Consider the following 230,686-nt stretch of genomic DNA (forward strand, 5'->3'; position numbering starts at 1 on the left):
CTTGCCGCCGGTGACGATGCGGGCGCCTTTGGCGAGGGCGTCTTCGATATGCGATTCGACCTTGAGCACGGCGGATTCATTGATCAGCGGGCCTTGCGTGACGCCATCTTCGGTACCGCGGCCTACCTTGAGTTGTTCGACGGCGGCGCGCAGCTTTTCGGCGAACGCGTCGTAGACCTTATCGTGCACATAGAATCGATTGGTGCAGACACAGGTCTGGCCGCTATTGCGGTATTTCGATGCGATGGCGCCTGCGACGGCCGCATCCAGATCCGCATCGTCGAACACGATGAAGGGCGCATTGCCGCCGAGTTCGAGCGACACTTTTTTGACCGTCGGCGCGCACTGCGCCATCAGCAGACGGCCCACCGGCGTCGAGCCCGTGAAGGACAATTTGCGCACGATCGGATTGCTGGTCAATTCCGCGCCGATGGCTTTCGGCTCGCCGGTGACGACGTTGAACACACCGCGCGGCACACCGGCGCGTTCGGCCAGCACGGCCAGCGCGAGTGCCGACAGCGGCGTGGCTTCGGCCGGTTTGACGATGATTGGGCAGCCGGCGGCGAGGGCCGGGCCGACTTTACGCGTGATCATGGCCGCGGGGAAATTCCACGGCGTGATGGCGGCGCAGACACCGATCGGTTCTTTCGTGACGACGATACGTTTGTCGCTGGCCGGCGTCGGGATGGTGTCGCCGTTGACGCGTTTGCCTTCTTCGGCGAACCATTCCAGGAACGAGGCGGCATAGAGGATTTCGCCTTTGGCTTCGGCGAGGGGTTTGCCTTGTTCGGCGGTCAGGATCTTTGCCAGATCGTCGGCGTTTTCCAGCATGAGGTCATGCCATTTGCGCAGGATCGTGGCGCGTTGTTTGGCGGTGGTGGCTCGCCATGCTGGCCAGGCGGTGTTGGCCGCGTCGATTGCGCGGCGGGTTTCGGTTGTGCCCATGCGGGGCACGGTGGCGATTGTTTCGCCTGTGGCGGGGTTTTTTACTTCGAACGATGCGCTGTCTTCGGCGGGCTGCCATTCGCCCGCGATGTAGCTTTTGGTTTTTAGAAGAGTCGGGTCTTTTAGGATTGGCGTCGGCATTTTTGGTTTTGCTCCTGGGTTTTGAATTTTGGGTTTTTTGCCTGCGGGGCGATTGTTGTCTGTTTGCCTGCGGCGTTGGCATTTCCTTGATTTGTTATTGGTCTGTTTGTCTGTGGCGTTGGCATTTCCTTGATTTGTTATTGGTCTGTTTGCCTGTGGCGTTGGCCTTTCCTTGATTTGTTATTGGTCTATTAGCGTCGCCCCTGTGCGGGGCGGGCACCTACTTTTCTTTGCCTGCCGCAAAGAAAAGTAGGCAAAAGAAAGCGGCTCAAACCGCTAATCCTTAAGCGGGTCCCTCGCACAGTCTCGGTAGTGGTGCATCTGGAATCAGTGCTCTCGCACATTCGACGTGAGTGACAAGGCAGTCATTCTTCCGGCGGCGCTGCGCGCGCCGAAGAGTACTTCATAAACCGTTGCCATATTCGTACGTCACGTTGTTGAGCCTCGCGGAGGCGAGGCGAATGACCCCCACCACACCCAAACGAAGCCCCTGTTTCCTATGCAAACCCATCCGCGACGCACGCAGTGCGGAGTGGGAGCTAATGAGTCCTTTGCCACTGGTCTCGAATGTGCGAGAACACGGATTCCAGATGCACCACTACCCCCTCCAAGCCAGGGGACCCGCTTAAGAGTTAGCGGTGTGAGCGGCTTTCTTTGCTTATCTTTCTTTGCCGCGGCAAAGAAAGTAAGTGCCGCCCCGCACAGGGGCAACACTAATAGACCACTAAGAAAACAAGGAAAGGCCAACGCCGTAGGCAAACAGCCAAAACCAGCACCGCTAGCCTCAAACAGCTACAACAACACTCTCCTTAAGCACCGCTTCCAGAATCCCCATTGCCTCATCAAAGACGGAATCCTGAATCGTAAGCGGGAACAGAAACCGCACCACATTCGAATACACACCACAAACCAGCAGCAACAACCCGCGCTCAAGCGCCAACACCTGCACCCGCCTCGTGAAGTCAGCATCCGGCTCCGTCCCACCTGCCTTGCAGAACTCAACAGCAACCATCCCCCCCGGTCCGCGCACATCGGCGATCTGCGGAACTTCGCTTTGCAGCGCGATCAGCTTCGCCTTAATCCGATCACCCAGAACAGTAGCGCGCTCGCAAAGCTTCTCTTCATCGATGATATCGAGCACAGCATGCGCCGACGCAACCGCCAGCGGGTTGCCCGCATACGTGCCGCCCAAACCACCCGGCGCCGCCGCATCCATCACATCAGCCCGCCCAACCACGCCCGATAACGGCATGCCGCCCGCAAGGCTCTTGGCCATCGTCATCAGATCAGGCACCACGTCGTAGTGATGCATTGCAAACAACTTGCCGGTGCGGGCAAAACCCGTCTGCACTTCATCGGCAATCAGCAAAATGCCATGCTCATTGCACAGCTTGCGCAGAGCACGCACGAACTCGGCCGGCGCCGGATAAAAACCGCCTTCGCCCTGAACCGGTTCGAAAATAATCGCCGCCACGCGCTTCGGATCGATGTCGGCCTTGAACAGAAACTCGATCGCCTTCAGCGAATCAGCCGTCGTCACGCCGTGCAGCGGATTCGGGAACGGCGCATGGAATACGTCCGCAGGGAACGGACCAAAGCCGATCTTGTACGGCGCAACCTTGCCCGTCAGCGCCATGCCCATCATCGTGCGACCATGGAAGCCGCCCGTGAACGCAATCACGCCCGGACGGCCAGTCGCGGCACGCGCGATCTTGATCGCGTTTTCAACCGCTTCGGCGCCAGTCGTGAAAAAGGCGGTTTTCTTCGGGTAGTCGCCCGGCGCGCGCTGGTTGATTTTTTCAGCCAGTTCGACGTACGACGCGTAAGGCACGATCTGATACGCGGTGTGCGTGAAATGATCGAGCTGGTCGCGGATCGCCGCCAGAATCTTCGGGTGCCGGTGGCCCGTGTTGCACACGGCAATACCCGCAGCGAAGTCAATGAAACGGCGGCCTTCGACGTCCCACAACTCGGCGTTCTCGGCGCGCTCGGCGTAGAAATCGCACATCACCCCGACGCCGCGCGGTGTGGCGGCGTCTTTGCGGCTCTTCAGTTCAGCATTCTTCATGGTTGTCTCCTTTGCTCCTCGGTTTTGCGGGCCGCTGGCGGGGGGCCGCCTGCGGACGCTGCGCGCTCAGCGCAGCACATGCAGCGACTATAATGAGATTTGGCTCTTAACTTCAGAGCCATTTCAATAAAAATGTAGGAGCCATTCATGCGCGCGAGCGTTTTGTCCGACTGGCTGGCGCAGCGCCTCGACCGTGGCAACGGCCAGCCGATCTATCGTCAGCTGCATCGACTGTTGCAACAGGCGATCCTGTCGCGCGAATTGCCGGCGGGCAGCAAGGTGCCGTCGTCGCGGCTGCTGGCGCAGGAATTGGGCATCGGGCGCAATACCGTCACGCAGGTCTACGAGCAATTGGTGCTCGAAGGCTATGTGAGTTCGGCAACTGGCCGGGGCACGTTCGTCGCCGATAGCGCGCCTGACGAAATCGTCGGCGTGCCGGACGCCGAAGCACCGGCTGCGGCGCTCGAGTCATTACCCTCGCCGCCGCCACTGCCGTTGCGGGGCAACCGCGCGTTGTCGACGCGTGGCGCGCGGCTCGTCGCGGGGGCGGGCGTGTCGAAGCGGCAATGGGGCGCGTTTATGCCCGGGGTGCCGGATGTCACGAAGTTTCCGGCGCGGGTGTGGAGCCGCCTGCACAACAAGTATTGGCGCCGCTTGCGCCCGGATTTGCTGACTTACGCGCCGGGCGGCGGGTTGGCTTCGTTGCGGCACGCATTGGCGGACTATCTGCGAACCTCGCGCTCGGTGCGCTGTACGCCCGAGCAGATCATCATCACGACCGGAATCCACCAGTCTGTGGACCTGGCCGTGCGTCTACTGTCCGATCCAGGCGATGTGATCTGGACCGAAGACCCTTGCTATTGGGGCGTGCGCAGCGTGCTGCACGTGTCCGGCCTGCAATCGCGGCCGATCGCCGTCGACGAAGAAGGCATCAATCCCTGCGCCGACGATCTTGCGCAGCCGCCGAAGCTGATGCTCGTTACGCCGTCGCATCAATATCCGCTCGGCATGGTGATGAGTCTCGCGCGGCGGCGCATGCTGCTCGAGTACGCGCGGCAGAACCAGTGCTGGATCATCGAAGACGACTACGACAGCGAATACCGCTACGGCAGCCGGCCGCTGGCATCGCTGCAGGGGCTGGATACGTCAGGGCAAGTGATTTACGTGGGCAGCTTTGGCAAGACGCTGTTTCCGGGGTTGCGCATTGGCTACCTGGTCGTGCCCGAAGCGCTGGCCGAGAGCTTTGCGACCGCGAGCGCGGAGTTGTACCGGGAAGGCCAGTTGCTGCAGCAGGCGATGCTCGCGGAGTTCATCGCAGAAGGACATTTCACCTCGCATATCCGCAAGATGCGCACGCTCTACGGGCAGCGTCGTCAGACCTTGCTGGACGCCGCCGCGCGCCGTTATGGCGATGCGCTGCCGGCGGTGGGCGGCGATGCCGGTTTGCATCTGGTGATGCAATTGCCCGAGGGCAGTGACGACCGCGCGGTGGCTGCCGCGGCGCTGGAGCGCAATATCGTCGTGCGGCCTTTGTCGGGGTATTACGCACAACCGTCGCTGGCGCCGTCGGGCTTGTTGATCGGCTATGCGTGCGTGCCGGACGAGGAGATCGCGCCGGCGTTCAATACGTTGGCTGATGCGATTGATGAGAGGCTTGTGCAGTTCGCGTGAGCTTGGGGGGGCGTGCGCGAAAGCACTTCTCAGATAGCTACGCTATAGGGGCGGCCTATTGAAACGGTTTGCGTTAGGCCAAGCCCGGCAAGAGTGCCGAAGTATTCCTCGACCGACTTGGCCGGGTTTTTCAATGATTTTCTATGCTCAGCCATCGCCTCCAGAGCCTTGGCCTGATTCAGGCCGAAGAGATCGGCGATAAAGTCGTCAGGATGCTGAGCGGTCACGTTGAATGTGGCCAAAGCGTCGGCTGGAAAATCCTTCAGATTAAACGTGACGATGAGTTCCGCGCCGCAATGCACCGCGGCAGCGACCACATGTGCATCATCAGGGTCCGGTAAATCAATGGCCGGTATCAGATGTTCATAGTTGTCGACCAAAGCGTCCCGAACATGCGCGTCCATCAGGTCACGGACGCGATAGATCTTGCCGGGGTCGAGGTCAGGGCGATTTGCAATCAGATTGCGTGTCCACTCGTCATGAATAGCCGGTGTCCAACGCGCCCGATAGAGGTCGGTGAGCGCCAGACGCATCAACAAGTTTCATAATGGTTTGGAGTACAGAACGCAAGCGTCGTAGATCGCGGTGAAATGTGACGACATCGATTATTCCAGACCCATTTCCTGCGACAAGGCTGCGAGTTCGTCCAACGCCTTGCGGCGTTCCGAGTCGATTCGGTTCTTATAAGCCATCACATCCTCATAACGGACGCGCCGATGCGTGTTCACCTTCCGGAAAGGGATCTCCTTCTTCTCCAGCAGTTGCACGAAGTACGGCCGCGACACATTAAGCAGGTCGGCCGCTTCCTGCGTGGTCAGCTCGGCATGAATAGGGATGATCGACACAGCATTCCCCTGGCCGATTTCCGCGAGGACGTCGACGATCAGACGGACGACCGATGTCGGTAACTCCACGCTGCGCGTTTCGCCCTTGCTGTCCTTGAAGTCGAACTGTTGCGTTTCGGCGCGGCTTGAAAGCACCACCGACAGATTCCGACCGGACACTCGGGCGAGCTCAGCCTCTTCTGCCGATGGAAGCGACGTGGGATGGATCGAAGTGTTCATGGCACGGTTCCTTGCGAAGTCGATAGTCTAAATCGAAACATTCGAAATCGTAATAAACGAAACAAGCCCGGCCGTATGCTTTAGCCTCTCAAATCCGAATCAACACAGCCCCCAGCGTAACCAACGCGCACGCCGCGATACGCTGCGTGGTCAGCTTCTCTTTCATGAACAGCCACCCAATCAACACCGCGAAGATCGAGCTCAGCTCGCGTAGCGCGGACACCATCGCGATGGGCAGATAGCGATAGGCCTCGATGATCAGGCAATAGGCGATGAGGGCGAGCGCGCCGGAGGCCATTCCCTTGAGCACCACGGTGCGGCCGATGAACAGCCCTCTCGCGCCGCCGCGCCAATGCCAGGCGAGCAGAAACTGCGGGATATTCCAGATCAGATAGACCCACATGATGTAGCTCAAACCATTGCCCGCCACGCGCGCGCCGATCCCGTCCACCACCGAATAGGTCGCGATGAAGAAGCCGGTCAGGAGCGCAAACGGCACGCTTTCGCCGGAAAACCGCATGCCGCGGCGAAACGCCAGCGAGACGATGCCAAGCGACACCAGCGCCACGCCGATCGCCGCCAACGGTTTGAGCGCTTCGTGCGCGAACACCAGCGCGCCGACGAATACGAGCATCGGCGAAAGCCCGCGCGCAATCGGATAGATCTGCCCGAAGTCGCCACTCCTGTACGCGCGGATCAGCGCCAGCAGATAGCCGAACTCGAGGACCACCGACGCAACGATGTAAGGCCACGCCGCCGGTTCAGGCAAAGGCAGTACGATCACCCCGACCGCGCTGACGGCGATATACGGAATTGCCATCATGCCGAGCAGCCATACACGGTCTTCGGAGAGATGCAGAAACGCGTTCCAGGTGGCGTGAAGCAGCGCGGAAAGCAACACCAGCAAGACGACAAGGGTGTCCATCGAAGACCAGGGGAGGAGAAGGAAGGCCGAAGACTGGCCGCAAGCACGTGATTATTCCAGCAGAACGCCGGAATGGACGGGGTGGACGACTAAAGTGAAGGGGCTTTATGTGGCGAAAACGGGAAATTTGTGGCGGCCGGGCCCCCGCTACCTGATGTCAACTCAATGCTGAGCCGCTGAGCCGCTGAGCCTCTGACCCACGGCGCCAAAGCGACCGCGATGAGGGCTGGCGAAATCGCGTCTCGCCAACCCCCAGCACTCAAGAATCGCAAACAGTCACGTCACGCGTTCGCGCAGCCACGCGGACGCCAGATCGATCACCGTCACGACCACGATCACCATGATCAACACCGCGGCCGTCTGCGCGTAATCGAATGAGCGGATTGCCTCGTACAGCACCACGCCGATCCCGCCCGCGCCGACCATGCCGACCACCATCGCCGAGCGCACGTTCGATTCGAAGCGATATAGCGCGTACGAGATCCACAACGGCAGCACTTGCGGCAGTACGCCGTAAATGATTTCGTCGAGACTGCTCGCGCCGGTGGCGCGCACGCCTTCGGCCGGACGCGGATCGATTGCCTCGACCGCTTCTGCGAAGAGCTTGGCGAGCACGCCGGTGGTGTGCACCCACAACGCCAGCACGCCGGCGAACGGACCGAGTCCCACCGCGACGATGAACAGCATCGCGAAGACCATTTCATTGATCGCGCGGCACGTATCCATGACGCGGCGCATCGGTTGCACGACCCACATCGGCGCCATGTTGCGAGCGGACATCAGACCGCACGGCACCGCGCATACCAGCGACAGCGCCGAGCCCCACACCGCCACCGAGAGCGTCACCATCATCTCGTGCAAATAGCTGCGCCATTCGGTGAAGTCCGGGGGGAAGAAGTCCTTGGCGAACTCGCCCATGTTGCCGGAGTCGGAGAGCAGGTCCCACGGCCGCATATCGGCGCCGTGCCACGTGCCACCCAGCACGGCAAGCACGGCGATCCAGCCGATGAGCGACAGCCAGCTGCGTTTGCCCGCGGCGGGAGCGGCAACGCGTGCCGTCTGCGCGGCGAGCGTTTCGCTCGCACGCGCGGGCGACGTGATCAGATCGACCGAGTTCATTGCTTGGCAACGGCGGTGTTGAGTGCATTCAGCTGCGTATCGAGCGCGGCCAGCTGGGTCTTGCGGTCGTTATCGGAAAGATGCGTATCGCTTTCGATCTTCTGCTTCTGCTGGAACAACGCGACCTGGCGAATCGGCAACAACTGCTCATTCGACGATGCGGCGAAGCCCCCGTAACCGGTAATCGCGGCCATCACGGCCTTTTCATGCGGATCGGTCTTCGCATAGTTCACGAAGAAGTTGCGGATCTTGTCCTTGGTAGCCTGCGGCAGGTCCTTGCGCCACACCAGCGGGTCGGACGGAATCAGCGGCGAGGTCCACAGCACGCGCACTTGCGCGAATTTGTCCGGATGCTGTTTTTTCAGCGTATCGAGCATCTCGCTGTTGTTGGTCGCGATGTCGATCTTGTTGTTCACCACGGCCAGAAGATTCGCTTCATGGCTCGACGGCAGCACCGTCTTGAACGACGTGTTGACCGGCGTGTTGTGTTTGGAGAACAGGTAATAGCCTGGGATCAGCGTGCCCGAGGTGGAGTTCGGATCGCCGAAACCGAGCGTGACGTCCTTCGTATTCTTGAACACGTCGTCGAGCGTCTTGAAGCGGCTGTTCACGTTCGTGATCAGCACCGAGTAATAGCCGGCATCGCCGTTCGCATACTGGACCTTCGCGAACACTTCGCCTTGCGAGCGATCCACCGCTTCGATCGCCGACGCATTGCCGAAATAGCCGACCTGTACCTTGTTAAAGCGCATCCCTTCGATGATGCCGGCGTAGTCGGTCGCGAAGAACGCTTTGATGTTCAGGCCGGTCTGCTTGTTCATGTCGGCGATCAGCGGTTCCCAGCGCTGTTTCAGCACGGAGGACGAATCGGTCGAGATGATGCCGAGGTTGATGTCCTCGGCTTGTGCGGTGGCGACGCAGGCGAATGCGGCCGCGCCGACGGTCAGCGTAATCAATGAACGCAGGAATTTCATCGCGTAGAGTTCCGGTTGAGTGAACAGAATGGGTGGGCGCGCTCAGCTCGAGTGCGCCGGTTTGAGGGCGAACGCATAACGCGTCGAGGCGGGTACGGTGCTTTGCGTCGCGGCGCCGGTTTCGATACCGCCGGCATTGCTGGCCGTATCAGCGGCACTGCTTTCGGTGGCTTCCTGATCGAGCAGTTCGCGGGCGTCGTCGCCGTAGAGTTTCTTGAGCAGGGCGGGCGTGAGCGCGGTGGAAGGGCCGTCGTAGACCACCTTGCCGTGTCGCAACGCAACCGTGCGCGGGCAATACTGCATCGCGATGTCGACCTGGTGCAGCGAGACCAGTACCGTCAGTTGATGCTCGACGTTGAGTGCGCGCAGCATTTCCATCACCCGGCGCGACGATTCGGGATCGAGCGAGGCGATCGGCTCGTCGGCGAGCACGATGCGCGCACGCTGCACCAGCGCACGCGCCAATGCCGCGCGCTGCTGCTGACCGCCGGAGAGGTTGGCGGCGCGTTCGCGCGCATGGCCGCCGATGCCGACTTCATTGAGCGCGGCCAACGAGAGCGCCCGCTCGGCAGCCGGAAAGCGTCCGGTGAGACGGCGCCACAACGGCAGCCGCGCGAGCGCGCCGATCAACACGTTGCTCTCCACGGAAAGCCGGTTCACCAGATTGAATTGCTGGAACACGAAGCCGATATCGCGGCGAATGCTGCGCACTTCCCGCACGATGCGGCCGTTCTGCTGGATCGGCCGGCCAAGAATCGCGATCTGCGAGGGCTGCGCATCCGAGGGCGTAAAGCCCGCGATATGGCGCAGCAGCGTCGACTTGCCCGAACCCGAAGCGCCGATCAACGCAACCATCTCTCCCGGCTCGACGCGCAGATCGATTTCGTCCAGCGCCTTGCGGCCGTTGCCGAACGTCTTGCTCAACCTTTCGATACGAATTGCTTCCCGAATTGCTTCCATGAGTACCCCTTGATGCATCCGGCCATTGCCGGCATGTGTGGAGCACATTCTAGGAAGCGACTGTGACGGTTGAGTGAAGGTGTCGCAACGTCTAGACGACTATATCTTCGCATGTCATTTTTGCGTCGCCAAAAAGGCAGCTGGAAGTCATTCGTTCGAATGAAAAGTGACACCCGTATGACACGATTTGCCTCGGATAGCGCCGGCTGTGCATGATCGCCGGCAGCCAGGCTATATTGCGTCATCCGGCGTGCCGTCCCCAATAACCTTGCAGTTCCTTTCGACGTCGTCATGCAGCCTTTGAGCTTTCTTCCCGACAGCTTTGCGGAGTACGAAGATCTCAAGACGATCCTCGATCAGGGCAGCGCCAGCTTCGAGATCCGCACTGCCTGCGAAACCACGGTGCGTGGCCGGCAATTCGCCGTGCACACCGCGAGCATCGGTTCGACCGACCCGCTCGCGCCGGCTATTGGCTTTTTTGCCGGCATTCACGGGCTCGAACGGATCGGCTCGCAACTCGTGCTCGACTACATGCGCGCGCTGCTCGCCCGGCTGGAATGGGATGAACTGCTAGTGCGGCAGTTGCAGTCGATTCGTCTGATCTTTATGCCGATCGTCAATCCGGGCGGCATGTGGGCTGCCACACGCTCCAATCCGAGCGGTGTCGACCTGATGCGCAACGCGCCGCAGAATGCCGACGAACGCGTGCCGCTGCTTGCCGGCGGTCAACGGGTCGGTGCATGGCTGCCCTGGTATCGCGGGCGGCAAGGTGAGCCGATGCAGCCGGAGGCCATGGCACTCCTGCGGGTCGTTGAGACAGAAATGAGCGCGCGGCCGCTGAGCATCGCGCTCGACTGTCATTCGGGTTACGGCTGGAGCGACAGCATCTGGTTTCCCTACGCACGTACCCGCAAACTGATGCCCCATCTGCCGGAAATGTACGTGCTGAAAACCATGTTCGAGCGCGCGCATCCGCATCACGGCTATGCGTTCGAGCCGCAGAGCCACCAGTATCTGTTGCATGGCGATCTGTGGGACTTCGCGTACGACCGTACGCCTGCGCCGAACGTCTTCCTGCCGATGACGCTCGAACTCGGTTCATGGCTGTGGATCAAGAAAAATCCACGTCAACTGTTTTCACGTCAGGGCATGTTCAATCCAGTGAAAGCGCATCGCACCGCACGCGTGCTGCGGCGCCACGCGAATCTGCTCGATTTCCTCGCACGCGCGGCGTTCTCATCGCAACGCTGGCTGCCGCAAGGCAATCGTCGCGAGCAATTGCTGCAAAGCGCGATCGACCATTGGACCAAACCGGAAGCGTCATGAGCACGTGGATTCTGCTGCGTGGACTGACGCGCGAAACACGCCATTGGGGGCGTTTGCCGGGCTTGCTGCGCGAGGTGCCCCGCATGGATCGGCTGTTGCTGCTCGATCTGCCCGGCAACGGCGAGTTCGCGAACTTGCGCGCACCGGCGGTGGTCGAGGATATGGTGGGTTTCGTGCGGATTGCTGCGCTGCAAAGCGGAGCGGCCGCGCCCTACCGCGTGCTGGCGATGTCGCTGGGCGGCATGGTCGCGACCGATTGGGCGCAACGGCATCCCGGCGAGATCGAGCGGCTCGTGCTGATCAATACCAGCATGCGCCCATACAGCCGCATGCACGAGCGCTTGCGTCCCTCCGCATGGCCGGGCCTGCTGGGCGTCGCAGCCCACTGGCGGGACGCGCCGCGCGCGGAAAGCGGCATTCATCGGCTGACCTGCAATAACGTCGAAACGCTGGACGCGGATCTCGAGGCATGGGGCGAAATTCGCCAGAGCGCGCCGGTGAGCCGCGGCAATGCGTTGCGGCAGCTTTGGGCCGCCGCGCGCTTTAGTGCGGCGCCCACGAAGCCGCCTTGCCCGTTGCTGATTCTCTCTTCACGCGCGGACAAGCTGGTCGATCCGGTGTGTTCGGCCAAACTCGCGGCGGCGTGGGGCGCAACGCATCGCGAGCATCAATGGGCCGGTCACGACTTGCCGCACGACGACCCGGCGTGGACCAGCGAACAGGTTCACGCGTGGCTGATAGAAGAGGCTGGTGAGCCGAAGGCCGCGCTTTAAACAGATGACGGCACTGCTGCAGCGCTGCCACGAGCAACGGGTATAACCCAGGTGAGCTCGCGCATCGCTTTCCGGGACGGCAGGCGCATAATCCCCGTTCAGACGATGCATGCGAATCAAGCGATACTCGCTATTGCCGCCCGCCGGGGGAGTTGATCATGCAAGCAAAGAATGAAGAAGCCGTCACGCACCTGCTAAACGATGTTGTTGAATTTGCACGTGGGCGTTTGCCGGAGCCGACCTTCAACGTCGTCGAACCGTTCTTGCGGCACTACTACGATTTCGTCGATGCCGACGATCTGCAGAGCCGCTCGATCGCCGACCTATATGGCGCGGCGCTCGCGCACTGGCAAACCGCGCAGCGCTTCGTGCCCGGCAGCGAACGGCTGCGTGTCTACAACCCGATACTCGAACAGCACGGCTGGCATTCCGATCATACGGTGATCGAGATCGTCAACGACGACATGCCGTTTCTGGTCGATTCGGTGTCGATGGCGGTCAATCGCCTCGGGCTCGCGCTGCATTCCGTCGTGCATCCGGTGTTCCGCATCTGGCGCGGACCGGACGGCAGCATCGCGCGCGTAGGTCAGGGCGCCGAAGAGGCCGCCGACACGCGCTCGCAGCTCGCCTCATTCATTCACTTCGAAGTCGACCGTTGCGGCGACGCAGCGAAGCTCGACGCCTTGCGTGAGGAGATCGCGAAGGTGCTGCGCGATGTACGCGCGGCAGTGGAAGACTGGCCGAAGATCGTCGAACTCGCGCGCCTGACCATCAAAGGCATGAAGGCCGGCGAGGCGGGGCCCGAAGGTCTCGAAGCCCGGGCGTTTCTCGAATGGATGGTGGCCGATCATTTCACCTTTCTTGGCCAGCGCGATTATGAACTGGTGCAGCAGGACAGCGGCTTTGGCTTGCGCGCGGTGCCGGGCTCCGGTCTCGGTATTCTGCGTGATGCGCTGCGTCCCGAAGGCGCCGCTGAAGTCACGCCATTGCCGCCGGCGGCCGCCGAGATCATCTCCGGCTCTTCGCCGATCTTCCTGACCAAGGCCAACTCGCGCGCGACGGTGCATCGGCCGGGCTATCTGGATTACGTCGGCATCAAGCTGACCGGTGCGGACGGCAAGGTGACCGGCGAGCGGCGTTTCATCGGCCTGTATACGTCGACCGCGTATCTGGTGTCGGCCGCGGAGATTCCGATTGTGCGGCGCAAATGCGCGAACATCGTGCGGCGGGCCGGCTTCCTGCCGAAGGGCCATCTCGCCAAATCACTGGTGACGGTGCTCGAAACCTATCCGCGCGACGAACTGTTTCAGGCCGACGAAAACCAGCTCTACGATATCGCGCTCGGTGTGTTGCGTTTGCAGGAACATCAGCGCACGCGCCTGTTCGTGCGGCGCGACCGTTTCGACCGCTTCGTGTCGTGTCTCGTGTTCGTTCCGCGCGACAAGTACAACACCGATCTGCGGCAGCGCATTGCCAATCTGCTGGCCGATGCATTCAACGGAGAAAGTGTCGAGTTCACGCCGCTGTTGTCGGAGTCGACCCTCGCGCGCATTCACTTCGTCGTGCATGCAAAGCCGGGTGGCATGCCCACGGTCGATACACGTGAACTCGAAGCGCGCCTCGTGCATGTCACGCGCCGCTGGCAGGACGATCTCGCCGACGCATTACTCGACGCATTCGGCGAGGAGCAGGGCAACCGTCTCCTGCAACACTATGCGGATTCGTTTCCGCCGGGCTACCGCGACGATTATCCAGCGCGTACGGCGGTGCGCGATATCGAGCTGATCGAACGCGTGCAGGGCAGCGAGCGGCTCGCGATGAACCTGTACCGCCCGATCGAAGCCGGGCCGCGCGCGTTTCGTTTCAAGGTTTATCGTGCGGGGTTGCCTATTGCGTTGTCGCGCAGTTTGCCGATGCTCGAACATCTCGGCGTACGTGTCGATGAAGAGCGGCCTTATCTGATCGAAGCGCCCGACGCTGCGCCCGCGTGGATTCACGACTTCGGCCTCGAACTCGCGGACGATGCGGAGTTCGATATCGAACGCGTGAAGGATCTATTCGAAGACGCATTCGAACAGGTGTGGACCGGCGGAATCGAAAGCGACGATTTCAACCGCCTGGTGTTGCGCGCGCAACTGAATGCGCGCGAGGTGACGATTCTGCGTGCTTATGCGAAGTACTTGCGGCAGGTGGGGTCGACATTCAGCGACGCATATATCGAACGTGCGGTGACCGGCAATCCGGCGATTGCCCGCATGCTCGTGGAGCTATTCATCGCGCGCTTCGATCCCGCGCTCGGCGAGACCCGCGAGGCGCGCGTCGACGGCTGGCTGAAGACGATCGACAGCGCGCTCGATCAGGTGCCGAATCTCGATGAGGACCGGATACTCCGGCAATTCCTGGGTGTCATCAAGGCCACGCAGCGCACGAACTATTATCGTTTCGACGCCGACGGTCATCCGAAACCGTATCTGTCATTCAAGTTCAATCCCGCCCAGGTGCCCGGTTTGCCTGAACCGAAACCGATGTTCGAAATCTGGGTGTATTCGCCACGCGTGGAAGGCGTGCATTTGCGCGGCGGCCGTGTCGCGCGCGGCGGGCTGCGCTGGTCGGACCGCCGGGAGGACTTCCGCACGGAAGTGCTCGGGCTGATGAAGGCGCAGATGGTGAAGAACGTGGTGATCGTGCCGGTCGGCTCCAAGGGCGGCTTCGTCGTGAAGAACCCGCCGCCGCAGATGGAACGTGACGCGTGGATGCGCGAAGGCATCGCCTGCTATCAGACGTTCCTGCGCGGCCTGCTCGATCTGACCGACAACCTCGCGGGCACGGCGGTGGTGCCGCCGCCGGATGTGGTGCGTCACGATCCTGACGATCCCTATCTGGTCGTCGCTGCCGACAAGGGCACGGCCACCTTCTCGGATTACGCGAACGCGATCTCGCAGGAATATGGTTTCTGGCTCGACGACGCCTTCGCGTCGGGTGGTTCGGTCGGCTATGACCACAAGAAAATGGCGATCACGGCGCGCGGCGCGTGGGAGTCGGTCAAGCGGCATTTCCGTGAAATGGGCGTCGATACGCAAGCCACCGACTTCACGGTGGTGGGCGTCGGCGATATGTCGGGCGATGTGTTTGGCAACGGCATGCTGCTGTCGCCGCATATCAAACTGGTCGCCGCGTTCGATCATCGGCATATCTTTCTCGATCCGAATCCCGATGCGGCGGTAAGCCTTGCCGAACGCGGGCGCCTGTTCGTTCTGGATCGGTCGAGTTGGGCCGACTACGATCCTTCGCTGATCTCGGCGGGCGGCGGCGTGTTTCCGCGCTCGGCCAAGACGATTCCGCTGTCGTCGGCGGTGCAGTCGGTACTTGGCATCAGCGCGCCCGCGCTCGCGCCTGCTGAACTGATGCGCGCGATTCTGCAGGCGCCCGTCGATCTGCTCTACAACGGCGGTATCGGCACCTATGTGAAGGCGAGCCGCGAAACCCAGTTGCAGGTCGGCGACCGCGCCAACGATGCGATCCGTGTCAATGGCGCGGACCTGCACTGCAAGGTCGTGGCGGAAGGCGGCAATCTCGGTCTCACGCAACTCGGGCGTATTGAATTCGCTCAGCGCGGCGGCCGCATCAATACCGATGCGATCGACAACTCTGCCGGTGTCGACTGTTCGGACCACGAGGTCAACATCAAGATTCTGCTGGGCCTCGTCGTCTCCGATGGTGAAATGACCGAGAAGCAGCGCAACGCACTGCTCGCGGAAATGACCGATGAAGTCGGCTTGCTCGTGTTGCAGGACAACTATTACCAGACCCAGGCGCTCTCGATCGCGGGCCGCTACGGCGTCGAATTGCTCGATGCCGAGGCGCGGTTGATGCGTTACCTCGAACGCGCGGGCCGCCTGAACCGCGTGATCGAGTTCCTGCCGACCGATGAGGAAGTCGCTGAACGCCAGGCCGCGAAACAAGGGCTGACCACGCCCGAGCGCGCGGTGCTGCTTGCCTACAGCAAGATGTGGCTGTACGACGCGCTGCTCGAATCGTCGATGCCGGAAGACCCGCTCGTCAGCGACATGCTGGTCGAATACTTTCCGAAGCCGTTGCGGCAGCGCTTTAGCGAACCGATGCAACGCCACCCGCTGCGGCGCGAGATCCTTGCCACGCATTTGACCAATGCGTTGGTGAATCGCGTGGGCTGCGAGTTCGTGCATCGCCTGATGGAAGAGACCGATGCGAAGCCCGGCGACATCGTGCGGGCCTGCATCATGGCGCGCGACGTATTCGATCTCGACGACGTGTGGCGCAGTATCGACGCGCTCGATAACCGTGTCGCCGACGATGTGCAGGCGCGGATGTTCGTCGAAGTGGCGCGGCTCGTCGAACGCTCGGCGCTGTGGTTCCTGCGGCACTTGCAATCGGGCGCGATCAGCGACGGGGATGTCGCCGGCTTGCTCGCACGGTGCCGCGACGCGGCGCAACGCCTCGCTGCGCAATGGCCCGTGCTGCTGCCGGCCGCCGATCTCGAGGCGCTGTCCGAGCGGCAACGGGTGCTCGTGGACGCGGGCGTCGATAGCGAACTGGCGGTGCGGATCGCGAGCGGCGAAATCTCGGCGGCCTTGCTCGACATCGCCGAGGTGGCATCGACCTGCGGGCGCAGTCTCGAACTCGCGGCGGGGGTCTACTTCGCGCTCGGTACGCTGCTGAACTACGGCTGGATCAGCGAGCGCGCGGCGGCGCTGCCGGCACCCACGCATTGGGACATGCTGGCGCGCGCCACGGCGCTGGCCGAACTTGCCCGTCTGAAGCGCGCGTTGACCACGAGCGCGCTGGCCGGCGCCGATGATGCATCGACGTCCGACGCATTGGTCCAGACGTGGCGTGAGAAGCGCGCCACGCAACTGGAGCGCTATGCGCGCCTGCTTGCCGACTTGCGGGCCACGGGCGGTGCGAGCCTGTCGATGCTGCTGGTGATCGTGCGGGAGATGGCCGCGCTGGAGCGCGCATAACACGACGCGAGGCCGGCGAGGGGGACCGTTGCAGAATACGGTGCAAAACAGCGCCGGGGTTGGACGCATGCCGTCTGGCATGTCCATAATACGAACTATTGCCAACCGAAAGCGTTCTGCAAACTCACGGATCCCCTCCACGACGATGAAAGAAGAATCGCCGAAAGCCATTTTCTATGCGCTCGCCGCCAATCTCGGCATTGCTATATGCAAGTTCGCTGCTGCCACCTTCACCGGCTCCGGCTCGATGTTCGCCGAAGCCATTCACTCGACCGCCGACTGCGGTAACCAGCTGCTGCTGCTCTTTGGCCTGAGTGAGGCGCGCAAACCGGCGAGCCCGTTGCATCCCATGGGCAGTGGCCGCGAAATCAATTTCTATTCGTTGCTGGTGGCGTTGCTGCTGTTCTTTGTCGGCGGCGCGTTTTCGGTGTACGAGGGCGTGCATCGTCTGTTTGCGCGCGAGCCGTTGCAGTATGCGTATGTGGCGCTACTCGTGCTAGGCGTTTCGGTGGTGCTGGAAGCCCTTTCGCTGTGGGGCGCGGTCAAGGAAATCCGCAAGACGCACCCCGACAAAAGCATGTGGCGCTGGTTTCGCGAAACGCGCGAGTCCGAGCTGCTGGTGGTGGCAGGCGAGGACATCGCCGCTTTAGCGGGTCTGGCGATGGCTTTCGTCGCCGTGCTGCTGACCATGGTGACCGGCAATCCTGTCTATGACGCATTGGGTTCCATCGGCGTGGGCGTGTTGCTGATGGTGATTGCGTGGCTGGTGGCGCGCGAGGTGAAGTCGATGATCGTCGGCGAATCGGCGAGCCCGGAAGTGCGCCGCGCGATCGAGGCGCATCTGCGCGCGCGCGCCGAGATTCGCAGCGTCATCAACATGATTACGCTGCAGTGGGGCCGTCACGTGGTGGTGGCGGTGCAGGCGGAAATGGTCGACTACGCGAGCGGCCGCGCGATGGTCGATGCAATCAATGTGATCGAAGCGGACTTGCAGGCGGCGTTTCCGCAAGTTCGCTGGGTGTTTTTTGAACCGGACGTACCGCGGGGTTGATGCGTTATCCCGCCTGGTGAAGCACGTCCGGTACATTGAAGGCCGGGGGATTTCGCATCGGTCTGCGCTCAGGCTTTTGCGTCCGCTGGCAGGGGCATTGGCCGCCTAGTTGAAACCGGCCACCGCGTGCGGCACATACAGTTCTTCCAGTTGACGGATTTCGTCCGCGCTCAGATTCAACGACAGTGCCGCGACCGCATCGTCCAGATGATGGAGCTTGGTCGCACCGACGATCGGCGCGGTGATCGGCTTCTTCTGCAACACCCATGCTAGCGCGACTTGCGCACGCGGCACGCCGCGCTCCTTGGCAATCTGACTCACCCGTTCGACGATTCGCCTATCCGCGTCTTCGGTATGCGCGTACAACGTGCGGCCGAATTCGTCGGTCTCCGAACGTGCGCTTTCGGTGTTCCAGTCGCGCGTCAGGCGTCCGCGCGCCAGCGGGCTCCAGGGGATCACACCGATGCCTTCGCTTTCGCACAGCGGCAGCATCTCGCGCTCTTCTTCGCGGTACAGCAGGTTCACGTAGTTCTGCATCGTGACGAAGCGCGTCCAGCCGTGGCTTTCGGCCACATGCAACGCCTTGGCGAACTGCCACGCATACATCGACGACGCGCCGATATAGCGTGCCTTGCCGGCCTTCACGACGTCGTGCAGGGCTTCCATGGTTTCTTCGATCGGCGTGCCGTAGTCCCAGCGGTGGATCTGATACAGATCGACGTAATCCGTCCCGAGGCGCCTCAGGCTGTGGTCGATTTCCGCCATGATCGCCTTGCGTGACAGACCTGCGCCGTTCTGACCCGGACGCATGCGGCCATGGACCTTGGTAGCCAGTACGATTTCGTCGCGCTTCGCAAAGTCCTTCAGCGCGCGGCCGACGATTTCCTCGCTGGTGCCGTCGGAGTACACATTGGCGGTATCGAAGAAATTGATGCCGTGGTCGAGTGCCTGCTTGATGAAGGGACGCGCCGCTTCATCGTCGAGCGACCAGGGGTGGGTGCCGCGAGCGGGCACGCCGTAGCTCATACAGCCGAGACAAAGACGCGATACATCGAGGCCGGTGCGGCCGAGTTTCACATAATCCATCGTGGTGCTCCTGGGTTGAAGTGCACAAACGCGGTGCGTGCTGAGGCCCTCCATTATAGAAACGGTTGCCTCGACGTGCTGGCGGCGCGACAGCCAACCGGACACGCAGGCCCGCGGGGGTCGATCGCGGCGGAATGCGCTAACGCGTAGTGGCAAATAATTTCTTCGCACCTATACTTCTTTCGGCTTGAAAGCAGCACCTTCTCCCAATTCGCATCACAGGCAAAAAGGAAGGATCACGATGCTGACTCGCACACTTGGCGCAACCTGCGCCATTACACTCGCGGCTTGCGCCGTTTTCACATCCGGCCCCGCCAGCGCGGACGGCAGCGACGGTTTCTCGCAAGGCGATGGCGGCTCGCACGGGCGGCCGGTCAAGGTGATGATCATTTCGATGTTTGGGCCGGAGGGGCAGGTGTGGCTCGATCGGCTGGGGCCATGGCGTGAGATTCCCGTCGACGGCCTGTCGCCCGACTACCCGACGGTTCATTGCAACAAGCAGGAGGTGTGTGTCATGACCACTGGCATGGGGCATACGAATGCTGCCGCGTCGATCATGGCGTTGACCTTCTCGCCGCGTTTCGATTTGCGGCATACATATTTTATGGTTGCGGGGATTGCCGGGATCGATCCGCAACAGGGTACGGTTGGATCTGCCGCGTGGGCGAAGTATCTGGTCGACTTTGGGATTCAGTGGGAGATCGATGGGCGGGAGATTCCGCCTGGCTGGAATACCGGGTACCTTGGGATCAATACCACGAGTCCGACGGACAAGCCGCCGCTTGATTATCGGACTGAGGTGTTTCAGTTGAATACCCAGCTTGCCGATACGGCGTTTGCCTTGTCGCATAGCGTTGTGCTTTCCGATGATGCTCAGGCTCAGGCTGCGCGGGCCAGGTATTCTTATGCGCCGGCGAATCGGCCGCCTGCTGTTATTCAATGCGATACGCTGGCCGGGGACACCTGGTGGTCAGGGACGCTGCTTGGGCAGCGGGCTCGCGACTGGACCAAAATCTTGACTGATAACAAAGGGGTTTATTGCACGACGCAGCAGGAGGATAACGCGACGTATGAGGCGCTTAAGCGCGCGGCCTCGGTGCATAAGGTGGATTTGAATCGCGTTGCGGTGCTGCGGGCTGGGTCGGATTTTGATCGGCCTTATGATGGGCAGACTAGTGCGGATAATTTGCTGAACTATGCTGCGCAAGGGGGGTTTACGATCGCTATTGAGAATTTGTTCAGGAGTGGGAATCCGGTTGTGCAGGATATTGTTATGCATTGGGGGGAGTGGAGGGAGGGGGTGCCAAAGAGGTAGTAAAAATGGGTTTTTTTGCCTGCGCGGCGCTTGGCTGTTTGCCTGCGGCGTTGGCCTTTCCTTGCTTTGTTATTGGTCTATTAGCGTCGCCCCTGTGCGGGGCAGGCACCTACTTTTCTTTGCCTGCCGCAAAGAAAAGTAGGCAAAAGAAAGCGGCTCAAACCGCCAAATCTTAAGCGGGTCCCCCGCACAGCCTCGGTAGTGGTGCATCTGGAATCAGTGCTCTCGCACATTCGACGTGAGCGACAAGGGCGTCATACTTCCCGCCTCGCACTGCGTGCTCGCCCGAAAGGGTGATCATGCAAACCAGTGGCTTCGTTTGTGCGGGGTGGGGGCATCGGCCAGGCGCTCAAGTAACGTAGTGACGAAGCCGCGAGCTAATGAACGCGGCAAGCGGAACATGACATGCGGAGCGTGGCCAACGAATGAACGTGGCAAACACGGTTCAGATGAAACGGGCACCTTGCGGTTGCGGAGGCGGCAATCGCGCTATCGGTAGTAAGGGCGGTGACGATTCGATGCGAGCCACTGTAGTGAGCACAAACGCGAGTGTGAAAACGCAGCGACGGTTGGTGCGGTACCCTTCGGCGCGCGAAGCGCCGCCGGAAGCATGACGGCTGTGTCACAGGCGCGGAGTGTGCGAGAGCACGGATTCCAGATGCACCACTACCGAGACTGTGCGGGGGACCCGCTTAAGGGTTAGCGGTTTGAGCCGCTTTCTTTTGCCTACTTTTCTTTGCGGCAGGCAAAGAAAAGTAGGTGCCTGCCCCGCACAGGGGCGACGCTAATAGACCGACAAGAAAACAAGGAAAGGCCAACGCCCTAGGCCCACAGAAAACAAAGCGCTGTGCAGGCAAAAAAAAACCACCAAAAGCCCAACGCCGTAGGCAAACAAACCCAAGCGCCCCGCAAGAATTCACCGTTGTGGCGCCCGATACGGCGTCCAAACAGCAACATCTGTATCCCAGTTATCGAGTTCAGAGGGAGTCATAATGCAATCCTTTTTAAAAAATGCCTATCCGCCACCGCGATGATCAGTTACTTTGGAAACCGAACCATCGCGGCGGAGCCGCCTTACTGCCCATTGGCAACACGAGTCACATCACCGCTTCTGCCTTCCTGCAAGGCAATCCGCGCAGCCTGCGTCTGCCCAATCAGACCTTTATTCGGATACGACGTGCGATTCAGCGCAGGCAACGATCCATCGCGATACGCCGCGACCAGTTCAGCCTGAACTTCAGCGCGAGTTTTCCCACCCGTGCTAGCCGCAGGTTGCGTCTCATACGTGCCCGCATGACCAATGCCGCCACCGCCGTTGCTTTGAGCAAACACCGGCGCGCTCGCCAGCACCGAAAGAGCCAGACCTGCTAGAAGATTGCGTTTCATGATTCACTCCTGTCGATTCATTTGCAGCACAGGCAGCGCTGCGACAGGGTGAAATGTAGACTTCGAGGCGAGTCGGATAAATCGCCGTTTCGCGAAATGAATTGTCGCAATTCCAGAACAATCGCGATCACCATCGAGTAAATCAGGCAACCGCGGCATTAGCGCCACGGTTGGAATTCACTGTTCCACATTCTGTACTTCAACTCGCGCGAATCACGCGACCCATTCCGTCATCACCGGCGTGTCGAGCATCGGAGCAGATTCGCGCTCTTCGAAAGTGCGCTTGGTGCATGTCGCGTCGAGACTGCCGCGTCCGCTCAACAACGGGCAGCGGTCGAATACCTCGGCAATCCAGTCTACGAAAACACGGACTTTAGGCGACAGATGGCGGCTGTGCGGATAGACTGCGGAAATCGGCATCGGCAAAGGCTTCAACTCCGGCAGTACTTCAACCAGCTGTCCCGACCGCAGATGCGGCAGCACCATGAAGAGCGCCGGCTGAATCAGTCCGAAGCCTTCCACTCCGCAGGTTACGTAGGCATCAGAGTCGTTCACCGACACAATGCCCTTCATTTTCACTTCGACTTCTTTGCCATCAACCTTGAAGGCCCAATCGAGCGTGCGTCCCGTGCGGCTCGAAAAGTAATTGACTGCTTTGTGATTCTCGAGATCCTCGAGCGAAGTCGGCATACCCGCGCGCTCGATGTAGTCCGGGGCCGCGCATGTCACGCCCTCGAACAAACCGATACGCCGCGCCACTAGCGACGAATCCTGTAGCGCACCCACACGTATCACGCAATCCACGCCTTCCTGCAACAGATCGACAGGCCGGTCCGTCAATCCGAGTTGCAGGTCGATGTCCGGGTAGCGCGTGTGGAATTCACACAGCGAAGGAATCACCAGCAAGCGTCCGATCGATCCCGGCATGTCGATGCGCAGCTTGCCATGCGGCTTCTTGTTGCCGCTCTGGAAGCTGGCCTCGGTCTCTTCGACGTCCGCGAGGATGCGCACGCAGCGTTCGTAATACGCAGCGCCGTCCGGCGTCAGCGACAAACGCCGCGTGGTCCGGTGCATCAGACGCGTGCCGAGGAACGCTTCGAGGTTCTGAATGATGGTGGTAACGGATGCGCGCGGTAGATCGAGCGTTTCCGCTGCACGGGTAAAACTGTTGGTGTCGACGACGCGCGTGAACACTTGCATGGCCTGAAGCCGGTCCATTGCAAACCTCCAGATAGGGGCGGGCGCTCTGAGCAGAAATCGAATCCGCAGAGCAATCGCATTCGATTGTTCAGGGGCGCCGAATTGTGTTGCCGGATTATAGGCATTTATTTGCGAGTCTGCCGAACCCACAATTCGCACCATTGAAGTTCTATGCGCATTGCGCGGCTCGACATGGATGCATTTAAACCGCCGTACTCCTTCGTGCCCGCCGGCAGCGGCCCGGCACAGGCTGATAGCACGGCACTCGACGTCACCGACGTGCAGATCGAAGGGCACGCGCAGGACATCACGTTGCGTTTGTACCGGCAGCCCGAGAAAACCGCACTGCCAGTACTGCTTTATTTCCACGGCGGCGGCTTTACCAAGGGCTCGATCGATCAGGCCGACTACGCCGCACGTTATTTAGCAGAACACTTACCGGCTCTCGTCGTCTCGGTCGGTTACTCGCTGGCGCCGCAGTTTCCGTTTCCGGCGGCGCCTGAAGACGCGCATCGCGCGGCACTCTGGGTGCAGACTCGAGCACGCGCGTTTGGCGGAAATAGCAAGAAGGTCGGCGTGGCCGGCCACGATGCCGGCGGGCAGCTGGCCAACTGCCTCGCTTTCATCGCGCGTGACCGTGGCGATGTGCGCATCGCCGCGCAAGCGCTGTTCGGACCGATGCTCGATCCGAGCCTCACGCGCCTCGGCGATGAGCAACGGCTCGGCTCGGACATCACCGCGAAAGAGTGCGCGGCGTGTTATCGCGCGTATCTGCCGCAAGCGTCGCAACGCATGCATCCGTATGCCGCGCCGCTCGAATCGTCGCGCCTCGCGGGCCTGCCGGCCACGCTGATCGTGACGGCGCAAAACGATGTGCTGCATGTGGAAGCGGAGAAATACGCGAGCAGTCTGATCGACGCGGGTGTGCTGACCCAGGTGGTCCGCTATCCCAGCATCTCGCACGCCGCGTTGGCCGACCATCCGCCCGCATTGCAGGAAGCGGTGAGATTTTTTCAATGGCGCTTCGATGCGCGCGCCCATCGCTGAAACAGAAATAAACAGAACTTTAATCAACGATACCGGGAGCTTCTCATGACTATCCTTCCTCTTTCCCGTCGCCGTGTGGCGATTGCCGCGCTAGCCGTCGCCGTGGTGGCCGGGCTGGGCACGTTCGGCGCGATTCGCGTCGACGCGAGCTCGCCCGCCGCGCCCACCATCGTGCCGGAAGTCGATGTGGCCACTGTGGTGCAAAAGACCATTACCGACTGGCAGAGCTATTCGGGCCGTCTCGAAGCGGTCGAAAAAGTCGACGTGCGCTCGCAAGTGCCTGGCACGATCGTATCCGTGAACTTCAAGGACGGCGCGCTCGTGAAGAAAGGCGACACGCTGTTCGTGATCGATCCGCGTCCTTACGCAGCCGAAGTCGATCGCGCCGAAGCACAACTTGCAGCCGCGCAGGCGCGTACGGGCTACACGCAAAGCGACTGGGAGCGCGCGCAGCGCCTGATCGCCGACAACGCCATCGCCAAACGCGATTACGACGAGAAGCAGAACGCCGCGCGCGAAGCGAGCGCGAACCTGAAGGCCGCGCAGGCCGCCGTCGAAACCGCGCGCATCAACCTCGGCTACACGAAGATCGTCGCGCCGGTCGCGGGCCGCGTGTCGCGTGCGGAAATCACGGTGGGCAACGTGGTGTCCGCGGGTGCAAGCTCGGCGCCGCTGACCACGCTGGTGTCGGTTTCGCCGATCTACGCATCGTTCGACGCTGACGAACAAACCTATCTGCAGTACCTGAGCCGCGCAAAGGACGGCAGCAAGGTACCGGTGGAACTGGGTCTCGCGGACGAAAGCGGCTATTCGCGCAGCGGCGTGATCGAGTCGGTGGATAACCGTCTCGATACGTCGTCCGGCACGATCCGCGTGCGGGCGAAATTCGACAACCAGGATGGTGCATTGATTCCGGGTCTGTATGCACGCGTGAAGGTCGGCGGCAGCGAGCCGCATCCGGCACTCCTGATCGACGACGCAGCCGTGGGTACCGACCAGGACAAGAAATTCGTGCTGGTGGTCGACCAGAACAACCATGTCGTCTACCGCGAAATCGCGGTGGGCGGCATGCAGGGCAACCTGCGCGTCGTCAACGGCGGCCTGAAGGCGTCTGATCGAATCGTCGTGAACGGTATCCAGCGGGTGCGTCCGGGCGATGCAGTGCGCGCTCACATGGTGCCGATGACCGCCGATCAGGATCCGAACAGCGCGCCGCTTGCGCAGACGCGAGCGAAAGCAGCGGACAAGAACTCGTGAGCCCCGTGCGCCGCGCTTATCTGACCAGAACTGGCCACATTGCGTAGCCGTAGCGGGCGCATGCTCCAACGTTAAGAGCTTCCCATGAACATATCCAAATTTTTCATCGATCGACCGATCTTTGCCGGCGTGCTATCGGTATTGATCCTGCTGGGGGGCATCATTTCGCTCTTCAAGCTGCCGATCTCGGAGTACCCGGAAGTCGTGCCGCCTTCGGTGGTGGTGCATGCGCAGTATCCGGGCGCTAATCCGAAAGTGATCGCCGAGGCCGTCGCGGCGCCGCTCGAAGAGCAGATCAACGGTGTCGAGAACATGCTGTACATGCAGTCGCAAGCCAACAGCGACGGCAATCTCACGCTGACGGTGACCTTCAAGCTCGGCACCAATCCGGACCTCGCGACACAACTGGTGCAGAACCGCGTCAACCAGGCGTTGCCGCGCCTGCCGGAAGACGTGCAGCGTCTCGGCATCACGACCATCAAGAGTTCGCCGACGCTGACGATGGTGGTCCACCTGATCTCGCCGAACAATCGCTACGACATGACGTATCTGCGCAACTACGCGCTGTTGAACGTCAAGGATCGGCTCGCGCGGATTCAGGGCGTGGGTGAAGTGCAATTGTGGGGTTCGGGCGACTACGCGATGCGCGTCTGGCTCGATCCGCAGAAAGTGGCACAACGTGGTTTGACCGCGACCGAAGTGGTCAACGCGATTCGTGAGCAGAATATCCAGGTGGCAGCCGGTGTGATCGGCGCATCGCCTTCGGTACCGGGCACGCAATTGCAGTTGTCGGTGAATGCGCGTGGCCGTTTGAAGACTGAGGGCGAATTCGGCGACATCATCGTCAAGACCGCGCCGGATGGCGGCGTGACGTACCTGCGTGATATTGCGCGTGTCGAACTGGCGGCGTCGGAATACGGGCTGCGTTCGTTGCTCGACAATAAGCCGGCGGTTGCGCTCGCCATCAATCAGGCGCCGGGTGCGAATTCGCTGGCGATTTCCGACCAGGTTCGTTCCGCGATGAAGGAACTGGCCGAAGACATGCCGGCGGGCGTCGAATACAAGATCGTCTACGACCCGACGCAGTTCGTGCGCTCCAGTATCGAGGCGGTGATCCACACGCTGCTCGAAGCGATCGCGCTGGTGGTGATCGTGGTGATCGTGTTCCTGCAAACGTGGCGGGCGTCGATCATTCCGCTGATCGCGGTGCCGGTGTCGATTGTCGGTACGTTCTCGTTGCTGCTCGCCTTCGGCTTCTCGATCAACGCCTTGTCATTGTTCGGCATGGTGCTCGCCATCGGGATCGTGGTGGACGATGCGATCGTGGTGGTGGAGAACGTCGAGCGGAATATCGAAAACGGGCTCAGTGCGCGCGATGCAACGTATAAGGCGATGCAGGAGGTCAGTGGGCCGATTATCGCCATCGCGCTGACGCTGGTCGCGGTGTTCGTACCGCTCGCTTTCATGACCGGCTTGACGGGGCAGTTCTACAAGCAGTTCGCGATGACTATCGCGATCTCGACCGTGATTTCGGCGTTCAACTCGCTGACCTTGTCGCCGGCTTTGTCCGCGTTGCTGTTGCGCGGCCACGGCGCGAAGGAAGACTTGCTGACGCGTGTGATGAATCGCGTGCTGGGCCGCTTTTTCAAGGGTTTCAACAAGGTGTTCCATCGCGGCTCGACCGCGTATGGCGGTGGCGTGAAGGGCGTGCTGCGCCGTAAAGGGGCGATGCTCGCGGTGTACGCGATCCTGCTGGGCGCGACGGTGCTGATCTCGCGCGTCGTGCCGGGTGGCTTCGTGCCGGCACAGGACAAGGAATACCTGATTGCGTTTGCACAGCTACCGAACGGCGCATCGCTGGATCGAACGGAAAAAGTGATCCGCGACATGAGCTCGATTGCATTGAAGCAGCCGGGCGTGGAAAGCGCGGTGGCGTTCCCGGGTTTGTCGGTGAACGGTTTCACCAATAGTTCGAGCGCGGGCATCGTGTTCGTCACGTTGAAGCCTTTCAAGGACCGCGGCAACAAGAAGCTCTCGGCCGGCGCGATTGCCGGTGCGTTGAACCAGCAGTACGCTGCGATCAAGGATTCGTTCGTCGCGGTGTTCCCTCCGCCTCCCGTGCTGGGTCTCGGCACGCTTGGCGGCTTCAAGATGCAACTGGAAGATCACGGCGCGGTGGGCTATGCGGAGTTGAACAAGGCGGCGGAAGCGTTCGTGAAGAAGGCGGCGCAAACGCCTGAACTCGGACCGACGTTCTCGAGCTATCAGATCAACGTGCCGCAACTGAATGTCGACCTGGATCGCGTGAAGGCCAAGCAACTCGGCGTGCCGGTCACGGACGTGTTCAACACGATGCAGATCTATCTGGGCTCGCTGTATGTGAACGACTTCAACCGCTTCGGCCGCGTGTATCAGGTGCGGGTGCAGGCGGACGCGCCGTTCCGTCAACGTGCCGACGACATCCTGCAACTGAAGACTCGTAATGCGGCGGGAGACATGGTGCCGTTGTCGTCACTGGTCACGGTGACGCCGACGTACGGTCCGGAAATGGTGGTGCGCTACAACGGCTATACCGCCGCTGACATCAACGGTGGACCGGCGCCAGGCTTCTCGTCGGGCCAGGCTCAGGCCGCGGCCGAACGCGTGGCGGCCGAGACCTTGCCGCATGGCGTGAAGCTCGAATGGACTGACCTGACGTATCAGCAGATCATCGCCGGCAATGCGGGGCTGTGGGTGTTCCCGATCAGCGTGCTGCTCGTGTTCCTCGTGCTGGCCGCGCTGTATGAAAGTCTGACGTTGCCGCTCGCGGTGATCCTGATCGTGCCGATGAGCGTGTTGTCCGCGCTGACCGGAGTGTGGCTCACGGGTGGCGACAACAACATCTTCACGCAGATCGGTCTGATGGTGCTGGTGGGGCTGTCGGCGAAGAACGCGATTCTGATCGTCGAGTTTGCTCGCGAACTCGAACATGACGGGCATTCGCCGTTGTCGGCGGCCATCGAGGCGAGCCGCTTGCGTCTGCGTCCGATTCTGATGACGTCGATCGCTTTCATCATGGGTGTGGTGCCGCTGGTGCTGTCGAGCGGAGCCGGTTCGGAGATGCGTCATGCGATGGGTATCGCGGTGTTCTTCGGCATGCTCGGCGTGACGCTGTTCGGCCTGATGCTGACCCCTGTGTTCTATGTGGTGCTGCGTACGCTGGCGGGTGGGACGATTCACGTCGCGCAGAAGGATTCGCCGCACTATGGGGCGCCGGTGACGGACGTCTGAGGAGAAAATAAAAATGAATCGCTTTGAATCTTTAGGCGGGTGGGGCCGGGCGGCTGCCAGCGGTTTGCTGGTGGCATTGCTCGCGGCCTGCTCCGTGGAACCCACGTATAAGCGGCCGGAGGTGGATACGCCGGTCGCGTTCAAGGAAGCGCCTGCTGCTGCATCGGGTGCATCCGCTACTCCGGCTACGGGCGCCGTTTCGGCTCAGGACACCGGCACGTGGAAGCCGGCTCAACCCGCCGACGACGCGCATCGCGGCGAATGGTGGGCGATTTTCGGCGACCCGCAGTTGAATGCGCTCGAAGAGCAGGCTGCCGCTGCGAACCAGGACCTGAAGGCGGCTGCGGCGCGCGTGCAGCAGGCGCGTGCGGTCACGCAGGCGGCGAAGTCGGACTGGTTTCCGAAGTTCGACGCGGGCTTCGGTCCGACGCGCGAACGGGCGTCGGCGGCCTCGCAATTCCAGCCGGATAGCGTGGGTGGCACGAACGGCACGATCTGGCGCGCGCAGGTGGGCGCGTCGTATGAGGCCGATCTGTTCGGGCGAGTCGGGTCGAATGTGAATGCGACGCGTGCGGACGAGCAGCAAACTGAAGCGTTGTTCCGTTCCGTGCAGTTGTCGCTGCAGGCCGACGTCGCGCAGAACTACTTCCAGTTGCGCGAGCTCGACACGGATCAGGACCTGTACCGCCGTACCGTGGCGTTGCGCGAGGACACGCTGAAGCTGGTCGAACGGCGTTTCAAGGAAGGCGATATCGGCGAACTGGACGTTTCTCGTGCCCGCAACGAACTCGCCAGCGCGCGTGCGGATGCAGTGGGCGTGGCGCGTCAGCGCGCGGCCTCGGAGCACAGCCTCGCGATTCTGCTCGGCAAGCCGCCGGCGGATTTCTCGTTCGCGGAAGCGCCGCTCGCGCCGGTGACGGTGCGTGTGCCGGCGGGTCTGCCTTCGGCGCTGCTCGAACGTCGGCCGGATATTTCGGCGGCGGAACGGGCCATGATTGCAGCGAATGCGCGGGTGGGTCTGGCGAAGTCGGCGTTCTTCCCGAAACTCGATATCACCGGCGCGGCTGGCTTTGAATCCGCGACGCTCGGCGACCTGTTCATGTGGTCGAGCCGCGCGTTCATTCTCGGCCCGTTCGCCGGTACGGCGCTGACCTTGCCTTTGTTCGACGGCGGCCGGCGCAAAGCGAACCTCGCGCAAGCCCGCTCGAAGTACGACGAGGATGTGGCGCAATATCGTCAGCAGGTGCTGGTGGCGTTCCGGGAGGTTGAAGACAACCTCGCCGATCTGCGTTTGCTCGACGATCAGATGCGCGAGCAGAACGATGCGGTCGTGGCCTCGCAGCGTGCGGCGCATCTGTCGCGCACGCAGTACACGGAAGGCGCGGTCAGCTATCTGGATGTGATCGACGGCGAGCGGCAGGTGCTGATTTCGCAACTGCAGGCGAGCCATCTTTCGGGCACGCAAGCGGTGGCGACGGTGAATCTGATTCGGGCGCTGGGCGGCGGCTGGGGTGAGGGCAAGGCGGCGGGCGACGAGGCGGTGGGGGCGGTTGCGCCGGCTCCGGGTGCGATTGATGCGTCTTCTGCATCTGCTTTTGTGTCGGCAGAGCAGGTGGCAAAGCGCTAGGAGTTGCTGTACCAATAGAGGGTGACGGACGCTGGGTCACGCGGTAGCGTGGCCCAGCGATTTCTATCGTTTCTGACTGCTGCCGGCAAACGGACTTTATCGCCGGCGCTTGCCCAGTTGCACAACGTCTAGCGCCTGCCTTTCCATTGCATTCGGTCGATTTCATCGAGGTCCTGTCTGGCGTGTTTCGCGAGCAGCAAATCCAGGCCAAATCCTTCGGGGGCTGCATCGCGTAACACGCCGAAAATGCCGTTCATCAGTGTTGTGGTTGCAGGCTTGGTCGAGCGCGAGAACGGCAGATTGCTGGGATCGATAAGGAAGGCGTCTGCGCGTGTCCTATATTCCGGCGCATAGGCGAATTGCCCGATCCCCGGCGACCATCCGAAAGTGCCGCAGGCAACGGGTGCAACTTCGCCTGGGAGCCAGATCCAGACTGGCCGTGTTTTTTCAGCCATTCGATCCTCGTACGCGTTTCGGCAGGCGACTCAGAGCTGCTTTCTGAATGATGGGATCATCTTCCGGGCGTGCCGCTTGTCGAAGTATGTCCAGAGCATCCAGCAACCATAGCGCCATTACCACTTGCCCAAATGCCACAGACGGCCGGCCCTTCTCAAGGTTGACCACGGTGTTCACGCTGACGCCCATCTTCGCGGCGAGGTCGGCCTGAGTCCATGATTGGGCCCGACGTGCGAGCGCGATCTTGTTTCCCAAGGCAGTGATAACCTCCTCCGCTTCGAACGGCAGCATATCGAGTGGCTGCGACTTTTTCACAATAAAATCAAATTTAGGTCGTTAAATTTTGATTTAATACATATTCTCTGTTTTTTCAAGGCCGCTTCGTAGCCCTCTTCCCCCAAATCATTTTTCCCGCTTTCCTTCCAAAAATCCGTTCGTAGACCGCTGGTTTCCCGCCATCTATGATGATTCGCACCTCATCTGGAGAGAGGCGATGACCTGTCCGACCTGCCGCTGTCCGCGCTGATCCGCTCACGCGTTCTATTGCTGCTGCACGCCGCTTGACCCGCGCGCCGCAGATTTCCGTTGCCCGATCCTTTTAGGCATGCGCAGCCGCGTGCCGTTGGATCGGCACGCCCCGAGAATCACTTCGCCCGAAATCTAAACGAGCTCACCATGCGCATTTCCTTATCCACTGTGCGGCGTTTCTTCCACGCGCCGGCTTTCACCCTCATCAGCGTGTTCGGCCTCGCATTGGCGTTGTCCGCCGCGCCTGCACGCGCGGCAGATACGCCCACATTGAAAATCGGCACCGCCACCAGCCCGCAAATCGAGGCGCTCAAAGTGGCTGCGCGCGAAGCGAAAGAGCAGGGGCTCGACGTGAAGATCATCGAGTTCACAGACTGGAATACGCCGAACGCGGCGCTCGCCAATAAGGATATCGACGTCAACTACTTCCAGCACATTCCGTTTCTCGAGAACGCGAAAAAGCAGGGCGGCTATAACTTCATCGCAATCGCGCCGGGCACGATCATGAAGATCGGTCTGTACTCGAAAAAGATCAAACGCTTCGACGAATTGAAAGACGGCGCCACGGTCGCCATCGCCAATGATCCGGTCAACGGCGGTCGCGGGCTGCTGTTACTGCAACGCGCAGGTCTCATCAAGCTGAAGCCGGGCATCGACTATCGCGCCACCACGCTTGACATCATCGACAACCCGAAGCATCTGAAGATCGTCCAACTCGAGGCATCGCAACTGGCGCGCTCGCTAGACGACGTCGATCTCGCCCAAGGCTACCCGAGCTTCATCAAGCTTGCGGGCACCGCCGATCCGAATAGCGCATTGCTGTTCGACGGTCTGGAAAACAAGAACTACGCGATCCAGTGGGTCGTGCGTCCGGAAAGCGCGAACGACCCGCGTATCCGCAAGTTCATCTCGATCTATCAGCATTCGCCCGCTGTGCGCGCCGCGCTCGATAAGGCCTTTGGCAACCTCTACGCCGTTGCCTGGTAAGTTACACCGCCAGGTTATGCAACTGGGCCGCGTGACTGAGTCACGCAACCAGACCGCGCAGCCAGCAACGTTGTATTTGCAAGGAGCCGTACGATGGCGAAGAAAAAGATCCTGCTGAACGCGTTCAACATGAACGCGGTCGGCCATATCAACCATGGTTTGTGGACGCATCCGCGTGACCGTTCCGCGCATTACACCGATCTCGACTACTGGACGAGTCTCGCGCAAACGCTCGAGCGCGGCAAGTTCGACGGGATCTTTCTCGCAGATATCGTCGGTGTGTACGACGTGTACCAGGGCGGCCCGGAAACCCCGTTGCGCGAATCGGTGCAGATTCCGATCAACGATCCGTCGCTGATCGTGCCCGCCATGGCGCATGTGACGAAGCACATCGGCTTCGGTGTCACATCGAATCTGACTTACGAACCGCCGTATCTGTTTGCGCGCCGCATGTCGACGCTGGATCATCTGACCAAGGGCCGGGTGGGCTGGAACATCGTCACCGGCTATCTGGACAGCGCGGCGCGCGGCATGGGTCTCGCGCAACAGATCAGCCATGACGACCGCTACGATCGCGCCGACGACTACATGGAGGTGGTCTATAAGCTATGGGAGCAAAGCTGGGAAGACGACGCGGTGGTGCGCGATCGTGCGGCGCGTATCTTCTCGCATCCCGGCAAGGTGCACCGGGTGAAACACGACGGTCCGTTCTATTCGATCGACGCAATTCATTTGAGCGAGCCGTCGCCGCAACGCACGCCGGTTCTGTATCAGGCGGGTTCGTCGAGCCGGGGCGTCGATTTCGCCGCACGTCACGCGGAATGCGTGTTTGTCGGCGGCCAGAACAAGCAGCTCACGCGCTCCATTGTCGATGACATTCGAGCACGGGCGGTGAGCTTCGGGCGCGCGCCTGACGATATCAAGATCTTTGCCGGTATCACTGTTGTAGTCGGCGAAACAGAACGCGCCGCGCGGGAGAAATTCGAAGAGTACCGCCGTTATGCGAGCGCCGAGGGCGGTATCGCGCATTTCTCCAGTTCCACCGGCATCGACTTCTCGCAGTACGAGCTGGATGAACCGATTTCGTATGTGAAGACCGAATCGATGCAATCGGCGGTTGAAGCGATTTCGAAGAAGAGCGTGAGCGGCGTGTGGACCAAACGCAAAGTGCTCGAACAGATGACGCTCGGCGGCCGTGCGAAGCCCGTGGTCGGTTCACCTCAACAGATCGCGGATGAGCTGGTGTCGTGGATCGAAGAGGCCGGCGTCGACGGCTTCAATCTGACGCGTACCGTCATGCCCGAATCGTTCGAAGACTTCGTCGATCTGGTGGTGCCGGAATTGCAGAATCGCGGTGTCTACAAGGAAGACTACGACCCGGCGCCGACGCTGCGTGAAAAGCTGTTCGGCGGCGGCCGCGCGCGACTGCCGGAGGTGCATGCCGGCGCGCAGCATCGGCGTCACGCGCAAACCGGCGCACGATCAACCGTGGAAGCCTGAGAGGAGCGAAACCATGGCCAATCTCTTCGACGTGCCGCAGTTCATTGAAGATGCGCCGTCCCTCGGCTTGAATCACATCGCGGCCGATACCACGCAAGAAGCCGTCGTGTTCGACGACGTGGGCAAGGTATTCGCCAACCCGCGCGGCTTGTCGACCGCGGCGCTGGCGAACGTCACGATGAAGGTGGCGCGCGGCCAGGTATTCGGCATCATCGGCCGCAGCGGGGCGGGCAAGTCGACGCTGCTGCGGCTCGTCAACGGTCTGGAAAAGCCTAGTTCCGGCGCTGTCCGCGTCAATGGTGTGAGCGTCGGCGAACTCGACGAACGCGGGCTGGTTACATTGCGGCGGCGCATCGGCATGGTGTTCCAGCATTTCAATCTGCTCTCCGCAAAAACGGTGCGCGAGAACATTGCGTTGCCGCTGAAAATCGCCGGTGCGCCTAAAGCGGCAATCGACAAAAAAGTCGACGCGTTGCTCGAACTGGTCGGCCTGTCCACCAAGCGCGACGCTTATCCGGCGAGTTTGTCCGGCGGCCAGAAGCAGCGCGTCGGAATCGCGCGCGCCTTGGTGACCGACCCGGACATTCTGCTGTGCGACGAGGCGACATCCGCACTCGATCCTGAAACGACGCAGGCCATTCTCGCATTGCTGCGCGATATCAATCAGCGGCTCAATCTGACCATCGTGCTGATTACGCACGAGATGCAGGTGATTCGCGAAGTCTGCGATGCGGTGGCGGTGATCGAACGCGGAGAAGTAGTGGAGACCGGTCCGGTGTGGCGCGTGTTCGGCGATCCGCAGCATGACGCGACTCGCGCGCTATTGCGCACCTTGGTGCATGACCTGCCGGCGGACCTTGCCGCGCGCGTCAAACCGTTGCACGAGATCGGGCAAGCGGATGCGCGGATTCTGCTCGACGTGCGCTTCACCGGCAGTAATGCGAATGAGCCGGATCTCGGCGGGTTGACGTCCGCACTGAGTCTGGAAGGTGGCCATGTGAGCTTCGTGCATGGTGGCATCGACCGGATTCAGGGCCATGCGCAAGGGCGTCTGGTGATGTCGGCGCAAGTGCGCGCGAAGGCGGACATCACCGTGCAAAAGCAGATCGCGACATTGCTCGAGCGCGCGCGTCAATATGCAAATCATGTCGAGGTGCTCGGCTATGTCTGATCTTTGGCTCTCGGAACTCGCCGATGCCATTCGCGACACCATCGTCATGGTCGGTGTATCCGCCTTCGTCGCGGCCCTGGTCGGGATTCCGCTTGCGCTGGTGCTGGTCACCACGACGCGCGGCGGCATCTTTGAAAAACGCGTGGTCAACAGCACGCTCGGTGCGCTCGTCAATGCGTTCCGCTCCACGCCGTTCATCATTCTGCTGGTCGCGTTGCTGCCGCTCACGCGTTTGCTGATCGGCACCACGATCGGCGTATGGGCGGCCATCGTGCCGCTCAGCATCGCGGCCATTCCTTTCTTTGCGCGCGTGGCAGAAGTGAGCTTGCGCGAGGTGGATCGCGGATTGATCGAAGCCGCGCAGGCAATGGGCGCACAACGCCGGCACATCATCTGGCACGTGCTGCTGCCTGAGGCGCTGCCGGGCATTCTCGGCGGCTTCACGATCACCGTGGTGGCGATGATCGGTTCCTCGGCCATGGCGGGCGCGGTCGGCGCCGGCGGCCTCGGCGACCTGGCGATCCGCTACGGCTACCAGCGTTTCGATACCACCGTGATGGTAACGGTGATCGTGTTGCTGATCGTGATAGTGACGGCGGTGCAGTTCGTCGGCGACCGCTTCGTGCGACGGCTCGCGCAGCGCGCATAATTGCGGTTTCGCTTGCCAAACTTCTTCACGTGGACATTGCATGAACGAACCTCGTCATCCCGAGGCACTGGGAAACTTGCAAGCCGGCGCTGCGCCCGTGGTGCGCGATCTCAGCGGCTTGCTCGACGCGTTGCGTGCCAATGCGGCCGAGCGCGATCGCGACGGTGGCCACGCCGCGCAGGAAAAACAATGGATCGCCGACGCGGGTCTGCTGACGCTCGCCGTGCCGCGTGAATTCGGCGGTCCCGGCGCGCGCTGGCCCGAGATCTACGAGACGATTCGCAAGATCGCGCGAGTCGACAGTGCGCTCGCGCACTTGCTGGGCTTCACGTGCCTGCAGGTGGTCAGCGTCAATGTATGGGGCAATCCGGAACAACGCGCCCGTTATCTGGGCGGCACCGTGGAAGGGCGCTGGTGGTGGGGCAATGCGGTCAATCCGCTCGACACGCGGCTCGTTGCAAATGCAACCGGTGACGGCGGCTATCGTCTCGATGGGCAAAAAGGCTTTTGCTCGGGCACGCGCGGCTCACACATGATGACGGTGTCCGCGCACGATCCGGCCACCGGCAAACCGGTGTTTGCCGTCGTGCCGACCACGCGCGAAGGCATCACCGTCAATGAAGACTGGAATCCGATCGGTCAGCGGCAGACCGACAGCGGCAGCGTCTCCTTCGTGCAGGTCAAGGTCGAGCCGCATGAGGTGCTGGAGCGGGCCGACACGCCGTACGCGAGCCTGCGCACGCTGATCTCGCAGCAGGTGTTGACCAATCTGTTCGTCGGCATCGCCCAGGGCGCGCTTGAAGAAGCACGCGCTTACGTCACGCAGCATGGCAAGCCGTGGATCTCTTCCGGCGTCGACAAAGCCACCGACGATCCCTACCTGATTCAGCGTTTCGGCGAAATGCGGCTGCAGGCGGTCAGCGCGGAAGCGCTGGCGACGCGTGCCGCCTACGCGCTTGAAGATGCGTGGCAACAGGGCTTGGCTCTGGACGCTGAAACCCGTGCACATGTGGCACTCGCCACTTCAGAGGCGAAAATCGTCGCGCACCGCGCCGCGCTCGACGTCAGCGAAAAACTCTTCGACGCCTGCGGCGCGCGCGCCACGCATGCGCCGCTCGCGCTCGACCGCTTCTGGCGCAACGCGCGCGTGCACACGCTGCACGATCCGCTCGACTATCGCGTACGCGACGTCGGCCGGTATGCGCTGAACGGAACGTTGCCGGAAGTTTCTTTGTACACTTGAGGCGGTTCGCGGCGTCCGGCACGGAGCGCCGCGGTTTGTCCCCTTCAAGAGAGCATCGGATTGCAGTTCAAATTACCGACCACCGCCACGGCGCCGTTTTGCCCGTCCGAAGTGCAAGGCTCGGTCGCCGTCACGCAGGGCGCGCCGTTCTGGAAAAAAATCCTGCAATTCGCCGGGCCCGGTCTGCTGATTTCGATCGGCTACATGGACCCCGGCAACTGGGCCACCGACATCGAAGCGGGTTCACGCTACGGCTACAGCCTGCTGTTCGTCGTCATGCTGTCGAGCCTTGCAGCGATGGCACTGCAATGCCTGAGCATGCGTCTTGGCATCGCTACCGGCCGGGATCTCGCGGAATTGTCGCGGCTGCGTTATTCACCGGGTGTCGCGCGTTTTCAGTGGCTGCTTGCCGAGTTGTCGATCGTGGCTTGCGATCTGGCCGAAGTGCTAGGCGGCGCGCTGGCCTTCCATCTGCTCTTCAAGTGCTCGCTCACCACCGGCGTGTTGCTGACCGCGTTCGACACGCTGATCGTGCTTGGTCTGAAGGGCAAGAATTTCCGCGATCTCGAAGCGATCATGCTCGGCTTGATCGCGACGATCGGCGTTGGCTACATCATCGAACTGGCGCTGGTGCAGCCGCATTGGCCGTCAGTTGCACAAGGACTGATTCCTTCGTGGCAGGCGCTCAGCAGCCGCGAGCCGATGTATCTGGCGATCGGCATTCTCGGCGCCACCGTGATGCCGCACAACCTCTATCTGCATTCGTCGATCGTGCAGACGCGCGCGGTGAAGCGCGATTCGGCCAGCATCAAGTCGGCGATCGGCATGTCGCGCATCGATACGATCGTCTCGCTGATGCTCGCGTTGCTGATCAACATGGCGATCCTGATTCTCGCGGCCGCCGCGTTTCATGCCACCGGCCACAATCAGGTCACCGAGATCGAAGACGCGTACAAGCTGCTGGCGCCGATCGTCGGTACGGGTTTCGCGGCGGTGCTGTTCGCGATCACGCTGCTGGCGTCAGGGCAAAGTTCGACCTTCACCGGCACGGTGGCGGGGCAGGTCATCATGGAAGGCTTTCTTAAGCTGAAAATTCCGTGCTGGCAGCGGCGCTTCATCACGCGGGCACTCGCCTTGATTCCGGCGCTGATCGGCGTGCAAATGATGGGTAACGGCGCGGTTGGCAAATTGCTGGTCGCAAGCCAGGTTGTGCTGAGCCTGCAACTGCCGTTCGCGCTTTATCCGCTGATCCGCATGACCAACGACCGTTCGCTGATGGGTGAATTCGCCAACCGGCTGCCGACGCGGCTCGTCGCCTGGTCGCTGTTCGTAGTGATTAGTGCGGCGAACCTGTGGCTGGTGGTGCAGACGGTGGGATTGGTGGGTTGACTGGGCGTTGGGGGGGCGTCTGTCACGTGATGCCGGGTTGAAGAACCAGCTCACGCCGCGCCAAGGTCCGGCCGCGACTTTGACCGCGGGAAGCACAAATTAAAAAGGTCCGCGCGGTGGCGGACCTTCTTCCGGGCTGCTTCAGTTCGAATCAGGCTGGACCGGCCTTCATCGATTCAAACTCAACTTAGGCGGCTTGCGCGATCTGTGCGGCTTCGAGCGCTTCCTGGCGAGCGGCGGCGGCCTTCTTGGTCTTGCCGGCGCGCGATGGCGGTTGGCAAGCGCCACACACCACGTTGTGTTGCAGATCGTGCCTGTGCGCGACGAACTTGCCGGTGCAACGGCAGCATTTGGTCAGTTGCAGGATATCGGCGTCGAAAAAACGCACCAGCGTCCATGCACGCGTCAGATCCAGTACCGGTTCGCTTTCGCTGTGCTGGCAATGTTCCAGATACAGCCGATACCCTTTGGTCAGCGCATCCAGGTGCGAGCAGCGCGCTTCGTTCTTCAGAAACAGGTACGTGTTGTAGAACAACGAAGCGTGGATATTTGCGAGCCACGTCATGTACCAGTCCGCCGAGAACGGCAGCATGCCCTTGGGCGGCGATACGCCTTTCACCTCGCGGTACAGGCGGATCATGCGGTCGCGCGAAAGCGTCAATTCGCTTTCGAGCACTTGCATGCGCGCGCCGAGTTCAATCAGCGCGATCGCACGGAAAACTTCTTGCGCGTCTTCTGTCAGGCTACGCTTGAGCATCGCGGTCACCTCGATTAAGCAAACTGCTCAGCAGGCTGGCCTGCAAGCAGGATCGCCGCGTGAGTCGGTGCAACGGCTGCGTGCTTCGTCGTTTGCGTCAACGCCGACAACATCGCGTGGTCGTTGAAACGGAAGAAGCATAAAAGCTGATCGGAAGCGGCCAGCTTGACGATCTGCGCGAGCGACAGCCCAGCAAGCAAATCAGCCAGTTCCGACGACAGTCCCAGTCGGAACATCCCGACCGGTTTGTCCTCACGCAACATGCGTTGCGCGAGCATGATGTAAGACAAGTTAATCTCGCGGATTGAATCCAGCGTCTCGCTGCTACGGTCCATTTTTTTGTGTTTCCGAAGCCCCGAATTACTATGTCGGCTTTTTTTGCCGTTATGTCTTTTGTGCCTCGCCGGAAACGAGAACCTCCGGCTACATGTCACCACCTGATACATCGCGTTACATTTCGTAACAGCTTGGGTCGAATTGTATGAAGGGTAAAACAAGAAATCAATCCCTTCTCAAAAAAATATCTCAAAAAGATACATCAAATATCGGTAAGTCTTTCACGGACTTGTAATAGAGAGCGCTTGGGGGGGTTTTCACGCCCTGAGAATTCCATCTAATCCGTGGAAACCCTTGTGCGATGGGGGCTGGAGTAATTTGTCCGAGGAAAGCCGCAGGCGCGGGCGGCAACGGGAAATTCAGGAATGACCCGGAAAGGAAATAGAAAGCGAGATCAATTAAAAGTAATAAATACCGTTCGTTGACCTTGCTATGGGGACACATTGGAGATGTAACAGATTGGTGGGGCCCCAGTTACAAATGAGGCCGCATTTGTAACCTCTAGCAACCGCTGGCGCGGACCCGTTCGACTGCGAGGCCGAATGCCGGGCGCAGGCGCGTGCCGAGCACGTTGCCGGCGAAGGCGGCGACCAGCCACAACCAGCCGTGCAAGCTGCCTGACACGATGCCGCTGAAATAGGCGCCGATGTTACAACCGTAGGCCAGACGGGCTCCGTAGCCGAGCATCAGGCCGCCGACCACGGCCGCGATCAGCGAACGGGCCGGTACCTTCCAGACCGGCGCGTAACGGCCGGCGAGTGCCGCGGCCGTCATCGCGCCGAGGACGATGCCGATGTCCATTACCGTGGTGACGTCATGTGTAACAGGCGCGGCCAGGGCCCCGGCGTTGGCGTGAGAAGCCCAGTATGGCCAGTTGGCCACATCGATACCCAATGCGGCAAATAGCTTGGCGCCCCACAGCGCGAACGCCGACGTCACACCCCAAGGGCGGCCGGACAGCGCCAGTGTCGCGAAGTTGAGCAAGACCAGGGCGATGGCGCCGACGAACAAGGGCCAGGGGCCGTGCAGCCACGGTGACGCGTGCGGTTCGCGCAGCGGTTCGTTGACCAGCCGGCCATGACGGCGTCGTTCAACCCATACGGTGAGCGCCGCGATCGCAGCGAACATGATCAGATTCAACACGATGGCCCAGCCGGCTCCGAGCGCGGTCACCATCGAAAGCGGTTTGAGAGACGGCAACGCGGTCCAGAACGGCATGTGCGCGGTAGCGACAACCGATCCGATGACGAACGCCACCAGCGTGACGATCATGCGTGTGCTGCCGCCGCCCACGGTGTACAACGTGCCGGACGCGCAGCCGCCGCCCAACTGCATGCCGATACCGAACATGAAGGCGCCGACCAGCACGGACGTGCCTGCCGGCGCGACCAGACCGACCACCGGCTGGCCGAACAGCGTGCCTGCGGCGAGCGCAGGAAAGAACAGTAGGACGCCGAGCGCCAGCATCAGCATTTGCGCGCGCAGACCGGCGCCGCGGCCGTCGGCGATAAAGACCCGCCATGCGGAGGTAAAGCCGAACGCCGCGTGATAGAGCGACACGCCGAGCAATGCGCCAACAATGTAGAGCGCCGCCTGGCGGCCGCTCACGGTTTGCGCCAGATAGACTGCGCCCAGCGCGATTAGAACGAGCGCGGCGCCTAGCGGTTTCGGATTGATGTCGAAACGGCGAGGCACGCGCGGAAGCGAAGTGGAAAGATCGGACATGGTATTTGACTGACGAGCGGCAAATCGAAGGTAGCCCGAGAACGGCGGGTGAGCCGCTTCAGGGTTGGTGTGGCGGAAAGGTAATTAAAAAAGATAGCACGGATCGCGCGCTTAAGCAGGGCGGCCGGATCTCTACCCGATAGCTGTCACATGAAGCGCGCCATCAGATCGGCGTCGTGGAATACTCCGTTGACGTTCAAAGCGCCGATCTCGCAACCGTATTTGCGAAAACCAAGCGACTCGTAGAGTTTGCGGGCTGCCTCGTTCTGGCTGCCCACCATCAACTGGATCTGCCGCAGGCCTTCTATTTGCGTCGCGCGCGCCAGCAACTCGTCGAGCAATGCGCGCCCGACGCCGCGGCCCGCAGCTTCCGGCGCGACATACATGCCGACGACGGAGGCCTTGTGCCGTTCCTTGTCACTCTGGCTGCGCAGCAATCCGACCACGCCGATCAGCGGCGCATTGGCCGACGCGTATGCGCCGAGCAAAAAGTCGCCTTCGGCAGCGCGTGCGCCCTGCAACATCGCGTCATGCCGTGCTGGGCCCTTGGATAGCGCTTCCTCGTAGCTTTGACCGAATGACTCCGGATGTGCCTTTAGTCCCCGCAGCCGAAGCTGGAAGTAGGCATCACGGTCGGTTGGACCGAGCTGGCGCACCAGTGGGCCGTTGTTGATCAAATGTGTCTCCGTGTGGTTTGGATGATGGTGCAAGCGGTAACGACTCGGTGTGCATGTTGCCGGGATTCTACGGTCCCGCTGCCATGCTATTGCTTCACGGCTTCACGGCTTCACGGCTTCACGGCTTCACGGCTTCGGTTTCATGCCCGTTGGCCCTCGGCGCGTTGGGTTTCGGCAAACTCGCGCAATGCTGCCGCCGTTTGCTGGTTGGCGGGAAAGAACGCTTCAATGGCAAGTTCCGACAGTGTTACATCCACCGGCGTCCCGAATACCGTGGTCGTGCTGAAGAACGACAGCTCGCCGATCGGCGTGCGCAGCCGCAGCGGCACGGCGACCTGATTGATCGCGGTGTCGTCGTGGTCGGCCGCTTCCGCGCCGGGTGGAGCGGGGTACGTGGCTAGCTCATCGCGCAGTGCGCTCAACGTATCGTCACCGCTCACGTCGATTTGCCGCTGGAGCCGGGACAGCGCGTGTGCGCGCCAGGCATGCCAGTTGACGATCGACGCCGCGATACCTTCCGGATGCAGGCTCAGTCGCATTGCATTGACCGGCGGTTTCAGCAGTTCCGGGCTCGCGCCCGCAAGCAGTGGCGCAAGCGCATTGTTCGCGGCAACGATGGTCCAGTGGCGGTCGATCGCGAGTGCCGGATACGGCTCGTGACCTTTGAGCACCAACTCCACTGCCTCGCGCGCGGCGGCCAGTTGCGGGTCTGTCAAGGGACGCTCGCGGAACAGCGGCGCATAACCCGCCGCAACCAGCAGTGCGTTGCGTGCCCGCAGTGGCACGTCGAGCCGCTCGGCGAGGTGCATGACCATTTCCCGGCTAGGCACCGCGCGCCCTGATTCGACGAAGCTCAGATGCCGCGTTGAAATATCGGCTTCAGCGGCGAGCAGCAACTGACTCATTCTTCGCCGCTGCCGCCATTCACGCAGCAGATCGCCGACCGTGCGGCTTGCCGTCGGCACGTTCGACGGGATGGTTTGCGCGAGAGAGAGTGTGTTCATGTTGCCGATGATAGCCAAAGCGCGTGAGCGATCCATTACTTGAGAGGTAATGGCAGACCCGAGCAGACCCGAGCAGACCCGGGCAGACCCGGGCAGACCCGGGCAGACCCGGAATATCCGAGAAAACGTAGGATCATCCACAAATACGCAGCACATTTGAGGCGTTGTCCCAGGCGACGAACGCGGCGAGCGCGAGTCAGGCGTGCGCCACGCCTTCCGGCACGGCGTTGAGCTTGACGCCTAACGCGCGCAGCAACTTGAACACGGTATCCATGCGCGGTTTGGAGCCGGGCGCGAGTGTTTTGTAGAGGCTTTCGCGCCCGAGCCCAGCGTCGGCCGCAACCTTCGCGATGCCGCGTGCTTTTGCGATATCGGCGATCGCGGCGAGGAGGAGGTCAGCGTCGCCTTCTTCCAGCGCTGCGTTGAGATATTCGGCGATCATCTCCTCACTATCGAGGTAGTGCGATGCGTCGAACCGTGCGGTTTTGACTTTGCTCATGACTATTCCTTTCTGATTGCTGCCCACATTGATTTGGCGTGCTTGATGTCGGCTGACTGTGAGGACTTATCGCCCTCGCAGAGCAGCAGGTACACCGAGCGCCCTTCGCGCGCGAAGTAGACCCGATAGCCGGAACCGCAATCGATGCGCATCTCGGACACACCGTCTTCCAGCAGCTTGACGTCGCCGAAATGACCTCGCTCCGCACGCCGGACCCGCACCAGGATTTTTGCCCTCGCTCTTAAGTCTGCGAGGTCGGCAAGCCAACTGTCGAATTCCTCGGTGCGGTTGACCGTGTACACAGGCGGTGAACCGATTTGCTGATGAGTGTATCCTGGTGGATACGATCTTGCAAGCGTAAAAACCATATTTAAAAAGCGGCTCGTGTCCGCACCCGTTCAGTTCATCACATGCCGCGTGTCAACGCTGCGCGGCTCCCGTTAGCCCAACGAGATTAGCGGCTGACGCCGCCTGTGACGATTCGGCCGGATGGCCAATCCGGCGGGTAAAGGGCGTGGATCACCGTAGTGCATCCGGATGCTTACCTCCCACGTAATCGACGCGCTGCGATCGAGGCGCCAATCTTTACTCCGAGCCCGCCGCATACAACGTGTCTGCCGAGCGTAGTGCTCAGTCATGCCAATCAAGGAGTTTGAGATGAATGCGCATACCGATCTGATCGACCGTTATTTCGACGCATGGAATGAAACCGATGCAATGCGCCGCCGCGAGCTGATCGCGGCGACATGGGCAGCCGATGCCGACTATCGCGATCCGCTGCTGGCAGGAGCGGGCCACGATGGTATCGACGCGATGATTCGTGCGGTGCATGAACGTTTTCCGCATCACACGTTTCGCCGCACGACGGAAGTCGACGGCTTCGCGAACCGGCTGCGCTTTTCGTGGGCACTCACCACGCCGGGCGGTGAGGCGATCGTGAAGGGATCCGACTTCGGCGTGCTCGACGCACACGGCCGCCTCCAGGCGGTGACCGGCTTCCTCGACCAGGTGCCCGCCGCCGCCTGACCAGCCACGATTTTTACGGAGACGATCATGCACGAATCCGCTGCCGCCACGGCTCCTGGAGTTGTTCTCACGGTCGCGCGCCTCGCGGGCGCCGTCGACGCGCTCTCCAGCGCGATTGCCGGCTTCGCTTTGCTGGCCGGTGCGCGCGCGTTCACCTTCACTGCGTTGCTGGCCTGGCGCGAGCCGGTGTTGGGTGGCGCGGGTCTCGTGCTGCTCGCGCTGGTCGGATGGCTGCGGTGGCAATGTCGTCAGAATCGGCCTGGCGCTTCGTGCGCAACAGCGGATTGACGATCAGGCATCAGCACCGGACCGTGCGCTACGGTCTTGCTACAATCAATCTCAGTGCGCTGGAAGGACAGCGCTACAAGGACACAGCCTTCGGACCCGGGCAGCTAGCCACCAAAAACGGACCGCAAGGGCCCAAAAGAACTCAAGGAGACAACGCGTGCTGAAAAATCTGGACCCGCTGCTAAATGCCGATGTGCTGCATGCGCTACGCGCGATGGGACATGGCGACGAACTGGTGGTATGCGACGCCAACTTCCCGGGCGCGTCCGTCGCGCAGCAGACGGTGTTGGGCAAGCTGCTGCGACTCGACGGCGTGAGCGCACCGCGCGCGATTCGTGCGATTCTTTCGGTCATGCCGCTGGATACCTTCATCGAACACCCTGCCTCGCGGATGGAAGTGGTAGGCGAGCCGAATACGATTCCGGCCGTTCAGCGCGAAGTGCAGATCGAGATCAATGCGGCGGAAGGGCGTGAGGTCCCGTTTGCGTCGGTCGAACGTTTTGCTTTCTACGAGCGGGCGCGCAACGCTTATTGCGTGATCGCAACCGGTGAAGCGCGCGGTTACGGCTGCTTCGTTTTTACCAAGGGCGTCCTGCTCGCGCCGGATGCGCCGCAACAGTAGCCCGTCTCCATGGCGACGAAACCTATGAGCTTCTCGATAGACAGTCTCGATCATCTCGTTCTGAATGTCGCCGACGTGGAAGCGAGCGCGGCCTGGTATGCGCGCATGCTCGGCATGCGGCGCAGCGAGTTCGAATCGCGCACCGGCACGCGCGTGGCGATGACGTACGGCAATCAGAAAATCAACTTGCGTCCGGCGGATGCGGACACGGTCGCGTGGTTCACCGGGCGCGAGCCGGTGCCGGGCAGCGCCGATCTGTGCTTTGTCACCACTGCGAGTCCCGCCGAGGTCAAGGCCCATTGGCTCGCTCAGGGTGTCGAGATAGAGGCCGGCCCGGTTGAGCGCGACGGCGCGCGCGGCAAGATGACTTCGGTGTACTGCCGCGATCCGGACGGCAATCTGATCGAGGTCGCGACGTATCCTCGGGCATGAGCATGGCGGCACGAGCCGTGGCGCGTCACGCGGAATCGGGCGCTTGCTGAGCCGCTCGGACACCTTTTTTGCTCCGCTGAGACGGCGCGGATTGCGCCGTTCGCTCGGACCCGCACTTGGAAATGGCGGGCAACGTGGCTATTCCCAGGCGCAAAGTGGGGAACTGCGGCCGCCTGGCAGGGTCTGCTGCTTATTCATTTACAGGAGCCCCTCATGACGCGTCCCGTCGATTCCGGCGTTATCCTCATCGCGCGTATCGCTCTTGCCGTGCTGTTTTTGTGGGGCGGCGTGATGAAACTGCTGGGCTATGCGGGCTTCGTCGGCTACCTGCATTCGAAGGGCGTGCCCTTCGTTCAGGTCGCCGCACCGATTGCAACCGCGGTCGAGGCGCTCGGCGGCCTGCTGCTGATCGTCGGCTTCAAGATCCGCCCGCTCGCGCTCATCCTGGCTGTGTACGCCGTGGCGACCGCGGTGCTGGGCCACGATTTCTGGAACGTTACCGATCCCGCCTTGCAACGCGATATGGTGATTCACTTCTGGAAGAACATCGGTATCGCCGGTGGTTTCCTGCTGTTGTTCGTGACCGGAGCGGGCCGTATCAGCATCGACGGCGCGCGTGCGCCACGCGGCGGACTGAGTCTCTGATCACGCAGTTGAGGTAGTCTGTGCGGGTTGCTATCGATATTGATTCTGGCTGTCATCAAGGGAGCACATAATGATTCAAAGTTTTGAGCAAACCATTGGCGGCAAGGTTACGCAGTTGTGCGCAAGTCTTGGCGAAGGGCCTACGCCGCATCGCGTGATCATCAGCCTTGCTGATTCGGCGAAAACACTGGTGGTGCTGGATGCTTCGGGCCTCATCAGCACGATCAAGGCCGAGATCGAGGAGCCGGAAAAGCTGATCGCCGACGCGATTGTCAAGGCGCAGAACGAAGGGCTGATCGAGCGCGCAATCGACACCGGCACGATTCAGGAAGCGGCGCTGTAAATCGTGTGGCGCTAGTGCGAGGGTATTGCAGCTGCTCGCGCCGTCTAGCGCTAAAAAATGACCCCTACGGTGCGTAGGCATCGCGGGGGCATTTTTTTGTACTTTCGACGAAGTGGGTGAGACGCTTCGTGCGATTCGCCGATTCGCCGATTCGCCGATTCGCCACGCGCCGGTCAAAGCCATGAGACGCTCAGCGCGATTCGCCCACTTGCCCAGAGCCAGTCTTGTGCGGCTCTGAGGACGACGCATGCGGCTCCGGATGTACAAGGCAGCCCATTACGCCTCCGAGCACCAGTAGACCGACTGAGACGGCGGTCGCGACCTGCATCCCCGAGACGATCTGCGTGGCGGCCGCGCCGCCCGCCAACGCGCCGAAAGCGGCGACACCCACCGCGCCGCCTGCTTGTCGGGCGGTATTCAGCACGGCAGACGCAGTGCCGGCGCGCTCTGCGTCGACGGAGGCGAGCACGGCGGTCGTCATCGCCGGGACCGCCAGGCCCATCCCTGACGGGACTAGCAGGAAGGGCAGCAGCAAGCCGACTAGTGGCGTGGAAGCATCGATGAAATGCAGCAGGCCATAGCCGAGTCCCGCGGTGATCGCGCCGGCGATCATCGGCACACGGACGCCGAAGCGCCCGACCACCCAGCCGCTCGCCACGTTCGACACCAGAAAGCCGCCGGTCAACGGTAAGAAGGCAAGGCCCGCCTGCAGCGGGGTATAACCGCGGACCCGCTGAAGATACAGACTCAGCACGAACACCATGCCGTAGTAGGTCAGATTCACGCACATGCCGAATAGCACCGCGGCATTGAAGGTGCGCTTGCTGAAGAGCGAGAGCGGCAGCATCGGGGCCGCGACGCGCGATTCCACGGCGATGAAGGCGCCTGTTGCGATCAGCGAGACGATGAAACCGCCGATTATCAGCGGATGGCTGAACCCCAGCGGCCGCATTTCGATCACGGCGGCGACGAAGGTGGTGAGCGCGACGATGGCGAGGATCTGGCCAGTCAGATCAAGACCACGTGGGCCAAGCTTGGCACCGGCACCAGCACCAGCACCGGCACCGGCACCGGCACCGGCACCAGCACCAGCACCAGCACCGGCACCAGCACCAGCACCAGCACCAGCACCAGCACCAGCACCAGCCCTGGCTCCGGTTCCAGCACCCGTTCCAGTTTGATATGGAGCCCCAGCTCCGGTCGCCCCCGCGCGTTGCGCATTTTTCGGTTCGGCGTCAGGCCGCGGCACCCAGAGCAAAGTTGCCAGCAAACCGGCGGCGCAAATCGGCAGATTGACGAGAAAGATGCTGCGCCATCCGAATGCCGCGATCAGCAGGCCGCCGACCACCGGTCCAGCCGCGATCGCAATCGCGCCTGCCCCGGTCCACAGCCCCACGGCACGCGCCCGGAGCTTCGGATCGTGACCGTATGACTGATTGAGCAGCGCCAACGAGTTCGGCAGCATGGCGGCGGCGCCGATGCCCTGAATCGCGCGCGCCGCGACCAGCATGGTGGCATCGAGCGCCAATCCGCAGGCGAGCGACGCGAGCGCGAACAACACGATGCCGGCCGCGTACATGCGCCGCGTGCCGAGCCGGTCGCCGAGCGCGCCCGCCGAGAGCATCAGCACGGCGAACGCGAGCGTGTACGCATCGACGACCCATTGCAGACCCGCGACATTCGCATGGAGATCCGCGCCGATCTTCGGCAGCGCGATGTTGACGATAGTCACGTCAAGTTGCGTGACGACGAAGCCGACGCTGACGGTCGCGAGAATGCGGCTGAGGGCGGGCGTGAAGGACGTATTGGGAGAGTTCATGCAACACATCGTAGGCCGATACGTCGCACGATGTTTCGGGCCGACGTGAAGTGTCGATGCCGCCGAAACTGCCCGAAAGGCCCGAAAGGCCCGAAAGGCCGAAGCTGCCGTAAACGCCAGCCGCGAAGCCGATGCAAACAACGGCGCACCACGCGGCGCGCCGTTACGAACACCCCGCTTAGCGCGTCTGCGGCGCGTCCTTAATAAACAGCGTAGCCAGCGCACCGAGAACGCAAATCGCACCGACATACAGCGGCGCGGCCATCGGGTTCGACTTCATCATCAGCGAAACGGCGATCGGCGTAAGGCCGCCGAACACCGCATAAGCGACGTTATACGAGAACGAGATCCCGGAGAAACGAATGATCGGCGGGAACGCCTTGACCATTACGAACGGAATCGCGCCAATCACGCCGACGAAGAGACCGGCCACGGCGTAGAGCGGCACCAGTGCCGACGTATCGACGGCAAGCTGCTGGAACATCACGTAGTACGTCACGGCCAACGCAAGGCCGCCAATGAAAATCGTGCGCCCCGCGCCGATCCGGCCGGCGATCGAGCCTGCCATCACACAGCCGATCGTCAGGCACAGCGTCGCCACGCAGTTCGCCAGCAGCGCGGTGGCCGGAGCGATGTGAAACTGCTTCTGCAGCAGCGTGGGCGTCATCAGAATCACGACCACGATCGCGGCCGACAGCATCCACGTGAGCAGCATCGACACGATCACGGCGCGGCCATGGTCGCGCAGCACGGCTTTGAGCGGCACTTCCGCGGCAATCGCCTTGCGCTGCTTGAGCTCGGCGAACACCGGCGTCTCATGCAGCCAGCGGCGCAGGTAGACCGAGAACATGCCGAACACGCCGCCTACCAGGAACGGGATGCGCCATGCGTAGGCGGAGATTTCCGCCGGTGCGAAATGATGGTTCACCGCCGATGCGATCAACGAGCCGAGCAGGATGCCCGCCGTGAGGCCGGCCGTCAGCGTGCCGCACGCATAGCCGACGTGCCGCTCGGGCACGTGCTCGGACACGAACACCCACGCGCCCGGCACTTCGCCGCCCACCGCCGCGCCTTGCATCACGCGGAACAGCAGCAGCAGGACCGGCGCCATCACGCCGATGCTGGCGTAGGTGGGCAACAGGCCCATCATCAGCGTCGGCACGGACATCAACAGCACGCTGAGCGTGAACATGCGCTTACGGCCGAACAGGTCGCCGAAGTGCGCCATGATGATGCCGCCGAGCGGGCGCGCCAGATAGCCCGCGGCAAAGATGCCGAACGTCTGCACCTGACGCAGCCAGTCGGGCATCGCGGCGGGGAAGAACAACTGGCCGATCGCCGGCGCAAAGAATACGAAGATGATGAAGTCGTAAAACTCCAGCGCCCCGCCAAGCGCGGCGAGGCCGAGCGTCTTGTAATCGCTTCGCCCAAGAGGGCGTGGGGTGACAGCCTGCGCTCCACCCAGATTGGTCGCTTGCATTGCTTGTGTCTTGTCTTTAATTGGGAACCACACGTGGCGTGTGGAAATACGGCGGTCGTCGGGCGAGAAGTGTGGCAAGCGCTGGGTAGAGCACGGGACACCGCCGCGCCTGCCCGGATAGGGTAAACGCGGTGACGACTGGGACCAGGGCCGAGATTTTACAGGACGGAAGCCATTTGTTTCGGGAGGTGTTTAATTAGATGGGGAAAAGTTCCCCGAAACCTGTCCTTTCGACGACGCCCGGACGACGAAGGCCGCACGTCGTGCGAGCCGCAGCCGTCGAGTGTAGGAATGCCGCGTCCACCTGTCGGAGCGGGGCGATTGGGACGCAAATTAGGAATGCTCCTATGGGATGACTTGGGCGTCCCTCTGAGAATCGCGTCCGAGCTATCAGTTAAGAGTTATCCCATGCGCATTGCCATCCTTCAGCGTGACCCCGTCATGCGTCAATCGATCGAAAAGGTCCTCATGAACGCCAACCATACGTGTATGGTCTACGACGATGGTTTGACCATGTCAAAGGCGCTCGCCCGTTCCACCGTGGATCTGCTGGTGCTGGACTGGCAAGGCTCGCGCCTGTCCGGCGCCGAGGTGCTGCGCTCGGTGCGCGCGGTCGGTGGCGACCGGCTGCCCGTCGTGTTTGCTTCGGCGGAGACGTCGGAAGAGAGCGTAGTGCGCGCCTTTGCCAGCGGCGCAGACGAGTATGTGACGCTGCCGTTGCGGCCGGGCGAGTTCCGCGAACGCGTGGCGGCGTTGCTGCGCCGTGCCTATCCGGACCGTTTCAGTGTCGCGAATTTCGATGTCGGCCCCTACCGTTTCGACACGCATCGGCAGCTCGTCATGCTGCGCGGTCAGCCGGTGCAGCTATCGGGTACGCAATACCGGTTGGCGTCGTTGTTCTTTTCCAATATCGGCCGTGTGCTGTCGCGCGACCATATCTTCGCGATGGTGTGGGGTCGTGAGTTCCGCGAGTTCACCCGCACGATCGACAGTCATGTGTCGCGCCTGCGCTTGCTGCTCGAGATCGAGCCGCAAAACGACTTCCGGCTGCAGCCCGTTTACAAGAGCGGCTATCGCTTGCTGCATCTGCGGCAAGGCGAAGAGGGCGTGCAAAAGCAGGCGGCCTGAGCGCGGCAACGCGCACGCGCTGGCCCCGCGCGCAGCGACGACTTCATCGGCGCAGACGCGCACGACGGCCTGATGCCGATGGACTATTACGTGTGGCTCGCAAAGAGTCCGACGCATACCTTCGTCATCGATCTCGGCTTTACCGCGGAAGTCGCCGCCCAGCGCAAGCGCGACTATCTGCGTTGCCCGACCGAAGGCCTTTCTGCGCTCGGCATCGATTACTTCGCATCGCAACGTTCGCCATGTGTGCAATGCCCGCGACGGCGATAGCCGCATCGAGAATCGATTCCGCGTTGTTGACATTCAGCCACCCCGAAGCCGATATCGCGATGCGTTCGCCTTCGCGCTCGAAATTCCACTCACGATAGTGCCGCACGCGCAGTGCGGACACGGGCCTTCAGTCAACGGATTGGTCCGGTCACGTCTCAAGATATAGCATTTATGCATATCTGAAATAATCCTTATAGCATTGTTCAGTGGCTGCGAATCGCTAATCATGCGGCAGTCCATTCGCGACTCGATCAGGAAATCAAAACGGGGACGAGTCGCGGCGCGCGACGTGTGAGCGGGGCTGACGCCTTCTGAACGCTCCGTGCCGCGTGTGGCAAGACGGGCAGTCGCCATCGTTTGTCGCTGAAAAGCGAACGCCCGGCGTGGCGATAAAGAAACGTGGCAATAGAAAATCTAGAGATCTGGAGACTTTTAGTGAAAAGGTTTTTTGTGGCATCGGTGGCCCTCGGCGCATTTGCCGGCGCGGCCCATGCGCAATCCACTGTGACGCTGTACGGGCTGATCGACAACGGGCTCAATTACGTGAGCAATGCCAAGGGGGCGAAGCAATTTGCGTTGACAAGCACGACCGGCACGCCACTGGGCAGCCGCTGGGGCCTGTTGGGCAACGAAGACCTGGGCGGCGGTCTGTCGGCGATCTTCAACCTGGAAAACGGTTTCGATACCGATACCGGCAAGCTCGGTCAGAACGGCCTCCAGTTCGGCCGCCTTGCCTATGTCGGGCTGAAGGGCGGATTTGGTTCGGTGACGTTGGGCCGCCAATATGCGTCGATGGTCGATTTCGTCGGCAATTCGATCGTGGCCTCGGGCATGTGGGCCGGCTCGTTCGGCGCGCACGCAGGCGACGTGGACAATCTCTACGACACCTTCCGGGTCAACAATGTGCTCAAGTTTACGAGCGCCAACTACGGTGGCCTGACGTTCGGCGGCATGTTCAGTTTCGGTGGACAGCCAGGCGGCTTTAACCAGGGTTCCGGTTTCGGCGCCGGGGCGAAATACTCCAACGGCGCGCTGCAACTTGCGGTGTCGTACTCGGATATGCAGGACCCGTACGCGTCGGCATACAACAATGGCGCGAATGCGCCCGCCGCTGAGGCCTCGCCGATTTACTCGGGTTATGCGTCCGCGGGCAGCCTGCGGATTTTCGTGGCCGGCGGTCAGTACCGGTTCGGCAATGCGCTCGTCGGCGTGAACTACTCCAATAGCCGCTTCAAGAATCTCGGTGCGGACTCCGGCAATCTTGGCGCGGTAGCGAACCTGTCCGGCACCGCCACGTTCAACAGTGTCGAACTCAACCTCGGCTACCAGTTGACGACGGCGGCGTCGGTCTATACGGCGCTCAATCGCGTGACACGCGGCTCGGTCAACGGCGACGCTGGAGCGGCATACAATCAGGCGGCGATTGGCGGAAACTACCGCCTGTCGAAGCGGACGACGCTCTATCTGATCGGTGCCTACCAGCACGCCTCCGGCCGCAATTCCAATGGCGGGCCGGCTGTGGCGTCGCTCGATCTGGCCACGCCGTCGAGCAACAATCATCAAGGCGCCGTGCGACTCGGCATGCGTCACACCTTCTAGATTTGCAGCGGTTCAATGCCTGGCGCAGTTGCGTCGACCCGGCCCGCTGACCTGGCAAACGAGCAAAAGGACGACGTGAATGCGTATCGATGCACTGACACCCGAAAAGATGGATGCCGCCCAACGCGAGGTGTATGAAGAAGCGGTGGGTGGCCGGCGCGGCAAGGCGCCGTTGCCGTTGACCGCGTGGATTCACAGCCCCGCGCTTGCCGCCCACGCACAACGTCTGGGAGAGGCGATCCGTTTCGAGGTGTCGCTGCCGCCGCGCGTGGTGGCGCTGGCCGCGCTGATTGTCGGCGGGCAGTGGCATTGCGCGCATATCTGGTCCGCGCAGGAAGCGAAGCTGCGCGCGGCCGGCATGCCGGCCGCCACGCTGGCGCGACTCGCCGCGGACAAAGTCCCGATCCTCGACGATCCGCTGGATCTGGCCGCCTACACGACCGTGCGAACGCTGCTCGAAAAGCAGTCGCTCGACGACACGACCTACGCGATGGCTGTCGCAACCTTCGGTCAGCGGGGCGTGGTCGAACTGATCGCGGCGTGCGGCTACTACACGATGGTCGCGATGACGCTCACCACGTTCAAAATCGACAGCGACAATACCGGCGCAGGTTGAACATTCAGATGACCTCGGAGAAACCTCACGACATGAGCCATCCATTGACGTCAACGCCGAGCGCCGCCGACTCAGGCTCGCTCGAAGCCGCGACGATCCGGCGTATCAGCGCACGCTTTCTGCCGCTGCTCATCATCGCCTTTCTCGTGACCTATCTCGACCGCGTGAACGTCGGCTTTGCCGCGCTCACCGCGAACCGCGATCTCGGCATGACGTCGCAGTCGTTTGCGCTCGGCGCGGGGATTTTCTTTGTCGGCTATTTCCTGTGCGAGATTCCCAGCAATCTTGCGCTTGAACGCTTCGGCGCCCGCCTGTGGCTGGGCCGCATTCTCATCACGATCGGCATCGTGTCAGCCTGCACGTCGTTCGTTAGCGGCGCGCACGGCTTCTACGCCGTGCGTTTTCTGCTCGGCATGGCCGAGGCGGGCCTTTTCCCTGGCGTGATCTTCTTCATGACGCGCTGGTTCCCGCGGCGTCATCGCGCGAACATGATGGCGCTTTTCATGCTCGCGATTCCGCTGTCGAGCTTTGTCGGCGCGCCGATTTCCGGCACGATTCTCGAACTCGACGGCGTCGGTGGGCTGCATGGCTGGCAGTGGCTGTATCTGCTGGAGGGCATTCCTGCCGTGTTGCTGGGCCTTGCCTGCATGTTCTGGCTGACCGACTCGCCATCGCAGGCACACTGGCTGAGCTCCGAACAACGTAGCTGGCTGCTCGCCGAACTCGAGAGCGAGCACGTGCCGGCAGCCCATACGGGTTCGCGCTGGCGTCTCGCTTTCAATCCGACCTTGCTCGCCTATGCCGTGATTTTCTTCGGCGTGACCGCCGGCACTTACGGATTGAGCCTGTGGCTGCCGCTGATCCTGAAGACGCCCGGGCTCGGCAATATCCAGACGGGTCTGCTGGTCGCGATTCCTTTCGGCTTTGGCTGTGTCGCGACGATTTTCTGGAGCCGCAATTCCGACCGGACCCAGGAACGTGTCTGGCACACCGCGATTCCCGCGTTCCTGTCGGCGCTCGGTCTGGGCGCCTGCATCATGCTGCACTCGGTCGCCGCGCAAATCGCCGCATTGTCGCTGGCCTCGCTCGGTCTGTACGGCATCAAGGGGCCTTTCTTCGCGCTGGTCACCGAACGCATGGCGCAATCGGACGCCGCGCCCGGGATCGCCGTGATCACATCGCTCGCCGGTCTGGCGGGTTTCGTGGGTCCGTATGCGGTGGGCTGGATCAAGGGACGCCCGGGCGGCAGCTATGCGCAGGGATTGCTGTTCCTCGCCTTTCTGTGCCTCGTCAGCGGCGTCGTTACGGTGGCGCAGGCGCGCCGCAAGGTGGTTTGATATGACATCGCAGATGGGCTTGATGCTGGCATTGATGGAGCCGCCCAGCGGACTCGAAGAAGAGTTTTCGGACTGGTACGACACCGAACATCTGCCGCAGCGCCGGGGTTTGCCCGGCTTTGTGAACGGCTTCCGATGGGTCGCCGTGGAAGGCTTTCCCAAATCGCTCGCCGCTTACGATCTGAACTCGCTGGCGGCGCTCGACGAACCCGCCTACCGGGCGGTGTCAGGCGCCAACTCAACGCCATGGAGCCGACGGCTGCTCGCGCGGACGGCGCGCGGCGGCCGCATGCGGGTCGAGGTGATGCAGGTTTGGCCAGGCGCGGCGCCGTGTGTGCCGCCGCACACGCTGGCGCGTTTGCTGGTGGCCCGCTACGCGCGCATAGCGGCGCACCAGGTGCAAGCCTTCGTTGCCGAGGCTCGCGAGCGTGTCGCCGCGTTGCAGGGGATCGCGCAGTTACGGATTTTCGCGAGCCGCCCGGCGGACGGCGGCGCGCCGATTGAATGCTGGATGCTCATCGAATTCGCTGCGCCGACCACACTGTCGATGCTGACGCCCGTGCTGGGGCAGGTGGCCGGGTATGGCGCGGACGTATTCAATCTTTACACGCCCTGGGATAAGAGCGGCGCTTCCTGACGGGCGAGTCAACGTGGTCAACGGCGGCTCGACGCCGTTGCACTACGTCAAGGCCGGCCAGGTTTGAAAAGGCTCGCAATATCGAGCGCGCGAATCAGATCGGCCGTTCCGTCCGCCAGACGGGTGCTCGGACGATTGCGAGGCGTGGCTAGCAGCAGGTTGTTTTTGATGCTCGGCGACACCAGCGCAGCGATCGCCAGCGCGCCGCTCAATGCCGCGCCATGCGTTGCCGAACGCGGCAGGACCGCGCATGCCTGACCCTGCATCGCGAGTTCGGTCATGGTCTCGACCGCATCGACTTCCGCGACCACTTTCAACTGCACGCCGCGCGGCCGGCACACGCCTTCCACGAGATTGCGGATCGCATTCGGCCGGCTCGGCAGAATCAACGGATACTTCTCCAGATCGTCGACCTTCACGCGTGCGGGAAGACGCAATGGTCCAGCCTTGGCCGTGACCAGCACCAGTTCTTCGCGAAACAGCGATTCGTAAGCGAGTTGCGGCGACGCCGGCGGATCGTAGAGAAGGGCGAGTTCGACACGGCCCGCGAGCAACCATTCGCGCACCGCGGTGCTGAGGCCTTCTGCCACGGCGATGGACGCATCCGGAAAGACTTCGCTAAAGCGCGCCACCAGCGGCGCCGTGACCACCCGCGCGATACGCGGCGGCAAGCCGATGGTGACCTTCCCGGTGGGCGCGCGGCGGAATGTCTGCAGGTCTTCTTTGGTTCGCGCAGCGAGTGCGAGGAGAGCCTGCGCATGCTCCATCAGGCGCAAACCTGCTTCGGTCGGTTCGACACCACGGCCGTTGCGCGACAGCAAGTGCTGGCGCAGTTCCTGTTCGAGCAGACCGATCTGCCGGCTAAGCGATGGCTGCGAAATACCGAGGAGTTCCCCCGCCCGCGAAAAGCTGCGCAACTCCGCGACGCGCAGGAAATATTCGATTTGCTTGAGGTCCATCGGGATATAGAAAAAGTTTATATCTGAAATGCCAACTATAGCATTGCCTACGTATGCCGCATCGCCAATGATGCAGGCTTCCTGCTGGATGAGCAGAGCGTTCGCGTACAGTTTTTTGAGGCGCGAAAAACTCGCTGCATCCGCATGGCTCTTTTGATTCTTCGTATTGCCAGTCCCACCTGAACGAGCGGCGTGGGGCGTAGAAACAGTCACCAAGGAAAGCTTATTGTGTCGGTGGATTTTTTTCGATCTGATGAACCTGTCTCGCGTACGAAGCGCGAATTGCCTGCCGGGGCCTGCGATGCGCATTGCCATGTGTTCGGACCGGCCATGCAGTTTCCCTACGCCGCGGAGCGCTCATACACGCCCGCGGATGCGCCCTATGAAACGCTGGCGGCCATGCATCGGAAGCTGGGATTTAGCCGTGCAGTCGTTGTGCAAGGCAGTTGTCATGGTTACGATCATTCGGCCTTGCTCGATGCGTTGACGCGCAGCGGCGGCGCTTATCGCGGCGTCGCGTTGTTGCCGGCCGACGCGAGCGACGCGGATGTGCGCGCGCTGCACGAGCAGGGCGCGCGCGGCGCGCGCTTCAATTTCGTGCCGCACCTGGGCGGCGCGCCGTCGCCGGACGCTTTCGATGCGGTGGTCGCGCGCATCCTGCCGTTTGGCTGGCACGTTTGCGTGCATACCGACATCGCGTCGCTGAAGACATGGCTGCCGCGGCTGGCCGTGCTGCCTGTGCCGTTCGTCATCGATCACATGGCGCGGATCGATGCCGCGAAGGGCGTGCACGATGGTGACTTCCAGTTCCTGCTCGAGGTCCTGAAGCTGCCCGACGCATGGATCAAGGTGTCGGGCATAGACCGCATCTCGCAGTCAGGGCGGCCGTTCGCGGACGGCGTGCCGTGCGTGAGGAGGTTGATCGAAGCCGCACCGGAGCGTGTGCTGTGGGGCACCGATTCGCCACATCCCAACGTCGCCGGGGCCGTGCCGGACGAAGCCGATCTGATCGACGCGCTATTCGAGGCCTGCCCGGACGAGCGTGTGCGGCGCGCCGTGCTGGTGGATAACCCGGCGCGGCTGTATGGATTCGAATAGGCGGCCGTGATTCATCGCGGCTCGTAGTGGTCCATAGTGGCCCGTCGTGGTTCATCGCGTTCGAGCCAACCATTTTTGCCAGAGGAGCACCATGTCCGATTTGCCCAGAATTGCGCCGGTGATACCGGGAACCCGGCCCGAACTCGCCGTTGTCGAAGCCCGTATCCATGCGGCGCGCGGACAGATTTCGCCGCTATACCAGATCCTGCTCAACAGTGCGCCGGTCGTCGACGGCTGGGAGGCGATGTTGACGGCGATCCGCCAGAAGACCTCGGTGACGCCGCGTGTGCGTGAGTTGACCATCCTGCGCGTTGCCGTGCTGAATCACGCGCCTTATGAATTCGACGCGCACGTTCCCCACGCCGAGCGCGCGGGCGTGCCGCACGCGTTGATGGAGCAGCTGCGCCAGGGATTGGCGCCGGAGGCCATCGTCGATATCGACGCCCACACCCGCAACGTGTTACGGCTCGTCGATGCGATGACGCGCGATATCGAAGTGCCGGATGCGATTTTCGATCCGGTCTGTGCAGAGATCGGATCGACCGCGATGCTCGAACTGGTTGCGACGATTGCCGCTTACAACATGGTGTCGCGCCTGCTGGTGGCGTTGCGCATCGGACATTGACCGATCGCTACGCCCCACGCCTTGTTCACTGCTTTTCAGCAGCAAGCTCGGGCTCGCGGTGTAGCGAAGCGGGTTCCTTTCCCGGCAGCGTCAGGGTAACGATCGCGCACAGCACCGTGCACGCGGCGAGGAACGCGAACGCGCCGTCATAGGAGCCGTGCCGCGCGACGATGAGAAAACCCATCACGGCGGGCGATGCGACGCCCGCCAGTTGGCTCCCGAGATTGACGATGCCCGAGGCCATGCCCATGTCTTTCGCTTCGATCAGCTTGAGCGGCAGCGCCCACAGCGCGATGAACGAAATCTTCATGCTGAAGGCGAGCACCAGTTGACACGCAATGACGACCGGCAGATCCCGTACGTTCAGCATCACGAACAGGCTGATCCCGGCCAGCACGACGCTTGTCAGCAGCAGATACTTCTCGCGGCCCGCGAAGGCCTTGTCGGCGAGCCAGCCGCCCGCCAGCATGCCGACGATGCCCGCGACGCCCGGCAGCGCGGAGACAAATCCGGCATGCACGAGATCGAGCTTCTGCACCTTCATCATGTAAGAGGGGAGCCAGGACAGAAACCCCCAGATGAGAATGTTGACCCCGAAGTTGATCACCGAGATCTTCCAGATGTTGCTGTCGCGAACGAGTTCGCCAAAGCCGCGTGGCGCTGCGTAGGCGCCGCCCGCCACCGGCTGATTGCTCGGCGCCGGATGCGACTTGCGCGTGCCGAACAGGTACAGCGCGAACGCGACGAGCCCAACTACCGACGCGCCGAGGAACATCCCACGCCAGCCCAGATAGGCGATCAACGGCACCGCGAGCAGCGGCGCGACGACGAGGCTCAGTGGATTCGTGGCGAGCATGAACGACTGGACCCGCGCGCGCTCGTTCTTCGCGTAGCCTTCCGCGACCGCCTTGTACGCGGCGGTCGGAAAGCACCCTTCAAAGATGCCGAACAGGAAACGGATCACGAACATCGCCGTGAGTGACCACGCCAGTCCGCTGGCGGCGGTGAAGATCGCGAACATCGCGACCGAGAACAGGATGGTCTTGCGGGTGCCGATCTTGTCGGCGATCCAGCCGCCTGGCAGCTGGATCAGTGCGTAGCCCAGGAAAAACACGCTCAGCAGCAGCCCGAGCCCGGATTCGTCGATCTTGAACTCGGCGCCGATAAAGGGCAGCGCCAGGTTGATCAAAAAGCGCTCCAGGTAGCTCGCGAACCAGCACACGAACAGGATGGACGCGAACTGGAATTTCTGATTCGAAACGTTCATACGTTCCTCACTTTGGAGTGCGGGGCGCGCCTGCCTGGCCGGCATGTTGTTTCGATGAGCCGCGCGTTCCCGGACTTCGATGTCTCCTACCATGGATCGACCCGCTGCGCGAACGGAATGCGCTCTTGATGACGCTCTCGTTCGCGTGGCGTGTTGCGTGTGCCGTCAGGCTCAGTCGAAGATGACCGGCGCGCCCGGCGGCGGGCTGAAGCCCAGGTCGCCGCGAGCGATCACGGCTTCCCGGCCGCCATGAGCCGCCAGCAGTTCCGATTGACGCTCGCGCACCATGCGGTCCACGTCGTTCGGATCGCAGATCCTTAGCAGCCGCTCGTGGCATTCGCTCAGTACGGACGCATAGTGCGGGTCGGCGGCGCGGTCCTCCAGTTCTTCCGGATCGCTGGCGAGATCGAACAGTTGCGGCGGGTAATCGACGTAGTACACGTACTTGTACTGCTTGTGGCGGATCATGAACGCGCCGGTGGCCGAGCCCATGCCGTGATATTCCGTCAGCACGTTGCGCTCGGGCTTCGCGCCGTCGGCGATGTCCTCCAGCGACACGCCAGGGAAACCCTCCGTCAGTGCGGGATCGGTTTCGCCTACCGAACGCAGGATAAACGGATAGGCATCGACGTGACTCACGGGCGTATCGACCACCTTGCCCGGTTCGATGCCCGGACCCGCCAGAATCAGCGGCACGCCGGACGCTTCCTCGAACATCGTCGATTTGCCCCACATGCCGCGCGAGCCGAGGTTGTCGCCGTGATCGCTCGTGTACATCACGCGCGTGGTGCCGGTGAGGCCGGCGTCCTCCAGCGCCTTCAGCACGAGGCCGATGTTCTCGTCGAGGAACGAACACAATCCGTAATAGCCCGCGAGCGCCTTCTTGAGCTTGTGCTCGTCGAAGTAATCGTCGTAGTTGAAGCTGCCGCGATAGTCGACCAGATACGGATGCGTTGGCCGCTCTTCCTTGCGATAGAGCTTCGGCAGCGGCAGATCGCGGTCGTAGTACTTGTAGAAATGCTGCGGCGGCGCGGTGAGCGGAAAGTGCGGCGCGACGAATGAGACGAACAGTACCCACGGTTTGTCCGCATGCTTCTGCGCGGCTTCGCGCAGCCACACCTGGGCGCGCGCGGCGATTTCGCGGTCGTAGAACGTGTACTGGCTCTCGCCGGGACCGGCCATGTTCGCCATCTTGTACGCGCCCTTGCGCACCGGCAGATCGCTGCGCACGAGGCCCATCAGATCGCCCTTGCCCTCGATGATGTGCATCGGAATGATTTCTTCGCTAAAGCCGTGGTCTTCGCCCGTCAGCTTGAAATGCAGCTTGCCGATCGAGGTCACGTTATGCCCGCGATCGCGCAGCTTGTGATGCCAGCTCGGAATGTCGCCGTCGTAGGCGTCGGCGTTGTCCGCATAGCCGATCTGATGGATGTACTTGCCGACCGCGAACGAGGCGCGCGCCGGAATGCACACGGGGCTCGCGCAGTAAGCGGAGCTGAAGCGCGTGCCGCGGGCGGCGAGGGCGTCGAGATTCGGCGTCTCGACGATACCGTTGCCCGCGCAACCGAGCATCTTGGGGTTGTGCTCGTCGGACATGATGATGAGCAGGTTCTGCGAATCTTTCATTGTTCCTCCAACTATGTAGGACTATAGTTCTCGCCCGGCAAAATTTTTTGGGGCGGCGTGCCGCCCCAGCCAAAAGCTAGCGCGATTGATGAACCATTCTCGGCAATTGATCGGGGATGCTGAGTACGCGATCGGTTGTCGGAATGGAAAACTCCTGGTAGTACACGCACGCGGTTTCGCCCATCAGCGCCGCGGCCTGCATGAAAAGTCCGGCTTCACCCTTGCGCGTGCCGATGACCTCGGCCGTGGCTGCGTCGAATTTGACGAGGCTCACGTCATGCGTGATGCGGGTGATCGGCACGTTCAGTTCGCCGACAATGACCGTCTTGAAATTCAGCCCGTCGAGCGAGCGCAGCGATGCCTTGGACAGGCGCGGCAGAGTGCGGCTATCCATGTAGAAGCGCACGAGCACGTCGAATTCGCCGTTCACGTTGATGACGCGCGTGATCAGCGTGAGGTTGTCGCCCGCGTCGGGAAAATAGCGGCTCCATGCGCCGCGTGTCTTGATGCGCTCGCGGCTCAGCACCTTCGAATAGACCGGCAGGAAGCTCACGCCGTCGGTGTCGAGGAAACGGCAGTGCCACGGGTCTTCCAGGCGCAGATCGTTTTCGGCGACGAAGCTGCCGAGCCCGTGATGCCGCACCACGACGCCTTGATCCACCAGCGTGCGCAACGCGCGTTGCACGGTGCCGAGGCTGAAGGGTGTCAGGACCGCGAGTTCTTCCTCGGTGGGGAGCCTGTCGCCGGCTTTCCAGTGGCCGTCGGTGATGGCCTGCATCAGCACGCTGGACAGGCGCATGTACTTCGGCGCGCCGCTGCGGTCGGGACGGGTAAGCGTGGCAAAAATGTCGGGACTGGCGGCTGCGGACTGCATCGGAAGCGGTACCTTGATCGGGGAGAAACGATAGAACTATATAGTTCTATAGAACGGTACGCTTGCGACGCGGTTTACGCAACGGGCGGTTGATGAGGGTTAACCCAGTCGAATCGGCTTTTCATCCGAAGCTCATTCGGAGCGAACCCGCAGTTCAGTCGAAGCTCACCGGATCAGAAACGCCGCCAGAGGAAGAAACAACGTCAACGCAACGGTCCACTTCAACAGGTCCTTGAACGTCTTGTCGTCGCCATGCAGCTCTGCCAGCACGAGGCCGCCTCCCAGATGAAACGGGCTGGCCGTGATCACGACGATGCTGGTAGCCGACAGCGCCAGTTGTACCGACGCAAGCAACGCAGAGGGCTCATGGGCGAGCGAGTGCGTCACCACCGGAATCACGAGTCCAAGCACCACCACCGACGACGCCTCGAAGTTCGCCATGAGCGTGCCGAGGTAAGTCATTCCCACTCGCACCAGTGACTGTTGCTCCAGGCTTTGCAGGAGCTCGCCGATTGCCTGCAATACCCCGACCGTCTCGAGCATGCCGATATACATCAGGATCCCCGAAATCATGATGACCATGCTCCACGGCAGATCGGCAATGACCTTGCGGGCGTCGGCCTTCACCGCGATGTTGAGCAGAATGCCCATCGAGAACGCACTCAAGCCGACGTCGTGCCGGGTCAATACGAGCGCGATAAAGCCGACCAGCGCAGCAAGCGCGGTCCATTGCTGCCACGTGAGCGCCAATCGGGAGGAGGGCGCGGCGAGGTCCGTTTGTGTCGTTGCATCGCGCGGCCGGCGGCGCGCGATCAGTTCCGCACCGCCGAACGCGAAGAAGGCCAGCAGCGCGAAAGTGAGATTGAGCGCGAACTGGCACAAAAAGAATTCCGTGGGGAGCAGTGTCACGCCACCTTTGGCCGCTTGCGCAATGACCACCTTGGCCCATGGATTGAACGGCGACAGTCCGCCAATGCAGCCTCCCTGGATGGTCACGATACCCATCAACGCGGGACGGATGTTTTCGCGCCGCGCAATCTCCAGCGCGACCGGCAACGTGATGACGAGCGCGGCGATCGGCAGCGCGCCGAGCGCGCAGATCAATGCGGTGAGGATGCAGGTGGTCCACGGCAGCAGCCAGGGGCGCCCGCGCGAGAGCGCGACGGCCCGTTGCACGATCAGTTCGGCGAGACCGCTATCGCGCACGAGATTCCACAGGTACATCACACCGAGAATCAGCAAGACCAGATCCGTCGGGAACGCGGCAAATACCTGCTTTTGCGGTACGCCCGCGATCTGCATCAGCAGGAAGCTCGCCGGAATGGCCACCAGCCCGAGGTTGATGCCGCGCCACAGGCTGATCGCAAAAATGACGACCAGCAGGACAAGCGCAAGGATATGGAGGGTGGTCATACCGGTGTCTCCTTTTATTTGTCTTTCGTCGTGAATGGCGAGCGCAGGCGCATTCACGTCATCGGCAACGATGGGGAGGGGGATGCGCGTGGCAACGGTCCCGCTATAGCCCGCTTCCGAGCGGGGCGCCATGGATGCCGGCCCTCCGCGTCAGACAAGTGGCCAGAATCTTGTATGATCATGTATCAATACATCGAGAGGCATGCTATCGCCGGGCTTTCGCCCGTGTCAACTAGCGTAATCGCGAAGAGGGTGCTGAAAGCTGCTTGGCGATGAGGCTTGTCCGGGTGTGCACCGGCACGGCATGCCCTCATCGGGAATCCGTGCAGAAACCGCCGTCCGGCGATGTTGACATCGACAAGGCGGGTCGCTAGTATTCGCTCTTGTTGTCTTAATACAAGATAATACAAGATCGCAATGACATGGGCCTGCACCGCAGCAGGTGTCGCTGCCCACGCCTTGCCATGGTGACGAAATCTGTACGGAGACTGCCCATGCTGCTGAACGATGAAGAGACGGCCATGCTCAACGGTGAGCAAGGCAAGGTCCTGCAAATGGCCATGCGCCATCAAGTGCAGGTCGGCGAATTTTTTGGTGCTCACGATCTGGTGCCGGTCACCCAGGCGCACATCATGGCCGATACCGAAAGCCTCGGCCAGGCGGGCGTCATGTGGCTCGAGCGGCTTTCCGAACTCAGTGACGGCCGCCACACCGTATGCATTCCCACCATCACCGATCCGCGCGGCACCGATTTCGCGAAGGCCAACGAACTCGGCCAGCGCGACTGGATGATCGAACTGGAGCGCCGCACGATTCACGCGTTCGAACGGCTCGGCGTCAGCATGACCGACACCTGCATCAACTATCAGACCGTGCTCGCGGCCACGCGCGGCGAACACGTCGCGTTCGGCGACACCGGCGTCGTGATCTACTCGAACTCGGTGAGCGGCGCCCGCACGAATTTCGAAGGCGGTCCGTCGGCGCTCTCCGCGGGTCTCACAGGGCGCACGCCGCGCTATGGCTATCACCTCGACGAAAAGCGCCGCGCGACGATGCGCTTTCGCGTCGATTTCACGCCACGCTCGCTCAACGAATGGGGCGCGCTCGGCGGCGTGATCGGCCGTCTCGCCGGCAACTATTGGCAGGTGCCGGTCATCGAAGGCATCGAAGCCGCGCCGACCTCGGACCAGCTGAAACATTTCGGCGCCGCGATGGCGAGCTTCGGTTCGATCGCGCTCTTTCACATGATCGGCGTCACGCCGGAAGCGATGCGTCTCGCAGACGTCGGCGGCGACAGCTTGCCGGTGCATCATCGCGTCGGCCGCGCGGAAGTCGAGGCGCTCACCGCCAGCTATGCGGTCACGAAGAAGGTGGACGTGGTGGTGTTTTCCGCGCCGCAACTGAGCCTCTACGAACTGCGCGCGCTCGCCGAGATCTGCGACGGCCGCACGTTCAAGGTGCCGATGCTCGCCATTACCAGCCCACAGGTGGCGCCCGACGCCGAGCGGTTCGGCTACACACGCCGCATCGAAAGCGCGGGAGGCACAGTGCTCGCGGGCATGTGCTTCTACCAGTCGTACGCGCGCGAGATGTCCGAAGCCAAGGGCTGGAAAAATCTCGCCACCAACAGCGCGAAGCTGGTGAACATTCTCGGCGGCTACGGCTATACCCCGATGCTCGCCTCGATGCAGGCGTGCGTGAATGCAGCCGAGACAGGAGAACTCGCATGAACAGAATCGTGTTGACTGCGCGCCACGCGCTCGGGAACAAAGTGTCGGCCGAGGCGCTGGTTGCCAAGGACGGCTTCTCGGCCCGTTACGATCTGAACCGTCTGGAAGGGGTGTTTTCGCGCCCGTCGCACAAGCTCGTGGGGCAGTCGTACATTGGCCGGATCCTCGTGCTGGATACCGCAAAGGGCGGCGTGGCAAGTGCGTGGATGCTGCACGAGATGCAGTCGCGCAACATGGCGCCGGTCGCAATCGTGTTCAATACCGTGAACCCGATCCTCGCGCAAGGCGCGGCGCTCGGCAACATTTCGATGCTGGCGGGTTTCGATTGCGACGTGACGGACGTCGTGCCACAGGGCGCGTTGGTCGAGATCGATCCGCAGGCGAAGACCTTGACCGTGCTGCGTGCCGCCGCCGGTGAACCCGTGTCCGCCGAATTCGCACAAGGGCAGCAAGGGACATCGACGGTACACGTGAAGCCTGCGCATCGCTAGGCGTCTGGCGTGGTTCCGGCGGGCTTGCCGCGCAGCTGTTTCGCGTGGCCGCCCGCTGCGCGCGGTCACTTCGTGTGATCGTGCGCGGCGGTGGCGTTGACGTTCTTGATCGACGAGCCGACCGGCAGCGGTCCTTGCACGCTCAGCGTGAACTCGTAGTTTTCCGGGCGGATATAAAACGAGGTTCGCTCGCGCAGCCGGCCGTTCTCGCCGAACGATTCGCGCTCCATCACGAGCAACGCGGCACGCGGCGACAGGCCGAGCGCCTGGCCCACCGATGCGCCGGCCGAGCGCGCCCGGATATGGATTTCCGCTTTGGTGACCGGCAGGGAAAGCAGGCTTTCGAGCAGCACGTAGATCGGATTGCGGTTGACCTGCTCCCAGGTGAGTCCGCTTGCCTGCGGCGGAAGATACGAGTCGACGAGCGCGATCGGCTCACCGTCGACGAGATACAGCCGTTTTAACCGGAAGCACTCGCCTTCGCCTTCGTCTGTGCCGAAGGCTTGCCTGATCGCCTCCGGCGTCGCCACCGGACCGAACTCGAGCAACTTCGTTTTCGGCTCGACCCCTTGCGCGACGAGTGCATCGTAGAAGCCGCGCATTGGCTTCAGGTCGTGCACGAACTTGTTGCGCGAGACAAACGTGCCTTTGCCCTGCTTGCTGACCACGTACCCTTCGGCAAGCAACTGCGCGATGGCCTGTCGCACCGTGACGCGGCTCACGTCGAAACGTCGCGTCAGTTCGCTTTCGGCGGGCAGTTTGCTGTCAGTTGCGAAGGTGCCCTCGTCGATTTGCGTGCGCAGACGATCGGCGATCTGCGTATAAAGCGCGGTCGCACTGTCGCGGTTGAGTAGCGGTTGGACAGCCGAGGCGGCAGCCTGCCCGGCGGTAGGTTGCCTGGCGGCGCCCGGTGTGGAGCGTTGCTGGGCGGTGCTGCGTTTTCTGGAATTGGCTGGCATGGGATGGTTTGCCGGAGGCGGCTGTCGAACTGCCTTTGAACCCGCGTCCTGGTTGTTTTTCATCATGGCTCTCGTGATGGAGACGCGCGACGTGCTTGTATTAAAATAATAAGACATCCTCATACAAGTTGCAATTGACCCATGTCTGCGATGCGGCCGCCTGACTGAGGTGCTGCGCGCCGCTTTATTACGCGCGGTTGCGAGCTTTGCTGAAAGCACCGGAATACGGTAAAACCCTGGTCAATGAATAATGACGCAAAGGTTTGCGCGTCGCGATTATATTAAGGTAAGATTTGCCGCACCCCCTCAATAACCGGCTTGCACGCCGGCGCGATTAATAACCCGGGTGCGGCAAACCGGTCAAACGCTCGCTCGTGCATTTCCCCCGCCCCTTGCAGGCGGGGTCTGGCCAAGCAAGCCCAGTAAAAGAACAGCGGCCCGGGCAAAAATATTTTTACAGATCAGGGCTAAAGTTTTTTAAATCGCCGCCGATTACGTGCGCGTATGGCATTGCCACGCGTTTCTAAATGCCGATTAGAAGCAAAAAAAGCCCTTAAATCGCCGTTGCTGCGGCTTGTAATCCGGCTGAAAATCTCGCGAGCCGTGTGAGCTGCCAGTCCGTCAGTAAAAGTCGACCCAACTGGAGCAATACCCGCATGTTCGGTCTCCGATCGCATCGGCGTCCGGTTTTCATCCAGTTCTGGTCCGATTCATGACTGCTTCGATTCCCCACAACATCCTTGCTGTGCCGGCTGGCGAGAGCGCGTCCACCTCCGCATCCGCATCCGCCGTTCACCTCGTGTCCGCGGGCGCACCGTCCAAACCGCCATTCCCACGGCCCGCGCGCGTGCCCACGCAGGAAGCGCTGCAGGGTGTGCGCTTCGACTTCAACGACGGCTGCCGCGTGGTGTTGCCGCAAGGCGAATGGCATGTCGTGCTGCGTGACTACGAGACCGACAACGTACTGTTTGAGACCGACATCGGCGAGGGCGTCGTGGCGAGCGCGAAGAAGTATTTCGTGCCGATCGAAGTGCAGATCCAGCAGCGCGGCAAGCAGACCGACGCCGCCTTCATCCATCGCTTCGACGCGAAGGATCGCGAGGTGCTGATTCAGTTTCCGGTCGGCACGCTGGGCGATCTGATGGGCTGGTTTCCGTACGCGGTGAAGTTCCAGCGCAAGCACGGCTGCCGTCTCACCTGCGCGATGTCGGCGCTGATCGCGCCGCTGTTTCGCCGTGCGTATCCCGAGATCGAATTCGTCACGCACGAAGAGGTTGCGCCCGAGCGCTATTACGCGACCTACAACGTCGGCCTCTTCTTCGACGATACGAACCACGTATTCCAGCCGTGCGACTTCCGTCACGTCGGGCTGCATCGCACGGCGGGTCACATTCTCGGTGTCGATCCGGCGGAGATGAAGCCCGAGATCATGCTCAAGGACGAGAGCCGTCCGATCGAGGAACGCTACGTCTGCATCGCCGTGCAAAGCTCGACGCAGTGCAAGTACTGGAATCATCCGACCGGCTGGCGCGAGATTGTCACGTTCCTAAAGGAACAGGGCTATCGCGTGATCTGCATCGACCAGAAGGCGACGCACGGTTCGGGCCTCGTGTGGAACCACATTCCGCACGGTGCCGAGGATCAGACCGGCGATCACCCGCTCGAGGAGCGTGCGCGCTGGCTGCGTCACGCGGACTTCTTCGTCGGGCTGTCCAGCGGCCTGGCCTGGCTCGCGTGGGCGTGCGGCACGCCGGTCGCGATGATCAGCGGCTTCACGATGGAAAACAACGAATTCGACACGCCGTATCGCGTGATCAATTACCACGCGTGCAACGGCTGCTGGAATGACGCGAGCCATCGCTTCGATCACAAGGACTTCTTCTGGTGTCCGCGCCACAAGGACACGCCGCGCCAGTTCGAATGCACGCGGCTCATCACGCCCGAGCAGGTGAAGCGCACCTTGCGGCGCATTCCCGGCTTCGGCGCGCACGCTGCTTCGCAAGACGGGGCCGCTGCCACGCCTGCGGCTTCAACGGGGCATTGATGCGCTGACGTGATGCGCTGACGCATCGCCGTACCCCAAAAACGATTTCCGCCAGTTCAGAAAGACGGATACCACGAGAGACCTTCGTTGCCTCGCGCCACGCTTGCGCGAGGCAACGACATAACCGCACGTTCCAACCATGAAGCCGATCACTTTTCGCCGTAAATTCTGCCTCCACGTCTTCGGTAGCCGCAGAAGCCGTGTTTCGCGCCTGCTCGCGGGCCTGTTTTCGCTCGTCGGCATGCACGCGGTCATGGCGTCGCCCGCACCCACCACCTACACCGCGAACGTCACGAGCGGCGTGACCGTCTCCAACGAGTCGGTGACGAGTGGGCAGCAAAACGTGAGCGCATTTGGCCACACCACCGACGTATCGGTGAGCGACGGCGGCGTGCAGAACGTCGCGTCGGCGGGCACGACGTTGCGGACCACCGTGAACGATGGCGGCTTGCAGATCGTCGCCGGCTCCGCAACCTCGACAACGATCAACGCGGGCGGCAGCCAGACGGTGCTCGGCAACGGGTTCGCGCCGGCGATCATGATGGGCGGCAACACGAACGTCGCATTAACGCCCGTTATCGGCGGCTCGGCGACCTTGTCGACGGTGTATGGCACGCAGACCGTGAGCTCGGGCGGCCTCGCCATTTCGTCGACGATCGAAAACGGCGGCGTGCAGGACGTGCTTTTTCGCGGCATCGCCTCGGCCACCACGGTCCTGAACGGCGGCACCCAGGACGTCGCTGCGGGCGGCCGCGCCGCGGGCGTGACGGTCTCGGCGGGCGGCAGCGCGGTGATCGAGGCCGGGGCGACGGTCACGGGCCTCGTGCTTTCGTCGGGTTCGGTGCTGTCGGCGAACACCTCGGGCACGATCTCCGGTACCAACGCGGACGGCTCCTCACTCAGCGTGACCGGCGGCGTCGCCACCCACGTCGTGCTGACCAGCGGCAGCGAACTCGACGTGTTGAACAGCGACAGCTCGAGCGGTACGGTCGTCAGCGCGGGCGGCACGGAAGTCGTGAGCAGCGGCGGCACCACCGCTGGCACGCAGGTGCTCGGCGGCACACAGAACGTCAACGGCGGCACCACGGTCGGGACGCTCGTGACGAGTGGCGGCGTGCAGAACCTCAACGACGACAGCCTGGACCTCTTCGCGACGGTGACGAGCGGCGCCACACAGATCGTGACAACGTTGAGCGAGGCCAATTCGGCCGCCGTCAACTCGGGCGGCACGCAGATCGTCTCGGCCACTGGCGTGGCCACGGCGACCTCGGTCGGCAACGGCGGCAGCCAGATCGTCGCGGGCGGCGAGGCCGCAGGCACCCTGGTCAATTCGGGCGGCAGCGTCACTGTCTCGAGCGGCGGCGTGCTGTTCGCCGCGAACATCAACGCCGGCGCCTCGGCCAACATTCTTGCCGGCGGCAGCGCAACGGGCTCGTTTCTGAGCGGCTCGTATCCTTTCTTCGCGTCGCAGACCGTAGCGGGCGTCGAAAACAACACAGTGGTCGGCCCTGCCTCGACCGACACAGTGCTCGCGGGCGGCGTCGCGAATTCGACGACCGTGAGCGGCACCTACGCGACACAGACAGTGAACTCCGGCGGCGCGACCAACCATGCTGTGGTGTCGACCGGCGGCACCGTGGACGTGCGCGCGGGCGGCCACGCCTCGGCGGCGACCATCAATTCGGGTGGCACGCTCAATATCGAATCGGGCGCGACGGCAATCGGCGTCGTGCAGAACGCGGGTGGCGGCCTCGTCGCGACGACCTCGTCGACGCTGACCTCGGGCACCAACACGCGTACGGACGGCACCGGCTTCTCGATTTTCGACAACGTCGCCTCGCACGCGCAGATCGTGGGCACGGGTCATTTGAGCGTGCTCGCGGGCGGTTTCGCGGTGGACACCATGTACTCGGCGGGCGGCATTTTAGAGGTGGACACTAACGGCACAGCCGGCGATATCGTGCAAGGCGAGGGCGGCCAGCTCGTCACCAATACTTCGGCGACCATCGTCGGCGCACAGACCAGCGACGGCCGTACGTTCTACGTTTCGAACAACGTGGCCTCGGGCGTGATGCTCGACGGCGGCGCGGCCAAACTCACGGTCAACAGCGGCGGCTTCGCGAGCAACACACTGCTCGCGGCCGGCACGCTGGAAGTCGACGCGGGCGGCTCGGCGGATAGCGTCGTGCAGAGCTCGGGCGGCGCGCTCATCACCAATACCTCGGCGACCATCACGAACGGGCAAAACCGCATTGACGCTTTCACGGTATCCAACAACCTCGCCAGCAACGTCGTGCTCGAGAACAACGGTAGCCTGACGGTACTCAACGGCGGCTCGGCCACGTCGACCACGGTCGGCATGTACGGCAACACCACCGTCAACAGCGGCGGCGTCGCCACCTCGACGACGGTCGCCAACAGCGGCCGCCTCGAAGTCGACGCGGGCGCGCTTGCTGACACCGTGAGCATTGCGTCGGGTGGCGCGCTCGTCACCAACACGTCGGCGACCATCATCAACGCGTCGAACTCGATCGGCACGTTCACGATCAGCGGCAACTACGCCTCCAACGTCATCGCCGAGGACGGCGGCAAACTGACGGTGCTCGCCGGCGGCACGGCCAGCGCGACCTCGGTCGGCAGCGGCGGCAACCTCACGGTCTCGGGCGGCGTTGCCCAGGACGCGACGATCAACGCGTGGGGCACGGCCGTGGTGAGCGGCGGCATGCTCAACAACGCGATTGTCAACAACTCGGGCACGCTCACCGCAACCGGCGGCGTGACGAGCAACGCGACCGTCAACGCAGGCGGCATCGTCAACGTGCAGGGAACGGGCGTCACCAGCGATACGCAGCTCGAAAGCGGCGGGCTCGAGCGCGTCTACGGCGGCACGGCGGTCGGCACGATCGTCTCGACGGGTGCGACCGATATGATTTACAGCGGCCAGACCAGCGGCACCGTGATCGCGGGCGGCGCGCAGACGATCTCCGGCGGCACGACCCACGACACCGTCTTCAACAGCGGTTCGCTGACTGTGTCGGGCGGCGTTGCCTCGGGCACGCAGGCCGCGGCCGGTACGACCGTCAACGTGGTCGGCGGCACGACGGTGGGCACGCTACTCTCGAGCGGCGCGAACGAAACCGTGACGAGCGGCGCGGCGAGCGGCACCGTGATCAGCAGCGGCGCGACCCAGTCGATCAGTCAATACGCCCGCGCCTCGGGCACGCAGATCCAGAGCGGTGGCGTCGAAAACGTGAGCGGTGCGAGCGTCGGCGCGATGGTGTCGGCGGGCGGCAGCCAGACTGTCAACGGCAGCGCGGCCAGCACGACCTCGGCGACGGTTCTCGCCGGCGGCACGGTCACGCTCGCCAACAGCGCGTCGGCCAGCGGCGTGCAGCTCGACGGCGGCGCGCTGCGCGTCTCGGCAGGGACGTCGGCGACGCACACCGGCGTTTCGTCGGGCGGCAGCCTGTCGATTCTCGCCGGCGGCTCGGGCAGCTTGAACTCGGTCGGCTCGGGTGGCACCGAAATCGTCGCAAACGGCGGCGTGACGACCCGCGACACGATTTCCGGCGGCACCCAGTCCGTTCAAGCAGGCGGCGTGGCCAACGCCGCGACGATCACGGCAGACGGCGAACAGGACGTGCTGGCGGGCGCGCTGGCGAGCGGCACCACGGTCTCGTCGGGCGGCTTGCAGAACGTGAGCGGCGGCGTCGCGAGCGGTACCTCGGTGAGGGGCGGCACGCAGTCGATCGTCTCGGGCGGGCTCGCTTCGGGCACGACGATTTATAGCGGCGACCAACAGGTGAGCGCGGGTGGTCTCGCGAGCGGCACCAACATCCTCGGCGGCACGCAGGAGGTGCAGGCAGGAGGCCACGCGAGCGGCAGCACGGTGCAGAACGGCGGCACGATTGCCGTTTCGTCGGGCGGCGCACTCTCGGGCGTGACGATGAACTCGGGCGGCGCGCTCACGCTGAGTGCGGGCGGCTCGGCACTCGGTGTCAATGAACAGAACGGCTCGATTCTCACCGCCGACACCGCCGGCCTGCTCTCGGGCACCGGCCCGAACGGCTCGTCGTTCCGGATCAGCGGCAACGTCGCGTCGGGCGTGCAGGTCATGAACGGCGGCCAGCTCACCGTGCTCTCGGGGGGCTCATCGATCGGCACCGTGGTGGGCAGTGCGGGTCAGGAAACCGTGCAGACGGGTGCCGTGACGAGCGGCGCGAGCGTGCAGGCATCCGGCCTGCAGAGCGTGGCAGCCGGCGCGCAGTCCGTCTCGGCGACGATCGCGGGCGAACAGGATGTTGACGGCAGCGCGACCGGCACGGTGGTCGCCGCGGGCGGCAATCAGTACGTGAACGCGGACGGCGTGGCGTCGGGCACGGTCGTCCAGGCGGCGGGTTCGATGACGATTTCGGCAGGCGGCTCGGCTGCCGACGCCGTGATCTCGGGCGGCACGCAAACCGTCCAGGCAGGCGCGACGGCGGCCGGCACGGTGATCCAGTCGGGCGAGCAGGACGTGAACGGCTCGGCGACCGGAACGGTGGTGAGCGGCGGCGCGCAGAACGTGAGCGCGGGCGGCACGGCTGCCGGCACGCAGATCTACGCGAACGGTACGCAGAACGTGGCGGGCGGCACGGCGAGCTCGGCGGTGGTTCACTCGGGCGGCACGCAGCTCGTCAGCGACAACGGCGAGGCGGGTGGCACGCAGGTGCTCTCGGGCGCTGTCGTGAGCGCGGTGGCGGGCGGCACGCTCGATGGCGCGGTGATCTCGGGCGGCGGCGTGGCACGCCTCGGCGACGGCGGCGTGTCGAACTCGGCGTCGGTACTCTCGGGTGGCACGCAGGCCGTGCTCTCGGGCGGCCAGGCCAACACGACGACCGTTGCGGGCGGCGGCCGGCTCGACGTCCAGACGGGCGGCAGCGCGGGCTCGGCTTCGGTGGCGAGCGGCGGCACGCTGGCGGTGTCGGCGGGTGCGACGGCCACGGACGTCGATCAGTCGGCGGGCGCGGCGCTCGTCACGGACACGGGCGCGAACGTCAGCGGTCAAAACGCCAATGGCCAGTTCTCGATTGCGAACAACGTCGCGAGCAACGTGGTCGTTGAGAACGGCGGCTCGCTGAATGTGGCTTCGGGCGGCAGCGCCGACGCCACGCAAGTGGGCGCGAACGGCGTGCAGAGCGTCGCCTCGGGCGGCGCGGCGAGCGGCACGCAGGTGCGCTCGGGCGGCGCGGAAAACGTCGCGCAAGGCGGTAGCACGAGCGGCACGACGGTGTTCTCGGGCGGCTCGCAAACAGTCGACGCAGGCGCTGTCGCGAGCGGCTCGGTCCTTTCGGGCGGCATGCAAAATGTTTCGGGCAGCGCGGTGGGCACGCTCGTCGCGGACGGCGGTGAGCAGGCGCTGTATGGCGGCGCGAGCGCGACCAGCACGAGCGTTGGCTCGGGCGGCCAGCAGACTCTGTACGGTGGCGTGGCGAGCGGCACCACGGTGGCCAGCGGTGGCGCGCAGGGCGTGATGGCGGGCAGCGCGCTGGGCACGGTGCTGAGCGGAGGCATTCAGGTCGTCGGCCTTGCCGGCACGGCGAGCGGCACGCTGGTGGGTGACGGTGGCATGCAGTACGTCCTGTCCGGTGGCACGGCCTCGGATACCGACGTGCAGTCGGGCGGTGGCCAGCATGTCGGCGTGAACGGCGGGGTCTCGGGCACGCATATCGAAGGCGGCGCGGCGCAGACTGTCGATGCGGGCGGCGTCGCCTCGGCCAGCACTGTCGACGCAGGCGCGACCCAGGTGGTCTCGGGCGCGGTCTACGGCACGGTGCTCTCGGGTACGCAGACGCTTTACGGATCGGCATCGGGCACGACCGTCGCGGGTTCGGGCGCGTTGCAAACGGTGATGGCGGGCGGCTCGGCGACGGGCGGCAGCGTCGACGGCGGCGGCGTGCAGAGCATCGCAGCCGGCGGCCGCGCCGATGGCGCGACGATCGGCGCGAGCGGCACGCAGAATGTCTCCGGCGTGGCCTCGGGCACCGTCGTGTCGGGCGGTGCGCAGAACATCGCGGCAGGCGGCTCGGCGAGTGGCACGAGCTTCGACAGCGGCACGCAGACGGTGCTCGGCACGGCGACGGGCACGACACTCGTCAACGCGACGCAGAACGTCAGCGCGGGCGGCGTGGCGGATGCGACCAGCGTGGGCAGTGGCTCATTGCAGACGGTTGCGAGCGCGGCCTCGGCGAGCGGCACGAACGTCGGCGCGGGCGGCCAGCAAAGCGTGCAGTCGGGCGGCTCCGCGACCACCACGACGCTGGCCTCGGGCGCGCAGCTCACGCTGCAGGGCGGCGGCACGGTCGATGGTCTCAACCAGCAGGCGGGTGCGACGCTCGTCGCGGATACGTCGGGCACGATTCTGAACGGCAGTAACGCGTCAGGTGCGTTCTTGGTGCAGAACAACGTCGCTTCGGGCGTGCTCGCGGAGAATGGCGGCAGCTTCACGGTGCTTTCGGGCGGCAGCGCGTTCGGTGACTTCGTCGGCAGCGGCGGCACGGAAACCGTCGCGGCAGGCGGTATGGCGAGCGGCACCTCTGTCAATGGCGGTACGCAGACGGTGGCGGGTACCGCGAGCGGCACGATGGTTGGCGCGGGTGGTACGCAGAACGTGGCAGCGGGCGGTGTGGCTGACGCCACCTCGGTCAGCAACGGCGGTGCCATGCAGGTCGCGGGTGTGGCAAGCGGCACGCTGGTCGGGTCGGCAGGCACGGTTGCGGTCGGCTCAGGTGGCCAGGCGCTGGCCACGCAGATTGGCAACGGCGGCGCGGTCACGGTGTCGGCGGGCGGTCTGGCCTCGGGCAGCCTGCTCACCAGCGGCGCCACGCAGACGGTGTCCTTGGGCGGTGCCGCGAGCGGCACGCAGGTCGGCGCGGGCGCACTCGAAACGGTCGCCGCAGGCGGCATGGCGAGCGGCACGGCCGTCTCAGGCGGCGGTTTGCAAAGCGTGCAGTCGGGCGGCATCGCGGCGGGCACGCAGGTGCTTTCGGGCGGCATCCAGGACGTCGCGGCCGGTGGTAGCGCAGTGTCGACCATGGTCTCGGGCGGCGGCCTGCAAACCGTGCAGACGGGCGGCACGGCGATCGATACGACGGTGGCGAGCGGCGGTGTCCAGAACGTCGCGTCGGGCGGCACGGTGAGCGGCACGGTGGTGAGCGCGGGTGGCGTGCAGAATGTGTCGTCCGGTGGCAATGCGGGCTCGGTCACGCTCGGCAGCGGCGGCACGCAGTATGTGTCGTCGGGCGGCGTGGCGAACAGCGCGAGCGTCACTAGCGGTGGCACGCAGATCGTCCTCGATAACGGGTCGACGAGCGGCACGGCGGTCTCCAGCGGCGGTAGCCAGGCGGTCTCGTCGGGCGGCAATGCGACGGGTTCGGTCGTGTCGAGCGGCGGTACGCAAACCGTGGCCTCGGGCGGCCAGGCGAGCGGCACGCAGGTGCTGAGCGGCGGTCAGATCACAGTGTCGAGCGGCGGCGCGGCGGGCAGCGTCACGGTGTCGAGCGGCGGCTCGGCGACGGTCACGAGCGCGGGCAGCGCGACCATCGCGCAAGGCGGGGGCGCGGCCTTCATCGGCAACACCTCGGCGACGGTGAGCGGCAGCAACGCCAACGGCTCGTTCCAGGTGTCGGGCAACGCAGCGTCGAATGTGCTGGTTGAGAACGGCGGCGCGTTCACGGTGCTGTCGGGCGGCGTCGCGAGCGGCACGCACGTGAGCACGGGCGGCGCGGAAATCGTCTCCGCGGGCGGTCTTGCGCGCGGCTCGCTGATCGCGGGCGGCACGCAGACGGTGTCGACGGGCGGCACGGCGATGAGCGCGACGATCAGCGGCACGGGCGTGCAGCAGGTCGCGGCGGGCGGCAGCGCGCAGAACACGCTGGTGTCCTCGGGCGGCACGCAGACGGTGGCGGGCACCGCCAGCGGCACAACCGTCGCAGGCGGCGCGCAGAATCTGTCCTCGGGCGGCGTGGCGCAGAACACCGTGGTCTCCAGCGGCGGTGAGCAGCATGTGAGCTCGGGCGGCCTCGCCAGCTCGACGACGCTCGCCACGGGCGGCACACAGACGCTGCATGAAGGCGGGGTCGCAAGCACGACCGTCGTCAACAGCGGCGGCACGCAGAACGTGCTGGGCGGCGGCACGGCCAACGACACGACAGTCAACGCCGGCGGCCTCCAGTATGTGGACGGTGTGGTCGAAGGCTTCGCTAACAACACCGTGGTCAACAGCGGCGGCGTGCAGCAGGTCGCGTTCGGCGGCACGGCCACCGGCACGACGGTGAGCGGCGGTGGTCTGCAAGAAGTGCAGGCCGATGCCATCGCCAACCAGACGCTGCTGGCGGGCGGCACGCAAGTGGTGAGCTCGGGCGGCACGGCGAGCGCCACCATCGTCGATGCGGGCGGCGTGCAGCTGGTGCATTCGGGCAGCACGGTCTCGAACACGGTGGTCAACAGCGGCGGCACGCTGACCGGCGACGGCGACGTGGCCGGTGTGACGGTCTCGACCGGCGGTCTGGTGAAGAACCTCGCGAGCGCGAGCCTCGGTATCGTCGACGACGGCGGCACCGTGCAGGTCGACACGGGCACCGCGGCCAACGTCGCGGTGAACGCGAGCGGCACGCTGTTCGGCAGCGGCACGCTGACCGGCAACGCCGCGATCAACGCGGGCGGCACGCTCGCGGCGACGACGCCGGGCAGCACGCTGCACATCACGGGCAAGCTCGCGATGAACGACGGCTCGACCTTCGTGGTCGGCGCGAACGCCGCGGGCCAGGTGGGTAGCGTGGCCGTGGCGGGCGACGTCGATCTCGTGTCGAGCGGCGCCAATGGCGGCGCGAAGGTCGTCGTCAACGCCGGCCCCGACGCGTGGAAACCGAACACGACGGCCGCGATCCTGACTTACACGGGCACGCGCACCGGCGAATTCGCGGGCGTCTCCACCGACTACGCGTATCTTGCGCCGACGCTCAGCTACGCCGGCCAGGAAGTGGACCTGACGCTGAACATCGCGTCGATGTTCTGGCAGACGGGGCAGTTCTCGGGCTTCGGGCTCGTCGGTCAGAACCAGAATCAGCTACAGGTGGCGAGCGCGCTCAACCGCATCTACGCGGGCGGCGCGGGAGGCAACGCGATCACCGACAAGCTGCTGATGGAATCGACGGCCGGCGCGCGCGCCGCGCTCACGGAAATGGCCGGCGACGAAGCGGCGAACCTGCTGCGCGTCGCGCGTCAGAACACCGAGGCGTTCCAGAACGCCGTCGGCGACCGCCTCACGGCGGCGGCGATGACGCGTCCGTCGAACGATCTGTGGGCGCAGGTGCGATACGGCCAGGCGCACAACTCGGGCGACGCGTCGCAGGGCAGCTCACCGCTCGACGTGCGCACGAGTTCGCTGACGATCGGTTACGACCGTGTGGTGCTGCGCGACGTTCGCGTGGGGGTCGCCGTCGATACGGACTACAGCGACCTCGGCTTCAACGAGCCGGGTGCGAGCGGTCATGCGAATGGCTGGCAGGCGCTCATCTACGGTGCGTGGACGCCGGCGGCTCAACCGTTCTACGCGCGGGCGATGCTCGGCACGGGACGCTGGAGCAACGCGGTCAACCGCGCGGTGGCATTCAGCGATCTGTCCGGCAATCCGCAGGGCAGCGTGCAGACGCAATCGACGACGGCCTATGCCGAAGGCGGCCTGAGCCTGCATCTGCGCGACGACATGACGTTGCAGCCGTATCTGGGCGTGCGCTTCGGCCACTACGGCCAGGCGGGCTACGGGGAGAGCGGCGGCAACCTGTTCGACCTCGTCTATCAGGGCACGGGCCAGGCGGCGACCACCGGCGTGGCGGGTGTGCGCTATCTGTTCACGCAGCAGCGCGGCGATGGCGGCACCAACACGTGGGAAGTCGACGCGAACGTGCAGCAGCGCTTTGGCAGCGTGAGCCAGACGGTGAACGCGGCCTTCGCGAGCGCGCCGAACTATGTCTACCAGGCTGGCGGCACGCCGCTCGCGCGCACGATTGGGCATGTGGGGACCGGCGGCGAGTGGGCGATCGGCCATCACGCGTCGGTGTTCGCGCGTGTCTCGGTGGACCTCGGCAATCACGAGCAGAACTACACCGGGGTCGCTGGGCTGAACTGGAAGTGGTAAGGGAGACGCCGAGCCTTTGGCGCTGACGTGTGATCGCCTATCGCCGTACGAGGGCGATCACATAAACACAGGGCTCGGTACCTGGATTAAAAAACGTACACGGTGCCGGCAGGCCGAGTTGAAGGCAATCTCCAACCGCCAATTCATGGGTGAGCTCGCCTTCCTTGAAGCTCAGCGTGCCTTGCCGGACCCAGATCTGCTGATGCTGGAACGCGAAGGCCGACGACGGGTAAGACACGCGCACGCCCGGCGGCAGCGTGACTTCCAGCAACTCCAGCATGCCGCCATTGCGCGGCGATATCGCACGCCGCACATAACCGGTTTCGGGATCCTGCCAGACCGGTTGATCCGCCTCACGGCTCAGCCGCTCCCCGGCTTGCTCTGCCAGCGACAGCAGCATCGACAACTGCAGCCCGAACGCACCGGAAAGACGCCCCAGCAGAGTTGCTGTCGGGCTCGCTTCGCCGCGCTCGATCTTGCTGATCATCGCCTTCGATACGCCTGAACGCTCCGCCAGGTCGCCCAGCGACCAACCGCGCGATTCGCGCTCGAGCCGAACGCGGTTGGCAATGGCGGTGGTGGGATCGGTCAGTTCGCGGTTCATGCGCAATTCACACAGTTCAGGTCCACGAAATTATACAGGCCGGTCGTTTTACGGCTTTCAGCATGGAGCGGTGCACCCGGATCTCGTCGAAACGGCCCGCGTTTTCTCTGTGGCAAGCGTGTTAACACTGACACCAATTTTCTTTTATCGTGGTCTATCGTCTACTATAATAAACGGCATCCGCGAGATGAATTCGCAACCTGCTTGCTATCGCTTGCTATCGCTCGCTATCTTTTCGCCGCTGACGAGGAGTCGACATGCCACGTGAAATCCGTCTGAACGCCTTTGACATGAATTGCGTGGGCCACATCCAGCAGGGAATGTGGACTCACCCGCGCGACCAGTCGAGCCGCTACACCGAACTGAAGTACTGGGTCGACTATGCCAAAACGCTCGAAAAAGGCCTGTTCGACGGCATTTTCTTTGCGGATGTGGTGGGCGTTTATGACGTGTACGGCGGCAACGCGGACGCCGCGCTGCGCAGCGGCGTGCAGGTGCCGGTCAACGACCCGACGCTGGTGATTCCGGCCATGGCCGCCGCGACGGAGCACCTGGGCTTTGGCGTGACGGCGAACCTTATTTATGAACAGCCGTTCCTGTTTGCCCGCCGCATGTCCACGCTCGATCATCTGACGGGCGGCCGGATCGGCTGGAACATCGTCACCGGCTACCTGGACAGCGCGGCACGCGCCATCGGTATCGAAGGGCAGGTCGCGCATGACGATCGTTATGATCTCGCCGATGAATACATGTCGCTGGTCTACAAGCTTTGGGAAGGCAGTTGGGATGACGAAGCAGTGCGCGCCGACCGCGCCGGCGGCGTGTATGCCGACCCGTCGAAGGTGCGTGTGATTCATCATCAGGGCCCCCAATACAAGGTGGACGCCATGCATCTGTGCGCGCCGTCGCCGCAACGCACGCCGGTGCTCTATCAGGCGGGTTCTTCCACACGCGGACGCCGTTTCGCCGCGACGCACGCCGAGTGTGTCTTCGTGAACGGCCAGAAGAAAGAGGCCGTGAAGGAGATCGTCGACGACATCCGCGCGCAAGCCGTGCAGCTCGGCCGTCTCGGTGACGACGTGAAGGTATTCCTTGGCGCCACGCTGATTGTCGGACGCACCGATGCCGAGGCCGAGGCGAAGTTCGAAGAATACCGCCGCTACGTGAGCTCGGAAGGGGCACTGGCGCACGCTGCCGCGTCGCTCGGGATCGACTTCGCGAAATACGACATCGACGAGCCGATCGAGACGGGCAAGAGCCAGGCGATCGTCTCGAACGTCGAGGCGATGACCCGCGCGGCCGGCCCGCAGTGGACGCGCCGCAAGCTGCTCGAACAGATGGTGCTCGGCAGCCGCCAGACGCCGTGGGTCGGCTCGGCCGAACGCATCGCCGATCTGATGATGGCGTGGAGCGAAGAGACCGGCGTGGACGGCTTCAACCTGTCGCGCACGGTTGTCCCCGAGTGCTTCGAGGACGTCATCGATTTGCTCGTCCCGGTTCTGCAGGCACGCGGCGCTTACAAGACCGCGTATGGCGACGGCACGTATCGCGAGAAGCTGTTCGGCCGCGCTCGCCTGCCCGCGACGCACACCGCGGCGCAGTATCGCTCGCCAGGCGCGCAGGGTTGAGGCGTGCCGTATCAGTAACGAAGCAGCGATGAATCAGCAATGCCAGGCGAATGGCACGAACCGATGAAATCCCAGCTAACGGACACCACCATGGTAGATAAAGCGATTTTCCGTGAAGCGATGGCGGGCCTGGGTGCCGCCGTCAACATCATTACGACCGATGGCGCGAGCGGGCTCGCGGGCTGTACCGCGTCGGCGGTATGCGCGGTCACGGACGAACCGCCCACGCTGCTGGTCTGCATCAATCGCGCGAGCCGGAACAACATGGTGATGCGCGAGAACGGCACCCTGTGCGTGAACGTGCTCTCGGCCGATCAGCGCGACGTCGCGCTGCAGTTTGCGACGAAAGACGTGCCGATCGAAACCCGCTTCGCGAGCGCCGTCTGGGATCGTCTGGAAACGGGCGCCCCGGTCTTGCGCGGCGCCGTGAGCGCGCTCGATTGCGAAATTGCTTCAGTCAAGGAAGTGGGCACGCATACGGTGTTCTTCTGCGAAATCAAGGCGGCGCGCACCACCGACGATCGCGATGGCCTGATCTATTTCGGTCGCGGATTTCATCGGGTCGGCACGCTTGCGCCGTCGGTCGCGGCTTGAGCACGGGTCGTTCATGACACGATCTCCCGTGATCAACACGGCCAAACCGAAACCGTCGCCTGGGCACGGCAGGCAGCACGGCACGCAGCGTGGCAAGACAGCGTCACTGATCATCGTCCTGCTCGCGCAGGTGGCGGCGATGGGCGTGTGGTTTTCGTCGACCACCGCGATTGCCGTGATCAAGCTCTCGCACACGATCGCGCCGTTCGAGGAAGCGTTGCTGACGAGCGCCGTGCAATTGGGTTTTGTCGTGGGCACCATCGCTTCGGCCTTGCTCTCGTTGCCGGATCGCTACGATCTGCGGCGCCTGTTCATGGGTTCTGCTCTCACAGCCGCCGTCGCCACGGGTGTGCTGGCGTTATTGCCGCCCACGGGCGGTGCGGTCATCGGCTTGCGTTTTCTGACCGGGATGTGCATGGCCGGTGTTTATCCGGTCGGCATGCGGCTCGTCGCGACATGGGCCAAGGCTGATCTCGGTCTGCTGATCGGCTTGCTGGTGGGCGCGCTGACACTCGGTTCGGCCAGCCCGCATCTGGTCGCCGGCATGCCGGGGCTCGATTGGCACCTGATTTATCTCGTGGCAGCAGGGTTCGCCGCCGTCGCCGCCGCCGCGATCGGCTTCGCGGAGGTTGGCCCCAACATCAAGCGCGCCACTCACATCGACTTGCGCAAGGTTGCCCAGGCATGGCGCGACCCCGCCGTGCGGCTCGTCAATCTCGGGTATCTCGGCCACATGTGGGAGCTCTATGCGATGTGGGCGTGGCTCGGCCTGTTCCTGCAGCAAACGCTCGCCTCGCACGGCATGGTCGATGCGCGCCCCCACGCGGAAGCCCTGACGTTTTGTGTGATCGCGTTCGGCGCGGTGGGTGCGTGGGCCGGCGGCTGGCTCGCGGACCGCGTGGGACGCACCGTCGTCACTATCGGCGCGATGGCGGTGAGCGCGTCATGCGCGGCGGTGATCGGCTGGCTGTCGGATGCGCCCATGCCGGTGCTGATCGCCGTGGCCTTCGTGTGGGGATTCTCGGTCATCGCCGACTCGGCGCAATTTTCCGCCAGCGTGGCGGAGCTTGCCGAGCCGTCCTCGGTGGGCACCTTGCTGACGGCACAGACGTGTGCGGGATTTCTGCTGACGCTCGTGAGTATTCATCTGGTGCCGGACGTTGTCGCGCACCTCGGCTGGAAGGCTGGGCTGGGCATGCTGGCCATCGGCCCGGCGCTCGGCTGTGTCGCCATGTGGCGGCTGCGCGCTCATCCGGACGCGCGCCGGCTGGCGGGCGGCAAGCGCTAGCCGACTCGGCTTCTCTCGTGGGTCGTTGACGGAGAAGTCGATGGCTTCACCTTTCCCCACGGCCGGGGACTTACGTGCTGATTGGCAATGCGCCGCTTGCGGGTACAGCGTCCGGCTTGCATCACCCGTCGTATGACTTCGACGACGAGATCATGCCGGCCGGGGTGCGGTATTGGATCGGCCTGGCGCAGGCGTATTTTTCGCGGCGCTGAAGACCGGGCGCGAATCCGAAGCGGATATTGTCGGCGCCGGCGTGGCCCTATAATCGAGCGCACCGACCACGGAAATCCGCACGATGAACACGCTGGCTCATCCGCTCGAACTGGACGACGCAACCTTGTCCGGCATGTTGTCGCATTTCACGCTGCTCGAGCCCGTGTTCGACGCGATGCCGGACGTCGTGTTCTTCGTCAAGGATATGCACGCGCGCTACGCGCTGGTCAATCGCACGCTGGTCTCGCGCTGTGGCTTCAAGGAAAAAGCCGCGTTACTCGGCAAGACCGCGGAGGATGTCTTCCCGCGCCGCTTCGGCCGCATCTACACGGCACAGGACAAAGCGATCATCAACGTCGGCAACCAGATGATCGATCAACTGGAACTGCACCTGTATCCCGGCCGTCAGCCGGGCTGGTGCCTGACCTGCAAGCAGCCGTTGCGCGATCCGGCGGGCAAGGTGGTCGGGCTCGCCGGCATCTCGCGCGACCTGAAGGCGGACGAGAGCCGTCATCCCGCGTATAGCCGGCTCGCCGCGGTGGTGCAGTCCATCCAGGAAAACTATGTGCAGCCGCTGAATCTGAAGCAGCTTGCTGCGATGGCGGACATGTCGGTGGCGCAACTGGAACGCTACTTTCACAAAGTGTTTCATTTGACGCCGCGCCAGCTGTTGCTGAAAACACGGCTGGATGCGGCCACCGCGCTGCTGGTCTCGCACGACAAAGTCACCGACGTCGCCGCGCTTTGCGGCTACACCGACCACAGCGCCTTCACGCGTCAATTCAAGGCGACCGTCGGCGTCACGCCGACCGAGTACCGCATGCTGCTGCACGGTACCGCTTCGCGCAGCTGAGCGGTCTGCCGCACATGGTTCGTCGCAGGCATCATTACTATGTCTATGTCGTCGCGCTCGACGACAAGGTCTGGAACGAGGCGCGCTTTCGCCGCGCGAATCCGGATTACCGGTTCGACAAGCCGTGCGTGTACGTGGGAATGACGGGACTGGACCCGGATCTGAGATTCGACCGGCACAAGGCCGGCATTCAGGCAAATCGCTATGTGCGCGATTACGGCCTGCGGCTCGTGCCCGAGTTGTATGAAGTGTTCAATCCAATGCCTTACCGCGGCGCACAGGATATGGAGGTGGAATTGGCGATTGGACTACGTGAGGCGGGGTACGGCGTATGGCAAGCGTAAGGTGCGTGCCGGGTGACGGGACAAGTGACCGGTTATTTCACGCCCAGGCCGCGCAGCACGGCATTACCTTCATGCGTCAGACGAATATGCGAGTCGCCCGCGTCGCTTGAGACCGTTTCGATCAAGCCGGCTTCATGAAGCTGCGGAATCTCGGGTTTCGCGGAGGCATCGATCGGTGCGTGCAGCAATAACAGCAGCGTGGCCAACTCGTGATGGCTCAAGAGACGCCGCAGAATCGTGGGCCGCTTTGCCGGCACCGGCGTGTCGTTCGTGTTGTGATCGGGCTGGTTCATTGGGCCGCACCTTGTGCGAGGGTTGTGACGGGTGGATGATGCAGACGAAGACTTAAACGATTCTTAAGAATCATTGTCCTGTAACACCGTGACACGAAGATGGCATGGCAAACCGTTACTTATCGTTACATCCCCCCGATCATTCCGCTGATTACCTTACGGCGCGCAGGTTTTGCTCGCCGCTTCGATCCACAGATTGCCCACGTGACGCTTGCCGGCGTAGAAGCGGTAGGTGGTCGCGCCGTTGTCGCTGCGCACCTTGACGATATTCGAATCGCCGAAGTCGAGCATCTGGCCTTGCGGGATCGCGGTGGATTTGAACGCGGCGTTGTGGCTGGTTGCCACCTGAGTCAGGCAGGCGACCACGTCGTTGACCGAGCGCTGCGTGTTGGTGTCCGTGACGGGCTCCCCGGCATCGGGATTCTTCTGGAAGTACGCGCAAGCGCTGAGAAGGAGGGGAACTGACAGGACTACGGCAAACTTCTTCATATCTCTCCTGGCGTTTCATTCGGCCGACGGAACGTGTGTCGCCCGCATGGGGCAGCGTGCGCGCCGCAGTGGCCGTGGATCAACCGCCATTATATCGGTGCGGCGTGCACGCCTGAGCGGGTGCAGCATGGGCTGTGCCCGATGAGAGGGAAATTGGCGCAGTCCAACCGTTACTTACGGCGCTGCGCCTGCGCCGCGAGCCGCACAGCCGCATTGGCCGCGCCATACCCGTCGTAACCGCCGCGTCGCTCGACAATTTCCAGGAAAAAGCGCTGATCCAGTTGTTCGGTGTAAGCGTGGAAGAACTCGCCGCCGCGTTCGTCGCGGTCGTACAGGATGTTGTGCGCACGCAGCGCCTCGAGCGTCTCGTCGGGCAACGCGTAGCGGGCGGCCAGGTCTTCGTAATAATTACGCGGAATGCGTAACACCGGCAGACCGTCGGCGACGAATTCGGGAATCGCGCTGAAAATGTCGCCGGTGCTGAACGCGACGTGGTTCAGGCCCGAGCCGTGGTAGGTGTGCAATGCTTCGGCCACCGCTGTGTGATGATCCACCGACGCATTCAATATGACGCGCACCGATCCGTCCCGGCTGCGCAGCGCGCGGCTGCGCACGAGCCCGTACGGGTCGGGCACCAGTACGCCTGGCTCGGCCTGAAAGCCAAATGCGGTGCGCAGAAACAGAACCCACGTATCCAGCGAAGGGGCCGGCACCGACAGGCAGACGTGGTCGATCCGCGAAAGCGGCCCTACTTCAGTCGGTCCATTGACGTCGGTCAGCACGAAATCGGCTTCGAACAAGGTGGGCTGGTCCGGTGTTTCGTCGACGAAATAATTCAGGCTGCCGTCGGGCGCCTGAACGGCGGGCAGCACGCGTTCGTTCGGGCCGATCTGACCGGAAAACGGCGCGTAGCCGAACCCGGCGGCGCGCTCGAACGCCTGCCTGGCGTTGTCCACGCGAAACGCCGACGCGCATAGCGACAGACCATGCTGCTGGAAGAAGGCATTGGCGAATGAATCCGGCTCGGCGTTCAGCACGATCGACGCCGCGCCGTGCTGAAACAGCGTCACATCTTTCGAACGATGCTGGCCGGCCTGGCGAAAGCGCAGCTTGCCGAGCCAGTCGACCAGTTGCGCGCGGGTGGTGTGGTCGACCGCGAACTCGAGAAACTGGTAGCCGACGTGCGCGGGCGCGGCGGGCGACTGATAGAGATCGCCGGGCGGCTGCTGCGTGGCGTCAAGCAGCGCGCGAGTCTGTTCCTCGAGGAACAGCAGCGAACGATGACCGTCCGCCGCGGTGATCGTGGTTGGTGCGGCGCGGAAACCGTCGTTGAAAATCTCGAGCGAAAGCGGCCCGCTGTAGCCGGTTTTCACGACCTGCGCGGTGAAACCGGCCAGATCGAAATCGCCCTGGCCCGGGAAGCAGCGGTAATGACGGCTCCATTCGAGCACGTCCATGGCGAGCTTCGGCGCGTCGGCGATTTGCACGAAGGCGATCCGCTCGCCCGGAATCGCGGCAATGCCGTCCACCGTATCGTTTAGCGACAGCGTATGAAAACTGTCGAGCACGAGCCCGAGATTCGGATGATTGACCGCGTTGACGAGCTTCCACGCATGGCGGTAGGTCTTCACATGCTTGCCCCATGCAAGCGCTTCATAGCCGGCGATCACGCCGGCCGCTTCGGCCGCGCGGGCCAGTGCGCCCAACTGGTCGGTCATCAGCGAATCGTCGCCGATGGTGTCGGGCGAGACGTTGCTGCACACCAGAATCCGGTCCGTACCCAGTTCGTGCATCACGTCGAACTTGCGCCTCGCCCGGTCCAGATTGCGTGCGAGACGCTCCGGGCTCACCCCGTCGAAATCGCGGAACGGCTGGAACAGCATGATCTTCAGCCCGAGATCCTCGGCGATGCGCCGCACGTCGGCGGGCGAGCCGTCGAAATACAGCAGGTCGTTCTCGAAGATTTCGACGCCCTCGAAGCCCGCCGCCTGGATGGCGGTCAGCTTCTCGACGAGGGTCCCGCTGATCGACACGGTGGCAATCGAACGTTGCATGAACGGCTCCTGCAAAACAGTGAAACGGCTGTTGGGGCGGCGCGCAGCGGGCGCGATGCCGCGTTCGCATGTCTGACGGGGCGTCATGCTGCAACGCGGAAAATGGTCTAGCTGGTTACCGGAGACTATCTGGACACAGGCAACAAGCGCCTACACACCCCCACACTAACCGAAATTTCCGACAGTTTATACAAACTAACTAGATGGTACAAATTCGTATAAACCCCGAATGACGATTGCCGCCAATGCGCGCACACTGCATTCACGTTGTAGAGCCGCGGCGCGTGGCTCGCTTCATGCCTTACCTTTTTGCAGGAGTGGTCGTCATGAGTTTTGCATCGGTGCTGGTCCTCAACGGACCGAATCTCAACCTGCTCGGCACGCGTGAGCCGGCTATCTATGGCTCGGAAACACTCGACGACGTCGCGAAACTTTGCCGCGACGCGGGCGACCGGCTGGATCTGTCGATCGACTTCTGCCAATCGAACGCTGAACATCAGCTCATCGACTGGCTGCATGCGGCGCGTACCAAGGTCGACGGCATCGTGATCAATCCGGCGGCTTACACGCATACCTCGGTGGCGCTTGCGGACGCGCTCACCGCGATCGAAAAGCCCGTCATCGAGGTGCATATTTCAAACGTGCATCGCCGCGAAGCGTTCCGGCATCACTCGTATGTGTCGGCGGTGGCCGAGGCGATCATCGTCGGTTGCGGCACGCAAGGCTATGTGCTCGCTCTGGAGCGGATGGCGACCATCCTTAAAAATAAGGTGGCTAAATGAACGCACAAGCGCACACCCAGGCGAGCCCAGGCTCCTATTTAGTAGGTCTGATCGGCTCGGGTATCGGCGGATCGCTCACCCCCGCGATGCATGAGGAAGAGGGCGGCAAGCTCGGCCTGCACTACGTGTATCGGCGTATCGATCTGGACGCGTTGAAGCTCGACATCACGGCGCTCGCCGATCTGCTGGTTGCCGCGCAACGCATGGGCTACAACGGACTGAACATCACGTACCCGTGCAAGCAGGCCGTCATTCCATTGCTCGACGAATTGTCCGACGACGCACGCGCCCTCGGCGCGGTCAACACGGTGCTGTTCAAGGACGGTAAGCGTATCGGCCACAACACCGATTGGTCCGGTTTCGCGCGTGCGTTTCAACGCGGGTTGCCGGACGTATCACTGGAGCGCGTCGTGCAGCTGGGCGCGGGCGGCGCGGGCGCGGCGGTCGCGCATGCCGCGCTGACGATGGGCGCGCAAACGCTCACGCTCTTCGACGTGGATGCCGCGCGCGCCGCCGCGCTCGCCGCGGAATTGCAGAAGCGTTTCCCGAACGCCACGGTGAGCGCCGGCAGTTCGCTGAAGGAGGCGCTCGCCGCCGCCAACGGCCTGATTCACGCGACGCCGACCGGCATGGCGAAATTGCCGGGCTTGCCGTTGCCGGTCGAATTGCTGCATCGCGATCTATGGGTCGCGGACATCGTGTATTTTCCGATTCGCACGGCGTTGCTGCAGGCCGCCGAAGCGCTCGGCTGCCGCACGCTGAGCGGCGGCGGGATGGCGGTGTATCAGGCAGTTGACGCAATGCGCATCTTCACAGGGCTCGAACCCGACGCCGAGCGCGTTTACACGCATTTCCAGTCCTTGTTGCCACGCCCCGATGGAAGTCCCGAAGCGGGACGCTAAGCCGGAAGCACGCGCACCCTACATATCCGGTACGAAATCAGACCGAGGAGACAGAACGCCATGCCGCAACCGATCCACTCCACGCCCGCCGACCCGGCAGGCCAAATGAAGGCCACGGTGAGCAGCGCGCGCCGTTCGAAAGCCCGCTACCAGATTCTCTCGCTGCTGGCGGTCGGCACCATGATCAACTATCTGGACCGCACGGTGCTCGGCATCGCGGCGCCGCAGTTGACCAAGGAACTCGGCATCAATGCGGCGCTCATGGGGCTGCTGTTCTCCGTGTTCTCGTGGAGTTATGTGGTGGCGCAGATTCCGGGCGGCCTGTTTCTCGACCGCTTCGGCAGCAAGCTCACGTATTTCCTGTCGATGACGTTCTGGTCGCTGTTCACGCTGGCGCAGGGGCTCGTGCATGGCATCGGCGCGTTGTTCATATTCCGGCTCGGCCTCGGCGTGTCGGAAGCGCCGTGCTTTCCAACCAATAGCCGCGTGGTGGCCACCTGGTTTCCGCAGAGCGAACGCGCGATGGCGACCGGCACGTACACGGTCGGCGAATATATCGGCCTCGCGTTTTTCAGCCCGTTCATGTTCATGCTGATGGGCGCGTTCGGCTGGCGTTCATTGTTCTACGTGGTGGGCGGCGTGGGCCTCGTGTTCGGGGTGATCTGGTGGATGTTCTATCGCGAGCCGAAGGATCATCCGAGCGTGAATCAGGCGGAGCTCGACTATATCGAGGCAGGCGGTGGCCTGACGCATCGGAAGAAGGACGTTGATTCTGCCGCAGCACTGGCTGCAGCGGCTGCGCCGGCTGAAAAGGCCAAAAGCGGCTTCGAATGGCGCACGATCGGACGCCTGCTCAAGCATCGTCAGCTGAGCGGCATCTGCCTCGGCCAGTTCGCCGGCAATTCGACGCTGGTGTTCTTCCTCACCTGGTTCCCCACCTATCTGGCCACCGAACGCCATATGGCGTGGCTGAAGATCGGGTTCTTCGCGATCATGCCGTTCATTGCCGCGTCGATCGGCGTGATGTTCGGCGGCATCTTCTCCGATTGGCTGCTGCGTCGCGGCAAGTCGCCGAACGTGGCGCGCAAGCTGCCGATCATCGCGGGCCTCCTGCTCGCGTCGACGATCATTCTCGCCAACTATGTCGAGAGCAACGTGGTGGTGATCGCGATTCTCTCGGTAGCGTTCTTCGCGCAGGGGATGGCGGCGCTGGGCTGGACGCTGGTATCGGACATCGCGCCCGACGGCCTGCTCGGCGTGACCGGCGGCATCTTCAACTTTGCCGCCAATCTGGCCGGCATCGTCACGCCGCTGGTGGTGGGTTTCATCGTTGCGGCAACCGGTTCGTTTGTCGGTGCGCTGGTGTTCATCGGCGCGATCGCGTTGATCGGTGCACTGTCGTACATTTTTATCGTCGGCGATATCAAGCGGATCGTGCTGGTGGATTGAGCGGCTCAGTGCGCGCAAATGACGTGCATGAATGACGTGCGCAAATGAAAAGCGGGAAGTGGCCAAGCTACTTCCCGCTTTTTTGCTTCAGGCCTCGCTGACTCGAGCTTGCCCGACCTTGCCCGGGCTTGCCTTCAGCCAGCCTCGCCTCAGTCTTCCTTGCGCACGAAACGCAGCACGGCGTCGACGATCATCGCGCGATGCCGCGCACGCAGACGCGGGTGCGACGGATCGCGGCCGAACGCCGTACCGAAGGTATGACGATTACCCACGCGGTGAAAGCACAGCGAACTGATCATCAGGTGCAGGTCGATCGCATCGACGTCGCTGCGAAACTGTCCCGAGGCAATACCGCGTGAGAGCAGATCTTCGATCGTATGAATGACGGTGACGTTGCGGCCTTTGAAGCTTTTTACCTGCTCGACATACTTGGCGCCGTGAATATTCTCGATCGTCACGAGCCGCACGAAATCGCGCTGGCGATCGTGATAATCGAACGTGAATTCGACCAGCGCGCGCATGCCCTCGATCGGATCGAGCTCGCTGACGTGCAGATCCTGTTCGAGCGCGCGAATGTCGCCGTACACTTTTTCCAGCACGGCCTGGTACAACCCTTCTTTACTGCCGAAGTAGTAGTACAGCATGCGCTTGGTGGTGTTCGTGCGTTCCGCGATCGCGTCGACGCGCGCCCCGGTCAATCCCATCGCGGAGAACTCCTGGGTCGCGACCTCGAGAATGTTGCGCTTGGTCTGTTCGGGATCGTACTTGCGTCGGGCGTCGGTACGTGGAGCCTCGGACGCGATGCCGTTGGTATCAGGCTCGGCGGCCTTGCTTGCCTTTTTCATTGTGTATTCGAGCACCAGTGACGGCGCATTCTAACATGGCGAAACCGGCCTCTGGCCCGGCTCTCGGGCATCGGCGGCCGGGTCTTGCGCCGCGTATCGAGTCGCGTCATGGCGTGAGTCATGGCCTGAGTCATGACCCGAGTCACGGCGCCGGCCGGGTCGAGGGCCGCCGGGCGGCGAGTGCGTCGCGCGTCTGCATGGTGGTGTAGGTGAGTTGCGCGGCCGCGAGACCGAGCGCGCCATAGGCGGGCGTCAGACCGAAGGCCGCGAATGCGTCGGGCACCGGCCGTTCGCCGGAGATGGCCGCCGCCAGCAATTCGCCCGAGACGGTGGTCGGTGCCATACCGTGTCCGCCGAAGCCGACCGCGTACCAGACACCGTCCGTGCTGCGGCCGATTTGCGGCATCTTGTGCCGCGCGTAGCTCATCAGGCCGCCCCACGCGTGTTCGATTCGCACGTCGTGCAGTTGCGGATAGACCTTCAGCAGATCGCGCCGTAACAGCCGCGCGATCACCTCGGGAGCGCGATCGCGCACCGAGATGCGGCCGCCCCACAGGATGCGGGTGTCGGGCAGCGGGCGATAGTAGTCGAAGGCGAAGCGGGTGTCGTAGACGGCGGCGCGGGTGTCCATCGCCTCGTTCAGGCGTGCGCCGAGCGGTTCGGTGGCCATCACGTAGGTGGCGATCGGCAGCACCGCGCGCTCGACCCGTGCGTAGACGTTGCGCGCATAGCCGCCGCCGGCCATCACCACGTGGCGCGCTTCGAGCGCGCCGTGCGCCGTATGCACCACGAAACCGGCACCCTCGCGTCGGACGCCTTCGCGCCGGGCGTCGTCGCGCCGGGCGTCGTCACGCCGGGCGCCGCCGCGCTCCAGGCGCACAACCGGCGACTTCTCGTGAATCTGCACTCCCGCATGGGCCGCGGCGCTGGCGACCCCGAGCACATATTTCAGCGGATGAAAGTGGAACGCGTTGCGCTCGAACAGACCGCCGTGATAACGGCTCGTCTTCAGTTGTGAAGCGAGCGCCGTGGCCGACACCGGTTCCCACTCGACGCCGAACGAATCGCGCATCAAGCGCCGCTGCGTGTCGAGCCTCGCTGGTTCGTCGAACCAGTTGGCGAGGATCACGCCGGCGTCGGTCGCATCGCAATCGATACGGTAGCGCTGGATACGCTTGCGCATCAGATCGACGGCGTCGGTGGTCAGCGTATAGAGTTCGCGCGCGCGGACCGGCCCGAGGGTTTTCAGCAGATCCGCGCAATCGAGGCTGTAGCCGCCGAACACGAAGCCGCCGTTGCGGCCGGAGGCGCCGAAGCCCACCTGCTCGGCTTCGAGCACGGCGACGTCGGCGACGCCGCGCTCGGCGAGTCCCAACGCGGTGGACAAACCCGCGAGGCCGCCGCCAATGATGCAGACGTTGACGCTGCGCCGGCCGTTGAGCGGCGGGTAAGGGGACGAGTAGTGTCCGGCGGAGCGGGCAACAGTGGCTTCGTAAAAGCTTTGCATGGGGTCAAGAGTAGCGGGAATCTCACGCTCGCGTCCAGCCGTCTAACCCTGTCTGGATGTCGAACCGTCAAACGAAAGGCCGGCACCCGCATGCAGCGAACGCCGGCCTCGCCAGCCGCGTCTGAAACAGATCAGGACACCGGCAGCAGCTTGCCGCTGAACACCACTGGACCCGTCGGCGCGTTGTGATTGGGCGAGCCGCCCGGCGCTTCGATCGAGACCGCCAGCGCCGCGTAGCTTTCCGGCTTTTGCTGACCGGCCGTCACCTTGCCGCTGGCGCTGTCCGGCAGTAAGCCGAGCGACACCGGATGGCCATTGGCCGGAATGCCCCACAGCTCCATCGCCCGGCCGGCTGGCACATCGACCTTGCCGAGCGGATGTAGCGTCATGGTGGAATGGGCTTCGTCCCATGCGACCAGCATGACCGGATGCGTGTCCTTGTCATTCAGCACCGCGACGTGCGAAACCGCCGTTTCCGCTTGCTGCGCGACAGTCGGCGCGGTGGAAGGCGAAGGCGACACGCCGGCCGGCAGCAGCGAGCGCACGGCGACCACGACCGCGACGATGGCCAGCCCAGTGACGCCGAGTGCCCAGCCACGCCAGAACGCGAGATTCTCGAAGAGGCTGCCCGACGGACGCGCGGGTTTTTCGACCACGCTGCGTGGCCGTGCCGCCTCACGGGCGGCGCTTAAGCCGAGACGCCGTTCGATGGCATCCCACACGGCGGCCGGCGGCATGCGCGGCTCCGCGAGTTCGGCCAGCGGCGAGATGCGCCGCTGCCATTCGTCGACGGCCTGACGGACGACGGCGTCGCCGTCCACGTAGCGTTGAAAGCGGCGCCGGGCCCCGCCGCGCAGGGTGCCGAGCACGTACTCGGCGGCCAGCATATCGACCAGCTGAGGATCGCGATGGAGATTCATCACTCGCCTCCCAGACAGGTTTTCAGCTTGGCCAAGCCGCGCCGGATCCAGGATTTGATGGTGCCGAGCGGCACCGCCAACACTTCGGCGATCTCGCTATGGCTTTGATCGCGCAGGTAGGCGAGGGCCACCGCCTGGCGCTGCGCCGGTTCCAGTTGCTGCATGCAGCCGGCCAGCAAACGCGCCTGCAGGCTGACTGCGGTCAACGCTTCGGGATCCGGATCGCCGGTGGCCACGAGATCGTCCAACGCATCGCTCCATTCTGTTTCCTGCGTGTGGACCCGCCGCAGGTGATCGAGAGCACGGTTCCGGACGATCGCCGACATCCACGTCATCGGCGCGGACAATGCGCGGCGGTAGTCGCCGGCAAAGCGCCAGATATTGACGAAGCTGTCCTGCAGGACTTCTTCGGCCCACTCATGCTTGCTCAATATACGGAGCGCAAGGCCAAACAGTTTCGGGGCGGCGAGATCATATAGCTCGCGCAGTGCCCCGGCGTCTTCCCTGGCAATGCGTTCGAGCAGCTCGGCGAGGGTTTCCGGCGTCAGTTCTCGAGGATTGGCGGTCATGGAAAATGGAGTGGTGGGCTTGCGGGCCTATGTTACTCAATTTCCTCCTGATCTAATTCAATTTCCTGCTGGTCTTATCTATCCCACCGCAGCACCAGAGGATCGAGCCGGCGCGCGACCTTCAGCAAGCCCGCGCGCGTCGCCGGATGCATGGGCGGCAAGGGGTGGCGTACCGCGTCCGATCGAATCACCCCGCCTTCCTTCATCAGCGCCTTGCACGACGCGAGACCGCCCTGGCGGTTTTCGTAGTTGATGAGCGGCAGCCACTGCTGATAGTGGGCGGCGGCCACTTCGGTGTCGCCTGCCGCATAGGCGTCGATAATCAGACGGATGCCGTCCGCGTAACCGCCGCCGGTCATCGAACCGGTTGCGCCCGCATCGAGGTCGGCCATCAGCGTGATCGCTTCTTCGCCGTCCCAGGGACCCACCACGGCGTCGCCGCCCAGTTCGATCAGTTCGCGCAGCTTGTTCGCTGCCTGCGGCACTTCGATCTTGAAGTACGACACGTTCTGCAGTTCACGCGCCATGCGCGCGAGAAACGGCGCGGACAACGCCGTGCCGCTAACGGGCGCGTCCTGGATCATGATCGGAATCCCGATCGCGTCGGACACCGTGCGATAGAACTCATAGATGCCGCGCTCGCCGATGCGGATCGTCGCGCCGTGATACGGCGGCATGATCATCACCATCGCGGCGCCCGCGGCTTGCGCGCTGCGGCTGCGTTCGGCGCACTGGTGCGAGCTGAAATGCGTGGTCGTGACGATCACCGGCACGCGGCCGGCAACATGCTCCAGCACCAGATGCATCAGCGTGTTGCGCTCGTCGTCGGAGAGCGCGAACTGCTCGGAGAAGTTGGCCAGAATGCACAGGCCATTGGAACCCGCATCGATCATGAAATCGATGCAGCGTTTCTGCCCTTCCAGGTCGAGACGGCCGGCCTCGTCGAAGATGGTCGGCGCGACGGGGAACACGCCGCGCAATGGAACAGGGTGGTGGGTTTGGGTCATGGCGATGTGTGTTGCAAGTTATGTTGGGGTAGTCAGGCGTGGGTCTTTGAATGTCTCCTTCGCTGACTATACGGCTGTGGGTGTGGCGGGTATATTGAATTGTTTCCATCTTGTGATCGCTTTTGCGACTCACCCCGCCGCTGCCCGCCAATCCATGAAAGACACCCTGAACGTTCTGTTGTCCAGGCTGCGTATGAAGCAACTGCAACTGCTGATCGCGCTCGACGACCACACCTCGCTGCACAAGGCCGCGAGCACGATGTCGATGACGCAATCGGCCGCCAGCAAAGCGCTGCAGGAGCTGGAGTCGATGCTGGAGGCGCCGCTCTTCGAGCGCTCGAAGAGCGGCATGATTCCGAACCAGCTCGGCCATTGCGTGATCCGCTACGCGCGGCTCATGGCAACCGACCTCACCGCGTTGTGCCAGGACGTTGCCGAGATACGTTCCGGGCGCGGCGGGCGTCTCGCGATCGGGGCGATCATGGGCGCGATTCCCGAACGCGTGGTGCCGGCGCTGAATGAACTGCATGCCGGGCAGCCGGGCCTGTCGATCGAAGTGATGGAAGACACGAGCGCGCGCATGCTGCTGCAACTCGACGAAGGCCGGCTCGATCTGGTGATCGGGCGCGCAACGGTTGCCGCCGATCCGTCGAAATACCACTATCGTCCGCTGGGTGATGAGCCGTTATCCGTGGTGGTCGGTTATAGCCATCCGCCCTTGCCCAGGAAGGAGATGAAACTGCGTGAGCTGGCCGGCCATCGCTGGGTGATGTATCCGTCGCATATGCCATTGCATGCGTTGCTCGAACGGGAGATGGACCTGGCGGGTCTGGAGATGCCGGATAACCCGATCTCGACCGCCTCCACCTTCGTGACGGTGGCGCTGCTGCAAAGCAGCGCCGATCTGGTTTCGCTTTTGCCGACCGAGATCGCGGCGTTGTTCGTGCGGCAGAAAATGTTGCGCTTCGTGCCCGTCAAACTGAAGTCGCCTTCGCAAACTTTCGGCATTGTGACGCGCAAAGGCGGCGTGCTGTCGCCGGCGGCCGAGCAATTCATCGAGTTGCTGCGTAGCCGGAAAGTCGGGCAGGCGCTGACGAAAGGGGGGAAATCGACTGACACAGAAGCAAAAAACCGCCTGAAACAGCGGTTTTCCGACGCGTGAAAGACGTCCAATATCTCACGCCAATCAACGCTCCGCCATGTCGCGTGGTGGGGTGTTGCTGCGGCGACACTGTCGGGTAAATCCGAACCGATTACCCATTCACGTTCCGCGCTACACTTGACCGAAGGTGCGCCAGGTTTTAGAGCATGGCGCCCGCTCGGGGGGAGCAGCCATGAATCGGCCACTGGTTCGATTACCGCTTCGCGCGACAGGCACGGCGCCCGTCAGGAAGTGGCTCAAATGGGGGCTGGCGGCGGCATTTCTGCTCGCGCTGGCGGTGGCGGCCCGCTTGATCCAGGTCGAGATCGAAACGTCGCGGCTGCAGGCACGCTATCTCTCCGAACTCACGCGCGACGTGGGTTTTTCCGTCGCCGACGGTCCAAGCCATTCCATCCGCTTTCCTCAAGCTGACAAAGGCCCCTACGACAGCCGCCTCGGCTATGCGTTGCTGCCGTCGTTCCAGCAGCGTTTGCTCGAACGCGGGTTTGAAGTCAGCGCGCAATCGCGCGATTCCGAGCGGATGCTGTCGCTGGCGGATAACGGTTTATTTATTCCCTACGCCGAAAAAGATCAGGCGGGGCTGCAACTCTTCGACGGGACCGGCGCGCCGCTCTTTGGTGCGCAGTTTCCAAGCCGCGTTTATGACGGTTTCGATTCGATCCCGCCGCTGGTCGTCAATTCGCTGCTTTTTATCGAAGACCGCTATCTGCTCGATCCGGATCAGCCGAACCGCAATCCGGCGATCGATTGGGGGCGCTTTAGCCATGCGCTAGTCGATCAGGGGGCGCGTGTATTCAACCGTCATCAATCGACGCCCGGCGGCAGCACTCTGGCTACCCAGATCGAGAAATTCCGCCACTCGGCGGGCGGCCGCACCGCGACGCCGCCGGAAAAATTGCGGCAAATCGCTTCGGCCTCGGTGCGCGCTTATCTGAATGGTCCGCAGACCATGCCCGCGCGCCAGCAGATCGTCGTCCGCTATCTCAACTCGGTGCCGCTTGCGGCGCAACCGGGCCTCGGCGAAATCAACGGGATGGGTGACGGGCTCGCCGCCTGGTACGGTCGCGATTTCAACGACGTCAATCGCATCCTGAAGGCGCCGTCGACGGAAGCGAACCTGCCGGAGCAGGGCGTGGCGTTTCGCCAGGTGCTCTCGCTGATGATCGCGCAACGTGCGCCGTCATATTTCCTGCATCGCGACTATGCCGAACTCGAACGTCTGACGGATAGTTATTTACGGTTGCTGGGGAACGGCGGCGTCATATCGATGCCGTTGCGCGATGCCGCGCTGTCCGCGCAAGTGGCGTTGCGCCACGCGCCGAACCCGACGCAGAACGTGGACTCGTTCGTGTCGCGCAAGGCCGTGACGTCGATGCGCTCGCATCTATTGGCGGCGCTCGGCATCCCAAGTTTCTATGAACTCGACCGGCTCGATTTGCAGGCGAAGGGCACACTCAACAATGCCGTGCAGCAGGCCGTGAGTGACCGGCTCGCCGCGGCCGCAACGCGCGACGGTGCGAAAGCCGCCGGTCTGGTCGGCTATGAAATGCTGCGCGCCTCCGACGATCCGTCGAGAATCGCCTATAGCTTCACGCTGTTCGAACGGCGCGATGGCGCCAACCTCGTGCGGGTGCAAACCGATAGCGTGAACCAGCCGTTCGACATCAACTCCGGCGCCCGATTGAATCTCGGTTCGACTGCAAAACTGCGTACCGTGGTGACCTATTTGCAGATCGTCTCCGATCTGCATGCGCGTTATGCACCGCTGAGCACCACGGAGCTGAAAGCCGTGAAGCCCGATCCGAACGATCAGCTCACGCGCTGGGCGCTCGATTATCTGACGCATACCTCGGACCGCTCGCTGCAGGCCATGCTCGATGCGGCCGTCGAGCGCAAATATTCGGCCAGTCCGGGCGAAACGTTTTACACGGGCGGCGGCGCGCAAACCTTCAACAACTTCGAAGCCGACGACAACAGCCGCATTCTCACCGTGCACCGCGCATTCCAGCATTCGGTGAATCTGGTGTTCGTGCGGCTGATGCGCGATATCGTCCACTACGAGATGGTGCAGACCACCGGAGCGTCGTCGCAATGGCTGGGCGATCCGGCGATCCGCAAGATGTATCTCACGCGTTTCGCCGATCAGGAAAGCCGCGTGTACATGAATCGTTTCTACACGAAGTATCACGGCAAAACCCCCGATCAGGCGCTCTCTTTGCTGTTGCTCGGCGTACGCAAATCGCCGCCTAAAGTGGCGACGGTATTGCGCAGCGTCGCGCCGGATGAATCGAATGCATGGTTCAACGCGAAGATGCGTGCCGCGCTGAAGAACACACCGGCGGCCTCCGTGCTTGACGATGAGGATCTGGCCAACCTGTACGCCAAATACGCAATCGACCGTTTCAATCTGAACGACCGCGGCTACATTTCGAGCGTGCATCCGCTGGAACTGTGGACGCTCAACTATCTGCGCGCCCATCCCGAGGCGACGCTCGATCAGGTACAGAAAGCCAGCAGCGAGGTGCGTCTGTCGACCTATTCGTGGCTCTTCAAGACGCGCTATCACGCCACTCAGGATCGCCGCATCAAGCGGATGGTCGAGCTGCGCGCCTACGATGCGATCGGCAAATCGTGGCAGGCGCTTGGTTATCCGTTCGCGACGCTCACGCCCTCGTATGCAGCGGCGATTGGCGCATCCGGTGATCGGCCGGCCGCGCTCGCGCAACTGATCGGCGTGATTGCCAACGGCGGCAACAAGGTGCCGACCGAAAGCCTCACGCAACTCGATTTCGCGAAAGACACGCCATACGAAACGCATTTCCAGCGGGCAGCCGTGGCGCCGCAACAGCAGTTGTCGCCAGAGATTGCCGGGGTGGTCAGAGTGCTATTGCGCGATGTCGTATTGGGCGGCACGGCCAAGCGTCTCGCGCAGGGCATGACGTTCCCCAATGGTCAGACACTCGAGATTTACGGCAAGACCGGCACCGGCGATCAGCGCTTCAATGTGTGGGCCAAAGGCGCGCGGCTGATCGAGTCGCGCAAGGTGAATCGCAGCGCGACGTTCGTCTTTGTGATGGGAGACCGCTTCTATGGCACGCTGACTGCCTACGTGCATGAACCGTATGCGGCGCGCTACGAGTTCACGAGTGCGCTCTCGGTGCAGTTGCTGAAGTCGCTCGCGCCGGTGTTGCAGCCTTTGCTGAATGATCCGCCTGCGACAACCGCTTCTATCGCGAAGGTGGCCGCGCAATGAGCAACGCGGTCTAATAACCCGCGTCGGTCGCCGGCTTGAGGAATAGCTCGTGCACGGGCGCGAAATGCGCGTACAACGGCAGAATCGCACCGCCCATCGCGCGGGCGTCGGCACCGATGGTGCCTTCCAATAGTTGCGGGCGCACCATTCCCTCCCATTCAAAGCGATCGAGCACGCGCTCGGTCCGTCGGATGATTTCGCGGACCAGTTGCCGGTCGAGTTCGCCGTCGATCACCACCGCTTCCAGGTCGAGCAAGGCGGCGGCATTGGTCAACGCACTGGCGATCGCGGGGCAAGCGGTGTCGAGCCATTGTTCGGTCTGCCGCCAGAGTTCCGGCGACAACGCGCGATGGTCATGCGCGGCGGCGGACGGCGCCCCCGCGTTGCTCAACAACTGTTCCAGAACGAAACCCGATGCCGCGTGCAGCAGTTGCCGCGCCGGTTTGCGCGCGCTGCCGTCTTTCAACGGAATCGAGCCCACCGCGCCTGCGTTGTCATGCGGTCCGCTATGCAAACGGCCGTCGATCACCAGCCCGCCGCCGATAAACGTGCCGACGAACAGGTAGAGAAAGTTATGAATCCCGCGGCCCTGGCCCATCACGAGTTCGGCGGCGCAGGCGGCGGTAGTGTCCTTGGCGAATTCGACGGGTAAGCCTGTCATGGTCGCGACGCGGCTGCGCAAGTCGATCTCATGCCACGCTTCCAGCGCGTCCGGCGGTGCGCCGAGAAAGTCGCGCCAGCCGCCGAGCCACAACGGCGCCGCAACACCTACGCCCACCACTTTGTTCGCCTTCGCGCCGAGCGTCTGGTTCATGCGCGCCAGTTTGCTTTCGAGCGCAGGGAACAGTGCGTGCGGATCGGGATAGGCATACTCGACTACATCGCGACACACCACGTGGCCGGCGAAATCCATCGCCAGCACGTCGAGACTGCGCCGCCCCACCTTGATGCCGATGGTGTACGCGCCATCCGCATGCAACGCGATCGGCACCGACGGCTGGCCGATCCTGCCACGTACGCGCGCCTGCTTCTCGAGCAGGCCGTCGTCGATCAGACGGTCGACGATCATCGACACCGTCTGCATCGACAGACGCGTGAGGCGGCCCACGTCGGCTTTCGGCAGCGGGCCATGCAAGCGGATCGCCTGCAGGACGATCCGTTCGTTGAACTGCCGCATGCCGACCTGATTCGAGCCGACCGTGCGTTTGAGCGGCGAGCGGGTGCCGGTGGTGTCCATCGTCGTGCGCCGCTCAGATGAGTGCGGGCATCATGCAATCGCCTTGACGTCCGCTTCCTTCGCGCCCGTCATGATCGCCACGGCCTCCGACATGTGAATGTCTTTCGTGTTCACCACTGCCGCGCGCCGGCCGAGCCGCTGGATATGAATGCGGTCCGCGACTTCGAACACGTGCGGCATGTTGTGGCTGATCAGGATCACCGGCAAGCCGCGTTCGCGCACGCGGCGGATCAGTTCGAGCACCATGTTGCCTTCTTTCACGCCAAGCGCGGCGGTGGGCTCGTCGAGAATCACCACGTGCCGCGCAAACGCAGCGCTGCGCGCCACGGCAACACCTTGACGCTGACCGCCAGAGAGCGTTTCGACCGCCTGGCGCATCGAACGGATGCCGATCTGCAGATCCTTCATATGCGCGGTGGCTTCGTCGAGCATGCGGCGCTTGTCGATCATCTTGAAGATCGAGCCGCGCCAGCCGGGTTTGACAAGCTCACGCGCGAGAAACAGGTTTTCGGCGATGCTCATGGCGGGCGCCACCGCGAGTTCCTGGTAGACGGTTTCGATGCCTTGGGCGCGCGCATCCAGCGGGCTGCGGAATTTGACCGGCTTGCCGTCGAGCAGGATTTCGCCTTCATCGGGGACGGTGGCGCCCGAAAGCGCCTTGATCAACGACGATTTACCCGCGCCGTTGTCGCCGATCACAGCGAGAATCTCGCCGGGCAAGACCTCGAAATCACAGCCGTCGAGCGCGGTGACGTTGCCGTAACGTTTGACGAGTCCGCGCGCCTGCAGAACCGGCATCACGGCAGAAGCGGAAGTAGGTGTCGACATGACAGGCCCCAGGCAAAGTAGTTGCGGTGAATGCTCAACCGCGACGATGGGAAAGTTTGTCCGCGGCCACCGCGAGAATCACCAGCATGCCGGTGATCAACACCTGGTAGACCGAAGAGACGCCGATCAGCGTCAAGCCATTGCGAAACACGCCGACGATCAACGCGCCGAGCAGCGTGCCGACAATCGAGCCGCGTCCGCCGAACAGACTGGTGCCGCCCAGCACCACGGCCGTGATGCTGTCGAGGTTCTCGGTTTGCCCGGCCTGCGGATCACCGACGCCGGTGCGCGACACCGACAACAGCGCGGCAATCCCGTAGATCGCACCGGCCAGCGAATACACGATCAACAAAATCTTCTGCGACGAGAGGCCCATCAGGCGCGCCGCTTCGGGGTTGTTGCCGAGCGCGTACAGATGCCGGCCGGGCACCGTGTCGCGCAGGACGAACCACGTGGCGAGATACATCAGCAGCGTGAGCACCGTGCCGTAGGTGACATCGGCGGGGCCGAGCTTGAATGTGTTGCCGAAGAACATGATCGCGTCCGGCAGGTTCGAGACGCTCTCCGCGTTCGAATAGATCTGCGTGAGCGCGAACGCGATGTTCAGCGTACCCAGCGTGACGATAAAGGCCGGCAGTTTGATGCGGGTGATCAGCACGCCGTTGAGCGCGCCGAACAGCGTGCTCGCGGCGATCCCGCACAGAATCGCGAGAACGGGCGGCACACCGAGTGTGACCGCGAACTTGGTCATGATGATCGAACCGAACGCCATCACCATCCCGCACGACAGATCGATCCCGCCGGTCAGGACGATCAGCGTCTGGCCGATGGCGATGACGGCGACCACCATCGTCTGTTGCAGGATCAGCGAGAGGTTCTGGAACGACAGGAACCGGTTGCTTTGCGAAATGAAGAAGCCGCAGGCCAGCACCAGCGCGATCAGCGGTCCGATTTCGGCGAGGGACGGCAAGCGGTCGGCGAAGGTGCGCGAGTGGGCGGCGGGCGCGGAAGGAGTCGACATGATAGGTGTCCTCGATGCATGAGCGTGGCGGGCTGGCCACGTGGCGAATACGGAGGCCGGCTGTCCGGCGGGCGGCAATCCGGCGGCCGGCTGTATAGCAGGCGGCGATCCGAAGGCAGGCGGTCCAGCGATCCGGCGATCCGAGGGCGGCCCCGCGCAGCGGGCCGCCACTCAACGCTGGTTACTTATTGCCCCAACAGTTATCCACGCCGAACTTCGTATCCTTGCTGTCGACGCCGGACATCGGCTTGTCCGTGATCAGCGTCACGCCCGTGTCCTGATAGCCGGAGACTTTCTTGCCGGTCTTCGCATACTCGACACCCGCCGTCACGCCGAGCGAGGCCATCTTCAACGGATACTGCTGCGAGGTCGCGGCAATCGCGCCGGCCTTCACGTTGCGTACGCCCTCACAGCCGCCGTCGATGGAAACGATCATCACGCTCTTATCCTTGCCCGCCGCTTTGAGCGCGCGATACGCACCCGCCGCGGCCGGTTCGTTGATCGTGTAGACCACGTTGATATCGGGTGACTTCTGCAGGCAGTTCTCCATCGCCGTCTGCCCCTTGGCCTGATCGCCGCGGGTGTCCTGGCTGCAGACGATCGACGCATCGCCTTCCTTCACGCCGAAGCCTTCCAGGAAGCCGTTGTGACGCAGCACGCCGACCGATACGCCGGGCGCGAGATCGAGCGTGGCGATCTTCGCGGGCTTGCCGTTCATCGCGGCTTTCGCGTACTTGCCGATCAGCACGCCGGCCTTGAAGTTGTCGGTGGCGAAGAGGGCGTCGGTGGCGTCTTGCGGATCGGTCGGCGTATCGAGCGCGACTACCATCACACCGGCGGCGCGCGCTTTCTTGATGCTCGGCACGATCGCCTTGGTATCGCTCGGCGTGATCAGAATCGCTTTCGCGCCGGCTGTCATCATGTTTTCGATGGCGGTGACCTGGCTCGCGTTGTCGCCGTCGAACTTGCCGGCCGCGGTGATCAGCTTGGCGCCGTCTTTCGAGGCAGCCGCTTCGGCGCCCTGTTTCATCTTCACGAAGAACGGGTTCGTGTCGGTCTTGGTGATGAGGCCGACCACGGGCTGGTCGGCTGCCTGGCTCGCGCTCGCGCACCACACGGCCGACGCCGCCACGCACATCGAGACGATTTTCCTGGCGACAGGATGCCTGCGGGAATTCAGATTCATGGGACGCTCCTCCGGTTATTGGCCACGCGTTGTGAAATGCGGGCAGCCATTTCTGTTGCGCACTAAATCATTCAGAGTGATTTAGTATGGCCTTGTGCCGCCGAACGTCAAGTTGCGCCGCAACGACGGGTAGCGAGAAAAGGCCTGCTCAAAATCCGGGGGAGGGCCTTGCGTGACAGGCTTTGCGGCAATTGGGCCGCGGCTCGCGTCAGGTCGGAGCCCAGGGTAAATCGGTAGTCACTTCGTCCTGCAATGCGCGCGTGGCGTGCCAACAGTGCGGCCGCATGCAAATCCCGCAAGCCGTTCTGGAATCCGATGCGATGGCGAGTCAGCCGGTGACTAAGGGTGCTTACCCGCGCGGCACGAGCGTTTGACGCCGGGTTTCGAGCTGCGTGACGACGCGCTGCAAGGTCCGCTCAGCCGGCCCCGGCATCTGCACGAACTTGCAGCCGATCACGAAGCGAAGATCGCCCTTGGCCGTTGTCAATCGACGCGGGGCGATGATTTCCAGATCGAGTCGCAGCGTGCCGAAGCTGCCGAGTTGCAGCGTCACATCGCGCAATACGGTGCCGCTTTCAAGCGAGCCGAAGCGCGTATCGGCGGTCTTCAACGCCACGCCGCCCAACGAAAGGTCCTGTAATTCCAGCCGGAACGAACCGCTGTCTTCATAGACGCCGCTTGCGATGTACGGATCCAGCACGGGTGTTGGCACGCGGAAAAACTCGCGGCGTTGAACGTAGTACAGGAGCGCAGGAAAGGAAGCCTCGAAAGCGGGGCGTCCTTCGAAGATGATCGGGTCGGCGTTGAGCGTCGTGAACTCCGTGCGAATGCCACCCGGCAGACTGCTGAAGATCAACTGGCGCGCGGACGCAAGCGCGTGATTGTCCGCCTCCACACTGCCCGCGTCGAAGATAAAGCGCGCGGCGCGCGAGTCGACTTCGAGTACCTGGGTGACGATCTGGCGGCCGTTGAATTCCATCGTCATGAAATCTTGTCCAGTCATCAGTTTGCGCAGACAAACCGCGATTTGCAGAGGATGTTGCAGTGCGAAGCGCGAGTCTGCTTCAGTAACCTGTTCAGCGACATCGGCGTCCAGAAGATCGGCAATCATTTGAGTATCCATGCTCGTTATGGCCTTGGCCCGGCCGGTTGGAGGAGCGCAATCGGCATGTAAGTCCCGCCGGCGCTCGGCCCTTTCCTGTTTGCCTGCCTGATTGCAGGGACCGTGCCAACTGCATGGATGGCTTGAACAAAGCTTTGGAATTGCCGCGAAGCCCCTTCATACGGGCGTTTGCGGGCGGCAGCGCCCGAGGCGCGGAGCGCTGTGGGTAGGGTTCGCTACGTAACGTGCCGAATGCTGTTACGGCCACATCACTTCGAACGCGGCGCTCCGGTCGATGCGCGCACAACCAGCTTCGGCGGCGAGGAAACCCGCATCGGCACGCTTGCCGGAGCCTTGCGACCCGCCTGCCCATACGACGATTCGATCAACTCGCGCAACAGCGATACCGCGAGATCGGCGACTTCGACAGTCGGCACGGCGACCGTCGTCAACGCAGGCCGTGACTCGCGCGCCAGCTGGATGTCCGTGATGCCGATCACGGACAGGTCGCCCGGCACGTTCAAACCGAGATCGGCGGCGGCATGCATCGCGCCGAGCGCCGGCAGATCGTTGGTCACGAAAATGGCGGTGAGCTTCGGATCGGCTTCGAGCAGCGCGCGCGCCGCGCTGTAGCCGCCTTGAATCGTATCGGGCGCATGCTTGACCCGGCCTTTCGGCACGCCGGCGGCACGCACTGCGTCGACAAACCCTTCGTAACGGGCCGCATGAATGCCCGAGGCCTTGCTGCCGACAATCGCGCCGATCCGCCGATGACCGAGCTCGAGCAAATGCGTGCCGGCCAATTCGCCCGCGAGACGAAAATCGACCGCCACACACGGTAGCCCCGGCGGATCATTGGGCCGCTCCCACATGCACAGCACCACCGGCGTCCCGCGCGTTTCGATCGTATGCAGGTCGGCGAACTCGAGGTTCGCATTCGTCACGAGCACGCCCTCGGAAAGCGTCCCGGCAATCTGGTCGAGATACGCGCGCCCGGTCACGGGGTCTTCGTTCGTATTGCAGATGATCAGGAAGTGGCCGCTGCTGCGCGCCGCGCGTTCCACCGCGAGCGCGAACTCCGGATAGAACGGATTGGCGATGCTCGACACCATCAACGCCAGCGTCGGTGCGCGGCCCTCGGCGAGCGCGCGGGCGGCGAGATGCGGGCGGTAGCCGAGCGCGTCGACGGCCTCCAGCACGCGCTGCCGGGTGGCGGCGCCGACCCGGCCGCGGTTGCGCAGCACGTTGGATACCGTGGCGGGCGTGACTCCCGCTTGACGCGCGACTTCACTCAATGTTGGCATAACATTCAATATTTGGGATGGGTGCCCGACATTTGCGTCGCGGCCCAAGGCGCGGCACCATTCGCCGCATACACAAAACGATATCGGAGACAGGCAAGGCCCAACGATCGCACGCGATCGATTTTTTCGGCCATGCTGATTAAGCGCTTAATCTCCGACATCGAGCCGATTAAATCACGGAGTCGAGGCGATGGCGAGCATTTCGTTGAGAGGCGTGCAGAAGGCGTATGGCGACGGCGCGCTGGTGATCCGCGAGGTCGACCTGGAGATCGGCGAGAACGAATTCTGCGTGTTTCTCGGTCCCTCCGGTTGCGGAAAATCCACCTTGCTGCGGATGATTGCCGGCCTCGAAGACGTGACCGACGGTGACCTCCTGATCGCGGATCGCCTCGTCAACGACGTGCCGGCTGCGCAGCGCGGCGTGGCGATGGTGTTCCAGAGCTACGCGCTGTTTCCGCATATGACCGTGTTCGAGAACATGGCCTTCGGCCTGAAGCTCGCTAAAACCCCCAAGGATGAAATCGACCGCAAGGTGCGCGAAGCCGCGCGCATTCTGCAACTGGAGGCGCTGCTCGAACGCCGGCCTAAAGCACTGTCAGGCGGCCAGCGGCAGCGCGTGGCGATCGGCCGGGCCATCGTGCGCGAACCGGGCGTGTTTCTGTTCGACGAACCGCTTTCCAATCTCGATGCGACGTTGCGCGGCCAGACCCGCGTCGAAATCGCGCGGCTGCATAAGCAGTTCGCCAAAGCCAGCGTCGTCTACGTCACGCACGACCAGATCGAAGCGATGACGCTCGCCGACAAGATCGTGTTGCTGCATGCCGGCAAGGACACCGAGCGCTACGGCAGCATCGCGCAGATCGGCGCACCGCTCGAGTTGTATCACCATCCCAGAAGCCGCTTTGTCGCTGGCTTCATCGGCTCGCCGCGCATGAATTTTCTGCCGGCGCGGGTGGCGTCGCTCGATCCGCAAGGCGTGCTTGTCACGCTCGACGGCACTTCCGAAACCGTGCGCGTGCTGGTTAGCGGCACTGGCCTCGAGGTCTCGCAAGCCATCACGCTCGGGGTGCGCCCGGAACACCTGGAATTTATCGACACAGCAGTTTCAGGAAACGCGCAAGACGCGATTCTGACCCGCACGGTGTCCCTCGTCGAACAACTCGGCGAGCACAGCTATGTGCACCTCGATCAGCCCGGCGGCGCCGCGCTGATCGCCAAGGCGCCGGGCGACACACGCCTCGCCTCCGGCGACAGCGCCAGCTTGCGCGTGCCGAGCCGTACCTGCCATCTGTTCACCGAAGACGGTTTTGCCGCCGCTTCGCTCGAATCCGTCGAACACTACGCATAAAGGACATTCGGATGCGCCTTGGAGTCTGTTATTACCCGGAACACTGGCCGGAGTCGATATGGGAAGACGACGCTCGCCGGATGAAATCGCTCGGCATCGAGCAGGTGCGGATCGCGGAATTCGCGTGGAGCCGGATCGAGCCAACGCCTGGCGAATACGACTGGGGCTGGCTCGATCGTGCGATCGACGTACTCGGCACGGCCGGTCTGCAGGTGGTGATGTGTACGCCGACCGCGACGCCGCCAAAATGGCTGATCGACCGCCATCCGGACATTTTGCCGATCGGTGCGGACGGCCGTCCTCGCGCCTTCGGCTCACGGCGTCATTACGATTTTTCGTCGCCTTCGTATTTCACGGCGTCGCAGCGGATCTGCACGGCGCTCGCCGAGCGTTATGGCAAGCATCCGGCCGTCGCTTACTGGCAGACCGATAACGAATTCGGTTGCCATCACACGGTGGTCAGCTATTCGCCGGCGGCAGTAGGGCGCTTTCGCGAATGGCTCAAGGCGCGCTATCAAACGATCGACGCATTGAACCGTGCGTGGGGCACGGTGTTCTGGAGCATGGAGTATCGCGGCTTCGACGAGATCGACGCACCAGTCGCCACGGTCACCGAAGCGCATCCGTCGCATCGGCTCGATTACCGTCGCTTTGCGTCCAACGAAGTGGCGCGTTACAACCGCATGCAAGTCGGGATCATCCGCGCGCATTCGCCGGGGCGGCCGGTTGCGCATAACTTCATGCAACTCTTTACCGAGTTCGATCACTACAAGGTGGCGGCCGATCTCGACGTCGCGACATGGGACAGCTATCCGCTCGGCGCACTCGAAGAGCAGTGGTTTGCGCCGGAGATAAAGGCGCGCTGGTTGCGCAGCGGGCATCCCGATTTCGCGTCGTTCAATCATGACGTGTATCGCGGCATGTCGAAGCTGCCGTTCTGGGTGATGGAGCAGCAGCCCGGTCCGGTGAACTGGGCGCAGTGGAATCCCGCGCCACTGCCGGGCATGGTGCGGCTGTGGAGTTGGGAGGCGTTCGCGCACGGCGCGGGCTGCGTGTCGTATTTCCGCTGGCGCCAGGCGCCGTTTGCGCAGGAGCAGATGCATGCCGGGTTAAACACGCCCGACAACCGGCTCGACGTAGGCGGCAGCGAGGCTGCGCAAGTCGCAGAAGAGATTCGTACGGTGCTCGCGGCAAATGTGGATGCGAATGCTGCGATTCGTTCGAAGGTCGCGCTGGTCTATGACTACGAAGCCAAGTGGCTCTTCGAGATTCATCCGCAGGGTGCGGATTTTCACTATCCGCGTTTTGCCTTCGAGTATTACTCGGCGCTGCGCTCGCTCGGACTCGATGTCGATATTGTGCCGGTCGATGCATCGCTCGACGGTTACCGGTTGATCGTCGTGCCGCCGTTGCCGGTCGTGCCTGACGATTTCGCCGCGCGGCTGGCAAGCTCGGGCGCGCAAGTCGTGTTTGGTCCGCGTACCGGTTCGAAGACTCAGGATTTGCAGATTCCGGCGAACCTGCCGCCGGGCGCGCTAGCTTCCGTGCTGCCGCTGCGTGTGTGGCGCGTCGAATCGCTGCGGCCGAATGTGACCGAAGCGGTGCGGCTGGTGGACAACAAGGACGCGACCGTGACGGACGGCGTCGCGCGCCACTGGCGTGATTTCATCGAGGGCGCCGCCGACGGCGCTGCAACGGATTGTCGTCTCGACGTGCGTGCCCGTTTCGCCGACGGCCATGCCGCCTACGTGAAAAGTGGCGCGTTTCACTACCTCGCGAGCCTGTTCGACGATGCGCTCACGGCGCGTCTGTTCGAGCGGATCGCCGAGGAAGCCGGCCTCGGCACGATAGCGCTCGGCGACAGCGTGCGCGTCAGCCGGCGCGGCGCGCTGACCTACGTATTGAACTACGGCGCTCAGACACACACGCTTGGCCAGATCGCGGACGATGCTTTCGTGATCGGTTCACGCACGATCGAACCGCAAGGCGTCGCCGTCTATCGCGCTGAAAAATGATCTGAAGTGCTGAATCAGGATTCCATGCAGTAACAACAACGACGCAAAATCAATGCATAAAGGAGACAGCAACATGGCACTGAAACCTCGCAAGATTCTGCTGGCACTTGCGCTCGCCGCGGCGGCTGCGGGAAGCGCCGTCGTCAGCACGGCGCAGGCCGGCACGCTCACCGTCAACATTGCGTTCAAGGGCGCGAGTCAACGCGCCGTCTGGCAGTCGATCCTCGACGACTTCAAGAAAACGCATCCCGGTACCGACGTGAAAGTGTCGTTCGTCGACGAAGAAGCGTACAAGGTCCAGTTGCCCGGCTGGCTCACCACCGTCGCGCCCGATATCGTCAACTGGCATGACGGCGAACGGATGGCGTATTACGCGCAGCGCGGCCTGTTCGAAGATCTGAGCGGCGATTGGGCGAAGAACGGCTGGAACGACATGTATGCGTCGACGAAGGAAGCCTCGTCGTATAAGGGCAAACAGTATGCCGCGCCGACCGTGTACTACTCGTGGGGGATGTTCTATCGCAAGGATCTGTTCCAGAAGGTCGGCATTGCCGGTGAACCGAAAACATGGGACCAGTTTCTCGACGACTGCAAGAAGCTGAAAGCAGCAGGCATTACGCCGATTGCCGTGGCGGGCCGTGATTCGTGGACGCTGGCCGGCTGGTTCGATTATCTCGACCTGCGTCTGAACGGCAACGCGTTCCATCAGAAACTGATGGCGGGCGATATCGCGTACACCGATCCGCGCGTGAAGAAGGTCTACACGACGTGGAAGCAACTGATCGACGCGGGCTATTTCATCGACAACTCGCTCTCCTACGATCTGGATGCGGTGCAGCCGTTCCTGTTCCAGGGCAAGGCCGCGATGATGCTGATGGGCACCTTCATCACCGCCGGCTTCCCGCCGAACGTGAAGCCTGAAATGGGTTACTTCCAGTTCCCGATCATCGACGCGAAGGTGCCTACCGCCGAAGACGGTCCAGTCGAATCGCTGCATATTCCGTCCAAGGCGAAGAACAAGGCCGATGCGCACGCTTTCCTCGCGTTCGTCGAGACGCCGGAGAATGGCGCGAAGCTGGCAGCCGGGCTCGGCTCGCTGTCGGCGAACAGCAAGTCGCCTGAACCGGAAGATCCGATTTCGAAGATCGGCTTCCAGATTCTCGCGAATACGAAGGGCGGTATTGCGCAGTTTTACGATCGCGACATGACGAAGGAAATGGCCGACGAAGGGATGAAGGGGATGCAGCAGTTCATTTCCGATCCTTCAAAGCTTGATGAGGTGCTCGCGCAACTTGAGCAGACGCGTAAGCGGATCTATAAGAAGTGAGCGGTGGCGGCTCGGGCTTTGGGCCGCTACGCGTTGCATCGGATCGGCAATTACGTTGCATGGGAGCTTTGCATGGGACGGGAGTAAGTGCTAAAGCACTGACTCCCGTCGACAGCTTTGCATGGGACCAGAGTAAGCGCTAAAGCGCTAACTCTGGTCGACACCGGAGAATGAACGTGTCGCACTCTGTCACCCGTCACACCGTCGGCGGTCCTGCAGAACCTGGCGGTCCCGGCTTGCCCGCATCCGGCGGACCGGCATCGGGTGGTGCATTCCGTAACGGTTCGCCTGGCGCTGCGCGCCGTCGTCGTCCGTCGCCGACCGCGCGCCGGCAGCGGCGAGCCGCGTTCCTGTTTCTCGCGCCGGCCTGCGTGATGGTGGCAATCTATGTGGTATGGCCGATCATCTCGACCATCCGCCTGAGCTTCTTCAACTGGGACGGCATGACCGATCCCTCCTTCGCCGGCCTCGCAAACTATATCGAGTTGTTCCACGCGCCGACCTTCTATACGGCACTGAAGAACAACCTCATCTGGCTGCTGCTGTTCCTGCTCGCGCCGCCGATGGGCCTCGCCGTCGCGCTCTATCTGAACCAGGCAGTGGCCGGCATCCGTATCGTCAAATCGCTGTTCTTCGCGCCGTTCGTGTTATCGGGCGTGGTGGTCGGCCTGATCTTCTCGTGGTTCTACGACCCCACCTTCGGCTTGCTCGCGGTGATTCTCGGGCATGGCGTGCCGGTACTCGGCGACCCGCGTTACGCAACCCTCGGGATCGTATTCGCGGCACTGTGGCCGCAAACCGCGTATTGCATGATTCTCTATCTGACCGGACTGACCTCGCTGAACGCCGAGCAGATCGAGGCGGCGCGTATGGAAGGCGCACGTGGCTGGTCGATGCTGTGGCATGTGATCCTGCCGCAATTGCGGCCCACCACGTTCATGGCGATCGTCGTCACAGTGATCGGCGCATTGCGCAGCTTCGATCTGATTTCGGTGATGACCGGCGGCGGACCGTTCGAGAGTTCGACCGTACTCGCGTACTACATGTACGACCAGGCGATCAAGTATTACCGCATCGGCTACTCCGCGGCGGTGGCGGTCGTGCTGTTCGGGATCATGCTCGTGTACATCGTCTATCACTTGCGCCGCATGCTGCGCACCGAGCAATAAGGAGCCGACCATGTTTCCGATCCCGATCGACAAATGGAAGCCGGCGACGCGGCGCATGTACAAGTTGACGTTGCCGCTCGCGCTGCTGATCTGGCTCTTGCCGATGATCGCGGTTCTGGTGACTTCCGTGCGTTCGACGGAAGAACTGAGCGAGGGCAACTACTGGGGCTGGCCGAAGCATTTCGCGATGCTCGACAACTATCGTGAGGCATTGACGACGTCGCCGATGCTGCATTACTTCTGGAACAGCGTGCTGATTACGGTGCCCGCCGTAGTCGGCTCGATTGCGCTGGCGGCTATGGCGGGATTCGCCTTGGCGATCTATCGGTTTCGCGGCAATTCGACATTGTTTGCCACGTTCGTGGCGGGGAATTTCGTACCAGTCCAGGTGTTGATGATTCCGGTGCGGGACCTGTCGTTGCAGCTCGGTTTGTTCAATACGGTAAGCGCGCTGATTCTATTCCACGTGTCATTTCAGACGGGGTTCTGTGCGCTGTTTCTGCGCAATTTCATCAAGCAGTTGCCGTTTGAACTGATCGAAGCCGCCCGGATCGAAGGCGCCAATGAGTGGACCGTGTTCTTCCGGATCGTGTTGCCGCTGATCCGTCCCGCGCTGGCGGCGCTGGCTATCCTCGTGTTCACGTTCGTGTGGAACGACTACTTCTGGGCGCTATGTCTCACGCAAGGCGACGACGCCGCGCCGATCACCGTCGGCGTCGCGGCGTTGAAAGGGCAGTGGACCACCGCATGGAATCTCGTGTCCGCCGGGTCGATTCTGGCCGCGCTGCCTTCCGTCGCGATGTTCTTTGCGATGCAGAAGCATTTCGTGGCGGGGCTGACGTTTGGCGCGACGAAGGGGTGAAGGGGCGCGCTATGGAAACGCGTCGGCGGAGAAAGAAGCACTTGCGTTGTCTACACCTTGACCTTGCTCGCATGAGCCTCGAGAGGCCGCGCCGGTGAGGCAGTCGTTGCGGGCCCAGTCGCACAACGCTCAGCGCGCTAGTTCACATTGAAATGCACACGGATGTCCTGGCGGCTTTCCACTGGATGCCCGGCCTGCATTGCCGGAAAGAAGCGCCATTTATGAAGCGCTTCTAGCAGGATCTGATTGAGCCTCGGGTTCGGTGTCGGTTTGATGAGTTCGACGTCAACTGAGCCGTCGGCGTGAATCATGAAGCGCGCCGTTGCGACCGTTTGATAGGCCTGGTCGCGTAAATCGTCAGGGAGTTCGGGCAACGGTTGAGCCATGGCGTGCGCGCTTGTATCGCCGGACGTATCGCCGGACGAAGTGGCCGATGACGGGGTGCCCGCGCTTTGTTCGGACGAGGGCTTAGCAACGCGCGCCGGTGGGTCGGCCGCCAATATCGGTTTGCTTGCAGCAGGATCTGGCTGAACGGGTGCAACGCTTTGCGCCGAACGCGCATCCGGCTGCGATGGTTTAACTGGCGTCGTACGTAGTGGTGTTGAAACGTGAGTATGCGTTTCGGCAGGTTGTCGCGACCTGGCCGGTGTGATCGATGTAGGCGTGATGGGCGAAACCGGGACCTCTTCCTGGGGTTTCGGCGGATCGAGTTCTACCACCCGCATCTCAATTGGCCTTGCAGATGCGTGTTCGGACGTCGTTGTGCTCAACCAGCGCCCGAACTGAAACAGGAACACGATCCATACGATCAGCGCGACTAATAACGCCAGCGCGATTCGTATTGGCGGGGAATCGGCCATCACTGCCGCGACGCGCATCCGGCTACTCACGGCGTATAGCGATCAGGAACCGCTCCGCCCCAGCGCGGCGTGCCGCCAGCATGGCCTGAACGACCACGCCATGGCCTGCTGCGTCGTCGGCGGCGATCACCACGTTGCCGTCGGGCAGCAGCAGTCGTTTCACCGTCGACTCGACCTGATCGGGACGAACGGCCTGATGGTTCACAAATACATCATTCCTGCCGTCCACCGAAATGGTCAGTGGTTCGTGCGCAGCCATCTTTTGCGCGCTGCCGGCGGGCAGGTTGACTTTGACCGCGTCGAGTCGCTGCATCGCGAGCGAGGCGAGCATGAAGGTTGCCAGTAGAAAGAACATCACATCGATCATCGGAATGATTTCGATGCGGCCGCGTTTGACCGCGCGCGAGCGCTTGAACTTCACGGCAGCGCTCCCGCGGCCGGGTCGGCGAGACGGGTTTCGCTAAGCCGTGCATTGGCGAACGACTCGAGTTCATCCATGAGCCGTTCGAGCCGGCGAGAGAAATAGTTGAACGCAAACAGCGCGAACAACGCGACCACGAGGCCGATCGCGGTTGCCACCAGCGACTGTGCCACGCCGCCCGTCACGCCACCCGGATCGACGAGACCGTCGCCGCCGAACAACTGGAACGAATGCATCATGCCGACGATGGTGCCCAGCAGACCCAGCAGAGGCGCCGCGGTCACGATGGTCTCCAGCACCCAGAAGCCTTTGCTCATGTCGCGTTCAATCTGCGAGGCGACCGCTTGCGCCTTTGCCTCGCGTAGCCACAGCGGTACGGAAGGATCGGGTGCCCATGGCGCGCTCATCCGCGTGAAGGCGTTTTGACTGGCAACATCTTTTAACCTGCCGGCCCAGTCAAGGGACGACTCCGGTCCACCGATTTCGTGCGTCCCACGCATGGCCCCCGGTAAGCGGCCAAAGCGCAGGAATACGTATGATCGATCGAGGGCGATTGCGACCGCCAGAATGGCGAGTAGCGTCAGAGGATAGATGACCCATCCGCCTACGCGCACCGCCGCCAGAACACTTGCCCAATCTTGCATGACCTACCTCTTCGTAGCCTGACGGAATCAGAAATTCTTGGTGATACCCGCGTAGACGGCGAAATGTGGGCCGTATTGCGGTGCGCCGACGCCGATACCCGATCCGTCACGCAACTCATAGACGCGATTGAACGCATTGACCAGCAGCAGGCGTGCATCGAATTTTCCGATGAGCGGCTGGTTGAAATGCTGTATCACACCGAGATTGACTTGCGCATAGAGCGGCAGCCGATCCGTGTTCGCAAAGCCGCTACGCAAACCGCTGCCCACCATGCCATCGAAAGTGAAGGTCGTTCTGCCGAGCGCGTAGGCGCCCCCGAATGACGCGGTAATGCGCTGATCGTGATCCAGGTAGACCCAGTGACTGTTGATATAGGCGAGTTCCGCCGGGTCGAAATTGAACTGCGCCGAATCGATCTGGGTTCCCTGCGCGCGGCTCCACGCGAGATTCAGGTACGCGGACACGTTGTCCTGCTTGTAGTTGGCCGTGAACTCGACCCCATACACGCGCCCCTCCTGGTAGTTGAACGGCGTGTAGATGAGCGCGGAGCCGAACTGGCCTTCATCGAGCAGATTCGTGGACTTCTTGTAGTAAGCGTCGAGTCCGACCGTCACGTTCGATCCGAGCCGCTGGGTCACACCGAGATCGAAATAGTGGCTGCGTTCCGGCTGCACCGGGTCGTTCTGGTTCGACGGACTTTGGTTGGTCGTGCCATTGAAGCGGCTGATGGTCGAACCGGACACCAACTCGAACGCGGGTGGCGTGAAATAGCGCGAGTAGCCCGCATGGAGCGTTGTGGCGGGCGTCAGCGCATAGACGAGGCCGATGCGAGGGCTGAGTTGGCTCGCACTGACGTATTCGTCCATCTTGTCGTAGCGCAGGCCGTAGTTCAGCGTGAGCTTGTCCGTGATCTTCCACTCGTCCTGCACATAGGCGCTGTACAGATAACCGGTCTTGCTGCTGGAGTCCTGAATATTGAAGGGCTGGTCGGACAACTGGTTGCCATCGGCGTCCGCCGCGAATACGCTGACGTTGTCGTTGAACACCGCGTGTTCCTGCTGGAAAAAGAGGCCGGCTCGAATCGTATGCTTGTCGTTCAGCCGCCAGGTCGTATCCGCTTGTGCGCCATTGGCCGAGTTGCTGTGAAAGTCCTGCGACGCCACACCGTTAAAGAGCAGATCGCCAACCGGGTCCGGATTGAATTGCGTACGCGTGTAGCGGGTAAACAGCGCCACCTGATAGTCCAGCGCGCCGCCGTTGGTGCCCTGGAGCGCGACCACGGCGAAGTTGTTCAACTCCGATTGCGTTTCGTTCAACTGGCTCGAGTCAAATGTGCTGCTGCCGTTAAGCGTGAAGTTGGTCGGCAAGCCCGGCGTGTTGGGAAGCTCGAACTGGTTGCTGGTCGTGCCGAACATCACGCTCACGCGCGTGAGCGGGTTGATGATGTAAGACATGTAGCCGAACGCGTCGCCCTGGCGCGTGTGGTCATGAATCGCGTTGGCACTCGCGGTGGGATTCTCGATCCCGAGGTTGTTCATGCCGAGCGAGCCGCTGAAGTAGTAACTGAACGGCCCCTGATTGCCGAATACATCCGCGCTGGTCTTGATGGTCTGATGGCTGCCGCCGAACACGTCGATGGAGCCACCGTTGCCCGCATCGCCCGTTTTCGTGCGGATGTCCACCACGCCCGCTGTGCGGTAGCCGTACTGCGCCGGCAACGCGCCGGTCAGCAGGTTCACCTGGTCGATGATGCGAGTGTCGAGTGCCTGGCCGAAACCGCTGATCGGCTCCGGAATGATGATGCCGTTGATGCGGTACTGCAGATTCGCGTGATCTCCGCGCACGTGCAACTGGCCGTATGAGTCGCTTGCCACGCCGGGCGCCTGGAGCAGCACCTGGTTTAGCGGCGTGTCTTGCCCCGCGGGCAGCGTATCGATGTCGGCCTGGCTGAAGCGGTACACGCTGCTGCCGGTCTCCGGCAACAGTCCGTTGCGGGCTCGGTCGAGCCGTTTGGCATTCACCTGAACGTCGAGTGTGTCGCTTTGAGCGAGTTTGACGCTTACCGCGCTTTCTGCGCCCGCCGTCGTGGTCGTCATGCTGTTGCCGCTCGCGAAGCCGGGTGCGGTAACGACGATCGCATAGGTGCCCGGTGTCACGTGAGCGATCGCGAAGTGGCCATCTGCGTCCGTCCTGGCCTCATTGACCGCGGCGCCGCTTGCGTTCTGAACGCTCACGGTGGCGTTTCGGACGGGTTTGCCCGCTGTGTCGGTGACGGCGCCCGTCACCGAGCTTTCGTTGGGAGTGGCATGGGCGTGGGCGGAGATAGCGAACAGGAGCAGGGCTGCATGGGAGACGCGCGTGCGGTTTTTCATCGTTATTTATTCAGGGTTGACCACGGGGTGAATGCGTTTCCGTCTTGTTGACGTTTTTTTCGCGCGACTCGGATGACGGGCGTGCGCTTACCGGCTCCCGATCTGGCGGGATCCTCGTCATCGTTTGTCGCGAAGAATGTTATATCATTACATCGCAAAACGAAAATGACAACTGGATAGATGGCACTGCGGGTGATTTGGGGGGGGCGGGGCGTTTGACGTGTAAGTGGAAGCCCGGATTTGGGCCACCGGAATCGGTTGGCAAGGGGGGCGTGCCGTGATCGAGTCTAGATTCCGATGATTCCGATGACGGCGCGAGGCGGACCGTCATCGAATTCACAACTGAGTTGCTCCGCGAGCGTACTGCTCATCGGCCCGCTCACAATTGAGCGTGCCTGGCCGCGTCTTCAATCACCGCGGCGACTTCTTTCGGACGCGATTCATAGACCGAGTGACTCGCGCCGGCGAGTACCGTCGTGTGACTATGCGCGCGCGCGTAATACCAGCGTTCGAGGTCGGGGTTGATGATTTTGTCGTCGGCAGCGACGATGCCCCAGCTCGGCTTAGTGGTCCATGCGGCCTCCGTCAGCGGCGTCGAGAAGACTTTTGCCGCGGTCAGGATTTGCGCATGCGATTCGAACTGGGCCTGTTTGAGCGGCAGATCAGCGGCGAAATCCGTCGGGAAATCCGCGGGGTTCAGGTACGTGTAGCCGTCGGCGGTCTTCATGATTGCGCCCGCCTGTTTCGAGGTGTAACTCGGCATGCCTTTGCCAAGCGTACTTTCATCTTCGCCGACGGCCGGCGCGTGCGCAGCCACGTACACGAGGCCGACCACGTTCGGATGCACGCCGGCTTCCGTGATGACGGAGCCGCCATAACTATGGGCCACGAGGATCGTCGGGCCATTCTGCTGGTCGAGGACGCGCCTGGTTGCGGCGACGTCGTCTTCAAGCGAGGTCAGCGGTTCCTGCACGATGGTGACGTGGTAGCCATCTTTCGTCAGCCTGTTGTAGACCGGCTGCCAGCCCGATCCGTCCACCCATGCGCCGTGCACGAGAACGATGTTGTGGACCGGGACAGTGTGCGGCTGGGCATCTTGGGCCATTGCTCCGGTGGACGCGAAAAGACAAGCCGATAATGACAAAGCCGCGGCGACGAGAGGCAAGACTTTCATGACACACTCCGTTTGTAGTTAAGAACGTTGCAATATTTCTGTTGGGTTAGATAAAAATAGCAGGACTACTGTGCATATTGAAGACGGCAGGGAACTGCATTACGCACCGGTCAGCTGCCGAAGAAGATATTGCAGAAGCTGACTGGACCCACACAGGAAGAGGGCGTCGACATGTGCGTGGACGTGCCTGACGAAGCGCTGCCAGTCTGTGCAACGCCACCATAGGATTGCTGCGCCATCTGCTGATCGCTGTGCGCGACGATCTTCGCTTCAGCGGTTTGAATGTCGGCCGGATAGTTGGCGTCGTCGCCGCTCGACGGGCTATAACCCGCCTGTTCGACGCGCACCAGATCGGCGTGGACTTCTGCGCGTGTCACCGGCGCATTCGATTGCGCGAAGCTCAGGGCGGGAGCGGCCAACGTGCCGACAGCGAGAGCGAAACAAACAAGAGCGTTTTTCATGATTGATACTCCTTCTGCGAATGGACGAATTGGGGGAAAGCGATTGTCGAAAAAAGTGCTTCTTTAGCTGCCGAAGTACGGTGTGCAGAATCCTGCCGGGCCGACACATGCTGTCATCGCCGCGGTGGATGCTTCGACGGGTGTGTTAGAGGAGGAAGCGCGGTGGCCCGCCCCCGTCGAACCGGACATTGCCGGACCCTCGCCACTTGTGTTCATCTTCAGACGCGCAACCTGTTGCGAGAAGATCGGGTTGATCTCGGGGTACGACGTATCAGTCACGAAGCGTGAACCGTTAGCTTCAGCCTGAACCAGTTCCTGGCGCACTTCCGCGCGGGTTTTTTCCTGTGCCGAGGCCTGGGTGACTGCGCCAGCCGATGCAAGAAGAATCATCGAGAGAGTCATTGCAAGTTTGAGTTTCATTTTGGACGCCTAATTGAGGGTGATTGAATCTAGCTAACTATGTGATTGGGAAACTACGTCGTTACTTATACATCCATGTGGTCCGCGTGCTGCTGGCATTGCTCGGAGGCGCTGCTGCTTTCGCTCGTGGAGCCTCTTTTTTGTTGTCGTCTATGCAGGGGCAAACACATCGAGGTGCCGCTTATTCCCATTTTTTTTACAGCGCTGGGGAAGGGCGACAACCTCACATTTCCCTGAGCACATTGGCATACAAACGGCTGACAACCGGCGGGACCGGATTGCCGCGCAATCGCAGGGTGAGTTTTCCCGCTTCGCCGCAGGACGCTTTCTCTCGGCCCCGTTTGCGCCGGCCAGCCCTGTACGCCACCGTACCGACTTCCTCCCCCCACGCGAGCACCGTCATTACAAGCCTTTCGTTTTTCCCCGTCGCCGCGATCGAAGCAGCTCGCGTGACAAGGCTTCCCTGACCGATTTGTGCGCCAGCCCCATTCCGTCCGAAGCGGCCAAACCCGGGAATCGCCCCGATCATGCGGGTCGCCTTGCTGCGCCCGCTCGACATTCGACACCCGGCGCGGCAAGGGCCTCGTGACTCGCCGCACCGCACTCATCGAGCACGCGCGAAAGCGTGCAAGGGACACACCATGTCAACCAGTGATTCGATTCTGGAGGAGCCGCAGGCCTTCCCTCCCCATCCCAGTGTGGCGGCTTACGCCGCGATCTCCGGCATGGACGCCTATCGCGCGCTGGTCGCCGAGGCCGAAGACGATTACGCGGGATTCTGGGCACGGCGCGCCCGCGAGATGCTCGACTGGAAGACGCCGTTCTCCAAGGTGCTCGACGAATCGCGCGCGCCGTTCTATGAATGGTTCAACGACGGCACCCTCAACGCGTCGTACAACTGCCTCGACCGCCATGTCGAAGCCGGCAACGGCGAGCACGTGGCCGTGATTTTCGAAGCCGATGACGGCACCGTCACGCACGTCACCTTCCGGCAGTTGCTCGAACGGGTGAGCCGCTTTGCGAATGCGTTGCGCACTCGCGGCGTGAAGAAAGGCGACCGCGTAGTGATCTATATGCCGATGTCGATTGAGGGCATCGTGGCCATGCAGGCGTGCGCGCGCATCGGCGCGACGCATTCGGTCGTATTCGGCGGCTTTTCATCGAAGTCGCTCAACGAGCGGATCGTCAACGTGGGTGCGATCGCGTTGGTCACCTGCGACGAACAGATGCGCGGCGGTAAAGCGCTGCCGCTGAAGAACATCGCGGACGAAGCCCTCGCGATGGGCGGCTGCGAAGCAGTGAAGAGCGTCATCGTCTATCAGCGCACGGGCGGCAAGATTGCGTGGCACGAAGGCCGCGACCTGTGGATGCACGAGTTGACGCAAGCCGAAGCAAACACCTGCGAACCCGAATGGGTGAGTGCGGAACATCCGCTCTTCATTCTCTATACATCCGGCTCGACGGGCGTGCCGAAAGGCGTGCAGCACAGCACGGGCGGTTTCCTGATGTGGGCCGCGCAGACCATGAAGTGGACCTTCGACGCGAAGCGCAGCGACGTCTTCTGGTGTACCGCCGACATCGGCTGGATTACTGGTCACAGCTATATTGCGTATGGACCGACCGCGATCGGCGCGACCCAGGTCGTGTTCGAGGGCGTGCCGACCTATCCGAACGCCGGCCGCTTCTGGGAAATGATCGCGAGACATCGGGTGACGGTGTTCTACACCGCGCCGACCGCGATCCGTTCGCTGATCAAGCTGGCCGAGTCCGATCCCGCGGTTCATCCGGACCGTTACGACCTGTCGACCTTGCGTCTGCTCGGAACGGTCGGCGAACCGATCAATCCGGCCGCGTGGACGTGGTTCTACGAACACGTCGGCCGCAGCCACTGTCCTGTCATCGACACCTGGTGGCAAACCGAAACGGGCGGTCACATGATCGCGCCGATGCCGGGTGCGACGCCGCTGGTGCCGGGTTCGTGCACGCTGCCGCTGCCGGGCATCATGGCCGCGGTGGTCGACGAAACCGGACAGGACGTGCCGAACGGGCAGGGCGGCATTCTCGTCGTCAAACGGCCGTGGCCGTCGATGCTGCGCGGCGTCTGGGGCGATCCGCAGCGCTATGCGAAGAGCTATTTCCCGGAGGAACTCGGCGGCAAGCTGTACCTCGCCGGCGACGGCGCAGTGCGTGACGCGGACACCGGCTACTTCACGATCACCGGGCGTATCGACGACGTGCTCAACGTATCGGGCCATCGGCTCGGGACGATGGAGATCGAGTCGGCGCTCGTGGCCAACCCGCTGGTGGCGGAAGCCGCGGTGGTCGGCCGCGCCGACGAGACGACCGGCGAAGTCGTCGTCGCGTTCGTCGTGTTGAAAGGCGAGCGGCCAACCGGCGACCAGGCGATCAGAATCGCGACGGAATTGCGCAACTGGGTCGGCAAGGAGATCGGGCCGATCGCGAAGCCCAAGGAAATCCGCTTCGGCGAGAACCTGCCGAAAACCCGCTCAGGCAAGATCATGCGCCGCTTGTTGCGCTCGCTGGCCGCCGGCGAAGAGATCACGCAAGACATCTCCACGCTGGAAAACCCGGCGATTCTCGATCAGCTCGGGTGATGACTCGCGAAGGCCGCGAGCTCGCCGGAGCGACGGAGCGCCGGAACGTCGGAACGCCGGAACGCCGGAACGCCGGAACATTTCAACCTTCAGGAGCAGGCCATGGCCACCGCACCGATCCGAACCACATTTGCGAACCCCGCGCCACTGGGTCTCGCCGGTTTTGCATTGACGACGTGGCTGCTGAGCATGATCAACGCCGGCTGGTTCCCGGGCGAATCGATGGGCCTGGTGCTGGCCTGCGCGCTCGCTTACGGCGGCACCGCGCAGGCCATTGCCGGCATGATGGAGTTGCCGCGCGGTAATACCTTCGGCGCGACGGCCTTTCTGAGCTATGGCGCATTCTGGTGGTCGTTCGCGCTCTTCGTGCTCTTTCTGCATGACAAGGTGCCGCCCGCGTTCGTCGGCTGGTATCTGTTTCTCTGGGGCGTTTTCACGTTCTATATGTGGCTGGCCACGTTTCGCTCGCCGCGCGCGCTGCAGTTCATCTTTCTCGCGCTGTGGATCACCTTCGGCCTGCTGGCAGGAGGAGAGTGGACGGGCTCGGCGCTCGTGCGAATGGCGGGCGGTTACATGGGACTCGTCACGGCGGCGCTCGCGTTCTACCTCTCCGCAGCCGACGTGATCAACGAGGTGCACGGCCGCGTGGTTCTGCCGGTCGGCGATCCACGCATACTGAGCCGGCACGCCGTGGCGCTCTGAAGATGATCAGCGCGGCCTAGTCGCTCGTCTTGACCGGATGGGTGCCGCGCTCACGCGGCGGCATCTCGTACATTGCCGCGGCGACATCGGCGTGGCCCGGTTTGGCGGACTCCACCTGCGTGGTCTGCGCCTGCCGGCTCGGCACCAGCAACACCGGACAGCACGCGCTGCGCACCACGCGCTCGGCCACGCTGCCAAGAAACAGACGTTTGAAGCCACGCCGGCCATGCGTGCCGAGCACCAGCAGGTCCGCGTTGAACTCGTTCGCCGTGATGCGGATGCGCTCCGAAATGTCCTCGCCGACCGGCGCGACGTCCACCATCCGCGGCGTGCCGGCCACGTTTTCGTGTTTCATGCGGGCCAGCGCGTCCGCCAGCAATTGCTGACCTTCTTTCACGAGCGCGTCACGCAGGATCGTCGGATCGTAGCCGGAGGCGTCATACGCCATCAGCGGATTGTCGACGACATAGAGCGGTTGCAGTTGCGCGCCGGTCTCGTGCGCGAGCTGTAGAGCGGCGTCGAACGCGTGCTCGGACGTGTCGCTGCCGTCGATCGCTACCAGAATGCGTGTGTACATGTGGACCTCGGTGAGTTCAATCGCAGTGCAAGACAAGCGGTTAAGTACATACGCTGTGCGCGGCGTCTAGACGGCTTTCAGATCGGGCAGCAGGCGGTCGAATTCCCGTCGCACCACCCCGTAACATTCGCACACCCGTGCTTCGAGACCCGGGCGGTCGATCACTTCGATGTGGCCATAGCTGTAGCGGATCAGCCCTGCATCCTGCAGCTTCATGGCCGCTTCGGTGACGCCCGAACGACGCACGCCGAGCATGTTGGCAATCAACTCCTGGGTCATGCGCAGTTCATTGGACGGCAAACGGTCGACGCTCAGCAGCAGCCAGCGGCACAGTTGCTGGTCGATCGAATGATGCCGGTTGCACACCGCCGTCTGCGCCATCTGCGTGATGAGTGCCTGCGTGTATCGCAAGAGTAGTCGCTGCACGGGCCCCGCACGATGAAATTCCTGTTTCAGAACCCGCGCGTCGAGCCGGTACGCCTGTCCGGCGCTTTGCACGACCGCACGGCTGGGCGTCGTTTCGCCGCCCATGAAGAGCGCGATGCCGATCAGCCCTTCGTTGCCGACAATCGCGATCTCGGCGGAGGCGCCGTCTTCCATCACGTAGAGCAGCGAGACGATTGCGGTGGTGGGGAAATAGACATAGTCGAGCCGGTCGCCCGATTCGTACACGACTTCGCCGAGCGGCATGTCGAGCGCGAGGAGGTGTGGCGCGATGCGCTCCCATTCTGCCTTCGGCAGCACGGAAAGCAGATGATTATCTTTCGGTTGATGTGTGGTCAACATAAACCACCTCCCGATGTCCTGCTGAACAACGACTTCGTCTGCGCAGAATTGATCTGAGAATTTGCCGGCCCTCCAGGCGGGCTGGGTGTGAAATCGACGGAATGGAGGGTTCGATGATCGCGCGTTCGCCGATGCCGCACAGCGGCCAGACTACCCTTGTAGTATAGTTCGCGCCGCGCGATATTCGGCGTGGCGCGCCGCGTGAACGCGGGTGCATACCGACTCAGCGGCCACTCTGGCACGTATCGTGAAGGGCGTCTGTACGGTGGCGTTCACGACGCCTCCTAGCGAAAGATCTCGGCGATGAGATTGGCCACCGTCCGGATCCGCTCGCTATCGCGCAAGGCGGGGTGCAGCACCATCCACACGTCCTGGTCGAGCGCCTTGATGTGCTTCTCGACGCAGACGAGATCGCTCGTCGTGTCGCCCGCGAGCTGGGCGAGCACGCCGAGGCCGGAGCCGCCCAGCACGCCGTCGAATACGCCCATGCCGTAGCTGCTTCGAAGCGAAGGCGCGGGCGCGCCGGCCAGGGTTTTCAGCCATTGCGTGGCCGGATGATCCGGTTGCCGGTCGTCATAGCCGACGAACGACAGCTTGTCCCATTCCTTGCGCGTGATCGCGGCCTTGTGGCGCAGATAGTAGTCGCGCGAACCGAACAGCCCGAAGCGGATCCTGCCGATTCGCCGCACGTACAGATCGCCCTCGTCCGGGCATTCAGACCACAGCGCGATGTCCGCTTCACGGCGCGCCAGGCTATAGGGTCGCCGCGAGGTCAGCACTTCGATGGCGAGCCCGGGCAGCCGGTCCTGGAACGAGCCGAGCAGCTTAAGCAAAATGTAAGACGGCCATTCGACGGCATTGATCCGCACCGTGCCGTGCGCTCCCGCGCCGCCGGTCACGTCCGCGGCGCGCTCGATCTGGTGCGCGAGATCCTCCATCTGTTCGGCCCACGCCAGCACGCGCGCGCCGAATGCCGTCACCGTACAGCCTGACGGCACCCGGTCGATCAGCGGCTCGCCCAGCCGCCGTTCCAGTTCGGTCAGACGGCGCGACAGGGTTGGCGCGCTCAGATCGCAGGCGGCGGCGGCCCCTCGCATCGTCCCCTCGCGCGCGATCGCCACCAGAATCCGTAAGTCGTCCCAGTCCACGTGTTCCATTTTTGAAACGCCATATTTTGAAATTGGGCATAGCATAACGTGGGTCGCGAGGATAGCATTGGACCTGGCCACACTCGTCCCGGCATCTGGCAAGGAGACCCTGAGGTTTCATCGGCGGGCGGCAAGTGTGGCGAACCTGCCCATCACACGACTCAACGGCTATCAGTACGTAGACCGAACGAGCGATACGGAGACATCAATGATTCGTCATTTCCAACCGGCGCGGCGTCGCGCCATCGTAGCCAGCGCAGCCTTCCTCGCAGTGTCGATCTTGCCGGGCGCAGCGTTCGCTCAGGCTGCTCACAAGCCGAAAGTCGCGCTGGTGATGAAATCGTTGGCGAACGAGTTTTTCCTGACCATGGAAACCGGCGCGAAAGACTATCAGAAGCAGAATCCCGCCAGGTTCGACCTGATCACGAACGGCATCAAGGACGAAACCGATACGGCTAACCAGATTCGCATCGTCGAACAGATGATCGTTTCGAAGGTCGACGCGCTGGTGATCGCCCCGGCCGATTCCAAGGCGCTGGTGCCGGTTCTCAAGAAGGCGGTCGACGCCGGCATCATCGTGGTCAATATCGACAACAAGCTGGATACGGACGTGCTCAAGTCGAAAGACCTGAACATCCCGTTCGTCGGCCCGGATAACGCGAAGGGCGCCTTGAAGGTGGGTGACTACCTGGCCAAGCATCTGAAGTCGGGCGACAACGTCGCCATCATTGAAGGCGTGTCGACCACCACCAACGCGCAGCAACGCTCGGCCGGCTTCAAGCAGGCCATGGCGACGGGCGGCATGAAGGTCGTTTCGCTGCAATCGGGCGAGTGGGAAATCGACAAGGGCAACGCCGTGGCGAGCCAGATTCTCAATGCGAACCCGGACGTCAAGGCGCTGCTGTGCGGCAATGACAACATGGCGATCGGCGCGGTATCGGCCGTGCGCGCGGCGGGCAAGGCCGGCAAGGTGCAGGTGGTGGGCTACGACGACATCAACGCGATCAAGCCGATGCTCGCTGACGGCCGCGTACTCGCCACCGCCAATCAGTACGCCGCCAGACAGGCCGTGTTCGGTATCGATACGGCTTTGAAAGCGCTCTCCGAACACAAGAAGCAGTCGGAATTGTCGGGCGTGGTCGAAACGCCTGTCGATCTGGTCACCAAGTAAGACCGGCACGACGCATGGCCCGCGCCGTATGGCGGGCCTCGTTGCCTGATCTTTGTCTGGCTTTGTCAATCTGATGTCTACTCCCAACCCATCCCTTACCGACGCCGCGCCTGTGCTGAGTGTTCGCGGCATCGGCAAGACTTACGCCGGGCCCGTGCTCGCCGATATCTCGCTGGATCTCTACGCGGGTGAGGTACTGGCGCTGACCGGCGAGAACGGCGCGGGCAAGAGCACCTTGTCCAAGATCGTCGGCGGTCTCGTCACGCCGACCACCGGTTCGATGACGCTGGGCGGCGTGGCCTACACGCCGGCCAGCCGCAAGGACGCCGAGGCGCTCGGCGTGCGCATGGTCATGCAGGAGCTGAATCTGCTGCCGACGCTCTCCGTGGCCGAGAACCTGTTCCTGAACCGTTTGCCGCAGCGCGGCAGGTTCGGCTGGATCGATCGCGCCAAACTGCGCGAAGACGCCCGGCACGCCATGGCGCAAGTCGGGCTTGACGCGATTCATCCCGACACGCTGGTGGGCACGCTGGGCATCGGACATCAGCAGATGGTCGAGATCGCGCGCAATCTGATCGGCGATTGCCGCGTGCTGATTCTCGACGAACCCACCGCCATGCTGACCGCCCGCGAAGTAGACCTGCTGTTCGAGCAGGTCGAACGGCTCAAGGCGCGCGGTGTCGCGCTGGTGTACATCTCTCACCGGCTCGAAGAATTGAAGCGTATCGCGCGGCGTGCCGCCGTGCTGCGCGACGGTCGGCTCGTGCATGTCGACGAGATGACCCATCTTCCGGCCGACCGGCTCGTGACCTTGATGGTCGGCCGCGATATCGGCGAGCGGATCGACCTGGGCGAACGGCGCATCGGCAAGGTGGCGTTCAAGGTGGCGGGGATGACCCGCGAGCCAGTCGTGCACGATGTGTCCTTCGAAGTGAAGGCCGGCGAGATTTTCGGCATCAGCGGCCTGATCGGCGCCGGCCGCACGGAACTGATGCGGCTGATCTACGGTGCCGATCGCGCGGATGCCGGCACGGTGTCGATCGCCCATGGCGGCGGCCCGCTCGAAGCCGTGAAGGTCTCGTCGCCAACGGACGCCGTGCAGAACGGCATCGCGCTCATTACCGAGGATCGCAAAGGCGAGGGCCTCCTGCTGACGCAGCCGATTGCCGCCAATATCTCGCTCGGCCATCTGCGCGCGGTGTCGAAGCACGGCGTGGTGGACGGCCGTCGCGAGGCGGCGCTGGCGCGCAAACAGATCGACGCGATGAGCATCCGCAGCGCGGGGCCGTCGCAACCGGTGTCCGAGCTGTCGGGCGGCAACCAGCAGAAGGTCGTGATCGGCCGCTGGCTCGCGCGCGATTGCACGGTGTTGCTGTTCGACGAGCCCACCCGCGGCATCGACGTCGGCGCCAAATTCGATATCTATGCGTTGATGGGCGCGCTCGCGCGCGAAGGCCGCGCCTTGGTGGTGGTGTCGAGCGATCTGCGCGAGTTGATGTCGATTTGCGACCGGATCGGCGTGATGTCGGCCGGCCGGATGACGGGCCTGTTCGAGCGCGGCAGCTGGACCCAGGACGCGCTGCTGGCAGCGGCGTTCGCGGGCTACGCGAAACGCGATGAATTGCTGCACGAGCCGATCGAACCCGACGCCAAAGCGCCCGACGTGATGGTACCCGGCCCAGCGGCACCCGGCCCAGCGGCGCCCGACTCAAAATCTGTGGAGTATTGAAGCATGACCGTACCAACCAGCCTGCCTACGGTGCAGAACGAACCGCCCAAGGACGCGAAGCCGGTCGGCACGCGCCTTGGATTTTCGAATTACCTCGGCCTGCTCGGCGCGTTGCTCGGGATGATCATCCTGTTCTCGCTGCTGAGCTCGCACTTCCTGAGCTACGACACCTTCAGCACGATCGCGAACCAGATTCCCGATCTGGTGGTGATGTCGGTCGGCATGACCTTTGTCCTCATCATCGCCGGCATCGATCTATCGGTCGGCTCGGTGCTGGCGCTCGGCGCGGCGCTTACGAGCGTCGCTGCCTTGCAGTGGCACTGGCCGGCCTTGCCCGCGGCCTTGCTCGGCATGGCCGGGGCGGCTTTGACGGGCTGCGTGACCGGTGCGATTACCGTGGCCTGGCGGATTCCGTCGTTTATCGTGTCGCTCGGCGTGCTCGAGGCGGCGCGCGGCCTCGCATATCAGCTGACCAACTCCCGCACGGCCTATATCGGCGATGCGTTCGATTTCCTGTCCAATCCGATTGCGTTCGGTATTTCGCCGGCGTTCCTGATTGCGATTGTCGTGATGGTCGTGGCGCAACTGGTGCTGACCCGCACGGTGTTCGGGCGCTATCTGGTCGGCATCGGTACGAACGAGGAAGCGGTGCGCCTCGCGGGCGTCAATCCGCGGCCCTACAAGGTTGCCGTATTCGCGATGATGGGCCTGCTCTCCGGCCTCGCATCCCTGTTCCAGATTTCGCGGCTCGAGGCTGCGGACCCGAATGCCGGCTCGGGCATCGAATTGCAGGTGATCGCGGCCGTTGTGATCGGCGGAACCAGCCTGATGGGCGGGCGCGGCTCGGTGATCAGCACGTTCTTCGGCGTATTGATCATCTCGGTGCTGGCCGCGGGCCTCGCCCAGATCGGCGCGACCGAGCCGACCAAGCGGATCATCACGGGGGCCGTGATCGTGGTGGCCGTCGTGCTGGATACTTATCGAAGCCGGCGTCGCGCCGCATAAGTCGAACATACGCGATCGTGAGCGGCCCTGCGTGGACGCTCAGCAGGAGAGTGAAAAGTGTCGAAAGAAGCAAAGCAGGGCCGCGTGCTCGTGGTGGGCAGCATCAATACCGACCTGGTTGCGCGCTCGCCGCATTTGCCGCGGCCGGGTGAGACGATTGGCGGCCATGAGTTCTCGCAGGTGGCCGGCGGCAAGGGCGGCAACCAGGCGGTGGCGGCCGCCCGCATCGGCGCGCGGGTGGCGATGGTCGGACGCGTGGGGAAGGATGCGAACGGCGCGCAGCGGGTCAAGGATCTGGAAGCCGAGGGGATTGACTGCGCGGGCATCGAGGTCGACCCGGCGCAGCCCACCGGCGTCGCGATGGTGACCGTGTCGGACGACGGGCAGAACACGATCGTGGTGGTGGCGGGCAGCAACGGCGAACTCACTCCGGAGAGCGTTGCCCGTCACGAGGCGGCGATCAAGGCCAGCGACGTCGTGGTCTGCCAACTGGAAACGCCCTGGAACTCCGTTCACGCAACCCTGGCGCTCGCGCGGCGCCTGGGCAAGATCACCGTGCTGAACCCGGCGCCGGCCACCGGCCCGCTGCCCGCCGAATGGCTGCCTCTGGTCGACTATCTGGTGCCGAACGAGGTCGAAGCCGCGATACTCGCCGGGCTGCCGGTCGAATCGCAAAGCGGCGCGCGCAGGGCGGCGCTGGAACTGCAACGCGGCGGTGCCCGCAACGTGATCGTCACACTCGGTGCGCAAGGGGCTTATCTGTTGCCGGAAGGTGGCGAAGGCACGCATTTCCCGGCGCCGCAGGTGAAAGCGGTGGACACGACCGCGGCCGGCGACACCTTCATCGGGGTATTCGCCGCGCAACTCGCGGGCCGCCAGCCACTGGAAGGCGCCATCGGTCTCGCGCAACGGGCGGCCTCGATCTCGGTCACGCGCGCGGGTGCGCAACCGTCGATCCCGACGCGCGCGGAAGTCGATAGCGCGGCTTGAAACGGACGCCTGTTGTGACATGAGGCCGTCCGATCTGTAACGCTGAGTGGTTCGACGTTGAATGACCGGCGCCATCTCGCGATGGTGTCTGCTGGTTTGATCGCGATCTCTACTAGACGAAACGAAACGGACGGAACATGAAATCACAATACGTAGGCATCCTCATGACGACGCTGCTCCTCGGTGCCTGTGGAGGCGGCGTATCGACCACCGACCCGCTTGTCACCGCGCCGAAGCTCATCATCGATTCAGACTTCAATACGATGGGCGACGACGGCCAGCTCTTCGCCATGACCACGCAGTTGATGGGGCAGGGCAAGGTCAATCTGCTAGGACTCACCGTGGTGACCGGCAACGACTGGCTGCTCCAGGAGGAGGCCGATGCGCTCAAGGCGGCGGAGCGCATGGGCGTGCAAAACGTGGTGGGTGTGTACGGTGGTGCCGACTATCCGTTGCAATACGACGTAGCGAGCATTCGCGCGCAGCAGGCCGCCAATCCGCAAGGCTATTTCGGCGCATGGAGCCGGCCGGAACCGACCCAGCAGTCGCAGCTCGTTGCACCGCCGGACGGCTTTGCGGTGTCGACGAAACTGCAGACGCAAGGCGCCGCGGATTTCATGATCCAGACCATCAAGCGCTATCCGAATCAGGTCACGATTCTGGAGGTGGGGCCGCCCACCAATCTCGCCACGGCCATCATGAAGGCGCCGGAGATCGTGCCGCTGATCAAACAGATCGTCTATATGGGCGGCGCGATGGCCGTGCCGGGCAATGCGAATGCCGTGGGGGAACTCAACTGGTGGTTTGATCCGCTTGCCGTGCGCACGGTTCTGCAAACGACGATTCCCCAGGCCGTCATTCCGCTCGACGTCACGAATACAGTTCCGCTTACGCAGAGCGTGTACGACCAGATCGTCAACAACCCCAGCAAGCAGACCGCGGTGACGAGAGCGTATGGCATCGCGAATGCCGGCGCGTTCGCCAGCAATACCGATCTGTTCGACACGCTGACCATCGCGTATTTCACGGACCCGACTTACGCCACGCAAACGAAAAGCGCCTACCTCGATATCGACACCACCAGTGGCGAGGACCAGGGGCACGTGATGGTCTATCCCGATCAGCCCGCGCCGGGTGCGTCACCGAAGAAGATCACCTACGTCACGCAGTTCGACAACAATCGCTTCTTTAGTCTGTATGTCGATCTGCTCACGCGTCCTGTGCCGATTAAGTTGCCTTGATGGCGGCACGGCCGGACGAATGAATGCTTCGCAAGCCGGGGCCGCGGTCTCTCAGATGCGGCCCGGGTCGAGCAGGTTCGAGCTGAAGTCGCAGCACTGGGCCGCGAGTTGCGCGATTTCCGCATTGAGCGAGTGCGGCCGCTCCGCCCGGTGCATTGCAACGTAGGCGACCGGCGGCAGCGCGGGGCGCGTCTGAATCAGACCGAGCGCACCGCGGGCGACCATATGGTTCAGGCATGCCTTAGGCAAATAGCTGACGCCAAGGGCTGAGAGCGTCAGTCCGATCTGTGCGATCAGACTGTTGCTCGCGAGGATTCTTTGCATGCTGATCCCGTGCTCCTGTAGAAAGCGGCTGTAGATAAAGCCGGTTCCGGACAGGCCGCCCTGCAGGATCAACGGGTACTGCGCAATCTCGGCCAGTGGGATGGCCGCCTTTTTCGGCGCCAGGGCCGGCGCACACATCCACGCGTTGTCCACTTCGCCGACCTTCGTCATCGCAAAGGACTCGGTGCTGTGAATCTGCGGCACGACGATGATGTCGATCGTGTCGTCGGCGAGCCGGTCGCGCAGCGTCGCGTTCAAATCGACCTCGGCTTCGACCAACACCTTCGGATACGCCGCCTGGATCGCTCCAATCAGGCGAGGCAGCCACGTCAGCGCCGTCAATTCGGTCACGCCGATACGGACTTGCCGCACCAGTGCCTCTTTCGAGCTGATCCGCTCGACGATCTGGTCGCGCCGTTCGAGCAGTTCCTTCGCGTAGGCGAAGAACTCGGCGCCTTTCTGGGTCAGCCTGGCGCTGCGGTGCGCGCGGTCGAATACGGTCAGCTCGAAGGCGCGCTCGAGCTCCTGAATCCGCTTCGACACGGCTGACTGCGTGGTATTGAGGCGGCTTGCCGCCGCTTCGAACGAGCCGAGCTGAACGATCCAGTAGAGCGCTTCCATCTGCTTGAACGTCAGCATCGCGCCGTCCTTCTATGAAATAAAGCGATAGTTTCTCATAGATAAAAATCGCTTTTTCTGCTTATTTCGGCTGCTTAAGGTTCTTCCATTGCCCGCCCAAACACTGGAGAAAGCATGGATATCGTCGTCGAAAGCCCGCCCACCAACCCCGCCGCGCGCAAATCGCGGATCGGCCTCGCGTGGCAGATATTGATTGGTCTGATCATAGGCATTGCGATCGGACTCGTGCTGAACCACTTTCCGCAGATGCGGGAGGCGACCGTTTCAGGTCTGCTGCAGCCCGCCGGCGACGTCTTCGTCAAACTGATCAAGATGATCGTCGTGCCGATCGTTTTCACGAGCATGGTGGTCGGAATTGCCGGCGTGGGCGACGGCAAGTCGCTCGGGCGCATCGGCCTGAAGACGCTGGTGTACTTCGAGGTGATCACCACGATCGCGATCCTGCTCGGCCTCGTTCTCGGCAACGTGCTGCAGCCGGGCGTGGGCACCGATATGTCGCAACTCGGCCATACCGACATTTCGCGCTATCAGCAAGTCACCCAGCAGGTGCAGGAGCATCACGGACTGATGACGCTGCTGCTCGGTGTGATTCCCGACAACATCCTCGCTTCCATGGCGAAGGGTGACCTGTTGCCGGTGATCTTCTTTTCCGTGCTGTTCGGCCTTGGCCTGCAGTCGGTGCCGGACGAATTCCGCAAGCCGGTCATTGCCATGCTCAAGGGCGTTGCTGAAACCATGTTCAAGGTGACGAACATGGTGATGCATTACGCGCCGATCGGAGTGTGCGCGCTGATCGCGGTGACGGTCGCGAGCTTCGGCTTCGGTTCGCTGCTGCCGCTGCTAAAGCTGGTGGCCGTCACCTATCTCGCCATCGTTCTGTTCGTGCTGATCGTGCTCGGCGTCACGGCCCGGCTGTTCGGCTTCCGGATTTTCACGCTGCTGCGCGTCATCAAGGACGAGCTGATCATCGCGTTCTCGACCTGCAGCTCGGCGACGGTACTGCCGCAGTTGATGAAGAAGATGGAGGACTACGGCGTGCCCAAGAGCATCGCGACCTTCGTCGTGCCGACCGGTTATACGTTCAATCTCGACGGCGCGTCGATCTATCTCGGCATCGGCACGCTGTTCGTCGCGCAACTCTACGGCATTCATCTCGGCTGGCAGGAGCAGATGGTCCTCGTCCTGACGATGGTCGTGACGTCCAAGGGCGCGGCCGGGGTGCCGGGCTTCATGTTCGTGATTCTTCTCGCCACGCTCGCGAGCGCGGGTCTGCCGCTCGAAGGGCTCGCGTTCATTGCCGGCGTGGACCGGGTGATGGACATGGGACGTACCGCGCTGAACGTGGTGGGCAACGCGCTTGCGCCGCTTGTCATCGCCCGATGGGAGGGCCAGTACGATGCGGGAAAGGGCAAGGCGTATCTCGCCTCGCTCGACGCATGAGCACGCACGATTCGCCACACTACAAGCAGACACGACAGTCATTTAGCAGAAAGATCGGGAGCATTCAGATGAGCAGTAGCCAAGGCGAGCTTTTTTCCGCGTCGTTGATCGAGGAGATCAAGGTACGGTTTCACCATGTCGATCGCGACATCGACGGCAGCGAGCGGCTCTTTTTCGACAACGCGGGCGGCTCGTTCCGTCTCAAGGCGGCCGTGGAAGCGTTCGCGCGCGTGGACGCGCTGCCCGACTGCCCGGAGCGCATCCACGCCCGCGCACGTCATCTTCAGGAGATTCAGGCGCGCGGCGAGGCGGACATCCGCACGATCCTGAACGCGCGTGACGGCAGCATTTACCCATCGCTGACCGCCTCGGGCGCGATGTTCGAGATGGTGCGCGCGATCATGGAGAACGTGCCGGGCACCAACGCCGTCACCACGATCCTTGAACATCCGTCGTCTTTCGACGCAATGACGTATTACGCGCAACGCACCGGCAAGTCGTTGCGGGTTGCGCCCAGCAATCCGGAGACGGGCGGGGTAGACGTGGACCGGATTGTGTCGTTGATCGACGCGGACACGGCGTTGCTGAGCGTGATGTTTGCGTCGAATATTTCCGGCGCCAAATTCGACATTGCGACGCTCGTCGAGCGGGCGAGAGAGAAAAAGCCTGGGCTCTTCATCGTCGTGGACGCGGTGCAGCACGCGCCGCACGGCGTGATCGATCTGCAGAAGACGCCGGTGGACGGCATCAATTTCGCGCCCTACAAGTTCTTTGGCTGCCGCGGCTCCGGCATCTCCTGGCTGTCGCCGCGCGCGGCCGTGCTGCCGCATCACCGGCTCAACGCAAAGCACGAAGACGTGTGGGAACTCGGTAGCCCGGCACCCGCTCAGTTTGCGGTCGTGACCGAGATCGTCGAGTACGTGACATGGCTTGGTGGCCAGTTCAACGGCACGGACAATCGCCGTGAACGGTTCGTTGAGGGGATGGAACGCATCGAATTGCATGAACGCGCGCTGCTTGCCGCCATGCTCGACGGTTGCGGCGGCCGGCGCGGGTTGCGGCGGCTCGATGGCGTGAACGTGTTATGGGATCATGCCGATCTGAAGAAGCGCGACCTGATACTCGGGATTGGTTTCTCGAACCTGAGTCCCACCGACGCCGTGCGCGAATACGAGAAGCGCGGCGTGATCGTCTATGAACGAATTGCTTCGAGCCTGTACTCCGGGCGAATGCTGAAGTCGTTCAATCTCGCGGGCGCAGTGCGGATTTCGCCGCTGCATTGTCATGCGCCCAGCGACATCGAGCGCTTTCTTGCGATTACCGAAGAGCTGACGACGCTGTGAAGCGACGGTCCGGGTCTTGATGCGCAGCATGTAAGCACACATGAAAAACCGAACGGGTGCGTGATCGGCGGCAGACCTGATTCGCCAGTGACCACGGCCCGTGCGCAGCCCCTCATTACGGCGCGCCCGGAAACTGTTGCAGGCCTTTACGCCCGTTCTTCCCCCATCGCCTCTGCCGTGCGCCGCGCCAGCGGATTGCCGCCGACGCTTACGGTTTCGCAGGTAAGCCAGCGAAACGCAACCGTAGCCAAACTGTCGCGAGAGGTGTCTAGGATGACCCCATTGCCCATGTATCGATCAATGGAGGTGCCGGATGCTCAGTCATCACGAACTCGCAACACTGATGCTGCTTGGCGACACGGACAGGCGGCTGGAAGCTTTCGATCCGGACGTGCTGGCGTTGCGCCGTTACGAACTCGTGGAACTGCGGCAGCGCGATCCGCACGGATCGACGCTGCAATTGACCCGGCAGGGCCGCGAATTGCTGGACCGTCTGCGCACCGGGGCAACGGGATGAGCGGCGCGCAGCCCCAGCAGCCGCAACTGCGACGGAGGCGGCCGACTCGTCGCGGGAGGGTGGCGAGGGAGGGTAGCCGTCAAGGCAAACGTCTCGCTAAACGTTTGCGCGCTCGCGGCGGATGTTTGGCGGCGCATCGCTCTCGATGCTCCACAGGAATCCAGAACGCTCGGTTTACGCGCTTATTACTCAGCTTATTACGCAGCGCTGAATTAAGCCGGACATCGGCGGCTTCGCGGGCATTCATCGTGCGCCGCCGTGCGTGAATCGAGATGTTTTTTATCGGCCGATCGCGAAGCAATGTCATTCGGAATGCTCGGGCTTCGCCGCGTGACGCACTGCCAGTAAGGCGCTCCTCGTAGCGCGAGTCGAAGCGGGCGCACCGCTTACATCACACAAAAAAGACGTCGGGGCGCGCCACGTGTTCCGCGTCCAGCCGATTCACAAATCCTCCGTCAATCCCCGTAATGCGGGCCAGCGCACATAGCGATGCATGGGCCGATCATCTCAATCCCGCGACAGATCCGCCTCCACGACGGCTTTCCGTCTCAAGGTTGCGACATGTTCGTCCACGCCCCGTAAAAGCTACTTCATCGCACGACGTCGCAGCATATTTGACCGGGGTATTCGTCAAACCATTGATAGTCATTGGGGTCAAGGGTTTTCCTTCATCCGCTTGTGACCTGCGGCACATCGCGCCGGGCCGCCGCGACCGCCATCTGTGGTGTGTCAAACACGAAACATCGCACGATGCGAACCCCCGTTTGCGCGGTCCGCCGCATTGCCATTCACCGTCCGGTAAGGCTTTGAGCCCACATGGCATAGCCCGTGCAATAAGCGAGTCACACAGCGAAACACGTTGCGGCCGGGAAGCAGCAAACAAGCAGCAAAGAAGAATCAAGCGGACAAGCGGCAAGAACACCTCCCGGTGGCAGCAAAAGTCTTCGTAAAGACGCGTCGGGGAAATCAACGCGCTTTACGGGGTGCGGCGGGGCCAACGAAAAACGGATGTCGAAAAAGAACGGCGCGAATGATCGATACGGGGTATTGGCCATTCGCGACCGGGACGACGTGAAGCGCTGACCTCGCCACTTTTTCCGTCCTCATGGACGGATCTGAACGCCGCGCCAGTGAGTCTGTTTTCAGGCAGCTGTCACGGCACAAACCGAAGTCAAATTTCACTCTTACGGGGGTTAGCATGAAGAACACGATCCAACAATTTCTGCGCGAAGAAGACGGTGTTGCAGCGATCGAATACGGCCTGCTGGCCGGGCTGATTGCGGTGGGGATTATCGCCGCGGCGACAACCTTGGGCACGGACATCTCCAGTCTCTTCACCAAGATCGCGACCAAGCTCAACGGCATCAAGGTCGCCTGATCACTGCGAGCAGAAGTAGGCGGTGAGTCCGGTCGTCTGCTTTATCTCATCGAGCATGTTGAGGTAATGCGACGGCTGGCTCGCTCGCGAACGGCGTCGATCCCGACAACGGAGCGTGCGATGAACGGTGTGCCCTTTCCCATTGGACCTTGCGTGTTGGTGATCGTGATGATCGCGGCGTTGTCGGACCTGCACACGCGGAGGATTCCGAACTGGCTCGTTGCCACCGCGCTCGTCGTCGCGCTGCCCGTGCAGGTGGTGCTTCACGGGGCAGTCGAAGGGATGCAAATGTGGTTGGGTGGTTGTCTGACGGGTGGCCTGCTGCTCCTGCCGGGTTATCTGATGCGTTTGATGGGTGCCGGCGATGTGAAGCTGATGGCCGCTGTCGGTGCGTTCTGCGGCGCATACGGCGCATTCGAAATTGGACTGGCGACCTTTGCGATTGGTGGTGCGTGGTCGCTGGCGGTGTTGCTCCGGCGGCGCCAGATGTTGACGGGATTGATTGGGGCGGCTTCACTGCTGGTCGAGACTGCGGTGCCCGGCGACGGCGTGGTGCGGCGACGCAGCGGCCTCGCACACGGTTCGATCGGAACCATCCCGTACGGTGTAGCGATAGCGATAGGCAGCACGGTCGTGTTATTCGCGAGCGTGTGACGAGGTAGACCAGGAAAGATGCGGCGCACGGTCCTGACCAGCCGGCGCGAAGAGGCGAAGAGCCGAGACTGGGTCTCCGTAGAGAGGCTCACGTCAAGAGGCTCACGTCAAGAGGCTCACGTCAAGAGGACAACCAGGACGCCGTGTTTTGCGCGGGTGCGCGAACACGATTCACCTGGAGGGCGCCTTCGCAGGAAGGCCAACCAGATTCGGGGGATGTGATGAGCATAACGATCAAGCCGGCCACGCTTCTGGCCGCACATGGGTTGAACCGTTCCGCAATGACTGGCGCTCAATCGATCGACCTGCTGATGCTGGTGATCACCCAGCAAGCGCAACGCAAGCTCAGCGAACAGGTGCGGCGCGAATCGCGGCACGCCACCTCGCATCCCGATCGCGCGGCAATGGCCGGACAGGATGTCATCGCGGCGCCGCCACTGCACCCCGTCGAATTCAACTGATACGCCGTCATCGGATGCTGTAGCTCCATTCTCATAGCGTCGTCGAGCGACGACAGGATGCAGGAGAACGAAATGAAAAACGCCCGCGCTTTAATCATGCTGCTGATCGCGACGATGGCCGGCTTGACCGCCGTGGTCTTCGCGGCGCGCTGGATGACGTCGCAGACTTCGAGCGCGACGACGAAAGTCGTCGTGGCCGTGTCCGACATCAATCTGGGTCAGCGCATCTCGCCTGATTTCCTCAAGGTCGCGGACTGGCCGTCGAACAGTGTGCCGCCGGGTTCGTTCTCCGACATGCAGAAGCTCGACGGCCGCGTGCTGAAGGAAAGCCTGTTGCACGGCGAGCCGATCCTCGAGGCGAAGCTCTCGCCGGTCGGCACGCTCGGTGGTTTGTCGGCGGTGATCAACGAAGGCAAGCGCGCGATCACGGTGCGGGTGAACGATGTGATCGGCGTCGCCGGCTTCGCGTTGCCCGGCAACTACGTCGACATCATTGTCAATACACAGAAAGACAGCAAAGACCCGGGCACGCAGCGCGATCAGAACATCTCGAAGATCGTGCTCGAAAAGATTCTGGTGCTGGCGGTCGCGCAGGAAGTCGGGCGCGACGAGACCAAACCGAAAGTCGTCGATGCGGTGACGCTCGAAGTGTCGCCCGAGCAGGCCGAGAAGATCGACCTGGCGCGCAGCATCGGCACGCTTTCGCTGGTGTTGCGCAATCAGGTCGATCCGCAAGCCACCGACACGACCGGCGCCACCAAGGCGTCGCTGCTGAAGATTCCGGTGGCCGTACCGGCGGCACCTGCATCGGCACCGGCGGCGCACATCGTACGGAAAGTCGCAGCGCGGGCGCCGGGCAACTGCGTGCGGGTGCTGGACGGTGCGGACTCAAGACAAGAATGCTTTTGACAGGCTCAGCCTGCAAGCCGTGACACACACACGGCGCCATTACGGGGGTAGGACATGAACGCCAGACCGAACCATCGCGCGCATGCGGCGAGTGCTCCGCACGTCACGCAAACCAGGACCCGGTTGCGGATCGCCCAGGCGAGCGCCTGCGGATTGATCGGCACCTGCCTGTGGGCGCTGCCTGCCACGCAGGCTGCCGCGCAGGACGTGCCGGCGCTGCCGGACACGCCGCTCACCGTCGCGGCCAGCGGACCCGTGCATCGGGCCACCGGCATGAGCGGCAGTGGCGCATCCACCAGCGGCTCGTCGCAAGCCGGCAAAGGGCCGAACTGCACGGGGCCGCTCGCTGACCATACGTCGGTGCAGATTCCGGTCGGCAAGTCGACCATGGTCGATCTGCGCGAACCGGTGCGTACCCGCACGGTCGGCAACCCGTCGATCGTGCAGGCGATGCTGGTGTCGCCGACCACCCTCTATCTGCTCGGCTCGGACGTCGGCACGACCAACATGATCGTGCAGGGCAAGAGCGGCTCGTGCACGATCATCGACGTGAATGTCGGCGCGGACCCGGCAGGTCTGCAACAGACGCTCGCGGTGCTGATGCCCGAAGAAACCGGCGTGCGCGTGAAGGCCGCCGCCGACACGCTGGTGCTGACCGGCGTGGTATCGGATTCGGTGAAGGCTGAACGCATCGTCGAGCTCGCGCACGCGTTCGTGGCGCGGCCTACCGCGGCCGTGCCGAGCGCTGCGCCGGCCGCGGGGCCGCTGCCGATCGGCGGTGTGCGTGTCGCCATGCAGGCGCCCCCGCCGTCGCTGGGAAGCGGCAATTCGGAACGCGTCATCAATATGATGCATATCGCCGCGCCTCAGCAGGTGATGCTCGAGGTGAAGGTTGCCGAAGTGTCGAAAACGCTGATCGACCAGTTGGGCATGGCAGCCAACCTCAACGGCGGAATCGGCAGCTGGAGCTTTGGCTTGCTGGCGAACTATCTGTCCGGCGGGCTCAGCGCAATCACAGCGTCAAAGGCCAATAACTCGCCGCTCAATCTCGCGTTCGACGCCCAGAAAACGGACCAGCTCGTGAAGATCCTCGCCGAGCCGAACCTGATGGCGATCAGCGGCCAGGAAGCCAGCTTCCTGGCCGGCGGCAAGGTCTACATTCCGGTGCCGCAAAGCAACGGCGCGAATGGCACGACGATCGTGCTGCAGGAAGAGCAATACGGCGTGGGCCTGACCTTTACGCCGACCGTGCTCGAAGGCGGCCGCATCAACCTGAAGGTCGCACCGGAAGTGTCCGAGCTGTCGTCGACCGGCGTGGTGGTGAGCGCCGGCAACTCGAACAACACGACGATCCTGCCGCTGATCACGACCCGCCGCGCTTCGACCACGCTGCAGGTGTACGACGGGCAGAGCTTCGCGATCGGCGGTCTGATGAAGAGCAACGTGACCGGTACGCTCAAGGGCTTGCCGGGCGTGGGCGAACTGCCGGTGCTCGGCGCGCTGTTCCGCAGCACGAGTTACGAACAGGACAAGACCGAACTGGTGTTCGTGGTCACGCCGCGCCTTGCGAAACCCCTGCCGCAGAACTATCCGCTGCCGACCGACGGTTTCGTCGACGCGGCCGAAGGCAACGTCTATCTGACCGGCAACATGGAAGGCAAGAAGCACGCGGCGCCTGCTGCAGGAGCCTCATCGGGCGCTACAGCGACGTCGCCCGTGCTGGCCGCGCCCACGCTGCCGTCGCAACCGGCACCTGCCCCTGATCGCAACCCGCTACCGGTCTCCGGGCCCGCCAGGGTGCCGGCGCCGGACGACAACCACGGCACGCCCGAGTCGCAGCCGCTCACGTCGACCAAACCCAATGACGCGCCGCATAGCGAACCGGTCCCCGCCGCGGCGGTGGTCAGCGCGGCGCTTCCGGCGGACGCCGACTCACACGCGGCGCGATGAGCCAGGCGCGCATCTAACGGTTATTCGGAGAACGACATGAAAGCCATTCCCACACTGATCCGCCTTGCGCTGTGCGCAGGCGTGAGCGCGACGCTCGCCGGGTGCCTCACCTCGACACCCCACTGGGACGCGACCTTCGGCGATTCGGTCAGTCAGATCAAAGCAATGCAGACACTCAATCCAGAAGCCTCGGCCAACACGGATCCGGTTTCGGGCATCGACGGTACCGCGGCGGCCGCCGCGCAAAAGGGCTACGCCAAATCGTTCACCGCGCCGACGCCGCCAACCAATATGTTCACGATCGGCGTCGGCTCGGGCAGCAGTTACTGAAACAGGTCCTGGCAACAGCATCTTGCAGGGTCAGAGCGGAGACTTGAAATGATTGACATCCTCATGATTTCGTCCAGCGCGGAACGCTCGACGCACATCGGCGCGCGGCTCGAAGCAAGCGGCGTGGCCTACCGGCTGCGCTCCGTGCACGGCGAGGCGCGCCAATTGCGCGCGCATGCGGCGGCGATCAAGACCGCGGATCTGTTGATCGTCGACGACGTCGATCTGTCGGAGCGCGAACTGAGCGGCATCGAGGAGGCGCTCGTCCACACGCCGCATCTGCATTGCATGCTGATCACGCCCGCACCATCGACCAACCTCCTGATGGCCGCAATGCGCGTTGGCGTGCGTCACGTGTTGTCGTGGCCGCTGGATGAACGCGAAATCGTCGACGCGCTCACACATGTTGCCAACAAGAAAAACGCAGGCTTGCGCCGCGAAGGGCGCGTGGTATCGGTGAGTTCGTGCAAGGGCGGCAGCGGGGCCACGCTGATCGCCGTGAATCTCGCTTACTCCCTCGCTGCGCAGCGCGACAAGCGCGTGCTGCTGATCGATCTGAACCAGCAGTTCGCCGACGCGAGCCTGCTGGTGGCCGACAAGGCGCCGCGCGCGACGCTGACCGATCTGTGCTCGCAGATCGACCGGCTCGATGCCGCTTTCTTCGAGGCTTGCGTGATGCACGTTCACGCGAATCTGGACGTGCTGGCCGGCGCGGGTGATCCGGTCAAGGCGGCCGATCTGCGTCCCGCGCATCTGGAACGGATGCTCATGCTGGTGCGGGAACAATACGACGCGGTCATCGTCGATGTCGGCCAGAGTATCAACCCGCTTGCGATTCATGTGCTCGATCACAGCGACTCGATTTGCATGGTGATACGGCAGAACATTCTCTATCTGCACGCCGGGCGCCGCATGCTCGATATCTTCAAGGAACTCGGTTATTCGGCGAGCAAGGTGCGGCTGATCGTGAACCAGTACGACAAGAACGCACGCATCAGCCTGGCGACGCTCGAGGAAACCCTTGGCGCCAAAGTCGCGCATCAGTTGCCGCGCGACGAAAAACACGCGAACGACGCGCTCAATCACGGCATACCGGTTGTCACAGCAGCCAAGGGCAGTCCGCTGGCCCAAGGCATCGGCGCGCTCGCCTCGATGTTGTGGCCGATCGCCGCCGCACCGCGCAAAGGCGTGCTGAGCCGCTTCTTCACGGCCCGGCCGAATTCCCTTCAACAGTTGAAGACCGAACACTGACCTGCGAAGGCCACGGAGATCATCATGTCATTGCGCGAACAGATGTCGATCCAGAACGGGTTCATGCCGACGGATACGGCGGGCGCCGCGGCGGCGGGTGCCGCCGCCGAGAGCCTTGCGGCACGGCGCGCATACCAGCAGCTCAAGATGACGATTCATCAAACGATCATCGAGCGCGTCGAACTGGACAAGCTGCAACGCCTTTCACCGGAGCAGGTCAAGCGTGAACTGGCGCAACTCGTCGAGCGGATCGTCGAGGAAGACAAGATTCCGATGAATGAGCTGGAGCGCCGCCGGCTCGCGCAGGACGTGCATGACGAGATGGTCGGACTCGGGCCGCTCGAACCGCTGCTCAACGATCCGACCATTTCCGACATTCTGGTCAACACGTCCCAACACGTGTATGTAGAACGGCGCGGCCGCCTCGAACATACCGACGTGACCTTCTACGACGATGCGCATCTGATGAAGATCATCGAGCGGATCGTCTCGCGGGTGGGCCGCCGCATCGACGAATCGACGCCGATGGTCGATGCGCGCCTGCCGGACGGCTCGCGCGTCAACGCGATCATTCCGCCGTCGGCGATCGACGGCCCGCTGGTGTCGATTCGCCGCTTCGCGGTGAATCCGCTGACCGTCACCGACATGGTGAACAACCAGAGCTTTACGCCGGCGATGGCGCAACTGCTCGAGGCGCTGATCAAGTCGAAGCTCAACGTGCTGATTTCGGGCGGCACGGGCAGCGGAAAAACGACCTTGCTGAATCTGCTGTCCGGTTTCATTCCCGACGACGAACGGGTCGTCACGATCGAAGACGCGGCGGAACTGCAACTGCGCCAGCAACACGTTCTGCGCCTCGAGACGCGGCCGCCGAATATCGAAGGCAAGGGCGAAATCTCGCAGCGCTCGCTGGTGCGCAACGCGCTGCGGATGCGGCCCGACCGCATCGTGCTCGGCGAAGTGCGGGGCGCCGAAGCGCTCGACATGCTGCACGCGATGAACACCGGCCACGAAGGCTCAATGGCGACGCTGCACGCCAACACACCGCGCGATGGTTTGACGCGGCTGGAAAACATGGTCGGCATGGCCGGCCTGACGATGCCGATCAAGGCGATCCGCCAGCAGATCGCCTCGGCGATCACGGTGGTGGTGCAAGCATCGCGGCTCACGGACGGCCGCCGCAAGCTGATGAGTATTCAGGAAATCACCGGCATGGAGGGCGACATCATCAACATGCAGGAGATCTTTACGTTCAAGCGCACCGGTGTCGACGAGAACGGCATGATCAAAGGGTACTTTTGCGCAACCGGTGTGCGGCCGAAGTTCTGCGACCGGCTGGCCGGCTTCGGCATCACGCTGCCGGATCAGATGTTCGATCCCGCGCGGCGTATGGACGTATAAGCACACGACGCGAACCGCAAGGTCTGCGTCATCCAGGGAGTCGGGCATGAATACATCGTTTATCGGTTTCGCGGTTCTGGCGTTTCTGGCGATCGTGCTGCTGGTCGAGAGCATCTATCTGTTCTGGAGCAGCCATCACAGCCCCGTCGTCAAGCGCCTGGACGAGCGCATCCGGGCGTTGTCCGCGGGCGGCAGCGTGAGCGCGGAGCAACTGTCGATTCTGAAGCAACGCATGCTGAGCGAATCGCCGCTGCTCACGCGGCTTCTGCTGGTTTTGCCGCGCGTGCATGCGCTCGACCGACAACTGCAACAGTCGGGATTGACGTGGTCTGTCGCGCGGTTTGCGACCTATACGTTGTTGTCCGCGCTCATTGGCCTCGTCATCGGATTCGTGCTGCATGCGGCATGGACCGTGATGTTCGGGCTCGCCGCCGCTAGCGCGTTGCTGCCGTTGACGATCCTGCGCCGCAAGCGCGGCAAGCGTGTATTGCATCTTGAACGGCAACTGCCGGACGCCGCCGATCTGATCGGCCGTGCGCTGCGCGCCGGGCACTCGTTTCCCGCTGCGCTCGGGATGGTCGGCGAAGAACTGCCCGATCCGCTCGGCGGAGAGTTCGCGCTGGTGTTCGATGAGATCAATTACGGGGTGTCGCTGAACGATGCGCTGCTGAACATGGTGAACCGCGTGCCGGTGGACGACCTGCGCTATTTCGTGATCGCCGTGCTGATCCAGCGTGAGGCGGGCGGCAACCTTGCAGAGATTCTTGGCAGCATCAGCAGCATTATTCGCGAGCGCCTGAAGCTGCTCGGCAAGGTGCGCGTGCTGTCGGCGGAGGGACGGCTGTCCGCGTGGATTCTTGCCCTGCTGCCGTTTGTCGTCATGGGGATACTGTCCCTGCTCAACCCGGGTTATATCAAGGTGTTCTGGAACGATCCGCTCGGCATCCGTCTTGGCGTGTCCGCGCTCACGATGATGCTGTTCGGCATCTTGTGGATGCGCAAGGTGATACGCATCCGGGTGTAGTCGCGGGATCGGACAGAGCGATTTCAAGCCGGCCACCAGGAAAAAACGCAGGCAACCACGAATCGAGGAGGGCGGGGCAACCCCGCAGACCATGAAAACCGAACAGATCGTCGTGCTGGGCCTGATGTTTATCATTGTGTTCGGCGCCATGCTGAAAGCGATGATGCTGCTGCGGCCCGATCCGTTGCAGCGGCGTATCGATCGCGTCGGCGCACCTGCGTCCCCCGCCGAGTCCGACACGGGCGATCAGCAGACGTGGGTCGAAGCCGTCACGAAGATGTCCCACCATGTCGCCAAACTTTCTTTGCCGAAAGACGATTGGGACAAGTCGACGCTCCGGCTCCAGTTTGCCAGAGCAGGCATTCGCAATCCGTCCGCCGCGTCGCTTTATTTCGCCGCGAAGACCCTGTTGGCGCTGGCGTTGCCGGCGATTGCCCTGATTTTTTGCGGCAACCTCTTCACCCCTGAGCGGCGCATGTTGCTGCTGCTTGCGGTGCTCGCTGCGTCCGCACTCGGCTTCTATCTGCCGAATCTGGTCCTGTCACGGATGATTGGGCAACGGCAGCGCAAGCTGTTCGAAGATCTGCCTGACGCGCTCGATCTGATGACCGTCTGTGTGGAGGCCGGCCTTGGCCTCGACGCGGCCATGATGCGCGTCACGCAGGAAATCGGCGTAAGGAGCCGCGCGCTGAAGGACGAATTCGAGTTGGTACTGCTCGAACTGCGCGCAGGTTCGGGGCGCGACAAGGCGCTGCGCAATCTGTCGCTGCGCACCGGCGTGGAAGACATCGACACGCTCGCTGCGATGCTGATTCAGGCCGACCGCTTCGGCACCAGCGTCGGCGATTCACTGCGCGTCTATACAGACAACCTGCGCACCAAACGTCGCATGCGCGCCGAAGAGAAGGCCGCCAAGATCGCGCTCAAATTACTGTTTCCGCTGATGTTCTTTATCTTTCCCGCATTGATTACCGTATTGATCGGTCCGTCAGCAATCCAGGTGATGCGCCAACTGGTGCCGACAATGAGCGGCATCTAGGGTGGCTTGAGATCATGCTTACTCGGCCATCGCTACGGTTTTCGGCCTGGTGACACTTAACGAGGAGGCGATATGAAAGCTGCTCGCCCGCAATTGAAGCAAGCGCCGAAGCGAACGCTCAAGGAGCGTGGCGTCGTCACGGTTGAGTTTGCGCTGCTGGCACCGCTGCTGTTTCTGCTGCTGTGCATTGCGATGGATCTGGGTATTGCGCTGTGGGTCAATCTGACCATGCAATACGCGGTGCGTGAAGGCGCGCGTTACTCGGTGACCGGGCAAAGCAATCTTGATCCGAACGCAACCAATCAGCAGCGTTATCTGGCCATCGTGCAGGAGATCAAGGATAGTTCGATGGGTCTCTACACGCTCGTTTCGCCGAGTTACGTGATCACCATCAACGGCGGCGCGGCCCAAACCTACAACACGCAAGGGAGCTACGGAACGGGCATGTTCGGCAACCCGGGCGACATCGTGGTGCTGCAGATCAATTGCATCTGGCCGCTCCTGACGCCACTGGTCAGCCCATTCTTCACCGACGGCAAATATACCTTCAGCGTCGCGACGACGATGCGCAACGAGGGCTTCTAACATGAAGAAAAAACCATGGGGGAAGAGCCGCCGCAAGGCTACCGGTATTGTCAGCGTGGAACTGGCGCTGTTGCTGCCGATCCTCGTTGCGCTGGCGCTGCCGGTCGTCGACATCGCGCGCAACATCCAGGCGCAGATGATTCTGATCAACGTGAGCCGCGAAGGGGCAAACCTGTCGTCGCGCGCGTCGCTGACGTATCCGATGCAGACGATCATGACGTCGCTCACCGCGACGACGCCACCGCTCGATATGAACGCAAACGGCATGATCTACATCACCGAGATCATGGGCAACAACAACTGCGACGCCAACGACAACAACTGCACCGGGGTGGTGGTCGCGCAATATCGCTGGAACGGCGGCAACTACGCGCCGGCGAGCAAACTGTGGACCTGCGGTGAGAGCGGCGGCACGATCACGAATTGGGCCAACGACGGCACGGGCAGTTGCAGCGGTTTGCCCGCGCCGGGCAGCAAATCGCCGGTGGTGAATCTGTTGCAAGGCAAGCTGTCGAGCGGGCAGATTGCGTTCGCCGTCGAAGCGTTCTATCTGCAAACACCGCTGATCGGAGCGCTGGATCTGGGCGGCGGTATCACGACGCCCGCGCTGTCGCCGAATCTGTATGCGATGACGGTGTTCTGATTCAAAATAAAAGCAGATCGGGGGATGCAATGAAAACAGCAGCACACAAACATCAGAAAGGCTCGATCAGTATCATTGTCGCGGTGTCGCTGGTCGCGCTGCTGGGTGTTCTTGGCCTCGCGATCGATTCTGGCCTCGGCTACATGATCAGGGCGCGGCTCGATGCCGCCACCGACGGCGCGGTAGTCGCCGCGGGGCAGGCCGTTACGCGCGGCAACAATCAGTCGGAGCAGACCACCAACGCGACGCAGGCCGCCAACGCGTTTTTCACGGCCAACTATCCGGCCGGCTTTCTCGGCTCGACTGCCACGGCCGGCACGCCCTCGGTCGTGTTCGATAACAAGGGGACCGTGACGATCAACATGTCGGCGCAGGCACAGGTGCCGGTCACCTTCATGCCGGCGCTTGGCTTCAAGGTGCTGAACGTCAGCGCATCTTCGCAGGCGATCCGCAAGACGCTCGATATGGCGTTTGTGATCGATACGACTGGGTCGATGGCAACGGACCCGACCGAGCCCCCTGTGGTGCGAGCGAACGCCACCTCGTTCCTGAACAGCTTCGACATCACGAACGACCGCGTTGCCCTGATGCATTTCGCCTACGGCACGATCATCGACACGCCGTTCAAGACGGATAGCTCACGGGGTTTCGACCGCGCGAAGATGACCTCGCAAATCCAGAAATATAATTTTTCCGGCAGCACCAATTCGTCGGAAGCGTTCTGGAATGCGCGCAATCAGATGGACCAGTTGCAAAATCCGTCGAGTCTACGCGTGATCGTTTTCTTTTCCGATGGTGCGCCGAATAGCTTTGCGTCGGCGTTTGCGAACAAGGTCAAGGCGTGCGATAACGTTGTCGGCACGATAGCGTCGCCCGACAGTAACGGCAAGATGTCCGGGCTTTGGCGTTACGATCAGCTGCAGACAGCGTTCAGTTCGCCGTGTTACGACTCGGATCTGCGAGCCGATTCGAGCAAATTCATCCCGTCACTTCCCGCCTTCTACAACGCGCACAATCCGACCGACACGACCTTTCCGATCATCACGAATAGTCCACGCGTCGTCACGGCGGCCGTCACCTATCAGAATGTCAATCGAGCTTCACGCAACCTGCTTGAAGCGATGGCGGCGGACGCACGCAACAACAACATCTACGTGTTCACGCTCGGCCTGGGCCAGCCGCTAGTACAACCCGCGGGCCCGGACAACGAGTTGGGCCAGGACGTTCTCAAATGCATGGCCAATACGCCCGATTCGCTACCGCGCTGCTACAACCCGAAGCAACCGGTCGGTGTGTATTGTCACGCGGCGACGCCCGCGGACCTTGCACCGTGCTTTTCGCAGCTAGCTTCGCAAATCCTCCGCATTTCACAGTGAGCGCACCATGATAACGATTACACCTGAACGACCGCGCGCAAGCGCATTCGCTGCCAGGTGCGCTGAGCTGTCCGCAGCGCCCGCAAGCCGGGCGTGTTCTACGCGCGGCTCGCGTTGCGCACCGCCTTACCGCCGGTCAAACAGACGATCAACGTGGCCACGACGAGCACGCACAACGCCAGGCGCAGACCGAGCAAGCCCGCGCCGAGTCCGATCAAAGGCGGCCCGACCAGGAATCCGGCATAGCCCGCCGTCGCCGCCATCGAGACGCCGACCGCCGGCGTGACGGTCGAGCGGCCCGCCGCGCTGAAAATGACCGGAACGATATTCGCGAGCCCAACGCCGACCATCGCGAAGCCCACGCAAGCCGTGAGCACGGTCGGCAGGCTCAGCACCAACGCAAGCCCGGCCGCCGCCAGAAGACCGCCGAAGCCGATCACCTTGCTCGAGCCGAAGCGGCGCACGGAGACATCGCCGACGATCCGGCAAGCCGCCATCGACAATGCAAACGCGGAATAGCCGACCGCGGCGACGCTGGCTTCCTCGCTCAACGTGGCGCGCAAATACACCGCGCTCCAGTCGGCCACCGCGCCTTCCACCAGCATGCAAAGGAACGCGAGCAGGGCAAGTTTCATCACCGCGGCATTCGGCAACGCAAAGCCGCTGGAGGACGCGGCCGCGCGCGGACCGAGATCGCGCAACGCAAGCGTCGCGGCGGCGGCGATGAGGACGGCGATGACCACGTCCGGCAGCACAAGACCGCCAATCACGCCGACGCCGCCCTTCTGGAGCATCGCGCCGGTGGCCGCGCCGAGCAGGCCGCCCGCACTCCACGCCGCATGAAACGACGACATGATCGGCGACTTCCATTGCGTTTCGATCGTGCTGGCGTGGCCGTTCATCGAGACGTCGAGCGCGCCGTTCGCCGCGCCGAGCGCGAGGAGCACGATACACAGCGTTGCCAGGTTCGGTGCGAACGCGGGAAGCGGCAACGCCACGACAAACGCCGCGCCGAGCAGCGCGGTCGCCCGGCCGCTGCCGAAGCGCGGCGCCAACTGTCCCGCCAGCGGCATCGCCACGATGGCGCCCAGCGCAAAGGCGAACAACGCGATGCCCAACGAGGCGTCGCTGAGCGCCAGGCTTTCCTTGATGCGCGGCACTTCGACTGCCCAGGCGCCGATCCCGAATCCGTTGGCGAGGAACACGCCGAGCGTGGCGACCCGTTCCTTGAGCGGCTTGGTGACCGGCTGAACAAACGGCTTGGCGAATGATTTCATGAGCGCGCCACCATCACGTTGTCGCAGACTGTCTGGAGGAGGGCGCGCCGCTCGGCCGTCACGTCCGCTTCGACGAACAGATAGTCGACGGCGGCTGCAGGTGCCACGAAAAACGGCGCAGCGGTCATCAGCTTTTCCGACGTCATGGCAATCGCCACCTGGCTGCTTGCCTTGACCATGGCCCGTTTGAGTTCGGCCTCTTCGGCGTCGAACGCGGCGACGCCTTCGTCCGGATCGAACGCGCACGCGCCCAGGAAGCACAGGTCGGCCTTGATCTGCTGAACCTGCAGCAAGGCGGTGGCGCCGGTCGAGCCGGCCGCGTGCCGGACGATGCGCCCGCCAATCAGAATGATGTCGAACCCCGGCCGGTTCAGGAGGATTGCGCAAGCCTCGGGCGAGTTCGTCACGACAGTGAGATCCGCGTTGTCCGGGAGCGCCGCGGCAATGGCGGCGTTGGTCGAACCGGTATCCAGCAAAACAATCTGCTTCGGCCGGACGATGGAGGCAGCGGCAACGGCGAGACAGGCCTTGCGGTCCACCGCTTCGCGCAGGCGGATCGCCGCACTCTCGCCGGACGGCGAGATCAGCAGGGCGCCGCCGTAGACGCGCTTGCAGTGACCCTGCTCGGCCAGCTCGCGCAAGTGGCGGCGCACCGTGTGTTCGGAGGTCTGGAATTGAGCCGCGAGTTCGGACGCGAGGACGCGGCCCTGCGCCCGCAGCCGTTCCAGAATCAGCCGCTCGCGTTCCTCGGGCAGAAGGCCTTCCATTGCATCCTGTCGCGTTCGTTGCATGACTTCACCTTGCCTGAGTGCAAAACAAAACGATCATAATCGAGCAAAATGTAGCGTAAACGAACTGGCGGCGCAAGGATTGGCTGGACAGCGCGAATGAAGCTTCAGGCAGCTTGCCGCGCGGCGCGGCCGAAAAGCGTGCGATCGGCGAGCCATACCGCGAGCAGCGTGGCACCCATCAATGGGAAGACGATGCCGAGCAGAACGAGACCGGTTTTCCAGCCGCGCATCGGCGGCGCGGCGCGCTCGCGCGACGGTGCGCCGAGCGAGCGCTGCGGGCGCCGCTTCCACCACATCACGCATCCAGTGACGACCATGGCCGCCAGACCGAGTGAAATCGCGGCGCAGAGAATCTGATTGGCGAGGCCGAAATAGCGGCCCATATGCAACGACGTACCGTACGACACGGCCTTCGACACCGCGCCGTAGTCGCCGTAACGGATATCTTTTAGCACCGCGCCGCTGTATTGGTCGATGTACAGCGTGCGCTCGTCTTTCGGGTCGGCCGGAAAGTACGAGACGGTGTAGACACCGGTGGCGGAGGCCGGCAGCACGATGTCGTAATCGGTCGGGATACCGAGCGATGTGACCAGGCTGACAATGCGTCCGAGGGGCAGCGCTTGTGCTGCTTGTGCTGCTTGTGCCGCCTGCGCATCGGCGGATACCGGCACCGGCGTATTGCCGACGGCCCATGGCGTGAGCGGCAACGGCAGGTCGTCCATCACCATGCCCGGCATCGAGTCCATGTTCGCTGCGTGCGCGCTGTGCTCAGCATGTTGACCATGTTCAGCGGTGCGCGTGCCTGGCAGCGCGGAGCGCAACGGCAAGCCGCCGCCCCACGATCCCGGCGGCGCACCGAGATTGGCGGCGCTCGCGAGCGCCTTGAACTGCTTGCCCCATGAACCCGACCACGGCAGACCGCTCAGCACGAAAGCGAGCGCGCCGAGTGCGAGCCAGATGCCCATCACGCCGTGAAGGTTCTTCCACAGCGCGCGTCCTTGTAGCGAGAAACGCGGCACGAGCGCCGCCCGCGCCGTGGTTTTCCCGCGCGGCCACCAGAGTGCGACGCCGGTGCCGATCATCACCAGGGTCCAGCACGCGGCCAACTCCATCAGTAACTCGCCGGGTTTGCCGAGCAGCAGCTTGCGGTGAAGCATGCGATCCACCTGCATGAAGCGGCGCTCGACGCTCAGCGTGCCCAATACCTCACCGCTGTACGGGTTCAGATAGACGCTCTGCTTTTCGCCGTTGGCGAGACGGAAGATGAACTCGGTGCTGCGATCCGGGGCGTTCGCGATCGGGGCGGTCACTGCGCGTGCATTGGCGGGCATCGCCGCGCGGGCTTTCGCGAGCAGTGCATCGTCGGTCAGCCTGGCGGAGGCTTGCGGTTCGACGATCAGGCGATGCGGATAAAGTAGCGGTTCGATTTGCGGCTGGAAGCAATACACAGTGCCGGTGATCGCAAGCACGACCAGAAACGGCATCACAAAGAGCGCTGCATAAAAGTGCCAGCGCCAGAGCGTCCGGTAGCCGGCGCTCGCCGTGGCTGTTGCCGAGGGCGTGCGTTGTGCGGTGGTGGTGGACATTCAAATCCTCCTGAAGTAATGAGTAGGTCGATTGATTCGTGCGGCGATGCGCAGGTGGGTTTGCAAATCGCCAGTGCCGGAAGTACCAGGCGAGTTACCGAGAGAACACCATGCAAGCACAGCGGCAAACGCAGCAGTAAACACATCAGCAAGCACAGGGCAAACACAAACCGTGCAGGCAAACCGCGTGTTCACATGCGCAGCTTCGCTTCGACATAGAACGTGCGGCCCGGATACGGGTGATAGACGAAGTAACGCGCGTCGAACAGGTTGTCCACGCCGATGCCGACTTCACTCAGCCTGGTCGGTTTGAACGTGAACTTCGCGTCCGCCACCGTGTACGAACTGGTGCCGCCGAATACATCGGGATTCGTGTCGGTATTGGTGAGCGTGTTGTATTCGCGGCCGGAGTAGCGCGCGGCGAGCGTAACCGCCGCGCGTTCGTCGATGTGATACGTCGCGGCGAGATTGGCGCGCCACAGCGGAATCCGATAGAAGTACTTGCCGACAGTCGCCGGGTTCTGCGCGTTCGCGATGATCTTGGACTGCGTGTAGGCCACGCTCGCCAGCAGATCCAGGCCGCGCACGAACACATCCTGTCCCGAGTAGCTCGTTTCGACGCCACGCGAGCGCACCTTGCCGATGTTCTGGAAGTTCGTCACGTTCGGAATCACGGTTGTATCGGTCTGACTGAAGATCGTGTTCTTCACGTCGTCCTGAAACAGCGAGAAGCGGAATACGCCGTTCCAGTGCGCCCATTCGGCGGTGAGCTCTTTTGACAGATCGTCTTCGGGCTTCAGGTTCGGATTGTTGTTGATGATCGACGAGCCGTTGATTTGCCCCTGGAACATCTCCCCCACAGTCGGAAAGCGATAGGCGCGGCCAATGGATGCGCGCAAGCTCAGATCGTCGGTGACATCGAACGACAACGAGGCTTTCGGCGAGAAGTGATGCTGGCTCGCGTCGCTGTACGGAATGGCTGTGCCGGGCAGCGACTGCGAACCGCCATAGGCTTGCCAGTCTTCATACCGTACGCCGTAGACCAGCTTCCAGCGCGGCAGGAAACGCCATGCGTCCTGCGCGTACAGCGCCTGAGTCTGGGTCTTGCCGGCGAATGCATTGGCAAACGAGGTGGCCGCGCCGTCACGCCAGTTCAGCGTGTTGTAACTCTCGTTGTCGAGGAAGTAGTTGTCGTAGTGATAGCCGAAGCTCAACGCATGGTTCATCCATCCCGCTTGCGTCGTCACGGGGGTGTACGTGGTGCGCAGGTCGAGTGTTTTCCAGCCGGTGCCGTCGCCGAATATCACCGTGCCGGCTCCGTTGCCTGGCGCACCTGAATTCGCGGTGCGCGCCACGCTATTGCCGATGTCGTAGTACGAAGCGATGGCTTCGCCGTTCCAGCCGGTGGCGTTGCGAGTCTTCAGCGTGAGCCCGTAGAGCCAGTTCTCACTGTGGCCGAGACTCGGGGCAAGGGCGGCCGCCGGAATCGTGTACTCGTAGCCGCCGATCGCGACCTTGCCGCTGTACACGGGGTTGCCGTTCGCGTCGCGCAGGAAGCTCGACGTCTCGCTGTTGTAGGTCTGGTGCCAGTAGCCGAGTGTGAAGGCGGCCTGCAGTGTCGGCGTGAAGTCGTACTGCATCTTCAGCTTGAACTGGTCCTGCACCGTATGTTCGATCCCTTCGCCATTCACGCCGAGCACCGCGGTCGGCGTATTGGTCTGGTTGTTGTAGAAGTACGCGCCGGTAACCGGTATGTCACCGGCTTTCGCGGGCGTGCCCGACTTGGCGAGCGTGGCGAATTGCAGCGGCTGGCTCGTGTTCTCCAGGTGGTTCACGCCGAGAAAATACGAGAACTTCCCGAGCCGGTCGCCGATCGACGCGCTCGCTTCGCTGCCGTTGAAATTCTGATTCACACCGAACAGGCTGAAGTGCTGGGTGAACGCTTTGACGTCGGCGTCGGCTTCGAATTTGTTCGGCATGCGCGTGCTGATGAGGACCGTGGCGCCCAGCGAATTGCCTGGATAGAGCGCGGAAAACGGTCCGTAGATCACGTCGACCTGCTGGATTTCGTCGGGGAACACCATCGACCAGCGGGGCGGAAACGAATAGCTGTTGCCGAGCAGATTGCTGAGCAGCAGACCGTCCGCATAGACGAGGCCGCGGGCGCTCTGCGTGTTGCTGGTGCCGCGCACGGCGATGATCGAATTCAGATCGCCGATGAAGCGCTTACGCACGGCGAGGTTCGGCATGTACTTCAGCACGTCTTCGGTGTTGACGACGTTCCAGTTGTCGAACTGGTCGCGCGTCACGGTTTCGACCGAGGCCGGCAGGTTAGGGTCGACGGGGTGTGGGCTGCCCCCGGCATTGGCATTGGCGGTAACGCTGACAGCGGGCAGGGTGGCATCGGCGGGCGCGGTCTCTGCGTGGGCCGGGGCCGCCATGAATGCCGGCGCGAACGCCGGAACAAGCGCGGGCCAATACGCCTGAAAATTCGACAGCGAAGGCCGGCCGGTGGCAAAGCGCCGGGCGCCACGACGGACGCTACGGCGGGCGCAAAAGGGCAGCCTTCGCAGGGCGAAGTTGAACATGAACGTTTCCTCGATGCATTGAACAGGCGATCGCGCGCCCCTCAACGGATGCGACGAGACGCGCGATCAGGAACAACAGCGATCAGGAAACGGCGGGTGGGTCTCTTGGGCGTCCGGACGGGAACGCGCCAAGCGGTGTGAAGCGGGTGGAGAGGGCGGGCGGCGCGGTGCCGGTAAGCGCGAGTGCGGCTGGCGGCTCGACAACCGCGATACTCGGCATGGCGACGTGATGTTGGAGCAGGTGGCAGTAACCGCATGCGCCGAAGGCGTCGTCGTGGCTGAGATGGACCGGCGCGGGGCTCGCCTGGGTGGACTGGCTCGCGAGGCTCTGGCTGGCCGGTTGCAGCGCCGAACAGAGCGCCGCGAAAGGCTCGTGCGCGCGGTTCGATACCAGCATCTGACTCACGATCGGCGCGAACACGACAAGCCACATGGCGATCAGGCCAAGCCATGCGGTCATGCGGTTGCGGGAGTGTGGAGTCATGGGGATGAGCGTAAAGACGCCGGCGATTCTAGCATTGCCTCGCGTTTATTTCTCGTGTGATTCCGTTTATAGCGTTGGATGAGCCCCCGTGATTCGCGACGCGAACCCACGCGAGCCGAATACCTTTGGATTCCTCACTTGACCCGTTAAGCCCGCTTTCGAGTCGAGTCAGGCCGCCATTGCATGGCGAAAAAACCGCTAAGTGGGATTACAAAAAGCTTCACCGCGCCAGTGGAATTAACGAGTACGACTCGAGTACGACTCGTTAAGGGTATACATCGATTAGTAGCCAAAGTGCCGTGATATAGCATTTTCGGAGGGTCGTCATGTGTACGCGCGTGCACGCGGGTTTCATGGGGTAGCGATACCCGCCTCCGGGGGCTTTTCCGGTCTGCGCCGTCACGCACAGTGAAGTGTCTAACAACTGAGAGACGGAGACTGAGATGGCGCACAAAGGGGAAGACCAGGATGAAGTGCAGGGCATGCGCCGCGGCTTGCTGCAAGGCGCCGGCCTCGCCGCGGCGCTGGCGCTGATAGGTGGCGTGATCACGCCGGCCCAGGCAGCGGAAGCAGGTTCGTTTCCGGCGCACAAGCGCTGGAAGATCGTATTCGTCAACCATGTCACGACGAACCCGTTCTTCGTTCCCACGCAATACGGCATTCAGGACGCCACCGCTTTGCTGGGCATGGACTATCAATGGACCGGCTCGGCTAATGCCGACATCGCCGAAATGGTGAATGCGGTGAATGCAGCGATTGCCGGCAAGGCGGACGCCATCGCGGTACCGATCGTCGACCCCAAGGCATTCGACAAACCGATCCAGGCCGCGCTCGACGCCGGCATTCCCGTGTTTGCCTATAACGCCGACGCGCCGTCGGGATCGACCAATCCGCGCCTCGCCTATATCGGCCAGGATCTGTACCTGTCCGGCTACCAGATGGGCGAACGCATCGTGAGCCTCGTCGACAGCGGGCTCGTTGCGCTCTTTATCGCCACGCCCGGCCAGCTCAACATCCAGCCGCGGCTTGACGGCGCGGTGGCTGCAATCAAGAAGTCGGGCAAGAAAATCGACGTGCAAACCATCGCGACCGGCGCGACCGTCAACGAAGAACTATCGAAGATCAAATCGTTCTTTCTCGGCCACCAGGATCTCAAGGGCATGTTCGCGGTCGACGCGGGCAGCACCCAGGGCGTGGCGACGGTGATGAAGGAGTCCAACCTGCCGTCCAAAGGCGTGCATGGCGGCGGTTTCGATCTGTTGCCGCGCACGGTCGATCTGATCCACGAAGGCTTCCTCGACTTCACGATCGACCAGCAGCCGTACGTTCAGGGCTTCTATACCGTGCTCGAAGCGTTCATCTTTCTTGCCTCCGGCGGGCTCGTTGGACCGGGCAATATCAACACGGGCCTGAAGTTCGTCACCAAAGACTCGGTCGATCCGTATCTCACCACGTCGACGCGCTATGAAGGCAAGAGCACGAAGGCGCAGATCGTGCCGCGCACGGGTGCGATCAAAGGGTGACGTCTTCCGTGACGGACAGCCAGAAAGCCGCGCAACGCCCGAGGCGCTGGTCAGGCGTGCTCGGGCGTTCCAGCGAGATTCGCATCTTTGCGGTCGCGCTGATCCTCTGCATTTACTTCGAGACAGTCAATCACGACTTCCTGCTGACCAGCGCGAGTCTGCAGAATCTCTCGCAGTTCATCGCGCCCGTGGCGATCATCGCGTTCGGCGAAATCATGCTGATGATCGGCGGCGAGATCGATCTGTCCGCCGGGATGGTCTTTGCATTTGCGCCGTTCATCATGCATTTCGCCATCGAGGCAGGTTTGCCGGCATGGCTTGCGATGTTGACCGGCGTGATTGCAGCGGGCCTCGTCGGGCTGATCAACGGCGCGGTGACGGTGTATCTGCGCATCCCGTCTTTCGTAACGACACTGGGCACCTTGTTCTTCGTGAACGGCCTGACGCTGACCATTTCGCGCGGTACCCCGGTTTCGCCGCCGGAGGATTCGGTTTTTGCGGCGTTCATGGGCGGCTGGGGCTACAGCGAGATCATCTGGACGCTCGTCATTGCAGCCGTGATGCACGTACTGCTTCGCCACACCCGCTGGGGCTTGCACACGATCGCGTCGGGCGCGAATCCGCTTGGCGCCAGCGAAGCGGGCATTCAGGTCAGACGCCTGAAACTCGGTAACTTCATTCTTGCCGCGTTCCTTGCCGGCCTGACCGGGATTCTGGAAGGCTTCCGGATCACCTCGATCGATCCGCAAGCGGGCGGCAACCAGATCATGTTTCTTGCGGTCGCCGCAGCGGTGATCGGCGGCACACCGCTGGCGGGCGGGTCGGGCACGATCATTGGCGGCTTGATCGGTGCGGCGGTGCTGGGCATTCTCAACGACGGCTTCACGCTGATCGGCATCAATGCCTTCACTTTCAACATGATTCTCGGCGCGGCCATTCTCGGGGCCATGATCTTCAACATCCACGTGGTTCGTCTCGCGCGCAAGGGAGAGTTGTGATGGCCGAGGTGGTGGAGGCGCTGCGCGGCGAAGATATTGTCAAGCGTTTCGGCGCGGTGACAGCGCTCGATGGCGTGTCGCTGACGCTCAGGCAGGGCGAGATTCTCGGCGTGCTTGGCGACAATGGCGCGGGCAAGTCGACGCTGATCAAGATTCTCACCGGGTTCCATCAGCAGACCAGCGGCAAGCTTTTTGTAGGCGGCGAGGAAACGCTGCTTCGCTCCGTCGATCACGCCCGCTCGCTCGGCATTGAATGCGTCTACCAGGATCTGGCGCTGGCCAATTCGCTGAGCATTTATCACAACATGTTCCTGAACCGCGAAATCATCCACCGGGGGCCGTTCCGGTTGTTGAACAATCGCGCGATGCGTACGCGCGCCGCGGAGTGTCTTGAGGAAATCGGCGTGCATGTGCCTTCGGTGGACTTGCCGGTCGAGCAGCTTTCCGGCGGGCAGCGGCAGGCGATCGCGGTCGCTCGCGCGGTCAATTCGAATGCACGGATACTCCTGCTCGACGAGCCGCTCGCTGCGATGGGCGCCCGCGAGGCCGCGCTGATCATCGACCTGATTCTTCGGCTCAAGGAGAAAGGTGGACTGTCGATCGTGATGATCATGCACAACTACGCCCAGACGCTCGACATCGCGGATCGTGTGATGCTGATGCAGCGTGGACGGGTGACTTATCAGCGCGAAGCCGCCAGCACGTCGGTCGAGGAATTGATGGATATCGTGCGACGCGAATATCGGGCCATGCGGACCGCGCCGCGCTGAGTGGCGGTAAAAATCCTATTACATGCGAGGTAATTGGCGAGCCGCACGCTCACGCCTACTCTTCGGTCATCGCGCAACTCATCCCGAGCGGCGCTGACGATCGAGGACACCTCATGACGACGTTTCACCTTCATACGATTGAATCCGCGCCTGAACAATCCAGGCCGGTGCTTCGGCAACTGCAGCAGACCTTCGGCCTGATTCCCAACATTGCGGGCGCCATGGCCGAATCGCCCGTGTTGATCAGCGCCTTCATTGGTTTGTTCCAGAAAGTTCATGCCGGCACTTTCACGGAAGCACAGATACAGACACTGCTGCTGACTAACGCCGTGACGAACGCGTGCTCCTGGGCGGTTGCGTTTCACACAGCGCTCGCCCTGAAAGAAGGCCTTTCACCCGCCGACGTCGACGCCATTCGCAACGGCCGCGCGCCGGAGGATCGCAAGCATGCGGCGCTCTCCACCTTGACGAAAGCCGCGATCGAAAAACGCGGACATCTGGATGACAAGGACGTCGGCCAGTTTCTCGAAGCCGGGTTCCGTCACGACCAGGTGCTCGAGGTTCTGGCGGTGCTGGCCGCCTCGACGATCACGAACTACGCCGGCAACATCACCCGGCCTCCGGTGGAAGCGCCGTTCCAGGCGCATCTCTGGAACGCGTAGCGATCCGCTGAACGCGCCGCCCGGCGGCAAGGAGTATGCTGACCGGCGCGGTTCGATCGACCGGTCGGCGCCGGGTGTCCACGACCCAGCGCGCCGCCGGCTAACCAACCTGATCTATCTGAATTCACCACGCGGACAGGAGACCGATGAACCCTGCGAATCCCGAAAGAAAGACGCCGCCGAATGAACTCGGCGCGTTGTTGCGTCACTGGCGAGACATGCGCGGCGTCAGCCAACTGGACTTGTCGTTCAACGCGGGTGTCTCACAGCGGCACATCAGTTTTATCGAAAGCGGACGCAGCGTGCCGAGCCGTCAGATGCTGATGGATATCGCCCAGACGCTCGACATTCCTCTGCGCGAACGCAACACGCTGCTGCTGGCAGCGGGGTACGCGCCGATGTATGCCGACAGCGCGTGGAACGCACAGGAAATGCAGGGCGTCACGAAAGCACTCGGACGCATGTTGCGTCAGCACGAACCGTTTCCCGCGCTCGTCATGGACCGCTACTGGAACGTGCTGATGACCAACGAATCCGCGCCACGCTTTTTCAACTGCTTCATCGATATGGCGGCGCGCAAGGGGCCGCGCAACATGCTGCATCTGATCTTCGATCCGCACGGGATGCGTCCGTTTGTTGCCGATTGGGAAACGGTGGCGAAGAGCCTGATTCAGCGTGTTTACCGGGAGTCGGTCGGCCACGTGGTCGACGACCGGACGCGCGAGTTGCTCGACGCGCTGCGCGCTTATCCGGATGTGCAGGCTGACTTGCAATCTGCCAGGGGCACCTCGGAGGGAGCCGGGTCCGCTACGGCAGCCATGCCGGTGATACCCATCGGCTTCGTCAAGGACGGGCAGGTTCTGAACTACTTTTCAATGGTCGCCACCGTGGGCACGCCGCAATCGGTCGCCGCGCAGGAACTGCGTATCGAATGCATGTTCCCCGCGGATGACGCGACCGAAGCACTACATCTACAGATGATCGAACGTGCGGCGCAGCGGCCCGATTCCGCGCGTCATCACGCTTGAATCGGGACCCGGCACTCCGCTCGCGCGCTGCGCTTCGAGCGTCACCAGCGCACCTGAAACACGGCCTTCAACTCGTCGATCGCCGCATCGTCCAAGGGCTCCGGCCGCGGCGCCGACATCAACCACAGACGCGCTGTCTCTTCCAGTTCTTCGAGCACATACGAAGCGTGCGAGACCGAACGCTCCCATGCCACAGGTCCAAGTCGTTCGAGCAGCACCGCGCGCACTTGCGCCGCCAGCGCGGCGATCTGATCGGCTACCTGAGGATCGCCAGGGCGCCGGTAGCCGATCAGCGGTACGTGGCCCACTTTCATCACGTAGTAAGGCGTGAGCGGCGGCAGCACGTCGGTGTCGCGCCAGACACCGGCTAGCGTCAATGCCACCAGGTGCGTGGAGTGGGTGTGTACGATGCCTCGCGTGGCGGCATTGTTGGCGTAGATGCCGCGATGCAGTGCGAGCGTCTTCGAGGGCTGGCCGCCGGACACTGACTGGCCGCTCAGATTCACCTTGGCGATGCCGGCCGGATCGAGCCGGCCGAGACACGCGTCGGTGGGCGTGATCAGCCAGCCGTCATCAAGGCGAGCGCTGATGTTGCCCGCGCTGCCTACCGTGTAGCCGCGCTCGTACAGACTTGTGCCGACCACACAGATTTCTTCTCGCAGACGTGTCTCCATACTGCTCACATTGAGCATCGTGCCCGTCATGGGTGGCCTCCGTTCAGTCGCGCAAGGGCTTTGTCGAAGAAGTCGAGCGCGCCGAAATTGCCCGACTTCAGCGCGAGGGCGAGTGGCGCTTCGTCCGGATGAGATGGAACGCTCGCCGTGGCCGGCACGCCCGGATCGATTTGCGCGCCAATGCGCAGCATCCGCACGTCGAGCGCCTGGACCACTGCGCCCGATGTCTCACCTCCTGCCACCACGAATTTGCGCACGCCCGCTTCGCGCAAGCGCACGGCGATCGCCGCTAGCGCGTCTTCCACCAGCTGCCCGGCGCGCGCGACACCCAGCTCGCGTTGCACGGTCTTCACCTGGTCCGGCGTGGTCGTCGCGTAGATCAGCACGGGCTGGGAACTGCCGGAGGTTGCAGGGTCCAGCGCAAAAGCCACCGCCTGATCGACTACCGGCTCGCCGCGTGCGAGCGCGAGCGGATCGATCCTGAAACCGGGGCGCGTGGCCAGCCATGCGGCCACCTGAGCGTTGGTGGCTTTCGAGGCACTACCGGCCAGCACGACCGACGGGCCCGCGACGGCCGGAAGCGCATCGGCCGCGTGGCTCGCGCGCAGTGAGCCGGACGCCTGGAAGTTGGCGGGCAAACCCAACGCGGCACCGGAGCCGCCGGTTATCAACGCAAGCTCGGCGCACGCCGCGCCGAGCGTATGGAGATCGGCGTCGCTCACTGCATCCGCGATCGCGATCCGCGTGCCCTCGGCGCACATCTGTTCGATGGCGTTGCGCACCGCCTGCGCGCCTTGCGCAATCGTGTCGTAGCGCAGCAGGCCGACCTTCGAACGGGTCTGGCGCTGCAACACCCGCACGAGGTTCGCGTCGCTCATCGGCGTAAGCGGATGATTTTCCATGCCCGACTCGCTCAACAGCGCGTCGCCGACGAACAGGTGGCCGCGATACACCGTGCGGTGATTCTCGGGAAACGCGGGGCAGGCGATTGTGAAGTTGTGTGAAGCCGGGGTTGAGTTCGGCGCGGCGCTCAGCGTATCGAGCAATGCGTCGGTCACCGGACCGATATTGCCGGCCTCGGTGGAGTCGAAAGTCGAGCAGTACTTGAAGAAGAATTGCCGGCACCCTTGCGCGCGCAACCATGCCAGCGCGGCGAGCGATTGCGCCACTGCGTCGGCGGCGTCGACCGTGCGGGATTTGAGCGCGACGACCAGCGCATCGGCCTCGATGAGCGTGTCGGCGGTCGGCACGCCGATGGTCTGGACGGTTCGCATGCCGCCGCGAACCAGCATGTTCGCGAGATCCGTCGCGCCGGTGAAGTCGTCGGCGATGCAGCCCAGCAACGGGCGAGAGGTCGAAGTCATGGATATCTCCTTTGCCTCGATTGTAGCCATCAACCTGTTGCGTGTGAATCGATGTTAAATAATTTGACTGAGATGGTAAATCTCGTTAAGGTGGCCGCTGCTTGGGAGTGGCGGCATCGATGCTCCCTGGCTGCCTATTCAGCGCCGGGCGAATCGCCGCGATACGGTCGCGGCGCGCACTGGGGTGCAGTCATTGCAGGGGACTTGAAATGAACTACGAGTTGCTGTTTCGCGCCGGCGCCAACGCCGCCATGCGTGCAGAAAAGGGCGCATCGGCCGCGGGAACACCGGAGGTTCGCTACGCGCTGACCGGCGCGAAGGGCGGCTTCGCTCGCACGCTGCTCGCGCAAACGCGTCTGATGCCGCGGCTTGCGCCGACACTGCTGTGCGATCTCGACATCGCGGGGCTGCGCGCCCTGTGCGAGGAGCTCGGTTACCCGGCTGCGGACCTGGTCGAATGCACCACGCCGGACGAGGTCGCCGCGCTGCCGCAGAACGCCATCGGTCTGATCGCGGACGTCGCGTTGCTCGACCCGGCGCGTTACAACATTCTCGTGGAAGCAACCGGCAATCCGTCGATCGGCTATCGCTGCGCCCGCCGCGCGTTGCAGCACAAGCGTCACGTGGCGATGGTCAGCAAGGAAGTGGATGCGGTGGCCGGTATCTCGCTCGCGCAACTCGCGGCGCGAGAAGGCGTGGTCTACACGACCGCCGACGGCGACCAGCCGTCGAACCTGATCGGTTGGGTGAGCTGGGCGCGCACGCTGGGTCTCGAGGTCGTCGCTGCCGGCAAATCGAGCGAATACGATCTGATTTTCGATCCCGCCACCCACCGCGTGACGCAACTGGACGAGAGCTTTGCCGCGCCGGAACTCGCCGGGCTGATGAAACTCGGCGACGACGTGCGCGCCACGCTCGCCGCACGCCGCGCGGCGTTGAACGGCCGCAAGACCTCGGCCACCGCCGACTACTGCGAAATGGCGGTGGTCGCGACCAGCACGGATCTGATTCCCGACGTCGAACTGCTGCATTACCCGGTCGCCCGCACGGCCGAACTCGCGGACATCTACGCGCTTCAGGAGGATGGCGGGGTGCTCGGCAAGCGCGGCGTGATCGATGTGTTCAACATGCTGCGCCTGCCGGACGAAGCGAGTTTCGCCGGCGGCGTGTTCGTAGTGGTCCGCACGCACGACGCGCCGACCTGGGCGCTGCTGGCGCAGAAGGGTCATGTGGTGAGCCGCAACGGCCGCTACGCGTGCATGTACCTGCCGTATCACTTCATGGGCGTCGAAACGCCGATCTCCCTGCTCGACGCCGTGCTGCACGGCCGGCCGTCGGGGGCGGAAACGCCGCGCCAGTGCACGATCCTCGGCGGGCGCGCGAGCGTCGATCTGCCGGCCGGCACCGTGCTGAAGATGGGCGGCCATCATCACGACGTGACGGGTGTGCAGGCCGTGCTGATCGCCCGCAACGATGCGCCGCGCGACATCGCCCCGTTGTATCTGGCCGCGCATGCGACGCTCGCACGCGACGTAAAGGCCGGCGCGTTGCTGAGCGTCGACGACATCGCAGGTTACGACGCCGAACTGCTGTCGGCATGGCAGGCCGGTTTCGCGCCGGCCTGAGACGGCTCGCTGTCCGGCAGAAAAGCATGACGCCGCGGCGAAAGCCATTTGCCAGCGGTGCTAAACATCAAAACAAGGAGACGGTATGCACGGGGACGCAGTAACGGTCGTCATGGCGGTCATTGCCATTGCGGTGCTGGTCGTTCTGATTGCGCGGTTCAAACTGAGTCCGTTCGTGGCGCTCACGCTGACCGCGATTGGCCTCGGTATCGTCTCGGGTGTCACGCCTGAACATACGGTCGACGCTTTCGCCAAAGGGTTCGGCGGCGCGCTGGCGCGTACCGGACCGGTGGTCGGCCTGGGCGCGCTGCTCGGCGGCATTCTGATCGGCACCGGCGGCGCCGACCGCATCGCGAATGCTTTCATCGGCACGCGGCCCATCTACTACGCACCGTGGACCGTCTGCGCCGCGGCCTTGCTGATTGGCATGCCGCACCTGTTCGACGTCAGCTTCATCATGCTGGCGCCACTCGTCTATACGGTGGCCAAGCGCACCGGCAGCCATCTGCTGTACATCGGTTTGCCGCTCGCTGCGGGTCTCTATGTTTCGCATGGTCTGTTGCCGCCGCACCCGGCGCCGATGCTCGCGGTGGTCGCTTATCACGCGAACACGGGGCTCACGCTCGCCTATGGTTTGCTGATTGCGATTCCGACCGCGGTGATCTGCGGTCCGCTGTTCACCCGCGTGATACGGCCTTATTTCGGTCCGGCGCCCGACCTGGATACGGGACCGGTTGCGGCGAGCGAGCCGGCGGCGAATCGTGCGCAGGTGTCGCTGGCGCTCTCCGTGACGAGCGTGCTGATTCCGCCGGGACTGATGCTGATCGGTACGATGGGGATGGCGTACAGCGTCAAGGGAAGCCCCGCGTATATCCTGTTCCAGTCGGTCAACGATCCGATCCTGTCGCTGCTGGCAGCGGTGATTTTCGCGTTTTTCGCCCTTGGCGTGCGCGGCGGCTTTACGCTGGTCGACGTGCAGAAAATGGCGAGCAAAGGCCTGGGCCCGCTCGGCGTGATCCTGCTGATTCTCGGCGCCGGCGGCGGTTTCAAGCAGATGCTCAGCGCGATTCATCTCGACGCGATCATCGTGCACCACACCGCGGGCTGGCCCATCAATCCGCTCATCCTCGCCTGGGCGATCGCTGCGTTGCTGCGCATCTGCGTCGGTTCCGCCACGGTTGCGACGGTGGCCGCGAGCGGCATCGTCGCGCCGCTCCTGCTCTCGCATCCAGGCGTCTCGCCTGAACTGATGGTGCTCGCCACGGCCTCGGGCGCGGTGATGCTCTCGCACGTCAACGACTCCGGCTTCTGGCTTTTCAAGGAGTATTTCCAGTTGACCGTTGCGCAGACCTTGCGTACGTGGACCCTGATGCTGACGTTGCAGTCGTTCGTGGGGCTGGCCGGGGTGCTGCTGCTCGAGGCATTCATCCGCTAGGCGTCGAGATCAATCCGTTAAGATGGGATCCCGCCGTGTCATCCCGCTCGGGTTGAGCACGGCGCGTCACAGCTCGCATTCAGGATCTGCCATGCCCAGTCACACCGAACCCGGCGCATCTGCCGCGCTCGACACCCCGCTGATTCCGGATCAACGGCGCGAATCGATGTTGCGTCAGTTGCGACGCCACAAAGTGTTGAGCGTCCATCAACTCACGGTCATGTTCGACTGCTCGCACATGACGGTGCGGCGCGATATCGCCGTGCTCGAACAGGCCGGGTTGGTCTATTCGGTTCCGGGCGGGGTACGGATTGCGAGCCAGTTGAACAGCGAGCCGAGTCACCAGTCGAAAGCGCTGATTGAGCAACCGCAGAAACAGGCCATAGCCGTGTGCGCGGCCGCGTTCCTGCGTGCTGGCATGACGGCGTATCTCGATGCGGGCACGACCACGCTCACACTCGTGCCGCACATCCTTGCCTTGAGCGATATGACGGTCGTCACCAACGACTTTCCGATCGTGCAGGAGCTGGCCGAGGCGACCCATGTGAACGTGATCCATACCGGCGGCATGCTCGACCACGCGAATCGCTCGGGCGTGGGCGGTCTCGCGGCCGCCACGCTGCGCCACATCGCGGTCGACGTGGCGTTTATCTCCGCCAGTTCGTGGGATTTGCGGCGCGGCGTGACCACGCCGTCCGCCCCGAAAGTGGAAGTCAAACAGGCCGCCATGGCGGCTGCGGCGCAAACCGTATTGCTCGCGACCAGTTCCAAATACGGCACGTTCGGCTTGTACAAGGTCGCCAGGCTCGAACAATTCGACCACGTGATCAGCGACGAAGGACTGACTGAAGCTGCCGCGGTGGGGATCCGCGAAGCCGGCGTCGATCTGACGATCGCCAAGGGCGAGTGAGCGTGCGGCGCATGCCGTCGGGTGGGTACGGGAGGCGCTTTTAAGCTCTTGACGGCGCCGGCCGCAATCGCGCCGGCGCGAGATCGATAACGTAGCGCGGTCGTAGTCTGGACTCAGTGCGCACTCAATGCGGACTTAGCGCGGCGCCGGGCGGCATCTCGGGCGCATGCACCGTGACGGTCTTGCGGACCTTGGCCACCTCCGCCGCATTGATTGCCGGAGCAGTGTTGCCCCAGCTATTGCGCACGAAGTTCGTGAGGTCGGCGACTTCCTGATCGTTCAGGCGCCAGCCGAACGCCGGCATCGTGAACGAGGACGGCGCGCTCTTCGTGCCTTCGAGCGCGTTGCCGGTCAGCAGTACGTGAATCAGCGAGGTCGCATCGCGGCTCTGCACGACCGGATTGCCGCCCAGCGCCGGGAAAACGCGTGTGTAGCCGCGGCCGTCGCTGCGGTGGCAGGCGGTGCAGTTGTCGCGGTAGACCGCGGCGCCGGGCGCGCTGGCGTCGCCGGTGCGCAACGCGTGAGCCGCCGTATCGTCGTACACATAGGGCGTTTCCTTCGGATCGGTCGACGGCAGCGTCTTCAGGTAACGTGCGATCGCAATCAGGTCGGCGTCGCTCATGTGCTGCATGCTGTGCTGCACGACGTCCGTCATGCCGCCGAAGGCCGCGCTATGCTGGGTGCGGCCGGTCTTCAGGAATTGCACGATGTCGGCCTCACTCCACGTGCCGATGCCGGTGCGCGGATTGCCGCGCAGGCTCAATGGAATCCAGCCGTCGATCGTCGCACCGCCCGCGAGGAACGCCGTGCCGTCCTGGTCGCTCAGCGCGCGTTCCTGCATCGTCGGCGCGCGCGGTGTATGGCAGGCGCCGCAATGGCCGAGGCCTTGCACGAGATACGCGCCGCGTGCGATTACCGGGTCGGTGTAATGCTTCGCGTCGAACGCCACGGGATCGGGCGCGAACATGTAACGCCAGATGCCGAGCGGCCAGCGCATCGACAGCGGCCAGACGATGTCGACCGGACGGTTCGGCTGGTTCACCGGCGCGACGCCTTGCGTGAAATACGCATAGAGCGCGTGCAAGTCGTCTTCACTCAAACGCGCATACGACGGGTACGGCATCGCCGGATACAACGTGTCGCCGTTCGGCCGCACGCCGGCACGCACCGCGCGCTCGAACTGCGCGAAGGTCCACGCGCCGATGCCGGTGTCGCGATCCGGCGTGATGTTGGTCGAGTAGATCGCGCCGATCGGCGTGTCGAACTTCAGGCCGCCCGCGAAGGGTTTGCCCGATTGCGCCGTGTGACATGCAATACAGTCACCGGCTCGGGCGAGATATTCGCCGTGTGCGATCAGGGGCGCGTCGTTTTGCGCAGGGGGCGTCGCCGCATGCGCGGCGAACGGCGTGGACAACGTCACGGACGTAACAGCAGCGCAGACCGACGCCGCGCTGACTCGCCTGAATGCCTGACCCAGGCGCTTGATATCGATCTTTTTCTTAACGCTCATACGCTCACCAGCGGCCCGGGGTTCTTCAGATACTGCGAGCGGATCGCGCGCGCCGACCAATAGGCCAGCGCCGCGACGAGACCGGTTGGGTTGTAGCCGATGCCTTGCGGAAATGCCGATGAACCCATCACGAATACGTTGTGCACGTCCCAGCTTTGCAGATAGCGGTTCAGCACGCTCGTCTTCGGATCGGTGCCCATGATCGCGCCGCCCACGAGGTGAGTGGTCTGATAGCGTCGCGAGTCGAAGTGCGCGCCGAATTCACGCGTATAGACGTTGATGGCCTTCGGCCCCATCTGCTGCGCGATCTTGTGCATCTGTCCGGTCACGTAACGCGCCATCTTGATGTCGTTGTCCTTCCAGTCGAAGGTCATGCGCAACAGCGGCTGCCCATACGAATCGCGATAGGTCGGATCGAGGTCGAGGAACACGTCGCGGTACGACATGTTGGAGCCGTGCGCATCCATTGAAATCGTGTGCGCGTAGTGGTCCTTCACCGCCTTCTTCCAGTCGGCGCCCCAGTTCGGTGTGCCGGCCGGCGTGGCGATGCCGCTGACCGGTTTGGTGCCGGCCTGATTTACCCACAACGGCGAGCCGCCGACAAAGCCGAGCGGACCGTGATCGAAGTTGTCGGCATTGAAGTCGTCCACCGCGACGCCATTGCCGCCCGCGCCGATGAACGGATTGGTGAAGGTGTCCTTGTCGAAGAACGCGGTAATGGTCGACAGGTTCTGATACGCGAAATTGCGGCCGACCACGCCTTCGCCCGTGACCGGATCGTACGGCTTGCCGATGCCCGACAGCAGAAGCAGATGCACGTTGTGATACTGGAACGCCGCGACGATCACGAGGTCGGCGGGCTGGAACACTTCGTTGCCGGCCGGGTCGACGTAGGTCACGCCCGTGGCGCGCTTTTTCGTATCGTCCAGTTCGACGCGCAGCACGTGGCAGCGCGAACGCAGTTCGAAGTTCGGCGACAGCTTGAGTGCGGGCAGAATGTTCAGATTCGGCGAGGCCTTCGAATACATGTAGCACGCGTAACCGCTGCAGAATCCGCAGAAGTTGCACGGTCCCATCTGCACGCCGTACGGATTCGTGTACGGACCCGACGTATTCGCCGAAGGCAAACGGTAAGGGTTTAGTCCGAGTTCGCGCGCGGCCTTGCCGAAGCGCTCGGCCGAGTACGTGTTCAACTGCGCGGCGAGCGGGAAGTTGTCGCTGCGCGGCGCGTCGAACACATTGCCGTCCCCGACCACCTTGCCGTTGACCTTATAAGCCTGCCCCGAGGTGCCGAATACTTTCTCGGCGAAGTCGAAATGCGGTTCGAGCTCGTCGTAGCTGACGCCATAGTCCTGGATCGTCATGCCTTCGGGAATGAAGCGCTTGCCGTAGCGTTCTTCGTAATGGCTCTTCAGGCGCAGCTCTTCCGGCGTAATGCGGAAATGCACGCCCGACCAGTGCAGCCCGGCGCCGCCGACGCCTTCGCCCGGCAGGAACGCAGCCAACTGGCGATACGGCAGGGCTGTGTCGTTCGGCGTATGGCGGATCGATACGGTGGTCTTCGAGAGATCGAGGAACAGCTTTTTGCGGACGTTGTAGGTCAGCTCGTCGATCGTGTTCGGGTACGCGCCGTCCGGATAGGTGTCGCGATACTCGCCGCGTTCGAGCGCGACCACTTTCAGGCCGGCCTCGGTGAGTTCCTTCGCGAGGATCGCACCGGTCCAGCCGAAGCCGATGATCACCGCGTCGGCGTGCGGTTTGGTCTGGTTAGTCATCAGGTGCGCTTTCCATCGATCGACACGGGGCCATACGGGTACGCCTGACCGTTCTGATTGACGAAGTCCATGAAATCGGCGCGTGCGCCGGGGAAGCCGATCATCTTCCAGCCGCCCATGTCGCGATTGCCGCCGTGGATCGGGTCGCAGAAGTAGCCTTCGCGGGTGTTTTGCAGCAACTGGCCGAAGAACACGGTAGCCGGCACGTCCGCGAGATCGATCTTGCCGGTCTCGAGCGCGGCGAGCACGGTGTCGCGCGTGGGCGCGTCGAGGGCGTCGAACGAATGGGACCAGGTCTTTGTGCAATAGCCGTTGACCGCTGCAATGCCCAGCCGGTACAGGTCGCGCGGTACGAGCTTCAACTGGTAGCCGAGCTCCGGCACACCTTGCTGGAATGGGCCCTGCATGTACCAGAGCGTCCCATGCGCGTAGGGCGTGTCCATTTGCCGGTCGATGAATTCGGGCACGCCGGCTTCGACCGCGCCCGGGCCTTCGCTGTCCGATGGAATCAGGCGGTCGACCGCCGCGTGGATGAACGCCCATTCCTTCGCGTCGAAGAAATGCGGCTGGTAGTCGGCGCCGGATGCCTGGGCCCCGGCGGGGTTCGCGCCCGACGCCGGCGCGACCGTGGTCGCGGATTGCTTGACTTCGCAACCGGCGAGCGTGCCGGCCGGAACCAGCGCGATGGCCGTGCGTAAAAAGCCGCGGCGAGAGCTGAGAGGGGATTGCGACATAGTCCTTTTCACCAGATTGGAGCGCGCTATCGCGCCTCCGTGACCGTCTTCGGATTGCCGGCGTCATAGTAAATGGAACCGGTTCCAAAGTCTTTTTACTTTTTTACAACAAGCTATTTCGTGAACTGACGAATCGGCGCTTATTGGGGAAAAATCGCTTTTGAATCATAGGTGTTTTTTGGCAGGCGTGACGTAGAACGGGGTGCTTGCGGTCCAGGTGAAACTGACGCGAAAAAGCCACGGTTGAGCGGGGTGCTTGAATAGGCGTGAGGCCGATGAGTCCATCTGGTGTCGCGTGCTGAAAACCGCGCCGTTGCGGCCGGTGCTTTTGTGATTCGTGCAAGGCGAGTCACAATCGGGGCTTCACCGTGAAGCGATCGCATGGAAAACCTCCTCAAGAAACTCGACCTCACTTCGCTGCGCCTGTTCGTCGCCGTCTGCCAGGAGCAGAACATCGCGCGCGCGGCGGAGCGCGAGTTCATCGCGTCCTCGGCGGTGAGCCGGCGCATTGCCGAGATCGAGGCGGTGATCGGCCTGCCGGTCATTCAGCGCCAGTCGCGCGGCATTACCGTGACGCCGGTCGGCGAGACCGTGCTGCGCTATGCGCTCGCGATCATCGGCAACATCGAACAGATGAGCGCCGAGTTGTCGCGCTTTTCGTCAGGCGCGAAGGGGCGGGTGCGGGTGGTGGCGAATCTGTCGTCGATCGTGCAGTTTCTGCCGGAAGATGTGGCCGCATTCGGGCGCGTGTTTCCGGAGGTGTCGATCGAACTGGAAGAGGAAAACAGCGCGGATGTGCTGCGTATCGTCGACGAACACGGCGCGGACTTCGGCATCTGCAACCCGGTGGCGGGCAGCGAGGCGTTCGAACAGCTGCCGTATCGGGAAGACCGGCTGGCGGTGCTGGTGCCGGGCGGGCATCGTCTTGCAAGTGTTCCACGCGTGGCGTTCGCGGAATTGCTCGACGACAGCTTCGTCGGCCTGCGCAGCGAGAGTGCGCTGACGAAGCTGCTCGCGCAGCAGGCGGCCAGCGCGGGACGACAGCTCGATGTAAAGATCCGCGTCAGCAGCCTCGATGCGCTATGCCGGATGGTCCACGCCGGCCTCGGCATCGCGATCGTGCCCGAACAGGTGGGGCTGCTCTATCTGAATGCGCTCGACGTGCGCTTGCTGTCCCTGAGCGATAGCTGGGCTGTCCGGCATCTCATCATGATCTTCAAGTCGCGTGATCAGTTAAGCGCGAGTGCCGCGGCGCTGGTGGGCTTTCTAGGCAGCAAGCCCTAGCCTGCAAGACACCTCGCATCGATCTCCAGGCGAGACGTCTGCGTTGCCGGACCGGCACTTCGGCATCGCGCACGCGCGCCGTATAGTGGGCGCAAGGAGAACGCATATGAGCGATACGATTCGTCTGGACGGCCGCGTGCTGTACCTGTCCCAGGACCCCGCGGTGATCGAGGCACAACTGGCCGGTGAAAATTTCACGCGGGCGAGCGCCGGCCCGCTGCGTGACAACGTCTCCACCGACGAAATCACGCCGGTCACCGTCATGCTCACCTATGACGAACGCCTCGGCCAGTATCCCTACGTCGGCTTCAAGGCGGGCGAGCGCATGCCGATCGGCCGCAACGCGATCAAGGACGGCGGCTTTCAGGTGACAGTGGCGGGCAAGCGCTACGGCAAGGGTTCGTCGCGTGAATCGAGCCCGTTGGCGGAGTTGTCGGCGGGCATTCGCCTGATCGTCGCGGAGAGTTTCGAGCGCATCTATCAGCAGAACTGCGACAACATCGGCATTCTCACGACCACGGATTTTTCCGTGCTCGACCGTCTGAGCGCGGGCGAGGCCGTGCCGATCGATGAGTTTCTCAAAGGCCGCGATGCCCTCACGCAGCAGATCATTCGCAGCGGCGGCCTGCTTGCGTACAGCAAGTTCGCGGACTGGCCGGCGCCGCGTGTGCGGGAGACGGCAAGCGCGGCAAGCACCGCAAACGCAACAAACACCCCCGAGCCGAAGACACTCGTCGAGAAGATCATCGAGCGCCATCTTCATCCCGGCATTGATAGCGCGCGGCGTGGCGACGGCGTGTTCATCGCCGCCGACTGGCGCTTCAGCCACGACTACTTCACCGGCATGTGCGCGCATCTGATGCATCGCGCGTTCGGCAAGCCGGCGCCGCTGCATGCGCCGGATCACATCATCGCGTTTCAGGATCACCTGGTACTCGCTTCGCAAAGCATTCCCCACGTACGCGACGGCTTGCTGCCGGGTGTCGCCAATCTGATGGAAGGGCATACGTCCTTCTCGCGCGACTATCCGGTGCGCTCGCATGGCGCGCTCGACAACGCCCCCGGCTCTGAAGGCATCTGCCATGCGCTGATGGCCGAGCAGTACGCGTTGCCGGGACAGGTGGCGTGTGGCACCGATTCGCACACGCCGCATTCCGGCGCGCTCGGCTGCCTCGCATTCGGTGCGGGCGCAACGGAAATCGCCAATAGCTGGGTGACGGGTTATGTGCGCTGCAAAGTGCCGGAGACCTTGCGGATCGAGATCGGCGGCGCGTTGCGCGACGGCGTCACCGCGAAAGACGTCGTGCTGCATCTGTTGCAGATGGATGCGATCCGCTCGGGCGGCGCAATCGGCCTCGTGTTCGAATACGGCGGCGCGGCGGTGCGCGCGATGTCGATCGACGAACGCGCGACGCTCACCAACATGGTCGCCGAGCTGGGCGGCTTCACCGGCATCGTGGAACCGGACGAACGCACGGTGGCGTTTCTGAAGGAACGCCGCGGCGTCGATTTCACCCTTGAAAACTGGATGAAAAGCGATTCCGGCGCCGCCTATCGCGACACCATCCGCATCGACGCTACCGCCATCGAACCGATGCTCGCGCGTCCGGGCGATCCGGGCAACGGCGTGCCGGCGCCGCAACTGGAGCAGGACGTCGCGATCGATATCGCGTATGGCGGCTCCTGTACGGCGGGTAAGCGCGAAGACTTCGACTTCTATCACGAGGTCTTGCGCTGGGGCGTGGAGCAGGGTCTGCGGGTCCCTGACGGGACGCGTCTGTTCCTGCAATTCGGCACCATGGCGGTGCGCGCGTATTGCGAGAGCCAGGGCTATCTGCCGGTCTTCGAGCGCGCCGGTGTGACACTCGTGATGCCGGGCTGCGGCTCGTGCGCGAATTGCGGACCAGGTCAATCGGCCGAGGCGAACGAGGTGACGATCAGCGCGATCAATCGCAATTTTCCCGGCCGTTCGGGGCCGGGTAATGTGTGGCTGGCGAGCCCATACACCGTCGCGGCGAGCGCGCTGGCGGGAAAAATCACCACCTTCGAACAATTGAAGCGCGCACGCGGCTAGAATGCTGGCCGGACCTTGCGGCCCGGCATCGTGGTGCGCGTGACGCGCGAAGTACGAAAGTACGACTATACGAAAGGCCGGCACGGGACCGGCCCCGGCGTGCATCATTGTGTAACGCCAGCATGACCCGCATTACCAGGAGACAAACAACATGGCATCCCCCGATCAGACCGGGTCCGTCGCGCACAGCGCCGGCGGCGCGGCTTCATCCGCCACCAGCGCCGCCACCGCGAGTGCCGCGGCGTCTACGGCGTCCGCCACGCTCGACGCCGGCAGTATCTCCGCGCGGCTCGACCGCCTGCCCGCCACGCGCTCCATCTGGAAGCTGGTGGTGCTGCTGAGCCTCGGCTTCTTCTTCGAACTTTACGACCTGCTGTACTCGGGCTACGTCGCGCCTGGCCTCGTCAAAAGCGGCTTGCTGACGGCGACCACGCACGGCCTGTTCGGCTCGACCGGCGTCGCGAGTTTTATCGCGGCGTTGTTCAGCGGGCTGTTCATCGGCACGATCGCATGCGGCTTTCTGGCGGATCGTTTCGGACGCCGCGCCGTGTTTACCTATTCATTGCTGTGGTACACGGCGGCCAATGTCGTGATGGCGTTTCAGGAAACGGCCACGGGTTTGAATTTCTGGCGCTTCGTGGCGGGCATCGGCATTGGCGTCGAACTGGTGACGATCGGCACGTATATTTCGGAACTGGTGCCCAAACAGATTCGCGGCCGCGCGTTCGCGTGCGAGCAGGCCGTCGGTTTTACCGCGGTCCCGGTGGTCGCGTTTCTGTCCTATCTGCTGGTGCCGCGCACGCTGTTCGGACTCGACGGGTGGCGCTGGGTGGTACTGATCGGCGCACACGGTGCGTTGTTCGTGTGGTGGATCCGCCGCGCGTTGCCGGAAAGCCCGCGTTGGCTCGCGCAACAAGGCCGTCTTGCAGAAGCCGATCGCGTGATGAGCGAGCTGGAAGCGAAAGTGCGCCGCGAGTACGGCCGCGAATTGCCGCCGCCCGCGCCGCCGGTGCCGGTCGCGCCGCGCGGCAGCTTCCGCGATATGTGGGTGCCGCCGTACCGCAGCCGCACGCTGATGATGACGATCTTCAATATCTTCCAGACGGTCGGCTTCTACGGCTTTGCGAACTGGGTGCCGACGCTCCTGATCAAGCAGGGCATTACGATCACCACGAGCCTGATGTATTCGAGCGTGATTGCGCTGGCCGCGCCGATCGGTCCGGTGATCGGCCTTTTTATCGGCGACCGCTTCGAGCGCAAGACGGTGATCGTGGTGATGGCGGCGGTGAATATCGTGTGCGGGCTGTGGTTCAGTCAGGCGTCCGGCGCCGTGTTGCTGGTGAGCCTCGGCGTGTGTTTGACGCTGGCGGGTAACATCATTTCGTATAGCTTTCACGCCTATCAGAGCGAGCTCTTTCCCACTAGCATCCGTGCGCGCGCGGTGGGCTTCGTTTACTCATGGAGCCGTTTCTCGGCGATTTTCACGGCGTTTCTGATTGCCTCGGTGTTGAAGCACTTCGGCACGTCGGGCGTATTCGTGTTCATCGCCGGCGCGATGCTGATCGTGATGCTGGCGATCGGCCTGATGGGGCCGCGTACGAAGGGGCTCGAGCTGGAGAAGATTTCGAAGTAGTCCCAGGGCCGATGAACCTGCGCCGTGCTGTCACTTGCTAACTTGCGACGCGATGCGACACTGGCCCCGGCTCAGAACAACTGCTTCTGCCCCGACACCAAAGTCGTGAAGTCGTCGCGCAAGAGCGGCAGAATCGCATCGGCTACCGGCTGCAACTGCCGTGTCAGATAGTGCTCGTAATCAATCGCCGAGCGCAGCGTTTCGAGCGGTTCCGGTCCGGCGGTCGTCATCACGTAGCTGATCCAGCCGCCGTTCTGATATTGCAACGGGCGCCCCTGCTGCCGGTAGAACTCGTCGGCCGCGCGGGCGGCGCGCACATGCGGCGGCACGTTGCGCTCGTAATCGCCGAGCGGCCTGCGCAGCCGCTTGCGGTACACCAGTTGATCGTCCAGTTTTCCTTCCAGCGTATCGCGCACATAGTCGCGCACATAATCCTGATAGGGCTGTTGCTTGAAGATTCGCCGATACAGTTCCTGCTGAAACTGCTGGGCGAGCGGCGTCCAATCGGTGCGCACTGTTTCGAGCCCTTTGTAGACGATCTCCTCGCTGCCGTCCGGCAAAATAGTCAGGCCGGCATAGCGTTTCTTGCTGCCTTCCTCGGTGCCGCGAATCGTCGGCATGAAAAAGCGCTTGTAGTGCCGCTCGAATTGCAATTCGAGCGCGCTGTCGAGGCCGAAACGCGTTTGCAGATTTTCCCGCCACTGTGCGTTGATATGCTCGACAAGCGCGCGGCCGATGCGGCTCGCATCTTCTTCGCCATGCGCGTGCTTCAGCCATACGAACGTCGAATCCGTGTCGCCGTAAATGACTTCATAGCCTTGCGCCTGGATGAGCTCACGCGTGGTGTGCATGATTTCATGGCCGCGCATGGTGATCGACGACGCGAGACGCGGGTCGAAGAACCGGCAGCCCGTGGATCCCAGCACGCCGTAAAACGCATTCATGATGATCTTCAGGGCCTGCGATAGTGGTTTGTTGTGCTCGCGTTTGGCGGTTTCGCGCCCTTGCCACACCTGGCCCACGATCGACGGCAAACAATGGCGGGTGCGTGAAAAGTGTGCGCCGAGAAAACCGGGCACCGATTGGTCGTCGGCGGGATTCAGCATGCCTTCCACGAGACCCACCGGGTCGATCAGAAACGTGCGGATGATCGACGGGTACAGGCTCTTGTAGTCGAGCACCAGTACGGAATCGTAGAGGCCGGGCCGTGAATCCATCACGAAACCGCCGGGACTCGCGGCACCGGCGACATCGCCGAGATTCGGTGCGACGTAGCCTTGCCGATGCATCCGCGGCATATACAGATGCGTGAACGCCGCGACCGATCCACCGCTGCGATCCGCGGGCAAACCGGTGACCGTGGCGCGTTCCAGCAGAAACGGCAGCAACTCGGTCTTCGCAAAGATACGGGTGACCAGTTCGCAATCTTTCAGGTTGTAGCGCGCGAGCGCGGGCTTATCCTCGTCGAAACGGCGCTGGATTTCGTCCATGCGCTGGTTCGGATTGTCGATCGCCTTGCCTTCCCCTAATACCGAACGCGAGACGTGTTCGAGGCTGAACGATGGAAAGCTCCATGTTGCCGAGCGCAACGCTTCAATGCCGTCGATGATCAATCTTCCCGCGGCACCCGCAAAGAAATGATTCTGCTTGTGGCCGTGCTCACGCCATTCCATCACCGCACCGCCGCGGCCCAGGCGCAACGGCACGCGATATTGTTCGGCATGCTGTTGCAGCACACGCAGATCGAACTGCACGAGGTTCCAGCCGATGATCGCGTCGGGGTCGTGCCGTGCCAGCCACGTATTCAACTTTTCGAGCAACTGTGCATGGGTTTCGCAGTATTCGAGGTCGAAGTCGACATTGCCGGACTCGCCATTCGGCGGTCCCAGCATATAGACCTGCCGCTGTCCGCAACCTTCGAGCGCGATCGAATAGAGCTCGGCGTGCGCGCTGGTTTCGATATCGAGCGAGACCAGCTTTAGTGGCGGCCGGTAGTTCGTAGCCGGTTTCAATTCGCTGTTCAGAAGCGGGCCGCCTGCTTGCGTGTCGCCGCTGAACCACACCGGCGCGGTGATGAACCGTTCCATCATGTAGCGCTCGGGCGGGAAGATGTCGGCCTCGTAGACGTCGACGCCGCCTTGTTTCAGGCGTTTCTCGAAGCCTGTCAATTGCCGGTACTGCGGGCAATAAAGCCCCATCACCGGCCGATGCTGGAAGTCGCATAGATCGAGCGGGCGCAGATCGAGCGGCGCCTCGCGGCGCAGGACCGTTTCCACGCGCTCGCGATGCGCTGCGGGAATGAAGGCCACCGAAGGCTGGGGCCGCAGGCGGATGTGCCGGGGCCCGCCGTCTGTTGCCAGCCAGAAATCGACTTCCGTGCCGGCGGGCGTATCCCGCCAATGTCGGGTCAAGATGAAACCCTGTTCAAGCTCAGTCAAACTACCACCTCTAAACGGGCGTCATCGCCTGACGCGATTTTACCGTTATGCGGTTGTTACAGTGGCTGTATAGACGCGACCGCAACCGGGTTTGCGGGTAAGTGATGCAAGCCTGCCGCCACAGGATAGTAGGACTGCGCAGAGTCCGGGCATTGGCAGAAGGCAGTCTGGATGCAGACGCGCTGCGTAGTCTGTATGATCGCTTTGCAGCGATTCCCCCGGCGCAGCGCCCTATGCCGGTCAAGTCTACCAGGAGCGGAGTGAGCGATATGAATGTGAGCAAACTTGTTGTTGTGGTCGCGGTAGCTGCAAGCAGTTTTGGTGCACAGGCACAAGTTGCCGGCACGCAACCCTTGAGCGTCACCGTCGCGCAGTCGAATGCCCTGCTGAGCGGCTGGAGTGTGAAGAAGAGCATTCTCGGCAAGGCCGTGTACAACGACCAGAACGAAAAGATCGGTTCGATCCGCGATCTGGTGGTCGCGCCTGATGGCTCGCTGTCCGCTGCAATCGTCTCGGCGGGCGGATTCCTCGGCGTGGCGTCGCATGACGTAGCGGTTCCCGTCGCTGCGCTCGATATTCGTTCAGGCAATTTCTATCTGGCAGGCGCGACCAAAGATGCGTTGAAGGCGACGCCCGAGTTCCAGTACAACAAGGTTCAATCGCCGCCGAAACCTAAAAAGCTGACCGCTCAGTAATCCCTGGGGTCGTGCCTGGAGTAACAGGCAGCGCCAGAATCTCGCGGCAAAAGAAAACGGCGCTTGCAGCGCGAATCGGTAGCTTGCCCAAACCGGTTCACGCTCGCAGCGCCGTTTTTGCCTTCAGTGAGGGCCCTGTCAGCCCATCGCTTACGCTTCCAGAGCGAGCGTGGCGAACGTGCCCAACCAGTGTTCGCCCATATAGTCACCGGCCACGTGCGGCAGGGCGCTTTGAAGATGGCGCTCGGCCGAATCGAACAATACCGTTCGGCGCGCGTCCCCGGCGGGCAACGCGCGGGCCAGCGAACGCTGGCACCATGCGCGGCTCAGATTCAGGCCGTCCAGGTGGGCGATCTTGCCATCGGTGCGGTCGGTCACGGTAACCGGCTCGAACAGCGTGGCGGGCTTTTTGGTGCCAATCTCCGGCAGAAAGCGCCTGAACCATTCGACGAATTGCGCGGGCGGCAAGACACGGCGCATCAACTCCGCCTCCATCAGCGAGGGCGACAGGAACTCGTCGCCGGCGGGCTCCCAGGCCTGGCAGGCGACATCGTTCATAAACCAGCGCTCGGCCGTATTCACCAGCAACGCCTCAAGCGGTTCACGCGAAGTTTGCCGCGCGAAATCGAGCGTGAGCGCCAGCGCGAATGCCATGTTGAAGTGCGTGCCGACGCGCAACGGGTAGGTCGCCTTCGGCAGGAATTCCTCGAAGCGCTCGACAAAGAACTGGGTAAGCGGCGCGAACGTTTTGGACCAGCGCGCGGCTTCCGAGCGCTTCAGCGACTCGAGTTGCGCGCTCAGTGCAAGCAGCCACGCCCACCCATACGGGCGCTCGAAGCCGCGATTGTGCGGCAGGTTGAGATAGGCCAGCTCACCGGCCACATTCGCGGCGGTGAAGTGCTCGTCGACCACCGCGACGATGCGCTCCGCTTCAGGCAGATCCGGAAAGCGCTCGAGCAGATGCAGGATCAGCCAGTAGCCATGCACGCAAGAATGCCAGTCGTAGCTGCCGTAAAAAATCGGATGCAAGGCGCGCGGACCCTGCACGTCTTGCGGACCGTCAAGCGAGTGCGTCAGCTTGTTCGGATACTCGCGCGTGAGGTGGGCGAGTGCGAGATTGGCGAATTTGGACGCGAATTCGGGAGTGAGTTGAACAGTCATCGGCGCCTCCTCAAAAGCGGAATACGAAGAGATACAACAGTATGGTATTGACGATCAGCAATAGTAAAGCAGTCGGCCATTGCGCCTTGATCACGCCGTTCTGATCTTTCAGTTCCAGCAGCGCGGCCGGCACGATATTGAAGTTGGCCGCCATTGGGGTCATCAAAGTGCCGCAGAAGCCGCACAGCATGCCGATAGCGCCGAGAATCGCCGGGTTGCCGTGAAATTGATGCACGATCAGCGGCAAGCCGATGCCTGCCGTCATGACCGGAAAGGCCGCGAACGCATTACCCATGATCATCGTGAAGATCGCCATGCCGAATGTATAGGCGGCGACCACGGCGAAAGCAGAGTCGACCGGAATCCAGGTCTTCACCAGATCCGACACCACATGGCCCACACCGGCGATCGCAAACAGCGCGCCGAGGGCGGCCAGCATCTGCGGCAGGATGGCGGCCCAACCCACGGTATCCATGGTGTGCCGCGCGTCTTTCAACGCGTGCACCGGTGAATCGCGCAACATGAAAAGCGCCGTGCCAAAAGCGACTAGCGTGCCGAGCACCAGCGAAATCAGCGTGACGTTCTTCGCTTCGACGAACGGGACGTATTTCAGCGTCAAGGTGCCAAGCAAGGTGATGATCGGAATCAGCAGCGCCGGAATGAAAAGTTTATTGCCGAAGCGCTGTGCTTTCGCTTCGCGGCGCGCGGCGGCCGCTTCGCTGTTGGTGTCCGTTTTGCCTTTGCCCAGCTTGCCCGAACCGGCGATCACGGCGAGCGCGATGGCAAGGCAGCCGGTCACGAAATGCGGCAGTTCTCCGCCGAACATGAAGGTGACCGCATAGATGCCCCAGAACAGAAAGTTGACGACGCGGCGCGGATTCGAGCGGTCCTGCAGATTGAAGAGGGCGAACGCGGCAAACATCAAACCGGCCAGCACGTAGAGGGATTCGAGCTTGATCATGATTGTGCGATACCTCGTGCCTGGGCCCGTTCCACGCCCAGCGTGGTCATTTTGTGCGACAGATTGCGGTCGAGCAGCATCAGGCGCACGACGTGAATCACGAGTGCGGCGATCGCGGTGGGAATGGCCCAGACCGACACCTGCAGCGGTTCGACCATGACGCCGTTCTGTTCGAGGAAGCCCTTGATCAGCAGGATCGACTGGATCGCAATGAAAATGTCTTCGCCGAAGAACACGGCAATGTTGTCGACCGCCGACGCATTCGCGCGAATCTGCTGACGCACTGCGTCGGGCAGCTCGCCGTAGCGATTGGCGGCGGCTGCCTCGGCCATCGGCGCGATCAGCGGCCGCACCATCTGCGCATGTCCGCCGAGCGATGTGAGTCCGAGCGCGGCGGTGATCTGGCGAATCACGAAATACAGCATCAGCACGCGCCCGGTGGTGGCGGCGTGCAAACGTGAAATCAGGTGTTTGGCCTGTTCTTTCAGGCCGTTGCGTTCGAGCAGCGCGATCACGGGCAGCGTGAGCCAGATCAGGCCCATGTAGCGGTTATCCGCGAACGCCTTGCCGAATGCGCTGACGATCTCCACGGATTGCAAGCCACCTGCCACGCCGGTCGCGATCCCCGCGATCGTCACCACCAGTAGCGCGTTGAAGCGCAATGCAAAGCCGAGTACCACGATCGGCACCCCAATCAAAACCCACATCGTGTTTCTCCTGTGTCGCTGCTATATCGCTGCTATGTCGTTGTTTTGCCGCTGCGCGCGCCGCTTTGGACGCTTGGCGAGAGCCGGTTGCATAGGGTGGATGGCGGGTTGCGCCAGGTTGCAACGGCTCGCGGGCGACGAAATCTAACACGATAATTTATCGATAAATAGTCAACAAAATGGGTTTCCCGGGTAAACGCCAGGGGCGACGCGTGGCTGCGTCCGCACGGAACGCGCGCGGCGAGGGCAGGTGGAAATGTCAGATCGCGCCAGGCGGCGCGCGGGAAGGGGTGCAAGCAGGCTCAAGCGGCGGTTGCGCGGCGCGCTGTCCAGGCACGTCAACAGGCATATGAAGTTGTGACGCTCAGCGCACCGCGATAAAGCCCGCCGAGGCCTCAATAATGACTATGCCGCCACAGCGTCGGCGGCGCCTCCAGCAGATGCCGCAGGCCTGCGCGGTCGAACGTGCGATCCGCGGCCGCCGACACGCGTTCGAGTATGTCCCCTTCGTCGACCGACAACACGCGGTAGTTCTCCATGAGAACTTTGCCGCCGACCATGGTCATGCATACGTCGCCGGCATTCGCGAAACAGGTGACGCGATGGACGGGCATATTCATCGGCATGAGGTGCGGCTTGTAGAGGTCGACCAGAATGATGTCGGCCTGCTTGCCCACTTCGAGCGAACCGATTTGATCGTCGAGCGACAGCGCTTTAGCCGCATCGATGGTGACCATTTCGAGCACCTTGCCGTGCGGCAGGACGTCCGGGTCGCGAAAATGACGGCGGTGGTAGTGCATGCATTGCCAGATGTGGCGGAACATGTCGTAGCCGCGGTCGGGTGCCGCGCCGTCGGAGCCGATCGCCACCGTCACGCCGGCGTCGATGAGTTCCGGCACCGGGCAACGTCCAATGATCGACATGATCGCGCTTGGGTTGTGCACGATCGAGGCGCCGGTTTCGACACATGCCGCGATGTCCGCGGCGCTGAGATCGATGGCGTGCGACATGAACGACTTCGCGTTCAGCAGCCCCAGCTCACGATGCGCGAAATCCAGCGAACCGTCGCGATGACCGTCCTGCGTGAAGCTTAGACCGCGTTCGCGGGCCAAGGCCATGTAGCGCTCGGCCTGATGCCGGAAGGTGTGCTCGTACGCCGCGTGCTCGGGATAGTGCTGCGGGGCGTAGACGGGCAGCGTCAACGCAATCTGGATGCGGCCGTTGGCGTCACCATGGCATGCGTCGATGATCTCTTCGCACACGCTGAGCATCTGCGCGAAATCGATCTCGCGCGTCACGCTGCCGTTCGCCCCGTGCTGCGTATAGGCGCGCGGCTCGGGTGGCCGCGACGGACCCACCGCGACGATCGAGCGGGTGCCTGTTCTCACCACTGCGTCACAGTGGCGCCGCGCATAGACGGGGTCGTCCACGCGCATGATCGAATCGCCGCCGCCGAGCAGCGATACGCCCGTCGTCACGCCCGCTTTGAGGCGTTCGAGTGCCGCCAGATGCGATTCCATTTCCCAGAACGTTTCGTCCGATGCGCGCGTATAGATCGCCTCGCACGCCGCCGACCACGCATCGCCGTTCGCGCCGCCAATCGTCCTGAGCATCGCGTGCCCGGCATGCGCATGCGCGTCGATCAGGCCCGGCAACACGGCCTTGCGGCGCGCGTCGATCACGCGGTCGGCCTGGTATTGCCGCGCCAGCTCACCTGTCTCACCGACAGCGACGATACGATCGCCTTTGATTGCCACCGCGCCATCGTCGATGACGCGACGTGCGGGGTCGAGTGTGATGACGCAGCCATGCTCGATCAGCACATCGACGCGTTGCTCACTGCTCATGAATGAAGACTCTTCTCGTGAGGACTGCACGCGTCTTACCCCGCATTGACGTCGATCAGCGCGCCGTCGCGCACGACGATACGTCCGTTCGCCACGACCAGCTTGCGCGTGGGCCGGGCAACCACGGCATGTGCCACGGATTGCGCATCGACCAGCACGAGGTCCGCGCGTGCGCCGACGCGCAGACCGTAATCGCTGAAACCGCAGCCTTGAGCGGCAGCATGGCTCACGCAGTCGAATGCGATCTCGAGGTCGTCGTCGCGCCGCAAGTCGTAGCGCATGCCGATCAGCATCGCGCGCTCGAGCATGTCCGGCACGCCGTACGGCGACCAGGTATCGCGAATGCCATCGTTGCCGCCGAAGATCGTCACGCCTTTGTCCCTGCAAATTTTGAGCGGCGGAACGGGGCGAGACGGCGGCGCACTGGTCAGAAGCGCCACGCGTAAATGCGCGATCCGTTCGAGCAGCGCGTCGCGTTCACGTTCCGGCAACGCGCCGAGGCAGAACGCGTGACTCACGACAACCCGGCCCTGCATGCCCATTGCCTCGACGCGATCGAGCAGCAGTTTCAGCGTGAAGGCGCCGACTTCGCCGGGCTCGTGCAGATGGATGTCGATCGGCTTGCGGTAGCGTTCCGCGAGCTCGAAGGTCGCGTTCAGCGACGCGACGGGATCGCCGTCGATCAACGCGGGATCGAGCGCGCCGAGCACGTCGGCGCCTTCGGCGAGCGCGTTGCCGAGCAGTTCGACCGTGCCGGGACGGATCAACATGCCCGACTGCGGAAACGCGACGATCTGCATGTCCAGCACATCGCGCAGGGTCTGTCGCGTCTCGAGCACACCGTCGACATACCGCAGCCGCGCATCGGTATCGACGTCGACGTGAGTGCGCAGGCGCGTGGTGCCGGCCTGCACGAATGCCCGCGCCAGCGCGAGCGACTGGACCGCCGCATCGTGTCCCGAGGTCTTGCGCCATGCGCGCTCGTTGCTGATGCGGTGGACCAGCGTGGGTCCGACTTCGTTGCGATACCACGGACGGCCCCAGTGGCTTTTGTCGAGGTGCGTGTGCCCTTCGACGAAACCCGGCAGCAGCAAGGCACCGCCGCCGTCTTCGACTAACGCACCGGCCGGCGCTTCGACCTGCGGCCCGAGCGCGGTGATGCGGCCGTCGGCGAGCGCTACGGAAACCGCTTGGCCGTCGGCCAGCCGCACGTTGGAGAGGAGAAGAGCGTGAGTCATGTTGGTCATACCGATTCGACGGAGGTGGCGATGCGGGCCTGCAGCGCGCGCTGCGCGGCGCTGATTGCAATGAATACCACGGCATTGGCGAACAGCGCGACAAGGCCGGTATTGATGGAGGTAAAGGCAATCGGCGCGGCCGGGAAAACCGAGGCCAATGTCATGCCGCGCCAGTTGACCAGCGCCAGCACGATCGCGCCGGCAAAGATGCCGCCGAATGCCGCTTCCCGAGTGCCGAATGGGCGCGTCAGGAAACTTGACGCGAGCATGGGGACCAGTTGCGTCAGCAGGCTCGACGAGAAAATCGCCAGCGCGACGAAGTTCGAGCCGCCATGCAGCACGAAATAGACGACCACCAGCGTAAACAGCGGCAACGCGATGCGCGCGACGCGCCCGACTTGCCGGTCGCTTGCCTGCGGGGCGAAGCCTTCGCGATAAATATTGCGAGCGATCATCGTCGACGCATTGAGCATGATCAGCGAGCCTGGTACCAACGCCGTGAGCAGACCGGCGCCGCCGACAATCCCGACGAACCACGACGGGAACGTCTGCTTGACGAGCCGCAGCAGCGCGAGATCGGTCCGCGCGCCTTCGAGTCCGTGCACGGTCAATACCGCGGCGAAGCCGACGAGGAACAGGAATGCGATCAACACCTGATAGATCGGCATCAGCATGGTGTTCTTGCGCAGCGCCGACGCGTCGCGCGCCACATAGACGGCGGTGAAGCCGTGCGGGTACAGGTAGTAGCCAAGCGACGTCAGCAGAAGCGTGGAGTTGTACCAGCTCAGATTGAAACCGCGCTCCGGCATGCGCAGCAGTTCCGGATGCACGGCGTCGATGCGCGCGAACATTTCGCCGAAGCCGCCAAAGTAGTGTAGCGGCAAATAGGTGCCGAGAAAAATCGCGAGACCGAGGATCAGCACGTCCTTGAAAATCGCAATACTCGCCGAACCATGGATGCCTGAGACGCTCATGTACAGCACCATCAAGGTCGCGCTGATCCAGATCGCCGTGTCCTGCGAGATCACGCCATACGACATCTCGGAGACGATAATGCCGAGACCGCGCAACTGGATGATCAGAAGCGACACCATCGCGAAGACGGCCACGATCGATACCAGAACGCCGATGGCGCGGCTATCGTACTTCGACGCGAAATAATCGGCGAACGACACGAGGCCGCGTTCCTTCGCATAGCGCCAGATGGCGGGCAACATCCAGTAACCGAACACGTACGCGAGACAGCCATACGAGAGGATGTAGAACGCCGGCACGCCCTTGCTATAGGTCCAGCCGCTCGCGCCGAGAAACGAGAAGGTCGAGAACGCCTCACCCGCCATCAACAGGAAGGTGAGCAGCGAGCCGAAGCCGCGGCCGCCCACGGCCCATTGTTCGAGGCTGAGCGTCTTGCCGCGGCGCGCATACAGGCCGACCGCCAGCGCGAAGAGGGCGAACAGGACAATGATGACGAGTGCCGGATTCATTGTCCGCCTCCCGCGCGTTCGCTCGCGCTTGCCGCTTCGTCACGGCTGTCGAGGCAATAGATGATCGCGAGAATGGCGGCCGTTGCTGCCATCCAGAACAGATTCCACACCAGCAAAAATGGCAGGCCGAACAGCAGTGGTGTACTGGCGGCGAGCGTGCCGCCCGAATAAATGCCGATGAAGGGCAGCGCGGCCAGCAGAAATCGGAGTTTCATCGGCTGCTTCCTTGTCTCGGCGCCCACGAGCGGCGTCGTCTTGCTGTTCTCAACTGCGTCCTCTTCATGCATGTCTCCGGATAGTTGTCTTGTCGTGACTTTTCTTCTGCTGTCACGGCCGCGTCGTATCGCGCACCGCTTTGCATTCGAGTTTTTTGTCTGATGTCGAAGCGGAATAATTGGCCATTGAGCAAGCGATGAAAGGCCAATGAAAGGCCGTCGGCATCGACATTTTTGTGATGTTATCGATCTCACCCGACATTCAAAAATTAAATGTTCAAATGCGTGTCAGTGGGAAATCGAATACCATCGGTTATACGTATGCCGTTATCAGGTCGCCTTCAATGAAGTCCAATCCCAAAGCACGTACCCCGTTGTTCGATCTGGATCTGCTGAAGGCCATCGTCATGGTGGCCGATTGCGGTACCTTCACGGCAGCTTCCGCGCGGCTTCATTCCACGCAATCCACCGTGAGCCAGCAAGTGCGGCGGCTGGAGGAGATGGCAGGTCACAAGCTTCTCGAGCGCGGCAGCCGTGACGTGAGTCCGACCGATGCCGGCGAAACCCTGCTCGCTTACGCGCGCCGCATGCTTGCCCTCAACGACGAAATGATCGAGGTGCTCTCGGGCGCGACGGTGGGTTTGACGGTCCGGCTGGGCGTGCCGGAGGATTTCGTCGGCGGCCCGACAACCCATATGCTCGCCGCGTTCAACCGCAAGCATCCGCAGGTGAAGCTGGAAGTGACGAGCGGGTTGAGCCGCGATCTGGGGAACAGCTACGATCGCGGCGATCTCGATCTGATCCTCGTGAAACAGCGGCGCAACAGCCGCGAGGCAGTCGCATGCTGGCCGGAGCAATTGAGGTGGATTGACAGTGCGAAGAACCCGTCGATCCAGTTGGAGCCGGTTCCCATCGTCGCATTTCCGCCCCGCGGGCTATACCGTGACGAGATGACCAATGCGATCGAAGGCCTCGGCCGCCGCTGGCGGATGAGCTTCATCAGTTCGAGCCTGAGCGGCATCCAGGCGGCTGTGGCCGATGGTCTTGGTGTCAGTCTGCTGCCCGCGCGCGCTGTGACGGCGGATCACGTCGTGCTGACGCCGAAAAGCGGGCTACCTTCAATTGAAACGATGGATATCGCGCTGCTTCATCGTCCGACGGCCGATGCCGTCGTCAAGGAACTTGCGCGTGCGTTGGGACGTATGTTTGGGCCGCAGCGGCGGTGAAGCGCTTGCGTATCGGCATGCGTCAACCACACCGCCGGACCAGCGCCTAGAACAGTTCCAGAATCCGGTGATACATCATCCCGAGTTCGAGCGCCGGCCCACGCAGCGCCGGGCCGCCTGGAAAACGCGCATGCCGTAACTGCGCGAATAGATCGAAAGCCGCCGTTTCACCGGCCATGGCCTTTGCAATTACGCGTCCGGCAATCCCGGTCAACGCCACGCCATGCCCGGAAAAGCCCTGCACATAAAAGTAGTTCGGATCGATCGAGCCAAAATCGGGCGCGCGATTGCGCGTCACGTCGACGAAACCACCCCATGCATAATCGATTCGCACATCGGCGAGTTGCGGAAACACGCCGATCATGCGCTTGCGAATCTCTTCACCGAGCTGCACAGGCGAGGCTCCGGTCGAACTGGCACGTCCGCCGAACAGCACGCGATGATCAGCCGACAAGCGGAAATAATCGAGGAAGAAGTTGTTGTCGCAAATCGCTTCACGCCCTTTGATCAACGCGTCCGCGCGTGCCTGGCCGAGCGGCTCCGTGGCGACGATGTAAGACGCGATCGGCGCGATGCGCGCGGCGACCGGCGCGGGCAACACGTCGCCGATTGTCGCGTTGCCGCACGCCGCGACGAAGCGGCAGCGTACTTCGCCGCCAGCGGTACGCACAATAGGCCGCGCACCGCGCACCACTTCGATCACTGGCGAATGCGCGAACAGTTGCGCACCTTCACGACGTGCCGCATCGGCGAGGCCGAGGCAGTATTTGAGCGGATGCAGATGACCGGAAAACGGATCGTAGACGCCGGCCAGATAGCGCCGCGAAGCGACGCGTGAACGCACTTCGTCGGTATCGAGCCACGCGAGTTTCGTATAACCCCAGCGTTGCGAGGCCGAATCCATCCACGAACGCAAATCCGGCACACGTTTCGGTTTGGTCGCCACTGTCAGATAGCCGGAGGTGAAATCGCAATCGATCCCGTAGCGTTCGATGCGTTCGCGCACCAGAGCCACGCCTTCCACCGACATCGCCCACGCCGCGCGGGCGCCGTCGAGTCCGAGTTGCCGCTCGATGATCTCGTCCTTGGCGAAGCCGACCAGCGTCTGACCGCCGTTACGGCCCGACGCGCCCCAACCAGGGCGGTGCGCATCGAGCACCACCACCGACAAACCGCGCGCCCGGCATTCGAGCGCTACCGACAAACCGGCGAAACCCGCGCCGATCACACAGACATCGGCCTCGAGCGTGCCGTCGAGCACGGGATCGTCCGTTAGCGGACGGGCGGCGCTCGCCTCGTAATAGGAGTTGGCGATCAGCGCGTCGGCGCGCCGGTCGAGGGTATTGAAGCCAGGCGTCGGAGCATTCATCAGAGCAGGTCCTTCATTCGATACCAGGCCATCGCGAGTACGAGGGCAGGGGTGCGCAGTGTAGCGCCGCCCGGGAAGTCGCGGTGACGAATCTTGCCGAACAGATCGAAGCGGGACGCCTGGCCGTCGATCGCTTCGGCGATCAGTTTGCCCGCGAGCCCAGTGGTGTTCACGCCGTGGCCGGAGAAGCCCTGCGCGAAATACACCGTAGGCGACAGCCGGCCGAAATGCGGCGCGCGATTCATCGTGATGTCGACGAAACCGCCCCACGCATAGTCGATTTTGACGTCGTCGAGTTGCGGGAAGGTCTTCAGCATATCGCGCCGCATTGCTTCACCAAGATTGCGCGGCGCGAGCTTCGAGTAGCTGACTTTGCCACCCCACAGCAAACGGTTGTCGGGAGCGGGCCGGAAATAGTCGAGCACGAAGCGGCTGTCGCACACGGCCGCTTTCGCCGGCATTAATGCTTCGGCGCGATCGGGGTCGAGCGGTTCGGTGGCGATCACGTAAGTGCCGACCGGCATGATCTTGCTGGCGACATCCGGCGCGAGTTGGCCGAGATACGTATTGCAGGCGAGCACGACGAATTGCGCATTCACCGTGCCGCGCGCGGTGTCGGCCACATGCCGGCCGTTTTCCTGGCGCAACGCGGTGACGCAACTGTCTTCGAAAATCCGCACGCCGGCGGCGCGTGCCGCGCGCGCCAGACCGAGCGTGTAATTCAACGGGTGCAGATGGCCGCTATCCGCATCGAACAATCCACCGAGGTAGCGTTGCGATTGAACATAGCTGCTAACGCCATCGGCATCGACATAACTGAAGCGGTCATAGCCGAAGCGCCGTTGCGCTTCATCGCGCCATTTTTGCAACGCATCCGTATCGCGCGGCTTGTTCGCCGCAGTCAGATAGCCGATGGTCAGGTCGCAGTCGATCTGATGCTTCGCGACGCGCTCCTTGACGATGTCGAGCGTCTCTAGCCCCATGTCCCAAACACGCTTCACGTCATCCGCGGGCATGAACTTCGCGAATGTATCGATATCGCAGGCAAAGCCGCCGATCAACTGACCACCATTGCGCCCGCTCGCGGCCCATCCGACTTTCGATGCTTCGAGTACCGCGACCGAATGACCGCGCTCAGCGAGATTCAACGCAGCCGAGATGCCGGTGAGGCCCGCGCCGATCACACAGACGTCGACGTTGAGCGTCTCTTCGAGCGGGGAATGGCGCGTGGTGTCGTTGGCCGTTGCTGCGTAATACGAGGCGACGTGAGGCTGGTTTGAGAATTGGAGCATAGGCAGGGCAGGCAGAAGAGGCCGTGGCGCGTGGCCCGCCGTCAAGCGGGGCCACGCGATGAGGCGGGTCGTTTTAGAACGAGTAGATGAACTGCGTCGCGAGCAGGTCGTTGGACTTGCCGTACGAACCGTCGTTCTTCAGGAACACCTGTTTGTTGGCCCAGTCGTGACGGTATTCCACCTTGACCGTGATCTGCTGGGTCGGGTAGAACAACAGATCGAGCGAGACGTCCTGACGGGTGGCGCCCTTGCACTCGAAGCCGAGACCGCCGTTCGCCTTCGAATTGGCGAGGCAGTCCGCGCCGATACCGAAGCCGTTGGACGTATCCATGCCGTTGCCGTTCAGCGCGATGCCACCGCCGCCGCCGCCGTTCTTGCTGTCGACCAGCACGTCATAACGCAGCGTCGCGCCCATGCGGCCCACCACCGGCAGCGTGAACTTGCGGTGCGCGAGCAGCGAGAGACCGTACCATTGCGCCTGGCCGCCGTTGAACGCACCGTTCTGCTGCTGACCGTAGTCGACTTCGGCGTTGTACTGCACGTCGGCGAGCAGGTAGGTCAGGTCGGCTTCGCCGAAGAAGAAGGTACCGCCCGCGCTCGGCGAGTTGCCGCCTACGCCGTAGGCCACCGTGCCGGTGTTCGGATCGATCGCGCTAGGCAGCGTCTGACGGCCAATGTTGATCGAGCCGCCCACATCCAGTGCGCTCGACCATGTGTAGTCCGTACGTGCCGTGAAGGTCGGGATCTTGTTGCTGGTGGTGATCGGATCGCCCAGCGAGTTGGTGCCGATCTGGGTGGTCGCGCCGTACGTGCGGTACTGTTCGTTGCCGAGGAAGAACTTCCACGCCCAGTTGCCCGCCGTGTAGTTCGCGCCGGCGCCGATGTAGCTGCCCGGATCCGAGAAGTCGTACAGCAGGTTGTGCGTGAGCGTGAGCATCTGGTTCGATTGCTGCACCTCATAGCCGCCGAAGCTCGGAATCAAACCGGCCACGAACGTCGTGCTCGCCGTGATCGGCACATTGATGACTGCCGTGTTCAGAATGTTGTTGCCGATGTCGCCATGCTCGTTCTGCAGCAGTGTAATGCCGTTGCCGCGGTTCGGCATCAAGGTGATTTCGGCCGACGGCGCCATCGGGCCGACACCGAAGGTCTTCTTGATGTCGAGGTACAGATCGCCGAACGTGCTGTTGAAGTAGTTGTAGCTGCTTTCGTGGTTCGCGAACAGGAACGACGAACTGCTCTGCGCGCGGTTATAGATGTAGGTCGGATCGATATAGCCCGTCACCGACAAACCCGCGATCGGCCCCGTATTCGCCGCGTCTTCCAGCGAATCCACCTTCAGCTGCTGATTGGCGATCTGCTGTTTCATCGACGTCACGTCGTCGTTGGTCAACGTCGCTTGCGCCTTGCCGTAATCCGGCGAAGAGATGTCGACCGGCGCGGCGGCCACCGCCGGGGCAGGGGCCACTACGGGTGCTGCAGCCGCAGCCGTTGCCTTGGGCTTGCTGGCGACTTCCGAGCGCAACTGTTTCACTTCCTTCTGCAGTGCGTTGAGCTGGGCCTGGAGCGCCTTGATCTGGTCGCTGGTGGCATCTGCCATGGCAAAGCCAGGCAAACTCCCCGCCACCAACAGACAGATGAGCTTCTTTCTCATGCAAATTCTCCTTATTGGTCGTATTGCAAAGGACTTCTTATGCGCGTGCCGTATCGAGAGACTTCCGTACAGCGGCTTGTTGTGGTGCTAACGGCAAAGGGTCGGCGGCTTCGGCGAGTGCGAAAGCCATCTGCATGTCGCGATTGCGCTTGCGTTCGCGCAGTTGCATCCAGCGGTTGACCGCGATCACGCCGATCGTCACCGTGACGATGAAGATCGTGGCGAGCGCATTCATTTCCGGATTCAGGCCGAGGCGAACCCGTGAGAACACGACGAGCGGCAAGGTGGTGGAGCCGGGACCCGACAGGAACGCGGACAGCACGAGGTCGTCGAAAGACAGCGTGAACGACAGCAGCCAGCCGGACATCAAGGCCTGCGAGATCAACGGCAGCGTGATCAGGAAGAACACCTTGAGCGGCGTGGCGCCGAGATCGAGTGCGGCTTCTTCGAGCGACTTGTTGAGCTCCTTCACCCGCGATTGCACGATGATCGCCACGTACGACACGCACAGCATCACGTGGCCGATCCAGATCGTGAAGAGGCCCCGGCCCTTCGGCCAGCCGAGCATCTGTTCGAGCGCGACGAACAGCAACAGCAGCGAGATGCCCTGAATCACCTCCGGAATCACGAGTGGCGCGTTGATCATGCCGGCGAACAATGTGAAGCCGCGAAAGCGTCCGAAGCGGGCCAGCACGAAGCCGGCCCATGTACCGATCACCACCGACGCGCACGCGGTCAGCAGACCAATCTTCAGCGACAACCACGCCGCATTGAGCAGTTCGCCGTCTTGCAGCAGCGCGCCATACCATTTGAGCGAAAAGCCGGACCAGACGGTGACGAGCTTCGACTCGTTGAACGAATACACCACCAGGCTGATGATCGGGATATACAGAAACAGAAACCCCACAGTCAGCACACTCGCGGAAAGCGTCTTATTAGGCTTGATCATTTCGCGCCCTCCAGTTCCTTGACCTGGTAGTACTGGAACACGGCCATCGGCACGAGCAGCAGTAGCACCATCGCGACCGTGACGGCGGATGCCATCGGCCAGTCCATATCGTTGAAGAATTCATCCCACATCACGCGGCCGATCATCAGCGTGTCGGCGCCGCCGAGCAGTTCGGGAATCACGTATTCGCCAACCGCCGGAATGAACACCAGCAGACTGCCGGCGATAATGCCGTTCTTCGACAACGGCAAGGTGATGCGGGTGAACGCGGTCCAGGGTTTGCAACCGAGGTCGTAGGCCGCTTCGAGCAGCGTCAGATCCATCTTCACCAGGTGCGCATACAGCGGCATCACCATGAACGGCAGGTACGAATAAACCATGCCGATATAGACGCCAATATCCGTGTGGTAGAGGCGCAACGGCGAGTGAATCATGCCGATCGACATCAGCGTGTGATTGAGCAGACCGTCGTCCTTCAGAATGCCGATCCACGCATAGACGCGGATCAGGAACGACGTCCAGAACGGCAGCATTACACCCATCATCAGCAGGTTGCGTTTGGTGGGTTCCGAGCGTGCGATGTAGTACGCGATCGGATAGCCGATGATCAGGCAGAAGAAGGTCGAGACCGCCGCCATCTTCAGCGAGCTGATATACGTCGCGACGTACAGATCGTCTTGCAGCAGGAACGCGTAGTGGCCGAGCTGCATCGCGAAATGCACCATGCCGTCCTTGACCGTCACGAGATCCGTGTACGGCGGAATGCCCAGGCGCAGATCGGCGAAGCTGATCTTCAGCACCAGCACGAACGGCAACGCGAAGAACAGCGTGAGCCACAGGAACGGCACGCCGATCACGGTCGTGCGGCCCGACGGCACCAGCATCGACAGGCGCTTTTTCAGCGAACCGAACCGACGGTTGCCGGACGGCGCGCCGAGCGCCGCGGGGGAGGAAGTAGTGGGATTGCTCATTGCGTCAGCACCACGCCGCTAGCCGGCGACCAGTAGACGAACACGTCGTCGTTATAGGAAGGGGCACCTTCGCTCATCAGGTGCGAGCTGGAGAGATTCGACACCACCGTCTTGCCGCTCGGCAGGCGCACGTGATACAGCGAATAGCTGCCCATGTACGCGACATCCGAGACCACGCCGCGCGCCCAGTTGTGCGGGGTAGAAGGTTTATCGAGCGAGACCTTCACACGTTCGGGGCGCACCGAGATACCCACCGGCATGCCGAGCGGACCGGTAATGCCGTGGCTCACGTAGATGCGCGATTCGAGGTCTTCGCTTTCGACGAAGATATGGTCGGGTTCATCCGCGACCACGGTGCCTTCGAACAGATTGGTCGAGCCGATGAACTCGGCCGAGAAGCGGCTATTCGGAAACTCGTACACCTGGCTGGGCGAACCGATCTGCACGATGCGGCCCTCGCTCATCACCGCGAGGCGGCCGGCCATCGTCATCGCTTCTTCCTGATCGTGCGTCACCATCACGCAGGTCACGTCGACCTTCTCGATGATGTTGACCAGTTCGAGCTGGGTCTTCTGGCGGATTTTTTTATCGAGCGCCGACATCGGTTCGTCGAGCAGCAGCAGCTTGGGGCGCTTGACGAGCGAGCGGGCCAGCGCCACACGCTGCTGCTGTCCACCTGACAATTGATGTGGCTTGCGTTGCGCGTATTTGCTCATTTGCACGAGATTGAGCGCGTCGGCGACACGTTCCTTGATCTCGTTCTTCGGCGTGCCTTCCTGCTTGAGGCCGAACGCGATATTCGCTTCGACACTCATGTGCGGGAACAGCGCATACGACTGGAACATCATGTTGACCGGCCGCTTGTACGGCGGCATCGCGGCGAGGTCTTCGCCGTCGACGAAAATGCGCCCCGAGGTCACCGTCTCGAGCCCCGCGAGCATGCGCAGGAGCGTGGACTTGCCGCAGCCGGAGCTGCCGAGCAGCGCGAACAATTCGTTCTTGGCGATGCTCAGGTTGACGTTGTCGACAGCGGTGCTGTCGCCGAATTTCTTCACGACGTTTTCGATACGGACGAATTCTTCCGGTTTCGATTTTGTCGTCGGTGCGGGGCGGGCCATCTGGGTGGCGCCGGCCGGGCTTTTTAATGTCGTCGAGTTCATGATGTAACCGTTCCTTGCGGATCGCGAGCGCAAGTGTCTCCCTACGAGGCGCGGGAAGCGGCTCGCAAGATGCGCTGCGATCGGAAAACATGGGACTGCGCAGGTGGGACCTAAAAGCGCGCAGGCTGACTGCCGTTACTGCCTTTCATGCGCTCAGGGTTCAAGCGATCCCTGAGCGCGGGATTAAACTCTTTCTAGTTTGGCTTAATCAATGGCCGGTTTTAAGCTGCGCCCAAAGACGGTTTTCCAGACGCAGAATATCGGTGGGCATCGGCTTCATGAGTGTCATCTTGCTCAATACATCGTCGCCCGGATAAACGGTTTTGTCCTGTGCGACTGCCGGCGTGACGAACTGGCGCGCGGCCTTGTTCGCAGTCGGGTAGAACACTTCATTGGTGATCGCGGCGTTGACCTTCGGGTCCGAGATGTAGTTGATCCACTTCAGCGCGGCTTCAGGGTGCGGCGCGTCTTTCGGGATCACCATCACGTCGAACCACAGCAGGCCGCCTTCCTTCACGTTCGAAAACCTGATTTGATACGAACGCTTGGCTTCCTCGGTGCGGCGGCTCGCAATGCCGACGTCGCCTGACCAGCCGACCACGACGCAGACGTCGTTGTTCGCGAGGTCGTTGATGTAGCCGGACGAATTGAATTGGGTGATATACGGGCGGACTTTCTTCAGCACTTCAAACGCGGCCTGGTAGTCGGCGGGGTTGGTGCTGTTCGGGTCCTTATGCATGTATTGCAGCGTCGCGGCGAATACGTCGACGGCCTGGTCGAGGAACGACACGCCGCAACTCTTCAGCTTCGACAGATTGGCCGGGTCGAATACGAGTGCCCAGCTATCCACCGGCGCATTGGCGCCGAGAGCTTTCTGCACGGCCTGCACGTTGTAGCCGATGCCATCCGTACCGTATGCCCAGGGCACACCGTACTGGTTGCCCGGATCCGCGTCGGCGATCATCTTCATCAGCACGGGGTCGAGGTTCGCGAGGTTCGGCAGCTTCGATTTGTCGAGCTTCAGATACACACCGGCCTGAATCTGTTTGGCCATGTAGTTCGAGGTCGGCACCACGATATCGTAGCCCGAGCTGCCCGCGAGCAGTTTGGCCTGCAACGTATCGTCACTATCGTAGTTGTCGTACTTGACGTGAATGCCGTCCTGCTTCTCGAAGTTCGAAATCGTGTCCTTCGCGATGTAGTCCGACCAGTTATACACATTCAATTCCGTGTCGGCCGCAAGGGCCGGCGTGACCGACAACGCCGCAAAACCCGTGAAGGCGAGAAGCGCGGTCCCCGCGACCGCATGACGAAGATGACGTCCAGAATGACAAACGCTCATGGTTTTTTCCCTTGATGTGAAGAACCGGCATGAGCGCGTATCGTGGGTGTGCGCATGCCGGAACGAACTGCCGTTACGAAATTCCGAGTTGTTGTGCAGTCGCGTCGATGGCTTTTTTGGCTTTCGAAACGATTTCGTCGATCTCCAGCTTCGTGATCACGAGCGGCGGCGAGAGCAGCATCCGGTCGCCGGTGGCGCGCATGATCAGGTTGCTGTTGAAACAGAAGTCGCGGCAGATCGTGCCGACGTCGCCGCCGTTGGCAAAACGCTTGCGCGCTTTCGGGTCTTCCGCGAGTTGCAGACCGGCCACCAGACCCGCGCCGGCGATTTCGCCGATGATCGGATGGTTGGCGAAAGTGTCGCGCAGCTTCTTCTGGAAGTACGGACCTGTGTCGGTCTTCACGCGCTCGACGATCTTCTCGTCGCGCAGCAGCTTCAGATTGGCGAGTGCCACCGCCGCGGCCACCGGGTGGCCGGAGTAGGTGAGGCCGTGATTGAAGTCGCCGTTTTCGATGATCGCCCTGGCCACGCGATCATGCAGGCCGACCGCGCCCATCGGCACATAGCCGCTCGTCAGGCCCTTGGCCAGCGTGATCAGATCCGGCTCGAAGCCGAAGTGCTGATGCGCGAACCATTCACCGGTCCGGCCGAAGCCGCCGATCACTTCGTCCGCGACCAGCAGGATGTCGTACTTGCGGCAGATGCGCTGGATTTCCGGCCAGTACGTCGAAGCCGGGAAGATCACGCCACCCGCGCCCTGGAAAGGCTCACCGATAAACGCGGCGACGTTGTCCGCACCGATTTCGAGAATCTTCGCTTCGAGTTGCTGCGCGCGGGCCAGCGCGAATTCTTCCGGCGTCAGATTGCCTTCGGCTTCGCCGAAGAAATACGGCTGGTCGATATGCACGATGTTCTCGACCTTGGAGGGCATCTGTTCATGCATGTAGCCCATCCCGCCCAGCGTGCCGCCCGCGATCGTCGAACCGTGATAGCCGTTCTTGCGCGAGATGACGAACTTCTTCGAGTGCTTGCCTTGCGTCGCCCAGTATTGATGGACGATGCGCAGCACGGTGTCGTTGCCTTCCGAACCGCTGTTGCAATAGAAGAAGTGGTTGAACGGTTCCGGCGCGAGCTCCGCGAGCAAGGCCGACAGTTCGATCACCGGCGGATGCGTCGTCTTGAAGAAGGTGTTGTAGTAGGGCAGTTCCTGCATCTGCCTGTACGCGGCGTCGGCCAGTTCCTTGCGGCCGTAACCGACGTTCACGCACCACAGGCCAGCCATGCCGTCGATGACCTTGTTGCCTTCCGAATCCCACAGATACACGCCTTGGGCCTTGACGATCACGCGGCTGCCGGCACGATTCAACGAACCCATATCCGAGAACGGATGGATGTGATGGGCGGCGTCGAGTGCGCGGTATTCGGCGGTGCTGCGTTGTTGCTGTGCGGCTTGTGCGTTCGCGGCAGGTTGGGCCGGTTGCACGTAAGCGACTTCTTCTGTTCTATAGCTCATACTGCCTCCAGTTTTTATGCGTTTGCGGGCGACGTCATTAGTAAAGGCCTTGGATTCGGTCTTAGACGTGCAGCAGCAAATGCCGGCGTTCCCACGAACTGATCACGCGGAAGAACGCTTCATATTCGGTTTCTTTCAGTGCGAGGTAGGCTTTGACGAATTTCTCGCCGAGTACTTCGGCGATCGGTTCGCAAGCGCCCATCAGCGTCAAGCCTTCTTCCAGGTTGCGCGGCAACTGATACGGCAACTCGTACCCGTCGCTCAACAGGGGCTCGGTGGCTTCGAGTTTTTGCGTCATGCCGAGATAGCCCGCGGCCAGCGTCGCGGCAATCGCCAGATACGGATTGCAGTCCACGCCCGGAATACGGTTTTCGATGCGGCGCGCGGCCGGCCCCGAATGCGGGATCCGGAAACCCACGGTGCGGTTGTCGTAACCCCACGCGACGTTGATCGGCGCGGCCATGAAGCGCGACAGGCGGCGATACGAGTTGATGTACGGCGCGAAGATCGGCATCAGCGCCGGCGTGTATTTCTGCAAGCCGGCGATATAGCCGGTGAAGAGCGAGGTGGGCTTGCCGTCCGGACCCGTGAACAGGTTCAGGCCGGTTTCTTCGTCCACGAGGCTCTGGTGCATGTGCATGGCCGAGCCAGGTTCGCCTTCCATCGGCTTGGCCATGAAGGTCGCGTACATCTTGTGGCGTAGCGCGGCTTCACGCACCGTGCGTTTGAACAGGAACACGCTGTCGGCGAGCTTCAGCGGATCGCCGTGCATGAAGTTGATTTCCATCTGCGCCGCGCCCACTTCATGAATCAGCGTGTCGACTTCCAGTTCCTGCACCTCGCAGTACTCGTAGATGTCTTCGAAGAGCGGATCGAATTCATTGACCGCTTCGATCGAATACGCCTGACGTCCGGTCTCCGGACGGCCCGTGCGGCCGATCGGCGGTTGCAGCGGCAGGTCCGGGTCCTTGTTCATGTCGACCAGATAGAACTCGAGCTCGGGCGCGATGACCGGCTTCCAGCCTTTGGCCTTATACAGTTCGAGCACGCGGCGCAGCACGCGGCGCGGCGAGATCGCGACGGGCGTGCCGTCGAAGTGAACGCAATCGTGAATCACCTGGGCGGTCGGATCGACGGCCCACGGAATCATGCGGATGGTGCTGGCGTCGGGCACGCACACCATGTCCGGGTCGGTGACGCCGGTGAGCGTGCCGTCTTCCGGATAGTCTCCTGTGACGGTCTGGATCATCACCGCCTGCGGCAAGCGCATGGACTCGCCGGATTCGAACTTGCTGCGCGGAATGATCTTGCCGCGTGCGATCCCGGCCATATCCGGAATGATCGCTTCGATTTCGGTGACGCGGTTCTTCTTCAGGAAGTCGTCGATTTCATGCATGGTTATTCTCTCAGTTTTGGTGCGCGACCGGCTCAGGCATGCGTGGCAGCGGCGGATGCCGCGCCATAGCCGGCCTTGGTGCGCATTCGATCGCGGCAGGCGTCGCCGAAGGCGCGAAAGATCGCGGTGGAGAGCGCGTCAGTGGCATGCTTCCATTCCGGGTGCCACTGCACACCCAGCGCGAAGGCACGCGCATCTTTCACACTCACCGCTTCGATCAATCCGTCCGGCGCGCAAGCTTGCGCCACCAGACCCACGCCCAACCGCTCGACGCCCTGACCGTGCAATGAATTCACACGCGCTTCATTCGTGCCGCCCGCGAGGCGCTGCAACAAGCCGCCCTCTGTCAGCGTGATCGAATGCGACGGTGCGTATTGCACGTCGAGGTCGTCTTCCTTGTTCTCGCGATGGTCGTTCAAACCGTCCACCGCGTGAACGCTTTGATGCAACGTCCCGCCGAACACCACGTTCATTTCCTGGAAGCCCCGGCATACCGCCAGTACCGGCACGCCTGCGGCGATTGCCGCGCGCAGCAGCGGCAGCGTCGTCGCATCGCGTGCCGCGTCGTGCAGCGTGCCCGGCGCGCTGGGATGACCACCGTAGCGGTGCGGTTCGACATTCGAATAGCTGCCGGTAAACAGCAGGCCGTCGACGGCGTCCAGCACGTCCTCAGTGGACTGACGCTCACCGAGCGCCGGCAACAACATGGCCAGCGCCTGCGAGCCGTCCACGATCGCGGCGATGTACTTCTCGCCGGTGACGTGCGACGGATGGGCTCCCATCATCGTTCTGTCGGCGCTGATGCCGACCAGGGGTTTGTTTCGCATAACAGATAGACGTGTGTGTTCCCCGCGGGACGCGGCATGAACAACGTTAAACACAGCGCGGCACGATTCCGCAGCCGGACGCAAGGCGTCAGGCCGCCGGGATAGTGCAGGCGGCCGTCGTCAAATGAACGCGCCGCGCGTGATAGTCAGGTAGGCCGTTCGATTCGATCCGCTGCGGTGCGCAACTGCTCTGATCCGCATGAAGTGCATGAAGTGCATGAAGTGCACACACGGCAGACGGCACCGCACATGCACGAACGCATGGCTCAATAGAGCGCGCTCACGCAAACGGACAAATCGAACGGCGGAATAAGGGGGGAGGCGCTACGGCAGCAGCGAGGCGACTTCGTCCGTGCGCACAGCAATGAAGGCGCGCGCGGAGATGGAGTTGTGACGTCGAACTGAACGGCGGGACAGGATCGTGAAGACGGACAGGAAGCGGCGGAACGTAAGGCTGCCGTTGCTGCCGTCGGCGATGGCGCCGTCAGCGCGAGGACAACTCGCCTGACTACGATTCCATCTCACCAAAGGGCCTCGGACTCTCACGATTACACTCGACTAGCGACGTTGAAAGTATTGAACGCCTGCTCGAAAAACGCACGGGGCGTTTAAAGAAACATGACGCTGGGATGATCGCCTCAAACCGATGCGAACTGGGTTCGCTACATCAAAAAACACCTTTTCGTGCTTTGTGACGTCGGCATGAAGATCGCCTGTGAATCATCGTATACGAGCCAATAAAGCCGTCAAATCATTTTTATGAAAGATTTATCAGGGCTTTCCCGGGGGTCCTGCCGCAATCCCGTACGATGGGAACGTTCGTTGCGCTATTCATATTTCGGAAGCCTTTCAGGGGTTTTCCCCAGCGGCGCAAAGTTTAAAGTGATTAGAATATTCAACACTCGCGCACAGCCCCTTGCTCTCGCCCGAGCGTTCCGACCATTTTTCATATGTCAGAGAATCCAGCGATGTCCATAGAAGTAGCGACCCGTCTGCAATACATCCGCAAGAAGAACGGTCTGTCTCAGCGCGAACTGGCCAAACGGGCGGGAGTGACGAACGGCACGATCTCGCTGATCGAACAGAACCGCGTGAGTCCCTCGGTCGGGTCGCTGAAGAAACTGCTCGAATGCATACCCATGAGTCTTGCCGAATTCTTCACCTTTGAAGTCGAGGTGGAGCGCTCGGTCGTGTCGCGCCGCGCCGACATGCCGAATCTCGGCAATGAGTCGATCGAGTTCTATCTCGCGGGCTCCAGTGTGAAAGATCGCAACATGGGCATTCTGCGTGAGGTCTATCAGCCGTTGTCGGATACCGGGCCGGAGATGCTGGAGCACGATGGGCACGAGGGCGGCGTGGTGGTCAGCGGTCAGATCGAACTGACGGTGGACGGCGTCACGTGGCTGCTCGACCCCGGTGACAGCTACTACTTCGAAAGCCGTCTACCACATCGTTTTCGCAATCCCAGCGCAGAGCATCTCTGCGAGATCGTGTCGGCCAATTCGCCGCCCACGTTCTAGAGACTCCGCGCCAACGCGCTGCGACGCACTTCCAGGCCATATGAAGTCGATGCCGGCGTGCGTCGAGCGCATAACATTGAGGCATCCTGATGGACAAGAAATCTCTCGCTTTCTGGCAAGACAAAGCCGCTACGCTTTCGATCGAAGGCCGTGCGTTTATCGACGGCGAGTATCGTGACGCCGCAGGTGGCCGCGCATTCGACTGCCTGAGCCCGATCGACGGCAAGTTGCTCGCCAGGGTCGCCGACAGCGGCGCGGCGGATGTCGACGCCGCCGTGGCAGCCGCGCGCCGTGCGTTCGATGCCGGCGTATGGTCCGGCCTCAATCCTCGCAAGCGCAAGGCGATTCTATTGCGCTGGGCCGCGTCGATCCGTGAGCATATGGACGAGCTCGCGCTGCTCGAAACGCTGGATGCCGGCAAGCCGATCGCCGACACCACCTCGGTGGATGTACCGGGCGCGGCCTATTGCGTCGAATGGTTCGCCGAAGCCATCGACAAGGTGGGTGGCGAAGTCGCGCCCGCCGATCATCATCTGGTGGGCCTCGTCACGCGCGAGCCGATCGGCGTGGTGGCGGCCGTAGTGCCGTGGAATTTCCCGATTCTGATGGCGTCGTGGAAGTTCGGCCCCGCGCTCGCCGCGGGTAACAGCGTGGTGCTCAAGCCTTCGGAGAAGTCGCCGCTCACCGCGATTCGCCTCGCCCAACTCGCGCTGGACGCGGGCATTCCGGCCGGCGTATTCAACGTGCTGCCGGGCGCGGGCGAAGCGGGCAAGCTGCTCGCGCTGCATCAGGACGTGGACTGTCTCGCCTTCACCGGCTCGACCAACGTGGGCAAGCTGATCATGCAATACGCCGGGCAGTCGAACCTGAAGCGCGTGTGGCTCGAACTCGGCGGCAAGTCGCCCAACATCGTGATGCCCGATTGCCCCGACCTCGATCGTGCGGCCAATGCGGCGGCCGGGGCGATCTTCTACAACATGGGCGAAATGTGCACCGCCGGTTCGCGCCTGCTCGTGCATCGCGACATCAAGGACGTGTTCCTCGACAAGCTGATCGCCGCCGCGCGCAGCTATACGCCGGGCAATCCGCTCGATCCGCAGACCTCGATGGGCGCGATCGTCGACAACGTGCAACTCGAACGCGTGCTCGGTTATATCGAAGCGGGCCGTGCCGAGGCGAAGCTGCTGCTGGGCGGGTCGCGTGTCAAGCAGGAGACCGGCGGCTTCTATATCGAGCCGACCATCTTCGAGATTCCGGCCTCCGGTGCGAAGGTCGCGCGCGAGGAAATCTTCGGGCCGGTGTTGTCGGTGATTACGTTCGACACCGTTGAAGAAGCGATCAGGATCGCTAATGACAGCGAATACGGTCTTGCCGCTGCCGTGTGGACCTCGAACCTGACCACCGCGCATGAAGTGTCGCGCAGGCTGCGCGCCGGCACCGTGTGGGTCAATTGCTACGACGAAGGCGGGGATATGAATTTCCCGTTTGGCGGCTACAAACAATCGGGTAACGGACGCGACAAGTCATTGCACGCATTGGAGAAGTACACCGAGCTGAAGTCCACGCTGGTGCGGCTGCGCTAAAGTTCGCCAAGCCTGCGCGGCGGCGCCCTGGAAAAGGCGCCGCCGCGTTCCCAATGAATCCGGGGCCGGACGTTGCGCGCATCCTCCTGGAAGCCCCGCGTGCGGCGCCGGCATGTTTATCAGGTATCAGGTCATCCATGACTGAACTCGTTTACGGCGACGGCGCGATCCGCCGTTCGTCGCTCTATGGCTCGTCGATCGAAAACACCTATGCGGGTGTGTTGTCGTTCATGCGCCGCAAATACACCCGCGAACTCGACGGTGTCGACGTCGTGGTTTCCGGTGTGCCGCTCGATCTGGCCACCACTTTCCGCTCGGGTGCGCGTCTCGGTCCGGCGGCGGTGCGCGCCGCGAGCGTGCAATTGTCGGAGCTGCATCCGTATCCGTGGGGCTTCAATCCGTTCGACGATCTCGCGGTGACCGATTACGGCGACTGCTGGTTCGACGCGCACAATCCGATGACGATCAAGGAATCGATCGTCGAGCATGCGCGCACGATCCTGCGCTCGGACGCGAAGATGCTGACGCTCGGTGGCGATCACTACATCACGTATCCGCTGCTGATTGCACATGCGGAGAAGTATGGCAAACCGCTCTCGCTGATCCATTTCGACGCCCACTGCGACACGTGGGCCGACGACAGTCCGGACAGCCTGAATCATGGCTCGATGTTCTACAAAGCGGTGAAGGACGGTTTGATCGATCCGAAGACCTCGGTGCAGATCGGCATTCGTACGTGGAACGACGACTTCATGGGGATCAATATCCTCGACGCCGCGTGGGTCCACGAACATGGCGCGCGCGCGGCGGTGGAGCGGATCACGTCGATCGTCGGCGAGCGGCCCGCGTATCTGACTTTCGATATCGACTGTCTCGATCCGGCGTTCGCACCGGGCACGGGGACGCCGGTGGCGGGCGGTTTGTCGTCGGCGCAGGGCCTGGCTATCGTGCGTGGGCTCGGCGCGTTGAATCTGGTGGGCGCGGATGTGGTGGAAGTCGCACCCGCTTATGACCAGAGCGAGATCACGGCGATTGCCGCCGCGCATATCGCGTGCGATCTGTTGTGCCTGTGGCGGCAGCGGAAAGTGGCTGAACGTTAGGCACATTCAAGCGGCTTGAGATCCAACCGGCGTTAGCCCATCGATGACGATCGATCGGGTTGACGCCGGCCTTCGCGCAAGCCGAGCGTGTAGGCCACGAGCGCGCCGCTCATGAGCGCCAGTTGCCACATCAGCATATCGGGGCCGCGTGCGTTCATCGCCAAGCCTGCGATGAGCGGCCCGACGATCGAACTCGCGGTGAAGGTCAGCGACACCAGCCGCATGTTGCGCGTCAGCGCGGCTTTGTCGCTGCATGCAGCCGCGACCATGCCGAGTGTGATGTACGCGCTGTTCATGCCGCCGAGCAGCAGGGCGCTCGCCGAGGCGAGCCATGAGGCGGGCGCGGCGAGTGCGAAACCACAGATCGCCAGTGTGCTGAGCGCGGCGCAGACGATCACGGTGGCGGCGAGGCCCGCGCGATCGGCGAACCAGCCGACCGGAAATTGCAGCGCCATGCCCCCGACTCCGAATAGCGTGAGCAGCGTGGCCGTCTGTGTGGTACTGAGGCCATGGGCGTCGGCGAACAGCGGGAAGAGCCCGTAGAGTGCACCATCGCCGATCCCGCCCGCCGCAATAACTACCATGCCGAGGCTGACCAATGGGCCAATGGGGGCGCTTTTCACGGCGCCGCTTGTTCGCGCAGGCCGTGCAGGTTTAATTGCGGGGCGCCCATCGTCCGACGCGGTCAACCACAGCGGAACCGCCGCCGCAAACGTGAATGCCGCGCCGGTCGCGAACGTGATGCGTCCGTCGACCGCGCACCACACCGCCAACGCCGGACCGATTACGCCTGCGGTAGCGATCAGCGCTTCGTGCACGCCCACCACACGGCCGCTCGATTCAGCCGGCACAAGTCGATAGAGCCATGTTTCGTTGGCGATCCAGCGCAACCCGATGCCGAGCCCGGTCAACAAGCCGGGCACGAGCCATAACGGCCACCGCAACGCACCCATCGTCGCGAATGCAACGAGTGTGGCGGCGAGTCCTAGCGATACCGTGCGCTTCGCACCGATACGCTCCACCAGCCACGGCGCGATCAATAAGCCCGCCAGCATGCCGGTCCATTGCGACGCGGCGAAGAGGCCTGCGCGCGATGCGTCGAGCCCGTGATGGGCCAGCCCGCGATGGGCCAGCCACACCGGCAGCACCATGAAGCCGATGCCGAACTGGCCGATCTGCGAGAGCGCCGAGACCGCGGTCAGCGCGGCGATCGCCGGCCAGCGCACCGGCGCGGCGGCATTCATGCGCCGCGCCGCGCGGGCATGGGCAGACCCTGTTCGCGGCATTCGACCGGACAGCCGGCTTTCAGGCAGGGACCCTCGTCGCAGAGGCGGCACAGTTGCATGGCGTGTGCCGGATCGCGGGTTTCATTCCACAGAATCTTGATCAGCAGGCTTTCGAGCACGGCGCGCTCGTTTTCGTCGAGCTGGCCGACAATGCGTTGGAGCATCCGCTCACGTGCCGTTTGCAGGCGCCTGGCTTCACGCTTGCCGGAAGCGCTCAAAGCCAGTGCAACGGAACGTTTGTCCGTGCCCGACTTCTTGACGACAAGGCCGGCATCCACCAGACCCGCGATGGCGCGGACCGCGGCCGGATGCGAAAGATCGACCGCTTCTCGCAGTACTTCAATGGATGAATCGGGATATTGGCCGACGGCGTTGAGCATGGCGCGGGCAGTCGGGCCCGCGAGCGCGGCCACGGTTGGCTGCGCGTTCATCTCGTCCGTGACCAGCAGGGCGAGCACGCCAAGCAGGTTTTCTGTGCGCTGCGTCATGGAATTGCCTCAATGTGTGCAACGTGCATATATGCATGGTGCACACATTGGTGGCGACGCGCAAGCGGTTTTTTGGTCAGGCCAGGGTAGGTTCGAGGCGTGGGTTCAGGCGCCTGCGGTTGTGATTGCGATTGTTATTTCATCATTTCATCATTTCATCATTTCGTCATTTCGCCAATCTCGCCCGCACGGTGTATTCGCCCTCGTCGCCTTCGTCTTCCGCCATGTGGGCCATCGCCGTCTCGAAGTCGGGCGGCAGCGGTTCTACCGGATAGCCGCGTTTCTCCCATGCGTCGAGGCCGCCCTTGAGCGCTTTGACATGGTGGATATTCTTTCGATGCAACTGATTGACGATCCGCTTGGCGGTCGCTTCGTTAGGACAGACGCAATAGACGACAATGGGCCGCTTCAGCAACTCGGGATGCAGCGGCTCGGGTGACTCTAGATCCAGCACCTGCGCGCCGGCAATCCGGTGCGATTCTTTCGCCCGTATGCTGCGCGGCCGCGCATCGAGAATCAGCGGCGGCTCATTGGAGTTCATCATTTCATCGAGCTGTTCCGGCGAGATGCGCACATGCGCGAGCCAGCGGCGGAACTGCCAGCGGCGTACGCAGCGGTAGAGGAGCACGGCCACGAAAATCGCCGCGAACGCATCGAAAATCGTGCCGCCGTTATGGCGCACGAGCAGAACGAGTTGCACGATCTGATCGTGAAGCGCCGCGCCGCCGATCACCCACACGCTAGCCCATAGCACCGCGCCGACAAAATCCCACAGCAGGAACACGCCGACGTTGATCGGCGTCGTGCCGAGCAGCGGCGCGGAGATCAGGCCGAGGCCGGGCAGGAACTTCGCAACGGTGAGAATCGGCGCGCCGTACCGTTCGTAGGTATTGCGTGTGACGCGCACGGTGTTGTCGAGCGAGAGCGAGAAGCGCACCAGCTGATTCAGCAAGCGCCGGCCGTAAGCGCGACCGGTGAAGAACCATAACGCGTCCGCGATCATCGTCGCCCCGACAGCGGCGACTATCACACTGGCGTAAGAGGTCTGTCCCATGGCCGCCATCGTTCCGCCGAGGATCAGCATGGGCGCCGCCGGAATCGGCATGCCGAGCTGCGTGATCAGCACGCTCATGAAGACGGCCCACACGCCCAGCGAGGGTGGAATAGCAACCGGAAAATGCCACACAACCGCGCTCCTCTTGATGCACTGAAGGGATTTGAATCTGTTCTCGTCCGGCGGGCGCCCAATCGGCACAGGCGTTGGCGCGAACACGGCGCGCATGTTCCGTTCCTGCCGGCCTCGGGCCGCACGCGTGCCCGTTCCGCGAGGCGGCACGAAGACGGCAAGCCGACATGGGATTTAAGCACAGGTTGGCAAGACGGCGCTGCCGGGCGGGCTAAAAGCCTGCATTGCTACAATCGAAGCGCACATACAGACATAACGGAGACACCACATGGCAAACCTTCAGCCGATCAGCCGCTATCCCGTGCCTGAGCCGAGCGAATGGCCGGACGACATCAGCGCCCGCATTCTCGAGGTCCAGCAGAAGGCCGGCTTTGTGCCGAACGTATTCCTGACGCTGGCGCACCGTCCGGATGAATTCCGCGCCTTTTTTGCATATCACGACGCGTTGATGTTGAAAGAGGGCGGCTTGACCAAAGGCGAGCGCGAGATGATCGTCGTCGCCACGAGCGCGGTGAATCAGTGCCTGTATTGCGTGGTCGCGCACGGCGCGATTCTACGTATTTACGAAAAGGCGCCGTTGCTTGCGGATCAGGTGGCCGTCAATCATCGCAAGGCGGATCTCACGGCGCGCCAGAAGGCGATGCTCGATTTCGCGCTGAAGGTCTGCCGCGAATCCGGCACGGTTGACGATGTCGATTTTCAGACCCTGCGCGAGCACGGCTTTTCGGATGAAGACGTATGGGATATCGCCGCCATCACGGCATTTTTCGGCTTGTCGAACCGGATGGCCAACGTCATTTCGATGCGTCCGAATGACGAGTTCTATTTGATGGGGCGTGTACCGAAAGCGGCGGCGGATGCGCCGCGAAAATAGCATCGGAGCAGCGAGCGGGCTGGGGACTCGCGGCGCGCGAGGGTGCGGATGCGTGCTTGCGAGCCCTCAAGCGCTCAAGGGCTCAAGCGCTCAAGCGCCCACCGGTTCGGATCGCATCACAGGCGAGCTGACCGCCTTGTCATCGATCGGAAAATGCAGCATCGCGGCGATGAGTCCGGCGGCGACGGTTGCTTCCCACAGCAGCGAATACGAACCGGTCAGATCGAACACCAGCCCGCCGAGCCACGCACCGAGAAACGAGCCGATCTGATGGCTAAGAAAGCAGACTCCAAACAGACTGCCGAGGTGCCGCGTGCCGAACACCTTCGCCACAAGCCCGCTCGTCAACGGCACGGTGCCGAGCCAGGTCAGCCCCATCACGGCCGCGAAGATGACGACGGAAGCGGAGGTCTTCGGCAGCAGGAAGAAGGCGCCGATCGTCACGCTTCGAATCAGGTAAAGCCAGCCGAGCACGTGATGCTGCCGGAACCGTCCGCCGAGCCAGCCGCATCCCCAACTGCCTACCATGTTGAACAGGCCGATCAACGCAAGCGCCGTAGCGCCCAACCCGATAGGCATATGGCAGAGCGTCAGATATTCAGGCAGATGGGTGGCGATGAACGCGAGTTGAAACCCACAGGTGAAAAAACCTAGCGTCAGAAGCCGATATCCGCGATGCCGGGCTGCCTGAGCGAAGACCTTGCGAAGCGGCACGGCGGGCGTTTGCCCGACCTGCATGCCGACCCCCGCGCGCCGGTCGAGCACGATGCCGAGCGGCGCGATCAGCAGCATCAGGAAGGCCAGCACGAAGAGCGACGCGGCGATGCCCGAGTGGAGCCGAATGCTCTGCGCGAGCGGGATCATCAGCACCTGTCCCGCCGAGCCGCCGGCGCTGACAAGCCCCATCGCCATGCTGCGTTTTTCCGGGGAGGCGATGCGGCCGACCGCCGGCAACACCACGCCGAAGGTCGTGCAACTCACGCCGATGCCGACCAGCAGACCCATGCCGACGATCAGCATCGGGCCCGACGGCGCCACCGCCGCGACGCCCAGACCCGCTGCGAAGGTCGTCGCACCAAATGCGACCACCGGCGCCGAGCCGTAGCGGTCCGCGGCGGCACCGGCGAACGGCTGCGCGAAGCCCCACACCAGGTTGTGCAGCGCGATGGCAAAAGCGATCAGCGTGACGGGCAGGCCGCGGTCGAACGAGAACGGCCCGATAAAGAGGCCGAAGGTCTGCCGGATCCCCATCGCGGCGCTCAGAATCAGCGCGCCGGCGACAACCACGACCATGGTCTGATTGACCGGGAAGGCGAAGCGTTTGCTATCGGTGGTGGACATGTTCTGATCTCCTTGGACACCATGGTCGCAGCGAGCGTCAGAAGCGGCAAAAGAAAAGATTTTGACGACAGGTGAGCGTGGCTCACCTGTGGGGTTGAATGCGGGGTTCAGTGGTTGGCGCGGCGTGCTATCGCGTTGGGGTCATCGGACGAATTCTCGAACGGTGCCGCCTCGCTGAGCAGCCATTGCTTGAAGTCGGAGAGTTCCGGGCGATGCTCCGCGCTATCCGCGTTTGGCGCGCACACCAGCCAGTAGGCGGTGGAAGAGACGACCGTTTGTGGGCAGGCTTCGACGAGCGCGCCGCTGGCGAGATCGCGGTCCACCAGCGGCCGTCTGCCGAGCGCGACGCCGAGGCCCATGCTCGCGGCTTCGAACGCTAGCTGAATCGTGTCGACGCGCAGGCCGTCGTTCAAGTCGATACCGTCGAGGGCGACTTCGTCCAGGGCGACCCCTTCGAGCCACGCCTGCCAGTCCACACTCGCCGAGTTCACATGAATGAGCATCGCGCGACGCAGATCGAGGTTGCCGTGTGCATCGCGCAGATTCGCCAGATAAGCAGGGCTGCACACCGGCACCAGGCGTTCGCCGAACAGACGCGTCCAGGCGGTTCCGGCGACCGGTGCGCGGCTCAGCCGAATCGCGAAATCGAAACCGTCGACGGGAAAACCGACCTGACGGTGCGACGTATCGACGGTGACGTTGGCATCCGGCCAGCGCGTGCGAAAAGCGGCGAGGCGCGGCAGCAGCCAGCGAGAGGCGAGCGTGGGCGCGCAACTCAGCGCGATCGGGCGATTCACGCGGTGGTTCGGCAGGCGTTGCGTGCCGATTGCGATGAGCGAAAAGGCTTCGGATACATACGACAGATAGTCGGCACCCGTTACCGTGAGCGAAATTCCACGCGGCTCGCGGACGAACAGTTCGACGCCCAGTGACTGCTCCAGACCGACAATGCCGTGACTGATCGCACTCGGCGTGACGTTCAGTTCGGCGGCGGCGAGCTTGAAACTCTGATGCCTGCCGGCGGCCTCGAAGAAGCGCAGCGCGGGCAGGGGTGGCAGACGAAGCGGCATGGTGCATCCCCAGAGGCGGCGCGGCGGGCGCCGTGACGTGTGATCGCGCGCCGATGCGCGCATGCTGTTTCGGGGAAGGATACCTTGCAATGAGGTTTCGATCGGTGTCGGCGTTTCGCTTGCGGTTCGTGCGCAGCTTTTCCATGGCTCGTTCGCGTGTCGTTCGCGGGACATCGGCACGTCATGCGTATCGAGCGAAGCGCTCGAATGCTGTGGCAGACGGCTCGCAAAAAAATCCACGAGTGTTGTCGATTTGCCGTCACGCTGCTCGTCGTGGCTATATAGGGGCAAAAAAGCGCTCACGGTTGCGCTACGCGATGCCGCTATGCGCCCTTATCTTTCCCGCAAATGGAGGTGGTTGATGACTGACGTAGACCCATCCGCACAAACGCTGAAACCGGCCCGGCTGCTGGCCGAATCACCTAGCCGGTTTCCCGGTGAAAGCGCGGCATATCGCAGCGCGCGCAACGATCTGCTGGCTGAGGAGATCGAATTGCGCCGCCATATCGAGCGTGTGGCTGCTCAGCGCCGTGCGCTGCCGCCCGGCGGCCTCGTGCCGCAGGACTATCGCTTCGAGAGCGAAGCGGGGCCGGTGACGCTTTCGGAAATGTTCGGCACGCACGATACCCTCGTCACGTACAACTGGATGTTCGGCCCGCAGCGCGCGCGGCCCTGTCCGATGTGCACCTCGCTTTTGAGTGCATACGACGGCGAAACGCCCGACATATTGCAGCGCGTGGCGTTTGCGGTGATCGGCCGCTCGCCGATCGAGAAGCTCGTGGCGTTTAAAAAGGAGCGCGGCTGGCGGCATCTGCTGCTGTACTCGTCGGGTGGCAACACCTTCAACCGCGACTACGCCGCCGAAGAACCGGACGGCGACGATTATCCCGCCTTGAACGTGTTCACGCGCTCAGGCGGCACGGTGCGGCACTTCTGGGCCGAGGAGATGGGGCCGTCGACAGCGGACCCGGGCCAGGATCCGCGCGGCGCGCCGGACTTGATGCCGCTCTGGCTGGTGCTCGACAAGACACCCGGCGGCCGCGGCACCGACTGGTATCCGAAGCTGGAATACGGAGCCCGCCCGGCTTGATCATGCTTAGGATGACGATGGATGGCGGAAGCAGGGCGACCGCTCGCAGATGCATGGGGCAGAACACGCAGCCGACCTACGCTTGGTATATCGGCAGCGTCGATGAGACCTTGAGCGATCACGAGAAAAATACGACGTGCGTCAATGCCGGGCGGTAAATACGCCCTTTCAGGGTTGCCGATAGGTCATTTATGCCGCGTGGGGACTTCTAGCGGTCTGATGCAGGCATGTGGAAGCGCGGTGTGGCTTCTTCGGCCTCGCCTACGGAGATAGTCCTCCCTGGGCGCGCCAGCGGCCTGCGAGCGCCCCCCGTCCTATAGTGCCGGGCACGACAGCACCCTTTGTGGTGCGAGTGTCGTCCCCGGTGCGCCGTTTTGGGCCGGTGTACCTTGTGGAGGCGTCGAAACGAGCCGAACGCTATTCTCGCCGGCATTGGCCAGCACATATTTTTCCGCGCTGTTTTCCGGTTGCCAGTAAGCGCGATAGACGCCGCCATCGCCGAAAACCCGCAGCTTTCCGTGCACGGTTTTCGCGCCGCTGACGAGGTCGACCGGTTCGCCGTCGCGCACCAGAAAGCTCTGCGGCGTGGCCGAATTTGCCGTGCCGACCAGCGTTGCGCAGGGCGTGTCGGCCGCCGCCATAGCTGCGCAAGACCAGGCGAAGAGCATGCTGCATGTTGCAATATGGAGAATTTTCATTGTTTTATGTTCCTTGAATTCTTTAATTGCTGAGCGCGGCGCAATGGTGAATAACCAATTTTCCGATCCACCATAAGATAGTAAAAAAGCCTGACTGCAACCGGTTTGCCGCCGCTAACACACTGAAATTGCAACGGATTGTGATAAGCCGCGAAGCGCCGTAATACGGGAGAAACGCGTAAGCGCGCGATTCTTATGGCACTTTGGCACAAAAAATCGTCAAATTGCCGCTGGGCGGGTGATACAAGGCTTACACCCAAGGTTTGCGTGAATACGCGCCTATGCGTTAGTGTGTCGGTCCCGGCGCAACAGATGTGGCGCCGGTTCCATGATTACCATACGGGAAGTGCTATGAACAAACAGGAACTGATTGATGCAGTCGCCGCAGCGACGGGCGAAAGCAAAGCGGCCACCGGCCAGACTATCGACGCTATCGTCGAAGCGGTGACTAAAGCCGTGGTGGGTGGTGATACGGTGCAACTGGTCGGTTTCGGTTCTTTCTCGACCGGCGCGCGCGCAGCTCGCGTGGGCCGCAATCCGTCGACCGGTGCCGAGATCCAGATCGCTGCTGCCAAGACGGTGAAGTTCACCGCCGGCAAGGCGTTCAAGGAAGCCGTCAACGCGTCGTAATGCAACGCGCCTCGCGCCGGAGCATCCACGCGCGCGACCAATGCGCGCGGCGTCCGATGCCTCGGGTGTGAGGAATCACGCGCTGCCCAACCCTGGTAAGAATGTTTGATTGGTGGTTGGTGCGGCGCGTGTAGCGTGCGTTGATGCACGTTGGCGTTGATGCCGCCGCTGTTTGCTTTTGCTTCTGCTTCTGCTTCTGCGTCATGCACGCTCGCCTGCCGGCCGTTGATTTCGGTTATTGGTTGCGCGAGTTCGTGCAGGCCGCGTTGGCAACCGTTCGTGAGTTCAGCCCGCGCGTCGTTTCCGGGTCGCTTCGGCGAGTGTTTCCAGCACCGGTTCGGTTTGCGCCCAGCTCACGCAGGCGTCCGTAATCGATACGCCGTAACGCAGCGGCGCCCCGGCCTTCAGATCCTGACGGCCTTCTTCCAGATGACTTTCCAGCATGACGCCGATAATGCGGCGTTCGCGCTGCGCGAGTTGCTGCGCCAGATCCTGCACCACCTCCAGTTGACGCAAATGGGATTTGCCTGAGTTCGCATGTGAACAGTCGATCATGACCTGCTCGCGCAGTCCGGCCGATTTGAGCGCCGCACAGGTTGCTTCGACGGATGCACTGTCGTAGTTCGGGCCTTGTTTGCCGCCCCGCAAGATGACGTGTGCGTCGTCATTGCCGCGCGTCTCGAAGATCGCCGCCATCCCCATCTTGGTCATCCCCATGAACGCATGGCTCGCGCGCGCTGCGACGATCGCGTCCGCGGCGATTTGCACCCCGCCGTCCGTGCCGTTCTTGAAGCCGATCGGGCAGCTCAGCCCCGATGCGAGTTGCCGGTGACTCTGGCTCTCCGTCGTGCGCGCGCCGATCGCGCCCCACGCGATCAGATCCGCGATGTATTGCGGACTGAGCAAGTCGAGAAATTCGGTGGCCGTGGGCAGACCGAGACCGTTGATGTCGAGCAGCAGTTGCCGTGCGAGACGCAAGCCCTCGTTGATACGGAAGCTGCCGTCCAGACGCGGGTCGTTGATATAGCCTTTCCAGCCGACCGTGGTGCGCGGCTTTTCGAAGTAGACCCGCATCACGATCAGCAGATCGTTCTTGTAGGTCTGTGCCGCGACCTTGAGTTTGTGCGCGTAGTCGATCGCCTGGTCGTGGTCGTGGATCGAACATGGCCCGACGATCATCACGAGCCGGTCGTCGCGGCCGTGCAGAATGTCGGCGATTTCCGCGCGGGTTTTCTCGACGAGCGTCTGCACCGCGGGCGGCACGGGCAATTCGTCCTGCAGCAGGGCAGGGGAAATCAGCGGACGTACCGCGCCGATACGAACGTCGTCGATGCGCGTGGTGTCCTGGGTGGCGTCGGCTGAGCCGACTTCCTGATCGTGCAAAGGATTGTCGATGGCGCTCAAAATATTCTCCCGGACCTTGGATGTTGGGGTGGCCTCACGGTGTGAATGCGTGAGTGCATGAATGCTGGTGCTGCCTGGCCTGAAGGGTAGCGACGTGGACCTGCCGCTGTTCCGCTTGTCGGTGCGTTGGTTAGCTGCCGGGATTATGACACTCGCGCGGGCGGGCCGGATGACAGTTATTCGAGGCGTTTGATCAGCGCCATGGCGGCAGCCGGATTGCGTTCCTTGAAGCCGCTGATGACATAGAGGTAGACATCGCGCGGCGTGGTTTTCGCGGGGGCTGCGGCCGAGGTGTCGAGGTCGTCCGGCGTCGTGCCTGTGGCGAGTTGGCGGGCGCGTTCGGCCCACGCATCGAGGGCTTTGGTCGAATAGCCTTTGGCCTGTTTGTCGCTTGTCCCCATGATGCGGGCGTAGACGAACGGCGCGGTGATGTCGGCGATTTGTGGGTACTCGCTGTCGGCTGCCAAGACGATGGCGACTTTGTATTTTCTGGCTAGCGCGATGAATTCGGGTGTTTTGAAGGTGTCGTTGCGGACTTCGATTGCGTGTTTGAGTTTTTGGCCTTCGATGCTGGCGGGCAGCAGTTTCAGGAAGGCCTCGAAGTCTTCGGGGTCGAATTTTTTGGTGGGTGCGAATTGCCAGTTGATCGGGCCGAGCTTTTGCTTTAGCAGCAGTACGCCGCTGGCGAAGAAGCGTTCGATGGTTTCGTTGGCGTCTGCGAGGATTTTTCTGTTGGTTGCGTAGCGTGGGGCTTTTAGGGAGAAGACGAAATCTTCGGGGGTTTCCTGATACCACTTTTCGTAGCTGGACGGCTTTTGCAGGCCGTAGAAGGTGCCGTTGATTTCGATCGATGTGAGGTTTTTACTCGCGTGTTGGAGTTCACGGCTTTGCGTGAGGTCTGATGGGTAAAACGTGCCTCGCCACGGCGCGTAGGTCCAGCCGCCTATGCCGATTCGGATTTTGCCGGGTTTCGTTGATGGCATTCTGGGTCCCATTGGGTGGCTTTTTTGGTGGCTTCGCCGGAGAGATAGATTAGCGCATTTGAATGAAATGGGGTTTGGGCCTGCGGCGGCGTTTGTTGTCTGTTTGCCTACGGCGATGCGATTTGCTTGATCTGGTTGCCTGTTCGGCGCTTGTTTTCTGGTTGACTACGGCGTTGGTCTTTAGTTGATCTGGTTTTTTTGGCCTTTCCTTGAATTGTTATTGGTCTATTAGCGTCGCCCCTGTGCGGGGCGGCACTTACTTTCTTTGCCGCGGCAAAGAAAGATAAGCAAAGAAAGCCGCTCACCCCGCTAATTCTTAAGCGGGTCCCCCGCACAGTGAGGGTAGTGGTGCATCTGGAATCTGTGTTCTCGCACATTCGGCTCCGGTGACAAGGGCGTCATACTTCCCGCCTCGCACTGCGTGCTCGCCGGAAGGGTTCATCGAAAACCCACGGTTTCGTTGACGCATGATAGGGGCCATCGGCTTCGCCTCGGCGAGACGCTCAAGTAACTTGTGACGAAGCCGCAAGCGAATGAACGTGGCAAAGAATTAGTGTGGCAAACGCGGACCAAACTAAACGGGCGCGTCACGGTTGCGGAGGTGGGCAATCGCGCTAGCGGTAGCACGAGCCGTGACGATTTGATGCGGGCCACGGTAGTGAACATAAACGCGCGTGTGAAAACGCAGCGACCGGTTTGCGAGGTACCTTTCGGCGCGCGCAGCGTTGTCGGAAGTATGACGGCGTTGCGAAGAGAAGGAGATGACTGCTACGGGTTCGGAGCGGAACCGCTGATCCCCATCACGCGAAGGAAACCGTGGGTTCGCGATGAACCCTTCCGGCGAGCACGCAGTGCGAGGCGGGAAGTATGAGTGCCTGGTCACCAGCGCTGAATGTGCGAGGGCACTGATTCCAGATGCGCCACTACCGGAACTGTGCGGGGGACCCGCTTATGCGCTGGCGGGTTGAGCCGCTTTCTTTGCTTATCTTTCTTTGCGGCGGCAAAGAAAGTAAGTGCCGCCCCGCACAGGGGCAACGCTAATAATCCAATATCAATTCAAGGAAAGGCCAAAAAGCCAGGTCAAGGAAAGGCCAACACCGTAGGCAAACAGGACAACCGACCAACCGCCGAACAGGCAAAAAAACCAAACCCACTATTCACCGCCAGGCGCCCCCTTAACTGCCTCCTCAAACCGCCGATTAGCCTCATCCACCTCGACCCTGAACTGTTGCAAAGCATTCACCGCCAAATCCGGCGGCATCAACGCCGCCCACAGCACATCGATCAACTGATCCGCGGTAGCGTCAATATCGATATGCCGATTAGCCAGCGTAGCGTCCCACAGCACATGCTCCATTGGCCCAAACACCATTGACCGTAACAGCCGTAAAGGCATATCACCCCGAATCTGCCCTGTCTCCTGGCCCCGCGCCAACACCCGCATCAACGGCGCCGTATAGCGCCGCTGCAACTCTGTCAGCGCCTCGCTCAACTCATGATGCCGAGTCCGGCCCTCGGACAACACCAAAGCGCACAGGTCAGTGCCATTGACCAGCATCAACCGCAAATGCGTGCGCACAATAAAAGCAAACTGCTGCCGCACATTGCCATCGCGCGGCAACCCGGACTCGATCGCTTCAATGATCTCGTCGTACCAGTCGCCAATCACCCGCGCGCATAACTCGCGCTTGCCACGGAAATAGCTGAACACGGTCGCCTCGGAAATACCCAGGCGCTGCGCAATCTCCGCCGTCGTCGCGCGCTCGTAACCCTTCTCCGAAAACACGTCGCGCCCCGCCTGCAAGATCTCCTTCACGCGCTGCTGCGACTTGCGCCCAGCCGGCTGGCGGCGCGAGGCAGGTAACTCAGCCTTCAAGACAACCGTCATATGAGTCCAGTTCAGTTTCGTAAGGTCAATAACCCCGATGACAGCGATCCTAGCACGATATGACAGCCTCTAAGACCCCAATGCGATTTCTGAGTGATACTCAAAAATACTTATTGACGCTTACGTAAATCTAGCGTGAAATGCGTCTTGAACGTTTCGCGCCTCGTGCGGGGTGGTGAGGCGGCCCACCAGGCCGTCCGCGTCCGCTGAGCCGCACTCAGACTAGCCGGCGCTCACCCAGGCGGCCGGCTCGCCAACGAACTCTGGAGACACAGCAATGAGCAACCTGCCCGGTTTGCAATTTCCGCTCGGCGAAGAAATCGAAATGCTGCGTGACAGCATCGCCGGATTCGCTGCCAAGGAAATCGCCCCGCGTGCCGCGGAAATCGATCGAACGGATCAGTTCCCCATGGACCTGTGGCGCAAGTTCGGCGATCTGGGCGTGCTCGGCATGACGGTCTCGGAGGAATACGGCGGCGCGAATATGGGCTACACGGCCCACATGATCGCGATGGAAGAAATCTCGCGCGCCTCGGCATCGGTCGGGCTCTCGTACGGCGCCCACTCGAATCTATGCGTCAACCAGATTCATCGCAACGGCACGGCCGCGCAAAAAGAAAAATATCTGCCCAAGCTGGTCTCGGGCGAACACGTCGGCGCACTCGCCATGAGCGAGCCGAACGCGGGCTCCGACGTCGTCAGCATGAAACTGCGTGCCGACAAGAAGGGCGATCACTATGTGCTGAACGGCACGAAAATGTGGATCACCAACGGCCCGGATTGCGACACGCTGGTCGTCTATGCAAAAACCGATCTCGAAGCGAATTCGCGCGGCATCACCGCGTTTATCGTCGAGAAGGGTATGAAGGGCTTCTCGGTCGCGCAGAAGCTCGACAAACTTGGTATGCGCGGTTCGCATACCGGTGAACTGGTGTTCGAGAACGTGGAAGTGCCGGAAGAAAATATTCTCGGCCAGCTGAACGGCGGCGTGAAGGTGCTGATGAGCGGCCTCGATTACGAACGCGCCGTGCTTGCCGGTGGCCCGACCGGCATCATGGTCGCGGTCATGGACGCAGTCGTGCCGTATATCCACGACCGCAAACAGTTCGGTCAGTCGATCGGTGAATTCCAGCTGATTCAAGGCAAGGTCGCTGATTTGTACACCACGCTGCAAGCGTGTCGCGCGTATCTGTACGCAGTGGGCCGGCAACTCGATACGCTCGGCACGGAACACGTGCGCCAGATGCGCAAGGACTGCGCGGGCGTGATTCTCTACACCGCAGAAAAAGCGACGTGGATGGCCGGCGAGGCGATCCAGATTCTCGGCGGTAACGGCTATATCAACGAGTATCCGGTCGGCCGTTTGTGGCGCGATGCGAAGCTCTATGAAATTGGCGCGGGTACCAGCGAAATCCGCCGCATGCTGATTGGCCGCGAACTGTTCGCTGAGACGGCCTGAGCGAGAGTACTGCGACGCAAGCCTACAAAAGGCGGCGAGGCAACTACGTTGCATGGGACCAGAGTAAGCGCTGAAGCGCTAACTCTGGTCGACACGCTAACTCTGGTCGACAGAGGAGAACCCAAACAATGCCGATCATCGAATCAAAGCTGAATCCGCGCTCGGACGACTTCCGCACCAATGCGGCAGCGCTCGAAGTGCTGGTCGCCGATCTTCGCGCGAAGGTCGAAAAACTCGCGCTAGGCGGCGGCCAGGCAGCGCGCGACAAGCACACGGGCCGCGGCAAGCTGCTGCCGCGCGAGCGCATCGAGAAACTGCTCGATCCGGGCACGCCGTTTCTCGAGTTCTCGCAACTTGCGGCCTTTGGCATGTATCACAACGATGCGCCCGGCGCGGGCGTGATCACCGGCATTGGCCGAATCGCGGGGCAGGAGTGCGTGATCGTCTGCAATGACGCGACAGTCAAAGGCGGGACCTACTATCCCGTCACCGTGAAGAAGCACGTCCGCGCGCAGGAAATCGCCGCGGAAAACCATCTGCCGTGCGTGTACCTGGTCGACTCCGGCGGCGCCAACCTGCCGAATCAGGACGACGTGTTCCCCGATCGCGACCACTTCGGCCGGATCTTCTTCAACCAGGCGAATCTGTCCGCGGCAGGCATTCCGCAAATCGCCGTCGTGATGGGTTCGTGCACGGCAGGCGGCGCGTATGTGCCGGCCATGAGCGATGAGTCGATCATCGTCAAGAATCAGGGGACGATTTTTCTCGGCGGTCCGCCGCTCGTCAAAGCCGCCACCGGTGAAGTGGTGAGCGCGGAAGACCTCGGCGGCGGCGACGTGCATACGCGGCTCTCCGGCGTGGTCGATCATCTGGCACAGAACGACGCGCATGCGTTGGGGATCGCGCGCAGCATCGTCGGCAATCTGAATCGCACGAAGCAGGTGCCGGTGGCGCTGCAGGAACCGAAGCCGCCGCGCTACGACGTGAAGAGCATGTACGGTGTGATCCCCGTCGATACGCGCAAGCCGTTCGATATCCGCGAGGTGATCGCGCGCATCGTCGACGATTCCGCTTTCGACGAATTCAAAGCGCGCTACGGCACCACGCTCGTCTGCGGCTTCGCGCATATCTGGGGACATCCGGTCGGCATCATCGCGAACAACGGCATTCTGTTTTCGGAGTCGGCGCTCAAGGGCGCGCACTTCATCGAACTGTGCTGTCAGCGCAAGATTCCGCTCGTGTTCCTGCAGAACATCACGGGCTTCATGGTCGGCCGCAAATACGAGAACGAAGGCATCGCGCGCAACGGCGCGAAGATGGTGACAGCCGTGGCAACGGCGAAGGTGCCGAAGTTCACGGTGATCATCGGCGGCTCGTTCGGGGCCGGTAACTATGGCATGTGCGGCCGCGCGTATTCGCCGCGCTTCCTGTGGATGTGGCCGAACGCGCGCATTTCGGTGATGGGCGGCGAGCAGGCTGCCTCGGTGCTGGCCACGGTCAAGCGCGACGGCATCGAAGGCAAGGGCGGTTCGTGGAGCGCCGAAGAGGAAGAGGCGTTCAAGCAACCGATCCGCGACCAGTACGAGCATCAGGGCCACCCGTACTACGCGAGCGCGCGCTTGTGGGACGACGGCGTGATCGATCCGGCGCAAACGCGCGACGTGCTCGGTCTCGGCCTGTCGGCCACGATGAACGCGCCAATCGAAGACACGCGTTTCGGCGTGTTCAGAATGTGACGGAGCGCTACGAGCGAGGAGCTGCAACGATGCAATACGAAACGCTGAATGTCGCTTTTGCTGGTCGGATCGCCACGGTCACGCTGAATCGGCCGGAGGTGCGCAACGCGTTCAACGAAACGATGATCGCCGAAGTGACTTCGGCCTTCACGGGCATGAACACGCGCGACGACGTGCGCGCGGTGGTGCTGGCCGCGAACGGCAAGGCGTTCTGCGCGGGCGCCGATCTGAACTGGATGAAGAAGATGGCCGGCTACTCGGACGACGAGAACCGCGCCGACGCGATGCTGCTGGCGAACATGCTGTCGGCGATCTATCGCTGCAACAAGCCTGTGATCGCGCGCGTGAATGGCGACGCGTACGCGGGCGGCATGGGCTTGATCTCGGCGTGCGATATCGTCGTCGCGGTGGAGAGCGCGCGTTTTTGCCTTTCGGAAGCGCGTCTCGGTCTGATCCCGGCCACTATCGCGCCCTATGTGATCCGTGCGTTGGGCGAGCAGGCGTCGCGCCGCTACTTCACGAGCGCCGAGCAGTTCGATTGCGCAACGGCGTTGCGCCTCGGCCTCGTCAGCGAAGCGGTGAGCGTGGAGCAACTCGACGCCACCGTGCAGCAGATCGCTGAAACGCTATGCGCGAACGGCCCGCAAGCGGTGCGTGCGTGCAAGCAACTGGTGCAGGACATCGCCGGCCACGAGCTGAACGAGGCCATGATCGAGGACACGGCGGCGCGCATCGCGCGCACCCGCGCCGGTGCGGAAGGCCGTGAAGGCGTCGCTTCGTTCCTCGAAAAGCGCAGCCCGTCCTGGCGCGATTGAAGCGCCAATTGATCTGCCAATTGAGCTGCCAATTGATGTGCCACGCAGGCATCCATTCCAGGGCGCATGCTCGCCTTCACGAACCACACAGCCCCGAACGGGACAATCACCGAGACACCTCATGTTCAACAAGATCCTGATTGCGAACCGCGGCGAGATTGCGTGCCGCGTCGCCGCGACCTGCAAGCGGCTCGGTATCGCGAGCGTGGCCGTGTATTCCGACGCGGATGCCAACGCGAAACACGTGGCCGCGTGCGACGAGGCCGTGCATATCGGCGGATCGACCGCGGCGGAAAGTTATCTGCGCTTCGAGCGCATTATCGAAGCCGCGCGTGCCACCGGCGCGCAAGCGGTGCATCCGGGCTATGGCTTTCTGTCGGAAAACGAAGACTTCGCGCAGGCCTGCGAAGCGGCCGGCATCGTCTTCATCGGACCGCCGGTCGAAGCGATCGCCGCCATGGGCTCGAAGGCAGCCGCGAAGGCGCTGATGCATGCGGCCGCCGTGCCGCTCGTGCCGGGTTATCACGGCGACGATCAGGATCCGCAGTTGCTGCATCGCGAAGCGGATGCGATCGGCTATCCGGTCTTGCTGAAGGCAAGCGCGGGCGGCGGCGGCAAAGGCATGCGCGTGGTGGAGCGCACTGAAGACTTCGCGGCGGCGCTGGCCTCGTGCAAACGGGAAGCCGCCAGCAGTTTCGGCAACGACCGCGTGCTGATCGAAAAGTATCTGACGCGGCCGCGTCACGTGGAAGTGCAGGTGTTCGCGGACCGTCATGACGGCGCGGTGTATCTGTTCGACCGCGATTGCTCGGTGCAGCGGCGTCACCAGAAAGTGCTGGAAGAGGCGCCGGCGCCGGGTTTGTCCGCGGACATCAAACGTGAGATGGGCGAAGCGGCCGTGGCCGCCGCGCGTGCGGTGAATTACGTAGGGGCGGGCACGGTCGAGTTCATCATGACCGGCACGGGTAATTTCTATTTCATGGAGATGAACACGCGCCTGCAGGTCGAGCATCCGGTCACGGAAATGGTGACCGGGCAGGACCTGGTGGAATGGCAACTGCGCGTCGCCGCGGACCAACCGCTGCCGCTCACGCAAGAGCAACTGAAAATCGACGGCCACGCGATCGAAGCGCGGATTTACGCCGAGCATCCGGCACGCGGCTTCCTGCCGTCCACGGGTACGTTGAAGCATCTGCGCATGCCCGAAGGCGTCGAATTCACCATCGGCGCGGCCGGCCTGGGCGAGGGCAGCAAAGCGCCGGTGCGTATCGACAGCGGCGTGCGCGAAGGCGACACCATCACGCCCTTCTACGATCCGATGATCGCCAAGCTGATCGTCCACGGCGCGACGCGTGAAGAGGCGCTGGCGCGTCTGGATCGCGCGCTGCGGGCCTGCGAAGTGGTGGGTCCGCATACCAACGTCGAGTTCCTGCAACGCATTGTCACGAGCGAACCGTTCGCGACCGGCGATCTCGATACGGGTTTGATCGAGCGTCATCACGACACCTTGTTCGCGCCGGTGAAGAAGCCGTTCAAGGAAGCGCTGGCGCTCGCCTGCGCCGCATTGCTGACGCGCGAAGGCGGCACTGCGCACGGCGCGTCGCCGTGGGACGCGCTGTCGCACTGGCGTCTGAACAGCGGCTATACGCAGACGCTCGGCTGGCGCACGATCGGCGACGGCAGCGATAGCGGCAACGACAACACCTTCACCGTCACGTTCGCCCGCGACGGCGGCACGCAAACGCTCGAGCATGATGGCGTGCGTGATGACTTCAGCTGGTCGGACGGCACGGAGCGGCATGAATACCGTGCGACGATCGGCGATGCACGGGTGACAGGCCGCGTTTTCATCGACGGCGATACGTTCTACGTGTTCTGTCTCGGCGAGGCGCTGGCGTTCGAGTGGCAAAACCTGCTCGCGCATGCCGCGGACGCCGAAGGCGGCGAAGGCCGTTTGACCGCGCCGATGCCGGGCAAGGTGATCGCCGTGCTGGTCGAACCGGGGACGGTGGTGGAGAAGGGCACGCCGCTGATCGTGATGGAGGCGATGAAGATGGAGCACACGATCGGCGCACCGGCGGCTGGCACGGTAGTGGAAGTGCTGTATGCAGTCGGCGATCAGGTCGCCGATGGGGCGCAACTGCTCGTGCTGAATGTGGGCTGAGGTGCGCGGCTTAAGCGAACCCTGAGCGAACCCTGAGCGAACCCTGAGCGAGGCCCAAACGAACCCTGAACGAGGCCCAAACGAACCCTGAACGAGGCCTACGCCAGGCCAACGCGAGACTCAAACGAGGCGCGCATAACCTAACGCACGCGCTTCGTTTTCGAGTCGCTCGATCCGTTCGTACTCGGTGAGCGGCAACGCGGAAAAGCCCTTCAAACGCAGGCGTTTCGCGCGCTCGGGCTGGGCCAGGTGCGCTTCGTTCAGCGCCTCGCGCAGCGTTTCGATGGTCGCGGGCGGTACGTTATTGGAGGCGATCAAAGGCAAACCCGGCGACGCCGCCGTCACGCCGATTTGCCTGAGCTTTTGCGCCAGTTCCGGCAATTCATCGCAGACAAACGCAAATGTCACGCAGTCGATGGCGGCGACATCCGCGCGATCGTCGGCCACCGCCCGCAACGATCCAAGATGTGAACCGGTGCGCAGGACCGCGCTGAAAAACGCGCGGTCGCGCGCAAGCGGCGCCACCGCGTGGCGAAACACATTCATGCCGCTGTTCGAATCGTCCTGATTGTAGGCGGCGCGGGCGCCACGGCACGCCGCAAGCGAGTCGAACGGCGCCGCGGCCCGTGTGACCAGCACACTCGAATAATCCGCGCCGTCGCAGCCCGGCGCATCGAAGCGCGGCGTGGCGATCACCTGCACCTGCTCATGCAAACCATGCATCAACGGATAGCCGCAGGTTTGCGAGAGCAGGACATTGGGGCGCCGCCAGAAGCCATGCAATTCCTCGTCGGGTTCGACGACGCGGCACGCCGGCTTGGCCATGCGCAAGACGTCGTCCAGCCACTCGCGCCACGCGGTGGCGAGCGCGGGCGTCACGTTGTACATCGGCAGGGCGGCGATCCAGGTCATGGAGGTGATTCTGTCACAGCTAATGTCTGACCATTCGGAATTCGTCGAGTCCCAACCGCACGGGCTCGCTCTGTTTGAACGGCCATTTGCATTCCACCACCTTGAGAATCTCCATCTGCGCGTCTTCGAACGCAACGAGGAGGTCACTGCGCCGTTTGCTCGCGGCGCCACAATAGGTTATCAGTGCCTCGGCGCTGACCTCGAAGACCGTCACCCGATCGTCGAAACACACCCGGAATGCAACGGTCGCGCATTCCGTGACACAGGGCCTGAACCCTTCATCGACATATACCGACATAACCCTCTCCTGCCGCTACCCGAGTCATCAGGATGAGCGACTGTAAGCTTTCGGTATGTTGGAAAACCGGCATTTGGCGCAAGAAAGCGCGGCGCCCGGGCTGAGTATGGCTCAGGGGCCAGCACTGTTCTCGTTACGAGAATAGTGATTTGACCTCGCGATGTATTCTGGAAAGCGGCTGGCCTCCCTAGACTTCGTTCCAGTGGTTCGGATTTCCCGCCACACCGCCAACCCAGGAAGATCGCCATGAAGCTCTATTACCACCCGCTGTCCGGCCACTCGCATCGCGCCCGCCTGTTCCTGTCGCTGCTCGGCGTCGAACATGAACTCATCGAGGTCGATCTGATGAAGGGCGCGCACAAGTCACCGGAATTTCTCAAGCTGAACCGTTTCGGCCAGGTCCCGGTGCTGGTGGACGGCGCTACCGTGGTGGCGGATTCGAACGCGATTCTCGTGTACCTCGCCGGCAAGCTGAACCAGACGGACTGGCTGCCGCAGACGCCGGCCGCAGAAGCGGCGATCCAGCGCTGGCTCTCAGTGGCCGCCGGGGAAATCGCCTACGGGCCGGCAGCAGCGCGCCTGATCACGGTGTTCGGCGCGGCGCGCAATGCGGAGGAAGTCATCGGCCGTGCCCACGGCATTCTCAGCATCGTCGAGCAGGAACTGAGCGGGGGCGAGTTTATTGTCGGCGCGCATCCGACCATCGCGGACGTCGCGCTGTATAGCTACATCGCGCGTGCGCCGGAGGGCAACGTCGACCTCTCCGGTTACCCGAATGTCAATGCCTGGCTGCGGCGCATCGAAGCGTTGCCCGGTTTTGTGGAGTTCAGGAAGACTCCGGTGGGCCTCGCCGCGTAAGGGCACCAAGGGGACCCGCTTCGCCGATTTTTCGCTTGATCGTCATCCGGACAGGAGTGCCGCCGTGAGCCCAACTTCGACAGACAACGTGCCTTCGCCTTCGCCCTGGCATGCAGGAGAACTGAAGCTGCAACGTGCGGTGGGCGTGGCGGAGCGGATGGATGAGATCGGGCGGCGGAATGTTCGCAGTTTCATGCCGGATCAGCATCGGATGTTTTTCCCGCAGCTTCCGTTTGTCGCGCTCGGGGCGGTGGATCACGACGGCGACGTGTGGGCCACGCTGGTTGCCGGTATGCCGGGATTCCTGCAGGCGCCGAGCGCGCACACGCTGCACGTCGAACGGGTGCGCGACCCGCACGATCCCGCGTCCGCCGGTCTGGACGATGGCGACGCGGTGGGTTTGCTGGGCATCGAGCTGCATACGCGCCGGCGCAATCGCCTGAACGGCGTAGTGAGCCATAACAGCGGGGCTGGCTTCGACGTCGACGTGGCGCAGAGTTTCGGCAACTGCCCGCAATACATCCAGAAGCGCGACGCCGGTTTCGCTCGCGACCCGGCGAGTCCTTCGCCGATCGAGCCGGTGCAGCTGGAGCAACTGTCGGAACGGGCGCGCGCGATGATCAATACCGCCGACACGTTCTTCGTAGCCTCGTATGTCGACGAACCCACCGGCCGGCAGGTCGACGTCTCGCATCGCGGCGGCAGGGCCGGCTTCGTGCGCCTCGATGAAGATGGCGTGCTGACGATTCCAGACTTCGCCGGCAACCTGTTTTTCGCCACCCTTGGCAATTTCCTGATCAATCCGCGGGCGGGGCTCGTGTTCGCCGACTTCGAAAGCGGCGATCTGTTGCAACTCACGGGCGAGGCGCAAGTCGATCTCGACTCACCCGAAATCGCTGCCTTTCAGGGCGCCGAGAGGCTGTGGCGTTTCAGGCCGCGCCGTATTGTCTACCGCGCCGGCGCGCTGCCGCTGCGCTGGACGTTTCAGGCCAACGGCTGGTCGCCCAACTCGCTGATGACGGGGAGCTGGGACGAAGTGGCGAGCCGCCTGGGTGCGCAGGCGCTGGCTGAAACCTGGCGTCCGTTCAAGGTCACGAAGATCGTCGACGAAAGCTCGGTGATCCGCTCCTTCCACCTCGAACCGCTCGATGGCGCGGGCCTGATCCCGCACGCGGCGGGTCAGCATCTGCCGATCCGCGTCGCGCTGCCCGGTTGTGCCAGACCAACGATCCGGACCTACACGCTGTCGACGGCGCCGGCGGACGGCTTCTACCGGGTCAGCGTCAAGCGCCAGGGCCTGGTCTCCGCGCATCTGCACGACACGCTGCGGGTCGGCAGTGTCATCGAGGCGCGCGCGCCGGCCGGCCAGTTCACCGTCGACGCCGCCGAACGCCGGCCGGCGGTGCTGCTCGCAGCGGGTGTCGGCGTGACGCCCATGCTCGCGATGTTGCGCCACCTCGTCTACGAAGGCTTGCGGACGCGCCGGGTCCGTCCGACGTGGTTCTTTCACTCGGCGCGCACGCTCGCCGAACGGGCCTTTACGGCAGAAATCGATCAATTGGCGGCGCAGGCCAATGGCGCGGTGCACGTGGTGCGCACGCTGACCGATAGCGAGGGTGCGCAAAAGGGCACGGATTTCGACGCGGTTGGCCGGCTCGATGTCGCGCTGCTGAGCGAGAAGCTCCCGTTCAACGACTACGACTTTTATCTGTGCGGTCCGGCGGCGTTCATGCAGTCGCTGTACGACGGACTGCGCAAGCTGAACATTGCCGATAGCCGGATTCACGCCGAGGCGTTTGGCCCAGCGGGGGTGCATCGTCAGGCGGACGCCGGCGTCAATGTAGGCCCTGTGCATGCGCCCGCGGATAAGCCGACGCCGGTTGCATTCGTCAAGTCAGGCAAGGAAGCGCGCTGGAATCCAGGCAGCGGCTCATTGCTGGAACTGGCTGAGTCGCGGGGCCTTGAGCCGGCCTTCGGTTGTCGCGGCGGGAGTTGCGGGACCTGCCGCACCCGTATCGTCGAAGGGGCAGTGGCTTATCTCGTCGTGCCCGAGTTCAAGGTGGCAGACGACGAAGCATTGATCTGTTGCGCGGTGCCGGCGCAAGCCGAGGCAGGCAGCGCCGGACATTTGCAACTGGATCTTTGACGTGAGCTCGCTCACGGCTGATGGATCGCGCGGCTGCTATGCTTGGCGACTCCGCACCGCCGATCGACGTCTTCTGTCGATCAGCGAATGTGCATCGATCGCCCACGCGCACATCCAGACAGATATGGACCGACTTCAAGCAATGACGACGTTTGTGACCGTCGTCGAAACGGAGGGTTTCGCCTCGGCGGCACGCAAGCTGAGCGTGTCGCCCTCGGTAGTCAGCCGGATGGTGACCGAACTGGAAGAACGCCTCGGCGTCAGGTTGCTGACACGGACCACCCGTATCGTCAGGCTGACGGACGCCGGGGCGACGTATTTCGAAGACTGCCGCCGCATACTCGGCGAAATCGACGCAGCGGAAGTCACGGCGACCGGCACGCATGCAGCGCCGCGCGGTCAGTTGACCGTGACTGCGCCCGTGATGTTCGGCAAGCTGCATCTCATGCCGGTCGTGCTCGACTATCTGACGCGCTTTCCGGCGGTCAATGTCAACTGCTGGTTTCTCGACCGCATTGTGAATCTGGTCGACGAAGGCGCGGACGTCGCGGTGCGGATCGGCGAACTGCCGAGTTCGTCGCTGCAAGCGATCGCGGTGGGCAAGGTTCGGCGCGTCTTGTGCGCGGCTCCGGCCTACCTCGAGCAATACGGTATGCCGCAGCGCCCCGAGGATCTGGCCGGCCACACCACGATTCAGGCAAGCGGTATCTCGCCCGCGCCCGAATGGCGCTTCGCCGCGGATCAGCAGCCGCTGGCCGTGCCGATTCAACCACGCCTGACTACCACCACGAATGAGTCGGCGATCGCGGCTGCCATCGCGGGATTCGGGGTCGCGCGTTTACTGTCGTATCAGGTAGCCCGCGAGATCGAGGCAGGCACGCTGAAAATTGTGCTGGCCGACTATGAACCGGCGGCGCTCCCGGTCCACGTCGTCCATCGCGAAGGCAGGCACGCCAACCAGAGGGTTCGCTCATTCCTCGACCTCGCCATCGAGACATTGCGCACCCAGGCCTGGATTTGACGGGGATGGCGGTTCCTTGAATGCCCGGCTTATTTAGCACAGCCCCAATGCAAGCGGCTGGTCGCAGGTCCGCGGCCGAAGCCCGGCAATCGTCTGTTGTATAAATTTTCAGCGTAAAATGCGCCTGCCGCCGTGATGTACCGGCGTAGAGCCCATACGTCAGCGATGCATCTCGATCTCATTACCTTCTATCTTCTCGCAATCGGAACGCTACTCGCCAGTTCTGGGCTGACCCTCTGGGAGCATCGAACTCATCCGAGGCGCAGCAAGGAATTGCGGATCCTGGCAGTGGGCTACGCCACGCTTGCAATCGGCTGTGCTGCCGCCGCGTTTCGTCGCGACCTGCCCGGTGCGCTGGGCGCGGGCTTAAGCAATCTCATCTTTGTTGCCGGCTATCTGTTGGTCCTGCGCGGTGTCGCATCGCTGAACAACCGGAAAAACGGTGCAAGTTCGCTAGGCATCCTCGTTCTGGTGGCGCTGACCTGGGCGCTTGTGGGCGCGCGCGGGCAGGACGTCCTGTGGAACTATGTGAGTTCAATTCCAATCGCGGTAGCGTCCGGCATGACGTCTATCGAGCTATTGCGAAACAATGAGATGAAATCGCTGAAATCACGGCATGTCGCGGTGATCGTGGCGGGCATCCACGCGCTCTTTTATGCCGCCAGGGCATCTGTCTTGCCTGGGTTAGTGACGGTGTATGGACACGACATGCTGTCCGTTGCCGGCAAGATCACGATGTACGAGGGCGTCCTGTATTCGGTGATCCTGCCAATGACCTTGCTGGCGCTCGTCCGCGAGGAAACCCATAGCCAGCTTTTGCAGGAGTCGCAAACGGACTATCTGACCGGTCTTGGCAACCGCAGATGGTTTTTCGAAGAGGGCACACGCGTCATTCGCGACAGTGGCGTATCGCAACCGGTTTCACTTCTCGCCTTCGATCTCGATCACTTCAAGACGATCAATGACCGGTATGGTCATGAGACGGGTGACGCGGTGCTGAAGTCTTTCGCGGAAATTACGCGCAGCGTGGTGGGACCCAAAGCCATGCTCGCCCGCATCGGCGGAGAAGAATTCGTCGCCCTGCTGCCTGGCCACGACAGCGTCCGTGCCAAAGAGGTGGGCGAGGCCGTGGTTGGACGTTTCGCCAGGACGGTCGCTCACAGGACTAACAACGTCGACATACGCGCCACGGTCAGCGTCGGCCTCGCGCGGTCTGGCAGCGCAACGCCCACGCTTGCCGACCTGCTGGCGGCCGCCGATCAGGGGTTGTATAGCGCGAAATCGCTGGGCGGTAATCGGCTGGAACTGGCGCGGATCGATGCGCGACGCTCGGTGGCCTGAGGCTCGACTCGTCGCGATGCCCGTTTCAAGTGTCTTTGAGTCAATCGATCATGAAGAGTTTTTCAAAAGGCGGCCTTGTCTATTCCACTGACGGCGGCCGGATGTGCCCCGAATGCAGCCAGGTGCTCGCGCAATGTGTCTGCAAAACAATCGCGAAGACTCGACCGGCAGGGGACGGCGTGGTGCGAGTGAGTCGCGAGACCAAGGGCAGAGGCGGGAAGAGTGTGACGCTGGTGAAAGGGCTGGCGCTCGATCCCGTTGCGTTGGCGTTGCTGGGCAAACAATTGCGCACGGCTTGCGGTTCTGGTGGAACGGTCAAGGATGGCGTAATCGAAGTGCAGGGCGACCATTGCGAGCGGGTCATCGAAGCGCTGAAAAAGTACGGCCATAGTGCGAAGCGGGCCGGGGGCTGATCGCTCGATGAGCGCACGCGGTCGAAAGGTCGAAAAATAAAACGTTCGTCATCAAGCGTGCGCAAAGAATGAGTAGCATCCGGCGGTCAACATGAGGACCGTATGCCGGAGAGACGCACCCACGCCACCACGGGCAGCACCGCATCCCAGCACGTCGAAGGAGCCTTGCGCCTCGCATTGCAAGCGCTTTCCGGGCGCGCATGGACGGATGCGATTCACCACGCCGAACGGGCCATCGCCGTTGCCAGCGGAAACGGCTTCGCGCATATGGTGCGCGGCGTCGCGCTGACCGGCATCGGGCGCTTCGATATCGCGCTGCCCGCGCTCGAGGAGGCGACGAGGCTGTCGCCCGACGATCCCCGCACGCATTACAACTTCGCGGTCAGCCTGCAGCAGGCAGGACATACGTTGCACGCGATGGCGGCCTACCGCGCCTGTCTCGCGATTGCGCCGGATTTTGCCGACGCGCTATGGAACTATGGCGAAAGCCTGCGACTGGGCGAACACTTCGAACAGGCGCTCGAACTGTTCGACCGCCTTGCCGCGATCGAAGGGGGCAGACGTCCGCATGCGGCGCACCGGAGCGCCGTCTGCTGTGCATACAGCGGCCAGGCCGAACGCGCCGACGCGCTATTCCAGGAGCAGCTCGCCGCAAACGACGACCCCGCAACCCACTGGGAGTACGCGCTATTCCTGCTCCAGCAGGAACGCTTCGATCAGGCATGGCCACATTACGCGCGCCGCTTCGATGCCGGCGAGAGAATCATGGTCCGCGGCATCAAACGGCCTCATCCGGCATGGAACGGGCAGTTTGAAAAAGACGCGTTGCTGCTCGTCACCGGCGA

The 230,686-nt window shown here is 62.8% G+C and carries 195 protein-coding genes and 2 pseudogenes (2 of these 197 only partly in view); 102 read left to right on the forward strand and 95 right to left on the reverse strand.

The window, feature by feature from the left end:
- Nucleotides 1–1,086, reverse strand: partial view of an NADP-dependent succinate-semialdehyde dehydrogenase gene (gene gabD, locus PQR53_RS04160; protein WP_408451319.1) — the 5' portion only. It extends 375 nt beyond the left edge of the window; only the first 1,086 of its 1,461 coding nucleotides appear in the window; its start codon is at nt 1,084–1,086; its stop codon lies off the left edge, out of view.
- A 784-nt stretch (nt 1,087–1,870) separates the two neighbouring features.
- A complete protein-coding gene (locus tag PQR53_RS04165; protein WP_408451320.1) occupies nt 1,871–3,154 on the reverse strand; it encodes a 4-aminobutyrate--2-oxoglutarate transaminase in 1,284 nt (427 codons plus the stop codon).
- Nucleotides 3,155–3,301: 147 nt separating this feature from the next.
- On the opposite strand from PQR53_RS04165, the gene pdxR reads away from it, so the two are divergent.
- Nucleotides 3,302–4,825 carry a MocR-like pyridoxine biosynthesis transcription factor PdxR gene (gene pdxR / locus PQR53_RS04170; RefSeq protein WP_408451321.1) on the forward strand — a complete coding sequence of 508 codons (1,524 nt, stop codon included), beginning with the start codon at nt 3,302–3,304 and terminating at the stop codon, nt 4,823–4,825.
- Nucleotides 4,826–4,854: 29 nt separating this feature from the next.
- On the opposite strand, the pseudogene PQR53_RS04175 reads toward pdxR, so the two are convergent.
- The 6 genes and pseudogenes from PQR53_RS04175 to phnC form a co-directional block, all read right to left on the reverse strand.
- Nucleotides 4,855–5,427, reverse strand: a pseudogene (locus PQR53_RS04175) (VapC50 family PIN domain-containing toxin).
- A 3-nt stretch (nt 5,428–5,430) separates the two neighbouring features.
- The gene (locus PQR53_RS04180) at nt 5,431–5,889 is read right to left on the reverse strand and encodes a helix-turn-helix domain-containing protein (RefSeq protein ID WP_408451322.1); all 459 of its coding nucleotides are present in this window, start codon (nt 5,887–5,889) and stop codon (nt 5,431–5,433) included.
- 88 nt (nt 5,890–5,977) lie between these two features.
- The gene (locus tag PQR53_RS04185; RefSeq protein ID WP_408451323.1) at nt 5,978–6,814 is read right to left on the reverse strand and encodes an EamA family transporter; all 837 of its coding nucleotides are present in this window, start codon (nt 6,812–6,814) and stop codon (nt 5,978–5,980) included.
- A gap of 276 nt (nt 6,815–7,090) precedes the next feature.
- Nucleotides 7,091–7,933: a phosphonate ABC transporter, permease protein PhnE gene (gene phnE, locus PQR53_RS04190; RefSeq protein ID WP_408451324.1), complete on the reverse strand. Its 843-nt coding sequence runs from the start codon at nt 7,931–7,933 to the stop codon at nt 7,091–7,093.
- The gene (gene phnD / locus PQR53_RS04195; RefSeq protein WP_408451325.1) at nt 7,930–8,907 is read right to left on the reverse strand and encodes a phosphonate ABC transporter substrate-binding protein; all 978 of its coding nucleotides are present in this window, start codon (nt 8,905–8,907) and stop codon (nt 7,930–7,932) included. The genes phnE and phnD overlap by 4 nt, the downstream gene beginning before the upstream one ends.
- Before the next feature lie 42 nt (nt 8,908–8,949).
- A complete protein-coding gene (gene phnC, locus PQR53_RS04200; protein WP_408451326.1) occupies nt 8,950–9,867 on the reverse strand; it encodes a phosphonate ABC transporter ATP-binding protein in 918 nt (305 codons plus the stop codon).
- A 291-nt stretch (nt 9,868–10,158) separates the two neighbouring features.
- On the opposite strand from phnC, the gene PQR53_RS04205 reads away from it, so the two are divergent.
- The 4 genes from PQR53_RS04205 to PQR53_RS04220 all read left to right on the forward strand — a co-directional run bounded on the left by PQR53_RS04205 (nt 10,159) and on the right by PQR53_RS04220 (nt 18,017).
- The gene (locus tag PQR53_RS04205) at nt 10,159–11,193 is read left to right on the forward strand and encodes a M14 family zinc carboxypeptidase (RefSeq protein ID WP_408451327.1); all 1,035 of its coding nucleotides are present in this window, start codon (nt 10,159–10,161) and stop codon (nt 11,191–11,193) included.
- Nucleotides 11,190–11,966, forward strand: a complete 777-nt coding sequence (locus PQR53_RS04210; RefSeq protein ID WP_408451328.1) for an alpha/beta fold hydrolase — start codon at nt 11,190–11,192, stop codon at nt 11,964–11,966. Before PQR53_RS04205 ends, PQR53_RS04210 begins: the two co-directional genes overlap by 4 nt.
- A gap of 158 nt (nt 11,967–12,124) precedes the next feature.
- Entirely contained in the window at nt 12,125–16,966 is a 4,842-nt protein-coding gene (locus PQR53_RS04215) for an NAD-glutamate dehydrogenase (protein WP_408451329.1), read from the forward strand.
- Nucleotides 16,967–17,111: 145 nt separating this feature from the next.
- Entirely contained in the window at nt 17,112–18,017 is a 906-nt protein-coding gene (locus PQR53_RS04220; RefSeq protein ID WP_408451330.1) for a cation diffusion facilitator family transporter, read from the forward strand.
- Nucleotides 18,018–18,122: 105 nt separating this feature from the next.
- Here the strand turns inward: PQR53_RS04220 and PQR53_RS04225 are convergent, their stop codons facing one another.
- The gene (locus tag PQR53_RS04225; RefSeq protein ID WP_408451331.1) at nt 18,123–19,103 is read right to left on the reverse strand and encodes an aldo/keto reductase; all 981 of its coding nucleotides are present in this window, start codon (nt 19,101–19,103) and stop codon (nt 18,123–18,125) included.
- Between the two features lie 241 nt (nt 19,104–19,344).
- Between PQR53_RS04225 and PQR53_RS04230 the strand changes: the two genes are divergently transcribed.
- The gene (locus PQR53_RS04230) at nt 19,345–20,418 is read left to right on the forward strand and encodes a purine-nucleoside phosphorylase (RefSeq protein WP_408451332.1); all 1,074 of its coding nucleotides are present in this window, start codon (nt 19,345–19,347) and stop codon (nt 20,416–20,418) included.
- Between the two features lie 1,074 nt (nt 20,419–21,492).
- Here the strand turns inward: PQR53_RS04230 and PQR53_RS04235 are convergent.
- Together PQR53_RS04235 and PQR53_RS04240 are read right to left on the reverse strand one after the other, a co-directional pair.
- A complete protein-coding gene (locus PQR53_RS04235; RefSeq protein WP_408451333.1) occupies nt 21,493–21,804 on the reverse strand; it encodes a DUF4148 domain-containing protein in 312 nt (103 codons plus the stop codon).
- A gap of 213 nt (nt 21,805–22,017) precedes the next feature.
- Nucleotides 22,018–23,022: a LysR family transcriptional regulator gene (locus tag PQR53_RS04240; RefSeq protein ID WP_408451334.1), complete on the reverse strand. Its 1,005-nt coding sequence runs from the start codon at nt 23,020–23,022 to the stop codon at nt 22,018–22,020.
- Nucleotides 23,023–23,196: 174 nt separating this feature from the next.
- On the opposite strand from PQR53_RS04240, the gene PQR53_RS04245 reads away from it, so the two are divergent.
- The 4 genes from PQR53_RS04245 (at nt 23,197) to PQR53_RS04260 (ending at nt 30,205) form a co-directional block, all read left to right on the forward strand.
- Nucleotides 23,197–24,051, forward strand: a complete 855-nt coding sequence (locus tag PQR53_RS04245) for an alpha/beta hydrolase (RefSeq protein WP_408451335.1) — start codon at nt 23,197–23,199, stop codon at nt 24,049–24,051.
- Between the two features lie 45 nt (nt 24,052–24,096).
- A complete protein-coding gene (locus tag PQR53_RS04250) occupies nt 24,097–25,308 on the forward strand; it encodes an efflux RND transporter periplasmic adaptor subunit (protein WP_408451336.1) in 1,212 nt (403 codons plus the stop codon).
- Between the two features lie 84 nt (nt 25,309–25,392).
- Nucleotides 25,393–28,578, forward strand: coding sequence for an efflux RND transporter permease subunit (locus PQR53_RS04255; RefSeq protein WP_408451337.1), 3,186 nt, complete (start codon nt 25,393–25,395; stop codon nt 28,576–28,578).
- Nucleotides 28,579–28,591: 13 nt separating this feature from the next.
- Nucleotides 28,592–30,205 carry an efflux transporter outer membrane subunit gene (locus tag PQR53_RS04260; RefSeq protein ID WP_408451338.1) on the forward strand — a complete coding sequence of 538 codons (1,614 nt, stop codon included), beginning with the start codon at nt 28,592–28,594 and terminating at the stop codon, nt 30,203–30,205.
- A gap of 128 nt (nt 30,206–30,333) precedes the next feature.
- Here PQR53_RS04260 and PQR53_RS04265 read toward each other — a convergent pair whose 3' ends face one another.
- Nucleotides 30,334–30,660 (reverse strand): hypothetical protein, encoded by a 327-nt coding sequence (locus PQR53_RS04265; RefSeq protein ID WP_408451339.1) that lies wholly within the window; start codon nt 30,658–30,660, stop codon nt 30,334–30,336.
- Nucleotides 30,653–30,976: a helix-turn-helix domain-containing protein gene (locus tag PQR53_RS04270; protein ID WP_408451340.1), complete on the reverse strand. Its 324-nt coding sequence runs from the start codon at nt 30,974–30,976 to the stop codon at nt 30,653–30,655. The genes PQR53_RS04265 and PQR53_RS04270 overlap by 8 nt, the downstream gene beginning before the upstream one ends.
- Nucleotides 30,977–31,336: 360 nt before the next feature.
- Between PQR53_RS04270 and PQR53_RS04275 the strand changes: the two genes are divergently transcribed.
- From PQR53_RS04275 to PQR53_RS04300, 6 genes are all read left to right on the forward strand, one after another.
- On the forward strand, nt 31,337–32,176 hold the full coding sequence (locus tag PQR53_RS04275; protein ID WP_408451341.1) for a MetQ/NlpA family ABC transporter substrate-binding protein: 840 nt from the start codon (nt 31,337–31,339) through the stop codon (nt 32,174–32,176).
- A gap of 93 nt (nt 32,177–32,269) precedes the next feature.
- Nucleotides 32,270–33,676 carry an LLM class flavin-dependent oxidoreductase gene (locus PQR53_RS04280; protein WP_408451342.1) on the forward strand — a complete coding sequence of 469 codons (1,407 nt, stop codon included), beginning with the start codon at nt 32,270–32,272 and terminating at the stop codon, nt 33,674–33,676.
- Between the two features lie 13 nt (nt 33,677–33,689).
- The gene (locus PQR53_RS04285; RefSeq protein WP_408451343.1) at nt 33,690–34,847 is read left to right on the forward strand and encodes a methionine ABC transporter ATP-binding protein; all 1,158 of its coding nucleotides are present in this window, start codon (nt 33,690–33,692) and stop codon (nt 34,845–34,847) included.
- Nucleotides 34,840–35,496 (forward strand): methionine ABC transporter permease, encoded by a 657-nt coding sequence (locus PQR53_RS04290; protein WP_074286788.1) that lies wholly within the window; start codon nt 34,840–34,842, stop codon nt 35,494–35,496. Before PQR53_RS04285 ends, PQR53_RS04290 begins: the two co-directional genes overlap by 8 nt.
- Nucleotides 35,497–35,536: 40 nt before the next feature.
- The gene (locus PQR53_RS04295) at nt 35,537–36,739 is read left to right on the forward strand and encodes an acyl-CoA dehydrogenase family protein (protein WP_408451344.1); all 1,203 of its coding nucleotides are present in this window, start codon (nt 35,537–35,539) and stop codon (nt 36,737–36,739) included.
- Between the two features lie 60 nt (nt 36,740–36,799).
- Nucleotides 36,800–38,128: an Nramp family divalent metal transporter gene (locus tag PQR53_RS04300; RefSeq protein ID WP_408451345.1), complete on the forward strand. Its 1,329-nt coding sequence runs from the start codon at nt 36,800–36,802 to the stop codon at nt 38,126–38,128.
- 187 nt (nt 38,129–38,315) lie between these two features.
- Here PQR53_RS04300 and flhC read toward each other — a convergent pair whose 3' ends face one another.
- The 7 genes from flhC to PQR53_RS04335 form a co-directional block, all read right to left on the reverse strand.
- Entirely contained in the window at nt 38,316–38,885 is a 570-nt protein-coding gene (flhC, locus tag PQR53_RS04305; RefSeq protein ID WP_408451346.1) for a flagellar transcriptional regulator FlhC, read from the reverse strand.
- A gap of 14 nt (nt 38,886–38,899) precedes the next feature.
- The gene (gene flhD, locus PQR53_RS04310) at nt 38,900–39,220 is read right to left on the reverse strand and encodes a flagellar transcriptional regulator FlhD (RefSeq protein WP_035558891.1); all 321 of its coding nucleotides are present in this window, start codon (nt 39,218–39,220) and stop codon (nt 38,900–38,902) included.
- A gap of 502 nt (nt 39,221–39,722) precedes the next feature.
- Nucleotides 39,723–40,946, reverse strand: coding sequence for a YeeE/YedE family protein (locus PQR53_RS04315; protein ID WP_408451347.1), 1,224 nt, complete (start codon nt 40,944–40,946; stop codon nt 39,723–39,725).
- 146 nt (nt 40,947–41,092) lie between these two features.
- On the reverse strand, nt 41,093–41,623 hold the full coding sequence (locus PQR53_RS04320; protein WP_408451348.1) for a GNAT family N-acetyltransferase: 531 nt from the start codon (nt 41,621–41,623) through the stop codon (nt 41,093–41,095).
- Nucleotides 41,624–41,763: 140 nt separating this feature from the next.
- Nucleotides 41,764–42,627 (reverse strand): helix-turn-helix domain-containing protein, encoded by an 864-nt coding sequence (locus PQR53_RS04325; protein WP_459251624.1) that lies wholly within the window; start codon nt 42,625–42,627, stop codon nt 41,764–41,766.
- A gap of 196 nt (nt 42,628–42,823) precedes the next feature.
- Nucleotides 42,824–43,126: an addiction module antidote protein gene (locus PQR53_RS04330; protein ID WP_063499837.1), complete on the reverse strand. Its 303-nt coding sequence runs from the start codon at nt 43,124–43,126 to the stop codon at nt 42,824–42,826.
- Between the two features lie 2 nt (nt 43,127–43,128).
- Nucleotides 43,129–43,494: a type II toxin-antitoxin system RelE/ParE family toxin gene (locus PQR53_RS04335; protein ID WP_408451350.1), complete on the reverse strand. Its 366-nt coding sequence runs from the start codon at nt 43,492–43,494 to the stop codon at nt 43,129–43,131.
- Nucleotides 43,495–43,783: 289 nt separating this feature from the next.
- Here PQR53_RS04335 and PQR53_RS04340 point away from each other — a divergent pair, with 289 nt between their 5' ends.
- The 6 genes from PQR53_RS04340 to PQR53_RS04365 all read left to right on the forward strand — a co-directional run bounded on the left by PQR53_RS04340 (nt 43,784) and on the right by PQR53_RS04365 (nt 46,482).
- Nucleotides 43,784–44,152 carry a nuclear transport factor 2 family protein gene (locus PQR53_RS04340; RefSeq protein ID WP_408451351.1) on the forward strand — a complete coding sequence of 123 codons (369 nt, stop codon included), beginning with the start codon at nt 43,784–43,786 and terminating at the stop codon, nt 44,150–44,152.
- Between the two features lie 27 nt (nt 44,153–44,179).
- Entirely contained in the window at nt 44,180–44,440 is a 261-nt protein-coding gene (locus PQR53_RS04345; protein WP_408451352.1) for a hypothetical protein, read from the forward strand.
- A 157-nt stretch (nt 44,441–44,597) separates the two neighbouring features.
- The gene (locus PQR53_RS04350; RefSeq protein WP_408451353.1) at nt 44,598–45,062 is read left to right on the forward strand and encodes an RbsD/FucU family protein; all 465 of its coding nucleotides are present in this window, start codon (nt 44,598–44,600) and stop codon (nt 45,060–45,062) included.
- A gap of 24 nt (nt 45,063–45,086) precedes the next feature.
- The gene (locus PQR53_RS04355) at nt 45,087–45,494 is read left to right on the forward strand and encodes a VOC family protein (protein WP_408451354.1); all 408 of its coding nucleotides are present in this window, start codon (nt 45,087–45,089) and stop codon (nt 45,492–45,494) included.
- 213 nt (nt 45,495–45,707) lie between these two features.
- Nucleotides 45,708–46,139, forward strand: a complete 432-nt coding sequence (locus tag PQR53_RS04360; protein ID WP_323045916.1) for a DoxX family protein — start codon at nt 45,708–45,710, stop codon at nt 46,137–46,139.
- 70 nt (nt 46,140–46,209) lie between these two features.
- Nucleotides 46,210–46,482 (forward strand): hypothetical protein, encoded by a 273-nt coding sequence (locus PQR53_RS04365; protein ID WP_323045915.1) that lies wholly within the window; start codon nt 46,210–46,212, stop codon nt 46,480–46,482.
- A 190-nt stretch (nt 46,483–46,672) separates the two neighbouring features.
- Here PQR53_RS04365 and PQR53_RS04370 read toward each other — a convergent pair whose 3' ends face one another.
- Together PQR53_RS04370 and PQR53_RS04375 are read right to left on the reverse strand one after the other, a co-directional pair.
- Nucleotides 46,673–48,301 (reverse strand): MFS transporter, encoded by a 1,629-nt coding sequence (locus tag PQR53_RS04370; RefSeq protein ID WP_408451355.1) that lies wholly within the window; start codon nt 48,299–48,301, stop codon nt 46,673–46,675.
- Between the two features lie 178 nt (nt 48,302–48,479).
- On the reverse strand, nt 48,480–49,781 hold the full coding sequence (locus tag PQR53_RS04375) for an MFS transporter (protein ID WP_408451356.1): 1,302 nt from the start codon (nt 49,779–49,781) through the stop codon (nt 48,480–48,482).
- Between the two features lie 408 nt (nt 49,782–50,189).
- Between PQR53_RS04375 and PQR53_RS04380 the strand changes: the two genes are divergently transcribed.
- The 6 genes from PQR53_RS04380 to PQR53_RS04405 all read left to right on the forward strand — a co-directional run bounded on the left by PQR53_RS04380 (nt 50,190) and on the right by PQR53_RS04405 (nt 55,368).
- Nucleotides 50,190–50,909, forward strand: a complete 720-nt coding sequence (locus PQR53_RS04380) for a response regulator transcription factor (protein WP_408451357.1) — start codon at nt 50,190–50,192, stop codon at nt 50,907–50,909.
- Between the two features lie 72 nt (nt 50,910–50,981).
- The gene (locus PQR53_RS04385; protein ID WP_408451358.1) at nt 50,982–51,179 is read left to right on the forward strand and encodes a hypothetical protein; all 198 of its coding nucleotides are present in this window, start codon (nt 50,982–50,984) and stop codon (nt 51,177–51,179) included.
- A gap of 435 nt (nt 51,180–51,614) precedes the next feature.
- Complete coding sequence (locus tag PQR53_RS04390) at nt 51,615–52,778, forward strand: porin (protein ID WP_408451359.1); 1,164 nt, start codon at nt 51,615–51,617, stop codon at nt 52,776–52,778.
- A gap of 79 nt (nt 52,779–52,857) precedes the next feature.
- Nucleotides 52,858–53,394, forward strand: coding sequence for a carboxymuconolactone decarboxylase family protein (locus tag PQR53_RS04395; RefSeq protein WP_408451360.1), 537 nt, complete (start codon nt 52,858–52,860; stop codon nt 53,392–53,394).
- Between the two features lie 32 nt (nt 53,395–53,426).
- Nucleotides 53,427–54,731, forward strand: a complete 1,305-nt coding sequence (locus PQR53_RS04400) for an MFS transporter (RefSeq protein ID WP_408451361.1) — start codon at nt 53,427–53,429, stop codon at nt 54,729–54,731.
- A 1-nt stretch (nt 54,732) separates the two neighbouring features.
- Nucleotides 54,733–55,368, forward strand: coding sequence for a hypothetical protein (locus PQR53_RS04405; protein ID WP_408451362.1), 636 nt, complete (start codon nt 54,733–54,735; stop codon nt 55,366–55,368).
- 47 nt (nt 55,369–55,415) lie between these two features.
- Here PQR53_RS04405 and PQR53_RS04410 read toward each other — a convergent pair whose 3' ends face one another.
- Nucleotides 55,416–56,327: a LysR family transcriptional regulator gene (locus PQR53_RS04410; protein WP_408451363.1), complete on the reverse strand. Its 912-nt coding sequence runs from the start codon at nt 56,325–56,327 to the stop codon at nt 55,416–55,418.
- A 234-nt stretch (nt 56,328–56,561) separates the two neighbouring features.
- On the opposite strand from PQR53_RS04410, the gene PQR53_RS04415 reads away from it, so the two are divergent.
- On the forward strand, nt 56,562–57,425 hold the full coding sequence (locus PQR53_RS04415) for an amidohydrolase family protein (protein WP_408451364.1): 864 nt from the start codon (nt 56,562–56,564) through the stop codon (nt 57,423–57,425).
- A gap of 91 nt (nt 57,426–57,516) precedes the next feature.
- A complete protein-coding gene (locus tag PQR53_RS04420) occupies nt 57,517–58,050 on the forward strand; it encodes a carboxymuconolactone decarboxylase family protein (RefSeq protein ID WP_408451365.1) in 534 nt (177 codons plus the stop codon).
- A gap of 25 nt (nt 58,051–58,075) precedes the next feature.
- Here PQR53_RS04420 and PQR53_RS04425 read toward each other — a convergent pair whose 3' ends face one another.
- The 4 genes from PQR53_RS04425 to PQR53_RS04440 all read right to left on the reverse strand — a co-directional run bounded on the left by PQR53_RS04425 (nt 58,076) and on the right by PQR53_RS04440 (nt 63,230).
- Nucleotides 58,076–59,317 carry an MFS transporter gene (locus tag PQR53_RS04425; RefSeq protein ID WP_408451366.1) on the reverse strand — a complete coding sequence of 414 codons (1,242 nt, stop codon included), beginning with the start codon at nt 59,315–59,317 and terminating at the stop codon, nt 58,076–58,078.
- Between the two features lie 171 nt (nt 59,318–59,488).
- Nucleotides 59,489–60,943, reverse strand: a complete 1,455-nt coding sequence (locus PQR53_RS04430; RefSeq protein WP_408451367.1) for a sulfatase family protein — start codon at nt 60,941–60,943, stop codon at nt 59,489–59,491.
- 76 nt (nt 60,944–61,019) lie between these two features.
- On the reverse strand, nt 61,020–61,817 hold the full coding sequence (locus PQR53_RS04435; protein ID WP_408451368.1) for a GntR family transcriptional regulator: 798 nt from the start codon (nt 61,815–61,817) through the stop codon (nt 61,020–61,022).
- A gap of 165 nt (nt 61,818–61,982) precedes the next feature.
- Nucleotides 61,983–63,230, reverse strand: a complete 1,248-nt coding sequence (locus PQR53_RS04440) for an SLC13 family permease (RefSeq protein WP_408451369.1) — start codon at nt 63,228–63,230, stop codon at nt 61,983–61,985.
- A gap of 494 nt (nt 63,231–63,724) precedes the next feature.
- Between PQR53_RS04440 and PQR53_RS04445 the strand changes: the two genes are divergently transcribed.
- Both PQR53_RS04445 and PQR53_RS04450 read left to right on the forward strand, forming a co-directional pair.
- Nucleotides 63,725–64,960 carry an aconitase X gene (locus tag PQR53_RS04445; RefSeq protein WP_408451370.1) on the forward strand — a complete coding sequence of 412 codons (1,236 nt, stop codon included), beginning with the start codon at nt 63,725–63,727 and terminating at the stop codon, nt 64,958–64,960.
- Nucleotides 64,957–65,451, forward strand: a complete 495-nt coding sequence (locus tag PQR53_RS04450) for an aconitase X swivel domain-containing protein (RefSeq protein ID WP_323047893.1) — start codon at nt 64,957–64,959, stop codon at nt 65,449–65,451. Before PQR53_RS04445 ends, PQR53_RS04450 begins: the two co-directional genes overlap by 4 nt.
- Nucleotides 65,452–65,516: 65 nt before the next feature.
- Here the strand turns inward: PQR53_RS04450 and PQR53_RS04455 are convergent, their stop codons facing one another.
- Nucleotides 65,517–66,410 (reverse strand): GntR family transcriptional regulator, encoded by an 894-nt coding sequence (locus PQR53_RS04455; RefSeq protein ID WP_408451371.1) that lies wholly within the window; start codon nt 66,408–66,410, stop codon nt 65,517–65,519.
- 712 nt (nt 66,411–67,122) lie between these two features.
- On the opposite strand from PQR53_RS04455, the gene PQR53_RS04460 reads away from it, so the two are divergent.
- Complete coding sequence (locus PQR53_RS04460) at nt 67,123–68,454, forward strand: autotransporter strand-loop-strand O-heptosyltransferase (protein WP_408451372.1); 1,332 nt, start codon at nt 67,123–67,125, stop codon at nt 68,452–68,454.
- A gap of 139 nt (nt 68,455–68,593) precedes the next feature.
- Entirely contained in the window at nt 68,594–78,631 is a 10,038-nt protein-coding gene (locus PQR53_RS04465; protein ID WP_408451373.1) for an AIDA repeat-containing protein, read from the forward strand.
- Between the two features lie 37 nt (nt 78,632–78,668).
- Here PQR53_RS04465 and PQR53_RS04470 read toward each other — a convergent pair whose 3' ends face one another.
- Complete coding sequence (locus PQR53_RS04470; protein WP_408451374.1) at nt 78,669–79,235, reverse strand: helix-turn-helix domain-containing protein; 567 nt, start codon at nt 79,233–79,235, stop codon at nt 78,669–78,671.
- Nucleotides 79,236–79,492: 257 nt separating this feature from the next.
- On the opposite strand from PQR53_RS04470, the gene PQR53_RS04475 reads away from it, so the two are divergent.
- The 6 genes and pseudogenes from PQR53_RS04475 (at nt 79,493) to PQR53_RS04500 (ending at nt 84,155) form a co-directional block, all read left to right on the forward strand.
- Nucleotides 79,493–80,863 (forward strand): LLM class flavin-dependent oxidoreductase, encoded by a 1,371-nt coding sequence (locus PQR53_RS04475; protein WP_408451375.1) that lies wholly within the window; start codon nt 79,493–79,495, stop codon nt 80,861–80,863.
- Between the two features lie 90 nt (nt 80,864–80,953).
- A complete protein-coding gene (locus PQR53_RS04480; RefSeq protein ID WP_408451376.1) occupies nt 80,954–81,457 on the forward strand; it encodes a flavin reductase in 504 nt (167 codons plus the stop codon).
- A 13-nt stretch (nt 81,458–81,470) separates the two neighbouring features.
- A complete protein-coding gene (locus tag PQR53_RS04485; RefSeq protein ID WP_408451377.1) occupies nt 81,471–82,745 on the forward strand; it encodes an MFS transporter in 1,275 nt (424 codons plus the stop codon).
- A 50-nt stretch (nt 82,746–82,795) separates the two neighbouring features.
- Nucleotides 82,796–82,957, forward strand: a pseudogene (locus PQR53_RS04490) (amidohydrolase); the annotation flags it as partial.
- An 83-nt stretch (nt 82,958–83,040) separates the two neighbouring features.
- A complete protein-coding gene (locus tag PQR53_RS04495) occupies nt 83,041–83,811 on the forward strand; it encodes an AraC family transcriptional regulator (protein WP_408451378.1) in 771 nt (256 codons plus the stop codon).
- A gap of 14 nt (nt 83,812–83,825) precedes the next feature.
- Nucleotides 83,826–84,155 carry a hypothetical protein gene (locus tag PQR53_RS04500; protein WP_179740848.1) on the forward strand — a complete coding sequence of 110 codons (330 nt, stop codon included), beginning with the start codon at nt 83,826–83,828 and terminating at the stop codon, nt 84,153–84,155.
- A gap of 32 nt (nt 84,156–84,187) precedes the next feature.
- On the opposite strand, the gene PQR53_RS04505 is transcribed toward PQR53_RS04500, so the two are convergent.
- The 3 genes from PQR53_RS04505 to PQR53_RS04515 all read right to left on the reverse strand — a co-directional run bounded on the left by PQR53_RS04505 (nt 84,188) and on the right by PQR53_RS04515 (nt 86,991).
- Complete coding sequence (locus tag PQR53_RS04505) at nt 84,188–84,448, reverse strand: hypothetical protein (protein ID WP_408451379.1); 261 nt, start codon at nt 84,446–84,448, stop codon at nt 84,188–84,190.
- Nucleotides 84,449–84,604: 156 nt separating this feature from the next.
- Nucleotides 84,605–84,937 (reverse strand): hypothetical protein, encoded by a 333-nt coding sequence (locus PQR53_RS04510; RefSeq protein WP_179740850.1) that lies wholly within the window; start codon nt 84,935–84,937, stop codon nt 84,605–84,607.
- Between the two features lie 170 nt (nt 84,938–85,107).
- Entirely contained in the window at nt 85,108–86,991 is a 1,884-nt protein-coding gene (locus tag PQR53_RS04515) for a bifunctional sugar phosphate isomerase/epimerase/4-hydroxyphenylpyruvate dioxygenase family protein (RefSeq protein ID WP_408451380.1), read from the reverse strand.
- A 326-nt stretch (nt 86,992–87,317) separates the two neighbouring features.
- Here PQR53_RS04515 and aroQ point away from each other — a divergent pair, with 326 nt between their 5' ends.
- From aroQ to PQR53_RS04530, 3 genes are read left to right on the forward strand one after another with little or no spacing between them, the layout of a single operon-like run.
- Nucleotides 87,318–87,773: a type II 3-dehydroquinate dehydratase gene (gene aroQ, locus PQR53_RS04520; RefSeq protein WP_408451381.1), complete on the forward strand. Its 456-nt coding sequence runs from the start codon at nt 87,318–87,320 to the stop codon at nt 87,771–87,773.
- Entirely contained in the window at nt 87,770–88,675 is a 906-nt protein-coding gene (locus tag PQR53_RS04525; RefSeq protein ID WP_408451382.1) for a shikimate dehydrogenase, read from the forward strand. The genes aroQ and PQR53_RS04525 overlap by 4 nt, the downstream gene beginning before the upstream one ends.
- 60 nt (nt 88,676–88,735) lie before the next feature.
- Entirely contained in the window at nt 88,736–90,124 is a 1,389-nt protein-coding gene (locus PQR53_RS04530) for an MFS transporter (protein WP_408451383.1), read from the forward strand.
- 149 nt (nt 90,125–90,273) lie between these two features.
- On the opposite strand, the gene PQR53_RS04535 is transcribed toward PQR53_RS04530, so the two are convergent.
- From PQR53_RS04535 to PQR53_RS04555, 5 genes are all read right to left on the reverse strand, one after another.
- Entirely contained in the window at nt 90,274–90,969 is a 696-nt protein-coding gene (locus PQR53_RS04535) for a TetR/AcrR family transcriptional regulator (protein ID WP_408451384.1), read from the reverse strand.
- A gap of 142 nt (nt 90,970–91,111) precedes the next feature.
- Nucleotides 91,112–92,476: an NAD(P)/FAD-dependent oxidoreductase gene (locus PQR53_RS04540; protein ID WP_408451385.1), complete on the reverse strand. Its 1,365-nt coding sequence runs from the start codon at nt 92,474–92,476 to the stop codon at nt 91,112–91,114.
- 131 nt (nt 92,477–92,607) lie between these two features.
- On the reverse strand, nt 92,608–93,396 hold the full coding sequence (locus tag PQR53_RS04545; RefSeq protein ID WP_408451386.1) for an anti-sigma factor: 789 nt from the start codon (nt 93,394–93,396) through the stop codon (nt 92,608–92,610).
- The gene (locus PQR53_RS04550) at nt 93,396–93,965 is read right to left on the reverse strand and encodes an RNA polymerase sigma factor (protein ID WP_408451387.1); all 570 of its coding nucleotides are present in this window, start codon (nt 93,963–93,965) and stop codon (nt 93,396–93,398) included. The genes PQR53_RS04545 and PQR53_RS04550 overlap by 1 nt, the downstream gene beginning before the upstream one ends.
- A gap of 74 nt (nt 93,966–94,039) precedes the next feature.
- Nucleotides 94,040–94,972, reverse strand: coding sequence for a dihydrodipicolinate synthase family protein (locus PQR53_RS04555; protein ID WP_408451388.1), 933 nt, complete (start codon nt 94,970–94,972; stop codon nt 94,040–94,042).
- 154 nt (nt 94,973–95,126) lie between these two features.
- Here PQR53_RS04555 and PQR53_RS04560 point away from each other — a divergent pair, with 154 nt between their 5' ends.
- Together PQR53_RS04560 and PQR53_RS04565 are read left to right on the forward strand one after the other, a co-directional pair.
- A complete protein-coding gene (locus PQR53_RS04560) occupies nt 95,127–96,134 on the forward strand; it encodes a LysR family transcriptional regulator (RefSeq protein WP_408451389.1) in 1,008 nt (335 codons plus the stop codon).
- A gap of 172 nt (nt 96,135–96,306) precedes the next feature.
- On the forward strand, nt 96,307–99,387 hold the full coding sequence (locus PQR53_RS04565) for a transglycosylase domain-containing protein (protein ID WP_408451390.1): 3,081 nt from the start codon (nt 96,307–96,309) through the stop codon (nt 99,385–99,387).
- A gap of 10 nt (nt 99,388–99,397) precedes the next feature.
- On the opposite strand, the gene PQR53_RS04570 is transcribed toward PQR53_RS04565, so the two are convergent.
- The 6 genes from PQR53_RS04570 to PQR53_RS04595 form a co-directional block, all read right to left on the reverse strand.
- Entirely contained in the window at nt 99,398–100,624 is a 1,227-nt protein-coding gene (locus tag PQR53_RS04570) for an ROK family transcriptional regulator (RefSeq protein ID WP_408451391.1), read from the reverse strand.
- Nucleotides 100,625–100,654: 30 nt separating this feature from the next.
- A complete protein-coding gene (locus PQR53_RS04575) occupies nt 100,655–101,452 on the reverse strand; it encodes an ATP-binding cassette domain-containing protein (protein ID WP_323044956.1) in 798 nt (265 codons plus the stop codon).
- Nucleotides 101,453–101,486: 34 nt separating this feature from the next.
- The gene (locus PQR53_RS04580; RefSeq protein ID WP_179740864.1) at nt 101,487–102,473 is read right to left on the reverse strand and encodes an ABC transporter permease; all 987 of its coding nucleotides are present in this window, start codon (nt 102,471–102,473) and stop codon (nt 101,487–101,489) included.
- A 181-nt stretch (nt 102,474–102,654) separates the two neighbouring features.
- On the reverse strand, nt 102,655–103,659 hold the full coding sequence (locus PQR53_RS04585; protein ID WP_408451392.1) for a sugar ABC transporter substrate-binding protein: 1,005 nt from the start codon (nt 103,657–103,659) through the stop codon (nt 102,655–102,657).
- A 349-nt stretch (nt 103,660–104,008) separates the two neighbouring features.
- Nucleotides 104,009–104,770, reverse strand: coding sequence for a flagellar brake protein (locus PQR53_RS04590; protein WP_408451393.1), 762 nt, complete (start codon nt 104,768–104,770; stop codon nt 104,009–104,011).
- 260 nt (nt 104,771–105,030) lie between these two features.
- Nucleotides 105,031–106,065 (reverse strand): LacI family DNA-binding transcriptional regulator, encoded by a 1,035-nt coding sequence (locus tag PQR53_RS04595; RefSeq protein WP_408451394.1) that lies wholly within the window; start codon nt 106,063–106,065, stop codon nt 105,031–105,033.
- A 190-nt stretch (nt 106,066–106,255) separates the two neighbouring features.
- Here PQR53_RS04595 and PQR53_RS04600 point away from each other — a divergent pair, with 190 nt between their 5' ends.
- The 5 genes from PQR53_RS04600 (at nt 106,256) to PQR53_RS04620 (ending at nt 112,786) form a co-directional block, all read left to right on the forward strand.
- Entirely contained in the window at nt 106,256–107,413 is a 1,158-nt protein-coding gene (locus tag PQR53_RS04600) for an ABC transporter ATP-binding protein (RefSeq protein ID WP_408451395.1), read from the forward strand.
- A gap of 11 nt (nt 107,414–107,424) precedes the next feature.
- Nucleotides 107,425–109,428 carry a beta-galactosidase gene (locus tag PQR53_RS04605; RefSeq protein ID WP_408451396.1) on the forward strand — a complete coding sequence of 668 codons (2,004 nt, stop codon included), beginning with the start codon at nt 107,425–107,427 and terminating at the stop codon, nt 109,426–109,428.
- A gap of 73 nt (nt 109,429–109,501) precedes the next feature.
- Nucleotides 109,502–110,755: an ABC transporter substrate-binding protein gene (locus PQR53_RS04610; protein WP_408451397.1), complete on the forward strand. Its 1,254-nt coding sequence runs from the start codon at nt 109,502–109,504 to the stop codon at nt 110,753–110,755.
- Between the two features lie 170 nt (nt 110,756–110,925).
- Nucleotides 110,926–111,924, forward strand: a complete 999-nt coding sequence (locus PQR53_RS04615) for a carbohydrate ABC transporter permease (RefSeq protein WP_408451398.1) — start codon at nt 110,926–110,928, stop codon at nt 111,922–111,924.
- A gap of 10 nt (nt 111,925–111,934) precedes the next feature.
- Nucleotides 111,935–112,786, forward strand: a complete 852-nt coding sequence (locus PQR53_RS04620; RefSeq protein ID WP_408451399.1) for a carbohydrate ABC transporter permease — start codon at nt 111,935–111,937, stop codon at nt 112,784–112,786.
- Between the two features lie 137 nt (nt 112,787–112,923).
- On the opposite strand, the gene PQR53_RS04625 is transcribed toward PQR53_RS04620, so the two are convergent.
- The 8 genes from PQR53_RS04625 to PQR53_RS04660 form a co-directional block, all read right to left on the reverse strand.
- Nucleotides 112,924–113,646, reverse strand: coding sequence for an energy transducer TonB (locus PQR53_RS04625; RefSeq protein ID WP_408451400.1), 723 nt, complete (start codon nt 113,644–113,646; stop codon nt 112,924–112,926).
- A 22-nt stretch (nt 113,647–113,668) separates the two neighbouring features.
- Entirely contained in the window at nt 113,669–114,067 is a 399-nt protein-coding gene (locus PQR53_RS04630) for an ExbD/TolR family protein (RefSeq protein WP_408451401.1), read from the reverse strand.
- A complete protein-coding gene (locus PQR53_RS04635) occupies nt 114,064–114,711 on the reverse strand; it encodes a MotA/TolQ/ExbB proton channel family protein (RefSeq protein WP_408451402.1) in 648 nt (215 codons plus the stop codon). Before PQR53_RS04635 ends, PQR53_RS04630 begins: the two co-directional genes overlap by 4 nt.
- 27 nt (nt 114,712–114,738) lie before the next feature.
- Nucleotides 114,739–117,084: a TonB-dependent receptor gene (locus PQR53_RS04640; protein WP_408451403.1), complete on the reverse strand. Its 2,346-nt coding sequence runs from the start codon at nt 117,082–117,084 to the stop codon at nt 114,739–114,741.
- Nucleotides 117,085–117,463: 379 nt separating this feature from the next.
- Nucleotides 117,464–118,258 (reverse strand): alpha/beta hydrolase, encoded by a 795-nt coding sequence (locus PQR53_RS04645; protein WP_408451404.1) that lies wholly within the window; start codon nt 118,256–118,258, stop codon nt 117,464–117,466.
- 110 nt (nt 118,259–118,368) lie between these two features.
- The gene (locus PQR53_RS04650) at nt 118,369–118,719 is read right to left on the reverse strand and encodes a DUF4148 domain-containing protein (protein ID WP_408451405.1); all 351 of its coding nucleotides are present in this window, start codon (nt 118,717–118,719) and stop codon (nt 118,369–118,371) included.
- A gap of 63 nt (nt 118,720–118,782) precedes the next feature.
- Nucleotides 118,783–119,139, reverse strand: a complete 357-nt coding sequence (locus PQR53_RS04655; RefSeq protein WP_408451406.1) for a DUF4148 domain-containing protein — start codon at nt 119,137–119,139, stop codon at nt 118,783–118,785.
- Nucleotides 119,140–119,362: 223 nt separating this feature from the next.
- Complete coding sequence (locus tag PQR53_RS04660; protein WP_408451407.1) at nt 119,363–119,668, reverse strand: hypothetical protein; 306 nt, start codon at nt 119,666–119,668, stop codon at nt 119,363–119,365.
- Nucleotides 119,669–119,780: 112 nt separating this feature from the next.
- Here PQR53_RS04660 and acs point away from each other — a divergent pair, with 112 nt between their 5' ends.
- Both acs and PQR53_RS04670 read left to right on the forward strand, forming a co-directional pair.
- Nucleotides 119,781–121,754: an acetate--CoA ligase gene (gene acs / locus PQR53_RS04665; RefSeq protein WP_408451408.1), complete on the forward strand. Its 1,974-nt coding sequence runs from the start codon at nt 119,781–119,783 to the stop codon at nt 121,752–121,754.
- Between the two features lie 102 nt (nt 121,755–121,856).
- Nucleotides 121,857–122,456 (forward strand): acetate uptake transporter, encoded by a 600-nt coding sequence (locus PQR53_RS04670; protein WP_408451409.1) that lies wholly within the window; start codon nt 121,857–121,859, stop codon nt 122,454–122,456.
- A gap of 16 nt (nt 122,457–122,472) precedes the next feature.
- Here PQR53_RS04670 and PQR53_RS04675 read toward each other — a convergent pair whose 3' ends face one another.
- From PQR53_RS04675 to PQR53_RS04685, 3 genes are all read right to left on the reverse strand, one after another.
- Complete coding sequence (locus PQR53_RS04675; RefSeq protein WP_408451410.1) at nt 122,473–123,033, reverse strand: universal stress protein; 561 nt, start codon at nt 123,031–123,033, stop codon at nt 122,473–122,475.
- Between the two features lie 66 nt (nt 123,034–123,099).
- Entirely contained in the window at nt 123,100–123,819 is a 720-nt protein-coding gene (locus PQR53_RS04680) for a Crp/Fnr family transcriptional regulator (protein ID WP_408451411.1), read from the reverse strand.
- A gap of 284 nt (nt 123,820–124,103) precedes the next feature.
- Nucleotides 124,104–124,976, reverse strand: coding sequence for a LysR family transcriptional regulator (locus PQR53_RS04685; RefSeq protein ID WP_408451412.1), 873 nt, complete (start codon nt 124,974–124,976; stop codon nt 124,104–124,106).
- 199 nt (nt 124,977–125,175) lie between these two features.
- On the opposite strand from PQR53_RS04685, the gene PQR53_RS04690 reads away from it, so the two are divergent.
- The 5 genes from PQR53_RS04690 to PQR53_RS04710 all read left to right on the forward strand — a co-directional run bounded on the left by PQR53_RS04690 (nt 125,176) and on the right by PQR53_RS04710 (nt 131,103).
- Nucleotides 125,176–126,138 (forward strand): sugar ABC transporter substrate-binding protein, encoded by a 963-nt coding sequence (locus PQR53_RS04690; RefSeq protein ID WP_408451413.1) that lies wholly within the window; start codon nt 125,176–125,178, stop codon nt 126,136–126,138.
- Nucleotides 126,139–126,211: 73 nt separating this feature from the next.
- The gene (locus PQR53_RS04695) at nt 126,212–127,867 is read left to right on the forward strand and encodes a sugar ABC transporter ATP-binding protein (protein WP_408451414.1); all 1,656 of its coding nucleotides are present in this window, start codon (nt 126,212–126,214) and stop codon (nt 127,865–127,867) included.
- Between the two features lie 3 nt (nt 127,868–127,870).
- On the forward strand, nt 127,871–128,872 hold the full coding sequence (locus tag PQR53_RS04700) for an ABC transporter permease (RefSeq protein WP_179740876.1): 1,002 nt from the start codon (nt 127,871–127,873) through the stop codon (nt 128,870–128,872).
- Nucleotides 128,873–128,929: 57 nt separating this feature from the next.
- Nucleotides 128,930–129,862, forward strand: a complete 933-nt coding sequence (gene rbsK, locus PQR53_RS04705) for a ribokinase (RefSeq protein ID WP_323044946.1) — start codon at nt 128,930–128,932, stop codon at nt 129,860–129,862.
- Between the two features lie 164 nt (nt 129,863–130,026).
- Complete coding sequence (locus tag PQR53_RS04710; RefSeq protein ID WP_408451415.1) at nt 130,027–131,103, forward strand: nucleoside hydrolase; 1,077 nt, start codon at nt 130,027–130,029, stop codon at nt 131,101–131,103.
- A 51-nt stretch (nt 131,104–131,154) separates the two neighbouring features.
- Here PQR53_RS04710 and PQR53_RS04715 read toward each other — a convergent pair whose 3' ends face one another.
- Entirely contained in the window at nt 131,155–132,066 is a 912-nt protein-coding gene (locus tag PQR53_RS04715) for a LysR family transcriptional regulator (protein WP_408451416.1), read from the reverse strand.
- 114 nt (nt 132,067–132,180) lie between these two features.
- On the opposite strand from PQR53_RS04715, the gene gltP reads away from it, so the two are divergent.
- The 16 genes from gltP to PQR53_RS04795 all read left to right on the forward strand — a co-directional run bounded on the left by gltP (nt 132,181) and on the right by PQR53_RS04795 (nt 148,367).
- Nucleotides 132,181–133,506: a glutamate/aspartate:proton symporter GltP gene (gene gltP, locus PQR53_RS04720; protein ID WP_408451417.1), complete on the forward strand. Its 1,326-nt coding sequence runs from the start codon at nt 132,181–132,183 to the stop codon at nt 133,504–133,506.
- 68 nt (nt 133,507–133,574) lie between these two features.
- On the forward strand, nt 133,575–134,849 hold the full coding sequence (locus PQR53_RS04725; RefSeq protein ID WP_408451418.1) for an aminotransferase class V-fold PLP-dependent enzyme: 1,275 nt from the start codon (nt 133,575–133,577) through the stop codon (nt 134,847–134,849).
- 313 nt (nt 134,850–135,162) lie between these two features.
- Nucleotides 135,163–135,366 carry a hypothetical protein gene (locus tag PQR53_RS04730; RefSeq protein WP_408451419.1) on the forward strand — a complete coding sequence of 68 codons (204 nt, stop codon included), beginning with the start codon at nt 135,163–135,165 and terminating at the stop codon, nt 135,364–135,366.
- 1,198 nt (nt 135,367–136,564) lie between these two features.
- Nucleotides 136,565–136,744, forward strand: coding sequence for a Flp family type IVb pilin (locus tag PQR53_RS04735; protein ID WP_408451420.1), 180 nt, complete (start codon nt 136,565–136,567; stop codon nt 136,742–136,744).
- Nucleotides 136,745–136,864: 120 nt separating this feature from the next.
- Nucleotides 136,865–137,398 carry an A24 family peptidase gene (locus PQR53_RS04740; protein ID WP_408451421.1) on the forward strand — a complete coding sequence of 178 codons (534 nt, stop codon included), beginning with the start codon at nt 136,865–136,867 and terminating at the stop codon, nt 137,396–137,398.
- A 221-nt stretch (nt 137,399–137,619) separates the two neighbouring features.
- On the forward strand, nt 137,620–137,859 hold the full coding sequence (locus PQR53_RS04745; RefSeq protein WP_408451422.1) for a hypothetical protein: 240 nt from the start codon (nt 137,620–137,622) through the stop codon (nt 137,857–137,859).
- A 72-nt stretch (nt 137,860–137,931) separates the two neighbouring features.
- Nucleotides 137,932–138,768: a Flp pilus assembly protein CpaB gene (cpaB, locus tag PQR53_RS04750; protein WP_408451423.1), complete on the forward strand. Its 837-nt coding sequence runs from the start codon at nt 137,932–137,934 to the stop codon at nt 138,766–138,768.
- A 54-nt stretch (nt 138,769–138,822) separates the two neighbouring features.
- Nucleotides 138,823–140,718: a type II and III secretion system protein family protein gene (locus tag PQR53_RS04755; protein WP_408451424.1), complete on the forward strand. Its 1,896-nt coding sequence runs from the start codon at nt 138,823–138,825 to the stop codon at nt 140,716–140,718.
- A 36-nt stretch (nt 140,719–140,754) separates the two neighbouring features.
- A complete protein-coding gene (locus PQR53_RS04760; RefSeq protein WP_408451425.1) occupies nt 140,755–141,048 on the forward strand; it encodes a hypothetical protein in 294 nt (97 codons plus the stop codon).
- 48 nt (nt 141,049–141,096) lie between these two features.
- Nucleotides 141,097–142,299, forward strand: coding sequence for a CpaE/TadZ family protein (locus PQR53_RS04765; protein WP_408451426.1), 1,203 nt, complete (start codon nt 141,097–141,099; stop codon nt 142,297–142,299).
- 24 nt (nt 142,300–142,323) lie between these two features.
- The gene (locus PQR53_RS04770; protein WP_408451427.1) at nt 142,324–143,700 is read left to right on the forward strand and encodes a TadA family conjugal transfer-associated ATPase; all 1,377 of its coding nucleotides are present in this window, start codon (nt 142,324–142,326) and stop codon (nt 143,698–143,700) included.
- 46 nt (nt 143,701–143,746) lie between these two features.
- Nucleotides 143,747–144,724 (forward strand): type II secretion system F family protein, encoded by a 978-nt coding sequence (locus PQR53_RS04775; protein ID WP_408451428.1) that lies wholly within the window; start codon nt 143,747–143,749, stop codon nt 144,722–144,724.
- 91 nt (nt 144,725–144,815) lie between these two features.
- The gene (locus PQR53_RS04780) at nt 144,816–145,763 is read left to right on the forward strand and encodes a type II secretion system F family protein (RefSeq protein WP_408451429.1); all 948 of its coding nucleotides are present in this window, start codon (nt 144,816–144,818) and stop codon (nt 145,761–145,763) included.
- A 72-nt stretch (nt 145,764–145,835) separates the two neighbouring features.
- On the forward strand, nt 145,836–146,348 hold the full coding sequence (locus PQR53_RS04785; protein ID WP_408451430.1) for a TadE/TadG family type IV pilus assembly protein: 513 nt from the start codon (nt 145,836–145,838) through the stop codon (nt 146,346–146,348).
- 1 nt (nt 146,349) lies between these two features.
- Entirely contained in the window at nt 146,350–146,991 is a 642-nt protein-coding gene (locus PQR53_RS04790; RefSeq protein WP_408451431.1) for a TadE/TadG family type IV pilus assembly protein, read from the forward strand.
- Between the two features lie 29 nt (nt 146,992–147,020).
- Nucleotides 147,021–148,367 (forward strand): vWA domain-containing protein, encoded by a 1,347-nt coding sequence (locus PQR53_RS04795; RefSeq protein ID WP_408451432.1) that lies wholly within the window; start codon nt 147,021–147,023, stop codon nt 148,365–148,367.
- Between the two features lie 98 nt (nt 148,368–148,465).
- Here PQR53_RS04795 and PQR53_RS04800 read toward each other — a convergent pair whose 3' ends face one another.
- The 5 genes from PQR53_RS04800 to PQR53_RS04820 all read right to left on the reverse strand — a co-directional run bounded on the left by PQR53_RS04800 (nt 148,466) and on the right by PQR53_RS04820 (nt 155,093).
- Nucleotides 148,466–149,644, reverse strand: a complete 1,179-nt coding sequence (locus tag PQR53_RS04800; protein ID WP_408451433.1) for an MFS transporter — start codon at nt 149,642–149,644, stop codon at nt 148,466–148,468.
- Nucleotides 149,641–150,411: a DeoR/GlpR family DNA-binding transcription regulator gene (locus tag PQR53_RS04805; protein WP_408451434.1), complete on the reverse strand. Its 771-nt coding sequence runs from the start codon at nt 150,409–150,411 to the stop codon at nt 149,641–149,643. The genes PQR53_RS04800 and PQR53_RS04805 overlap by 4 nt, the downstream gene beginning before the upstream one ends.
- Before the next feature lie 128 nt (nt 150,412–150,539).
- Nucleotides 150,540–152,021 carry a PepSY-associated TM helix domain-containing protein gene (locus tag PQR53_RS04810; protein WP_408451435.1) on the reverse strand — a complete coding sequence of 494 codons (1,482 nt, stop codon included), beginning with the start codon at nt 152,019–152,021 and terminating at the stop codon, nt 150,540–150,542.
- 191 nt (nt 152,022–152,212) lie between these two features.
- Nucleotides 152,213–154,609 carry a TonB-dependent receptor gene (locus tag PQR53_RS04815; RefSeq protein WP_408451436.1) on the reverse strand — a complete coding sequence of 799 codons (2,397 nt, stop codon included), beginning with the start codon at nt 154,607–154,609 and terminating at the stop codon, nt 152,213–152,215.
- An 82-nt stretch (nt 154,610–154,691) separates the two neighbouring features.
- A complete protein-coding gene (locus tag PQR53_RS04820) occupies nt 154,692–155,093 on the reverse strand; it encodes a DUF2946 domain-containing protein (protein WP_408451437.1) in 402 nt (133 codons plus the stop codon).
- 443 nt (nt 155,094–155,536) lie between these two features.
- On the opposite strand from PQR53_RS04820, the gene PQR53_RS04825 reads away from it, so the two are divergent.
- From PQR53_RS04825 to PQR53_RS04845, 5 genes are all read left to right on the forward strand, one after another.
- Nucleotides 155,537–156,616 carry a sugar ABC transporter substrate-binding protein gene (locus PQR53_RS04825; RefSeq protein ID WP_408451438.1) on the forward strand — a complete coding sequence of 360 codons (1,080 nt, stop codon included), beginning with the start codon at nt 155,537–155,539 and terminating at the stop codon, nt 156,614–156,616.
- Nucleotides 156,613–157,614: an ABC transporter permease gene (locus PQR53_RS04830; RefSeq protein ID WP_179740903.1), complete on the forward strand. Its 1,002-nt coding sequence runs from the start codon at nt 156,613–156,615 to the stop codon at nt 157,612–157,614. The genes PQR53_RS04825 and PQR53_RS04830 overlap by 4 nt, the downstream gene beginning before the upstream one ends.
- Nucleotides 157,614–158,384 (forward strand): ATP-binding cassette domain-containing protein, encoded by a 771-nt coding sequence (locus tag PQR53_RS04835; RefSeq protein WP_408451439.1) that lies wholly within the window; start codon nt 157,614–157,616, stop codon nt 158,382–158,384. The genes PQR53_RS04830 and PQR53_RS04835 overlap by 1 nt, the downstream gene beginning before the upstream one ends.
- Nucleotides 158,385–158,497: 113 nt before the next feature.
- Complete coding sequence (locus PQR53_RS04840; RefSeq protein WP_408451440.1) at nt 158,498–159,046, forward strand: carboxymuconolactone decarboxylase family protein; 549 nt, start codon at nt 158,498–158,500, stop codon at nt 159,044–159,046.
- Between the two features lie 146 nt (nt 159,047–159,192).
- The gene (locus tag PQR53_RS04845; RefSeq protein ID WP_408451441.1) at nt 159,193–160,074 is read left to right on the forward strand and encodes a helix-turn-helix domain-containing protein; all 882 of its coding nucleotides are present in this window, start codon (nt 159,193–159,195) and stop codon (nt 160,072–160,074) included.
- 41 nt (nt 160,075–160,115) lie between these two features.
- Here the strand turns inward: PQR53_RS04845 and otnC are convergent, their stop codons facing one another.
- Nucleotides 160,116–160,778 carry a 3-oxo-tetronate 4-phosphate decarboxylase gene (otnC, locus tag PQR53_RS04850; RefSeq protein ID WP_408451442.1) on the reverse strand — a complete coding sequence of 221 codons (663 nt, stop codon included), beginning with the start codon at nt 160,776–160,778 and terminating at the stop codon, nt 160,116–160,118.
- Nucleotides 160,775–162,112 carry a 3-oxo-tetronate kinase gene (gene otnK, locus PQR53_RS04855; RefSeq protein WP_408451443.1) on the reverse strand — a complete coding sequence of 446 codons (1,338 nt, stop codon included), beginning with the start codon at nt 162,110–162,112 and terminating at the stop codon, nt 160,775–160,777. The genes otnC and otnK overlap by 4 nt, the downstream gene beginning before the upstream one ends.
- A 209-nt stretch (nt 162,113–162,321) precedes the next feature.
- Here otnK and PQR53_RS04860 point away from each other — a divergent pair, with 209 nt between their 5' ends.
- The 3 genes from PQR53_RS04860 (at nt 162,322) to PQR53_RS04870 (ending at nt 166,082) form a co-directional block, all read left to right on the forward strand.
- Nucleotides 162,322–163,737: a homoserine dehydrogenase gene (locus PQR53_RS04860; RefSeq protein WP_408451444.1), complete on the forward strand. Its 1,416-nt coding sequence runs from the start codon at nt 162,322–162,324 to the stop codon at nt 163,735–163,737.
- Nucleotides 163,738–163,822: 85 nt separating this feature from the next.
- Entirely contained in the window at nt 163,823–165,172 is a 1,350-nt protein-coding gene (locus PQR53_RS04865) for a GntT/GntP/DsdX family permease (protein ID WP_408451445.1), read from the forward strand.
- Nucleotides 165,173–165,263: 91 nt separating this feature from the next.
- Nucleotides 165,264–166,082, forward strand: a complete 819-nt coding sequence (locus PQR53_RS04870; protein ID WP_408451446.1) for a DeoR/GlpR family DNA-binding transcription regulator — start codon at nt 165,264–165,266, stop codon at nt 166,080–166,082.
- Nucleotides 166,083–166,206: 124 nt separating this feature from the next.
- Here PQR53_RS04870 and PQR53_RS04875 read toward each other — a convergent pair whose 3' ends face one another.
- The 3 genes from PQR53_RS04875 to PQR53_RS04885 are packed head-to-tail and all read right to left on the reverse strand — an operon-like array spanning nt 166,207 to nt 170,101.
- Complete coding sequence (locus PQR53_RS04875) at nt 166,207–167,592, reverse strand: c-type cytochrome (protein WP_408451447.1); 1,386 nt, start codon at nt 167,590–167,592, stop codon at nt 166,207–166,209.
- Nucleotides 167,589–169,367, reverse strand: coding sequence for a GMC family oxidoreductase (locus PQR53_RS04880; RefSeq protein ID WP_408451448.1), 1,779 nt, complete (start codon nt 169,365–169,367; stop codon nt 167,589–167,591). The genes PQR53_RS04875 and PQR53_RS04880 overlap by 4 nt, the downstream gene beginning before the upstream one ends.
- On the reverse strand, nt 169,367–170,101 hold the full coding sequence (locus tag PQR53_RS04885; protein WP_408451449.1) for a gluconate 2-dehydrogenase subunit 3 family protein: 735 nt from the start codon (nt 170,099–170,101) through the stop codon (nt 169,367–169,369). Before PQR53_RS04885 ends, PQR53_RS04880 begins: the two co-directional genes overlap by 1 nt.
- Nucleotides 170,102–170,482: 381 nt before the next feature.
- On the opposite strand from PQR53_RS04885, the gene PQR53_RS04890 reads away from it, so the two are divergent.
- From PQR53_RS04890 to PQR53_RS04900, 3 genes are all read left to right on the forward strand, one after another.
- Complete coding sequence (locus PQR53_RS04890; RefSeq protein WP_408451450.1) at nt 170,483–171,385, forward strand: LysR family transcriptional regulator; 903 nt, start codon at nt 170,483–170,485, stop codon at nt 171,383–171,385.
- Between the two features lie 106 nt (nt 171,386–171,491).
- Nucleotides 171,492–173,459, forward strand: a complete 1,968-nt coding sequence (locus PQR53_RS04895) for an aconitase family protein (protein WP_408451451.1) — start codon at nt 171,492–171,494, stop codon at nt 173,457–173,459.
- Nucleotides 173,460–173,610: 151 nt separating this feature from the next.
- The gene (locus tag PQR53_RS04900; protein ID WP_408451452.1) at nt 173,611–175,092 is read left to right on the forward strand and encodes an MFS transporter; all 1,482 of its coding nucleotides are present in this window, start codon (nt 173,611–173,613) and stop codon (nt 175,090–175,092) included.
- A gap of 71 nt (nt 175,093–175,163) precedes the next feature.
- Here PQR53_RS04900 and PQR53_RS04905 read toward each other — a convergent pair whose 3' ends face one another.
- The gene (locus PQR53_RS04905) at nt 175,164–177,530 is read right to left on the reverse strand and encodes a DNA polymerase II (RefSeq protein WP_408451453.1); all 2,367 of its coding nucleotides are present in this window, start codon (nt 177,528–177,530) and stop codon (nt 175,164–175,166) included.
- 269 nt (nt 177,531–177,799) lie between these two features.
- Here PQR53_RS04905 and PQR53_RS04910 point away from each other — a divergent pair, with 269 nt between their 5' ends.
- Nucleotides 177,800–178,225: a PRC-barrel domain-containing protein gene (locus tag PQR53_RS04910; RefSeq protein ID WP_323046837.1), complete on the forward strand. Its 426-nt coding sequence runs from the start codon at nt 177,800–177,802 to the stop codon at nt 178,223–178,225.
- 150 nt (nt 178,226–178,375) lie between these two features.
- Here the strand turns inward: PQR53_RS04910 and PQR53_RS04915 are convergent, their stop codons facing one another.
- From PQR53_RS04915 to PQR53_RS04945, 7 genes are all read right to left on the reverse strand, one after another.
- Nucleotides 178,376–179,386 (reverse strand): DUF2891 domain-containing protein, encoded by a 1,011-nt coding sequence (locus PQR53_RS04915; RefSeq protein WP_408451454.1) that lies wholly within the window; start codon nt 179,384–179,386, stop codon nt 178,376–178,378.
- A 10-nt stretch (nt 179,387–179,396) separates the two neighbouring features.
- On the reverse strand, nt 179,397–180,347 hold the full coding sequence (locus PQR53_RS04920; protein WP_408451455.1) for a DUF979 domain-containing protein: 951 nt from the start codon (nt 180,345–180,347) through the stop codon (nt 179,397–179,399).
- Nucleotides 180,344–181,054: a DUF969 domain-containing protein gene (locus PQR53_RS04925; protein WP_408451456.1), complete on the reverse strand. Its 711-nt coding sequence runs from the start codon at nt 181,052–181,054 to the stop codon at nt 180,344–180,346. Before PQR53_RS04925 ends, PQR53_RS04920 begins: the two co-directional genes overlap by 4 nt.
- A 395-nt stretch (nt 181,055–181,449) precedes the next feature.
- Nucleotides 181,450–182,901 carry an amidohydrolase family protein gene (locus PQR53_RS04930; RefSeq protein ID WP_408451457.1) on the reverse strand — a complete coding sequence of 484 codons (1,452 nt, stop codon included), beginning with the start codon at nt 182,899–182,901 and terminating at the stop codon, nt 181,450–181,452.
- Nucleotides 182,902–182,936: 35 nt separating this feature from the next.
- Complete coding sequence (locus PQR53_RS04935) at nt 182,937–184,139, reverse strand: amidohydrolase family protein (protein WP_408451458.1); 1,203 nt, start codon at nt 184,137–184,139, stop codon at nt 182,937–182,939.
- A 5-nt stretch (nt 184,140–184,144) separates the two neighbouring features.
- Entirely contained in the window at nt 184,145–185,623 is a 1,479-nt protein-coding gene (locus tag PQR53_RS04940) for a sodium:solute symporter family protein (protein ID WP_408451459.1), read from the reverse strand.
- Entirely contained in the window at nt 185,620–185,838 is a 219-nt protein-coding gene (locus tag PQR53_RS04945) for a DUF3311 domain-containing protein (RefSeq protein WP_408451460.1), read from the reverse strand. The genes PQR53_RS04940 and PQR53_RS04945 overlap by 4 nt, the downstream gene beginning before the upstream one ends.
- A gap of 344 nt (nt 185,839–186,182) precedes the next feature.
- On the opposite strand from PQR53_RS04945, the gene PQR53_RS04950 reads away from it, so the two are divergent.
- Nucleotides 186,183–187,064 (forward strand): LysR family transcriptional regulator, encoded by an 882-nt coding sequence (locus PQR53_RS04950; protein WP_408451461.1) that lies wholly within the window; start codon nt 186,183–186,185, stop codon nt 187,062–187,064.
- A gap of 46 nt (nt 187,065–187,110) precedes the next feature.
- Here PQR53_RS04950 and PQR53_RS04955 read toward each other — a convergent pair whose 3' ends face one another.
- The 11 genes from PQR53_RS04955 to PQR53_RS05005 form a co-directional block, all read right to left on the reverse strand.
- Nucleotides 187,111–188,433, reverse strand: coding sequence for an NAD(P)/FAD-dependent oxidoreductase (locus tag PQR53_RS04955; RefSeq protein WP_408451462.1), 1,323 nt, complete (start codon nt 188,431–188,433; stop codon nt 187,111–187,113).
- Nucleotides 188,433–189,725, reverse strand: a complete 1,293-nt coding sequence (locus PQR53_RS04960) for an NAD(P)/FAD-dependent oxidoreductase (protein WP_408451463.1) — start codon at nt 189,723–189,725, stop codon at nt 188,433–188,435. Before PQR53_RS04960 ends, PQR53_RS04955 begins: the two co-directional genes overlap by 1 nt.
- A 73-nt stretch (nt 189,726–189,798) precedes the next feature.
- Nucleotides 189,799–191,379, reverse strand: coding sequence for a DUF3138 family protein (locus PQR53_RS04965; RefSeq protein ID WP_408451464.1), 1,581 nt, complete (start codon nt 191,377–191,379; stop codon nt 189,799–189,801).
- Between the two features lie 37 nt (nt 191,380–191,416).
- Nucleotides 191,417–192,328: an ABC transporter permease subunit gene (locus PQR53_RS04970; RefSeq protein ID WP_408451465.1), complete on the reverse strand. Its 912-nt coding sequence runs from the start codon at nt 192,326–192,328 to the stop codon at nt 191,417–191,419.
- Complete coding sequence (locus PQR53_RS04975) at nt 192,325–193,299, reverse strand: ABC transporter permease subunit (protein WP_408451466.1); 975 nt, start codon at nt 193,297–193,299, stop codon at nt 192,325–192,327. The genes PQR53_RS04970 and PQR53_RS04975 overlap by 4 nt, the downstream gene beginning before the upstream one ends.
- Entirely contained in the window at nt 193,296–194,459 is a 1,164-nt protein-coding gene (locus PQR53_RS04980) for an ABC transporter ATP-binding protein (RefSeq protein WP_408451467.1), read from the reverse strand. Before PQR53_RS04980 ends, PQR53_RS04975 begins: the two co-directional genes overlap by 4 nt.
- Before the next feature lie 208 nt (nt 194,460–194,667).
- Nucleotides 194,668–195,801 carry a polyamine ABC transporter substrate-binding protein gene (locus tag PQR53_RS04985; protein WP_408451468.1) on the reverse strand — a complete coding sequence of 378 codons (1,134 nt, stop codon included), beginning with the start codon at nt 195,799–195,801 and terminating at the stop codon, nt 194,668–194,670.
- 73 nt (nt 195,802–195,874) lie between these two features.
- Nucleotides 195,875–197,314, reverse strand: a complete 1,440-nt coding sequence (locus PQR53_RS04990; RefSeq protein ID WP_408451469.1) for an aspartate aminotransferase family protein — start codon at nt 197,312–197,314, stop codon at nt 195,875–195,877.
- Between the two features lie 61 nt (nt 197,315–197,375).
- Nucleotides 197,376–198,710, reverse strand: coding sequence for a glutamine synthetase family protein (locus PQR53_RS04995; RefSeq protein ID WP_408451470.1), 1,335 nt, complete (start codon nt 198,708–198,710; stop codon nt 197,376–197,378).
- 32 nt (nt 198,711–198,742) lie between these two features.
- On the reverse strand, nt 198,743–199,537 hold the full coding sequence (locus PQR53_RS05000) for a gamma-glutamyl-gamma-aminobutyrate hydrolase family protein (protein WP_408451471.1): 795 nt from the start codon (nt 199,535–199,537) through the stop codon (nt 198,743–198,745).
- A 324-nt stretch (nt 199,538–199,861) separates the two neighbouring features.
- Nucleotides 199,862–200,083 carry a hypothetical protein gene (locus PQR53_RS05005; protein WP_407945944.1) on the reverse strand — a complete coding sequence of 74 codons (222 nt, stop codon included), beginning with the start codon at nt 200,081–200,083 and terminating at the stop codon, nt 199,862–199,864.
- Between the two features lie 422 nt (nt 200,084–200,505).
- On the opposite strand from PQR53_RS05005, the gene PQR53_RS05010 reads away from it, so the two are divergent.
- The 3 genes from PQR53_RS05010 (at nt 200,506) to speB (ending at nt 203,740) form a co-directional block, all read left to right on the forward strand.
- Nucleotides 200,506–201,057 carry a cupin domain-containing protein gene (locus PQR53_RS05010; protein WP_408451472.1) on the forward strand — a complete coding sequence of 184 codons (552 nt, stop codon included), beginning with the start codon at nt 200,506–200,508 and terminating at the stop codon, nt 201,055–201,057.
- Nucleotides 201,058–201,146: 89 nt separating this feature from the next.
- Nucleotides 201,147–202,640 (forward strand): aldehyde dehydrogenase, encoded by a 1,494-nt coding sequence (locus PQR53_RS05015; RefSeq protein WP_408451473.1) that lies wholly within the window; start codon nt 201,147–201,149, stop codon nt 202,638–202,640.
- A 137-nt stretch (nt 202,641–202,777) separates the two neighbouring features.
- On the forward strand, nt 202,778–203,740 hold the full coding sequence (speB, locus tag PQR53_RS05020; protein ID WP_408451474.1) for an agmatinase: 963 nt from the start codon (nt 202,778–202,780) through the stop codon (nt 203,738–203,740).
- 32 nt (nt 203,741–203,772) lie between these two features.
- Here speB and PQR53_RS05025 read toward each other — a convergent pair whose 3' ends face one another.
- The 3 genes from PQR53_RS05025 to PQR53_RS05035 all read right to left on the reverse strand — a co-directional run bounded on the left by PQR53_RS05025 (nt 203,773) and on the right by PQR53_RS05035 (nt 206,700).
- On the reverse strand, nt 203,773–204,984 hold the full coding sequence (locus PQR53_RS05025) for an MFS transporter (protein WP_408451475.1): 1,212 nt from the start codon (nt 204,982–204,984) through the stop codon (nt 203,773–203,775).
- The gene (locus PQR53_RS05030; protein ID WP_408451476.1) at nt 204,981–205,514 is read right to left on the reverse strand and encodes a MarR family winged helix-turn-helix transcriptional regulator; all 534 of its coding nucleotides are present in this window, start codon (nt 205,512–205,514) and stop codon (nt 204,981–204,983) included. The genes PQR53_RS05025 and PQR53_RS05030 overlap by 4 nt, the downstream gene beginning before the upstream one ends.
- 166 nt (nt 205,515–205,680) lie before the next feature.
- A complete protein-coding gene (locus PQR53_RS05035; protein ID WP_408451477.1) occupies nt 205,681–206,700 on the reverse strand; it encodes a VTT domain-containing protein in 1,020 nt (339 codons plus the stop codon).
- Nucleotides 206,701–206,968: 268 nt separating this feature from the next.
- Here PQR53_RS05035 and PQR53_RS05040 point away from each other — a divergent pair, with 268 nt between their 5' ends.
- Nucleotides 206,969–207,574 carry a peroxidase-related enzyme gene (locus tag PQR53_RS05040; RefSeq protein ID WP_408451478.1) on the forward strand — a complete coding sequence of 202 codons (606 nt, stop codon included), beginning with the start codon at nt 206,969–206,971 and terminating at the stop codon, nt 207,572–207,574.
- 90 nt (nt 207,575–207,664) lie between these two features.
- Here the strand turns inward: PQR53_RS05040 and PQR53_RS05045 are convergent, their stop codons facing one another.
- Nucleotides 207,665–208,915 carry an MFS transporter gene (locus tag PQR53_RS05045; RefSeq protein ID WP_408451479.1) on the reverse strand — a complete coding sequence of 417 codons (1,251 nt, stop codon included), beginning with the start codon at nt 208,913–208,915 and terminating at the stop codon, nt 207,665–207,667.
- A 107-nt stretch (nt 208,916–209,022) separates the two neighbouring features.
- Nucleotides 209,023–209,985, reverse strand: a complete 963-nt coding sequence (locus PQR53_RS05050) for a LysR substrate-binding domain-containing protein (RefSeq protein ID WP_408451480.1) — start codon at nt 209,983–209,985, stop codon at nt 209,023–209,025.
- 361 nt (nt 209,986–210,346) lie between these two features.
- Between PQR53_RS05050 and PQR53_RS05055 the strand changes: the two genes are divergently transcribed.
- Nucleotides 210,347–211,075, forward strand: coding sequence for a DUF899 family protein (locus PQR53_RS05055; RefSeq protein WP_408451481.1), 729 nt, complete (start codon nt 210,347–210,349; stop codon nt 211,073–211,075).
- 314 nt (nt 211,076–211,389) lie between these two features.
- Here the strand turns inward: PQR53_RS05055 and PQR53_RS05060 are convergent, their stop codons facing one another.
- Entirely contained in the window at nt 211,390–211,773 is a 384-nt protein-coding gene (locus PQR53_RS05060) for a hypothetical protein (protein ID WP_408451482.1), read from the reverse strand.
- Between the two features lie 351 nt (nt 211,774–212,124).
- Between PQR53_RS05060 and PQR53_RS05065 the strand changes: the two genes are divergently transcribed.
- The gene (locus PQR53_RS05065) at nt 212,125–212,403 is read left to right on the forward strand and encodes an HU family DNA-binding protein (RefSeq protein WP_006049832.1); all 279 of its coding nucleotides are present in this window, start codon (nt 212,125–212,127) and stop codon (nt 212,401–212,403) included.
- A gap of 285 nt (nt 212,404–212,688) precedes the next feature.
- On the opposite strand, the gene PQR53_RS05070 is transcribed toward PQR53_RS05065, so the two are convergent.
- The 3 genes from PQR53_RS05070 to PQR53_RS05080 all read right to left on the reverse strand — a co-directional run bounded on the left by PQR53_RS05070 (nt 212,689) and on the right by PQR53_RS05080 (nt 216,678).
- Nucleotides 212,689–213,807, reverse strand: coding sequence for a 3-deoxy-7-phosphoheptulonate synthase (locus PQR53_RS05070; RefSeq protein WP_408451483.1), 1,119 nt, complete (start codon nt 213,805–213,807; stop codon nt 212,689–212,691).
- 176 nt (nt 213,808–213,983) lie between these two features.
- Complete coding sequence (locus PQR53_RS05075) at nt 213,984–214,790, reverse strand: DUF72 domain-containing protein (RefSeq protein WP_408451484.1); 807 nt, start codon at nt 214,788–214,790, stop codon at nt 213,984–213,986.
- A gap of 1,153 nt (nt 214,791–215,943) precedes the next feature.
- The gene (locus tag PQR53_RS05080) at nt 215,944–216,678 is read right to left on the reverse strand and encodes a TetR/AcrR family transcriptional regulator (protein WP_408451485.1); all 735 of its coding nucleotides are present in this window, start codon (nt 216,676–216,678) and stop codon (nt 215,944–215,946) included.
- Nucleotides 216,679–216,955: 277 nt separating this feature from the next.
- Between PQR53_RS05080 and PQR53_RS05085 the strand changes: the two genes are divergently transcribed.
- The 4 genes from PQR53_RS05085 (at nt 216,956) to PQR53_RS05100 (ending at nt 222,852) form a co-directional block, all read left to right on the forward strand.
- A complete protein-coding gene (locus tag PQR53_RS05085) occupies nt 216,956–218,137 on the forward strand; it encodes an isovaleryl-CoA dehydrogenase (RefSeq protein ID WP_408451486.1) in 1,182 nt (393 codons plus the stop codon).
- Between the two features lie 128 nt (nt 218,138–218,265).
- Nucleotides 218,266–219,873: a carboxyl transferase domain-containing protein gene (locus PQR53_RS05090; RefSeq protein ID WP_408451487.1), complete on the forward strand. Its 1,608-nt coding sequence runs from the start codon at nt 218,266–218,268 to the stop codon at nt 219,871–219,873.
- A 29-nt stretch (nt 219,874–219,902) separates the two neighbouring features.
- Nucleotides 219,903–220,688, forward strand: a complete 786-nt coding sequence (locus PQR53_RS05095; RefSeq protein WP_408451488.1) for an enoyl-CoA hydratase/isomerase family protein — start codon at nt 219,903–219,905, stop codon at nt 220,686–220,688.
- Nucleotides 220,689–220,809: 121 nt separating this feature from the next.
- Complete coding sequence (locus tag PQR53_RS05100; protein ID WP_408451489.1) at nt 220,810–222,852, forward strand: acetyl/propionyl/methylcrotonyl-CoA carboxylase subunit alpha; 2,043 nt, start codon at nt 220,810–220,812, stop codon at nt 222,850–222,852.
- Between the two features lie 120 nt (nt 222,853–222,972).
- Here PQR53_RS05100 and PQR53_RS05105 read toward each other — a convergent pair whose 3' ends face one another.
- Together PQR53_RS05105 and PQR53_RS05110 are read right to left on the reverse strand one after the other, a co-directional pair.
- The gene (locus tag PQR53_RS05105) at nt 222,973–223,764 is read right to left on the reverse strand and encodes a phosphate/phosphite/phosphonate ABC transporter substrate-binding protein (RefSeq protein WP_408451490.1); all 792 of its coding nucleotides are present in this window, start codon (nt 223,762–223,764) and stop codon (nt 222,973–222,975) included.
- 19 nt (nt 223,765–223,783) lie between these two features.
- On the reverse strand, nt 223,784–224,062 hold the full coding sequence (locus PQR53_RS05110; RefSeq protein ID WP_408451491.1) for a hypothetical protein: 279 nt from the start codon (nt 224,060–224,062) through the stop codon (nt 223,784–223,786).
- A gap of 246 nt (nt 224,063–224,308) precedes the next feature.
- Between PQR53_RS05110 and PQR53_RS05115 the strand changes: the two genes are divergently transcribed.
- The 6 genes from PQR53_RS05115 to PQR53_RS05140 form a co-directional block, all read left to right on the forward strand.
- Nucleotides 224,309–224,920 carry a glutathione S-transferase family protein gene (locus PQR53_RS05115; RefSeq protein WP_408451492.1) on the forward strand — a complete coding sequence of 204 codons (612 nt, stop codon included), beginning with the start codon at nt 224,309–224,311 and terminating at the stop codon, nt 224,918–224,920.
- Between the two features lie 64 nt (nt 224,921–224,984).
- Complete coding sequence (locus PQR53_RS05120) at nt 224,985–227,066, forward strand: 2Fe-2S iron-sulfur cluster-binding protein (RefSeq protein WP_408451493.1); 2,082 nt, start codon at nt 224,985–224,987, stop codon at nt 227,064–227,066.
- A 124-nt stretch (nt 227,067–227,190) separates the two neighbouring features.
- The gene (locus tag PQR53_RS05125) at nt 227,191–228,087 is read left to right on the forward strand and encodes a LysR family transcriptional regulator (RefSeq protein WP_408451494.1); all 897 of its coding nucleotides are present in this window, start codon (nt 227,191–227,193) and stop codon (nt 228,085–228,087) included.
- 165 nt (nt 228,088–228,252) lie between these two features.
- Nucleotides 228,253–229,428 carry a GGDEF domain-containing protein gene (locus PQR53_RS05130; RefSeq protein ID WP_408451495.1) on the forward strand — a complete coding sequence of 392 codons (1,176 nt, stop codon included), beginning with the start codon at nt 228,253–228,255 and terminating at the stop codon, nt 229,426–229,428.
- Nucleotides 229,429–229,478: 50 nt separating this feature from the next.
- On the forward strand, nt 229,479–229,841 hold the full coding sequence (locus tag PQR53_RS05135; protein WP_408451496.1) for a translation initiation factor Sui1: 363 nt from the start codon (nt 229,479–229,481) through the stop codon (nt 229,839–229,841).
- Between the two features lie 102 nt (nt 229,842–229,943).
- Nucleotides 229,944–230,686, forward strand: the 5' portion of a protein-coding gene (locus PQR53_RS05140) for a tetratricopeptide repeat protein (RefSeq protein WP_408451497.1). Its footprint extends 832 nt past the window's final position; the window shows 743 of its 1,575 coding nt (coding positions 1–743); it begins with the start codon at nt 229,944–229,946; its stop codon lies off the right edge, out of view.

It is taken from the genome of Paraburkholderia fungorum (genome assembly GCF_046027605.1).
Classification (GTDB): Bacteria; Pseudomonadota; Gammaproteobacteria; order Burkholderiales; family Burkholderiaceae; genus Paraburkholderia; species Paraburkholderia fungorum_F.

Bases quoted from the DNA above. Each gene is read 5' to 3' on its own strand.
- PQR53_RS04780 (WP_408451429.1), top strand. From the start codon at position 144,816: ATGAAAACCGAACAGATCGTCGTGCTGGGCCTGATGTTTATCATTGTG.
- PQR53_RS05125 (WP_408451494.1), top strand. From the start codon at position 227,191: ATGGACCGACTTCAAGCAATGACGACGTTTGTGACCGTCGTCGAAACG.
- PQR53_RS04380 (WP_408451357.1), top strand. From the start codon at position 50,190: ATGCGCATTGCCATCCTTCAGCGTGACCCCGTCATGCGTCAATCGATC.
- PQR53_RS04360 (WP_323045916.1), top strand. From the start codon at position 45,708: ATGACGCGTCCCGTCGATTCCGGCGTTATCCTCATCGCGCGTATCGCT.
- PQR53_RS04500 (WP_179740848.1), top strand. From the start codon at position 83,826: ATGGTTCGTCGCAGGCATCATTACTATGTCTATGTCGTCGCGCTCGAC.
- PQR53_RS04715 (WP_408451416.1), bottom strand. From the start codon at position 132,066: ATGCTGACGTTCAAGCAGATGGAAGCGCTCTACTGGATCGTTCAGCTC.
- PQR53_RS04600 (WP_408451395.1), top strand. From the start codon at position 106,256: ATGGCGAGCATTTCGTTGAGAGGCGTGCAGAAGGCGTATGGCGACGGC.
- PQR53_RS04215 (WP_408451329.1), top strand. From the start codon at position 12,125: ATGCAAGCAAAGAATGAAGAAGCCGTCACGCACCTGCTAAACGATGTT.
- PQR53_RS04460 (WP_408451372.1), top strand. From the start codon at position 67,123: ATGACTGCTTCGATTCCCCACAACATCCTTGCTGTGCCGGCTGGCGAG.
- PQR53_RS04700 (WP_179740876.1), top strand. From the start codon at position 127,871: ATGACCGTACCAACCAGCCTGCCTACGGTGCAGAACGAACCGCCCAAG.
- PQR53_RS04510 (WP_179740850.1), bottom strand. From the start codon at position 84,937: ATGAAGAAGTTTGCCGTAGTCCTGTCAGTTCCCCTCCTTCTCAGCGCT.
- PQR53_RS04895 (WP_408451451.1), top strand. From the start codon at position 171,492: ATGAGCGATACGATTCGTCTGGACGGCCGCGTGCTGTACCTGTCCCAG.
- gltP (WP_408451417.1), top strand. From the start codon at position 132,181: ATGGATATCGTCGTCGAAAGCCCGCCCACCAACCCCGCCGCGCGCAAA.
- PQR53_RS04210 (WP_408451328.1), top strand. From the start codon at position 11,190: ATGAGCACGTGGATTCTGCTGCGTGGACTGACGCGCGAAACACGCCAT.
- cpaB (WP_408451423.1), top strand. From the start codon at position 137,932: ATGAAAAACGCCCGCGCTTTAATCATGCTGCTGATCGCGACGATGGCC.
- PQR53_RS04925 (WP_408451456.1), bottom strand. From the start codon at position 181,054: ATGTGGGTTTTGATTGGGGTGCCGATCGTGGTACTCGGCTTTGCATTG.
- PQR53_RS04220 (WP_408451330.1), top strand. From the start codon at position 17,112: ATGAAAGAAGAATCGCCGAAAGCCATTTTCTATGCGCTCGCCGCCAAT.
- PQR53_RS04475 (WP_408451375.1), top strand. From the start codon at position 79,493: ATGCCACGTGAAATCCGTCTGAACGCCTTTGACATGAATTGCGTGGGC.
- PQR53_RS04680 (WP_408451411.1), bottom strand. From the start codon at position 123,819: ATGTTGACCACACATCAACCGAAAGATAATCATCTGCTTTCCGTGCTG.
- PQR53_RS04980 (WP_408451467.1), bottom strand. From the start codon at position 194,459: ATGAACTCGACGACATTAAAAAGCCCGGCCGGCGCCACCCAGATGGCC.
- PQR53_RS04530 (WP_408451383.1), top strand. From the start codon at position 88,736: ATGCCGCAACCGATCCACTCCACGCCCGCCGACCCGGCAGGCCAAATG.
- phnC (WP_408451326.1), bottom strand. From the start codon at position 9,867: ATGGAAGCAATTCGGGAAGCAATTCGTATCGAAAGGTTGAGCAAGACG.
- PQR53_RS04340 (WP_408451351.1), top strand. From the start codon at position 43,784: ATGAATGCGCATACCGATCTGATCGACCGTTATTTCGACGCATGGAAT.
- PQR53_RS04230 (WP_408451332.1), top strand. From the start codon at position 19,345: ATGCTGACTCGCACACTTGGCGCAACCTGCGCCATTACACTCGCGGCT.
- PQR53_RS04695 (WP_408451414.1), top strand. From the start codon at position 126,212: ATGTCTACTCCCAACCCATCCCTTACCGACGCCGCGCCTGTGCTGAGT.
- PQR53_RS05115 (WP_408451492.1), top strand. From the start codon at position 224,309: ATGAAGCTCTATTACCACCCGCTGTCCGGCCACTCGCATCGCGCCCGC.
- PQR53_RS05040 (WP_408451478.1), top strand. From the start codon at position 206,969: ATGGCAAACCTTCAGCCGATCAGCCGCTATCCCGTGCCTGAGCCGAGC.
- PQR53_RS04405 (WP_408451362.1), top strand. From the start codon at position 54,733: ATGACATCGCAGATGGGCTTGATGCTGGCATTGATGGAGCCGCCCAGC.
- PQR53_RS04365 (WP_323045915.1), top strand. From the start codon at position 46,210: ATGATTCAAAGTTTTGAGCAAACCATTGGCGGCAAGGTTACGCAGTTG.
- PQR53_RS04445 (WP_408451370.1), top strand. From the start codon at position 63,725: ATGCTGCTGAACGATGAAGAGACGGCCATGCTCAACGGTGAGCAAGGC.
- PQR53_RS04435 (WP_408451368.1), bottom strand. From the start codon at position 61,817: ATGCAGTCCGCAGCCGCCAGTCCCGACATTTTTGCCACGCTTACCCGT.
- PQR53_RS04950 (WP_408451461.1), top strand. From the start codon at position 186,183: ATGAAGTCCAATCCCAAAGCACGTACCCCGTTGTTCGATCTGGATCTG.
- PQR53_RS04285 (WP_408451343.1), top strand. From the start codon at position 33,690: ATGGCCAATCTCTTCGACGTGCCGCAGTTCATTGAAGATGCGCCGTCC.
- PQR53_RS04870 (WP_408451446.1), top strand. From the start codon at position 165,264: ATGCCCAGTCACACCGAACCCGGCGCATCTGCCGCGCTCGACACCCCG.
- PQR53_RS04385 (WP_408451358.1), top strand. From the start codon at position 50,982: ATGCCGATGGACTATTACGTGTGGCTCGCAAAGAGTCCGACGCATACC.
- PQR53_RS05050 (WP_408451480.1), bottom strand. From the start codon at position 209,985: ATGCCGCTTCGTCTGCCACCCCTGCCCGCGCTGCGCTTCTTCGAGGCC.
- PQR53_RS04725 (WP_408451418.1), top strand. From the start codon at position 133,575: ATGAGCAGTAGCCAAGGCGAGCTTTTTTCCGCGTCGTTGATCGAGGAG.
- PQR53_RS04685 (WP_408451412.1), bottom strand. From the start codon at position 124,976: ATGGAACACGTGGACTGGGACGACTTACGGATTCTGGTGGCGATCGCG.
- PQR53_RS04770 (WP_408451427.1), top strand. From the start codon at position 142,324: ATGTCATTGCGCGAACAGATGTCGATCCAGAACGGGTTCATGCCGACG.
- PQR53_RS04540 (WP_408451385.1), bottom strand. From the start codon at position 92,476: ATGCAAAGCTTTTACGAAGCCACTGTTGCCCGCTCCGCCGGACACTAC.
- otnC (WP_408451442.1), bottom strand. From the start codon at position 160,778: ATGACGGGCACGATGCTCAATGTGAGCAGTATGGAGACACGTCTGCGA.
- PQR53_RS04240 (WP_408451334.1), bottom strand. From the start codon at position 23,022: ATGGACCGGCTTCAGGCCATGCAAGTGTTCACGCGCGTCGTCGACACC.
- PQR53_RS04985 (WP_408451468.1), bottom strand. From the start codon at position 195,801: ATGAGCGTTTGTCATTCTGGACGTCATCTTCGTCATGCGGTCGCGGGG.
- PQR53_RS04450 (WP_323047893.1), top strand. From the start codon at position 64,957: ATGAACAGAATCGTGTTGACTGCGCGCCACGCGCTCGGGAACAAAGTG.
- PQR53_RS04745 (WP_408451422.1), top strand. From the start codon at position 137,620: ATGAGCATAACGATCAAGCCGGCCACGCTTCTGGCCGCACATGGGTTG.
- PQR53_RS04815 (WP_408451436.1), bottom strand. From the start codon at position 154,609: ATGTTCAACTTCGCCCTGCGAAGGCTGCCCTTTTGCGCCCGCCGTAGC.
- PQR53_RS04165 (WP_408451320.1), bottom strand. From the start codon at position 3,154: ATGAAGAATGCTGAACTGAAGAGCCGCAAAGACGCCGCCACACCGCGC.
- PQR53_RS04735 (WP_408451420.1), top strand. From the start codon at position 136,565: ATGAAGAACACGATCCAACAATTTCTGCGCGAAGAAGACGGTGTTGCA.
- PQR53_RS04810 (WP_408451435.1), bottom strand. From the start codon at position 152,021: ATGTCCACCACCACCGCACAACGCACGCCCTCGGCAACAGCCACGGCG.
- PQR53_RS04550 (WP_408451387.1), bottom strand. From the start codon at position 93,965: ATGACCGCCAATCCTCGAGAACTGACGCCGGAAACCCTCGCCGAGCTG.
- PQR53_RS04535 (WP_408451384.1), bottom strand. From the start codon at position 90,969: ATGAAAAAGGCAAGCAAGGCCGCCGAGCCTGATACCAACGGCATCGCG.
- PQR53_RS05065 (WP_006049832.1), top strand. From the start codon at position 212,125: ATGAACAAACAGGAACTGATTGATGCAGTCGCCGCAGCGACGGGCGAA.
- PQR53_RS04875 (WP_408451447.1), bottom strand. From the start codon at position 167,592: ATGAGCGTTAAGAAAAAGATCGATATCAAGCGCCTGGGTCAGGCATTC.
- PQR53_RS04375 (WP_408451356.1), bottom strand. From the start codon at position 49,781: ATGCAAGCGACCAATCTGGGTGGAGCGCAGGCTGTCACCCCACGCCCT.
- PQR53_RS04825 (WP_408451438.1), top strand. From the start codon at position 155,537: ATGGCGCACAAAGGGGAAGACCAGGATGAAGTGCAGGGCATGCGCCGC.
- PQR53_RS04890 (WP_408451450.1), top strand. From the start codon at position 170,483: ATGGAAAACCTCCTCAAGAAACTCGACCTCACTTCGCTGCGCCTGTTC.
- PQR53_RS05090 (WP_408451487.1), top strand. From the start codon at position 218,266: ATGCCGATCATCGAATCAAAGCTGAATCCGCGCTCGGACGACTTCCGC.
- PQR53_RS04180 (WP_408451322.1), bottom strand. From the start codon at position 5,889: ATGAACACTTCGATCCATCCCACGTCGCTTCCATCGGCAGAAGAGGCT.
- acs (WP_408451408.1), top strand. From the start codon at position 119,781: ATGTCAACCAGTGATTCGATTCTGGAGGAGCCGCAGGCCTTCCCTCCC.
- speB (WP_408451474.1), top strand. From the start codon at position 202,778: ATGACTGAACTCGTTTACGGCGACGGCGCGATCCGCCGTTCGTCGCTC.
- PQR53_RS04800 (WP_408451433.1), bottom strand. From the start codon at position 149,644: ATGAAATCATTCGCCAAGCCGTTTGTTCAGCCGGTCACCAAGCCGCTC.
- PQR53_RS04575 (WP_323044956.1), bottom strand. From the start codon at position 101,452: ATGTCGACACCTACTTCCGCTTCTGCCGTGATGCCGGTTCTGCAGGCG.
- PQR53_RS04275 (WP_408451341.1), top strand. From the start codon at position 31,337: ATGCGCATTTCCTTATCCACTGTGCGGCGTTTCTTCCACGCGCCGGCT.
- flhD (WP_035558891.1), bottom strand. From the start codon at position 39,220: ATGGACCGTAGCAGCGAGACGCTGGATTCAATCCGCGAGATTAACTTG.
- PQR53_RS05135 (WP_408451496.1), top strand. From the start codon at position 229,479: ATGAAGAGTTTTTCAAAAGGCGGCCTTGTCTATTCCACTGACGGCGGC.
- PQR53_RS05030 (WP_408451476.1), bottom strand. From the start codon at position 205,514: ATGACGCAGCGCACAGAAAACCTGCTTGGCGTGCTCGCCCTGCTGGTC.
- PQR53_RS04670 (WP_408451409.1), top strand. From the start codon at position 121,857: ATGGCCACCGCACCGATCCGAACCACATTTGCGAACCCCGCGCCACTG.
- PQR53_RS04885 (WP_408451449.1), bottom strand. From the start codon at position 170,101: ATGTCGCAATCCCCTCTCAGCTCTCGCCGCGGCTTTTTACGCACGGCC.
- PQR53_RS04935 (WP_408451458.1), bottom strand. From the start codon at position 184,139: ATGACTCACGCTCTTCTCCTCTCCAACGTGCGGCTGGCCGACGGCCAA.
- PQR53_RS04430 (WP_408451367.1), bottom strand. From the start codon at position 60,943: ATGAAAGATTCGCAGAACCTGCTCATCATCATGTCCGACGAGCACAAC.
- PQR53_RS04615 (WP_408451398.1), top strand. From the start codon at position 110,926: ATGAACGTGTCGCACTCTGTCACCCGTCACACCGTCGGCGGTCCTGCA.
- PQR53_RS04620 (WP_408451399.1), top strand. From the start codon at position 111,935: ATGTTTCCGATCCCGATCGACAAATGGAAGCCGGCGACGCGGCGCATG.
- PQR53_RS04260 (WP_408451338.1), top strand. From the start codon at position 28,592: ATGAATCGCTTTGAATCTTTAGGCGGGTGGGGCCGGGCGGCTGCCAGC.
- PQR53_RS04255 (WP_408451337.1), top strand. From the start codon at position 25,393: ATGAACATATCCAAATTTTTCATCGATCGACCGATCTTTGCCGGCGTG.
- PQR53_RS05080 (WP_408451485.1), bottom strand. From the start codon at position 216,678: ATGACGGTTGTCTTGAAGGCTGAGTTACCTGCCTCGCGCCGCCAGCCG.
- PQR53_RS05085 (WP_408451486.1), top strand. From the start codon at position 216,956: ATGAGCAACCTGCCCGGTTTGCAATTTCCGCTCGGCGAAGAAATCGAA.
- PQR53_RS04590 (WP_408451393.1), bottom strand. From the start codon at position 104,770: ATGATTGCCGATCTTCTGGACGCCGATGTCGCTGAACAGGTTACTGAA.
- PQR53_RS04740 (WP_408451421.1), top strand. From the start codon at position 136,865: ATGAACGGTGTGCCCTTTCCCATTGGACCTTGCGTGTTGGTGATCGTG.
- PQR53_RS04915 (WP_408451454.1), bottom strand. From the start codon at position 179,386: ATGACTGTTCAACTCACTCCCGAATTCGCGTCCAAATTCGCCAATCTC.
- PQR53_RS04945 (WP_408451460.1), bottom strand. From the start codon at position 185,838: ATGAAACTCCGATTTCTGCTGGCCGCGCTGCCCTTCATCGGCATTTAT.
- PQR53_RS04205 (WP_408451327.1), top strand. From the start codon at position 10,159: ATGCAGCCTTTGAGCTTTCTTCCCGACAGCTTTGCGGAGTACGAAGAT.
- PQR53_RS04710 (WP_408451415.1), top strand. From the start codon at position 130,027: ATGACGACGCTGCTCCTCGGTGCCTGTGGAGGCGGCGTATCGACCACC.
- PQR53_RS05130 (WP_408451495.1), top strand. From the start codon at position 228,253: ATGCATCTCGATCTCATTACCTTCTATCTTCTCGCAATCGGAACGCTA.
- PQR53_RS04325 (WP_459251624.1), bottom strand. From the start codon at position 42,627: ATGAACACACTCTCTCTCGCGCAAACCATCCCGTCGAACGTGCCGACG.
- PQR53_RS04865 (WP_408451445.1), top strand. From the start codon at position 163,823: ATGCACGGGGACGCAGTAACGGTCGTCATGGCGGTCATTGCCATTGCG.
- phnE (WP_408451324.1), bottom strand. From the start codon at position 7,933: ATGAACTCGGTCGATCTGATCACGTCGCCCGCGCGTGCGAGCGAAACG.
- PQR53_RS04335 (WP_408451350.1), bottom strand. From the start codon at position 43,494: ATGGTTTTTACGCTTGCAAGATCGTATCCACCAGGATACACTCATCAG.
- PQR53_RS04370 (WP_408451355.1), bottom strand. From the start codon at position 48,301: ATGAACTCTCCCAATACGTCCTTCACGCCCGCCCTCAGCCGCATTCTC.
- PQR53_RS04495 (WP_408451378.1), top strand. From the start codon at position 83,041: ATGAACACGCTGGCTCATCCGCTCGAACTGGACGACGCAACCTTGTCC.
- PQR53_RS04940 (WP_408451459.1), bottom strand. From the start codon at position 185,623: ATGAATCCGGCACTCGTCATCATTGTCCTGTTCGCCCTCTTCGCGCTG.
- PQR53_RS04295 (WP_408451344.1), top strand. From the start codon at position 35,537: ATGAACGAACCTCGTCATCCCGAGGCACTGGGAAACTTGCAAGCCGGC.
- PQR53_RS04635 (WP_408451402.1), bottom strand. From the start codon at position 114,711: ATGCAAGATTGGGCAAGTGTTCTGGCGGCGGTGCGCGTAGGCGGATGG.
- PQR53_RS04820 (WP_408451437.1), bottom strand. From the start codon at position 155,093: ATGACTCCACACTCCCGCAACCGCATGACCGCATGGCTTGGCCTGATC.
- PQR53_RS04315 (WP_408451347.1), bottom strand. From the start codon at position 40,946: ATGTCCGATCTTTCCACTTCGCTTCCGCGCGTGCCTCGCCGTTTCGAC.
- PQR53_RS04410 (WP_408451363.1), bottom strand. From the start codon at position 56,327: ATGGACCTCAAGCAAATCGAATATTTCCTGCGCGTCGCGGAGTTGCGC.
- PQR53_RS04265 (WP_408451339.1), bottom strand. From the start codon at position 30,660: ATGGCTGAAAAAACACGGCCAGTCTGGATCTGGCTCCCAGGCGAAGTT.
- PQR53_RS04675 (WP_408451410.1), bottom strand. From the start codon at position 123,033: ATGTACACACGCATTCTGGTAGCGATCGACGGCAGCGACACGTCCGAG.
- PQR53_RS04765 (WP_408451426.1), top strand. From the start codon at position 141,097: ATGATTGACATCCTCATGATTTCGTCCAGCGCGGAACGCTCGACGCAC.
- PQR53_RS04245 (WP_408451335.1), top strand. From the start codon at position 23,197: ATGGATGCATTTAAACCGCCGTACTCCTTCGTGCCCGCCGGCAGCGGC.
- PQR53_RS04760 (WP_408451425.1), top strand. From the start codon at position 140,755: ATGAAAGCCATTCCCACACTGATCCGCCTTGCGCTGTGCGCAGGCGTG.
- PQR53_RS04955 (WP_408451462.1), bottom strand. From the start codon at position 188,433: ATGAATGCTCCGACGCCTGGCTTCAATACCCTCGACCGGCGCGCCGAC.
- PQR53_RS04485 (WP_408451377.1), top strand. From the start codon at position 81,471: ATGACACGATCTCCCGTGATCAACACGGCCAAACCGAAACCGTCGCCT.
- PQR53_RS05100 (WP_408451489.1), top strand. From the start codon at position 220,810: ATGTTCAACAAGATCCTGATTGCGAACCGCGGCGAGATTGCGTGCCGC.
- PQR53_RS04960 (WP_408451463.1), bottom strand. From the start codon at position 189,725: ATGCTCCAATTCTCAAACCAGCCTCACGTCGCCTCGTATTACGCAGCA.
- PQR53_RS04795 (WP_408451432.1), top strand. From the start codon at position 147,021: ATGAAAACAGCAGCACACAAACATCAGAAAGGCTCGATCAGTATCATT.
- PQR53_RS04930 (WP_408451457.1), bottom strand. From the start codon at position 182,901: ATGAGCAGTGAGCAACGCGTCGATGTGCTGATCGAGCATGGCTGCGTC.
- PQR53_RS05105 (WP_408451490.1), bottom strand. From the start codon at position 223,764: ATGACCTGGATCGCCGCCCTGCCGATGTACAACGTGACGCCCGCGCTC.
- PQR53_RS04965 (WP_408451464.1), bottom strand. From the start codon at position 191,379: ATGAGAAAGAAGCTCATCTGTCTGTTGGTGGCGGGGAGTTTGCCTGGC.
- PQR53_RS04995 (WP_408451470.1), bottom strand. From the start codon at position 198,710: ATGCATGAAATCGACGACTTCCTGAAGAAGAACCGCGTCACCGAAATC.
- PQR53_RS04755 (WP_408451424.1), top strand. From the start codon at position 138,823: ATGAACGCCAGACCGAACCATCGCGCGCATGCGGCGAGTGCTCCGCAC.
- PQR53_RS04990 (WP_408451469.1), bottom strand. From the start codon at position 197,314: ATGAGCTATAGAACAGAAGAAGTCGCTTACGTGCAACCGGCCCAACCT.
- PQR53_RS05010 (WP_408451472.1), top strand. From the start codon at position 200,506: ATGTCCATAGAAGTAGCGACCCGTCTGCAATACATCCGCAAGAAGAAC.
- PQR53_RS04440 (WP_408451369.1), bottom strand. From the start codon at position 63,230: ATGACCACCCTCCATATCCTTGCGCTTGTCCTGCTGGTCGTCATTTTT.
- PQR53_RS05075 (WP_408451484.1), bottom strand. From the start codon at position 214,790: ATGCCATCAACGAAACCCGGCAAAATCCGAATCGGCATAGGCGGCTGG.
- PQR53_RS04515 (WP_408451380.1), bottom strand. From the start codon at position 86,991: ATGCAACGTTCGATTGCCACCGTGTCGATCAGCGGGACCCTCGTCGAG.
- PQR53_RS04525 (WP_408451382.1), top strand. From the start codon at position 87,770: ATGAACGCACAAGCGCACACCCAGGCGAGCCCAGGCTCCTATTTAGTA.
- PQR53_RS04860 (WP_408451444.1), top strand. From the start codon at position 162,322: ATGAACTACGAGTTGCTGTTTCGCGCCGGCGCCAACGCCGCCATGCGT.
- PQR53_RS04235 (WP_408451333.1), bottom strand. From the start codon at position 21,804: ATGAAACGCAATCTTCTAGCAGGTCTGGCTCTTTCGGTGCTGGCGAGC.
- PQR53_RS04290 (WP_074286788.1), top strand. From the start codon at position 34,840: ATGTCTGATCTTTGGCTCTCGGAACTCGCCGATGCCATTCGCGACACC.
- flhC (WP_408451346.1), bottom strand. From the start codon at position 38,885: ATGCTCAAGCGTAGCCTGACAGAAGACGCGCAAGAAGTTTTCCGTGCG.
- aroQ (WP_408451381.1), top strand. From the start codon at position 87,318: ATGAGTTTTGCATCGGTGCTGGTCCTCAACGGACCGAATCTCAACCTG.
- PQR53_RS04650 (WP_408451405.1), bottom strand. From the start codon at position 118,719: ATGAAAAACGCTCTTGTTTGTTTCGCTCTCGCTGTCGGCACGTTGGCC.
- PQR53_RS05060 (WP_408451482.1), bottom strand. From the start codon at position 211,773: ATGAAAATTCTCCATATTGCAACATGCAGCATGCTCTTCGCCTGGTCT.
- PQR53_RS05045 (WP_408451479.1), bottom strand. From the start codon at position 208,915: ATGTCCACCACCGATAGCAAACGCTTCGCCTTCCCGGTCAATCAGACC.
- PQR53_RS04920 (WP_408451455.1), bottom strand. From the start codon at position 180,347: ATGATCAAGCTCGAATCCCTCTACGTGCTGGCCGGTTTGATGTTTGCC.
- PQR53_RS05110 (WP_408451491.1), bottom strand. From the start codon at position 224,062: ATGTCGGTATATGTCGATGAAGGGTTCAGGCCCTGTGTCACGGAATGC.
- PQR53_RS04690 (WP_408451413.1), top strand. From the start codon at position 125,176: ATGATTCGTCATTTCCAACCGGCGCGGCGTCGCGCCATCGTAGCCAGC.
- PQR53_RS04555 (WP_408451388.1), bottom strand. From the start codon at position 94,972: ATGACCCAAACCCACCACCCTGTTCCATTGCGCGGCGTGTTCCCCGTC.
- PQR53_RS04225 (WP_408451331.1), bottom strand. From the start codon at position 19,103: ATGGATTATGTGAAACTCGGCCGCACCGGCCTCGATGTATCGCGTCTT.
- PQR53_RS04345 (WP_408451352.1), top strand. From the start codon at position 44,180: ATGCACGAATCCGCTGCCGCCACGGCTCCTGGAGTTGTTCTCACGGTC.
- PQR53_RS04730 (WP_408451419.1), top strand. From the start codon at position 135,163: ATGCTCAGTCATCACGAACTCGCAACACTGATGCTGCTTGGCGACACG.
- PQR53_RS04455 (WP_408451371.1), bottom strand. From the start codon at position 66,410: ATGCCAGCCAATTCCAGAAAACGCAGCACCGCCCAGCAACGCTCCACA.
- PQR53_RS05095 (WP_408451488.1), top strand. From the start codon at position 219,903: ATGCAATACGAAACGCTGAATGTCGCTTTTGCTGGTCGGATCGCCACG.
- PQR53_RS04580 (WP_179740864.1), bottom strand. From the start codon at position 102,473: ATGTCGACTCCTTCCGCGCCCGCCGCCCACTCGCGCACCTTCGCCGAC.
- PQR53_RS04660 (WP_408451407.1), bottom strand. From the start codon at position 119,668: ATGATCGGGGCGATTCCCGGGTTTGGCCGCTTCGGACGGAATGGGGCT.
- PQR53_RS04420 (WP_408451365.1), top strand. From the start codon at position 57,517: ATGTCCGATTTGCCCAGAATTGCGCCGGTGATACCGGGAACCCGGCCC.
- PQR53_RS04570 (WP_408451391.1), bottom strand. From the start codon at position 100,624: ATGGACACCACCGGCACCCGCTCGCCGCTCAAACGCACGGTCGGCTCG.
- PQR53_RS04480 (WP_408451376.1), top strand. From the start codon at position 80,954: ATGGTAGATAAAGCGATTTTCCGTGAAGCGATGGCGGGCCTGGGTGCC.
- PQR53_RS04395 (WP_408451360.1), top strand. From the start codon at position 52,858: ATGCGTATCGATGCACTGACACCCGAAAAGATGGATGCCGCCCAACGC.
- PQR53_RS04605 (WP_408451396.1), top strand. From the start codon at position 107,425: ATGCGCCTTGGAGTCTGTTATTACCCGGAACACTGGCCGGAGTCGATA.
- PQR53_RS05025 (WP_408451475.1), bottom strand. From the start codon at position 204,984: ATGAATGCCGCCGCGCCGGTGCGCTGGCCGGCGATCGCCGCGCTGACC.
- PQR53_RS04250 (WP_408451336.1), top strand. From the start codon at position 24,097: ATGACTATCCTTCCTCTTTCCCGTCGCCGTGTGGCGATTGCCGCGCTA.
- PQR53_RS04610 (WP_408451397.1), top strand. From the start codon at position 109,502: ATGGCACTGAAACCTCGCAAGATTCTGCTGGCACTTGCGCTCGCCGCG.
- PQR53_RS04330 (WP_063499837.1), bottom strand. From the start codon at position 43,126: ATGAGCAAAGTCAAAACCGCACGGTTCGACGCATCGCACTACCTCGAT.
- PQR53_RS04625 (WP_408451400.1), bottom strand. From the start codon at position 113,646: ATGGCCGATTCCCCGCCAATACGAATCGCGCTGGCGTTATTAGTCGCG.
- PQR53_RS04970 (WP_408451465.1), bottom strand. From the start codon at position 192,328: ATGATCAAGCCTAATAAGACGCTTTCCGCGAGTGTGCTGACTGTGGGG.
- PQR53_RS04505 (WP_408451379.1), bottom strand. From the start codon at position 84,448: ATGAACCAGCCCGATCACAACACGAACGACACGCCGGTGCCGGCAAAG.
- PQR53_RS04470 (WP_408451374.1), bottom strand. From the start codon at position 79,235: ATGAACCGCGAACTGACCGATCCCACCACCGCCATTGCCAACCGCGTT.
- PQR53_RS04910 (WP_323046837.1), top strand. From the start codon at position 177,800: ATGAATGTGAGCAAACTTGTTGTTGTGGTCGCGGTAGCTGCAAGCAGT.
- PQR53_RS04900 (WP_408451452.1), top strand. From the start codon at position 173,611: ATGGCATCCCCCGATCAGACCGGGTCCGTCGCGCACAGCGCCGGCGGC.
- PQR53_RS04785 (WP_408451430.1), top strand. From the start codon at position 145,836: ATGAAAGCTGCTCGCCCGCAATTGAAGCAAGCGCCGAAGCGAACGCTC.
- PQR53_RS05000 (WP_408451471.1), bottom strand. From the start codon at position 199,537: ATGCGAAACAAACCCCTGGTCGGCATCAGCGCCGACAGAACGATGATG.
- PQR53_RS04400 (WP_408451361.1), top strand. From the start codon at position 53,427: ATGAGCCATCCATTGACGTCAACGCCGAGCGCCGCCGACTCAGGCTCG.
- PQR53_RS05055 (WP_408451481.1), top strand. From the start codon at position 210,347: ATGACTGACGTAGACCCATCCGCACAAACGCTGAAACCGGCCCGGCTG.
- PQR53_RS04585 (WP_408451392.1), bottom strand. From the start codon at position 103,659: ATGAATCTGAATTCCCGCAGGCATCCTGTCGCCAGGAAAATCGTCTCG.
- PQR53_RS04565 (WP_408451390.1), top strand. From the start codon at position 96,307: ATGAATCGGCCACTGGTTCGATTACCGCTTCGCGCGACAGGCACGGCG.
- PQR53_RS05015 (WP_408451473.1), top strand. From the start codon at position 201,147: ATGGACAAGAAATCTCTCGCTTTCTGGCAAGACAAAGCCGCTACGCTT.
- PQR53_RS04775 (WP_408451428.1), top strand. From the start codon at position 143,747: ATGAATACATCGTTTATCGGTTTCGCGGTTCTGGCGTTTCTGGCGATC.
- pdxR (WP_408451321.1), top strand. From the start codon at position 3,302: ATGCGCGCGAGCGTTTTGTCCGACTGGCTGGCGCAGCGCCTCGACCGT.
- PQR53_RS04560 (WP_408451389.1), top strand. From the start codon at position 95,127: ATGAAAGACACCCTGAACGTTCTGTTGTCCAGGCTGCGTATGAAGCAA.
- PQR53_RS04975 (WP_408451466.1), bottom strand. From the start codon at position 193,299: ATGAGCAATCCCACTACTTCCTCCCCCGCGGCGCTCGGCGCGCCGTCC.
- PQR53_RS04835 (WP_408451439.1), top strand. From the start codon at position 157,614: ATGGCCGAGGTGGTGGAGGCGCTGCGCGGCGAAGATATTGTCAAGCGT.
- phnD (WP_408451325.1), bottom strand. From the start codon at position 8,907: ATGAAATTCCTGCGTTCATTGATTACGCTGACCGTCGGCGCGGCCGCA.
- PQR53_RS04655 (WP_408451406.1), bottom strand. From the start codon at position 119,139: ATGAAACTCAAACTTGCAATGACTCTCTCGATGATTCTTCTTGCATCG.
- otnK (WP_408451443.1), bottom strand. From the start codon at position 162,112: ATGACTTCGACCTCTCGCCCGTTGCTGGGCTGCATCGCCGACGACTTC.
- PQR53_RS04425 (WP_408451366.1), bottom strand. From the start codon at position 59,317: ATGAACGTTTCGAATCAGAAATTCCAGTTCGCGTCCATCCTGTTCGTG.
- PQR53_RS04840 (WP_408451440.1), top strand. From the start codon at position 158,498: ATGACGACGTTTCACCTTCATACGATTGAATCCGCGCCTGAACAATCC.
- PQR53_RS04805 (WP_408451434.1), bottom strand. From the start codon at position 150,411: ATGGAAGGCCTTCTGCCCGAGGAACGCGAGCGGCTGATTCTGGAACGG.
- PQR53_RS04545 (WP_408451386.1), bottom strand. From the start codon at position 93,396: ATGAATCTCCATCGCGATCCTCAGCTGGTCGATATGCTGGCCGCCGAG.
- PQR53_RS04465 (WP_408451373.1), top strand. From the start codon at position 68,594: ATGAAGCCGATCACTTTTCGCCGTAAATTCTGCCTCCACGTCTTCGGT.
- PQR53_RS04185 (WP_408451323.1), bottom strand. From the start codon at position 6,814: ATGGACACCCTTGTCGTCTTGCTGGTGTTGCTTTCCGCGCTGCTTCAC.
- PQR53_RS04355 (WP_408451354.1), top strand. From the start codon at position 45,087: ATGAGCTTCTCGATAGACAGTCTCGATCATCTCGTTCTGAATGTCGCC.
- PQR53_RS04880 (WP_408451448.1), bottom strand. From the start codon at position 169,367: ATGACTAACCAGACCAAACCGCACGCCGACGCGGTGATCATCGGCTTC.
- PQR53_RS04790 (WP_408451431.1), top strand. From the start codon at position 146,350: ATGAAGAAAAAACCATGGGGGAAGAGCCGCCGCAAGGCTACCGGTATT.
- PQR53_RS04645 (WP_408451404.1), bottom strand. From the start codon at position 118,258: ATGAAAGTCTTGCCTCTCGTCGCCGCGGCTTTGTCATTATCGGCTTGT.
- PQR53_RS04280 (WP_408451342.1), top strand. From the start codon at position 32,270: ATGGCGAAGAAAAAGATCCTGCTGAACGCGTTCAACATGAACGCGGTC.
- PQR53_RS04595 (WP_408451394.1), bottom strand. From the start codon at position 106,065: ATGCCAACATTGAGTGAAGTCGCGCGTCAAGCGGGAGTCACGCCCGCC.
- PQR53_RS04845 (WP_408451441.1), top strand. From the start codon at position 159,193: ATGAACCCTGCGAATCCCGAAAGAAAGACGCCGCCGAATGAACTCGGC.
- PQR53_RS04640 (WP_408451403.1), bottom strand. From the start codon at position 117,084: ATGAAAAACCGCACGCGCGTCTCCCATGCAGCCCTGCTCCTGTTCGCT.